This is a genomic window from Micromonospora sp. RL09-050-HVF-A, assembly GCF_019374995.1.
GTDB lineage: Bacteria > Actinomycetota > Actinomycetes > Mycobacteriales > Micromonosporaceae > Micromonospora > Micromonospora antibiotica.
Window position 1 is genome coordinate 6,285,868 of record NZ_JAGKQP010000002.1, and the last position, 230,686, is coordinate 6,516,553.

179 protein-coding genes, 5 tRNA genes and 17 pseudogenes (1 of these 201 cut by a window edge) are annotated in these 230,686 nt (G+C 73.5%); 119 read left to right on the forward strand and 82 right to left on the reverse strand.

Annotated elements, in window-relative coordinates:
• From J7462_RS27905 to J7462_RS27955, 11 genes are all read left to right on the forward strand, one after another.
• Positions 1 to 745, forward strand: partial view of an ornithine cyclodeaminase family protein gene (locus J7462_RS27905; protein WP_219468521.1) — the 3' portion only. The gene continues 179 nt to the left of window position 1, outside the view; the window shows 745 of its 924 coding nt (coding positions 180–924); the start codon falls outside the window, past its left edge; the stop codon is at positions 743 to 745.
• A gap of 182 nt (positions 746 to 927) precedes the next feature.
• Positions 928 to 2,469, forward strand: coding sequence for a 30S ribosomal protein S12 methylthiotransferase RimO (gene rimO / locus J7462_RS27910; protein ID WP_255597929.1), 1,542 nt, complete (start codon positions 928 to 930; stop codon positions 2,467 to 2,469).
• A 77-nt stretch (positions 2,470 to 2,546) separates the two neighbouring features.
• Positions 2,547 to 3,134 (forward strand): CDP-diacylglycerol--glycerol-3-phosphate 3-phosphatidyltransferase, encoded by a 588-nt coding sequence (pgsA, locus tag J7462_RS27915; protein WP_219470779.1) that lies wholly within the window; start codon positions 2,547 to 2,549, stop codon positions 3,132 to 3,134.
• Positions 3,135 to 3,392: 258 nt separating this feature from the next.
• The gene (locus J7462_RS27920; protein WP_219468523.1) at positions 3,393 to 6,584 is read left to right on the forward strand and encodes a hypothetical protein; all 3,192 of its coding nucleotides are present in this window, start codon (positions 3,393 to 3,395) and stop codon (positions 6,582 to 6,584) included.
• A gap of 366 nt (positions 6,585 to 6,950) precedes the next feature.
• Complete coding sequence (locus J7462_RS27925; RefSeq protein ID WP_219468526.1) at positions 6,951 to 7,412, forward strand: hypothetical protein; 462 nt, start codon at positions 6,951 to 6,953, stop codon at positions 7,410 to 7,412.
• A 45-nt stretch (positions 7,413 to 7,457) separates the two neighbouring features.
• Positions 7,458 to 9,545, forward strand: a complete 2,088-nt coding sequence (locus J7462_RS27930; RefSeq protein WP_308291056.1) for a histidine kinase — start codon at positions 7,458 to 7,460, stop codon at positions 9,543 to 9,545.
• A gap of 82 nt (positions 9,546 to 9,627) precedes the next feature.
• Positions 9,628 to 10,293: a response regulator transcription factor gene (locus tag J7462_RS27935; RefSeq protein WP_219468528.1), complete on the forward strand. Its 666-nt coding sequence runs from the start codon at positions 9,628 to 9,630 to the stop codon at positions 10,291 to 10,293.
• Positions 10,294 to 10,628: 335 nt separating this feature from the next.
• Positions 10,629 to 11,204 (forward strand): CinA family protein, encoded by a 576-nt coding sequence (locus J7462_RS27940; protein WP_219468530.1) that lies wholly within the window; start codon positions 10,629 to 10,631, stop codon positions 11,202 to 11,204.
• 165 nt (positions 11,205 to 11,369) lie between these two features.
• Complete coding sequence (locus J7462_RS27945; protein WP_208569339.1) at positions 11,370 to 11,804, forward strand: helix-turn-helix domain-containing protein; 435 nt, start codon at positions 11,370 to 11,372, stop codon at positions 11,802 to 11,804.
• A 184-nt stretch (positions 11,805 to 11,988) separates the two neighbouring features.
• Positions 11,989 to 12,861 carry a PspA/IM30 family protein gene (locus tag J7462_RS27950; protein WP_219468535.1) on the forward strand — a complete coding sequence of 291 codons (873 nt, stop codon included), beginning with the start codon at positions 11,989 to 11,991 and terminating at the stop codon, positions 12,859 to 12,861.
• A 23-nt stretch (positions 12,862 to 12,884) separates the two neighbouring features.
• Positions 12,885 to 13,673: a hypothetical protein gene (locus J7462_RS27955; protein ID WP_219468538.1), complete on the forward strand. Its 789-nt coding sequence runs from the start codon at positions 12,885 to 12,887 to the stop codon at positions 13,671 to 13,673.
• A gap of 156 nt (positions 13,674 to 13,829) precedes the next feature.
• Here J7462_RS27955 and J7462_RS27960 read toward each other — a convergent pair whose 3' ends face one another.
• Both J7462_RS27960 and J7462_RS27965 read right to left on the reverse strand, forming a co-directional pair.
• On the reverse strand, positions 13,830 to 17,426 hold the full coding sequence (locus J7462_RS27960; protein WP_219468541.1) for a hypothetical protein: 3,597 nt from the start codon (positions 17,424 to 17,426) through the stop codon (positions 13,830 to 13,832).
• A 189-nt stretch (positions 17,427 to 17,615) separates the two neighbouring features.
• Positions 17,616 to 18,437, reverse strand: a complete 822-nt coding sequence (locus J7462_RS27965; RefSeq protein ID WP_219468545.1) for a zinc finger domain-containing protein — start codon at positions 18,435 to 18,437, stop codon at positions 17,616 to 17,618.
• A 109-nt stretch (positions 18,438 to 18,546) separates the two neighbouring features.
• Here J7462_RS27965 and J7462_RS27970 point away from each other — a divergent pair, with 109 nt between their 5' ends.
• A complete protein-coding gene (locus J7462_RS27970; protein ID WP_219468548.1) occupies positions 18,547 to 19,869 on the forward strand; it encodes a hypothetical protein in 1,323 nt (440 codons plus the stop codon).
• A 56-nt stretch (positions 19,870 to 19,925) separates the two neighbouring features.
• Here J7462_RS27970 and J7462_RS27975 read toward each other — a convergent pair whose 3' ends face one another.
• Together J7462_RS27975 and J7462_RS27980 are read right to left on the reverse strand one after the other, a co-directional pair.
• Positions 19,926 to 20,186: a CPCC family cysteine-rich protein gene (locus tag J7462_RS27975; protein ID WP_307799628.1), complete on the reverse strand. Its 261-nt coding sequence runs from the start codon at positions 20,184 to 20,186 to the stop codon at positions 19,926 to 19,928.
• A gap of 24 nt (positions 20,187 to 20,210) precedes the next feature.
• Positions 20,211 to 21,005 carry an S-adenosyl-l-methionine hydroxide adenosyltransferase family protein gene (locus J7462_RS27980; protein ID WP_219468550.1) on the reverse strand — a complete coding sequence of 265 codons (795 nt, stop codon included), beginning with the start codon at positions 21,003 to 21,005 and terminating at the stop codon, positions 20,211 to 20,213.
• Between the two features lie 101 nt (positions 21,006 to 21,106).
• Between J7462_RS27980 and J7462_RS27985 the strand changes: the two genes are divergently transcribed.
• Positions 21,107 to 21,652 carry a hypothetical protein gene (locus J7462_RS27985; RefSeq protein ID WP_208569345.1) on the forward strand — a complete coding sequence of 182 codons (546 nt, stop codon included), beginning with the start codon at positions 21,107 to 21,109 and terminating at the stop codon, positions 21,650 to 21,652.
• Positions 21,653 to 21,758: 106 nt separating this feature from the next.
• Here J7462_RS27985 and J7462_RS27990 read toward each other — a convergent pair whose 3' ends face one another.
• Complete coding sequence (locus J7462_RS27990) at positions 21,759 to 26,426, reverse strand: ATP-dependent helicase (protein WP_374197552.1); 4,668 nt, start codon at positions 26,424 to 26,426, stop codon at positions 21,759 to 21,761.
• Positions 26,427 to 26,603: 177 nt separating this feature from the next.
• Here J7462_RS27990 and J7462_RS27995 point away from each other — a divergent pair, with 177 nt between their 5' ends.
• The 10 genes and pseudogenes from J7462_RS27995 to J7462_RS28040 all read left to right on the forward strand — a co-directional run bounded on the left by J7462_RS27995 (position 26,604) and on the right by J7462_RS28040 (position 37,199).
• Positions 26,604 to 26,981, forward strand: coding sequence for a hypothetical protein (locus tag J7462_RS27995; RefSeq protein ID WP_208569346.1), 378 nt, complete (start codon positions 26,604 to 26,606; stop codon positions 26,979 to 26,981).
• Between the two features lie 105 nt (positions 26,982 to 27,086).
• The gene (locus J7462_RS28000) at positions 27,087 to 29,921 is read left to right on the forward strand and encodes a Na+/H+ antiporter subunit A (RefSeq protein ID WP_219468553.1); all 2,835 of its coding nucleotides are present in this window, start codon (positions 27,087 to 27,089) and stop codon (positions 29,919 to 29,921) included.
• A 26-nt stretch (positions 29,922 to 29,947) separates the two neighbouring features.
• Positions 29,948 to 30,400, forward strand: coding sequence for a Na(+)/H(+) antiporter subunit C (locus J7462_RS28005; RefSeq protein WP_374197594.1), 453 nt, complete (start codon positions 29,948 to 29,950; stop codon positions 30,398 to 30,400).
• The gene (locus tag J7462_RS28010) at positions 30,397 to 31,902 is read left to right on the forward strand and encodes a Na+/H+ antiporter subunit D (RefSeq protein ID WP_219468559.1); all 1,506 of its coding nucleotides are present in this window, start codon (positions 30,397 to 30,399) and stop codon (positions 31,900 to 31,902) included. Before J7462_RS28005 ends, J7462_RS28010 begins: the two co-directional genes overlap by 4 nt.
• Entirely contained in the window at positions 31,899 to 32,462 is a 564-nt protein-coding gene (locus J7462_RS28015; RefSeq protein ID WP_219468561.1) for a Na+/H+ antiporter subunit E, read from the forward strand. The genes J7462_RS28010 and J7462_RS28015 overlap by 4 nt, the downstream gene beginning before the upstream one ends.
• Positions 32,459 to 32,722: a monovalent cation/H+ antiporter complex subunit F gene (locus J7462_RS28020; protein WP_208569351.1), complete on the forward strand. Its 264-nt coding sequence runs from the start codon at positions 32,459 to 32,461 to the stop codon at positions 32,720 to 32,722. Before J7462_RS28015 ends, J7462_RS28020 begins: the two co-directional genes overlap by 4 nt.
• A complete protein-coding gene (gene mnhG / locus J7462_RS28025) occupies positions 32,719 to 33,228 on the forward strand; it encodes a monovalent cation/H(+) antiporter subunit G (RefSeq protein ID WP_308291057.1) in 510 nt (169 codons plus the stop codon). The genes J7462_RS28020 and mnhG overlap by 4 nt, the downstream gene beginning before the upstream one ends.
• 174 nt (positions 33,229 to 33,402) lie before the next feature.
• Positions 33,403 to 34,740: pseudogene (locus J7462_RS28030) on the forward strand (hemolysin family protein); the annotation flags it as partial.
• A gap of 161 nt (positions 34,741 to 34,901) precedes the next feature.
• A complete protein-coding gene (locus tag J7462_RS28035) occupies positions 34,902 to 35,966 on the forward strand; it encodes a hemolysin family protein (protein WP_219468565.1) in 1,065 nt (354 codons plus the stop codon).
• Positions 35,967 to 36,269: 303 nt separating this feature from the next.
• Positions 36,270 to 37,199, forward strand: a complete 930-nt coding sequence (locus tag J7462_RS28040; protein WP_219470788.1) for a sporulation protein — start codon at positions 36,270 to 36,272, stop codon at positions 37,197 to 37,199.
• A 121-nt stretch (positions 37,200 to 37,320) separates the two neighbouring features.
• Here J7462_RS28040 and leuE read toward each other — a convergent pair whose 3' ends face one another.
• Together leuE and J7462_RS28050 are read right to left on the reverse strand one after the other, a co-directional pair.
• Positions 37,321 to 37,986: a leucine efflux protein LeuE gene (gene leuE / locus J7462_RS28045; protein ID WP_219468570.1), complete on the reverse strand. Its 666-nt coding sequence runs from the start codon at positions 37,984 to 37,986 to the stop codon at positions 37,321 to 37,323.
• A complete protein-coding gene (locus J7462_RS28050) occupies positions 37,983 to 39,302 on the reverse strand; it encodes a bifunctional pyridoxamine 5'-phosphate oxidase family protein/GNAT family N-acetyltransferase (protein ID WP_219468573.1) in 1,320 nt (439 codons plus the stop codon). Before J7462_RS28050 ends, leuE begins: the two co-directional genes overlap by 4 nt.
• Before the next feature lie 38 nt (positions 39,303 to 39,340).
• Here J7462_RS28050 and J7462_RS28055 point away from each other — a divergent pair.
• A pseudogene (locus J7462_RS28055) lies at positions 39,341 to 40,679 on the forward strand (aminotransferase class I/II-fold pyridoxal phosphate-dependent enzyme).
• Here J7462_RS28055 and J7462_RS28060 read toward each other — a convergent pair.
• Together J7462_RS28060 and J7462_RS28065 are read right to left on the reverse strand one after the other, a co-directional pair.
• Positions 40,669 to 40,929 carry a hypothetical protein gene (locus J7462_RS28060; RefSeq protein ID WP_219468576.1) on the reverse strand — a complete coding sequence of 87 codons (261 nt, stop codon included), beginning with the start codon at positions 40,927 to 40,929 and terminating at the stop codon, positions 40,669 to 40,671. The pseudogene J7462_RS28055 and the gene J7462_RS28060 sit on opposite strands and share 11 nt — an antisense overlap.
• Complete coding sequence (locus tag J7462_RS28065) at positions 40,926 to 41,129, reverse strand: hypothetical protein (RefSeq protein WP_219468579.1); 204 nt, start codon at positions 41,127 to 41,129, stop codon at positions 40,926 to 40,928. The genes J7462_RS28060 and J7462_RS28065 overlap by 4 nt, the downstream gene beginning before the upstream one ends.
• Positions 41,130 to 41,446: 317 nt before the next feature.
• Between J7462_RS28065 and J7462_RS28070 the strand changes: the two genes are divergently transcribed.
• From J7462_RS28070 to rny, 7 genes are all read left to right on the forward strand, one after another.
• Positions 41,447 to 41,668, forward strand: a complete 222-nt coding sequence (locus J7462_RS28070; RefSeq protein WP_219468584.1) for an AlpA family transcriptional regulator — start codon at positions 41,447 to 41,449, stop codon at positions 41,666 to 41,668.
• 84 nt (positions 41,669 to 41,752) lie between these two features.
• Positions 41,753 to 42,448, forward strand: coding sequence for a UdgX family uracil-DNA binding protein (locus J7462_RS28075; RefSeq protein WP_219468585.1), 696 nt, complete (start codon positions 41,753 to 41,755; stop codon positions 42,446 to 42,448).
• Positions 42,449 to 42,565: 117 nt separating this feature from the next.
• A complete protein-coding gene (locus J7462_RS28080; RefSeq protein WP_219468588.1) occupies positions 42,566 to 43,882 on the forward strand; it encodes an MFS transporter in 1,317 nt (438 codons plus the stop codon).
• A 4-nt stretch (positions 43,883 to 43,886) separates the two neighbouring features.
• Complete coding sequence (locus J7462_RS28085; protein WP_091249479.1) at positions 43,887 to 44,087, forward strand: DUF3046 domain-containing protein; 201 nt, start codon at positions 43,887 to 43,889, stop codon at positions 44,085 to 44,087.
• A 184-nt stretch (positions 44,088 to 44,271) separates the two neighbouring features.
• On the forward strand, positions 44,272 to 45,318 hold the full coding sequence (recA, locus tag J7462_RS28090) for a recombinase RecA (protein ID WP_208569362.1): 1,047 nt from the start codon (positions 44,272 to 44,274) through the stop codon (positions 45,316 to 45,318).
• A gap of 14 nt (positions 45,319 to 45,332) precedes the next feature.
• Positions 45,333 to 46,010: a regulatory protein RecX gene (locus J7462_RS28095; protein ID WP_219468593.1), complete on the forward strand. Its 678-nt coding sequence runs from the start codon at positions 45,333 to 45,335 to the stop codon at positions 46,008 to 46,010.
• Between the two features lie 998 nt (positions 46,011 to 47,008).
• Positions 47,009 to 48,775, forward strand: coding sequence for a ribonuclease Y (gene rny / locus J7462_RS28100; protein ID WP_208569577.1), 1,767 nt, complete (start codon positions 47,009 to 47,011; stop codon positions 48,773 to 48,775).
• 130 nt (positions 48,776 to 48,905) lie between these two features.
• Here rny and J7462_RS28105 read toward each other — a convergent pair whose 3' ends face one another.
• From J7462_RS28105 to J7462_RS28120, 4 genes are read right to left on the reverse strand one after another with little or no spacing between them, the layout of a single operon-like run.
• Positions 48,906 to 49,874 carry an amino acid ABC transporter permease gene (locus tag J7462_RS28105; RefSeq protein ID WP_219468595.1) on the reverse strand — a complete coding sequence of 323 codons (969 nt, stop codon included), beginning with the start codon at positions 49,872 to 49,874 and terminating at the stop codon, positions 48,906 to 48,908.
• The gene (locus J7462_RS28110; protein WP_219468600.1) at positions 49,871 to 50,578 is read right to left on the reverse strand and encodes an amino acid ABC transporter permease; all 708 of its coding nucleotides are present in this window, start codon (positions 50,576 to 50,578) and stop codon (positions 49,871 to 49,873) included. Before J7462_RS28110 ends, J7462_RS28105 begins: the two co-directional genes overlap by 4 nt.
• A 39-nt stretch (positions 50,579 to 50,617) precedes the next feature.
• Positions 50,618 to 51,496 (reverse strand): glutamate ABC transporter substrate-binding protein, encoded by an 879-nt coding sequence (locus J7462_RS28115; RefSeq protein WP_219468603.1) that lies wholly within the window; start codon positions 51,494 to 51,496, stop codon positions 50,618 to 50,620.
• A gap of 57 nt (positions 51,497 to 51,553) precedes the next feature.
• Positions 51,554 to 52,309 carry an amino acid ABC transporter ATP-binding protein gene (locus J7462_RS28120; RefSeq protein WP_308291058.1) on the reverse strand — a complete coding sequence of 252 codons (756 nt, stop codon included), beginning with the start codon at positions 52,307 to 52,309 and terminating at the stop codon, positions 51,554 to 51,556.
• Between the two features lie 197 nt (positions 52,310 to 52,506).
• Between J7462_RS28120 and selD the strand changes: the two genes are divergently transcribed.
• Positions 52,507 to 53,496, forward strand: coding sequence for a selenide, water dikinase SelD (gene selD / locus J7462_RS28125; protein ID WP_219468607.1), 990 nt, complete (start codon positions 52,507 to 52,509; stop codon positions 53,494 to 53,496).
• Between the two features lie 324 nt (positions 53,497 to 53,820).
• On the forward strand, positions 53,821 to 54,300 hold the full coding sequence (locus J7462_RS28130) for a hypothetical protein (RefSeq protein ID WP_219468610.1): 480 nt from the start codon (positions 53,821 to 53,823) through the stop codon (positions 54,298 to 54,300).
• Positions 54,301 to 54,464: 164 nt separating this feature from the next.
• Here the strand turns inward: J7462_RS28130 and J7462_RS28135 are convergent, their stop codons facing one another.
• Positions 54,465 to 54,692 carry a DUF2277 family protein gene (locus tag J7462_RS28135; protein WP_208569572.1) on the reverse strand — a complete coding sequence of 76 codons (228 nt, stop codon included), beginning with the start codon at positions 54,690 to 54,692 and terminating at the stop codon, positions 54,465 to 54,467.
• 66 nt (positions 54,693 to 54,758) lie between these two features.
• On the opposite strand from J7462_RS28135, the gene miaB reads away from it, so the two are divergent.
• The gene (miaB, locus tag J7462_RS28140) at positions 54,759 to 56,273 is read left to right on the forward strand and encodes a tRNA (N6-isopentenyl adenosine(37)-C2)-methylthiotransferase MiaB (RefSeq protein ID WP_208569571.1); all 1,515 of its coding nucleotides are present in this window, start codon (positions 54,759 to 54,761) and stop codon (positions 56,271 to 56,273) included.
• Between the two features lie 46 nt (positions 56,274 to 56,319).
• On the opposite strand, the gene J7462_RS28145 is transcribed toward miaB, so the two are convergent.
• From J7462_RS28145 to J7462_RS28160, 4 genes are all read right to left on the reverse strand, one after another.
• Positions 56,320 to 57,183: a right-handed parallel beta-helix repeat-containing protein gene (locus J7462_RS28145; protein ID WP_308291059.1), complete on the reverse strand. Its 864-nt coding sequence runs from the start codon at positions 57,181 to 57,183 to the stop codon at positions 56,320 to 56,322.
• Positions 57,084 to 57,680: a cellulose binding domain-containing protein gene (locus J7462_RS28150; RefSeq protein WP_308291060.1), complete on the reverse strand. Its 597-nt coding sequence runs from the start codon at positions 57,678 to 57,680 to the stop codon at positions 57,084 to 57,086. The genes J7462_RS28145 and J7462_RS28150 overlap by 100 nt, the downstream gene beginning before the upstream one ends.
• A gap of 293 nt (positions 57,681 to 57,973) precedes the next feature.
• Positions 57,974 to 59,623, reverse strand: coding sequence for a cellulase family glycosylhydrolase (locus J7462_RS28155; protein WP_219468613.1), 1,650 nt, complete (start codon positions 59,621 to 59,623; stop codon positions 57,974 to 57,976).
• A gap of 405 nt (positions 59,624 to 60,028) precedes the next feature.
• Positions 60,029 to 61,237, reverse strand: a complete 1,209-nt coding sequence (locus J7462_RS28160) for a DUF349 domain-containing protein (RefSeq protein WP_219468615.1) — start codon at positions 61,235 to 61,237, stop codon at positions 60,029 to 60,031.
• Positions 61,238 to 61,490: 253 nt separating this feature from the next.
• Between J7462_RS28160 and J7462_RS28165 the strand changes: the two genes are divergently transcribed.
• From J7462_RS28165 to dapF, 4 genes and pseudogenes are all read left to right on the forward strand, one after another.
• The gene (locus tag J7462_RS28165) at positions 61,491 to 61,940 is read left to right on the forward strand and encodes a hypothetical protein (RefSeq protein WP_219468618.1); all 450 of its coding nucleotides are present in this window, start codon (positions 61,491 to 61,493) and stop codon (positions 61,938 to 61,940) included.
• A gap of 235 nt (positions 61,941 to 62,175) precedes the next feature.
• Entirely contained in the window at positions 62,176 to 62,949 is a 774-nt protein-coding gene (locus J7462_RS28170) for a class III extradiol dioxygenase subunit B-like domain-containing protein (protein ID WP_219468619.1), read from the forward strand.
• Positions 62,895 to 63,856, forward strand: a pseudogene (gene miaA / locus J7462_RS28175) (tRNA (adenosine(37)-N6)-dimethylallyltransferase MiaA). The gene J7462_RS28170 and the pseudogene miaA overlap by 55 nt, the downstream one beginning before the upstream one ends.
• A 7-nt stretch (positions 63,857 to 63,863) precedes the next feature.
• On the forward strand, positions 63,864 to 64,697 hold the full coding sequence (gene dapF, locus J7462_RS28180; RefSeq protein ID WP_219468623.1) for a diaminopimelate epimerase: 834 nt from the start codon (positions 63,864 to 63,866) through the stop codon (positions 64,695 to 64,697).
• Positions 64,698 to 65,080: 383 nt separating this feature from the next.
• On the opposite strand, the pseudogene J7462_RS28185 reads toward dapF, so the two are convergent.
• Positions 65,081 to 66,552 (reverse strand): annotated as a pseudogene (locus J7462_RS28185) (NAD-dependent malic enzyme).
• Between the two features lie 148 nt (positions 66,553 to 66,700).
• Between J7462_RS28185 and hflX the strand changes: the two are divergent.
• A complete protein-coding gene (gene hflX, locus J7462_RS28190; protein ID WP_244253122.1) occupies positions 66,701 to 68,179 on the forward strand; it encodes a GTPase HflX in 1,479 nt (492 codons plus the stop codon).
• A 48-nt stretch (positions 68,180 to 68,227) separates the two neighbouring features.
• A pseudogene (locus tag J7462_RS28195) lies at positions 68,228 to 70,126 on the forward strand (hypothetical protein); the annotation flags it as partial.
• Between the two features lie 555 nt (positions 70,127 to 70,681).
• Here the strand turns inward: J7462_RS28195 and lexA are convergent.
• Positions 70,682 to 71,464, reverse strand: a complete 783-nt coding sequence (lexA, locus tag J7462_RS28200) for a transcriptional repressor LexA (protein ID WP_208569562.1) — start codon at positions 71,462 to 71,464, stop codon at positions 70,682 to 70,684.
• 627 nt (positions 71,465 to 72,091) lie between these two features.
• Between lexA and nrdR the strand changes: the two genes are divergently transcribed.
• The 8 genes and pseudogenes from nrdR to J7462_RS28240 all read left to right on the forward strand — a co-directional run bounded on the left by nrdR (position 72,092) and on the right by J7462_RS28240 (position 80,309).
• A complete protein-coding gene (gene nrdR, locus J7462_RS28205; RefSeq protein ID WP_219468628.1) occupies positions 72,092 to 72,580 on the forward strand; it encodes a transcriptional regulator NrdR in 489 nt (162 codons plus the stop codon).
• Between the two features lie 79 nt (positions 72,581 to 72,659).
• A pseudogene (locus J7462_RS33455) lies at positions 72,660 to 74,318 on the forward strand (vitamin B12-dependent ribonucleotide reductase); the annotation flags it as partial.
• 429 nt (positions 74,319 to 74,747) lie between these two features.
• Positions 74,748 to 75,596: pseudogene (locus tag J7462_RS33760) on the forward strand (LAGLIDADG family homing endonuclease); the annotation flags it as partial.
• A pseudogene (locus J7462_RS33465) lies at positions 75,597 to 76,832 on the forward strand (vitamin B12-dependent ribonucleotide reductase); the annotation flags it as partial.
• Positions 76,833 to 77,021: 189 nt separating this feature from the next.
• Complete coding sequence (locus J7462_RS28225; protein WP_219468631.1) at positions 77,022 to 77,957, forward strand: DUF2332 domain-containing protein; 936 nt, start codon at positions 77,022 to 77,024, stop codon at positions 77,955 to 77,957.
• A gap of 138 nt (positions 77,958 to 78,095) precedes the next feature.
• Positions 78,096 to 78,338, forward strand: coding sequence for a DUF5522 domain-containing protein (locus J7462_RS28230; protein WP_219468635.1), 243 nt, complete (start codon positions 78,096 to 78,098; stop codon positions 78,336 to 78,338).
• A gap of 56 nt (positions 78,339 to 78,394) precedes the next feature.
• Positions 78,395 to 79,651: an MFS transporter gene (locus tag J7462_RS28235; protein ID WP_219468638.1), complete on the forward strand. Its 1,257-nt coding sequence runs from the start codon at positions 78,395 to 78,397 to the stop codon at positions 79,649 to 79,651.
• A gap of 106 nt (positions 79,652 to 79,757) precedes the next feature.
• A complete protein-coding gene (locus tag J7462_RS28240; RefSeq protein WP_219468640.1) occupies positions 79,758 to 80,309 on the forward strand; it encodes a hypothetical protein in 552 nt (183 codons plus the stop codon).
• Between the two features lie 103 nt (positions 80,310 to 80,412).
• Here the strand turns inward: J7462_RS28240 and J7462_RS28245 are convergent, their stop codons facing one another.
• Complete coding sequence (locus tag J7462_RS28245) at positions 80,413 to 81,102, reverse strand: metal-dependent transcriptional regulator (RefSeq protein ID WP_208569554.1); 690 nt, start codon at positions 81,100 to 81,102, stop codon at positions 80,413 to 80,415.
• 168 nt (positions 81,103 to 81,270) lie between these two features.
• On the opposite strand from J7462_RS28245, the gene J7462_RS28250 reads away from it, so the two are divergent.
• From J7462_RS28250 to J7462_RS28260, 3 genes and pseudogenes are all read left to right on the forward strand, one after another.
• Positions 81,271 to 82,128: a sulfurtransferase gene (locus tag J7462_RS28250; protein WP_219468643.1), complete on the forward strand. Its 858-nt coding sequence runs from the start codon at positions 81,271 to 81,273 to the stop codon at positions 82,126 to 82,128.
• Positions 82,129 to 82,176: 48 nt separating this feature from the next.
• The gene (locus tag J7462_RS28255; RefSeq protein WP_208569552.1) at positions 82,177 to 83,358 is read left to right on the forward strand and encodes an acetoin utilization protein AcuC; all 1,182 of its coding nucleotides are present in this window, start codon (positions 82,177 to 82,179) and stop codon (positions 83,356 to 83,358) included.
• Positions 83,355 to 85,942: pseudogene (locus J7462_RS28260) on the forward strand (GNAT family N-acetyltransferase). Before J7462_RS28255 ends, J7462_RS28260 begins: the two are co-directional and overlap by 4 nt.
• Before the next feature lie 198 nt (positions 85,943 to 86,140).
• Here the strand turns inward: J7462_RS28260 and sigB are convergent.
• On the reverse strand, positions 86,141 to 87,157 hold the full coding sequence (sigB, locus tag J7462_RS28265; RefSeq protein WP_374197553.1) for an RNA polymerase sigma factor SigB: 1,017 nt from the start codon (positions 87,155 to 87,157) through the stop codon (positions 86,141 to 86,143).
• A 222-nt stretch (positions 87,158 to 87,379) separates the two neighbouring features.
• On the opposite strand from sigB, the gene J7462_RS28270 reads away from it, so the two are divergent.
• A complete protein-coding gene (locus J7462_RS28270) occupies positions 87,380 to 88,168 on the forward strand; it encodes a sporulation protein (protein ID WP_219470793.1) in 789 nt (262 codons plus the stop codon).
• Between the two features lie 260 nt (positions 88,169 to 88,428).
• Here the strand turns inward: J7462_RS28270 and dtd are convergent, their stop codons facing one another.
• Together dtd and J7462_RS28280 are read right to left on the reverse strand one after the other, a co-directional pair.
• Entirely contained in the window at positions 88,429 to 88,851 is a 423-nt protein-coding gene (dtd, locus tag J7462_RS28275; RefSeq protein ID WP_219468646.1) for a D-aminoacyl-tRNA deacylase, read from the reverse strand.
• Positions 88,852 to 88,992: 141 nt separating this feature from the next.
• Positions 88,993 to 90,477 carry a methyltransferase gene (locus J7462_RS28280; RefSeq protein ID WP_219468649.1) on the reverse strand — a complete coding sequence of 495 codons (1,485 nt, stop codon included), beginning with the start codon at positions 90,475 to 90,477 and terminating at the stop codon, positions 88,993 to 88,995.
• A 190-nt stretch (positions 90,478 to 90,667) separates the two neighbouring features.
• On the opposite strand from J7462_RS28280, the pseudogene J7462_RS28285 reads away from it, so the two are divergent.
• The 3 genes and pseudogenes from J7462_RS28285 to J7462_RS28295 form a co-directional block, all read left to right on the forward strand.
• Positions 90,668 to 91,881 (forward strand): annotated as a pseudogene (locus tag J7462_RS28285) (S8 family peptidase); the annotation flags it as partial.
• Positions 91,882 to 92,020: 139 nt separating this feature from the next.
• Positions 92,021 to 92,596, forward strand: a complete 576-nt coding sequence (locus J7462_RS28290; RefSeq protein WP_219468652.1) for an HhH-GPD-type base excision DNA repair protein — start codon at positions 92,021 to 92,023, stop codon at positions 92,594 to 92,596.
• A 56-nt stretch (positions 92,597 to 92,652) separates the two neighbouring features.
• Positions 92,653 to 93,852, forward strand: a complete 1,200-nt coding sequence (locus J7462_RS28295; protein ID WP_219468655.1) for a low temperature requirement protein A — start codon at positions 92,653 to 92,655, stop codon at positions 93,850 to 93,852.
• Positions 93,853 to 93,912: 60 nt separating this feature from the next.
• Here the strand turns inward: J7462_RS28295 and J7462_RS28300 are convergent, their stop codons facing one another.
• Both J7462_RS28300 and J7462_RS28305 read right to left on the reverse strand, forming a co-directional pair.
• Positions 93,913 to 94,221: a hypothetical protein gene (locus J7462_RS28300; protein WP_208569545.1), complete on the reverse strand. Its 309-nt coding sequence runs from the start codon at positions 94,219 to 94,221 to the stop codon at positions 93,913 to 93,915.
• Between the two features lie 13 nt (positions 94,222 to 94,234).
• The gene (locus J7462_RS28305) at positions 94,235 to 94,522 is read right to left on the reverse strand and encodes a hypothetical protein (RefSeq protein WP_308291061.1); all 288 of its coding nucleotides are present in this window, start codon (positions 94,520 to 94,522) and stop codon (positions 94,235 to 94,237) included.
• A gap of 102 nt (positions 94,523 to 94,624) precedes the next feature.
• Between J7462_RS28305 and J7462_RS28310 the strand changes: the two genes are divergently transcribed.
• On the forward strand, positions 94,625 to 94,984 hold the full coding sequence (locus J7462_RS28310; protein WP_204923972.1) for a DUF3099 domain-containing protein: 360 nt from the start codon (positions 94,625 to 94,627) through the stop codon (positions 94,982 to 94,984).
• A 33-nt stretch (positions 94,985 to 95,017) separates the two neighbouring features.
• Here J7462_RS28310 and J7462_RS28315 read toward each other — a convergent pair whose 3' ends face one another.
• Entirely contained in the window at positions 95,018 to 95,926 is a 909-nt protein-coding gene (locus J7462_RS28315) for a carbohydrate kinase family protein (protein ID WP_208569543.1), read from the reverse strand.
• Complete coding sequence (locus J7462_RS28320) at positions 95,923 to 96,849, reverse strand: pseudouridine-5'-phosphate glycosidase (protein ID WP_219468661.1); 927 nt, start codon at positions 96,847 to 96,849, stop codon at positions 95,923 to 95,925. Before J7462_RS28320 ends, J7462_RS28315 begins: the two co-directional genes overlap by 4 nt.
• 84 nt (positions 96,850 to 96,933) lie before the next feature.
• On the opposite strand from J7462_RS28320, the gene J7462_RS28325 reads away from it, so the two are divergent.
• The 3 genes from J7462_RS28325 to J7462_RS28335 all read left to right on the forward strand — a co-directional run bounded on the left by J7462_RS28325 (position 96,934) and on the right by J7462_RS28335 (position 99,791).
• Positions 96,934 to 97,158 carry a DUF3039 domain-containing protein gene (locus tag J7462_RS28325; RefSeq protein ID WP_176739083.1) on the forward strand — a complete coding sequence of 75 codons (225 nt, stop codon included), beginning with the start codon at positions 96,934 to 96,936 and terminating at the stop codon, positions 97,156 to 97,158.
• A 42-nt stretch (positions 97,159 to 97,200) separates the two neighbouring features.
• A complete protein-coding gene (locus J7462_RS28330; protein ID WP_219468664.1) occupies positions 97,201 to 97,851 on the forward strand; it encodes a trimeric intracellular cation channel family protein in 651 nt (216 codons plus the stop codon).
• 206 nt (positions 97,852 to 98,057) lie between these two features.
• On the forward strand, positions 98,058 to 99,791 hold the full coding sequence (locus J7462_RS28335) for a DEAD/DEAH box helicase (protein WP_219468668.1): 1,734 nt from the start codon (positions 98,058 to 98,060) through the stop codon (positions 99,789 to 99,791).
• Between the two features lie 307 nt (positions 99,792 to 100,098).
• Here J7462_RS28335 and J7462_RS28340 read toward each other — a convergent pair whose 3' ends face one another.
• Both J7462_RS28340 and J7462_RS28345 read right to left on the reverse strand, forming a co-directional pair.
• A complete protein-coding gene (locus J7462_RS28340; RefSeq protein ID WP_088646450.1) occupies positions 100,099 to 100,332 on the reverse strand; it encodes a hypothetical protein in 234 nt (77 codons plus the stop codon).
• A 248-nt stretch (positions 100,333 to 100,580) separates the two neighbouring features.
• Positions 100,581 to 102,182, reverse strand: coding sequence for an RNA polymerase sigma factor (locus J7462_RS28345; protein ID WP_219468671.1), 1,602 nt, complete (start codon positions 102,180 to 102,182; stop codon positions 100,581 to 100,583).
• A 464-nt stretch (positions 102,183 to 102,646) separates the two neighbouring features.
• On the opposite strand from J7462_RS28345, the gene J7462_RS28350 reads away from it, so the two are divergent.
• The gene (locus tag J7462_RS28350) at positions 102,647 to 103,468 is read left to right on the forward strand and encodes an inositol monophosphatase family protein (protein ID WP_219468675.1); all 822 of its coding nucleotides are present in this window, start codon (positions 102,647 to 102,649) and stop codon (positions 103,466 to 103,468) included.
• A 193-nt stretch (positions 103,469 to 103,661) separates the two neighbouring features.
• Here the strand turns inward: J7462_RS28350 and J7462_RS28355 are convergent, their stop codons facing one another.
• The gene (locus tag J7462_RS28355) at positions 103,662 to 104,177 is read right to left on the reverse strand and encodes a LytR C-terminal domain-containing protein (protein WP_208569585.1); all 516 of its coding nucleotides are present in this window, start codon (positions 104,175 to 104,177) and stop codon (positions 103,662 to 103,664) included.
• Positions 104,178 to 104,610: 433 nt separating this feature from the next.
• On the opposite strand from J7462_RS28355, the gene J7462_RS28360 reads away from it, so the two are divergent.
• Both J7462_RS28360 and J7462_RS28365 read left to right on the forward strand, forming a co-directional pair.
• A complete protein-coding gene (locus J7462_RS28360; RefSeq protein ID WP_067315205.1) occupies positions 104,611 to 104,907 on the forward strand; it encodes a DUF4193 domain-containing protein in 297 nt (98 codons plus the stop codon).
• 131 nt (positions 104,908 to 105,038) lie between these two features.
• Positions 105,039 to 105,881 (forward strand): annotated as a pseudogene (locus J7462_RS28365) (hypothetical protein); the annotation flags it as partial.
• Between the two features lie 177 nt (positions 105,882 to 106,058).
• Here J7462_RS28365 and J7462_RS28370 read toward each other — a convergent pair.
• Positions 106,059 to 106,553, reverse strand: a complete 495-nt coding sequence (locus tag J7462_RS28370; RefSeq protein ID WP_208569583.1) for a DUF3093 domain-containing protein — start codon at positions 106,551 to 106,553, stop codon at positions 106,059 to 106,061.
• 48 nt (positions 106,554 to 106,601) lie between these two features.
• Here J7462_RS28370 and dut point away from each other — a divergent pair, with 48 nt between their 5' ends.
• The 4 genes from dut (at position 106,602) to J7462_RS28390 (ending at position 109,182) form a co-directional block, all read left to right on the forward strand.
• Positions 106,602 to 107,174, forward strand: a complete 573-nt coding sequence (dut, locus tag J7462_RS28375) for a dUTP diphosphatase (protein ID WP_255599141.1) — start codon at positions 106,602 to 106,604, stop codon at positions 107,172 to 107,174.
• 25 nt (positions 107,175 to 107,199) lie between these two features.
• Positions 107,200 to 107,835, forward strand: coding sequence for a DUF3710 domain-containing protein (locus J7462_RS28380; RefSeq protein WP_208569536.1), 636 nt, complete (start codon positions 107,200 to 107,202; stop codon positions 107,833 to 107,835).
• Between the two features lie 286 nt (positions 107,836 to 108,121).
• Entirely contained in the window at positions 108,122 to 108,502 is a 381-nt protein-coding gene (locus J7462_RS28385) for an OB-fold nucleic acid binding domain-containing protein (protein WP_208569535.1), read from the forward strand.
• Positions 108,499 to 109,182 carry a DUF3159 domain-containing protein gene (locus tag J7462_RS28390; RefSeq protein ID WP_219468678.1) on the forward strand — a complete coding sequence of 228 codons (684 nt, stop codon included), beginning with the start codon at positions 108,499 to 108,501 and terminating at the stop codon, positions 109,180 to 109,182. The genes J7462_RS28385 and J7462_RS28390 overlap by 4 nt, the downstream gene beginning before the upstream one ends.
• A gap of 10 nt (positions 109,183 to 109,192) precedes the next feature.
• Here the strand turns inward: J7462_RS28390 and J7462_RS28395 are convergent, their stop codons facing one another.
• Together J7462_RS28395 and J7462_RS28400 are read right to left on the reverse strand one after the other, a co-directional pair.
• Positions 109,193 to 109,882 (reverse strand): TrkA family potassium uptake protein, encoded by a 690-nt coding sequence (locus J7462_RS28395; protein ID WP_208569533.1) that lies wholly within the window; start codon positions 109,880 to 109,882, stop codon positions 109,193 to 109,195.
• A gap of 3 nt (positions 109,883 to 109,885) precedes the next feature.
• Complete coding sequence (locus tag J7462_RS28400) at positions 109,886 to 110,551, reverse strand: TrkA family potassium uptake protein (RefSeq protein ID WP_208569532.1); 666 nt, start codon at positions 110,549 to 110,551, stop codon at positions 109,886 to 109,888.
• Between the two features lie 160 nt (positions 110,552 to 110,711).
• Here J7462_RS28400 and J7462_RS28405 point away from each other — a divergent pair, with 160 nt between their 5' ends.
• From J7462_RS28405 to dxs, 4 genes are all read left to right on the forward strand, one after another.
• Positions 110,712 to 112,784 carry an APC family permease gene (locus J7462_RS28405; RefSeq protein WP_219468682.1) on the forward strand — a complete coding sequence of 691 codons (2,073 nt, stop codon included), beginning with the start codon at positions 110,712 to 110,714 and terminating at the stop codon, positions 112,782 to 112,784.
• A gap of 137 nt (positions 112,785 to 112,921) precedes the next feature.
• Positions 112,922 to 114,274, forward strand: a complete 1,353-nt coding sequence (locus tag J7462_RS28410) for a class I SAM-dependent RNA methyltransferase (protein ID WP_219468685.1) — start codon at positions 112,922 to 112,924, stop codon at positions 114,272 to 114,274.
• 9 nt (positions 114,275 to 114,283) lie between these two features.
• Positions 114,284 to 115,486, forward strand: coding sequence for an anhydro-N-acetylmuramic acid kinase (locus tag J7462_RS28415; RefSeq protein WP_219468688.1), 1,203 nt, complete (start codon positions 114,284 to 114,286; stop codon positions 115,484 to 115,486).
• A 70-nt stretch (positions 115,487 to 115,556) separates the two neighbouring features.
• Positions 115,557 to 117,512: a 1-deoxy-D-xylulose-5-phosphate synthase gene (dxs, locus tag J7462_RS28420; protein ID WP_219468691.1), complete on the forward strand. Its 1,956-nt coding sequence runs from the start codon at positions 115,557 to 115,559 to the stop codon at positions 117,510 to 117,512.
• A 239-nt stretch (positions 117,513 to 117,751) separates the two neighbouring features.
• Here the strand turns inward: dxs and J7462_RS28425 are convergent, their stop codons facing one another.
• On the reverse strand, positions 117,752 to 118,948 hold the full coding sequence (locus tag J7462_RS28425; protein WP_219470798.1) for a hypothetical protein: 1,197 nt from the start codon (positions 118,946 to 118,948) through the stop codon (positions 117,752 to 117,754).
• Positions 118,949 to 119,197: 249 nt separating this feature from the next.
• Here J7462_RS28425 and J7462_RS28430 point away from each other — a divergent pair, with 249 nt between their 5' ends.
• Positions 119,198 to 121,168, forward strand: coding sequence for a hypothetical protein (locus tag J7462_RS28430; RefSeq protein WP_308291062.1), 1,971 nt, complete (start codon positions 119,198 to 119,200; stop codon positions 121,166 to 121,168).
• A gap of 66 nt (positions 121,169 to 121,234) precedes the next feature.
• Here the strand turns inward: J7462_RS28430 and J7462_RS28435 are convergent, their stop codons facing one another.
• Positions 121,235 to 123,106 (reverse strand): hypothetical protein, encoded by a 1,872-nt coding sequence (locus J7462_RS28435; RefSeq protein WP_219470799.1) that lies wholly within the window; start codon positions 123,104 to 123,106, stop codon positions 121,235 to 121,237.
• 141 nt (positions 123,107 to 123,247) lie between these two features.
• Between J7462_RS28435 and J7462_RS28440 the strand changes: the two genes are divergently transcribed.
• The 5 genes from J7462_RS28440 (at position 123,248) to J7462_RS28460 (ending at position 128,390) form a co-directional block, all read left to right on the forward strand.
• On the forward strand, positions 123,248 to 124,522 hold the full coding sequence (locus J7462_RS28440) for a PQQ-like beta-propeller repeat protein (protein ID WP_219468694.1): 1,275 nt from the start codon (positions 123,248 to 123,250) through the stop codon (positions 124,520 to 124,522).
• Positions 124,519 to 125,808 carry a PQQ-binding-like beta-propeller repeat protein gene (locus J7462_RS28445; RefSeq protein ID WP_219468697.1) on the forward strand — a complete coding sequence of 430 codons (1,290 nt, stop codon included), beginning with the start codon at positions 124,519 to 124,521 and terminating at the stop codon, positions 125,806 to 125,808. Before J7462_RS28440 ends, J7462_RS28445 begins: the two co-directional genes overlap by 4 nt.
• A 65-nt stretch (positions 125,809 to 125,873) precedes the next feature.
• Entirely contained in the window at positions 125,874 to 126,536 is a 663-nt protein-coding gene (locus J7462_RS28450; protein WP_208569525.1) for a response regulator transcription factor, read from the forward strand.
• A gap of 100 nt (positions 126,537 to 126,636) precedes the next feature.
• The gene (locus J7462_RS28455) at positions 126,637 to 127,815 is read left to right on the forward strand and encodes a cell wall metabolism sensor histidine kinase WalK (RefSeq protein ID WP_208569524.1); all 1,179 of its coding nucleotides are present in this window, start codon (positions 126,637 to 126,639) and stop codon (positions 127,813 to 127,815) included.
• A gap of 188 nt (positions 127,816 to 128,003) precedes the next feature.
• Positions 128,004 to 128,390 (forward strand): VOC family protein, encoded by a 387-nt coding sequence (locus tag J7462_RS28460; RefSeq protein WP_219468699.1) that lies wholly within the window; start codon positions 128,004 to 128,006, stop codon positions 128,388 to 128,390.
• Positions 128,391 to 128,467: 77 nt separating this feature from the next.
• Here the strand turns inward: J7462_RS28460 and J7462_RS28465 are convergent, their stop codons facing one another.
• The 6 genes from J7462_RS28465 to J7462_RS28490 form a co-directional block, all read right to left on the reverse strand.
• On the reverse strand, positions 128,468 to 129,181 hold the full coding sequence (locus J7462_RS28465; RefSeq protein ID WP_219468702.1) for a hypothetical protein: 714 nt from the start codon (positions 129,179 to 129,181) through the stop codon (positions 128,468 to 128,470).
• 235 nt (positions 129,182 to 129,416) lie between these two features.
• On the reverse strand, positions 129,417 to 130,736 hold the full coding sequence (locus J7462_RS28470) for a hypothetical protein (protein WP_219468704.1): 1,320 nt from the start codon (positions 130,734 to 130,736) through the stop codon (positions 129,417 to 129,419).
• A 167-nt stretch (positions 130,737 to 130,903) separates the two neighbouring features.
• Positions 130,904 to 132,970: a 3-hydroxyacyl-CoA dehydrogenase NAD-binding domain-containing protein gene (locus tag J7462_RS28475; RefSeq protein WP_219468707.1), complete on the reverse strand. Its 2,067-nt coding sequence runs from the start codon at positions 132,968 to 132,970 to the stop codon at positions 130,904 to 130,906.
• On the reverse strand, positions 132,967 to 134,163 hold the full coding sequence (locus J7462_RS28480; RefSeq protein ID WP_219468710.1) for an acetyl-CoA C-acyltransferase: 1,197 nt from the start codon (positions 134,161 to 134,163) through the stop codon (positions 132,967 to 132,969). Before J7462_RS28480 ends, J7462_RS28475 begins: the two co-directional genes overlap by 4 nt.
• A 162-nt stretch (positions 134,164 to 134,325) precedes the next feature.
• A complete protein-coding gene (locus tag J7462_RS28485; protein WP_219468713.1) occupies positions 134,326 to 135,636 on the reverse strand; it encodes a ribonuclease D in 1,311 nt (436 codons plus the stop codon).
• Positions 135,637 to 135,825: 189 nt separating this feature from the next.
• A complete protein-coding gene (locus tag J7462_RS28490) occupies positions 135,826 to 136,398 on the reverse strand; it encodes a DUF3000 domain-containing protein (protein ID WP_208569517.1) in 573 nt (190 codons plus the stop codon).
• Between the two features lie 226 nt (positions 136,399 to 136,624).
• Here J7462_RS28490 and hemE point away from each other — a divergent pair, with 226 nt between their 5' ends.
• The 3 genes from hemE to hemQ are packed head-to-tail and all read left to right on the forward strand — an operon-like array spanning position 136,625 to position 139,848.
• Complete coding sequence (hemE, locus tag J7462_RS28495) at positions 136,625 to 137,722, forward strand: uroporphyrinogen decarboxylase (RefSeq protein WP_219468717.1); 1,098 nt, start codon at positions 136,625 to 136,627, stop codon at positions 137,720 to 137,722.
• Between the two features lie 3 nt (positions 137,723 to 137,725).
• Positions 137,726 to 139,138 (forward strand): protoporphyrinogen oxidase, encoded by a 1,413-nt coding sequence (hemG, locus tag J7462_RS28500; RefSeq protein WP_219468720.1) that lies wholly within the window; start codon positions 137,726 to 137,728, stop codon positions 139,136 to 139,138.
• Positions 139,135 to 139,848 (forward strand): hydrogen peroxide-dependent heme synthase, encoded by a 714-nt coding sequence (gene hemQ / locus J7462_RS28505; protein ID WP_208569514.1) that lies wholly within the window; start codon positions 139,135 to 139,137, stop codon positions 139,846 to 139,848. Before hemG ends, hemQ begins: the two co-directional genes overlap by 4 nt.
• 151 nt (positions 139,849 to 139,999) lie before the next feature.
• Here the strand turns inward: hemQ and J7462_RS28510 are convergent, their stop codons facing one another.
• The 4 genes from J7462_RS28510 to msrB all read right to left on the reverse strand — a co-directional run bounded on the left by J7462_RS28510 (position 140,000) and on the right by msrB (position 142,567).
• A complete protein-coding gene (locus J7462_RS28510; RefSeq protein WP_219468724.1) occupies positions 140,000 to 141,115 on the reverse strand; it encodes a lytic polysaccharide monooxygenase in 1,116 nt (371 codons plus the stop codon).
• Positions 141,116 to 141,287: 172 nt separating this feature from the next.
• Positions 141,288 to 141,734, reverse strand: coding sequence for a GNAT family N-acetyltransferase (locus J7462_RS28515; protein ID WP_219468727.1), 447 nt, complete (start codon positions 141,732 to 141,734; stop codon positions 141,288 to 141,290).
• A gap of 60 nt (positions 141,735 to 141,794) precedes the next feature.
• Positions 141,795 to 142,052, reverse strand: a complete 258-nt coding sequence (locus J7462_RS28520) for a Prokaryotic metallothionein (RefSeq protein ID WP_219468730.1) — start codon at positions 142,050 to 142,052, stop codon at positions 141,795 to 141,797.
• A gap of 104 nt (positions 142,053 to 142,156) precedes the next feature.
• Positions 142,157 to 142,567 (reverse strand): peptide-methionine (R)-S-oxide reductase MsrB, encoded by a 411-nt coding sequence (gene msrB / locus J7462_RS28525; protein WP_219468733.1) that lies wholly within the window; start codon positions 142,565 to 142,567, stop codon positions 142,157 to 142,159.
• Between the two features lie 47 nt (positions 142,568 to 142,614).
• On the opposite strand from msrB, the pseudogene ligD reads away from it, so the two are divergent.
• Both ligD and J7462_RS28535 read left to right on the forward strand, forming a co-directional pair.
• Positions 142,615 to 143,616 (forward strand): annotated as a pseudogene (gene ligD, locus J7462_RS28530) (non-homologous end-joining DNA ligase); the annotation flags it as partial.
• A 378-nt stretch (positions 143,617 to 143,994) separates the two neighbouring features.
• Positions 143,995 to 144,150, forward strand: coding sequence for a hypothetical protein (locus tag J7462_RS28535; RefSeq protein ID WP_219468737.1), 156 nt, complete (start codon positions 143,995 to 143,997; stop codon positions 144,148 to 144,150).
• On the opposite strand, the gene J7462_RS32690 is transcribed toward J7462_RS28535, so the two are convergent.
• The gene (locus J7462_RS32690) at positions 144,143 to 144,388 is read right to left on the reverse strand and encodes a hypothetical protein (RefSeq protein WP_255597932.1); all 246 of its coding nucleotides are present in this window, start codon (positions 144,386 to 144,388) and stop codon (positions 144,143 to 144,145) included. The two genes, J7462_RS28535 and J7462_RS32690, sit on opposite strands and share 8 nt — an antisense overlap.
• Before the next feature lie 247 nt (positions 144,389 to 144,635).
• Between J7462_RS32690 and J7462_RS28545 the strand changes: the two genes are divergently transcribed.
• Positions 144,636 to 144,824 carry a hypothetical protein gene (locus tag J7462_RS28545; protein ID WP_208569508.1) on the forward strand — a complete coding sequence of 63 codons (189 nt, stop codon included), beginning with the start codon at positions 144,636 to 144,638 and terminating at the stop codon, positions 144,822 to 144,824.
• 14 nt (positions 144,825 to 144,838) lie between these two features.
• Positions 144,839 to 145,426: a GNAT family N-acetyltransferase gene (locus J7462_RS28550; RefSeq protein ID WP_219468741.1), complete on the forward strand. Its 588-nt coding sequence runs from the start codon at positions 144,839 to 144,841 to the stop codon at positions 145,424 to 145,426.
• Between the two features lie 41 nt (positions 145,427 to 145,467).
• Here the strand turns inward: J7462_RS28550 and J7462_RS28555 are convergent, their stop codons facing one another.
• The gene (locus tag J7462_RS28555) at positions 145,468 to 145,761 is read right to left on the reverse strand and encodes a hypothetical protein (RefSeq protein ID WP_208569506.1); all 294 of its coding nucleotides are present in this window, start codon (positions 145,759 to 145,761) and stop codon (positions 145,468 to 145,470) included.
• 155 nt (positions 145,762 to 145,916) lie between these two features.
• On the opposite strand from J7462_RS28555, the gene J7462_RS28560 reads away from it, so the two are divergent.
• The 4 genes from J7462_RS28560 to J7462_RS28575 are packed head-to-tail and all read left to right on the forward strand — an operon-like array spanning position 145,917 to position 153,573.
• Positions 145,917 to 149,102, forward strand: a complete 3,186-nt coding sequence (locus J7462_RS28560) for an ABC transporter permease (protein ID WP_219468744.1) — start codon at positions 145,917 to 145,919, stop codon at positions 149,100 to 149,102.
• Positions 149,103 to 149,145: 43 nt separating this feature from the next.
• Positions 149,146 to 151,836, forward strand: coding sequence for an FtsX-like permease family protein (locus J7462_RS33050; protein WP_219468747.1), 2,691 nt, complete (start codon positions 149,146 to 149,148; stop codon positions 151,834 to 151,836).
• Position 151,837: 1 nt separating this feature from the next.
• A complete protein-coding gene (locus tag J7462_RS28570; RefSeq protein ID WP_208569503.1) occupies positions 151,838 to 152,836 on the forward strand; it encodes an ABC transporter ATP-binding protein in 999 nt (332 codons plus the stop codon).
• Positions 152,833 to 153,573: an ABC transporter ATP-binding protein gene (locus J7462_RS28575; RefSeq protein ID WP_255597933.1), complete on the forward strand. Its 741-nt coding sequence runs from the start codon at positions 152,833 to 152,835 to the stop codon at positions 153,571 to 153,573. The genes J7462_RS28570 and J7462_RS28575 overlap by 4 nt, the downstream gene beginning before the upstream one ends.
• Positions 153,574 to 153,625: 52 nt before the next feature.
• Here J7462_RS28575 and J7462_RS28580 read toward each other — a convergent pair whose 3' ends face one another.
• Positions 153,626 to 154,078, reverse strand: a complete 453-nt coding sequence (locus tag J7462_RS28580) for a GNAT family N-acetyltransferase (protein ID WP_219468750.1) — start codon at positions 154,076 to 154,078, stop codon at positions 153,626 to 153,628.
• Between the two features lie 121 nt (positions 154,079 to 154,199).
• Here J7462_RS28580 and J7462_RS28585 point away from each other — a divergent pair, with 121 nt between their 5' ends.
• Positions 154,200 to 154,694: a potassium channel family protein gene (locus tag J7462_RS28585; RefSeq protein WP_219468753.1), complete on the forward strand. Its 495-nt coding sequence runs from the start codon at positions 154,200 to 154,202 to the stop codon at positions 154,692 to 154,694.
• Between the two features lie 128 nt (positions 154,695 to 154,822).
• Here the strand turns inward: J7462_RS28585 and J7462_RS28590 are convergent, their stop codons facing one another.
• Together J7462_RS28590 and J7462_RS28595 are read right to left on the reverse strand one after the other, a co-directional pair.
• The gene (locus J7462_RS28590; protein WP_374197554.1) at positions 154,823 to 156,403 is read right to left on the reverse strand and encodes an alpha/beta hydrolase; all 1,581 of its coding nucleotides are present in this window, start codon (positions 156,401 to 156,403) and stop codon (positions 154,823 to 154,825) included.
• A gap of 32 nt (positions 156,404 to 156,435) precedes the next feature.
• On the reverse strand, positions 156,436 to 157,551 hold the full coding sequence (locus tag J7462_RS28595; protein ID WP_219468756.1) for an ATP-dependent DNA ligase: 1,116 nt from the start codon (positions 157,549 to 157,551) through the stop codon (positions 156,436 to 156,438).
• A 133-nt stretch (positions 157,552 to 157,684) separates the two neighbouring features.
• Between J7462_RS28595 and J7462_RS28600 the strand changes: the two genes are divergently transcribed.
• From J7462_RS28600 to J7462_RS28610, 3 genes are all read left to right on the forward strand, one after another.
• Complete coding sequence (locus tag J7462_RS28600; RefSeq protein ID WP_208569499.1) at positions 157,685 to 157,894, forward strand: hypothetical protein; 210 nt, start codon at positions 157,685 to 157,687, stop codon at positions 157,892 to 157,894.
• Between the two features lie 250 nt (positions 157,895 to 158,144).
• On the forward strand, positions 158,145 to 158,567 hold the full coding sequence (locus J7462_RS28605; RefSeq protein WP_219468759.1) for an SRPBCC family protein: 423 nt from the start codon (positions 158,145 to 158,147) through the stop codon (positions 158,565 to 158,567).
• 79 nt (positions 158,568 to 158,646) lie between these two features.
• Positions 158,647 to 159,156 carry a DUF1990 family protein gene (locus J7462_RS28610; protein WP_219468761.1) on the forward strand — a complete coding sequence of 170 codons (510 nt, stop codon included), beginning with the start codon at positions 158,647 to 158,649 and terminating at the stop codon, positions 159,154 to 159,156.
• A gap of 114 nt (positions 159,157 to 159,270) precedes the next feature.
• Here the strand turns inward: J7462_RS28610 and J7462_RS28615 are convergent, their stop codons facing one another.
• The 9 genes and pseudogenes from J7462_RS28615 to J7462_RS28655 all read right to left on the reverse strand — a co-directional run bounded on the left by J7462_RS28615 (position 159,271) and on the right by J7462_RS28655 (position 170,442).
• The gene (locus tag J7462_RS28615; RefSeq protein WP_219468764.1) at positions 159,271 to 160,191 is read right to left on the reverse strand and encodes a DNA-3-methyladenine glycosylase; all 921 of its coding nucleotides are present in this window, start codon (positions 160,189 to 160,191) and stop codon (positions 159,271 to 159,273) included.
• 410 nt (positions 160,192 to 160,601) lie between these two features.
• Positions 160,602 to 161,279 carry a hypothetical protein gene (locus J7462_RS28620; RefSeq protein WP_219468766.1) on the reverse strand — a complete coding sequence of 226 codons (678 nt, stop codon included), beginning with the start codon at positions 161,277 to 161,279 and terminating at the stop codon, positions 160,602 to 160,604.
• Between the two features lie 204 nt (positions 161,280 to 161,483).
• The gene (locus tag J7462_RS28625; RefSeq protein WP_208570735.1) at positions 161,484 to 162,266 is read right to left on the reverse strand and encodes an anti-sigma factor; all 783 of its coding nucleotides are present in this window, start codon (positions 162,264 to 162,266) and stop codon (positions 161,484 to 161,486) included.
• Entirely contained in the window at positions 162,263 to 162,967 is a 705-nt protein-coding gene (locus J7462_RS28630; protein ID WP_219468769.1) for a sigma-70 family RNA polymerase sigma factor, read from the reverse strand. The genes J7462_RS28625 and J7462_RS28630 overlap by 4 nt, the downstream gene beginning before the upstream one ends.
• An 82-nt stretch (positions 162,968 to 163,049) precedes the next feature.
• Positions 163,050 to 163,907: a spermidine synthase gene (locus J7462_RS28635; RefSeq protein WP_208570737.1), complete on the reverse strand. Its 858-nt coding sequence runs from the start codon at positions 163,905 to 163,907 to the stop codon at positions 163,050 to 163,052.
• Positions 163,908 to 163,935: 28 nt separating this feature from the next.
• Positions 163,936 to 164,901 carry a hypothetical protein gene (locus J7462_RS28640; protein WP_219468772.1) on the reverse strand — a complete coding sequence of 322 codons (966 nt, stop codon included), beginning with the start codon at positions 164,899 to 164,901 and terminating at the stop codon, positions 163,936 to 163,938.
• Between the two features lie 146 nt (positions 164,902 to 165,047).
• Positions 165,048 to 167,521 (reverse strand): annotated as a pseudogene (locus J7462_RS28645) (AAA family ATPase).
• Positions 167,521 to 168,668: pseudogene (locus tag J7462_RS28650) on the reverse strand (exonuclease SbcCD subunit D). Before J7462_RS28650 ends, J7462_RS28645 begins: the two co-directional pseudogenes overlap by 1 nt.
• Before the next feature lie 13 nt (positions 168,669 to 168,681).
• Complete coding sequence (locus J7462_RS28655) at positions 168,682 to 170,442, reverse strand: ATP-binding protein (protein ID WP_219468776.1); 1,761 nt, start codon at positions 170,440 to 170,442, stop codon at positions 168,682 to 168,684.
• Between the two features lie 442 nt (positions 170,443 to 170,884).
• Between J7462_RS28655 and J7462_RS28660 the strand changes: the two genes are divergently transcribed.
• On the forward strand, positions 170,885 to 172,426 hold the full coding sequence (locus J7462_RS28660; protein WP_219468778.1) for a M4 family metallopeptidase: 1,542 nt from the start codon (positions 170,885 to 170,887) through the stop codon (positions 172,424 to 172,426).
• 263 nt (positions 172,427 to 172,689) lie between these two features.
• Here J7462_RS28660 and J7462_RS28665 read toward each other — a convergent pair.
• A pseudogene (locus J7462_RS28665) lies at positions 172,690 to 173,433 on the reverse strand (pyrimidine reductase family protein); the annotation flags it as partial.
• 543 nt (positions 173,434 to 173,976) lie between these two features.
• On the opposite strand from J7462_RS28665, the gene J7462_RS28670 reads away from it, so the two are divergent.
• The 5 genes from J7462_RS28670 (at position 173,977) to J7462_RS28690 (ending at position 179,774) form a co-directional block, all read left to right on the forward strand.
• A complete protein-coding gene (locus J7462_RS28670) occupies positions 173,977 to 175,269 on the forward strand; it encodes an ABC transporter substrate-binding protein (RefSeq protein WP_219468783.1) in 1,293 nt (430 codons plus the stop codon).
• Positions 175,270 to 175,384: 115 nt separating this feature from the next.
• Entirely contained in the window at positions 175,385 to 176,353 is a 969-nt protein-coding gene (locus J7462_RS28675) for a carbohydrate ABC transporter permease (RefSeq protein WP_204924032.1), read from the forward strand.
• Between the two features lie 10 nt (positions 176,354 to 176,363).
• On the forward strand, positions 176,364 to 177,206 hold the full coding sequence (locus J7462_RS28680) for a carbohydrate ABC transporter permease (RefSeq protein WP_204924033.1): 843 nt from the start codon (positions 176,364 to 176,366) through the stop codon (positions 177,204 to 177,206).
• Positions 177,203 to 178,636, forward strand: coding sequence for a GH1 family beta-glucosidase (locus J7462_RS28685; protein ID WP_219468786.1), 1,434 nt, complete (start codon positions 177,203 to 177,205; stop codon positions 178,634 to 178,636). The genes J7462_RS28680 and J7462_RS28685 overlap by 4 nt, the downstream gene beginning before the upstream one ends.
• A gap of 91 nt (positions 178,637 to 178,727) precedes the next feature.
• Positions 178,728 to 179,774, forward strand: coding sequence for a LacI family DNA-binding transcriptional regulator (locus tag J7462_RS28690; RefSeq protein WP_208570746.1), 1,047 nt, complete (start codon positions 178,728 to 178,730; stop codon positions 179,772 to 179,774).
• A 165-nt stretch (positions 179,775 to 179,939) separates the two neighbouring features.
• Here J7462_RS28690 and J7462_RS28695 read toward each other — a convergent pair whose 3' ends face one another.
• Positions 179,940 to 181,151: an acyl-CoA dehydrogenase family protein gene (locus J7462_RS28695; RefSeq protein ID WP_219468788.1), complete on the reverse strand. Its 1,212-nt coding sequence runs from the start codon at positions 181,149 to 181,151 to the stop codon at positions 179,940 to 179,942.
• Positions 181,151 to 182,242 carry a phosphotransferase family protein gene (locus tag J7462_RS28700; protein ID WP_219468790.1) on the reverse strand — a complete coding sequence of 364 codons (1,092 nt, stop codon included), beginning with the start codon at positions 182,240 to 182,242 and terminating at the stop codon, positions 181,151 to 181,153. Before J7462_RS28700 ends, J7462_RS28695 begins: the two co-directional genes overlap by 1 nt.
• 151 nt (positions 182,243 to 182,393) lie before the next feature.
• Between J7462_RS28700 and J7462_RS28705 the strand changes: the two genes are divergently transcribed.
• Both J7462_RS28705 and J7462_RS28710 read left to right on the forward strand, forming a co-directional pair.
• Positions 182,394 to 183,095 (forward strand): amino acid-binding protein, encoded by a 702-nt coding sequence (locus J7462_RS28705; RefSeq protein WP_219468793.1) that lies wholly within the window; start codon positions 182,394 to 182,396, stop codon positions 183,093 to 183,095.
• 89 nt (positions 183,096 to 183,184) lie between these two features.
• A complete protein-coding gene (locus J7462_RS28710) occupies positions 183,185 to 184,342 on the forward strand; it encodes a GNAT family N-acetyltransferase (protein WP_219468796.1) in 1,158 nt (385 codons plus the stop codon).
• Between the two features lie 143 nt (positions 184,343 to 184,485).
• On the opposite strand, the gene J7462_RS28715 is transcribed toward J7462_RS28710, so the two are convergent.
• Complete coding sequence (locus J7462_RS28715) at positions 184,486 to 184,890, reverse strand: VOC family protein (RefSeq protein ID WP_244253589.1); 405 nt, start codon at positions 184,888 to 184,890, stop codon at positions 184,486 to 184,488.
• Between the two features lie 305 nt (positions 184,891 to 185,195).
• Here J7462_RS28715 and J7462_RS28720 point away from each other — a divergent pair, with 305 nt between their 5' ends.
• Together J7462_RS28720 and J7462_RS28725 are read left to right on the forward strand one after the other, a co-directional pair.
• On the forward strand, positions 185,196 to 188,231 hold the full coding sequence (locus J7462_RS28720; RefSeq protein WP_219468798.1) for a glycoside hydrolase family 9 protein: 3,036 nt from the start codon (positions 185,196 to 185,198) through the stop codon (positions 188,229 to 188,231).
• Positions 188,232 to 188,440: 209 nt separating this feature from the next.
• The gene (locus J7462_RS28725; protein WP_219468801.1) at positions 188,441 to 190,912 is read left to right on the forward strand and encodes a non-reducing end alpha-L-arabinofuranosidase family hydrolase; all 2,472 of its coding nucleotides are present in this window, start codon (positions 188,441 to 188,443) and stop codon (positions 190,910 to 190,912) included.
• 71 nt (positions 190,913 to 190,983) lie between these two features.
• Here the strand turns inward: J7462_RS28725 and J7462_RS28730 are convergent, their stop codons facing one another.
• The 3 genes from J7462_RS28730 to bioB are packed head-to-tail and all read right to left on the reverse strand — an operon-like array spanning position 190,984 to position 192,742.
• On the reverse strand, positions 190,984 to 191,490 hold the full coding sequence (locus tag J7462_RS28730) for a GNAT family N-acetyltransferase (protein WP_219468803.1): 507 nt from the start codon (positions 191,488 to 191,490) through the stop codon (positions 190,984 to 190,986).
• 3 nt (positions 191,491 to 191,493) lie between these two features.
• A complete protein-coding gene (locus J7462_RS28735) occupies positions 191,494 to 191,742 on the reverse strand; it encodes a hypothetical protein (protein WP_374197555.1) in 249 nt (82 codons plus the stop codon).
• Between the two features lie 4 nt (positions 191,743 to 191,746).
• Complete coding sequence (bioB, locus tag J7462_RS28740) at positions 191,747 to 192,742, reverse strand: biotin synthase BioB (protein WP_208570754.1); 996 nt, start codon at positions 192,740 to 192,742, stop codon at positions 191,747 to 191,749.
• 428 nt (positions 192,743 to 193,170) lie between these two features.
• On the opposite strand from bioB, the pseudogene J7462_RS28745 reads away from it, so the two are divergent.
• Positions 193,171 to 194,304, forward strand: a pseudogene (locus J7462_RS28745) (8-amino-7-oxononanoate synthase); the annotation flags it as partial.
• A 164-nt stretch (positions 194,305 to 194,468) separates the two neighbouring features.
• Positions 194,469 to 195,173, forward strand: a complete 705-nt coding sequence (gene bioD, locus J7462_RS28750; RefSeq protein ID WP_219470807.1) for a dethiobiotin synthase — start codon at positions 194,469 to 194,471, stop codon at positions 195,171 to 195,173.
• Between the two features lie 20 nt (positions 195,174 to 195,193).
• Here the strand turns inward: bioD and J7462_RS28755 are convergent, their stop codons facing one another.
• The 3 genes and pseudogenes from J7462_RS28755 to J7462_RS28765 all read right to left on the reverse strand — a co-directional run.
• Positions 195,194 to 196,684, reverse strand: a complete 1,491-nt coding sequence (locus J7462_RS28755; protein ID WP_219468810.1) for a SulP family inorganic anion transporter — start codon at positions 196,682 to 196,684, stop codon at positions 195,194 to 195,196.
• 642 nt (positions 196,685 to 197,326) lie between these two features.
• On the reverse strand, positions 197,327 to 198,505 hold the full coding sequence (locus J7462_RS28760; RefSeq protein ID WP_219468811.1) for a cytochrome P450: 1,179 nt from the start codon (positions 198,503 to 198,505) through the stop codon (positions 197,327 to 197,329).
• Between the two features lie 20 nt (positions 198,506 to 198,525).
• Positions 198,526 to 199,182 (reverse strand): annotated as a pseudogene (locus J7462_RS28765) (methyltransferase); the annotation flags it as partial.
• A gap of 193 nt (positions 199,183 to 199,375) precedes the next feature.
• Between J7462_RS28765 and J7462_RS28770 the strand changes: the two are divergent.
• Positions 199,376 to 200,248 (forward strand): hypothetical protein, encoded by an 873-nt coding sequence (locus tag J7462_RS28770; protein ID WP_308291064.1) that lies wholly within the window; start codon positions 199,376 to 199,378, stop codon positions 200,246 to 200,248.
• Between the two features lie 49 nt (positions 200,249 to 200,297).
• Here the strand turns inward: J7462_RS28770 and J7462_RS28775 are convergent, their stop codons facing one another.
• Together J7462_RS28775 and J7462_RS28780 are read right to left on the reverse strand one after the other, a co-directional pair.
• Positions 200,298 to 203,228: a M36 family metallopeptidase gene (locus tag J7462_RS28775; RefSeq protein WP_219468814.1), complete on the reverse strand. Its 2,931-nt coding sequence runs from the start codon at positions 203,226 to 203,228 to the stop codon at positions 200,298 to 200,300.
• Positions 203,229 to 203,347: 119 nt separating this feature from the next.
• On the reverse strand, positions 203,348 to 203,947 hold the full coding sequence (locus tag J7462_RS28780) for a TetR/AcrR family transcriptional regulator (RefSeq protein ID WP_219468817.1): 600 nt from the start codon (positions 203,945 to 203,947) through the stop codon (positions 203,348 to 203,350).
• 295 nt (positions 203,948 to 204,242) lie between these two features.
• Between J7462_RS28780 and J7462_RS28785 the strand changes: the two genes are divergently transcribed.
• From J7462_RS28785 to J7462_RS28810, 6 genes are all read left to right on the forward strand, one after another.
• Positions 204,243 to 204,315 (forward strand) — tRNA-Gly (locus tag J7462_RS28785).
• Between the two features lie 34 nt (positions 204,316 to 204,349).
• Positions 204,350 to 204,420: transfer RNA gene (locus J7462_RS28790), tRNA-Cys, on the forward strand.
• 13 nt (positions 204,421 to 204,433) lie between these two features.
• Positions 204,434 to 204,505 (forward strand) — tRNA-Val (locus tag J7462_RS28795).
• 225 nt (positions 204,506 to 204,730) lie between these two features.
• Entirely contained in the window at positions 204,731 to 207,160 is a 2,430-nt protein-coding gene (locus J7462_RS28800; RefSeq protein WP_308291065.1) for a tetratricopeptide repeat protein, read from the forward strand.
• A gap of 147 nt (positions 207,161 to 207,307) precedes the next feature.
• Positions 207,308 to 207,380, forward strand: a tRNA-Gly gene (locus J7462_RS28805).
• Positions 207,381 to 207,389: 9 nt separating this feature from the next.
• Positions 207,390 to 207,464, forward strand: a tRNA-Val gene (locus tag J7462_RS28810).
• Positions 207,465 to 207,531: 67 nt separating this feature from the next.
• Here the strand turns inward: J7462_RS28810 and J7462_RS28815 are convergent.
• On the reverse strand, positions 207,532 to 208,122 hold the full coding sequence (locus tag J7462_RS28815; protein ID WP_219468823.1) for a hypothetical protein: 591 nt from the start codon (positions 208,120 to 208,122) through the stop codon (positions 207,532 to 207,534).
• 905 nt (positions 208,123 to 209,027) lie between these two features.
• Here J7462_RS28815 and J7462_RS28820 point away from each other — a divergent pair.
• Positions 209,028 to 210,032, forward strand: a complete 1,005-nt coding sequence (locus J7462_RS28820; protein ID WP_219468826.1) for an NAD-dependent epimerase/dehydratase family protein — start codon at positions 209,028 to 209,030, stop codon at positions 210,030 to 210,032.
• 46 nt (positions 210,033 to 210,078) lie between these two features.
• Here J7462_RS28820 and J7462_RS28825 read toward each other — a convergent pair whose 3' ends face one another.
• Positions 210,079 to 211,053, reverse strand: a complete 975-nt coding sequence (locus J7462_RS28825; RefSeq protein WP_219468829.1) for a nitroreductase — start codon at positions 211,051 to 211,053, stop codon at positions 210,079 to 210,081.
• 306 nt (positions 211,054 to 211,359) lie between these two features.
• Between J7462_RS28825 and J7462_RS28830 the strand changes: the two genes are divergently transcribed.
• Positions 211,360 to 211,998, forward strand: coding sequence for a response regulator transcription factor (locus J7462_RS28830; protein ID WP_219468831.1), 639 nt, complete (start codon positions 211,360 to 211,362; stop codon positions 211,996 to 211,998).
• A gap of 25 nt (positions 211,999 to 212,023) precedes the next feature.
• On the opposite strand, the gene J7462_RS28835 is transcribed toward J7462_RS28830, so the two are convergent.
• Positions 212,024 to 213,694, reverse strand: coding sequence for a GAF domain-containing sensor histidine kinase (locus tag J7462_RS28835; protein WP_219470809.1), 1,671 nt, complete (start codon positions 213,692 to 213,694; stop codon positions 212,024 to 212,026).
• 96 nt (positions 213,695 to 213,790) lie between these two features.
• Positions 213,791 to 214,870, reverse strand: coding sequence for a nitroreductase family protein (locus J7462_RS28840; protein WP_219468834.1), 1,080 nt, complete (start codon positions 214,868 to 214,870; stop codon positions 213,791 to 213,793).
• A 115-nt stretch (positions 214,871 to 214,985) separates the two neighbouring features.
• On the opposite strand from J7462_RS28840, the gene J7462_RS28845 reads away from it, so the two are divergent.
• A complete protein-coding gene (locus J7462_RS28845) occupies positions 214,986 to 217,325 on the forward strand; it encodes a heavy metal translocating P-type ATPase (protein ID WP_219468837.1) in 2,340 nt (779 codons plus the stop codon).
• Positions 217,326 to 217,492: 167 nt separating this feature from the next.
• On the opposite strand, the gene J7462_RS28850 is transcribed toward J7462_RS28845, so the two are convergent.
• The 4 genes from J7462_RS28850 to J7462_RS28865 all read right to left on the reverse strand — a co-directional run bounded on the left by J7462_RS28850 (position 217,493) and on the right by J7462_RS28865 (position 222,679).
• Entirely contained in the window at positions 217,493 to 218,359 is an 867-nt protein-coding gene (locus tag J7462_RS28850) for a universal stress protein (protein WP_219468841.1), read from the reverse strand.
• 73 nt (positions 218,360 to 218,432) lie between these two features.
• The gene (locus J7462_RS28855) at positions 218,433 to 220,835 is read right to left on the reverse strand and encodes a phosphoketolase (RefSeq protein ID WP_219468843.1); all 2,403 of its coding nucleotides are present in this window, start codon (positions 220,833 to 220,835) and stop codon (positions 218,433 to 218,435) included.
• Between the two features lie 126 nt (positions 220,836 to 220,961).
• Complete coding sequence (locus J7462_RS28860) at positions 220,962 to 221,792, reverse strand: universal stress protein (RefSeq protein WP_219468846.1); 831 nt, start codon at positions 221,790 to 221,792, stop codon at positions 220,962 to 220,964.
• Positions 221,793 to 221,845: 53 nt separating this feature from the next.
• Complete coding sequence (locus J7462_RS28865; RefSeq protein ID WP_208569914.1) at positions 221,846 to 222,679, reverse strand: PP2C family serine/threonine-protein phosphatase; 834 nt, start codon at positions 222,677 to 222,679, stop codon at positions 221,846 to 221,848.
• Between the two features lie 115 nt (positions 222,680 to 222,794).
• Here J7462_RS28865 and J7462_RS28870 point away from each other — a divergent pair, with 115 nt between their 5' ends.
• The 6 genes from J7462_RS28870 (at position 222,795) to J7462_RS28895 (ending at position 228,160) form a co-directional block, all read left to right on the forward strand.
• The gene (locus tag J7462_RS28870; RefSeq protein WP_219468848.1) at positions 222,795 to 223,031 is read left to right on the forward strand and encodes an HTH domain-containing protein; all 237 of its coding nucleotides are present in this window, start codon (positions 222,795 to 222,797) and stop codon (positions 223,029 to 223,031) included.
• The gene (locus J7462_RS28875; protein WP_219468850.1) at positions 223,031 to 223,609 is read left to right on the forward strand and encodes a Clp protease N-terminal domain-containing protein; all 579 of its coding nucleotides are present in this window, start codon (positions 223,031 to 223,033) and stop codon (positions 223,607 to 223,609) included. Before J7462_RS28870 ends, J7462_RS28875 begins: the two co-directional genes overlap by 1 nt.
• Before the next feature lie 102 nt (positions 223,610 to 223,711).
• Positions 223,712 to 224,719 (forward strand): diacylglycerol kinase family protein, encoded by a 1,008-nt coding sequence (locus J7462_RS28880; RefSeq protein ID WP_219468853.1) that lies wholly within the window; start codon positions 223,712 to 223,714, stop codon positions 224,717 to 224,719.
• Positions 224,712 to 225,713: a YihY/virulence factor BrkB family protein gene (locus J7462_RS28885; RefSeq protein ID WP_219468857.1), complete on the forward strand. Its 1,002-nt coding sequence runs from the start codon at positions 224,712 to 224,714 to the stop codon at positions 225,711 to 225,713. Before J7462_RS28880 ends, J7462_RS28885 begins: the two co-directional genes overlap by 8 nt.
• Positions 225,714 to 225,795: 82 nt before the next feature.
• Entirely contained in the window at positions 225,796 to 227,289 is a 1,494-nt protein-coding gene (locus J7462_RS28890) for a phosphatase PAP2 family protein (protein WP_219468861.1), read from the forward strand.
• A gap of 10 nt (positions 227,290 to 227,299) precedes the next feature.
• A complete protein-coding gene (locus J7462_RS28895) occupies positions 227,300 to 228,160 on the forward strand; it encodes an endonuclease/exonuclease/phosphatase family protein (protein ID WP_219468864.1) in 861 nt (286 codons plus the stop codon).
• 448 nt (positions 228,161 to 228,608) lie between these two features.
• Here the strand turns inward: J7462_RS28895 and J7462_RS28900 are convergent, their stop codons facing one another.
• Both J7462_RS28900 and J7462_RS28905 read right to left on the reverse strand, forming a co-directional pair.
• Entirely contained in the window at positions 228,609 to 229,424 is an 816-nt protein-coding gene (locus tag J7462_RS28900; RefSeq protein WP_255597938.1) for an alpha/beta fold hydrolase, read from the reverse strand.
• Positions 229,425 to 229,633: 209 nt separating this feature from the next.
• A complete protein-coding gene (locus J7462_RS28905) occupies positions 229,634 to 230,596 on the reverse strand; it encodes a TIGR03557 family F420-dependent LLM class oxidoreductase (RefSeq protein ID WP_219468866.1) in 963 nt (320 codons plus the stop codon).
• Positions 230,597 to 230,686: the final 90 nt, after the last annotated feature.

The window sequence follows — 230,686 nt, forward strand, 5'->3', positions numbered from 1 at the left end:
GTGGTACGGCTTCCGCTCCTACGACACCCTCGGCCACCCGGCCGGCGAGCAGCTGGTGGTGCTGCACGACGCCCGGACGGGGGCGGTCCGGGCCATCGCCGTCGGCGCGGAACTCGGCTCCCGGCGTACCGGCGGGCTGGGCGCGGTGGCGGTCGACGCCCTGGCCCGCCCGGACGCCACCACCCTGGGCGTGATCGGCTCCGGCGGGCAGGCGTGGACGCAGGTGTGGGCGACCGCCGCCGTCCGGCCCCTGCGCGAGGTGACCGTGCACAGCCGCTCGGCGGCCCGCCGCGAGGCGTTCGCCGCCCGGGTCCGCGCCGAACTGGGGATCCCCGCCCGCGCCGTCGGCTCGGCCGCCGAGGCGGTCCGCGACCGGGACGTGGTGGTGCTCGCCACCACCAGCGTCACCCCGGTGCTGGCGGCCATCGACCTCGCCCCGGGCACCCACGTCAACACCGTCGGCTTCAAGCAGGTGCACCGGCACGAGTTCGGCACCGACCTGCTCGACGCCGCCGACGTGCTGGTCACCGACTCGCCAGCCCAGGCGGCGGCGTACGACCCGCCGATGTTGACCGCCGTCGGGCCGTACCCGGGACGGTTGCGTGACCTGGGGGCGGTGCTGGCCGGGGCGGTCCCCGGCCGGACCGGCGCGGACCAGGTGTCGGTGTTCTGCTCCACCGGCCTGGCCGGCACCGAGGTCGCCCTGCTGGACCGGCTGGTCCGGGTGAGCGCGACGACGGTCTGACCGCCGGTGTGTCGGCTGCGGCGGGCGGGTGCACCATGATCGGATTGCAATTTTGGCGAGTGTTCCCGGCGTGTCGTGCGCATTTTCGTCATTTGATCAACGATGGGCCGGGCGGCGGGGTGAACCGGCCTACACCGCACGCCGCCGTCGGTCGGGCCCGCTCCCGCGCCCGGTACCCTCGGATGGTGTCTGCCACCCCCACGCCTGACAACGCCGGCCCGACGCCCCGCCGCGACCTGGCGCAGCCGTCCGCCGACGGCCGACGGGTCGCGCTGCTGACCCTGGGCTGCGCCCGCAACGAGGTCGACTCGGAGGAGCTGGCCGCCCGGCTGCACGCCGACGGCTGGCAGGTCACCACCGACGGCGAGGGTGCCGACGTGGTGGTCGTCAACACCTGCGGGTTCGTGGAGAAGGCCAAGCAGGACTCGATCCAGACCCTGCTCGCCGCCGCCGACACCGGGGCCAAGGTGGTCGCCGCCGGCTGCATGGCCGAGCGGTACGGCCGGGAGTTGGCCGACAGCCTCCCCGAGGCGCAGGCGGTGCTCAGCTTCGACGACTACCCGGACATCGCCGCCCGGCTCGACTCGGTGCTCGCCGGCGAGGCGATCGGCGCGCACACCCCCCGGGACCGGCGCGAACTGCTGCCGCTCACCCCGGTCGCCCGGCGGGAGTCGGCGGTGTCGCTGCCCGGCCACGGCACCCCCACCCGGGTCGCGCCGGAGACCGACGCGCACACCCCCGCGCACCTGCGGCAGGTGCTGCGCCGCCGGCTCGACACCGGCCCGGTGGCCTCGCTGAAGCTGGCCAGCGGCTGCGACCGGCGGTGCGCGTTCTGCGCGATCCCCGCGTTCCGGGGCGCGTTCGTCTCGCGTACCCCCGACGAGCTGCTCGCCGAGGCGGAGTGGCTGGCCAAGACCGGCGTCCGTGAGCTGGTGCTGGTCAGCGAGAACTCGACGTCGTACGGCAAGGACCTGGGTGACCCGCGGGCGCTGGAGAAGCTGCTGCCGCAGCTCGCCGCGATCGACGGCATCGTCCGGGTGCGGGCCAGCTACCTCCAGCCCGCCGAGACCCGTCCCGGCCTGGTCGAGGCGATCGCCACCACCCCCGGCGTGGCCCCCTACTTCGACCTGTCGTTCCAGCACTCCAGCGAGCCGGTGCTGCGCCGGATGCGCCGGTTCGGCTCCACCGACCGGTTCCTGGAGCTGCTGGCCGGCGCCCGTGCCCTCGCCCCCGAGGCGGGTGCGCGGAGCAACTTCATCGTCGGGTTCCCCGGCGAGACCAAGCAGGACGTGGCCGAGCTGGTCCGGTTCCTGACCGACGCGCGGCTCGACGCGATCGGCGTGTTCGACTACAGCGACGAGGACGGCACCGAGGCCGCCGGGCTGCCCGGCAAGCTCTCCGCCGCCACCGTCAAGCGCCGCTACGACCGGCTGGCCGCGCTCGCCGACGAGCTGTGCTCGCAGCGGGCCGAGGAGCGGCTCGGCAGCACGGTCGAGGTGCTTGTCGACACCGTCGACGACGGCGTGGTGGAGGGGCGGGCGGCGCACCAGGCCCCCGAGGTCGACGGCTCGACCACCCTGGTCGCCCCGGTCGGTGGCGGCGTCGACCTGGCCGCGTTGCGCCCCGGTGACCTGGTGCGGGCCACGGTCACCGCGACCGAGGGCGTCGACCTGGTGGCCGTACCGGATGAGATGATCTCGGCGGCGCCCGGCGCGGAACGGTGACGGTGGGCCCGGACGGAGCGGGGGAGCCAGGTGGGGCGGTGCCAGGTGGGCCTCGACGGCCGGAGCGGGGCGCGGCGGTGACCGGGGCGGCGGAGTCCGCGCCGCCGGTGGCCCGGGTGCCGGTGCTCAACGCGGCCAACGGGCTGACCCTGCTGCGGTTGGTGCTGGTGCCCGTCTTCGCCGCGTCGGTGGTCGCCGCCGGGATGACCCACACCGGGTGGCGGATCGCCGCCTGCCTGATCTTCGCGTTCGCCTCGATGACCGACCTGGTGGACGGCTGGATCGCCCGCCGGTTCGGTCTGGTCACCTCGGTCGGCAAGGTGGCCGATCCGATCGCCGACAAGGCGCTCACCGGCGCGGCCCTGGTGCTGCTGTCCGTCTACGACCGGTTGCCCTGGTGGGTGACGGTGCTGATCCTCGTCCGTGAGTTGGGCATCACCGGGCTGCGGTTCTGGGTGATCCGGCACGGCGTGATCGCCGCCAGCCGGGGCGGCAAGCTCAAGACGGCGCTGCAGATCCTGGCCATCGCCTGGTACCTGTGGCCGATGCCGGCCGCCCTGGTCGCCGTCGGCCCCTGGATCATGGCCGCCGCCGTGCTGGTCACCGTGGTCACCGGCTTCGACTACGTCGCCCAGGCCCTGCGCCTGCGCCGTCCCCGCCCCTGACCGGGACTTCCCGGCCCCGCAGCCCGCACCGCGCAGCCCGCGCGTAGCCGGCGTCGATCCCGGGCGGCCCTCCGCGTCGGCTCCCGGCCCCGCGCCGCAATCCCGGGGCGGCGGGACGGCTGTCCCTGCCGCCCGGGACGCCCCGCCCAGCAGAGTCGGCACCGCACCGGCCTCAGTGGCCCGGTGCGGCGTCGGCCCGACCGGGTCGACGCCCGGCGACGGCGGGCGGGGTTGCGCCCGGTGGCGGGAGGAGCAGCGGTGCGGACAGCGACGAGACATGCCCGGGGACGGTCCCCGGGCGGCGGGTGGCGCAGCCGCCGGCTGTGGGCGGCCGGCCTGACGGCGGTGCTGGCGGTCACCATGCACCAGAGTCCGGCCCGCGCCGCCGACCCGGTGCCGTTCGACGAGCAGGCGGTGCACGGGGCGCTGTTCGGGGCCGTCGTGCAACTACGCGACGCCGGGGCCGTCGGCCTGAAGGACGCGCTGCTCACCGCTGAGCTACTCGACTGGCGTACCGGCCAGCCGGGTGCCGACGCGACGCAGGTGGCCGGGCACGTGGCCGCCATTCGGGCGGTCGCCGACGCGGCGGTCAGCGACGCGCGGGCCGAGGACCGGTCCCGGTTCGCGGTGGCGATGGCGGTGCTGGCCCGGCTCGGCGAGTCCACCGGCGCGGTGACCACCGGCCCGGCGGTGCGGGCCTTCCTGGCCAGCACGGTCGGCGCGGAAGGCGCGAACGTGGTGCCGGACGCGTTGAACCTGGTCCGGGGCGGCTACCAGGACGCGGCGTGGAACGCCCGCTCCCGGGACCTGGTCCAGGACACCTGGCGGGAGCTGCACCGGCGGGCCGCCACCGACGACGCGCTGGCCACCGGCTGGGACAGCGCCTTCGCGGGACGGACCGGCACCGGGGTGCGTACCCCGGTCGACGGGTTGCTGGCCGCCCGGATCCACGAGCCGCGCGCCGACGGCAACACCGGCACCCTCGGCTACTACGTGCCGCTGTCCGCGATCCGCGACGTCCGCGGTGACCCGACCGCCTTCAAGGCGCTGGTGCAGGAGCGGGCGTACGCGACGCTGAAGGTGCTCGACGCCGACGGCAACAACCGGATCACCGAGGTGGTCGGCTACGCCAACACGTACCCGCTCAACCAGGACCCGAAGCCGAGCCAGGCGGTGGTCGACGCGGAGAAGGCGAAGACCGAGTCGAACCGCAAGATCTTCGAAGGGCTCGGGTCCACCGTCACGGTGCTGTCCACCCTGGTCGGCTTCGTCGACAAGAAGTTCGGCAAGCAGCTGGAGACCATCGGCAAGGCCGTGGTGACCTCGGTGACCGCGATCAACACGTACGTGACGACGGTGCTCGGGCAGGGGCTGACCATGGCCGCGACGGCGATGGGCACGGCGGTGCTGACCGGCAACCTGCTCGGCGCGGCGGTGAGCCTGATCGGCCTGTTCGCCGGGGGCGGTGACCCGAACGCCGCGATCCAGGCGGAGATCGGCAAGCTGCGCCAGCAGATCGACCGGCTCGCCAAGGGCATCGACAAGCGGTTCGACCGGATCGAGTCGGCGCTCAAGGAGATGTACGCCGGGCTGGTCGCCCAGCTCGACGCGCTCACCAAGGGCCTCGACGAGGTACGCGCCAACCTGGGCCGGATCGCCACCCAGTTGCAGACCATCGAACGCAAGGTCGACTCGATGGCGCTCGCCACCCACGTGGCCCTGGAGAACATCGCCAAGAGCCAGCTCAACCAGGTGATCACCACGTACGTGCACCACAAGGAGATCACCGGGCAGCCGATCCCGGACTACCTGGGCACCTACTACCCGAAGGCCGAGTCGCCGACCTTCACCTTCGCCACCGTCAACGCCTCCGACGAGGGCACCTTCACCGCGCCGGCCGGGACCAGCCTCGCCGACCCGGTCAGCGTGCTCGACACCCACCTGCCCGCCGGTTCGATCAACTACCTCGGCCAGTGGGCGCGTAACCGGGTCGGTGGCACCTGGACCGTCGGCCCGGTCGCCAACGCCGCCGCCTGGACCACCGCCGCCCGGGTCTACAACATCCTGCAACTGGAGAACCCGCAGTTCGCCGCCCAGGTGGCCGCCGGGCGGGGCGACGCCGTCGCCGAGACCGGCCGGACCATCAACGAGCGGGTGCGGCAGTTCAGCCAGCCGACCGCCGACGGCGGCACCAACCCGTTGTTCACCGCGCTGATGGCCGACTACCGCACCGCGGTCGCCGGCTGGAACGCCCAGGTGGAGAACGTGCGCAAGGCGGTGGTCTGGAACGGCAGCGACACCCTGCCGGTGCACGACATGTGGGGCAGCCCGGACCAGGAAATCCCGGCCGCGAACCGGATTCCCGAGGCCGAGTCGATCGGCGGGTGCAGCGCGAGCCGGGTCGGCCGGCCGATCCCGTCGACGGTACGCCGCAGCAACCTGCCCAACGCGTTCCACCTGGCCCGCCACGCCATGCCGCCGGGGCACGCCCCGGAGTTCTCCACCTGCTACGACGCGAACTTCGTCAACGTGGAGGAGCACGAGGGGCCCCGGTTCCAGACCACCACCGGCGACCTCCAGATCACCCTGCGGTCGCGGGTGAAGTGGGCCGGCGGGGACTGGCAGGAGGTGCAGACCGCCACCCGCGTGTTCCCCATCGGCACGTTCTGCTCGTGGGACGTCCGGTCCCCGATCCCGCAGGGCTACTGCTACGACGAGAACAAGTACCTCACCGACCGGTGGGCGGGGACGTACAAGCCGGCGTTCGAGTCGGCGGCGATCCCGGTCGTCGCCACCCAGGCGACGTCCGCCCGCAGCAAGGCCGCCGCGATGCTGTCCGGCCGACAGAAGTACTTCTACCGGGTGATGCGGGCCGGCACCGGGCCGAACCCGCCGAGCAGCGACACCTGGGAGGTGTCCCGGGTGCTCTGGCAGAAGGGCAAGGCGGTCGCGGACGCGCTGCGGCTGTTGCAGGCGTACACCGAGCTGGGCTGGGGCACCGCGCTGGAACTCGACGACAGCCTCGCCGGCTTGCTCTTCGGGGGCAACGGGTTGCCCGCCGACTACAGCCGTCCGCGTAGTGACGCCGACCAGTCGGCCCACCAGCACCTGCGCAACGCGATGGCGCAGGCGGTGGCCAACTACGCCGACTGCGTCCAGACGTTCGACTGGAACCCGTGCGACGGGGAGCGGTCGGGCTTCGACCCGCTGCGTGACCAGGGCCAGTACGGTGCCGGCTGCGTCCAGGCCAGCGTGCCGGACAAGCCGCGTGACCCGCTGAGCGCCTGCCTGGCCAGCGCGGCGTTCGTCCGGGTCGGCCAGCTCGGCCAGCGGTACGACCACTGGTCGTCCCGGGTGCGTTCCGGCGGGCACACCGAGGGGCTGCCGGAGGTGACCGCGGCGACCGACATGACCCGGGCGACCACGGTGAGCATGCATCCGGCGGGCTGACCGCCCACGGACGCCCGACCGGGGAGGGTCCCGCCGGGACCGGGACCCTCCCCGGTCGGGACACCGCCGTGGCCCGATCGCCTCCGCGTCCGCGGCCCACAGATCGTCGGCGACCTTCTGACGACGGGTCGCAGTGCCGGCCCGTCGGGTGCGACGTGGTCGGGTGCCGCCGATCGGTCCCGCCGGCCCGGGACATTCGTCCCGGGCCGGCGGGACGACCCCTGGATGACGATGGTTCGACCGTTCACCGACGACCGCCGGTCCACCCGGCGGTGCCACTGTGGACGGTCGACCACCTACGCTGCGGCGGGGCGGGTGCCGGGAGACCCGCCCCGCCGTCCACGCACCGGCATCCAAGGAGTGATCATGACGCTGAGCGCTGGCGACGACCGACGGATCCTGTTGATCGCCACCAACGACACGTTCTGCCACGTCTACCAGAACCTGGCCGACCTGCTGTCGACCGCCGACCTCGGCGAGAAGCTCGCCGGGGCGGTCGAGTTCTTCGACGTCACCGGCCGACGGCTGCACCCGGTCTTCTCCGCCGACTGGCGGCTGGAGGAGTTGCAGGCCGGCACCGGCCCGGCGGAGCCGGAGGCCGTCCGGAACCGGTTGGCCACGGTGGTCGCGCACGTGACGCAGTACGTCCACGACCACCCGGACGTGCTCGTCCGCTCCCGGATCTCGCTGGAGCGGGCGCTGTCCGAGCTGCCCCGCCTCGACGACCCGGACCTGTCCGAGATCATCGGGGCCCTGCCGGAACACCTCGAACACGACTCCGGCAACTGGCTGCACAACGCCATGCACGCCGCCGGTTGGGCCGACTGACCCACCCGATCCCACCACCGACGACCAACCCCCGGAGGGCCTGCCGTGCCGTCGCCGATCGCCGCGCTGTCCCCGTCCCGCCGGGTCCTGGCCGGGGCGGGCCTGGTCGTCGCCGGGCTCGTCCTGGCCGGGCAGTGGTGGTATCCGCAGCCGGCGGCGCTCGGGCCGGCGGCGCTGACCGGCACGATCGCGGTCGCGTTCACCGCGCTCGGCGGGTTGGTGCTCGCCGGGCTGCCCGGTCACCCGGTGGGCCGGCTGATGCTTGCCGCCGGACTCGTCGCCGGGGCGGCGGTGCTGGCGTTGAGCTGGCCCGCTGTCACCCCGCTGGCCTGGCTGGGGCAGTGGCTCTGGTGGCCGCCGTACGGCCTGATCTTCCTGGCCCTGCTGGTCTTCCCGGACGGCCGGCTGCCGGGCCGGGGATTCCGGCCGGTCGCGGTCGGGCTGGTGGTCACCACGGTGGTGGTGGCTGTGGCGCTGGCGGTGGCCGCCACCAGCGACCCCCGGGGCCTGCTGTTGTCCGCCACGACGGCCGCCGACCCGACCGCGCGGCTGCTGGTCCGGGTCGCCCTGCTGACCGTCGCGGTCGAGTTGCTGCTGGTGGCCGCCGTGCTGGTGGGGCTCGCCCGGCGCTGGCGGCGGGCCGTCGGCGAGGCCCGTCAGCAGTTGGCCTGCCTGCTGGCCGCCGGTGCGCTGTTCCTGCTCGGCTTCCTGCTGGACTGGCTCAACCTCTCCGGCGCGTGGGTGCTGATGGTGATCGCGATCCCGGGCGCGATGACCCTGGCGGTGCTGCGTCACCGGCTCTACGGGCTGGAACAGGTGATCAACCGGACCCTGGTCTGGCTGGTGATGAGCCTGCTGGTGATCGCCGCCTTCGTCGGGGTCGTCGCGCTGCTGCGGGACCTCGTGCTGCGCGGGGACACCTCGAACGCGTCCCTGGTGGCCACCGGCCTGATCGCGGTGACCTTCGAGCCGCTGCGGCACCGGGTGCAGCGTGGGGTGAACCGGCTGCTCTACGGCGACCGCGACGAGCCGTACGCGGTGCTGGCCCGCCTCGGTGACCTGCTGGAGCGGACGGTCCAGCCGGAGGCGGTGCTGCCGCTGCTGACCGGCACCATCGCCCGTTCGCTCCAGGTGCCGTACGTGGCGGTGGAACTCGGCGGGGAGCACGCCGACGACGGGCGGCCCGGCCGGGTGCACGCCGCGCACGGCCAGGCCACCACCGCCCTGGAACGCTTCGACATGGTGACCCACGGGGAGTGGGTGGGGCGGCTGGTGGTGGCCCGCCGGGCAGCCGGTACCCGGTTCACCCCGGTCGAGCGGCGGCTGCTCAGTGACGTCGCGATGCACGCCTCGGTGGCCGCCGCGACCGCCCGGCTGATCCGTGACCTGCGGGACTCCCGGGAGCGCCTGGTGACGGCCCGGGAGGAGGAACGCCGTCGGCTGCGTCGGGACCTGCACGACGGCCTCGGTCCGACCTTCGCCGGCATGTCCATGCAGGTACGCGCGGCCCGCAAACTCGCCACCGCCGACCAGGACCGGCTGACCCGCATCCTCGACGGGCTCGCCGACGACCTGCTCACCTGCACCAGCGAGGTACGCCAACTGGTCGACCAGCTCCGTCCGGCCGCCCTGGACCGGGGGTTGGAGTCGGCGCTGCGGGCCGAGTGCCAGCGCTTCGACGGTCCGACGCTGACGGTCCGGCTGAGTGTCGCCGACGCCCTGCACCGGTTGCCGGCCGCCGTCGAGGTGGCGGCGTACCGGATCGTCGGTGAGGCGCTGGCCAACACGGCCCGGCACGCCGGGGCGACCTGCTGCGACGTGGTGGTGCGCCGGGGCCGGGGGCTGGTCGTCGAGGTGTCCGACGACGGCACCGGTATCGTCGCCCGCCGCCCCGGCGGGGTGGGCCTGGACTCGATCCGGGAACGGGCCGCCGAACTGGGCGGCGACTGCGAGTTCGTCGACCGGTCCCCGCACGGCACCCTGGTCCGGGTCCGCCTCCCCCTCCCACCCCCCGCCCCACCCGCCCCGCCCCCACCCCACCCGCCCCCGCCCCGCCCACCCCCACCCCGCCTGCCCCCGGTGATCAAGAGGTTTGCGTCAGAATTCGCCCGGAGGATGACGCGAACCTCTTGATCACCGCGAGCGGGCCGGATCCGGAGCGGGGCGGGGCGGGTGGGGGTCGGGGGGAGGAAGGCTCGGCGGGAGGGGGAGGGCAGTGACGGGAGACGGGGCTCGTGGCGGGGCGGTGCGGGTGCTGGTCGTGGACGACCACCCGGTGGTCCGCCGTGGCCTGCGCACCATGCTGGAGGGCGAGACCTGGGTCGACGGCGTCGTGGAGGCGGCCACCTGTGCCGAGGCGGTCAGCATCGCGCTGACCGAGCCGGTGGGGGTGGTCGCGATGGACGTGGCGCTGCCCGACGGCGACGGCGTGGAGGCGACCCGCCGGATCGTGCAGGCCCGACCGGAGACCCGGGTGCTGATGGTGACCATGTCCGACGACGAGGACGTGGTCAGCCGGTCGCTGCGGGCCGGTGCCCGGGGTTACGTGCTCAAGGACACCGACCCGGACGTGATCGTCGACGCGCTGCGTACGGTGGCCGGCGGCGGGCTCGTCCTCGGCCCCCGGATCGGCCCACAGGTGCTGACCAGCCTGCGCCGCCAGCCGGTCGAGCTGCCGCCCCCGTTCGACCGGCTCACCCCCCGGGAACGGGACATCCTGCGCCGGCTGGCCGCCGGTGACACCAACGCCCGGATCGCCCGGCACTTCGGGCTGAGCGAGAAGACGGTCCGCAACCAGCTCTCGGCGGTCTTCGCCAAGCTCGGCGTCGCCGACCGGGTCCAGGCCGCCCTGCTGGCCCGGGACGCCGGCCTCACCGGCTGACCTGCCCGGTCCCGGGTGGCCCGCCGGCCTCACCGGCTGACCTGCCCGATCCCGGGTGGCCCGCCGGCCTCACCGGGTGGCCCGCCGGCCTCACCGGGTGACCCGCCCGGTTCCGGCTGACCCGCCGGCCCCGGCTGGCCTGCCCACCCCGGCGGACCTGCCCACCCCGGCGGACCCGCCAGCCTCGGCGGACCTGCCCGTCCGGCTGCCCCGCCAGCCCCGGCCGACCCGCCCACCCAGGCGGGCCGTCGGCACGGGCACCGGCACCGGCACCGGCAGCGATGATCAGGCGGGAGAGCATGAGTAGCGGGATGACCTCGGGGAAGGAGGACGGCATGGGGACCGATGCGAAGCACGAGCAACCGGTGGGCAGCCCTGCGGCGGGTGTGGTGCACAGCCTGCGTGAGCGGCAGCAGACCCTGGCCACCGTCGAGTCCCTGACCGGCGGGCTGCTGGCCGCCGCGATCGTGGACGTCGCCGGAGCCAGCGCCGTCTACCGGGGTGGACTGGTGACGTACGCCACGCAGTTGAAGGCGGAGTTGGCCGACGTACCCGAGGAGTTGCTGGCCGAACGCGGGCCGGTCGATCCGGACGTGGCCATCGCCCTGGCCGAGGGGGGTCGGCGGCGCTGCGCCACCGACTGGGGGTTGGCCACCACCGGGGTGGCCGGTCCCGAGCCGCAGGACGGCAGACCGGTCGGCCTGGTCTATGTCGCGGTGGCCGGCCCGGGTGGCCCGGTGGTCCGTCGGCTGGACCTCGACGGGGGGCGGGAGCACATCCGGGCGGCCACGGTGATCGAGGCGTTACGCCTGGTGGCGGCGCGGATCCACCGGGCCTTCCCGGAAGCCGGGCCGGGCCCGCGCACCGGGCCGACGGCCACCGTCCCCCCGGCCGGCGCGGGTCGTCGCTGACCAGCCTTGTCCAGATCCGACAGCCGGGGTGGGATGTCGCCGGGCCCACCAACGGGTACGGTTGCGGGAAGGCTCCGGCGTACGGCGTCGGCGGCGGCGCGGTCCACCGCGTCCGGCGCGGGCGACCATCCGCCCGGAGAGTGAATCCCGTCAGGGGGAGGTGCGATGGTCCTGCTACGCCGGGTGATCGGTGACGCACTTCGGGCGCGCCGCCAGGGTCAGCACCGCACCCTGCGCGAGGTCTCCACCGCCGCCAACGTCAGCCTCGGTTACCTGTCCGAGATCGAGCGCGGCCAGAAGGAACCCTCAAGCGAGCTGCTCGCCGCCATCTGTGACGCGCTCGGTGCCCGCCTGTCCGAGTTGTTGCGCGAGGTGAGCGACACCGTCGCGCTCGCCGAGCAGTTGCCGGGCGTGCTCATGCCGGTGCAGGACGACCCGGCCGCCGCCGGGAGTGTGCGCAAGGCCACCGGCCGGGGCGTGCGTCAGGTGACCACCGACGGCGCGGTCGCCGTCTCGGTCCGCCAGGACTCCCCGCTGAAGGCCACCCTGCGTAGCTCCCGGGTCCGTCCCAGCGACCGTGACGTGGTCTGCGCCGCCTGACCCCCGTCCGGTCCCGTGGCCGGGGTGGCCGACGCCGCGTAGTGTTGATCGCAGGTCGCCGGAGCACTCCCGCAGCCCGAACGACCCTGTTGGCGTCGGGCTGCGACGATGGGGCGCTCCGTGCGGCCCGTCCGGCCCCGGTGTGGCCGGGGCGCAGCGACGCTACTGAGGGGATACCGCGGAGATGGCGAACCCGTTCGTCAAGGGCTGGAAGTACCTGATGGCGCTCTTCGGTGCCAAGATCGACGAGCACGCCGATCCCAAGGTGCAGATCCAGCAGGCCATCGAGGACGCGCAGCGTCAACACCAGGCGCTGGTCCAGCAGGCGGCGGCGGTGATCGGCAACCAGCGGCAGCTGGAGATGAAGCTCTCCCGGCAGATGACCGAGGTCGAGCGGCTCCAGGGCAACGCCCGGCAGGCACTGGTCCTCGCCGACCAGTCCCGGGCCAAGGGCGACGAGGTCGAGGCCGGTCGCTACGAGCAGTCCGCCCAGGTGCTCGCCACCCAGCTGGTCTCGGCCGAGCAGGCCACCGAGGACCTCAAGACCCTGCACGACCAGGCGCTCGGTGCCGCCGCCCAGGCCCGGCGCGCGGTCGAGAACAACTCCATGATCCTCCAGCAGAAGCTCGCCGAACGGACCAAGCTGCTCAGCCAGCTCGAACAGGCCAAGATGCAGGAGAGCGTGGCCCGTTCGCTGGAGTCGATGTCCTCGATGACCGCGCCGACCAACACCCCCTCGCTGGACGAGGTGCGCGACCGCATCGAGCGCCGCTACGCCAACGCGATGGGCCGTGCCGAGCTGGCCGGCAACTCCGTCGAGGGGCGGATGTTGGAGATCCAGAAGTCGACCCTGGACAGCGCCGGTTCTTCCCGGCTGGAGCAGATCCGGGCCAGCATGGCCGGTGACCAGCTCGGTGGCCGGCAGGAGCAGCCGGCGGTGCAGCAGCTGGCCCAGCCGGCCGCCCCGACGGCCGACCCGGCCGCCGCTGCCCGGCTGGACGAGATCCGGGCCAGCATGGGCCGCGACCGCGGCGTGGGGGACACCACCGCCGGCTGAGCGGCCGGCACGAGGAGGTACGGGTGGCCGACGAGCGAACGCGACACTTCCGTCGACTGGGCCGGCTGCGGCGCTCCGCCCGCCGGTGGAGCGTCCTGGCCGGTGGGCTCACCGGCACGGCGGCGGTGCTGACCCCGTACGCCGGACTGGGGTTGCCCGATGCGGCCTGGGCTGGTGCCGCGGGTAGCGCCGTCGCGCTGGCCGCCTGGCGCTGGATCGACCTGCGGGCGTTCGCCGCCCGCCCGGTCCCACCCGCCCTCGACCCGGCCGAGGCCGCCGCCCGGTCCCGGGCCCGACTGGTCGCCGCCGTCGAACGCCTCCCGGTCGGCCCCGGTGTGCTGGCCGAGGCCCGCCGGTTCCGCTCCCGGTTCGCGTTGCGCGGCACCTCCGCCGCCGAGTCCTGGGCGCGGCTGGACCGGGCCGCGCTCGCCCTGGCCGGGATCGCGCCCCGGCTCACCGGCCTGGCGGAGCCGGCGGTGCTGGAGGCGGCAGCCGCCGACCGGTCGCTGCGGGACCTGGCCGACCGGACGGCCGGCGTGGAACGCGCCCTGCGGCTGGCCCCGCCCGAGGCCCGGCCCCGGCTCGCCGAGGCCCACCGGGCCCTGCGGGACCAGTTGGTCGACGGGGTGACCGCCTACGAGGGGCTGGTCGCCGCCGCCGCCGGCTACGTCGCCGAGGACGCCCAACCGGAGGTCGTCGCCGACCCGGCCGCCGCCCGGCTGATGGAGGCGACCGATCTGTTGCACGGCGTCGCCGCCGCCCTGGCCGAACTACGCACCGTCGGCGAACCCCTGCGCACCCCCACCCGCTGAACCGACCACCGGCTGGGCCGGGGCGTCCGCTGGCCGACCACCGGCTGGGCCCGGCTGCCCGCCCGGGCGGGCAGCCGACCGCAGCGTCCGACCGGCCGGGTCGCCCTGCCCACCCGGCCGGTCCGTCGGGTCGCCCGCCGGAGTCGGCGGTCGTTCTCAGCGGGGGGTGTGGACGGACACCGGGCCGGTCCAGGGGGAGTTGCCCACCACGGTGAACGAGCGGACCCGGTAGTGGTAGGTGACGCCCCGGGCCAGACCGGTGTTGGTGAAGCTCCGGCCGGTGACGGTGAAGCTGGCCACCTCCCGGGCGAACTGCGGATCCACCGCGCGCTGCACCACGAACCCCGCCCCCGGCCCCGTCGGCAGGCTCGCCGACCAGGTCAACGACACCGTCGCCGTGTCCGGCGCGGGGACGCCGACCGTCGCGGCGACCCTGGTCGGGGTCTCCGGCACCGCCGGGGTGGTCACCGTCGCCACCGTCGACCACGGTGACGCCGCACCGAGGTAGGTGGTCCGGACCCGGTAGTAATAGGTGGTGTCCGGGGCGACCGCCGGATCGAGGTGGCGGTCGGTCACCGGCACGGCGGTGGTGCCCGGACCGCTGGTGAAGGTCGGGTTGGTGGCCCGCTGCACGTCGAGGCCGGTGGCGAAGGAACGGTTCACCCACCGCAGCGCCACCCGCAGGGGCGCGGCCGGCGGCACCGTCGCGGCCAGTCCGCTCGGGGCGGGCAGGCGTACCGACGCGGGGCTGCTGTTCGACCAGGCCGAGCAGCCGGCGGCGTTCTCGGCCCGGATCCGGTAGTGGTACGTGACCCCCGGGGTGATGGTGGCGTCGGTGTAGCGGGTCGCCGTACCCGCCACGGTGATGGTGGTCAGCCCGGTGCCGAAGGTGGCGTCGGTGGCCCGTTGCAGCAGGTGGCTGGTGGCGGCCGGCCGGCTGCCGTTGCCCGTCCAGGCCAGCGCGATCGCCGGGAGCGCGGTCGCCGAACCGGGCAACGGCGTCGCGGTCAACCCGGTCGGCGCACGGGGCGAGACCCGCAGCACCAGGGGTCGGCTCATGCCCAGGTCCCGCAACCCCGCTGCGGCGCTGGCCCAGCGGAACTCCCACCCCAGGTCCACCGGATGGTTGACCACCGTCGCCGGACGACCGTCGAACGGGCTGACACCGACGGCGTCGAGGCGTACCCCGGTCGGTCGGGTCGGGTCGAGCAGCCGCCGGCTGTCGGCGACCTTGAACGGCAGCGGCGGCACCTCGGGCCGGAGGGCCACCACCAGGTCCTCGGCCGGGTTGATCCGGACGATCTGTTTCCAGCCCAGCTCACCGCCGTCCGGGGCGCGGACCGTGCCGTCGCCGCCGATGCGGTGGACCACCTGCACGTCGCAGCCGTCGAAGCGGACCGGATGGGTCTGCCGGCCGGTGCCGCTGATCCGCCACAGCTGGATGCCGTCGGCGGGTTCGTCCGCGCCGGCCGTCGGGTCGGCCGCGACGAGGATCTCGGTGGCCGGTTCGGTCGGGCCGAGCGGGAGGGTCACCGGGCCGAGCGGGCTGGCTTTCGGGTGGGGCACCCCGAGCCGGCCGGCGCGTCGGCCGTACTCCGACTCGAAGACCGTCCCGACGGTCTTCATCTGGATCGGCAGGGTGACCGCTGCGGCGGCGCCGGGTGGGGTGAAGGTGGCCGAGGTGGCGTGTGCGGGGGCGACGACCCCTGGGGTCGTGGTGGTGCCGAACGCCCGGTCGTACTCCCGTTGCGGCACGATCGGGGGGCGCTGGCTGGCCGCGTACGCGGCGGGCAGCCGGGCGGCGAGCCGGTCCAGGTCGTACCGGCGGGTCGGGGTGCCGGTCACCCGGAACTGGAGCACGGTACGGGTGTTCGGGCCGTACCCGGGCAGGGTGGTGGGGCCGCCGCCCTCGGCGCGGTGGTCCCCGGCGGCGGTGTGCCGGTCGTAGCGGGGGTCGGCGTCGGGTAGTGGGGCCGGGCAGTCGTTGTAGAGCAGCACCGTCGCCCCGGGCGGCAGGGTGGAGAAGTCGACCAGCACGTCGGCCCGTTCACCGGGGGCGAGCAGCAGCGCGGCCGAGTCCACGTTGAGCACCGTCGGGTCGCGGCGGTCGTAGCGGTAGCCGACCGGGCGGTTGGGCACCACCACCGGGGCGGGGAGCAGCCCGCACTCGTTGCCGATCTGGATCATCGGTGGGCCGGCGGCGGCCGGGTCGGGCACCCCGCCGTCGCGGCCGTCGGTGGGCCAGTCCGCCGGCCGGCCGGGGGTACGCACGGCGTCCACCATCGGCACCTCACCGGCGTCGGCGTCGGCCAGGCTCCCGTCGGCCCGCCACATCGGCCCGTCGGAGCGGGCCCGGTAGAGCTGGAGGTTGAGGGCCCGGTCGGCGCAGCCGTTGACGATCCGGAACCGGTACGCCGTCGGCCGTACCCGCAGGTAGGGGTAGGCGACGCCGTTGACCAGCATGGTGTCCCCGTAGGCCGCGGGCACGGCGCTGGGGTGCGGCACCCCGGGGGCCTGCGGGGGTTCCTGCGGGGCGGCCACCGGATCGTGGTGCGGGTTGTCCACCGGGCCGACCCGGGGCGCGTCCCGGTCGTCGGCGCCGGGCAGCCACGGGCCGTAGTCCCAGCGCCCGGTGGGGTTGCGCCCGCAGTCCCGGTACGGGTCCTGCCGGGGCTGGTAGACGTGCGGGTGCCACAGGTTGCCCCGGGTACCCCAGCGGTCCCGGTCCCAGGTGGGGTCCTCGGCGGCGAGCTGGGCGTCGTCGGGGACGAAGGTGCGGTCCTGGATCACCAGGGGGAGCTGGTCGGCGGGGAGCACCCCGTCGGCGACCAGCTCGTCCTCGACCGGGTCGGTGAGCAGATAGAGGGCGAACTGGCCGGACAGGACGGTCAACCGGGACAACCCGAGGGTGTTGTCCTGCAGGCACATCAGCCGGCCGCTCTGCGCGTTCGGGTAGTAGAGCGTGGTGGCCCCCGCCCCGGGGGGCGGCATGTCCGGCACGTGGGTCAGGCCCGGCCCGGTCGGGTACGGGGTGATCTCCCCGGCCGGGGTCACCCACTGCCACGGGTTGCCGGCGCTGATCCAGCCGGTGTGCGCGCCGGACAACTGCAACACGGCCCGGTTCTGCGGGTAGGGCGCCGGCCCCTCCAGCGGCCCCGCCCCGGCCCCCGGGAGGCTGGTGTCCACCGGCAGGAACAGGTCCCCGGCCGGGCCGGTGGGGAGTTGGTTGATGAACTTGATCCGTACCGGGCGGTCCCGCCGCGCCATGATCAACGGCCCGAGGTGGTAGGGCCGTTCCGGCGGGGCGACGGTGTTGTGCCCGTCCGGGTCGGTGCCCAGGTTGAGCTGCCGGTAGCCGCGCAGCCGGGTGGTGGGCAGGTCCCGGTGCAACCGTTGGGTGTACTCGGACAGCCCGATCTCGTAGTAGTCGCAGCCCGGCCAGCTGACCGTGTCCGGGGTGGCGACGGGCAGGTGAGCACCCAACTCGGTGTGTCCGGCGGGGCCGGGCACCGGAAGTGCGTCGACGAACTTGCGCAGCCCGGTGCCGGTGACCGCCCGGCCCTGCGGGTCGGGTACCGGCAGCGGGCTGCCGGCGAAGTTCGGCACCGGCCCGAAGCAGTGCGGCACGGCGGCCGGGTCGAGGCTCGCCGGGGTGGGACCGGCTGCGCCGGTGCGGGCCGCCGGCACGGTGGGCCGTTCGGTGTGGACGACCCGGGTCGTCCAGGGTGGTCGCAGTCTGCGGAACAGGGCCATGGCTCTCCCCGGGCACGGGGACCCGCCGCCCCACACCCCGGCGTGGTGGGCGGTCGCGTCCGGTGGTTACGAACGGTGAGCGCTCCACCGCAGCATGCGACGTCGGCGGCCGGATAGGAATTACCCATTCGTCCGTGTCTGCGGGTCGTCCCGCCAGGCGGGAGGTGACCCGGCGTCGGTCGCGCCCGCTCAGCCGGCCGCCGGGGTCGGGGCGGGTGGCGGCTGGCAGGTCGGGCACCAGTAGGTGACCCTTTCGCCCAGCTCCTCCTTGGCGATGGCGGTGCCGCAGCGGCGGCACGGCTGGGCCCGCCGGCCATAGACGTAGCTGGTCTGCCCCCGGCGCAGCGAGCCGGTGGTGCTCTGGGTCCACCGGCCCCGGTTGGCGGCGAGCAACCGCTGGGCCAGGGTCACCGTGCCGGCCAGGTCGGGCACCGCGCCGACCGGCGTCCAGGGGGAGATCCCGCGCAGGAACAGCAGCTCACACTTGTAGAGGTTGCCCACCCCGGCCAGGTTGCGTTGGTCCAGCAGCGCCTCCCCGATGGTCACCTCCGGCGCGGCGGCGAGCCGACGGGCCGCCTCGGCCGGGTCCCAGTCGTCGCCGAGCAGGTCGGGGCCGAGGTGCCCGAGCAGGCGCTCCTCGTCGGCGGTGGGCAGCAGGGCCAGCTCGTGCAGGTGGTAACCGACCGCTACCGCCTTCGGGCTGTGCAGCACCACCCGGATCAGGTGCGCAGGCCGGCCCGTCCACCGTTCCCCCGGGGCGTACGCCCGCCAGGCGCCGTCCATCCGCAGGTGGGAGTGGAGCGTCCAGGCGGTGGTCGGGGCCGCCTGTGGGGGTGCGGTCAGCCGGAGCAGCAGGTGTTTGCCCCGGCTGGCCGACTCGCGCACCGTCCAGCCGGACAGGTTGGTGGTGGCGAGGGTCGGCACCCGGAAGTCGCTGCTGGTGAGCCGGGTGTCGGCGAGCGCCCGGTGCAGGACGCGGGCGGTGTTCCAGACGGTGTCTCCTTCGGGCACCCCAGCATTCTCCCTCGTCCGAGCAGAATTCGCATGTATCGCTATTTGTAGCGTGCTTCCTGTCGATCTACGAAAAAATGCACTATTGGAGAGTTCTGAGGAGAATATTATGGCTTTCGGCCCTCGTGGTGCCTCATCGTCCCTGTTGGTCGGTCTGCTGACCGTGACCCTGGTCGGCGCGCTCGCCCCGGCCACCGCGTACGCCGCACCACACGTCCCCGGCCGCTCCGCGCCCGACCGGTCAGGCCTGGACCGGTCCGCGCCCGATCCGTCGCGGTCCGGGCGGCAGAGCGGCACGACGACCACCGGTGAGCGATGGTCCGTCGACCTCGCCGTCGTCGGCGGCGACGACGTGAACGTCCGGTTCGGTGCCGGCCGGCTGCGCCTGGCCGACCCCCGCCCGACCCGACACAACCGGCCCGCCGCCCTCGGTGCGCCGGTCGCCGAGGGGGTGCTGCTCGCCCCCGCGTATACCCTCGCCGGCCCGGCCAACCGGGTCCACGCCGCGCTCACCGCCGAGGCCCCCACCGGCACCGCCGTCGGTGTCCAGGTGCGCGGCTGGCAGCCCACCGGCTGGACCGAGTGGCGGGAGGCCGGCACCGCCCCCGCCACCTTCGACCGGCCGGTCAGTCGGGTCCAGGCCCGGGTGCTGCTCACCACCCGCGACGCGAAGGCCGCCGCCTCGGTACGCGCGGTCCAGCTCACCGCCGACACCGCCGCCGTCCAGAAACCCGCCCCCACCGCCGTACGCAGCTACCGGGTCTTCGCCACCCGGGAGGGCGAGGTCGGCGGGGTGACCGCCAACGGTCGCACCATCCAACCCCGGGACCACTTCGTTGCCCTGCCGTCCCGGCGCGGGCTCTCCCCGCTCGACACCGGCGACTACACCGTGCGGGTCTGCACCACCAGCGGCAGCCGCTGCGAGTACGCGCCGGTGTGGGACGTCGGCCCGTGGAACACCCGGGACGACTACTGGAACCCCGCCGCCGTCCGGGAGAACTGGAAGGACCTGCCGCAGGGCCGCCCCGAGGCACAGGCCGCCTACCAGTACGGCTACCACGGCGGCAAGGACCAGTTCGGCCGTACCGTGCTCAACCCGGCCGGCATCGACCTCGCCGACGGCACCTTCTGGGACGGCCTGCTGCTCACCGACAACGCCTGGGTGGACGTCACCTACCTGTGGACCGGCTCCGGCCCGCGCGGCGTGATCGGCTCCGGGCCGCTGAACGTCCGTACCGGCCCCGGCACCTCGTACCCGACCCGGGGGCTGGCTGCCACGCACGCCAACGTGCCGATCCAGTGCTACGTCAAGGGGCAGACGGTCGCCGGGACGTACCGGACCACCAACCGGTGGAACCGGCTGGCCGGCGGTCAGTACGTCAGCCACGCCTACGTGTCCACCGTGTACGGCGGCACCGTGTCACCCTGCTGACCGGTGCACCGCTGACGGGACCCTCCCCGACCCGGCGGGTCAGGGGGCGGATCGGGTCAGGGCCGCTCGTCCGGGCGGGGCGGGCGGACCATGTCCTGGTAACGGGGGTGACTCGCGCCGTACACCGCGAAGTTCAGCCGGGCGTGGGTGAGACTCAGCTCACCGTTCGCCCCGCCCCGCACCACGTCGGCATCGGCGTCACCCTGGCCGTCATCGGTCCAGAAGCAGACTGGACAGGTGCCCCCACCCGTCCGGGACGCACAACAGGGACAGCCCACCGGAACCCACACTTCACCCACCGCAGCAGCATTCCACACCGGACGTCGGCCAGGGAGCGCAGCTCACCCCCTGATACGCCCCCGCACCGTGACCGTGGCGCCCGGGGCCACCCCGAGCAGGTCCACCGCCCGACCCCCGTTGCGGGCCACCGCCACCAGGCCGGCGGAGTCGACGAGCACGACCAGCGAACCGGGTGCCACGTCCCCGAACGTCCGCCCCCGGACCGCCGGTCGACCGTCGACCTGCACCGCCGCGGGCAACGACGCCAGCAGGTCCGCCCCGGCGGCGAGCTGCACGTTGCCGAAGTGGTCCACGCTGAGCACCTCGGCGGTGAACCCGTCGGCCTCCCGGCGCAGCACCGGCGGGGGCAGGATCACCAGGGACGCCGGGTCGACCTGCGGCCCGGCGTCGGCCGGCGGGTCACCGAGAGCCAACCGGGCCGCCACCGGGGCGAAGACGTCCCGGCCGTGGAAGGTGTCCGACACCTCCGCCGCCAGCCACCCCGGCGCGGTCAACTGCACCGCCGAGGTGATCCCACCCAACGCCTGCGCCGCCGCCGGCAGCACCCCGTTGTCCGGCCCGACCAGCAACCCGCCCGGTGTGACCAGGGCCACCGCCCGCCGGGACGTCCCGACCCCCGGGTCCACCACCGCCACGTGCACCCCGTACGGCAGGTGCGGCACGGCCTGGGCGAGCACCGCGGCACCCCGCCGGACGTCCCCCGGCGGCACCAGGTGGGTCACGTCGATCACCCGGGCGGTCGGGGCGATCCGGCCGATCACCCCGTGGCAGACGGCCACGAACCCGTCGGTGAGCCCGTAGTCGGTGGTCAGTGAGATCCAGGGGGACGGGGCCATGCCCGGCAGGCTAGTGCGGCGGGCCGACTATCACTGACCGGACACCCCGATCGGCCGACCGGCCGGTGCCGTCCCCGCAGCGGGTTCGGCAGACTGCCGGGGTGACGAAACGCCTTCGTATCCTGTCCACGACCGCCACCGTCCTCGTCGCCCTGGCCCTGGCCGGCTGCGGCGACGACCCCGCCGACGAGCGGGACGGCGGGGCGTGGGCCGACGGCCGGTCGAAAGCCCCGGCCACCACCGAGGCCGCCCCGGCGGACGGACCGCCGAAGACCGCGAAGCCGGGCACCACCCCCCGGGAGAGCCCCTCCACCCCGCCGTTCGTGCTGCCGACGAAGAAGACCAGCGCCCCTGCCGCCCGCAAGGTGGTCGACGCGTTCACGGCCGCCGGCCTGAAGGCGCCCGACCCGCGCGACCGGTCCAAGGACTGCGGACCCAACGGTGCGGGGGTCGGCTGCGCCCAGCTGCTCGTCACCGACGCCGTCTCCGTCTACGTCTTCCCCGACGAGGCGAGCGCCACCAACCAGACCGACGTGTGGGGGACCAAGGCGTACCGGTCGGGTGCGGTGGTGCTCAACTACCTGGGCACCCGGACCAGCGCCGCCGAGCAGAAGCGCTACAACGACGTACTGGCCAAACTCGGCTGACTGCCGCAGCCCGGGCCGGTCGACGCCGGTGGGGTCACCCCGACCGGTGTCGCCCGGCCCGGACGACTGCGGCGGGGGCGGCGCGGGCGCGGGGTGACCTGCCCGGTCAGCCACGCAGGCGCAGGCCACGGGGGGTGGCCCGGAAACCGGCTGCGGCGAGCGCGTCGCGCAGCGGGGACGAGTGCACCGCCCCACCGTCGGCCCGCTCCACCGACATCGCCCCCAACGCCCCGGAGTGCACCGCGTCGGCGAGCGCCTTGCCGGCGGCGGCCAACGCGTCGGGCTCGGCGGTGAACGAGAGGATGGTCCGCCCACCCCGTTCGACGTAGAGGGCCAGGTCACCGCCGACCAGCACCACCACCGACCCGGCCTTGCGGCCGGCCCGGTGCCCGGTGCCCGGTGCGGCGTCGTCGCCCGAGTCGACGGCCCGTTCCGGCCAGGGCAGTGCCGCGCCGTACGGGTTGGCCGGGTCGGTGGCGGCGAGCACCACGGTCGGCCCGTCGCCGCGCCCCCGTCCCCGGTCGGTCGGCTCGGCGAGCGCCCGCAGCCGGTCCACCGCACCGGGCACCGCGAACTGCGCCGCGCCCAGCCCCTCGACGAAGTAGCCCCGCCGGGCAGCGCCGCGCTCCTCCAACGCGGCGAGCACCGGATAGACGGCGGCGAACCCGCCGACGACCTGCTCGGCCACCACCGCGCCCCGGGTCACCACCCCGTGCCGGTCGAGCAGCAGATCGGCCAGGGCGGCGGCCCGTCGGGTCGGATCGGTGTCCCGCTCCGGCAGCCGCGACCAGCGCCCGGCCACCGTGGGCGGGCCACCCCGGCTGGGCAGCGCCACCCGACCCGGGCGACGGTAGCGGGCACGCGGGGCGGCCGGGCGGGACCGGTGCGCGCCGCCCGCGCCGAGCGCCGCCCGCAGCGGGGCGAGGGTGTCGTTGGTGAGCTGCCCCGCCCAGACCAGATCCCAGATCACCGCGGTCAGGGCGGTGTCGTCGTCGGAGCCCACCCGGTCGGACAGCGGGCGGAAGAACAGCGCCTGCCCGTCGGCGAGCGCGTCCAGCACGGCAGCGTGCAACGGGGTGCCGGCGAACGTGTCGTCCGGCGGGGGGAGCAGCAGCGGTGCGACGTCCGCGTACGCCAGGGTGATCCAGCCGTCGCCACCGGAGATCGCCCCCGAGCCGGCCCAGACCACCTCACCCCCGGCGCACAGCTCGTCGAGCTGGGCGGGGGAGTAGTCGGCGACCCGGGCGGGCAGCACCAGCCGCTCCCACGCCGACGCCGGCACCGCCGTGCCCTGCAACTGCTCGATCGTGGCGGCCACCGCCTCCACCCCGCGCGCCGACGAGCCGATCTGCTGCCAGCGGGGCAGGAAGCCGGCCAGTACCCGGGGCGGCACCGGTTCGATCTCCCGGCGCAGCGCGGCGAGCGACCGGCGGCGCAGCAGCCGCAGCACCTCGGCGTCGCACCACTGGGTGCCCACGCTGTCCGGGGCGAACTCGCCGGAGACCACCCGCCCGGTCGCGGCGAGCCGACGCAACGTCTGCTCCACCACGAACACCCCGAGCCCGAAGCGGGCGGCGCAGGTCGCGGCGGCGAACGGCCCGTGGGTGCGGGCGTACCGGGCGACCAGGTCGCCGAGCGGGTCGGCCACCGGCGTCAGGTACGCCTCGGCCACCCCCACCGGCAGTGCCACCCCGAGCGCGTCGCGCAGCCGGGCCGCGTCCTCGATGCCCACCCAGCGGTCCTCGCCGGCGATCCGGACCCGCAGCGCCCGGCGGGCCGCCGCCAACTCCACCGGCCACTCCACCGGCACGCCCCGCTCGGCCAGCTCCGCCTCGGTCAGGTCGCCGAGGACCCGCAGCAGTTCGGCGACGTCCTCGGCGTCGCGGGGTCGACGCTGGTCGGTGCGCCAGCGCAGCTGCCGTTCGGTCTCGGCGAGCACCGCCGGGTCGAGCAGCTCGCGCAGGTCCACCCGGCCGAGCAGCTCCCCGAGCAGGGCCGAGTCCAGCGCCAACGCGGCGGCCCGCCGCTCGGCCAGCGGCGCGTCCCCCTCATAGAGGAACGCGCCGACATAGCCGAAGAGCAGCGACCGGGCGAACGGCGAGGGGCGTTCGCTCTCCACCTCGACCAGGCGGACCTTGCGGCTGGCCAGGTCGCGCATCAGACCGGCCAGGGCGGGCTGGTCGAAGACGTCCTGGAGGCACTCCCGGGCGGCCTCCAGGGTGACCGGGAAGTCGGCGTACTCGCGGGCCACGTCGAGCAGTTGGGCGGCGCGCTGGCGTTGCTGCCACAGCGGCTGCCGGCGGCGCGGGTCACGCCGGGGCAGCAGCAGCGACCGGGCGGCGCACTCGCGGAACCGGGCGGCGAACAGCGCGGAGGTGCCCACCGACTCCTCGACCAGTTGGGCGATCTCGTCGGGCTCGAACACCACCACGTCGGCGCCGGGCGGCTCGTCGGCGGTGTCCGGCAGCCGCACCACGATCCCGTCGTCGGAGGGCATCGCCTGGGCGTCCACGCCGTAGCGTTCGGCCAGCCGGCGGCCGATCGCCAGCGCCCACGGCCCGTTGACCCGGGCCCCGAGCACGCTGTGCACGGCGAGCCGCCAGTCACCCAGCTCGTCGCGGAACCGTTCGACCAGCACCGTGCGGTCGTCGGGCAGCGAGCGGGTGGCGGCCTGCTGCTCACGCAGGTAGGCCATCAGGTTGCCGGCCGCCCAGTCGTCGAGGCCACCGGCCCGCAGGGCGGTCAGGGCGGTGGCGTCGTCCTGGCGCAGCAACGCCCGGATCCGGCTGCCGATGGCCCGGCCCAGCTCGACCGGCCGGCCCAGCTGGTCGCCCTTCCAGAACGGCATCCGGGCCGCCTGGCCGGGTGCGGGGGAGACGAGCACCCGGTCGGGGGTGATCTCCTCGATCCGCCAGGACGAGGAGCCGAGCAGGAAGACGTCGCCGACCCGGGACTCGTAGACCATCTCCTCGTCCAGCTCACCGACCCGGGCGGCGCGCTGCGCACCGGCCAGGAACACCCCGAACAGGCCCCGGTCGGGGATGGTGCCGCCGCTGGTGACGGCGAGGCGCTGGGCCCCCGGCCGCCCGGTGAGCACGTCGGTGGCCCGGTCCCAGACCAGTCGGGGCCGCAGCTCCGCGAAGGCGGTCGACGGGTAGCGGCCGGAGAGCATGTCGAGCACCGCGTGCAGCGCCGAGTCGGGCAGCTCGGCGAAGGGCGCGGCCCGGCGGACCAGCACCGCCAGGTCGCCGAGCGACCAGGGTTCGAGGGCGACCATGGCCACGATCTGCTGGGCGAGCACGTCGAGCGGGTTGCGCGGGTAGTGCAGCTCCTCGATGGCGCCGGTCGCCATCCGCTCCGCGACCACCGTGCACGAGAGCAGGTCGCCCCGGTGTTTGGGGAAGACCACCCCCCGGGACACCGCCCCCACCTGGTGTCCGGCCCGGCCGACCCGTTGCAGGCCGGCCGCGACGCTCGGTGGGGCCTCGATCTGCACCACCAGGTCGACCGCGCCCATGTCGATGCCCAGTTCCAGGCTGGAGGTGGCCACCACGGCGGGCAGCCGGCCGGACTTGAGGGCCTCCTCGATCTGCTTGCGTTCCTCCCGGGAGACGCTGCCGTGGTGGGCCCGGGCGATCACCGCATCGGCCCCGGTCGCCGTGCCCGACTGGGCCATCACCTCGGCCGGCGGTCCGGCGGCGGCGTCGGCCGGCTTCCCGGCGGCCCGGTCATCGGCGGCCGGCGCTCCGACGGTCTGTTCCTCGGCGGCCAGCTCGTTGAGTCGGGCGCAGAGCCGTTCGGCGCTGCGCCGGGAGTTGGTGAACACGATGGTCGAGCGGTGTGCCCGGATCAACGCGAGGACCCGTTCCTCCACGGCGGGCCAGATCGACGCCCGGCGCGGGCCGGGCCCACCCAGGTCGTCCTGGAGGGGTTGCTCGGTCTCGTCGAGCCGGGTCATGTCCTCCACCGGGACCTGGACGCTCACCTCGATCGTCTTGGGGGTGGCCGGCTGCACCACGTCCACCGGGTGGGCACCGCCGAGGAACCGGGCGCACCCGTCGATCGGCCGGACGGTGGCGGACAGGCCGATCCGCTGGGCGGGTCTTTCCAGCAACCCGTCGAGACGCTCCAGGGAGAGCGCCAGGTGGGCGCCGCGTTTGGTGCCGGCGACGGCGTGCACCTCGTCGAGGATGACGGTCTCGACGCCGCGCAACGAATCCCGGGCCGCCGAGGTGAGCAGCAGGAACAGCGACTCGGGGGTGGTGATGAGGATGTCCGGCGGGGTGCGGGCGAAGGCCCGGCGTTCGTCGGCGGGAGTGTCGCCGGTGCGCATCCCGACGGTGATGTCCGGCGGGGTCACACCGAGCCGGGTGGCCGCCTGCCGGATGCCGGCGAGCGGAGCGCGCAGATTGCGCTCGACGTCGACGGCGAGCGCCTTGAGCGGGCTGACGTAGAGCACCCGGCAGCGTCGCCGGGCGTCGGCCGGCGGCGGTGCGTCGGCCAGCCGGTCGAGCGACCAGAGGAACGCCGCGAGCGTCTTACCCGAGCCGGTGGGTGCCACCACCAGGGCGTTGCGGCCGGCGGCCACCGAGGTCCAGGCACCGAGCTGGGCGGCGGTGGGGGCGGCGAAGGCGGCGCTGAACCACTCCCGGGTGGCCGGGGCGAAGCCGGCCGGCACTTCCCGGCCGTCGCCCGCGCCGGCCGGGCCCGCCGGGTTCGCCCTGCCCGCCGTGCCGTCCGGGTCCGCCGTGCCCTCCCTGCCCCGCCTCGTCACGTCCCCATCCTGCCTCGGCGGTGTGACATCTGGCCGGCGCGGATGCTGGACTGTCCGACGCCGCGAGAGAATAGCGAATTGGCCGATTAGTACGTTAAGTCTTACTTAACTGCTTGCTTGCGACCCACAACATAAAGTAACTTCACTCGGACTGCCGCAACGGGTGAGAGGAATCGGATGTTCGTCGAGGAGCGTGGCCCGACGCCCGGCACCGACGTGCTCATCCGCAAGGTCGAAGGGCATCTCACCGCCCTGCGGACCAGCCTGCGCGGCCCCGAGCTGGAGCTGGCCGAGCGCCTCGCCGACAGCCTGCGGGAGCTGGTCGTCTCCACCGCCCAGGCCAGCGCGGCCGACCGGGGTCAGGTGCGCGTCGCCGTGCACTACTTCGTGCTCCGCCGGGAGAGCCGCGGCAAGCTGCTCCCGGTGCGTTCGCTCGCCGTCGCCCAGCGGGTGGTCGACAAGGTCGCCCTCCAGCTCGGTCGCCCCGACCTGCTGGTCGAGCCCCGGCGGGCGCTGACGCCCGCGCTCCCCGGCGGCGAGACTCCGCCCGGCTGACGGGCGATTTCCCGAAAAGCCCCCACCGGGGGCTGAACTGGCGTGTGATCGGTGCGGAACGGGACAATTCGCCCGGTATGCGCCGCCAGTTCGACGGGAGGACGCGTGCTCGTACTGCTGCTCCTGCACCTGGTGGCGGCGCTCCTCGCGCCACTGCTGGTCCGGTGGTGGGGTCCGCGCGCCTGCTATCCGCTCGCGCTGGTGCCCGCCGCCGCGTTCGGCTGGGCGCTGACCCGCACCTCGACGGTCCGCGACGGGGGCGCGGTCGTCGAGACGTACCAGTGGATCGGGCAGCTGGACCTCGACGTGGCGTTGCGGATGACGACGCTGTCCTGGCTGATGACCCTGCTGGTCGGCGCGATCGGCGCGCTGGTGCTGGTCTACTGCGGCCGGTACTTCGCGCCCGGCGCGGTGGGCCTGCCCCGGTTCGTCGCGGTGCTGGTCGCCTTCGCCGGCGCGATGCTCGGCTTGGTCCTCGCCGACGACCTGCTGCTGCTCTACGTCTTCTGGGAACTCACCACCGTCTTCTCCTACCTGCTCATCGGGCACAGCACCGAGCGACGCTCCAGCCGCTGGGCGGCGGCCCAGGCGCTGACCGTCACCACGCTGGGCGGGCTGGCCATGCTGCTCGGCTTCCTGATCCTCGGCGGGCACGCCGGCACCTACCGCTGGTCGGAGATCGCCGCCGCCCCCCTGCCCGGCGGTGCGACGCTGGTCGCCGCCGTGCTGCTGATCCTGACCGGCGCGCTGGCCAAATCGGCGATCGTGCCGTTCAACGGCTGGCTGCCGGTGGCGATGGCCGCGCCCACCCCGGTCAGCGCCTACCTGCACGCGGCGGCGATGGTCAAAGCCGGCGTCTACCTGATCGGCCTGCTTGCCCCCGTGCTCGCCGACACCGGCCCGTGGCGGCCGGTGCTGCTCACCCTCGGCCTGGTCACCATGCTCGCCGGCGGCTGGGCGGCGCTGCGCCAGTGCGACCTGAAACTGCTGCTGGCCTACGGCACGGTCAGCCAGCTCGGCCTGCTGACCGTGACGATCGGCACGGGCAGTGCGGACGCCGCGCTCGCCGGGGTGGCGATGCTGCTCGCCCACGCCCTGTTCAAGGCCGCCCTGTTCCTCGTCGTCGGCATCATCGACCACGACGTCGGCACCCGCGACCTGCGGGAACTCTCCGGCCTCGGCCGTCGGGCCCCGGGGTTGGCGGTGGTCGCCACGCTCGCCGCCGCCTCGATGGCGGGCGTGCCGCCGCTGCTCGGCTTCGTCGCCAAGGAGGCTGTCTTCACCGCGCTGGCCACCCGCCCGGTGGTGCTCGCCGGGCTGGTCCTGGGCACCGTGCTCACCGTCGCCTACAGCATCCGCTTCCTCTGGGGTGCCTTCGCCACCCGCCCCGGCACCGCCGAGACCGCACCGGAACCGATCCCGCTGCCGATGCTCGTCCCACCCGCCCTGCTCGCGATCGCCGGGCTGGTCGCCGGCCCGACCGCCGCCGGGCTCGACGGACTGCTCGGCCCGTACGCGGAACTCTTCGGCCCGCCGCACGTCACGCTCGCCCTCTGGCACGGCCTGACCCCCGCCCTCGGCCTGTCCGCGCTGGCGCTGGCCGGCGGGGCCGTGCTGCACGCGGTACGCGGCCCGCTCGCCCCGGCGCTGGCCCGCTGGAAGCTGCCGTTCACCGGCAACCAGGGGTACGAATGGGCCACCCACCAATTCGACCGGCTGGCCATCGAGGTCACCGGCGCCACCCAGCGCGGCTCACTGCCGCTGTATCTCGGCACCGTCCTGCTGGCCCTGGTGCTGGTGCCCGGCACCGCCCTGGTCAGCACGAGCCCGTGGCACACCCGGATCGCGCTCTGGGACAGCCCGCTGCAACTGGTGGTCGGGCTGGTGATCGGGGTCGCGGCGGTCTTCGCGGTGAACGCCCGACGACGGCTGACCGCGATGCTGCTGGTCGGGGTGACCGGCTACGGCACCGCGATGCTGTTCGTGCTGCACGGGGCACCCGACCTGGCGCTGACCCAGTTCCTGGTGGAGACCTCCACCATCGCCGTCTTCGTGCTGGTGCTGCGGCGGCTGCCGGAGCGGTTCTCCGCCCGGCCGCTGCGCCGCAGCCGGTGGGCCCGCCGGGTGCTCGGCGTCGCGGTGGGCGTGGTGCTGGCCGGGCTGGCGCTGATCGCCTCCGGGGCCCGCACCGCGGTGCCCATCTCCACCGCGTTCCCGGCGCTCTCCGTCGCCGAGGGGTACGGGCGCAACGTGGTCAACGTGACCCTGGTGGACATCCGGGCCTGGGACACCATGGGTGAGATCTCGGTGCTGGTGGTGACCGCCACCGGGGTGGCCAGCCTGATCTTCGAGCGGTCCCGCACCGGACCGCGCCCCCGCCGGGTCGAACCCGCCTCGCCCCGACACGACGACCGGCCGGTCTGGTTACGTGGCGGGGCGACCCTGCACGCGCGACGCCGGTCCATCGTCTTCGAGGTGGTGACCCGGCTGCTGTTCCACACCATCGTGCTCTTCTCGCTGTTCCTGCTCTTCTCCGGTCACAACGCACCCGGCGGCGGCTTCGCCGGTGGCCTGGTGGCGAGCCTGGCGCTGGCCGTGCGCTACCTGGCCGGCGGCCGGTACGAACTGGCCGAGGCCGCCCCGATCGGGGCGGGCACGGTACTCGGGGCCGGCCTGGCGATCTCCGTCGGTGGTGGCGTGCTGTCCCTGCTGACCACCGGGACCGTGCTGGAGAGCGCCAAGGTCGACCTGCCGCTGCCCGGCCTCGGTGGGCCGTACCTGGTCACCTCGCTCTTCTTCGACATCGGCGTCTATCTGATCGTGGTGGGGCTGATGCTGGACATCCTGCGCAGCCTCGGAGCGGAGATCGACCGGCACGTCGAGGCGGCCGGCAAGTCCGACCGGGGGCTCGTCGTCGACCACGAGGGGGACCGACGGTGAGGGGCGGCGGGGCGGGACCCACGCTGGTGCTGGTGATCGCCGTGGGCCTGCTCACCGCCACCGGGGTGACGCTGCTGCTGGAGCGCAGCCTGACCCGGATCTTGCTCGGGGTGATCCTGTTCGGCAACGGGGTGAACCTGCTCATCCTGGTCGGTGGCCGTTCCGGGGTGGCTCCGGTGGTCGGCACCGGCCCGGAGGACGAGATGAGCGACCCGCTGCCGCAGGCGATGGTGCTCACCGCCATCGTGATCACCTTCGGGCTGACCGCCTTCCTCGCCGCCGTGGCGTACCGCAGCTGGTATCTCGGCGGCAACGACGAGGTGCAGGACGACGTGGAGGACCAGCAGATCGTCGCGCTCGCCGCCCGCAACGAGGTGGCCAACGCCGACCTCGGCGGCGAGGGACCCGGCGACGACCCGGAACAGGTCGACCCCGAGCCGCCCCAGCGGGGGCCACGCCGACCCGGGGGTACGCGATGACCGCGCTCCTACCGTTCCCGGTGGTGGTGCCGCTGCTCGGTGCCGCCCTCACCCTGATCCTGGTCAACCGACCCCGGTTGCAGCGCACCGTCAGCGTGGTCGCGCTCGGCACCAACCTGGTCGTCGCGGTGCTGCTGCTGGTGCGGGCCCACCGGGACGGGCCGGTGGTGACCGAGGTGGGGGGCTGGCCCGCCCCGGTCGGCATCGTGCTGGTCGCCGACCAGCTCGCCGCGCTGATGCTGGTGGTCTCCTCGGCGGTCACGCTCTGCGTGCTGCTCTACTCCATCGGCCAGGGCCGCGCCGAGACCAGCGAGTCGGCGCCGGTGAGCATCTACCACCCGACGTACCTGGTGCTGACCGCCGGGATCACCAACGCGTTCCTCGCCGGTGACCTGTTCAACCTCTTCGTCGGGTTCGAGATCCTGCTCGCGGCGAGCTTCGTGCTGATCACCCTGGGCGGCACCGAGGCCCGGATCCGCACCGGCTCGACGTACGTGGTGGTCAGCATCCTCTCCTCGATGATCTTCCTGGCCGCGGTGGGCCTGGTGTACGCGGCCACCGGCACCCTCAACCTGGCGCAGCTCGCCGGTCGACTCGACGCGCTGCCCGACGGCGTACGGCTGGCGTTGCAGTTGATGCTGCTGCTCGCGTTCGGCATCAAGGCGGCGATGTTCCCGCTCTCCGCGTGGCTGCCGGACAGCTACCCGACCGCCCCGGCACCGGTCACCGCCGTCTTCGCCGGCCTGCTCACCAAGGTCGGCGTCTATGCGATCATCCGGACCGAGACGCTGCTCTTCCCCGGCGGTCAGGTGGCCAACGTGCTGATGGTGGGGGCCGGGCTGACCATGGTGGTCGGCGTGCTCGGCGCGGTGGCCCAGTCGGACATGAAGCGGCTCTTCTCGTTCACGCTGGTCAGCCACATCGGCTACATGATCTTCGGGGTGGCGCTGAGCACCACCGCCGCGCTCTCCGGCGCGATCTTCTATGTGGTGCACCACATCACCATCCAGACCACCCTGTTCCTGGTCGCCGGCCTGGTCGAGGAGCGGGCCGGCAGCACCGACCTGCGCCGGCTCGGCGGCCTGGCCCGGGTCACCCCGCTGCTGGCGGTGCTCTTCTTCGTCCCCGCGATGAATCTGGCCGGCATCCCACCGTTCTCCGGTTTCCTCGGCAAGGTCGGTCTGCTCCAGGCCGGGGTGGCCCAGGGCGGCCCACTGCCCTGGGTGCTGGTCGTCGCCGGCACGGTGACCAGCCTGCTCACCCTCTACGCCACCTCCCGGGTGTGGAACATCGCGTTCTGGCGGGCCCCGCAACTGGCCACCGCCGAGCCGGTCGTCCGGCTCCCCGGGTTGATGGTCGGGGCCACCACCGCCCTGGTGGTGCTGGGGCTGGCCCTGACCGTCGCCGCCGGCCCGCTGTTCCAGGTCACCGCCGACGCCGCCGTCGACCTGCGGCTGCGCACCCCGTACGTGCGGGCCGTCCTGCCCGGCGGTCCACCGTGAGCGGCGCGTCGTCACGACCCACCGGACGACGTCGGGACCAGCTCATCGCCCTCGGTTGGCTGGTCGTGGTCTGGAACCTGCTCTGGGGCCACTTCTCCCCGGCGAACGTCCTCACCGGTCTGCTGGTCGGCGGGTCGGTGCTGCTGTTCTTCCCGCTCCCGCCGGTCTCCTTCGGCGGCCGGTTGCGACCCCGGGCGCTGCTGGTGCTGGCCGGCACCTTCGTCGTGGAACTGGTCAGCGCCAGCATCCACGTCGCCGCCATCGCCGTGCGTCCCGGCTTCCGCCCGCGCGGCGCGATCATCGGGGTGCCGCTGCGGGTACGCACCGACCTGAACCTGGCGCTCACCGCCGAACTGCTCTCCCTGGTGCCGGGCACCCTGATCGTCGAGGTGGACCGGGAGTCCGGCGTCCTCTACGTGCACGTGCTCGACGTGCGCTCACCGGCCGACATCAGCGGCAGCCGGGAGCGGATCCTCGCCGTCGAGGAACGCATCGTCCGTGCCGTCGGCTCCGAGGCGGAGTTGCGACAGCTCCTCACCGAACCCACGGAGGCACCGTGACCGTCGTCCTCGCCGTCGTCCTGACCGTGCTGCTGTCGACCACCGCGCTGCTGGCGTTGGCCCGGATCTACCGGGGGCCGTCGCTGCTGGACCGGGTCATCGCCGCGGACCTGCTGCTCGCCGCGATGCTCAGCGCGGTCGGCGCGGAGGCGGCGGTGAACCGGCACGCCACCACGTTGCCGGTGCTGGTGGTGCTCTCCCTGCTCGGTTTCGTCGGCTCGGTCGCCCTGGTCCGCTTCGCCGCCCGGGAGGAGTCGTGAGCGTGGGTACGGTGGTCGACTGGTTGGCCGCCGTCGCCCTGGTGTCCGGGGCACTGCTCAGTCTCGCCGCCGGGATCGGTGTGCTGCGCTTCCCGGACGTGCTGGACCGGATGCACGCCGCCACCAAACCCCAGGTGCTCGGGGTGCTGCTGTTGCTGGTCGGGCTGGCGCTGCGGCTGCGTACCGCCGCCGACCTGGGCATGATCATGCTGGTCGGGGTCTTCCAGTTGGCCACCGCCCCGGTCGCCGCCCAGATGATCGGCCGGGCCGCCTACCGGTCGGGTCGGGTGGACCGCAGCCTGCTCGACGTCGACGAGCTGGCCGGACACCAGCCCGAGCCGGCTGGCCCCCGGCCGGAGCGTGCCGACTTCCGGTCCGGGGACGACGGTTCCCGTTCCGGGGACGGTGACTCCCGGTCCGGGGACGACGGTTCCCGGTCCGGGGACGGTGACTCCCAGGCCGAAGGCGGTGACCCCCGGTCCGGGCCCGGTGGACAGCGGGAGTGACGCCGCGGACAACGGGGAGGAGCAGGCACTTTGTGCCCACCCTCAGCGGGCTTCCAGCGAGCGCCGATAGAATTGCCGGATGATCGACTCTTCTGCCCAGGAGGGCAGCAGTAGCCAGCCGGGTCGTGCCCGGCAATCCCCCGCCCCGACGTCCACGGGAGCCCTGAGCGACCCGTGTTGATCGTCGTCGGCCTCGCACTCATCATCGTTCTCACCGCCGCCACCGGCTACTTCGTGGCCCAGGAGTTCGGCTACGTCGCCGTGGACCGGGGCAAACTCAAGCAACTCGCCGACGACGGCGACGCCAAGGCCGCCCGCGCCCTGGAGGTCACCGGGCGGCTGTCGTTCATGCTCTCCGGGGCACAGCTCGGCATCACCGTGACCGCCCTGCTGGTCGGCTACGCCGCCGAGCCCTACCTCGGTGCCGGGCTGGCCGAACTGTTCGGCGGCGTCGGCGTCTCCACCGGGGTCAGCCTGCCGCTGTCGGTGGCGTTGGCGCTGGTCATCGCCACCGTCGTGCAGATGGTCCTGGGTGAGCTGGCCCCGAAGAACCTGGCCATCGCCCGGCCCGAGACGCTGGCGCGGGCGCTGAGCCGGTCCACCCTGATCTACCTGAAGATCGCCGGGCCGCTGATCACGCTCTTCGACCGGGCCGCCGTCCGGTTGCTGCGCCGCCTCGGCATCGAGCCGATCGAGGAGCTGCCCAGCGGCGCCACCCCGGCCGACCTGGAGCAGATCATCGCCGAGTCCCGGGAGGAGGGGCACCTCGACGCCGAGATGTCCGACCTGCTCGACCGGGGCCTCGACTTCCGGGAGCTGACCGCCGGGGAGGCCATGGTCCCCCGGGTCGACGTGCACACCATCCGGGCACACGAGCCGGTCAGCCGGGTGGTCGAGCTGCTCGACACCGGTCACTCCCGTTTCCCGGTACGTGGTGCCGAAGGCGTCGACGACCTGGTGGGCGTGGTCGGCATCGCCGACGTGCTCGGGGTGCCGCCGGCCGAGCGCGCCACCACCCCGGTCAGCGCGGTGGCCGTACCGCCGCTGCTGGTGCCGGAGACGTTGCCGCTGCCCACGGTGCTGGACCGGCTGCGGTCCGGGCACCGGCAGCTCGCCTGCGTGGTCGACGAGTACGGCGGCTTCGCCGGCGTGATCACCCTGGAGGACATCGCCGAGGAACTGGTCGGGCCGATCCGCGACGAGGACGACCCGCCCGACCGGGCCCCGGCCCGGCAGGAGGACGGTTCCTGGGTGGTGCCGGCCCGCTGGCGCATCGACGAGGTCGCCGACAGCACCGGCATCTCGCTGCCCGAGGCCCCCGAGTACGACACCCTCTCCGGGCTGGTCATGCGGGAGTTGGGCCGGGTGCCCGAGGTCGGTGACCGACTGGAGGTCGTCCTGCCGGCCGACGGCGACGAGCCCACGGAACGCCCGAAAGCCCTGATCGAGGTGCTCGCGGTGGACCGGCACGTGGCCGACTCGGTGCGGCTCACGATGGCCGCCGACCCGGGTACGGGCACGCAGCCCCGGACCGCCCGCAGCGGAAGCGACCGACGCCGTGGTGCGAACGTCCGCGCCACCGGCGGCGGGGGCGACCGTGCCGGGGGCACGAATGCCCGCGCCACCGGCAACGGCCCGGACGTGCACGTCGCCCGGGGTCGGGAGGAGCGCTCATGAGCCCCGTTGTCGCACTGCTGGTCTCGGTGCTGCTGCTCGCCCTCAACGGCTTCTTCGTGGCCGCCGAGTTCGCCCTGGTGGCGGCCAAGCGCTACCGGCTGGAACAGACCGCCGCCGGTGGCGGCCGGGCGGCCCGCGCCGCCCTGGACGGGGTACGTGAGCTGTCCCTGATGCTGGCCGGCGCGCAGCTCGGCATCACGCTGTGCACGCTGGGCCTGGGCGCGTTGGCCGAGCCGGCGATCGAGCACCTGCTCAGCCCGTTGCTGCACGCCGTCGGGCTACCGGCGGCAGCCAGCCACATCATCGCGTTGATCTTCGCGCTGGGGCTGGTGACGTTCCTGCACCTGGTGGTCGGCGAGATGGCCCCGAAGTCGTGGGCGATCACCGACGCGGAGCGCTCGGCGACGCTGCTGGCGCTGCCGTTCCGGGCCTTCGCCCGGGTCGCCCGGCCGGTGCTGTCCCTGCTCAACGCCCTGGCCAACGCGATGCTGCGACTGGTCGGGGTGCAGCAGCAGGACCAGCTCGCCCAGGTACACGGCCCGGACGAGCTGCGCATCCTGCTGGAGCAGTCCCGCGAGCACGGGCTGCTCGGTGCCGAGCAGCACCAGATGCTGACCAGCATGCTGGAATTGCAGGGCACCACCGTCGCCCAGGTGATGGAACCCTTCGACCAGATCGTCACGGTCCACCGGGACGACACCGCCGAGCGGATCGAACAGGTCAGCCGGGACAGCGGCCGGTCCCGGCTCGCCGTCCTCGACGGCGGCGGCGAGGTGTGCGGGCTGGTGCACGTCCGGGAGGCGGTCCGGGCGGTCACCACCGGCCGGGCGGCCACCGCCGCCGAGCTGATGAGCCGCTCGTTCACCCTGCCGGCCACCTCCTCGGTCACCGAGGCGGTCGCCGCGATGCGCGCCGACCAGGCCCAGTTGGCGCTGGTCCGTAACGGCGGCGGGCCGACCCGGCCGATCGGATTCGTGGCTCTGGAGGACCTGCTCGAAGAGGTCATCGGCGAGTTCGACGACGAGACCGACCCGATCCCCCGGGGCCGCCGCCTGCGCTGACTGTCGGCCCGGCCGGGCCGACGCGGTTGAGGCTCCGGCGAGCAGTGGTGGTGCACCGGCTGCCCCCGAGGTAGCGGCATCGAGGTGCGGTGGACCCGTTACCTCGGCCCAACTGAGTCGATCAACGACCCCGCCCCGCCCCGGGGCGGGGTCGTTCCGTCGGGGTGGTCGAGGAGTGCCCGGCCGATCGGGGGGAAACCGCCACCCGCCGGGTAGGTCAGGGCCGGCTCCTGCCTGGTCGGTCGGGGGACACCTCGCCTGCCTGGTCGGGGGCGGCGGGCGGAGGACGGGGGAGTGGCGGGGATGCGGTTGACCGGGGTGTCCCACGAGTCCGGTGCGACCGGGTTGGCGGTGAGCACCACCCTGACCAACCCGAGCACCCGCCCGGGGCTGCGGCTGCCGGGGCAGGTGATGCTCAGCGCCGGGGCGCAGGACGTGCCGGTGCGGCACGTACGGCTCGGGTTGGTGGCGACTGCCGAACCTGACGACCCCCGCTCACCCCGTCACCTCGTGCAGTACCACCAGGTGACGGTGGGGGGTCGGTTCGTCGTACCGGCCGGGCGGCGGCGGGCCATCGACTTCGCCGTACCCCTGCCGTGGGAGACGCCGGTGACGATCTTCGGTGGGGTGCCGTTGATGAGCCTACGCACCGGGCTGCGTACCGAGGTGTCGGTGGACCCGGAGCTGGAGCAGGGCGCGATGGTGCCGATCTTCGTCCACCCGTTGCCCACCCAGCAGCACGTGCTGGCGGCCCTGGACACGCTCGGCTTCGTCCTGCGGCAGGCGGGCCTGGTGTCGAGCCGACTGCCGGGGGTCGAGCAGAGCCTGCCGGTGCACGAACGCCTCGGTTACTGGGTCGCCCCGCTGTACGCCGGGCCGATCACCGAGCTGGAGCTGATCTTCGTGACCAATTCCGCCGGCCTGGAGGTGCTGCTCTGGATGGACCGGCGGCTCTCGCTGACCGGAATCAGCCATCAGAGCATCAGCCGGTTCCGGACCTGGCACACCGGTGCCGATCAACGCGACTGGGTCTCCGTCGTGGACGGCTGGTTGCGGGCGGCGATCAACCGGCACGCGGCAGCGGCCTCGAACGCGCACTGGTCGGCCCGGATCACCGAGTCGGCGCACGTCAGCCGCCGACCTGACACGCCGGTGCGACCCGGTTACGGGTTGGGCGGCACCGGCGGTGGAGGTGGCATCGGTGGTGGCGGTGGTGGCGGTGACGGCACCTGAATCCGCCCGCGCCCCCGGCGGTGGTGGTGGCACCTGAATCCGCCCGCGCCCACCGCATCGCCCCCGGTGGTGGTGGCTGAATCCGTCGGGGGTCGCCGCCCGGTCGTGCGTCCGGGGAGGGTCAGACCGAGGCGGTGGCGAGCTTGATGCCGAAGCCCAGGAAGAGCATCGCGACACCGGTGGTGGCCCCGGCGGCCAGCCGGCGGCGCTGCCGGAACTGGGCGGCCAGGAAGGTGCCCGCGAAGATCAGCGCGGTCAGGTAGAGCACGCTGGTCACCTGGGCGATCAGCCCGAGCAGCAGGAACGACAGGGCCGGCCAGGCATAGCCGGGGTCGACGAACTGGATGAAGAACGAGATGAAGAAGAGGATGGCCTTGGGGTTGAGCAGGCTGATCACCAGTGCCTTGCGGAACGGGCTGCGCAGCGCCGCCGGCTCGGCCGCGTCGATCAGCCGGGGCGCCGCCGGATCGTGGCGGTCGCGCCACCGCTGCCAGGCCGCGCGCAGCATGGTCAGCCCCACGTACCCGAGGTAGGCCGCGCCCGCGTACTTGATCACGAGGAAGAGCGGCGGGTACGCCTTGAGCAGCGACGCCACCCCGGCGGCCGACAGGAACATCAGCACCGCGTCGCCGAGGAACACCCCACCAGCCGCCCGGTAGCCGACGGCCACGCCCCGCTTGGCGGCGGTGGAGAGCACGAAGAGGGAGTTGGGCCCCGGCAGCAGGACGATCGCCACGGTGCCCAACACGTAAGTCCAGATGTCGGTGATGCCCAGCACGCCCGTCATCCTCGCCCCACCGGGGTGGTGCCGCGAAGTCTTTCCCGCAGCCTGGCCTGTGCGTTCGGCCACTCATCGACGGTCATCGCGTACTGGACGGTGTCGCGCCAGGAGCCGTCCGGACGCTGCCGGTGCATGCGCAGCACGCCCTCCCGGGTCGCGCCGAGCCGGGCGATCGCCGCCTGCGACCGGGTGTTGCGGATGTCGGTGTGCCAGACCACGCGCACCGCCCCCAGCGTGTCGAACGCCCGCCCGAGCAGCAGCAGTTTGGCCTCGGTGTTGATGCCGCTGCGCCACCAGGGGCGGCCGAGCCAGGTGTAACCGATCGCGACGCTGTGCCGCTGCGGGTCGATCTCGTAGAAGGAGGTGGTGCCCACGACCGCTCCCGTCCGGGCGCAGCGCTGCACCCAGGGCACCCGCTCGCCGTCCTGTCGGGCGGCCAACGCGGCGGCGACGACCGTCCGCATCGCGGCCGGGTCGGCGGGCAGCGGGTGGCCCAGGTGGGCCCAGACCTCCGGCTCGGCGGTGGCGGCGAACAACTCGTCGGCGTGCGCGGGGGTCAACGGCTCCAGCAGCACGTGCGCGCCGTGCAGCGGCACCGGCTCCCACCACGGTGCAGCGCCGGAATCCGGCCCCGGCAGACTGACGACAGGTGCCGGTGACCCGGTGGAGCCCGGCGTCGGCGAGCCGGTGGTGGGCAGGTAGCCCGGGACCGGCGCGACCACCCCGGCGTCCGGCTCGGGCGGGCCGGCGGTCAGCCGGAGCGGCACCACCCCGGCCCAGTGCGGCAGGTCGAGATCGGCCGGTTCGTCGCGGACCCCGCCGGTGCGGGCCCGCACCGACACCTCGCGCAGCGGCAGCGCCAGGACCGCCGTCTCGGCCAGCTCCCGACGGGTCGGCGGACGGCTGTCGGCGGCCCGCCCCGCCCCGACCTTTTCCACCAGGGCGGTCATCGCGGCACGCTTGTCGTCTTCGCTGGTGACCAGGTGGGCGGTGCCGTGTGCGACGACCGACCGGTAGTTGGCGCTGTGGTGGAACTGCGAGCGGGCGTAGATCAGCCCGTCGAGCAGGGTCACCGTGACGCAGACGGGCAGCCCGGCCTCGCCCCGGGCGGCGAGCAGCGGCCGGCTGCCGGTGGACCCGTGCAGGTAGAGGGTGTCACCGACCCGGACGTGCAGGGTGGGCAGCAGACGCGGCTCACCGTCGACCACGAACCCCAGCACGCAGTGGTAGGCCTCGTCGAGCACGGCATGGGCGGCGGCCCGGTCGTAGCTCATCCTGTCCCGGGTGCGGCTGGCGGTGGTGCGTGCGGTCGGCGGGTACATGTGACATCCAGACTTTGTTCTAGTACGATCCTGAAACTGTGGCAGCACATTATCAGATCCTCGGGTCCACGTCCGCCGCGATTTCGGCGAGTGTGGAAACGGGCATCCGCACCGGGGTGCTGGCGGCGGGCGACGCGTTGCCGCCGGTCCGCTCCCTGGCCACGACGCTGGCGGTCAGCCCGGCCACCGTCGCCCGCGCCTACCAGGAGCTACGCCAGCGGGGTCTGGTCGTCACAGCCGGCCGGCACGGCACCCGGGTCCGGCCCCGGCCGCCGGTCGCCCCCGTCGGGCCGCCCGGCACCCGGCCCCGCCCCCGGCACCCGTGACCTGTCCCTGGGCCAGCCCGACCCCCGGCTGCTGCCGCCGCTCGGCCCGCACCTGGCCGCGCTCGCCACCGGGATCGGTCCCCCCGTGGGGTACGCCACGACCGGTGTGCACCCCGCCCTGGCCGAGGCCGCCCGCTCCCGGCTCGCCGCCGACGGGGTGCCCGCCGACGAGCTGACCGTCACCGGGGGAGCGCTCGACGGCATCGAGCGGCTGCTCGCCTCCCACCTGCGCCCGGGTGACGCGGTCGCGGTGGAGGACCCCGGCTGGGCCAACCTGCTCGACCTGGTCGCCGCCCTCGGCCTGCGGCCGGTCGGCGTGCCGGTCGACGACGAGGGGCCCACCGTCACCGGGGTGCGCGACGCGTTGACCCTCGGGGCGCGGGCGCTGGTGGTCACCAGCCGGGCGCAGAATCCGACCGGTGCCGCCGTCTCCGCCGGCCGTGCCGAGGCCCTGCGGGCGCTGCTCGCCGGCCGGGCCGACCTGCTGCTGATCGAGGACGACCACGCCGCCGAGCTGTCCCGGCTGCCGCTGCACCCGCTGGCCGGGGCCACGGCGACCTGGGCGTTCGTCCGTTCGGTCAGCAAGCCCTACGGGCCCGACCTGCGGCTGGCGGTGCTGGCCGGTGACGAGGTGACGGTGTCCCGGGTGGCCGGCCGGGCCCGGGTGGGCGCGGGATGGGTCTCCACCGTCCTGCAACGACTCGTCCTGTCGCTCTGGCGCGACCCGGCCACCACCACCCTGATCCACCAGGCCGCCGACGCCTACGAACGCCGCCGGTCCGGCCTGCTCGCCGCGCTCGCCGACCGGGGCGTGGTGGCGCACGGCCGCAGCGGCATCAACGTCTGGCTGCCGGTGCCCGACGAGACCATCACGGTCACCGCCCTGCGGGACGCCGGCTGGTCGGTTGCGCCCGGTGGCCTCTCCCGGCTCGGTGCCCCGCCCGCCGTGCGGATCACGGTCAGTTCGCTCGACGACGCCGACCTCACGCCGCTGGCCGACGCGGTCGCGGCGGCGGTCCGCCCCGCCGACCCGATCGGCTTCACCGCCTGACCCGTGTCGTCGGTCTGCTCCTACGGGGCTGCGCGGGGGTGGGGGCGGGTGGCGCGGTCAGCCCCGCCGGCTGGACGAAGATCCGCCGCCGGGAGACCGCGTCCCCGGCCGCGTCCAGCTGGTATCCCTCCAGCCAGACCCAGCCGTCGTACGTCGGCCAGTCGAGCACCCGGATGACCCGGAACCGGATGGGGCGGAGAAACTGCACGCTGGCGGCCCTGGTCACGTACACCAGGTCACCGGCCTTCATCGGCGCTCCTGGTCCCGCGCGCGCAACGCCCGCTGCACGCGTCGCTCGCGCCAGACGCGCAGCGTCTCGCCCGCGTCGGCCAGGCGGTCGCAGGAGCCGTCCGGCTGGCAGCGGGAGCAGACGTTGCGATGGTGGAAGTCGACGACGTAGCCGGCCATGATCACGACGAACGGCGGCTCAGCGGGTCGCTGCTCATACATGTGGCCAGGCCCCCCGGTTGAGCCTGCGCGGGTGGCGCGTGCCCCACCCGGCCTCGGGATCCGGTCGTCGAGGCGCGGCTCGATGGTCGGCGGTGGCGTCCCGCTCGCAGGTCGCCGCCGGGGGCAGCGACCTGCCCTGCTGTACGACATCGACAGGTTCAGCAGGGCGATGGAACCACTTGCAACGAGTCATGCCGGACGCTCCTTGACCGGGGCTAAGGGTTGACAGTTGTCCAACTATAACCAGAGCCTATTGAGCTTGTCTAAGCAATAGAGTATTACTCATAACAATGCAAATCGGACCTACGCTCACCGCTATGGCACTGCTCAAAGGCACGCGGCTGGAGGTGTGGGGAGCTGCCGAGATCCAGGAACGTCTGGGGATCTCACGGCAGCGCACCTACATCCTGATCAGCCGTCGGGATTTCCCGGCTCCGGCAGCTGTCCTCAAGATGGGTCAGATCTGGTTGAAGTCCGATGTGGAGTCGTGGATCGCCGAGAAACGCCCTCACCTGCTCGAAAGCGACGAGGAAGCTTAGGCGAGTCCTCGCCTGACGGGTTGCCTCCGAGGAGCCCGGCGGGTCCTTCGTGGACCCCCCGTGCGACCGGGTAGAACAGTCGCCATGGCCGAGCAGACCGCCCCACCCGGTGCCCGACAGTTCATCCCGCCGCAGGCCGGCACACTGGCCGAGTTGCGTACCGCCGCTGCCGGCTGCCGGGGCTGCGAGCTGCACCGGGACGCCACCCAGACCGTCTTCGGCCGGGGCGACGAGAGCGCCCGGGTGGTCTTCGTCGGGGAGCAGCCCGGCGACCTGGAGGACCAGCACGGGCTGCCCTTCGTCGGTCCCGCCGGACGGCTGCTGCGCCGGGCGGTCGACGACGCCGGTCTCGACCCGGCCCACCTCTACATCACCAACGCGGTGAAGCACTTCCGGCACGAGCTTCGTGGCCGGCGGCGCATCCACCAGACCCCGGACCAGGTGCACATCGTCGCCTGCCGGCCGTGGCTGGTCGCCGAGTTCGCCCGACTCCGCCCCGAACTGGTGGTGGTGCTCGGCGCGACGGCGGCGAAGGCCCTGCTCGGCCCGGCGTTCCGGGTCACCCGGCAGCGCGGCGCGCTGCTGCCCTGGCCGGCCGCCGCCGAGCACCCGCAGGACTTCACCCGGGCGCCGGTGGACGACACCGGTACGGATGCGCCCGCCGCCCGTCTGCTGGCCACCATCCACCCGTCGGCGGTGCTGCGCGCCGACAATCAGGAGATCGCCTACCGGGGGCTGGTCGACGACCTCACGGTGGCCGCCCGCGCCCTGACCGGTTGACCGGGTACGACGGCACAGGCCGGGCCCCGTCCCGCGCCGCCGCGCGTCGACCGGTAACCCCGGTGCGGGCGGCGGGCCGGCTGCGCGACGATGGGCTCCCCGAACCAGGAGCGTGTGATGACCGCCGACCTGCGCGCACCCATCCGGCCCGACGTCGCCCCGATCCAGCGGCGCACGCTGCGGCTGCTCTTCGTCACGCAGATCATCGGTGGGGTCGGGGTGGCCATCGGGATCTCGGTCGGGGCGCTGCTGGCGGCCCGGGTCGCCGGCACCGCCGTGGCCGGGCTGGCGCAGAGCTGCGGGGTGGTCGGCGCGGCGCTGCTCGCCGTACCGGTCACCCGGATCATGAACGGTCACGGGCGTCGCCCGGGACTGGTGGTGGCGTACCTGGTCGGGGCGGTCGGGGCGCTGCTGGTGGTGCTCGCCACGGCCACCGGTGCGGTACCGCTGCTCTTCCTGGGGATGCTGCTGTTCGGCGGGGGCACGGCGGCCAACCTCCAGGCCCGCTACACGGCCGTGGACCTCGCCGAGCCGGCCCGCCGGGGCCGGCAACTCTCCCTGGTCGTCTGGGCCACCACCATCGGCTCGGTGGCGGCACCCAACTTCGCCGCGCTCGCCGACGGGGTCACCCGGGGATGGGGCCTGCCGTCGCTGTCCGGCCCGTTCGCGTTCAGCGCCGTCGCGTTCGGCGTGGCTGCGGTCGTACTGCTGCTGCTGTTGCGGCCCGATCCGCTGTTGACCGCGCGGCGGCTCGCGGCGGCCGACGCCGGGACACCGGCCGGGGCCGCCCCACCGGCGGCGACCACCGCGCCGGACGCGCGGCGGGCCGGTATGCGGGTGGCCTGGCGGGTGGTGCGCGGCCGGCCGGCGGCCCGGCTGGGCATCGCCGCCGTCGCCATCGGCCACCTGGTGATGGTCGCGGTGATGGCGATGACCCCGGTACGCCTCGGCGAGTCGCACTCCGACGCGGACGTGCTGCGCGTCGTCGGCATCGTGCTGAGCGTGCACATCGCCGGCATGTACGCCCTCTCCCCGGTGGTGGGCTGGCTCACCGACCGGTTGGGTCGGCGTGCGGTGATCCTCGGTGGGGTCGGCACGCTGCTGGCCGCGTGCGCGGTGGCCGGCACCGCCGGGCACCACACGCCGCGTCTCTCGGTCGGCCTGGCCCTGCTCGGGCTGGGCTGGTCGGCGACGATGGTGGCCGGTTCGACGCTGCTGTCCGAGGCGGTGCCGTCCGGGGTACGCCCCAGCGTGCAGGGGCTGTCCGACCTGACGATGGGGCTGGCCGGGGCGGGCGCGGCGGCGGCCAGCGGGTTTGTCATGCGGGTGGCGGGTTATCCGACCCTGACCCTGCTGGCGGCGATCGCGGTGGTGCCGTTGGTGGCGCTAGCGTTGCGTCGGGTGCCGCCGACGGCACCCGACGAGGAGGAGTGATCACGTGCGGCTGACCGACTTCTGGACCCGGCTGGACGAGGCCTTCGGGCCGGGTTACGCGGCCAGCATCGCCAGCGACCAGGTGCTCTCCCAGCTCGACGGGCGGACCATCACCCAGGCCCTCGCCGCTGGTGAGCAGACCCACGTCGTGTGGCGGGCGGTGGTCGCCGCATACCCCGACCGGGTGCCCGCACGGCTACGTTGAGCTGCCGTTCCGCCACTTCCGCGTGTCACTTGCCGGCTCGTACACCTGTTCGGCTATTGTCCACAGCGGGGTGCTCGTCCACAGCTCACGGCCCGTCGGCTGGTTTTCTGTCGGACCCAGCGCCTAGCGTGTCCGCGTGACGCGAAGCTCAGGAAAGACGCCGGCGAAGGCAGGAGTGGCAAACATGGCCGCAGGGCCCGACCGGGAGAAGGCACTCGACCTTGCTCTCGCTCAGATCGACAAGCAGTTCGGTAAGGGGTCGGTGATGCGGCTGGGCGAGCGCCCGGTCGTCCAGACCTCGGTCATCCCGACCGGCTCCATCGCGCTCGACGTGGCGCTCGGCGTCGGTGGTCTGCCCCGGGGCCGGGTCGTCGAGGTCTACGGTCCCGAGTCCAGCGGTAAGACCACGGTCGCCCTGCACGCGGTGGCCAACGCCCAGCGGGCCGGCGGCATCGCCGCGTTCGTCGACGCCGAGCACGCGCTCGACCCCGACTACGCCAAGGCGCTCGGCGTCGACACCGACGCCCTGCTGGTCTCCCAGCCGGACACCGGCGAGCAGGCGCTGGAGATCGTCGACATGCTGGTGCGCTCCGGCGCGATCGACATCATCGTGATCGACTCGGTGGCGGCCCTGGTGCCGCGCGCCGAGATCGAGGGCGAGATGGGCGACAGCCACGTCGGTCTCCAGGCCCGGCTGATGAGCCAGGCGCTCCGGAAGATCACCGGCGTGCTCAACAACACCGGCACCACGGCGATCTTCATCAACCAGCTCCGCGAGAAGATCGGCGTCATGTTCGGCTCGCCCGAGACGACCACCGGTGGTCGGGCGCTGAAGTTCTACGCCTCGGTCCGGCTCGACGTGCGCCGCATCGAGAGCCTCAAGGACGGCACCGACGTGGTCGGCAACCGCACCCGGGTCAAGGTCGTCAAGAACAAGGTCGCCGCGCCGTTCAAGCAGGCCGAGTTCGACATCATGTACGGCAAGGGCATCTCCCGCGAGGGCTCGCTGATCGACGTCGGCGTGGAGCAGGCGATCATCCGTAAGTCCGGTGCCTGGTACACCTACGACGGCGACCAGCTCGGGCAGGGTAAGGAAAAGGCCCGGGAGTTCCTCAAGGAGAACCCGGACGTGGCGGCCGAGATCGAGAAGAAGATCCTGGAGAAGCTCGGCGTCGGGGTCGGCGCGGGTGACGCCGCCGGTGGCCCTGAGCTGCCGCCTGTCGACTTCTGACCGGTCGCGGTCGAATGGCAGGACGACGCGCCCGCACGGGGCGGGGCTGGGATGCCGCCCCTCCCCGTGCAGGAGCTGACGACGCGACGCCCCGCCCCCGGCGGGGTCGCCGGGGGGCGGCCGACGGGACCGAGCCGACCCCCGGTGAGTCGACGCCCCGCGACGAGGCCGAGGTGGCCCGGGAGATCTGCCTACGGCAGCTCGCGGTGCGGCCGCGTACCCGGGCCGAGCTGGCCGGGGCACTGGCGAAGAAGGGCATCTCCGACGAGGTGTCCGCTCAGGTCCTCGACCGCTACGACGAGGTCGGCATCATCGACGACGCGGCGTTCGCGCGGGCCTGGGTCTCCAGCCGGCACAACGGTCGTGGGTTGGCCCGCCGGGCACTCGCCAACGAGCTGCGTCAGCGTGGCGTGGACGGTGAGGTGGCCAGCGAGGCCCTCGGTGAGCTGGACGAGGAGACCGAGGCGGAGACCGCCCGTGCCCTGGTCGACCGCAAGCTGCGCAGCGCCCGGGGTGAGCCCGACGCGGTGTTCCGCCGGCTGGTCGGCATGCTCGCCCGCAAGGGCTACCCACCCGGGGTGGCGATCCGGGCGGTGAAGGATGCCCTCGCCGCCCAGAGCGCCGAGGCCGCCGAGTTCGCCGACCAGATCGACGCCGACGCCCTGGCCGATGCCGAGGGCGAGCGGGGCTGACCGGTGCAGATCGACGCCGGTGCCGGGGGCGAGCGGGGCTGACCGGCGCAGATCGACGCCGACGTGCTGGCCGGTACCTCCCGGACGGTGCGCCCGCCGTCCGACACTGCCACCCTGGCGTCACACGCCCGTGCCCTGGGGCGTCACCTGGCCCCTGCGTACCGCCACCCGTCTGGACCTGCGCCCCGGGCGTCACCTGACTGACCCCGCGCGCATCCTCACCCGCGTAGCCTCCCTGGCCGGTGCCACCGGTTCCGCCACTCCCACACCCCGCAAGATCGTGCTCGAACCTGGTTGTAGTGGTATCCGTCGTTTCGGAGGCCACTACAACCAGGAAACAGTGCGATCTTGCGGCGCGGGTGTGGGCGCTGGTCCGGAGGGCGGCCCCGGTCCGGACGGCAAGCGGAGTGGAGAGACGCCGGGGCGCGGTGGGCCGCCAGGTGCTGAAGGTGAATAGCGGTCGGAGGGTGGCCGACGGGCGGCTGAAACGGGAGTTTTATGGCTTCGTGTCCGGATTTGGATCACCAATGGGTGACGTTGCCAACTCTCTCCGTTCGGGGGGTTTGATCATGAGTTCTTGACCGATCGGCCTTCCGAGACCTAGCCTCGCCATACAGGCTCACTTTGCCCGACCAGCGCAGGCTAAGCGCACAACATAGATCTCGTAACAGAACAGCATCACTTTGGCCAGCTCCACCGGCCTTGACGGTCGTTCCGGACAGCCGGTCCGGAGCCGACCCGACAACTGCACCCGGCTGTCGGCGATGCCGCATGGGCACCGCCGACGGAGAGCTATCCCCACGGCCAGCCGCTCGGTCGGGCGTCCAGAGCCGCAGAGGTGCGTGCCCGTTGGCACGGTTCCCCTGCGGCGTAGACGTTTGGGGAGGCACGACCATGGCGGGTCGGCACAGGGACCGGGGGTCCCCAGCAGGCGGTGGCGAGAGCGGGTGCGCCGACGCGGTGTGGCGGCCCACCGGCCCCGGTGACGGGACACCGGCATGAACACCTTCGACGTGGTGCTCCTGATCGTCGTCGGGGTCCTCGCCCTGGTCGTGGTCGGCGCCGTCCTGATCGGCGTACGGGCGCTGCGTCGCATCGGTGCCGCTCCCGCCCCGGAGGACCCCGCCTTCATCGCCGAGAAGGACCGCCAGGAACAGTCCCTGGCCGCCCTGCGGACCGCCGCCGACGAGGTGAACAGCACCATCGACGTGGCGAAGTCCGCCGCCTCCGCAGCCCGTGCCGAGGCGGCCGGGGCCAAAGCGGAGGCGAAGTCGGCCCGGGCGGAGGCCCGCCGGGTCCTCGACGACGCCCGTGCCGAGGCGGACACCGTCCTGGAGCGCGCCCACAAACAGGCCGAGGCGGACGCGGAGCAGCTGCGGGCCAGCGCCCGGCGCAGCGGTGAGCGTGAGGTGGCGGTGCTCGCCGCGACGACACGGGAGCAGGCGGCCGAGGTGGAACGCCGGGCCGCCCGGATGGACGAGCGGGAGCGGCTGCACACCGAGGAGGTGGAGCGGCTGGCCGAACGCGAGCGGCAGCTCACCGCCGCCAGCGCCGCGCTGGCCGAGCGGGAGGCGGCGATCAGTGCCCGGGAGGCCGCGCTGACCGTGGCCGAGGAACAGCGCCGGCGGGAACTGGAACGCGTCGCCGGGCTGACCGCCGAGTCGGCCCGCACGGAGCTGATCGAGGTGATCGAGACCCAGGCGAAGCGGGAGGCGGCGCTGCTGGTGCGGGACATCGAGTCCGACGCCCGCAACACCGCCGAGCAACGCGCCCGGCACATCGTGGTGGACGCCATCCAGCGGGTGGCCAGCGAGCAGACCGCCGAGAGCGTGGTCAGCGTCCTGCACCTGCCGGGGGACGAGATGAAGGGGCGGATCATCGGCCGGGAGGGGCGCAACATCCGTGCCTTCGAGTCGGTGACCGGAGTCAACCTGATCATCGACGACACCCCCGAGGCGGTGCTGCTGTCCTGCTTCGACCCGGTACGCCGGGAGGTCGGTCGGCTCACCCTGGAGAAGCTGATCCTCGACGGGCGGATCCACCCGCACCGGATCGAGGAGGTGCACGACCTCGCCCGGCAGGAGGTGGAGGAGCTGTGCCACCGGGCCGCCGAGGACGCCCTGGTGGAGGTGGGCATCACCGAGATCCACCCCGAGCTGGTCACCCTGCTCGGCCGGCTGCGCTACCGCACGTCGTACGGGCAGAACGTGCTCAAGCACCTGGTGGAGACCGCGCACATCGCCGGGATCATGGCCGCCGAACTACGGCTGGACGTGCCGACGATCAAACGGTCGGCGTTCCTGCACGACATCGGCAAGGCGCTCACCCACGAGGTGGAGGGCAGCCACGCCATCATCGGCGCCGACCTGGCCCGCAAGTACGGCGAGAGCGAGGACGTGGTGCACGCCATCGAGGCGCACCACAACGAGGTGCCGCCGCAGACCATCGAGGCGGTCCTCACCCAGGCTTCCGACGCCTGCTCGGGCGGGCGGCCCGGGGCCCGGCGGGAGAGCCTGGAGGCGTACGTCAAGCGGCTGGAACGGATCGAGGAGATCGCCGCCGGCAAGCTCGGCGTGGAGAAGGTCTTCGCGATGCAGGCGGGCCGGGAGATCCGGGTGATGGTCAAGCCGGACGACGTCGACGACATCGGCGCGGCGGTCCTCGCCCGGGACGTGGCCAAGCAGATCGAGGAGGAGCTGACCTACCCGGGGCAGATCCGGGTGACCGTGGTCCGCGAGTCCCGGGTCACCGAGATCGCCCGCTGACCGGCCACCGGACGGCGGCACCGGCCGTACCGGGCGACGAGGGGAACCCGCGACCACGGTGACCACCGAACGACACGGCACGAGGGCCGGCCCGGAGATCCGGGCCGGCCCTCGTCGCGTGCGGGGTGGTTCAGATGCCGCCCGCGCCATCCGCCTGGGAGGTGAGCGCGGCGGCCGGGGGCGGTGGGGCCGCCTTCCCGACGGACTTGCGGCCCCGGGACAGCCGCCGCTGGACGAACTGGGCCAGCTTGGACAGCGAGTAGTTGGCCAGGATGAACAGCGCGGCGATCACCACGTAGACCTGGATCGGGTTGTCCAGCACGCCGATGAGCTGCTTGCCGATGTTGAGGGTTTCCTCGTAGCTGATGATGAAGCCCAGCGAGGTGTCCTTGAGCACCACGACGAGCTGGCTGATCAGCGCCGGCAGCATGATCCGGAACGCCTGCGGGAGCAGGATCATCCGGGTGGTCTGGGCGGGGGAGAGGCCGATCGCGGCGGCGGCCTCGGCCTGCCCGCCGGGCAGCCCCTCCATGCCGGAGCGGAGGATCTCGGCGATGACCACGGAGTTGTAGACGGTCAGGCCGATGACCAGGTACCACAGGGCGTCGAAGGAGATGCCGAACTCGGGGAAGCCGCGGGCCACGAAGAAGATGGTGAGCACCACCGGCAGGCCCCGGAACACCTCGACGCAGACCCGGGTGACCGCCGAGAGGGTGACGCTGAGCCCGCGCAGCAGGTAGGCCACCGGGGTGGCCATCCCGGTGAAGCGTCGCCGGGTGAGGCTCTTGAGCTGGATGCGGAGGATCGCGAGCAGGGTGCCGACCACCAGCGACGCGACGATGGCCAGCACGGCGGCGGTCAGGGTGTTCTTCAGCCCGAAGCCGATCCGGTCCCACACCTGGGAGAAGTTCTCGTGGGAGGGGTCGACCAGCGGACCCCACAGCTCCATCGAGAACTGGCCCTTGTCGTCCAGCGGACGGTAGATCAGGAAGTACGCGCCGACGGCCAGCAGCACGGTGGCGACGATGCTGCCGATCAGGGTGATCCGACGTTGGCGCGGGCCGGGGACGTCGTACAGGACGCTGGTCTGCTGACTCATCGGGCCACCGCCTGTCGCTTCTCCAGCCGGTCGAGCAGTGCGCCGAGCGGCACGGTCATGATCAGGTAGCCGATCGAGATGCCGATGGCGACCGGGATGAAGGCGTAGCCCTCGGCGGAGGTGAGCTGGTCGGCGCTCTGGGACAGGTCGCCCACCACGCCGAAGAAGCCGATCAGCGCCGAGTTCTTGATCATCGCGATGATCACCGAGCCGAGCGGCACCACCGACGCCTTCCAGGACTGCGGCAGCACTACGTGCCGCAGGTTCTGGCCGAAGGTCAGGCCGAGCGACCGGGCCGCCTCGGCCTGACCCGGCGGCACCGCGTTGACCCCGGAGCGCAGCGCCTCACAGACGAACGCGGCGGTGTAGAGCACCAGGGCGATCAGCGCGAACCGGAAGTACGGCAGGTCGGTGCCGAGCCGGGTGAACAGCGAATCCAGCACGGGGACCCGCAGGAAGTCGGCGTTGGAGCCGAGCGCCGGCAGGCCGAATGCGGCGAAGAACATCACCACGGTCAGCGGCATGTTCCGGAAGATGTTCACGTACGCGGTGCCGACGGCGCGCAGCGGCGGCACCGGCGAGATGCGCAGCACCGCCAGGACGGCACCCAGGATCAGGGCGCCGACCGCGGCGAGGACGCAGATCTGGAGGGTGAGCCAGAAACCACCCGCGAAGACGTCGAACTTGTCGATGAGCACACTCACGGGCCGGTGTTCCTCCCCACCCTCCAGATCGAGGTCAGATCAGTAACGGTTGACGGTGGGCGCGGTGCCCAGCTCCGCGCCGAACTTGCCGGCGGTGTCGTCCCACGCCTTCTTCCAGCTGCCGTCGTTGAACGCCTTCTCCAGCGTGTCGTTGACGAAGTTGCGGAAGTCGTTGTCCTCCTTCTTCACCCCGATGCCGTACGGCTCCTTGGTGAAGTTCTCGCCGGCCAGCTTGAACGACGCCTCGTCCTTGGCGATGTAGCCGAGCAGGATCACGTTGTCGGTGGTGACGGCGTCGACCTGGCCGCCCTTGAGGGCGTCGCGGCACTTGTCGTACGTGTCGAAGAGCACCAGCTGGGTGCCGACGTCCTTGACGTACTTCTTGATCTCCTCGGCCGGGGTGGACCCGGTCACCGAGCAGACCTTCTTGGTGCCGTCCTTGAAGGAGTCCGGCCCGGTGATGGTGGCGTCGTCCTTCTTGACCAGGATGTTCTGGCCGGCCTCGTAGTACGGGCCCGCGAAGGCGATCCGCTCCTTGCGCTTGTCGTTGATCGTGTAGGTCGCCGCGACCAGGTCGACGGTGCCGTTGACGATGACGTCCTCGCGGACCTTCGACGGCGTCTCGACGTACTCGATCTTGTCGGCGGGGATGCCCAGCTCCTTGACGATGAGCTTGGCGACCTCGACGTCGAAGCCCTCCGGCTTGCCCGACAGGCCCTTCTGGCCGAAGCCGGGCTGGTCGAACTTGGTGCCGATCTTGATCTTCTGCGCCTTGTTGAGCTTCTCCATGGTGCTGCCGGCGGCGAAGGACTTGCTGCCGGAACCGGTGCCCTCGTCGGCGTCGTCGCCGCCGCAGGCGGCCAGGCCGAGCGCCAGAGTAGCCGCCGCGGCGACTGCCGCCACGCGCTTCATACGCATACTGATCTCCTTCTTCGTCGGAATGCACCGGTGACCGGCACGCTCCACTACGGACGCCTAGTGCGTGAGGATCTTGGAGAGGAAGTCCCGGGCCCGCTCGCTGCGCGGGTTGGCGAAGAACTCCGTCGGCGGGGCGTCCTCGACGAGCTGCCCGTCGGCCATGAAGATCACCCGGTTGGCGGCGTGCCGGGCGAAGCCCATCTCGTGGGTCACCACCACCATGGTCATGCCCTCGCTCGCCAGCGAGGTCATCACGTCCAGCACCTCGCCGACCATCTCCGGGTCGAGGGCGCTGGTCGGCTCGTCGAAGAGCATCGCCTTGGGCTGCATGGCCAGTGCGCGGGCGATCGCCGCCCGCTGCTGCTGGCCGCCGGAGAGCTGGGCCGGGTACTTGTCGGCCTGGTTGGCGATGCCGACCCGGTCGAGCAGGGCCAGGCCGCGCTCGCGGGCGGCGGCCGGCTTCTCCTTGCGGACCTTGACCGGCCCGAGGGTGACGTTCTCCAGGATGGTCTTGTGGGCGAAGAGGTTGAACGACTGGAAGACCATGCCGACCTCGCTGCGCAGCTTCGCCAGCGCCCGCCCCTCGGCCGGCAGCGGCTGGCCGTCGAAGGTGATCGTCCCGTCGTTGATCGGCTCCAACCGGTTGATCGTCCGGCAGAGTGTCGACTTGCCGGAGCCGGACGGCCCGATCACCACCACGACCTCGCCCTTGCCGACGGAGAGTGACACGTCGTCGAGCACGTGCAGGGGGCCGAACCACTTGTTGACCTTGTCCAGCACGATCAGCGGTTCGCCGGTCGTCACGTCGTCCACCGTCCCTGTCGTCGTACCGGAAAGCGGGGTCGGTCGACCCCCGGTTGGGCCACTGTAGGCGGGGCGACGTGGCGGATCGCAACCCAACGGGTCACGGAGAGGTAACACCGGTGTCGGGTGTGCTCCGGCGTCCGAATTTCGGCACCCGACGGGCCGGTCGGGTGGCGGGTGGACCGGGTGACGGAGATCATGGGGCGATGACCGAGCGGATCCGGCTGACCGAGTACGCGCGTGGCGGCGGCTGCGCCTGCAAGATCCCACCGGGGGAACTGGAGGCGATGGTCGCCGGCCTCGGGCCGGCCACCGGCACCGCCGAACTGCTGGTCGGTCTCGACCACGGCGACGACGCCGCGGTGGTCCGGCTGGACGAGCGGACCGGCCTGGTCACCACCGCCGACTTCTTCACCCCGGTCGTCGACGACGCCTACGACTGGGGGCGGATCGCCGCCGCCAACGCCCTCTCCGACGTGTACGCCATGGGCGGCACCCCGCTGGTCGCCATCAACCTGCTCTGCTGGCCCCGGGACACCCTCCCGCTGGAGCTGGCCCGGGAGGTGCTGCGCGGCGGGCAGGACGTGGCCCGGGAGGCCGGCTGCCACCTGGCCGGCGGGCACAGCGTCGACGACGACGGCCCCAAGTACGGGCTGGCCGTGACCGGGCTGGTCCGCCCCGAGGAGCTGATCACCCTGGACGCCGGGCGGGCCGGGCTGCCGCTGTCGCTGACCAAGCCGCTCGGCGTCGGTGTGCTGAACACCCGGCACAAGGCCACCGGTGAGGTGTCCGCCGAGGCGGTGGCGTCGATGACCACGCTCAACCGGGACGCGGCCCGCGCCGCCGTCGCGGCGGGCATCCGCTGCGGCACCGACGTGACCGGTTTCGGGCTGCTCGGGCACGCCTCGAAGCTGGCCCGGGCGAGCGGCCTGACGGTGGCCATCGACGCCGCCCGGGTGCCCTACCTGCCCGGTGCCCGGGAGGCGGTGCGCGACGGGCACGTCAGCGGCGGCACCCGACGCAACCTGGACTGGGTGGGCCCGTGGACCGGGTTCGGGTCGACCGGGGAGGCGGACCGGCTGCTGCTGGCCGATGCGCAGACCTCCGGAGGGCTGTTGCTGGCCGGCGAGGTGCCCGGCGGCACGGTGATCGGCGAGCTGCTGCCCCGGGGCGAGTCGATGGTCGTCATCCGCTGACGCGTGCCGCCGCCCCTGACCGCCGACGCCTGACCGCCGACCGCCGCCCCCTGACCCCTGACCGCCGTCTCCTGACCCCGGGTGGCGGGCCCGGACTTCCGACGCCGCGCCGGGTGGGCTGGGCTGTCGGTCGGCCGGTTCGGCGGGGCACCGTACCCGATAAACTGTCATCTTCCCGCTACTCCGGGCAATGCGGCGCTAGGAAATTTTGCCCGGAATGGTCACAGACCGGTAACTTGCCCCCGGCCGGGGGCAAATGCCCCCCACCATCGTGAGTAAGGCCCGATCCGGAGGCCGGTGGGACTAACGCAGCGAGGAGGCGGCATGACCGAGCTGTGGAACTGGAGAATCGACCGGGCCGCACCCGTGGAGGTGTACCCGGCCCTGGCCGAGGCGCTCGGACGGGTGGTGATGCCCCTGGCCGTGGCCGACCCGGCCCGGCTGCCCACGTACGCGGTGATCTGCGACGTGTGGGAGGCCCCGGGGGAGTTCGGGACGATCGTCGACTGCTACGGCGTACCCGAGTCGCTGCACCAGCTGAGCGCGGTCGCCGCGCTGGCCCGGCTGCTCGACCGGGACTGCCTGCTGGCCGACGACACCCTCGACGCCGGCCGGCACCTGCTGGTCGCCCCGGGCGGCACGATCCGCCCGGTGCACTTCGAGGTCACCGAGACCGACGACGGTGAGGTGCTCTCCGCGCGCCGGCTCTGCACCCTGGCGCACCCGGGCTGTCGGGGCTGGTCGCGGTGCTGCCGTTCGCGCTGGGCACCCGACTCGGTCAACCCGGCCCTGGCCGCCGCCTGACCGACCCCCCGCCCGACGGCCCGTGCACCCAGGGCCACCGCCCGGTCCGTGGCGGTGCGGCCGACGCCCGGCGGGTCAGGGGGGCGACGGCCCGGGGCCCGGCGGGTCAGGGGGGCGACGGCCCGGGGCCGGTGGGTCAGAGGGCGACGGCCCGGGGCCGGTGGTCAGGGGGCGACGGTGGGGCGGGTGCCCCGGACCTGCAACTGGTCCAGCAGGGTCGCGGTGGCGGCGGTCACCGCGCTCACCGCCGCCTCGAACGCCGCCGCGTTGTGCGCGGCCGGGGCCCGGAAACCGGACACCTTACGGACGTACTGCAACGCCGCCGCCTCGATGTCGGCCGGCGTGACCGTCGGGACGTACGGCTCACGCAGGGTCTTGATGCTCCGGCACATGGTTCCTCCTCGTCGGGGTCTTCCCGGTCGGCCCCGGTCGGGCGGCCCGGATACGCTGTGCGTGTCATGACTACCGCAGCCGTGGGCAGCCCGCGCACCTACCAGGTGCGCACGTACGGCTGCCAGATGAACGTGCACGACTCCGAGCGCATCTCCGGCCTGCTCGAACAGGCCGGTTACGTGCGGGTCGCCGACGCCGACGACAACCCGGACGTGGTGGTGTTCAACACCTGCGCCGTCCGGGAGAACGCCGACAACCGGCTCTACGGCAACCTCGGTCACCTGCGCCCCGTCAAGGCCCGGCACCCGGGGATGCAGATCGCCGTCGGCGGCTGCCTGGCCCAGAAGGACCGGGGCGACATCGTCCGCAAGGCACCCTGGGTGGACGTGGTGTTCGGCACCCACAACATCGGCTCGCTGCCGGTGCTGCTGGAACGGGCCCGGCACAACACCGCCGCCGAGGTGGAGATCCTCGAATCCCTCGACGTCTTCCCGTCCACCCTGCCGACCCGGCGCGAGTCGACGTACGCCGGCTGGGTGTCGATCTCGGTGGGCTGCAACAACACCTGCACGTTCTGCATCGTGCCCGCCCTGCGCGGCAAGGAGAAGGACCGCCGCCCCGGCGACGTCCTCGCCGAGGTGCGCGCCCTGGTCGCCGAGGGCGTGCTGGAGGTGACCCTGCTCGGGCAGAACGTCAACTCCTACGGCGTCGAGTTCGGTGACCGGTACGCCTTCGGCAAGCTGCTGCGCGCGACCGGTGAGATCGACGGGTTGGAACGGGTCCGGTTCACCAGCCCGCACCCGAAGGACTTCACCGACGACGTGATCGCCGCGATGGCCGAGACCCCCAACGTCTGCCACTCGCTGCACATGCCGTTGCAGTCCGGCTCGGACGACGTGCTGAAGGCGATGCGCCGGTCGTACCGGTCGGAGCGCTACCTCGGCATCATCGAGAAGGTCCGGGCGGCGATGCCCGACGCGGCGATCACCACCGACATCATCGTCGGCTTCCCCGGCGAGACCGAAGCCGACTTCGAGCAGACCCTCGACGTGGTCCGCGCGGCCCGCTTCTCGTCGGCGTTCACCTTCCAGTACTCCAAGCGCCCCGGCACCCCGGCCGCGACCATGCCCGACCAGCTGCCCAAGCAGGTCGTGCAGGAACGCTACGAACGGCTGGTCGCCTGCGTCGAGGAGATCACCTGGGCGGAGAACAAGCGTCTGGTCGGCGAGACCGTCGAGGTGCTGGTCGCCGTCGGTGAGGGCCGCAAGGACGACCGCACCGGCCGGCTCTCCGGCCGGGCCCGCGACGGCCGACTGGTGCACTTCGCCACCGGTGCGGCCGGTGAGCCGGGCGCGGCCGGCACGATCCGACCGGGCGACATCGTGCACACCACCATCACCTACGCCGCCCCGCACCACCTCAACGCCGACGGTGCCCCGCTGGCACACCGCCGCACCCGGGCCGGTGACGCCGCCGAGGCCGGCCGCGCCCCGCGTACCCCCGGGGTGCTGCTCGGGTTGCCCACGGTCGGTGCGCCGGCCGCGACGCCCGCGCCGACGACCGGCTGCGCCGCGCACTGACCTCCCGGTCGGGGCCCGCCGCCGGCGGACCCCGACCGGTGCGCGGTCAGACCGAGATCCGGCCCGCGCCGGCACCCGCCGTCACGATGGACTTCACGCTGCTCGCGCTGTCCAGGGTGTACTGGTACGGGATGCCGGCGACGCTGCCGCCGGTCTGCCCGGCGGGCGAGTTGACGAAGTGGTTGTTGCGGGCCACCAGGCTGCCCGGCCCGGAGTCGGCCTCGCCGAGGTGGTAGGTGTCCTTGACGTTCTCGAAGTAGTTGCCCTCGACGAGCACCCCGGCGCTCATCGTGGACGCCACGCCGTAGCCGGCGTTGTTGTAGTAGTAGTTGTTGTAGACGTGCACCGGGTTGCCGAAGCGGACCCGGGGGTTGCGCTGCTTGCTGCCGTCGTACCAGTTGTGGTGGTAGGTCACCCGCAGGTGCCCGATGTCCTGGCTGCCGTTGTCGTCGCTGTGCCCGAGCAGCATCGTCTTGTCGTGGCTGTAGACCCGGTTCCAGGAGACGGTGACGAAGTCCGAGCCGCGCTTGATGTCGACGGTGCCGTCGTAGCCGTTGCTGAAGGTGTTGTGGTCGATCCAGATGTTGGTGGCGGAACTCTCCACGTTGATCGCGTCGTCGCTCCAGTTGCGGAACGTCAGGTTCCGGATGATCACGTTGCGGTCGCCGTTGACGGTGAACCCGCAGCCGACGATCGTCGCCCCGGCGTTGCCGAGCACGGTCTTGTTGGAGCGGACCCGCAGCATGCCCGAGCAGTTGATGGTGCCGGAGACCCGGATCACCGCCGCGCCGGTGGCGTTCAACGCGCTGGTCAGCGCCGAGGCGGTGGAGACGGTCGTCGCGCCCGCGCTGCCGCCGCCGGTGGTGCCGCCGTTCTGGGTGGCCCAGCCGACCAGGCCGGTCTGCGGCACGCTGGGCGGCGGGGTGGTCGCCGGGGGCGTCGTCGGCGGGGTGTGGCCGACGGCGGGGTGGTCGGCGCATTGGTCGGGGCGGTGCTCCCGGTGCAGGTCACCCCGTTGACGGTGAAGCTGGTCGGGACCGGGTTGCTGGAGTTGTTCCAGGTGCCGTTGAAGCCGAACGAGACGCTGCCGCCGGTCGGCACGCTCCCGTTGTAGCCCACGTTGGTGGCGGTCACCGTGCTGCCGCTCTGGGCCACGGTGGCGTTCCAGGCGTCACTGACCGTCTGGCCGGCCGAGTACGACCAGCGCAGGCTCCAGCCCGACAGCGGGTCGCCGAGGTTGCTGATGGTGATGTTGCCGGTGAATCCGCCCTGCCACTGCCCACCGACGGTGTAGCTGACCGCGCAGCCGGGGGCGGCGTGGGCGGCGACGGCGGTGAGCGTACCGGTGGCGAGCAGGGCGACGGTGGTGGCGGCGATCAGCGTCGTACGACGCCGGGGTGTGCGCATGCTGCGTCCCTTTCGGGTGGGACAGGCTGCCGTCGACGGGAGAGCCACCGGTGGATGCCGGTGACCCGGGACGTCGCCGATCGGCCCCTGCCGAGGGGGTCAGGTCGGTACGAGGTGGATCCCGTGTGGTGCGCCCGCAGCCCGGACAAGCGCTTTCCCGAGCAAAGCATAGACAGTGGCAGATGTAAATCGGCGTGCCGGACGCGCGGCGGCGGTGATCCGGCAGGTGGGTCGCCGGTCGACGTTGCCCGTCGACCGGCGACCCACCGGTGGCCACTACGGACGGTCCCGGCTCAGCAGGCGGTGCCCTTGAGCTTCACCGTGGCCGGGGCGGCGGCCGTACCGTTGGCGGTGAAGCCCACGGTGACCGACGCGCCCGCCGCCAGCGACGGCGCGTAGGCCGGCCCGGCGGCGGTCACCGTCGTGCCGGCCTGGGTGACGGTGGCGTTCCAACCGCTGACCAGGGTGACCCCGGCCGGCCAGGCCCAGGTCACCGACCACGGGTTGACCGCCGACGAACTGGTGTTCTTCACCGTCAGCTCACCCTGGAAACCACCCTGCCACGCGCTGACCTGCTTGTAGGTGGCGGTGCAGCCACCGGTCGGCGGCGGGGTGGTGGTCGGCGGGGGCGTGGTGGTCGGCGGCGGCGTCGTCGGGCCGGTGGTGGTCGGCGTCGGCGTCGGGGTGCCGGTCGGGTCGGTCCCGCCACCCACCGGCGGGATCAGGTACGGCTGGAGGATCGCCTGCTTGGCGGTGTTGACGTTGGTCCAGTCGTCCAGCGCGATGCCTCCCGTGTCACCCGAGTTCGGGTTCCACGACCAGTAGGTGAAGGACATCCCGTTGACCCCGGTGCCGGTGTAGGCCATCAACTTCTCCAGCCACACCTTGTCCCGGGGATCGGCCAGGGTGCTGCCGAACTCGCCCATCATGATCGGGGCGATGTTCTGCTTGTAGAGGTAACCCCAGTACCTGTCCCAGATCGCCGGCAGGTTCGCCGGGAAGTCGGCGGCCTTGAACCAGTTCTGCTCGTAGACGCTGGTGGCGTACTCGTGTGGCGAGTAGACCAGCCGGTTCGCCACGTTCAGCCGGACCGGGAACTGCCCGGCCTTGGACAGGTTGCCACCCCACCAGCCGCAGTCCTCGTCGTTGCTGGTGTCGTTGTCCCAGACGTTCGACAGGCCACCGCTGGGGCAGCTCACCCCCTCCACGAAGATCAGCCAGTTCGGCTGCACCGCGAGGATGGCGTTACCGGCCCGCTCGGCGGCCAGCCGCCAGTCCCGGGTGGTGTCGCCGCAGCCCCAGCAGGCGCCGGTCGCGGCCGGGTTGGTGCCTTCGGCGTGCGGCTCGTTGTGCAGGTCCGCGCCGATCACCGTGGTGTTGCCGGCGTACCGCTGGGCCAGCATCTTCCAGTCGGCGAGCCAGGTCGCCTCGGAGACCGTCGGGGTGTACCAGAGCGGCGACTGCCCGGCCGCCGTCGGCCGGTGCCGGTCCAGGATGACCCGCATGCCCTTGCTGCCGGCGTAGGCGATCACCTTGTCCAGGATCTGCAACGGCGAGAGCCCGACCAGGTCCGGGTTGACGAAGTCGTTGATCCCGCTGGCCGTCGCGCCCGGCTTCACCGAGTCGTTCGAGTACGGGACGCGCAGCGTGTTGTAGCCCAGGCTGGCCATCTTGTCGAGCTGCCCGCGCCACGGGTTGTTCGACCACAGGCCGTGGAACGTCCGGTTGTCGGTCTCCATGCCGAACCAGTTGATGCCGGTCAGCCGGACCGTCGCGCCGGTGGCGTCGACGATCTTGTTGCCGTTCGTGTGCAGGTAACCGGTGCCGGTGCCGCCGACTGCGGCGGCGGCCGGCGTGGTGCTGACGGCCGTGGCGACGAGCACGCCGGCCGCGGCGGTGGCGAGCGCGGTGAGCGCGGCGCCGATGATGCGGGGTCGGTACATACGGGCTCCACTTCGAATGCCCGGCGTCGCGACGGCGACGCGGGCGGAAAACCAGGGATTCGCCGGCCGCCGCCCGTCCGTCCCGCTCCTGCGGGGGTACGCGGACAGTGCGCGGCACGCCGGGTCACGTGGACGCGGCCACTCGCTGCGGTGCACCGGCGACTCCCGACGACGGTGTCCGTCGTCGGTGCCCTCGCGCCGGCGGGGTCGACCTGGCTCTGCCGCCCATTCTGATCAGCAGGCCTCGATGCGTCAACCGCAGCCCCTGCGCCCACCGCCGGGCGGGCGTGCCGGTACCGGCGGGGGTGCCCGGCTGGGTGGGCTCGGGTGGGGTGGGTTTTCGGGGTGGGACATGGGGAAGCCCCCGGTCCCGAGGGGGAGCGGGGGCTTCCGGGGCGTTCGGGGTCAGCCGGCCTGCTCGGCGAGCTGGAGGAACTGCCGCTTGGAGGCGAGCGCCTGCTCGGCCTCCTTGACCCGACGGGCGTCCCCGGCGGCTTGGGCGCGGGCGAGCCGCTCCTCGGCCTCGGCGACCTGCGCCCGCATCTGCGCGAGCAGCGGGTTGTCCTCCTTGGTGGTCCGCCGCCAGGCCGAATCCATCACCTCGCGGACCTTGTCGTCGATGGCCCGCAGCCGCCGCTCCAGGCCGGCAGCGGCCTCCCGGGGCACCCGGCCGGCCTCGTGCCACTGGGCCTGGATCTCCCGCAGCTTGGCCTGGGCACCCTTCGGGTCGCCGTCGACGTCCAGCGCCTCGGCCTCGACCAGCAGCGCCTGCTTGCGCTCCAGGTTGGCCCGCTGCTCGTTGTCCCGGGCCGAGAAGACCTCACTGCGCCGGCTGAAGAAGGCGTCCTGGGCGGCGCGGAACCGTTCCCAGAGCTTCTGCTCCGACTCCTTGGAGGCGCGCGGGGCGGCCTTCCACTGGTTCATCAGCTCCTTGAGCTGGTTGGCGGTGGCCGCCCAGTCGGTGGAGTCGGAGAGCTTCTCAGCCTCGGCGACCAGCTCCTCCTTGGCCGTGTGCGCCTGCTTGCGCTGCTGGTCGAGGGAGGCGAAGTGGGCGCCCCGACGCCGGGTGAAGCCGTCCCGGGCGGCGGCGAACCGCTTCCACAGCTCACCGTCGGCCTTCTTGTCGACCCCCCGGATGGTCTTCCACTCGTCGAGGATCTCCTTGAGCCGGTCACCCGCGGTCTTCCAGCCGGTCGACTCGGCGGCCAGCTGTTCGGCCTCCTCGACCAGGGCGGTCTTGCGGGCGAGCGCCTCACCCCGGGCGGCCTCCCGGGCGGCACGCGCCTCAGCGGCCTTCTCCTCGGCCACGACGGCGAGCTTGTCCAGGCGCGCGGCGAGGGCGTCGATGTCCCCGACGACGTGCGCCTCGGCCAGCGAGCCACGGATCCGCCGGACCGTGCTCAGCGAACCACCCGCGTCGGCGGCACCCGAGTTGAGCCGGGCCTCGGTCAGGTCCACCTCGGTGACCAGGTCGGCGAAGCGACGGGCGAAGTGTGCCAACCCCTCCTCGGGGGCGCCCGCCTGCCAGGATCCGACCACCCGCTCGCCCTCGCTGGTCTTCACGTACACGGTGCCGTCCGCGTCCACCCGTCCGAAGGCAGTCCAGTCGCTCATGTGCACATCCTCGTTCTCCCGGCGTCGACGGGAAACCCCGCACGATCGCCGCCACGGCGCAGCCAACTTGCTCCCGGCATTGTCACAGGTCCGCCCCCGTCCGCGTCGAGCGCCTGTCTCTGACCGTGACCATACGGTGTCCTAGCACCCACACACAGACTCCGTGGGGGGAGTGTCGCATTCCGGCGTACGCTGTACGGTAGGGCGTACGAGACACTGCCGCCCTATCGACGGGCGGACGAGGAGGAGCAGGATGACCCAGTCCCACACCCGGATGACGCCCCCGGCCGACCCCGGTTTCGTGCCCGACGAGGCCGATCTCGCCGAGCTGGACGCGTGGTTCCGCCACTACGACGCCCTGGCCGAGGCGGGTGACGTCGCCGGCACCGCCGAGCTGGCGATGTTCCCGCTGAACACCGTCACCGACGACGCCTCGGGGGAGGGCTCCGCCCGCCAGCTCGACCGGGCGGCCTACCTGGAGATGATGGGCGGCGTGCTCGGCGGCGGTGGCGACCTGCGGATGGAGAGCCGCCGCACGCCCTACTTCCTCACCCGGAGCCTGGCCGTGGTGCTCACCGAGGCCGAGTTCACCCTCGACGGCGAACGCCAACGGGTGCGCTACGCCGACCTGATGGTCCGCACCGGCGGGCGGTGGCGGTTCCAGACCATGGTCCAGGGCGGCTGGGGCGGCCAACCGGCCTGATCCCGCCGCGGCCTGCCGAACCGGCTGGTTCCGGCGTCGGACGCCGGGCGGGTCCCTCCAGGTGTCGGGCCGTCGGCCGGGTCGCTCCTGGTGTCGGGCCGTCGGCCGGGTCGCTCCTGGTGTCGGGCCGTCGGCCGGGTCGTCCCCGGGCTGCCGACCGACTCGGTTCGGTGGTCGGGCTGCCGCAGCGGTGGGGCAGGCGGGGCGGGCGGTGCCGGGCCGCTAACGTTGCCTGGTGCCTCTGGTCGCCGCCGCCGTCTGCCCGCACCCGCCGCTGATCGTGCCCGAGCTGGCCGGGGCCGCCGCGCCCGAGCTGGCGGAGCTGCGCGCCGCCTGTACCGCCGCCGTCACCGCCCTCCACACCGCCGGGGCGGGCACCGTCGTGCTGGTCGGCGCCGGAGAGCGCACGGTCGAACTGGACCTGCCCCGCCAGGGCAGCTTCGCCCCCTGGGGCCTGCCCCTGGCGGTACGCCTCGGCGGGGGACCGGCCCCCACCGACCCCGGCAGCGGCGACGATCGGCTGCCGCTGAGCCTGCTGGTCGGGGCCTGGCTGGTCGACCGGGTCGCCCCCCCGACATCGGTGGCCTGGCGGATGGTGAGCATCGGGTCCGACGAACCGGTCGACCGGTGTGCCGCCCTCGGGGCCGGCCTACGGGTGGACGGGCCGTGGGCCCTGCTGGTGCTGGGCGACGGCTCGTCCTGCCACGGGCCGAAGGCACCCGGCTACGACGACCCGCGCGCCGGGGCGTACGACGAAGGGGTTGCCCGGGCCCTGGCCGACGCGGACACCGACGCGCTGCTCGACCTGGACCCGGTGGTCTCGGCGCAGCTGGGGGCCGCCGGCCGGCCCGCCTGGCAGGTGCTGGCCGGCGCGGTGAGGGCGGCCGGCGGCGACTGGCGCGGCGAGCTGCGCCACCACTCGCATCCCTACGGGGTGGGCTACCTGGTGGCCTCCTGGTCCCCGCCGGCCGGGACGGACGGGGCGGGCACGGGCGGGGCGGCGCGGTGAGCGGCACGGTCGTCGCCGTGGTCGGGCCGACTGCGGCGGGCAAGTCGGCGCTGAGCATCGCCCTCGCGCACGCCCTCGGCGGGGAGGTGGTCAACGCCGACTCGATGCAGCTCTACCAGGGGATGGACATCGGCACCGCCAAGCTCACCACGGCGGAGCGGGACGGGGTGCCGCACCACCTGCTGGACATCTGGCCGGTCACCGAACCGGCCAGCGTCGCCGAGTACCAGCGGCTGGCCCGCGCGGCGGTCGACGACATCCTGGCCCGGGGGCGGGTGCCGCTGCTCGTCGGCGGCTCCGGCCTGTACGTGCGGGCGGTGCTCGAACAGTTCGAGTTCCCCGGCACCGACCCGGCGGTACGCGGACGGCTGGAGGCGGAACTGGCGCAGCTCGGCCCGGCCCGCTGCACGCCCGGCTGGCCGGGGCGGACCCGGTCGCGGCGGCCGGCATCCTGCCCGGCAACGGTCGACGCATCGTCCGGGCCCTGGAGGTGATCGAGCTGACCGGGGCGCCGTTCACCGCCTCGCTGCCCGACCCGACCCCGTACTACCCGGCGGTGCAGCTCGGCGTCGACCTCGACACCGCGCTGCTCGACGAGCGGATCGCGGCGCGGGTCGACCGGATGTGGGCCGACGGGCTGGTCGCCGAGGTCCGTACGCTGTGCGGGCACGGCCTGGCCGACGGCCGGACGGCCAGCCGGGCCCTCGGCTACCAGCAGGTGCTGCGGTTCCTGGCCGGGGAGACCGACGAGGCGCAGGCCCGCGACGAGACGGTCCGGGCCACCCGGCGGTTCGTCCGACGGCAACGCTCCTGGTTCCGCCGTGACCAGCGCATCCACTGGCTGGACCCGACCGCGCCGACGTTTGTCGACACTGCGCTGCGGGTCGTCTCCGGGCATCGGCCATGATGGGGGCGTGGAGTTCACCAAGGGGCACGGCACCGGCAACGACTTCGTCATCCTGCCCGACCCGGACGGCACCCTCGACCTGACCCCCGACCTGGTCGCCGGGCTCTGCGACCGACGGCGCGGCCTCGGCGGCGACGGCGTGTTACGGGTGGTGCGCGCCGCGAAACACCCCGACGGGGTGGCCCTCGCCGATGAGGCCGAGTGGTTCATGGACTACTGGAACGCCGACGGCTCGTTCGCCGAAATGTGTGGCAACGGGGCCCGGGTCTTCGTCCGCTACCTGCTCGCGACCGGCCTGGCCACCGCGACCGACGGAACCCTGCCGGTGGCCACCCGCGCCGGCCTCGTGCGGGCCCGGGTCGACGGCGACACCATCGCCGTCGAGATGCGCCGCCCCCGGTTGTACGACGCGTCGCATGCCGCCCTGAGCGGGCTCACCCTGCCCGGCACGGCGGTGGACGTCGGCAACCCGCACCTGGTCTGTGCCCTGCCGGCCGGCATCGACCTGACCGACCTGGACCTGACCCGCGCGCCCGAATTCGACCCCCGGGTCTTCCCACACGGGGTGAACGTCGAGTTCACCACCCCCGGTGCCCCGCTGGACGGCACCGACGGCCACGTGCTGATGCGGGTCTACGAACGTGGCTCGGCGGAAACCCTCTCCTGCGGCACCGGCGCCTGCGCGGTCGCCGCCGTGGCGCTACGCGACGCCGCCCGGGACACCGGCGTCGTGGCGGTCGACGTCCCCGGTGGCCGCCTCACGGTCACGGTGACCACCGACTCGTGCTGGCTCGCCGGCCCCGCCATCCTCGTGGCCACCGGCACCCTCACCCTCCCCTGACCCCCCGCCGCCCTCCCCACCCCGCTCTGCCCCGTCTCACCCCGTCTCGTCTCGTTGATCAAGAGGTTTGCGTCAGAATCGGCGTGACGGATGACGTAAACCTCTTGATCACCCGGTCCCGACGAGGTGACGCGCGGTGATCAAGAGGTTCGGGTCAAAGATGGCGGGCGGAATGACGCAAACTTCTTGATCACCGGGGCCGGGCGGGGAGGGTGCGTGGTGATCAAGAGGTTTACGTCATGGGTGCCGGGCGGAGTGACGCAAACCTCTTGATCACCGGGGCGAGCCGAGCCTGGGGCGAGCCGAGCCTGGGCGAGCCGGGGCCAGTCGAGTCGGGCTGGCCGGTGGGGAGTGGGGCTCGCGGGGGAGGGGAGGGGAGGGGGTCAGGGGGTGGCGCTGGCGGTGGCGGCGACTTCGGGGAGGTCGGCGGGGCCGGGGTCGGCGGCCGGGGTGGCGTCGCAGCCGGGTTCTGGGCGGCGGCGCGGACTGCGGCGGCGACCGCCGGGGCGACCCGGGAGTCGAAGACGCTCGGCACGATCACCGTCGGGTTGATCTTGTCTTCGCCGACCACGTCGGCGATGGCCCGGGCCGCCGCGATCGCCATCTCCTCGGTGAACTCCTCGGCGTGCGCGTCGAGCATGCCCCGGAACACGCCCGGGAAGGCGAGCACGTTGTTGATCTGGTTCGGCTGGTCGGAGCGGCCGGTCGCGACGATCGCGGCGTGCTTGCGGGCCTCCCGGGGGTCGACCTCCGGATCGGGGTTGGCCAGCGCGAAGACGATCGCGTCCTTGGCCATGGTGGCGACGTCGTCGCCGGTGAGCAGGTTGGGGGCGCTCACCCCGATGAAGACGTCTGCGCCCCGGACCGCACCGGCCAGGTCGCCGGCGTAGTTGTCCCGGTTGGTGTTCTCGGCCAGCCACTGCCAGGCCGGGTTGAGGCCGGTCAGCCCACGGTGCAGGGCGCCCTGCCGGTCGTACGCGATGATGTCGCCGACGCCCTGGCGCAGCAGCAGTTTCATGATCGCGGTGCCGGCCGCGCCGGCCCCGGAGACGACCACCCGGACGTCCGCGAGCTGCTTGCCCACGACGCGCAGTGCGTTGGTCAGCGCGGCCAGCACGCAGATCGCGGTGCCGTGCTGGTCGTCGTGGAAGACCGGGATGTCCAGCAGCTCCCGCAGCCGGGCCTCGATCTCGAAGCAGCGCGGCGCGGCGATGTCCTCCAGGTTGATCCCGCCGTACGCGGGGGCGATGGCCTTGACGATCGCCACGATCTCGTCGGTGTCCTGGGTGTCCAGCACCACCGGCCAGGCGTCCACCCCGCCGAAGCGCTTGAACAGCGCCGCCTTGCCCTCCATCACCGGCAGCGACGCCGCCGGGCCGAGGTTGCCCAGGCCGAGCACGGCCGAGCCGTCGCTGACCACGGCGACCGTGTTGCGCTTGATGGTCAACCGCCGGGCGTCCGCCGGGTTCTCCGCGATCGCCATGCAGACCCGGGCCACCCCCGGGGTGTACGCCCGGGACAGCTCGTCGCGGGTCCGCAGCCCGACCTTCGAGTGCACCTCGATCTTGCCGCCGAGGTGCAGCAGGAACGTCCGGTCGGACACCTTGCGCACGTCCACCCCGTCGAGCGCGGTGAGCGCCTCGACGACCTGGTCGGCGTGGCCGGCGTCGGCGGTGTCGCAGGTGAGGTCGACGATCACGTGGGTCGGGTCGGAGTCGACCACGTCGAGTGCGGTGACGATCGCGCCGGCCTCGCCGACCGACGTGGTCAGCCGGCCGATCGAGGAGGCGTCCGCGGGGACCGCGATCCGGATCGTGATCGAGAATCCGGCACTCGGCAGTCTGGTGATGGCCACGGAAATACCTCCGTCGTCGCTGGCGGCTCGTCGCCATTTCTACTCGCCCACCGGGCCGCGGCGGCAGCCGCCCCCGCGTTCGGCGACCTCCACCACGGGCATATAGCAGTCGCGTTCCGCGTTGACCCGTGTCAGGATTACTCGGTACATGCACAGAACGGACAGGAGACGCAGCTTGCGCGACCAGGAGACCCACACCCCCTTCTCGGACGACGACCTCGACGCCACGACCGGTGAGTACGAGCTGTCGGAGCGGCAGGCGTTGCGGCGGGTCCCCGGCCTCTCCACCGAGCTGACCGACGTCACCGAGGTCGAATACCGCCAGCTCCGGCTGGAGCGGGTCGTCCTCGTCGGCGTCTGGACCGAGGGCACCCAGCGCGACGCCGACAATTCGCTGACCGAGCTGGCCGCCCTGGCCGAGACCGCCGGTTCGCAGGTGCTCGAAGGGCTGATCCAGCGCCGCAGCCGCCCCGACCCGGCCACCTACGTCGGCCGGGGCAAGGTCGACGACCTCAGCGCGGCGGTGCTCTCCACCGGGGCCGACACGGTGATCTGCGACGGTGAGCTGTCCCCGTCCCAGCTGCGCAACCTGGAGCAGCGCACCAAGGTCAAGGTGGTCGACCGCACCGCGCTGATCCTCGACATCTTCGCCCAGCACGCCAAGAGCAAGGAGGGCAAGGCGCAGGTCGAGCTGGCCCAGCTCGAATACCTGCTGCCCCGGTTGCGTGGTTGGGGTGAGTCGCTGTCCCGGCAGAGCGGTGGCTCCGGGCGCGGCGGTGGTGCCGGTGGCGGCGTGGGTCTGCGTGGCCCCGGTGAGACCAAGCTGGAGACCGACCGGCGGCGCATCCGCCACCGCATCGCCCGGTTGCGCCGGGAGATCAAGGCAATGAAGACGGTACGCCAGACCAAGCGCGCCCGTCGGTCCCGTAACGCCGTTCCCGCGGTCGCCATCGCCGGTTACACCAACGCCGGCAAGTCGAGCCTGCTCAACCGGCTCACCGGCGCGGGCGTGCTGGTGGAGAACGCGCTCTTCGCCACCCTGGACCCGACCACCCGCCGGGCCACCACCTCGGACGGGCGGCTCTACACGCTGTCCGACACGGTGGGTTTCGTCCGGCACCTGCCCCACCAGATCGTCGAGGCGTTCCGTTCGACGCTGGAGGAGGTCGCCGAGGCCGACCTGGTGGTGCACGTGGTCGACGGCACCCACCCCGACCCGGAGGAGCAGGTCCGCGCGGTGCGGGAGGTGCTCTCCGAGGTCGGTGCCGACCGGCTGCCCGAGCTGCTGGTGGTCAACAAGACCGACGCCGCCGACGAGGAGACCCTGCTGCGGCTCAAGCGGCTCTGGCCGGACGCGGTCTTCGTCTCCGCGCACAGTGGGCGTGGCCTTGAGGGGCTGCGTGAGGTGATCGAACAGCGGCTGCCGCGTCCGGCCGTGGAGGTCCGCGCGGTCCTGCCGTACGACCGGGGTGACCTGGTTGCCCGGCTGCACCGGCAGGGTGAGGTGCTGAGCACCTCCCACCTCCCGGAGGGCACCCTGCTGCACGTGCGGGTGGGGGAGGCGCTCGCCGCCGAGTTGACTCCGTTCGTGGCGGCGGGTGACCCTGCGGTGGCCGGCAGTCGGTGAGCGCTGCGGTGTGACCTGAGGTTCATGGCGGCATGCGACACTGACGCCATGCGCCGCGCTGTCTCCTCGGTCACGGTTGCCCTCGCCCTGTTCGGCGTGGCCGTGGCACCCGCTGCTGCCGCAGCGGCACCGGTCTCCGCTGCCACCTCCGGGGCGGCGTCGGTCCTGGCCACCCCCGTCGGGACGGTGCCGCTGGCCGGTGCGGTGCCGTTGACCGGTGCGGTGCCGTTGGTCGGGGTGGCGCCGTTGGCCGTCGCCGGCAAGAAGAAGTGCACCATCACGGACGAGCGGCTGCGGGAGCTGTCCGGCCTGGTCGCCACGAAGACCGGCTATGTCGTGATCAACGACGGCACCCTCCAGGAGAGCCGCAAGCGGGTCTTCTTCCTCGACACCAAGTGCAAGATCGCCAGGGAGCCGGTCAAGTTCTCCGGCGACGGCCCGTTCGACACGGAGGACCTGGCCCTCTCCCCGGACGGCAAGACGCTCTGGATCGCCGACACCGGTGACAACGTGACCAGCAGGGAACGGCGTACCCGGGTCGCGGTCTGGACGATGCCGGTGACCGGGTCGAAGCAGCCGGTGCTGCACCGGCTGTCGTACCCGGAGCGCAAGCCGCACGACGCCGAGGCGCTGCTGATCGGCGCGGACGGGTCGCCCCTGGTGATCACCAAGGTGCCCAGTGGCAAGGCGGAGATCTTCACCCCGGAGACGAAGCTCGACAGCGGCGGCAACGCCGATCCGGTGCCGATGAAGAAGGTCGGCGAGATCACCCTGCCCAAGACCACCACCGACAACCCGCTCAACATCATCGGTCGGGTGGCCATCACCGGGGCGGCCCGCTCGCCCGACGGCAGCCGGGTGGTGCTGCGCACCTACGCCGACGCCTTCGAGTACGACGTCAAGGGCGATGACATCGTGGCCGCGTTGACCACCGGCAAGCCCCGGGTCACCCCGTTGGCGGACCCGTTCGGCGAGGCCATCTCGTACACCCCGGACGGCACCGGGTTCGTGACCGTCTCCGACGGCGGGGAACTCTCCCCGGAGGACCCGATCGACATCCTCGGCTACACCCCGTCCACCAAGGGCGCGGAACCAGTCGAGGGCGCGGCGGGAGCCAAGCCGGCAGCCGACAGGTCCTGGTACGACAACCTGAGCCTGGACCAGATCACCTACCTGATCGGTGCGGTCGGGGTGGTCGGCGCGGTGCTGGTCGGGGCCGGCATCGTCGGGATCGTGCGGTCGCGCAGGCGGGCCGCGGCGGCCGGCGAGATGCCTGACGATCCCGACGACGAGGTCTTCACCTCCGGCGCGGTGTCCCGGGCCGAGGGCTTCCCGGCCGGTGAGTCTCCCCCTGCCGCCGAACCGGCCCCGGACCGGCCGCGTACCGGCGGTGTCTACGGTGCTGCGGCAGGTGGTGGCCCCGCCCGGCCGGCCGGCGGCGCGGTCTACGGCGGAGGTCGGCCCCCAGCGGCAGCCGCAGCGGTTCCCTCCGGCGGTCCGGGAGGTAGCAGCCCTGCGGGCGGCGGACGTCCGGCGGGTGGTGGTGTCTACGGCGGAGGTCGCCCTGCCGGCGGTGGTGTCTACGGTGCCACCCCGGCCGGCGGTGCCGGTCCACGCGGTGCCACCCCGGCCGGCGGTGCCGGTCCACGCGGTGCCACCCCGGCCGGCGGTGCCGGTCCACGCGGTGCCACCCCGGCCGGCGGTGCCGGTCCACGCGGCGGTGCCGACGGTGCTGGTCCGCGCGGTGGCGCCCCGGGTATCGGCCCGCGCGGTGGTGCTTCGGGCGGTGGTGCCCGGGGTGGTGCGCCGGCCGCCGCCGACCCGCGCGGTGGTGCGCCGGCTGGTGGACGCGGCGGTATGCCGGCGGGTGGGCGTGGTGGTGCGCCGGCCGGTGGACGCGGCGGTGTGCCGGCCGATGGGCGTGGTGGGCCGCCGGGGATCCGTGGTGGTGCCCCGGTGGCCGGGCGTGGCACCCCGCCGGGTGGCCGTGGCGGTCCGCCACCGGAGGGGCGCGGTGGTGCGCCGGTCGGTGCCCGTGGCGGTCCTCCGCCGGGTGGACGTGGTGGCCCTCCGCCGGGTGGTCGTGCTGCGCCGCCGGCCGGTGGGCGTGGCGGTGCTCCGGTGGGTGGTCCCGGTGCTCCTCCCGCCGGTGGGCGTGGCGGTGCTCCCGCTGGTGGGCGTGGTGCCGGCCCGGCGGGCGGGCGGGGTGGCGCTGCGGGTGGTGGGGACGGTGTCTACGGTGCCGGGCGGGCCGAACCGCCACGGCGTGAGGGTGGGCCCCGGGAGCCGCGTTCCGGTCCACGCCGGGACGACGACCACGACGACCGGCGGGGCGGCCAGTACGGCCCACCGCCCGGCCGCAGCGGCGAGCGTTACTGACCTCTCCCCAGGTCGCGGGCGTGCGCGGTCGACCAGGCACGTGCCGCGGCCGTTGCGGGGCGGGGCACGGTCACCGGGGACGGCACCGGCAGCCTCCGCCGGAGGCTGCCGGGCGGGACGAGGTCAGATCCGGCGGAGCACGGCCACGACCCGGCCCATGATGGTGGCGTCGTCACCGGGGATCGGGTCGAAGGCCGGGTTCTGCGGCATCAGCCATACGTGACCGTCGCGTCGCCGGTAGGTCTTGACGGTCGCCTCACCGTCGAGCATCGCGGCCACGATGTCACCGGCCTCGGCGATCGGCTGCTGCCGCACCACCACCCAGTCGCCGTCGCAGATCGCCGCGTCGAGCATCGAGTCGCCCTTGACCTGGAGCATGAAGACCTCGCCCTCGCCGACCAGTTCGCGGGGGAGCGGGAACACGTCCTCGACCGCCTGCTCGGCCAGGATCGGCCCACCGGCCGCGATCCGGCCCAGCATCGGCACGTACGCCGGGGTGGGGCGCTGGGCTCGGCTCAGCTCGTCGTCGGCGTCGACGGGGGCGCGGACGTCAACCGCGCGGGGGCGGTTGGGGTCGCGGCGCAGGAAGCCCTTCTTTTCCAGCTCCTTGAGCTGGTAGGCGACGCTGGACGGGGAGACCAGGCCGACCGCCTCGCCGATCTCGCGGACGCTCGGCGGGTAGCCGTGCCGCTCCACCCAGCTGCGGATGAATTCGAGGATGCGGCGCTGGCGGGCGGTGAGGTCGACGGCGGCCGGGTCGGGGAAGCCGCTGACCACCGGCGTGACCTGGCGGACGGCCGGTTGGCCGGTCCGGCTGCGGGCGGCGCGGGGACGCCGAGTGGCCGGGGGACCCGCCTCGGCGATCGGCTGCGGGTTCTTCTGCCGGTTGGCCCGGTCCTCGGTCACGTCCGTCCTCCCTGGTCGGCGCTGGGTGCCTTGGCGGCTCGTGGTGCGCGCGGGGTGTCGCGGTGCCGGACCGACGTGGTGCGCCGTGCCCGGTCGTTCATGACCGTATAGGTGAGATCGGTCATTTTCAAACATCTGTACGACGCGTCTCGGCGTGTCGGGTGGAAAACCTGGTAACTCGTACGCCTGTTCTGGTAGATGGTACGTCCTCCTCGAACCCGTGTTCGAGGGGTTCGGTGGTCTGCCGGGTCGGTCAACCGTCCGGGTCGGGCTGGCCGGACGGCCGGTAACCTCCCCGGCGTCCGGTCGGTTGGAGCTGTCGACCCCCGGGAGCGGCGACGGGCCCGGGGTGGTGGGCCCGGGGTGGTGGGCCCGGGGTGGTGAGGCGGTTCGGGCGTGACGCGCCGGACAGTCGGGCAACTTGACCCGACCCGGCCGGCGGCCTACGGTCGACCCCTAGATGTAGTAGTCACACGGGCGTAAGTTGCCCACAGGTTGGGTTCGACTACCCACCGCACTCCAGTATCGTCGACCACGGCGAGACCGGCGACACCGGTTGCGCCGGGTCGACGCGTGCCCGGGGGCGGGCGGGCAGGCGGCCCCACAGTCGATCAAGGAGGTCGGGCGATGCGGTGTCCGTACTGCCGGCACGCCGACTCCCGGGTGGTCGACTCGCGCGAGGCCGACGACGGCCAGCTGATCCGGCGGCGGCGCTCCTGCCCGGAATGCGGCAAGCGGTTCACCACGGTCGAGGAGGCCGTCCTCGCGGTGGTCAAGCGCAGCGGGGTGACCGAGCCGTTCAGCCGGACGAAGATCATCGGCGGGGTACGCAAGGCGTGCCAGGGCCGGCCGGTCGACGAGGACTCCATCGCGCTGCTGGCGCAGAAGGTCGAGGAGACCGTCCGGGCCAAGGGAGCTGCCGAGCTGCCGAGCCACGACGTGGGACTGGCGATCCTGGGCCCACTGCGCGACCTGGACGAGGTGGCCTACCTGCGCTTCGCCAGCGTCTACCGCTCGTTCGACTCGCTGGCCGACTTCGAACGGGAGATCGAGACCCTCCGTTCCGCCGCACAGGCCCGCGTCGACGCGGCCGGGGCCGCCGACCGTACCGACTGAGTCTTTTACCAAGTGACGACCTGGATTTCGACAGTGACGACGCGTGGCGGGTGGCCGCGCAGACGAGGGGGCCGATGAGATGGCGGGGGACGGCGTGACAACAAGCCGGACGCGGGCGGCGAAGAACGGCGCGGCGACGGGGCTGAAGGTGCAGCGGGTCTGGACGACCGAGGGCGTGCACCCGTACGACGAGGTGGCGTGGGAGCGCCGCGACGTCGTCATGACCAACTGGCGGGACGGCTCGATCAACTTCGAGCAGCGCGGGGTGGAGTTCCCCGAGTCGTGGAGCGTCAACGCGGCGAACATCGTCACCACCAAGTACTTCCGGGGCGCGGTGGGGACCCCGGAACGGGAGTGGTCGCTCAAGCAGCTCATCGACCGGGTGGTCAGCACCTACCGGGCCGCCGGTGAGCAGCACGGCTACTTCGCCAACCCGGCCGACGCGGAGATCTTCGCGCACGAGCTGACCTGGATGCTGCTGCACCAGGTGTTCAGCTTCAACTCGCCGGTCTGGTTCAACGTCGGCACCCCGTCGCCGCAGCAGGTCAGCGCCTGTTTCATCCTGGCGGTCGACGACTCGATGGACTCCATCCTGGACTGGTACAAGGAGGAGGGGCTGATCTTCAAGGGCGGCTCCGGCTCCGGGGTCAACCTGTCGCGCATCCGGTCGTCGCGTGAGCTGCTCTCCTCCGGTGGCACCGCCTCCGGCCCGGTCAGCTTCATGCGCGGCGCGGACGCCAGCGCCGGGACGATCAAGTCCGGCGGTGCCACCCGGCGCGCGGCCAAGATGGTCATCCTCGACGTGGACCACCCGGACATCGAGGAGTTCGTCACCACCAAGGCGCGCGAGGAGGACAAGATCCGCGCGCTGCGGGACGCCGGCTTCGACATGGACCTCGGCGGCAACGACATCGTCAGCGTCCAGTACCAGAACGCCAACAACTCGGTGCGGGTCTCCGACGAGTTCATGGCGGCGGTGGAGAACGGCGGCGGCTTCGACCTGCGGGGCCGCCTCGACGGGCAGACCATCGAGACCATCGACGCGCAGAAGCTGTTCCGTACCATCGCCCAGGCCGCCTGGGAGTGCGCCGACCCGGGCCTGCAGTACGACGACACCATCAACGACTGGCACACCTGCCCGGAGACCGGCCGGATCACCGCGTCGAACCCGTGCTCGGAGTACCTGCACCTGGACAACTCCTCGTGCAACCTGGCCTCGCTCAACCTGATGAAGTTCCTCCGCGCCGACGGCGGCTTCGAGGTGGAGAAGTTCGTCCGTTCGGTCGAGTTCGTCATCACCGCGATGGACATCTCGATCTGCTTCGCCGACTTCCCCACCGACAAGATCGGCGAGACCACCCGCGCCTACCGGCAGCTCGGCATCGGCTACGCCAACCTCGGCGCGCTGCTGATGGCCTCCGGCCTGCCGTACGACTCGGAGCAGGGCCGGTCGGTGGCTGCGGCGATCACCTCGCTGATGACCGGCACCGCGTACCGCCGTTCGGCCGAGCTGGCCGCGATCGTCGGCGCGTACGACGGCTACGCCCGCAACGCCGAGCCGCACAAGCGGGTGATGCGCAAGCACGCCGCCGCCAACGACGCCATCAAGCCGGCCGGCACCGTCGCCACCGCCATCGCGCGGGAGGCCACCAAGCAGTGGACCGAGGGCAACAAGGTCGGCGACCGGTACGGCTGGCGCAACTCGCAGGCCGCCGTGCTGGCGCCGACCGGCTGCCTCACCGCCGACACGATGGTCACCACCGACCGGGGCCTGACGCGGCTCGGCGAGATCGGTGACGTGTACGGCGACCGCTGGCAGGACCTGGACATGAAGGTCTCCACCGACGAGGGTGCCCGCCAGGCCACGAAGTTCTTCGTCAACGGCGAGGAGCCGACCCGGCGGGTGGTCACGGAGGGCGGTTACCGGATCCAGGGCACCCTGGCCCACCGGATCAAGGCCGTCGACCCGGAGTCCGGTGAGTGGGTCTGGAAGCGGATGGCGGACGTCGTCGTGGGTGACCTCGTGCCGGTCCAGCTCGGCACCCTGGTGGGCGAGCCGAGGCGGGTGCCGCTTCCGGTGCTCGACCAGGCGTACTACACCGACGACCGGCGGTTGCACGTGCCCGACTCGGTCGACGCGGACCTGGCCGAGCTGGTCGGTTACTTCATGGGCGACGGCAGCCTGCACGCCAAGGGCATCCGGTTCTGTGTGCCCGACACCGACCTGGACGTCGTCGAGCGGCTCCGGGTGCTCGGCAAGGGGCTCTTCGGTCTGGAGCCGGTGGTGGCGGCCCAGGCCGGTTACCAGGAGGTCACCCTTCAGTCGGTGCGGCTCGCCAGGTGGTGGCAGGCGGCCGGGTTCGCCAAGACCCTGCCGCACGGCGACCACAGCGGCAAGGGCTGGGTACCACGGGTGCCGTCGGCGCTGTTGGAGACCAACGACGTCACCGTGTACGCGGCGTTCCTTCGCGGCCTCTTCGAAGCCGACGGGACGGTGGTAGCCGGCGTGCCGTCGCTGTCGACGTCCGCCGAGGCGTTCGCCGCCGAGGTGCGTACCATGCTGCTGACGCTGGGGATGGCCACGACCACCCGACGTACCACAAGCGGCCTCGGTTCAGACGTGTGGCAGGTCCGGCTGCGCAACATGGAGCACGCGGTCGGGTTCGAGGAGATCGTCGGTTTCCTCGGTGACCGTAAGACCCGACAGTTGGTCGTCGAGCCGACCCAGACCGGCAACCGGGACCGGATCCACCTGCCCGGCGCAGTGTGGGACCTGCTGGCGCCGGTGGGGCACGAGTTGCGGAACACGGTCGTCCAGTCGTTGCGTAAGACCGGGGGCGTCCCCCGGGCGGTGGCGATGCGGCTGTTCGCCGAGACCGGCGACGACCGGCTCGGTCACGCGCTCGGATACCTCTTCGAGCCGGTGGCGGCGAACGAGGACGGCGGTATCCAGCCGACCTACGACCTCTCGGTGCCGGCGAACGTCACGTACGTGGCGTCCGGCTTCGTGAGCCACAACACCATCGGCCTGATGATGGACTGCGACACCACCGGGGTCGAGCCCGACCTGGCGCTGGTGAAGTTCAAGAAGCTGGTCGGCGGCGGCTCGATGCAGATCGTCAACCAGACCGTGCCGCGCGCCCTGCGCAGCCTCGGCTACCCCGAGGAGCAGGTCGAGGCGATCGTCGAGCACATCGCCGACCACGGTCACGTGGTGGACGCCCCCGGCCTCAAGCCGGAGCACTACCCGGTCTTCGACTGCGCGATGGGCGAGCGGTCCATCGCCCCGATGGGTCACGTGCGGATGATGGCGGCCGTCCAGCCGTTCATCTCGGGTGCCATCTCCAAGACGGTCAACATGCCGGAGCAGGCCACCGTCGCCGACGTCGAGAAGATCTACTTCGAGGGCTGGAAGCTCGGCCTGAAGGCGCTGGCGATCTACCGGGACAACTGCAAGGTCGGCCAGCCCCTCTCGGTGGCCAAGCCGAACAAGACCGCCGCCCCGGCCGCCGTCGAGACGCCGGCCCCGGCCGCCGTGGAGAAGGTCGTCGAGTACCGGCCGGTGCGTAAGCGGCTGCCGAAGAAGCGCCCGTCGGAGACGGTCTCCTTCTCCGTCGGCGGCGCGGAGGGCTACCTCACCGCCTCGTCCTACCCGGACGACGGGCTGGGCGAGGTCTTCCTCAAGATGTCCAAGCAGGGCTCGACCCTGGCCGGGGTGATGGACGCCTTCTCGGTGGCCATCTCCATCGGCCTGCAGTACGGCGTCCCGCTGGAGACGTACGTCAGCAAGTTCACCAACATGCGCTTCGAGCCGGCCGGCATGACCGACGACCCGGACGTGCGGATGGCCGCCTCGGTGATGGACTACATCTTCCGGCGGCTGGCGTTGGACTTCCTGCCCTACGAGCGTCGTGCCGAGCTGGGCATCTTCACCGCCAAGGAGCGGGCCGCGCAGCTGCGGGCCGAGGCCGACGCGGAGATGAGCGGCACGGACCTGACCGCGATGGCGTCCTCGGCCCCGGTCGAGGTGACCGAACCGAAGACCGGCCCGCTGGCCCAGCCGGCCCAGGAGCTGGCCGAGGTGGCCGCCGCCAAGCCGGCGCCCGCCGTGGGCTCCTCCACCGAACTGCTGGAGGCCGTGATCGGCAAGGCCGCCGACGCGCCGCTCTGCTTCACCTGCGGCACGAAGATGCGCCCCGCCGGCAGCTGCTACGTCTGTGAGGGCTGCGGCTCCACCAGCGGTTGCAGCTGACGTACGCGTCGAACGGGAGGGCCGGCACCCGACGGGTGCCGGCCCTCCCGCGTCCCGTCCCCATGATCGACCCCAGTGGGGCGAGGTAGCGGCACCGGTCCTACCCGGACGCCGCTACCTCGCTCCCGTCGCGCAGATCACGCCGACGGCGGCGCACCGGGGGCCGCGCCGGACGGGGATGATCGGGGCATGACCACAGCCGACCGGTACGTCGAGTTCGCCACCAGGGAGGCGCACGGCGTCTCACCGTCGTACGAGCGACTGGCCCACGCGGTCGCCCGGGACAGCAGCCTGCTGGCGCTTCTCGATACCCTGCCGCCGGGCAAACGCCAGCCGAATCTGCTGTTCGCCGTGGTCCGACTGTGCGGCGGTACGGTCGAGGACCCGGCCGCGTTCGGCGAATTCGTCAGGGCCAACTGGCCGGCTGTCGCGGCGGAGATCCGGGCCAGGGCGACGCAGACGAACGAGGCCGGGCGCTGTGCCGTCCTCCTGCCGGTGCTGGCCTCGTTGCCGCAGCCACTCGCCCTGCTGGAGGTGGGCGCGTCGGCAGGCATGTGCCTCTACCCCGACCGGTACGCGTACCGTTACGGCGACCGTCTGCTCGGTACAGGTACGCCGACGCTCGACTGTGCGATCACCGGCACGACGCCACCGGCTCGCCTGCCCGAGGTGGTGTGGCGGGCCGGCCTCGACCTCAACCCGCTCGACGTCACCGATCCGGACGACATCGCCTGGCTGGACGCCCTCATCTGGCCGGAGAACGGGCACCGCCGCGAGCGGCTGCAGGCTGCTGCGGCTGTCGTCGCGGCCGACCCGCCGCTGCTCGTCCGCGGTGATCTGGTCGACGACCTGCCGGAGGTGGCGGCACTGGCCCCGTCCGACGCGACCCTCGTGGTGTTCCACAGCTCGGTGCTGTATCTGGTGCCACCGCCGCGCCGCGCCGCGTTCGTCGAGGTGGTGAGCGGTCTTTCCGGCCACTGGATCGCCAACGAGGACCCGGCGGTGCTGCCCTACCCGGGTCTGCCGGGGCAGCAGGACGACACGCTGCACAACGTGCTCGCGCTCGACGGCAGGCCGCTTGCCTGGACCCGCGGCCACGGCCAGGCGCTCACCTGGTTCGCGTAGCCGGTGGGCTGAGCAAACCGCACCGCTGCGACGATCCCTGACTCTGCGCGACTCGACCAGCGGGGCCTGCCGGCCGGGCGCGGGGATCCGCAGACCCGCACCAGGGGTGGGGGAGCGAGCCCTCCTTACACTCACCGGGTGAGTGGGCAACGACGTCCGTTGGCGGGCCGGCCGCTGACCGAGCCGCACCCGTCCCGGCTGTCGCCGGAGCACCCCGACCGGGCGCGGATCCTGGCCGCGCACGCCGCCGCGCTCGCCGCCGGGGACGCCGGTTATCCCGACCCGGCCACCGGGCTGTTCGTCCTCAGCGCCGGTTTCCTGGCCCGGCGGGGCACCTGCTGCGGGCGTGGCTGCCGGCACTGCCCGTACGTCGACGACTAATTCGGCTGTCCCGGCGGCCCGCCCCACCTAGGTTGGGGCGGACCGACGGGGGATCGATGACGGCGCAGGTGACCGACGGTCGGGCGGTACGCCGGCCACTGTGGCGGGACCGGAACTTCGCCCTGTTCTGGGCCGGCCAGACGGTCGGTGAGCTGGGCACCCGGATGTCCGGGGTGACGGTGCCGCTGCTGGCCGCCGGCCCGATGCGGGCCAGCGTGTTCCAGGTCTCCCTGCTGACCGTGCTGGCCTGGCTGCCGTACCTGCTCTTCTCGCTGCCGGCCGGGCTGTTGGCCGACCGGGTCGACCTGCGCCGACTGATGATCGGCTGCGACCTGGGCCGGGCCGTGTTGCTGTCGTCGCTGCCGGCGGTCGCCCTGGTCGGCCGGCTCACCCTGGCCGTCCTGTACGTCGTCGTCGGGCTGTGCGGGGTGCTCACCGTGCTCTTCACCGTGGCCTACAAGAGCATCGTGCCGGCGCTGGCACCGGCGGACCGGCTGGTCGAGGCGAACGCCCGGCTGACCGTCACCGCGGACACCGCCGCGCTGGTCGGGCCGACCGTCGGCGGGGCACTGGCCGGGCTGGTCGGTGCCGCCCGGACGTTCCTCGGCACCGCGCTGGCGTTCCTGCTCAGCGCGGCGACCCTGGCGGCGGTCCGCCTTCCGGTACGGGACCGTCGGGCCGCCGACCGGGTGCCGGTGCGGTCCGCCCTCACCGAAGGGCTGCGTTTCGTCGGCCAGCGTCCGATCCTGCGCAGCATCCTGGCCTGCACCGCCACCTCGAACTTCTTCGCCATCGGCACCAACGCGCTGGAGGTCAGCTACCTGGTATGGGAGCTGCGGGCCGGGCCGGCGACGATCGGGCTGGTCTTCTCCCTGGGGGCGGTCGGCGGCCTGGTCACCGGCGCGTTCGCCGCCCCGCTGTCCCGCCGGATCGGCACGGCCCGGGTGATCTGGATGGCGATGGCGGTCCCCGGGCCGCTCTACCTGCTGGTGCCGTTGGCCCGATCCGGCTGGGGACTGGCGCTCTACGTCGTCGGGCTGGCCGCGTTCTCCGCCAACGCGGTGCTCTACAACGTGTCGATCCTGTCGTACCGGCAGCGGATCACTCCGCCGGAGCTGCTCGGTCGGGTGAACGCCGCGTTCCTGTGGGTCTGCTTCGGGGTGGTGCCGCTGGGGGCGCTGGCCGGCGGCCTGCTCGGCAGCCAGTGGGGGTTGCGGCCGGCGCTGGTGGTCTGCGCGCTCGGCACCTGGAGCGCCGCCCTGTTCGTGCTGCTGTCTCCACTGCGGACCATGCGCGATCTTCCGGCCACCTGACGGCGGCAACGGCGGACGGTCGGGGTCTTCCGTCCGGCAGTGCCAACCCGTACGGTTTCCGACGGACATCGGCGGATCTCCCGCCGACGATCACGGAGGTGTGCCCGTGCACGGGCGGATCTGGCTCGCCGGGGCGGGCGTGCTGCTGACCACGGGCTGCGGGGCGTCGGAGCCCGACCCGGTACGGCTGCCGGCGGGGGAACCGGTCGTCGTCGAGGTGGGTGCCGCCTCGTCCGGTGGGGCGTGCCGGCTGCTCGACTTCGCGGTGATCGAGGAGCACACCGGCGTCCGCTTCGACGTGGCGGCGGCCAGCGAGCGGGGTGATACCCGTACCTGCGTGGTGCGGGCCACGGACACCACCTGGCCGGAGCTGACCCTGACCGTGACCGACACCTCGATCGACGTGCCGACCTTCACCGCTGACGTGCTGCCCGAGGGGGCGACGAAGGTGTCGAAGCTGGGCCAGGCCGGCTACCGGCGGACCGGCGCGAAGACCGCGAAGCACGGGCCGACGGCCGAGGTGGGCTGGTTGGCCGCGGAGGACCGGCTGGCCATGCTCCGCTGGACCTGCCCACCGGCCGAGGACCGGGCGACCGCCGGTGCGGTGGCCGGCCACCTGGTCGACCTGGCCAGGAAGCTCGACACCCGGTCCCTGTAACCCCCGTCCGGGCCGACGGCGACCCGAGCCGAGTCCGATCCCAGCCCGGACCGGCGGCGACGGGGTCCACCCCGGCCCGGCGCACGCCGGTGGCGGCCCGGGGTCAGTGGGCGGCGACGAACACCCGGGAGGCGACCTCGCGGGGCAGCCGGACCCGTTCGCCGGAGCGGTCGATGAACACCCCGTCGCGTTCCTGGGCGACGGTGACCGTGGCACCCGGGTCGACCCCGGCGGCGTGCAGTTGCCGCAGCACGTCGGCGTCGGTCTGCACGCTTTCGCAGATCCGCCGGACCACCACCGGGCCGGTCAGCCCGGGGAAGGCGAGGTTGCGTTCACCCTCGGCGTGGTCGGTGGCCTCGGTCTCCGGCGAGCCCAGCTCCTCCAGGCCGGGGATCGGGTTGCCGTACGGCGAGCGGGTGGGTCGGTTGAGCAGGTCGTAGACCCGCTTCTCCACCGCGTCGCTCATCACGTGCTCCCACCGGCAGGCCTCCTCGTGGGCCTCCTCGTAGGGCATCCCGATCACGTTGACCAGCAGCAGCTCGGCGAGCCGGTGCTTGCGCATCACCGACACGGCGGTGCCCCGGCCCAGGTCGGTGAGCGCCAGGTGCCGGTCGCCCTCGACGGTGAGCAGCCCGTCGCGTTCCATCCGGGCCACGGTCTGGCTGACGGTGGGCCCGCTCTGCCGCAACCGCTCGGCGATCCGGGCACGCAGCGGCGGCACCCCTTCCTCTTCGAGTTCGAGGATGGTGCGCAGGTACATCTCGGTCGTGTCCACTAAGTCATGGCTTTTCACATTCGCCCCTTTTGTCCGAAGGCGGCGAAGGTAGCTTCGCGCTCAGTGGTGTCGACCCGGTCATGCTTCACGTCAGCGGCCTCCCGGTGGTCGATGCTACCCCGGTGTACGAAGATCGACCTGCGCCGAATCGCGAGGTCGGTGCCCCGATGGTGTTGACTGGACGTCATGTCCGGTACCGCTACCCCCCTGATCGAGCCGGACCGGCTCGCCACCGAGCTGGCCCGCCCCGACCCGCCGACCCTGCTGGACGTCCGCTGGCGGCTGGTCGGCCCTCCGGGCCGCGACGACTACACCGCCGGCCACCTGCCCGGGGCGGTCTTCGTGGACCTGGACACCGTCCTGTGCGGTCCGCCCGGCCCGGCGGGCCGGCACCCGCTGCCCGAACCGGCCGCGCTCCAGGCCGCGCTGCGGGCCGCCGGTGTCCGCGCCGGTCATCCCGTGGTGGTGTACGACGACGGCGACGGCCTGGCCGCCGCCCGCGCCTGGTGGACGCTGCGCTGGGCCGGCCACCGGTCGGTACGGGTGCTGTCCGGCGGCTGGCCCGGCTGGCTCGCCGCCGGCCTGCCCGGCACCGTCGAGGTGCCCACCCCGCAACCCGGCGACGTCACCGTCACACCGGGTGGGCTGCCGGTGCTGGACGCCGACGACGCGGCCCGGCTCGGCGCGGCCGACGACGGTGTGCTGCTGGACGTCCGGGCCGCCCCCCGCTACCGGGGCGAGACCGAGCCGATCGACCCGGTCGCCGGACACGTGCCGGGCGCGGTCAACCTGCCCGCCCCCGAGTACGTCACCGAGGGCCGCTACCTGACCGCCGAGGCGCTGCGGGACCGGTTCGCCGCCGCCGGGGTGCGCGCCGACCAGCCGGTGGGGGCGTACTGCGGATCAGGGGTGACCGCCGCGCAGACGGTGCTGGCGTTGCACCTGGCCGGTCGGCCGGACGCCGCGCTCTACGTCGGATCGTGGAGCGGCTGGGTCGCCGACCCGTCCCGCCCGGTGGCCACCGGCCCGACACCAGCCGGTTGACCAGCACGCCTGGTGGGCGACCGGTGACCCGCGTGCGACGATGACCCCATGTCGGACGACACGCTGGTGGTGTGGGACGAGTCCCTGCTCGACTACGACATGGGGGAGCACCCGCTCGACCCGGTCCGGGTCGAGCTGACCGTCGCGCTGGCCCGGGAGCTGGGCGTCCTGGACCGGCCGGGCGTACGGCTGATCCGGCCCGAGCCGGCCGACGACGCGACGCTGACCCGGGTGCACCTGCCCGACTACCTGGCGGCGGTCCGGACCGCCCCCCGCGATCCGCTCTTCGCCGGCTACGGACTGGGCACCTCGGACAATCCGGTCTTCGACGGGATGCACGAGTCCAGCGCGCTGATCGCCGGGGCGACGGTGGCCGCCGCCGAGGCGGTCTGGCGGGGCGAGGCCCGCCGTGCGGTCAACGTGGCCGGTGGGCTGCACCACGCCATGCCCGACCGGGCCGCCGGGTTCTGCGTCTACAACGACCCGGCGGTGGCCATCGCCCGCCTGCTCGACCTGGGCGCCGAGCGGGTCGCCTACGTCGACGTGGACGTGCACCACGGCGACGGTGTGCAGGAGGTCTTCTACCACGACCCCCGGGTGCTCACGGTGAGCCTGCACGAGACCCCGCTCGCGCTCTTCCCCGGCACCGGGTTCCCCGACGAGACCGGTGGCCCGGGGGCGCAGGGCAGCGCGGTCAACGTGCCGCTGCCACCGGGCACCGACGACGCCGGCTGGCAACGCGCCTTCCACGCGATCGTGCCGTCGGTGCTGCGGGCGTTCCGACCGCAGATCCTGCTCACCCAGTGCGGTGCCGACGGGCACCGGCTCGACCCCCTGGCCGACCTGCACCTGTCGGTGGACGGGCAACGGGCCACCTACCTGACGTTGCGGGCGCTCGCCGACGAGTTGTGCGACGGCCGCTGGGTGGCCACCGGCGGCGGCGGTTACGCCCTGGTGGAGGTGGTGCCCCGGGCCTGGACGCACCTGCTCGCGGTGGCCACCGGCGACCCGCTCGACCCGGCCACCCTCACCCCGCCCGACTGGCGTGCGCTGGCCGCCCACCGGCTGCCCGGCCGGGACGTCCCGCTGCGGATGACCGACGACGTCGACCCGTCACACCAGCCGTGGCAGCCGACCGGTGAGCCGAACTCGGTGGACCGGGCGGTGGCGGCCACCCGCAAGGCGGTGTTCCCGCTGCTCGGGCTGGACCCGTACGACCCGCGCGACTGAGCCGGGGACCTGGGGAGGGACCGGACGTGGTGACCACTGTCGACCAACCGGTGGACGTGCTGCTCAGCGACGGCAGCACCGTCGGCCTGCGACCGATCCGGCCGCAGGACGCCCCGGAGATCGTCGCCATGCACGGGCGGTTCTCGGAACGCACCCGCTACCTGCGCTACTTCTCGCCGTACCCGCGTATCCCGGAACGGGACCTGCGCCGCTTCGTCACCGTCGACCACCGGGACCGGGAGGCGTTCGTGGTGCTGGTCGGCGACCGGATCGTCGCCGTCGGCCGGTACGAGCGGCTGGGTCCGGCGGCCCCCGAAGCCGAGGTGGCGTTCGTGGTGGAGGACGCCCACCAGGGCCGGGGGATCGGTTCGGTGCTGCTGGAGCACCTGGCCGACGCGGCCGGCCGGGCCGGCATCGGGCACTTCGTCGCCGAGGTGCTCCCCACCAACGGGGCGATGCTGCGGGTCTTCGCCGACTTCGGCTACCAGGTGCAACGGCAGTTCGCCGACGGGGTGGTGCACCTGACGTTCCCGATCGCCCCGACCGAGGCGACCCTGGCTGTGCAGCGGGGTCGGGAGCACCGCACCGAGGCGCGGTCCATCGCCCGGCTGCTCACCCCGCGCGGCGTGGCCGTCTACGGGGCCAGCGCCACCGGTCAGGGGGTCGGCGCGGCCGTCCTCGGGCACCTGCGCGACGGCGGCTACCCGGGGGCGATCGTGCCGGTGCATCCGAGCGCGCGCACGGTGGCGGGGCTGCCCGCGTACCCGTCGGCAGCCGACGCCGGAGTGGACGTCGACCTGGCGGTCGTCGCGGTGCCCCCGGACGCGGCGGCGGGGGTGGTGGCCGACGCCGCCGCTGCCGGCGCGCACGGCCTGGTGGTCATCTCCGCCGGTTTCGCCGAGGCCGGACCGGCCGGCGCGGCGGCCCAACGGGCCCTGGTCCGGGCGGCGCACGCCGCCGGCATGCGGGTCGTCGGCCCGAACTGCCTGGGCGTGGCCAACACCGACGGGCGGGTACGCCTCAACGCCACCCTGGCCCCGGTGCTGCCCGCCCCGGACGGGTGGGTTTCTTCAGCCAGTCCGGCGTGTTCGGGGTGGCGCTGCTGGCCGAGGCGCAGCGCCGGGGGCTGGGCCTCTCGAGTTTCGTGTCGGCCGGCAACCGGGCCGACGTGTCCGGCAACGACCTGCTCCAGTTCTGGCAGGACGACCCGGGCACCGACGTGATCCTGCTGTACCTGGAGACCTTCGGCAATCCGCGCAAGTTCGCCCGGTTGGTGCGCCGGATCGGCCGGGACAAGCCGGTGGTGGCGTTGGCCTCGCTGGCCCGCCCGGTCGGGTCCGGCGTCGCACCCACGCTCGACGAGGCCGCCGTCGGTGCCCTCTTCGCGCAGTCCGGGGTGATCCGGGTGGACACCGTCGCCGAACTGCTCGACGTCGGGACGCTGCTGGCCAACCAGCCGCTGCCCGCCGGTGGCCGGGTCGGCGTGGTCGGCAACTCGTCGGCGCTGACCGGCTTGGCGGCCACCGCCTGCGCGGGGCAGGGTCTCACGGTCGCCGCCGGCTACCCCCACGACGTCGGCCCGCACGCCGGTGCCGCCGCGTTCACCGCTGCGCTGGCCGGTGCCGCCGCCGACGACGGCGTGGATGCGCTGGTGGCGGTCTTCGCCCCACCCCTGCCGGGGCAGCTCACCGTCGAGGAGGCGGACTTCACCGCCGCCGTGGCGGCGGCGGTGACCGGCGGCAAGCCGACCGTGGTGACGTTCCTCGCCGGCCGGGTGCCGGTCGGGCTGCCCGCGTACCCGAGCGTGGAGGAGGCGGTGCGGGCGCTGGGCCGGGTCGGCCGGTACGCCGACTGGCTGCGCCGGGACCCGGGCACGCCACCGGAACTGACCGGGGTGGACCGGGCCGCCGGGCAGGCCGCGCTGCGCGGTGACGCCGCCGACGCGGCGGCGCTGCTCGCCGCGTACGGCATCGAGGTGGTCGGCTCGGCCCCGGCCGGCACCGTCGACGAGGCGCTCGCCGCCGCCGGGCGGCTGGGCTGGCCGGTGGCGTTGAAAGCCGCCGCGCCCGGCCTGCGGCACCGCCTCGACCTGGGCGCCGTCCGCCTCGACCTGGCCGACCCGGTCGCGCTACGCCGGGCGTACGCGGACCTGGCGGCGGCCTTCGGCGCGGACGTCCTGGTCCAACCGATGGTGCCGCCGGGGGTGGCCTGCGTGGTGGAGCTGCGCGAGGACCCGGCGTTCGGGCCGGTCGTCGGCTTCGGGCTCGGTGGGGTCGCCACCGAACTGCTCGGGGACCGGGCCTGGCGGGCGGTGCCGTTGACCGACCGGGACGCCGCCGAACTCGTCGACGAGCCCCGGGCGTCGCCGCTGCTGCACGGGCACCGGGGTGCCGACGCGGTGGACCGGGCGGCCCTGGCCGACCTGCTGCTGCGGGTGGGCCGGCTCGCCGACGAGCAGCCCCGGGTGCGGTCGCTCACCCTCAACCCGGTGCTGGCCCGCCCGGACGGCGTGTCGGTGCTGCACGCGGCGGTGGGGGTCGGCACGGCCGGGGCCCGCCCCGACACCGGCCCGCGCCGGCTCTGACCGTGCCCGCTGCCGGCTCCGGCGGTGACCGTGCCCGCTGCCGGGGGCGCTGACCGTGCCCGCTGCCGGCTCCGGCGGTGACCGTGCCCGCTGCCGGCGGCGCTGACCGTGCCCGCCGGCGGCTCCGGCGGTGACGAGACCCCGGACAGCGGGCAGGCCCCCGGCGAACCGCCGGGGGCCTGCGCCGAACCGTCCCGCTCAGCAGGCGTACGCCTCCAGCCGCTGCGCCCGCTCCGGGTCGCGCAACTTGAGCAGGGTGACCTTCTCGATCTGCCGGATCCGCTCCCGAGACAGGCCGAACTCCTTGCCGACCTCGTCGAGGGTGCGCTGCCGGCCGTCGTCCAGGCCGAACCGGAGCCGGATCACCGCCTGCTCCCGCTGAGAGAGGGTGGCGAGCACGATGCGTACCTCGTTGCGCAGTTCGCCGTTGGCGGCCGCGTCACCCGGCTCGGTGCGCTGGTCCACCGAGGCGACGAAGTCACCCAGGGCGCTCTCGCCGTCCTCGCCGACGGCCTGGTCGAGGCTGACCGGCTCCCGGTCGTACGAGATCAGCTCGATGACCTGGAACTCGGGGATCTCCATCGCCCGCGCCACCTCGGAGACGATGGGCTCGCGACCCAGCGTGACCGACAGCTCCCGGCGGACCCGGACCATCCGGTTGACCTGCTCGACCATGTGCACCGGGATGCGGATGGTGCGGGCCTGGTCGGCCATCGCCCGGGTGATCGCCTGCCGGATCCACCAGGTGGCGTACGTGGAGAACTTGTAACCCTTGGCGTAGTCGAACTTCTCGACCGCGCGGATCAGGCCGAGGTTGCCCTCCTGGATCAGGTCGAGGAAGGCCATCCCCCGCCCGGTGTAGCGCTTGGCGATGCTGACCACCAGCCGCAGGTTGGCCTCCAGCAGGTGGTCCTTGGCGGCGCGGCCCTCCCGGGCGATCAGGGCGAGGTCGGCGCGCAGGTCACCGGAGACAGGGGTGCAGGTGGACAGCTTCTCCTCGGCGAACAGCCCGGCCTCGATCCGTCTGGCCAGCTCCACCTCCTGGGCCGCGGTGAGCAGCTTGGTCCGGCCGATGCCGTTGAGGTAGGCCCGGACCAGGTCGGTGGAGACCCCGCGCTCGTCGGTGGCGTCGAGGTCGGTGAGGGCTTCGGTGCCGTGCTCGGCGTCGATGGTGGTGGCCGGGCGCGTCTTGTTATCGATCATCTGCAGGGCCATCTCTGTGTCTCCCCGTGTCTGCTTTCGGTGTCGCCTACCGGCGCCATCGGCTCCGGTGATGGACAGCTTTCCAACCGGGACGTGAAACGGGGGTGAGGCGATCGGGGACCCGACAGCAATCTGGTCGGATGCGGGGTGGGTCGTCGGCGGTCTTGCCAGGTCCGGCTACCGTGCCAGCGTCGGCCATCGGGGTCGGCGATGCGACAGGCAATGGAGGACGTGGTGGTCTTCAAACGGCTCATGCAGTCGATGGGGGTGGGCGGTCCGTCGGTGGAGACCGTGCTCGCCAATCCGAACTGCCGTCCCGGCGGGGTGCTGGAGGGGCGGGTCCACGTGGCCGGCGGCGACCACGCCGCCGACATCGAGTACGTGGCGCTCGGCCTGGTCACCCGGGTCGAGGTGGAGAGTGCCGACTCCGACTACGAGACCACCCAGGAGTTCGCCCGCCAGCAGGTCACCGGCCCGTTCCGGCTGGAGGCGGGGCAGCGCTACGACATCCCGTTCCGGTTCGCCGTGCCGTGGGAGACCCCGCTGACCGACCTGTACGGCCACCGGCTGCACGGGATGACGATGGGGCTGCGTACCGAGCTGGAGGTGGCCCGCGCAGTCGACAAGGGTGACCTGGACGCGGTGTCGGTGCACCCACTGCCGGCTCAGGAGCGGCTGCTGGAGGCGCTGCTGCGGCTGGGCTTCCGGTTCGCCCGCGCCGACGTCGAGCGCGGCCACATCTATGGCGTACGGCAGAGCCTGCCGTTCTACCAGGAGATCGAGTTCTACCCCGCCCCGCAGTACGCCGGAGCGATCAACCAGCTGGAGGTCACCTTCGTCACCGACCCGCACCAGGTGCAGGTGGTGCTGGAGATGGACAAGCGGGGTGGCCTGTTCACCGAGGGTCGGGACGCCTTCGGCCGGTTCACCGTCGACCACGCCACCGCCGATCGCACCGACTGGGCCGCCCAACTCGACGGCTGGCTCCGCCAGTCCCTCCAACGCCGAGGCCTCTTCTCCTAACCCACCCCACACCACCCCGCTCACCCCAACCCCCACCCACCCCCACCCAACCCGCCCCACCCCGCCCTGCTCGCCCCGCTCCGCCCCGCCCTGCTCGCCCAGCCCCGGCTCGCCCAGCCCCGGCTCGCCCAGCCCCGGTGATCAAGAAGTTTGCGTCACTTTGAAGATCGAACTTGACGCAAACTTCTTGATCACCGGGGCTGGGGGCTGGGGGCTGGGGTGGGGTGGGGGAGGGGGATGGGAGGGAGGGAGGGGCAGGGTCAGAGGTCCAGGAGGAGGGTGCGGGGGCCGGTGTTGGTGCTCTCGACGAGCATGTGGGTGCGGAAGCGGCCCGTCTCGACCGTCGCGCCCCGGGCGCGGAGCGCCTCGACCACGGCGGTGACCAGCGGTTCGGCCACCTCGGCGGGGGCGGCGGCGAGCCAGCTCGGGCGGCGGCCCTTGCGGGTGTCGCCGTAGAGGGTGAACTGGCTGACCAGCAGGATCGGGGCACCGGTGTCGGCGGCGCTGCGTTCGTCGTCGAGGATGCGCAGCTCGTGCACCTTGCGGGCCATCGTCCGGGCCATCTCGGGGGTGTCGGTGTGGGTGATGCCCAGCAGCACCAGCAGGCCGTCGGTGATCGCGCCGACCACCTCGCCGTCGACGGTGACGCTGGCCCGTTCGACCGTCTGCACCACCGCCCGCATCAGCCGGTCACCGCTTTGACGATGCCCCGTTCGACCGGGCGCATCAGTTGGTCACCGCTTTGACGATGCCCCGTTCGACCGCCCGCATCGGGATGCCCCGTTCGACCGCCCGCATCGGGATGCCTCGCTCGACCGGGCGCATCAGTTGGTCACCGGTTCGACGAGGCCCCGCTCGATCAGCCGCGCCACGATCGGGCCGGCCGCCTCGGCCAGCTCGTCGGGGGTGACGTCGTGCGCGGCGGCGAGCAGGGCGAGCTGGTCGCGCAGCGGCAGCCGGCCGTCGCAGCCGCCGACCAGGGCCAGCACCAGCGGATCGATCTCCTCGCTCCAGCGCAGCCCGTGCGGCATCGTCAGGACCTGCCGGTCCACCGCCCAGCCCTCGTCGCCGATCGTCGCCTCCTGGCGCAGTTGCAGCCCCGGTGCCGCCCGGTAGCGAAGGTCGAGCAGGCCGTCGGCACCGTGGGCACGTAGGAGGTCCTGCCGGTCGAACCAGCCGGCGACCTGGTCGCCCAGGGGTGGCTCGACCCGCTGCCGCAGGTCCTCCACCCGGACGACCGGGTCCTCGTGACCGTTGCGGCGCAGCGAGACGATGCCGAATCCGATCGACTCGACCTTGTGCGCGTCGAACCAGTCCAGCCAGGCTGCCGCCCGGTGCGGGTCGGTCGCCTCGCCGACGTCGGTCAGCCACAGGTGGACGTACGCCATCGGGTCGGCCACCTCGCGCTGGATCACCCAGGCGTCCAGGCCGGTGCCGGCGAACCAGCCGGTCACCCGTTCCGCCCAGTCCTCCCCGGCGACGTGCACCCAGTTGGCGAGGTACTGCATGGTGCCGCCCTCGGTGAGCAGGCCCGGCGCGGCGGCGGCCAGTTCAGCGCCGATCGCGTCGCCGACCCGGCCGGAGTCCCGGTAGACGTGGGTGGTGGTGCCCGGCCCGACCACGAACGGCGGGTTGCTGACCACCAGGTCGAACCGCCGGCCGGCCACCGGGGCGACCAGGTCACCGCGCAGCAGTTCCCAGTCCTGCCCGTTGAGGGCGGCGGTGGTGGCGGCGAAGCGCAGCGCCCGTTGCGACACGTCGGTGGCGGTGACCCGCCGGGCGTGGGTGGCCAGGTGCAGGGCCTGCACCCCGGACCCGGTGCCCAGGTCCAGTGCGGTGTCCACCGGGTGGCGGACGGTCGCGCCGATCAGGGTCTGGGTGGCCCCGCCGATGCCGAGCACGTGTTCGCTGTGCAGCGGTCGACCCGGGCGGGCGCTGGCCGGTACGTCGGCGAGCACCCACCAGGCGTCCCCGTAGGGTTCCAGGTCGACCCCGGCGCGCAGCCCGTCACCGTACGGCTCGACGAGGCCGGCGGCGACGGCGTCGGCGAGGTCGAGCGGGGCGAGCGCGGCGGCGACCGCCGGTTCCGGTTCGGTCTGGTCGCAGATGAACACCCGGATCAGGGTGCCCAGCGGGTCGCGGTCCTCGGTGGCGCGCAGCGCGGCCCGGAAGTCGTTGCGGGCCACCCCGCCGGTGGCCTGCGGGCCGAGTCGGCCGGCGATGCCGTTGGCGGTGAAGTCGGCGCTGGTGAGCGCGGCGCGTAGCGCCTCGACGCCGGCGGGGGAGAGCAGCATGTCGTCACGGTCCACCACGTCATCCTGCCTGGCGTGGGGGCACCGGTGGCGGGCACCCGCTGACTTCCATAACGCCACCTCAATCCCCCGGCCGTTATCTCTGTTACGTACGTCGATGTCTCGTTAGCATTCCCTCCAACATCCGTCGATGGGACGTTCGGGCGGCCCCTGCCTGCCCGGTCGTACCCGGTAGGGAGTTCAGACGATGTCCGACGTGTCCGTCCCCCGGCGTCACGCGCTCCGCGCGGTCGCCGTCGCGGCCACCGCCGCGGCCCTCTCCGTCGCCGCTGGCGCCCCGCCCTCGCCGCCCCCACCGGACAGATCCGCTACGCCTCCTCCCCGGACGCGATCAGCGGCAGCTACCTGGTCGTGTTGAAGGGCGACGCCGTCGGCACCGCCAACAGCCGGGCCGCCCGGACCGCCGTGCCGGACCGCGCCGCCAGCCTCACCAAGCGGTACGGCGGGAACGTCGCCGACGTCTACAGCGCCGCCCTCACCGGGTTCAGCGCGAAGATGAGCGCCAGCCAGGCCCGCCGGCTCGCCGCCGACCCGTCGGTGGCCTACGTCGAGCAGGACCGGGTGGTGACCGTCCAGGCGACCCAGACCAACCCGCCGTCCTGGGGTCTGGACCGCATCGACCAGCGCAACCTGCCGCTGAACTCCAGCTACACCTACCCGAACACGGCCACCAACGTGCGGGCGTACATCATCGACACCGGCATCCGGACCACCCACACCGACTTCGGCGGCCGGGCCACCTGGGGCACCAACGCGGTCGACTCCAACAACACCGACTGCAACGGCCACGGCACCCACGTCGCGGGCACCGTCGGCGGCACCAAGTACGGTGTGGCCAAGGGCGTGCAGCTGGTCGCGGTGAAGGTGCTCAACTGCCGGGGTCGCGGCAGCACCACCGCTGTGGTCAACGGCATCAACTGGGTGACCGCCAACGCGGTCAAGCCGGCGGTGGCCAACATGAGCCTCGGCGGCGGGGCCAGCACCGCCATCGACAACGCGGTGGCCAGCTCGATCAGCTCGGGCATCACGTACGCGCTGGCGGCCGGCAACTCCAGCGCCGACGCCTGCACCTCCTCCCCGGCACGGGTCGCCTCGGCGATCACCGTCGGCGCCACCACCAACACCGACGCGCGGGCCTCCTACTCCAACTTCGGCACCTGCGTCGACCTGTTCGCGCCGGGCTCGAACATCACCTCGTCCTGGAACACCAACGACACCGCCACCAACTCGATCAGTGGCACCTCGATGGCGTCCCCGCACGTCGCCGGTGCCGCCGCCCTGGTCCTGTCGGCCAACCCCTCGTACACCCCGGCGCAGGTCGCCAGCTCGCTGACCGGCAGCGCCACCCCGAACGTGGTGACCAGCCCCGGCTCGGGCTCGCCGAACCGGCTGCTCTTCGTCGTGAACTGACGCCCCACGGCACCGACGGCCCGGTGGACACCCGTGTCCACCGGGCCGCGCCGCGTCCGGACGCCTCCCGGCGCGGCGGACCGCACCGGATGTCGGCCGGGCGGGCGGCCGGGGCGGGCAGGATGGGGGCATGACGCTCTCGCTGCCCATCGACGGCGAGGCCAACCGGCTGCTGGAGCGCAGCCCACTGGCCCTGCTGACCGGGATGCTGCTCGACCAACAGGTGCCGATGGAGAAGGCGTTCTCCTCGCCGTACGTGCTCGCCCAACGGCTGGGGCACGACCCGGACGCCCGGGAGCTGGCCGGCTACGACCCGCAGGAACTGGTCGAGGTCTTCGCCCGGCCGCCTGCGCTGCACCGGTTCCCGAAGGCGATGGCCGGCCGGGTGCAGCAGCTGTGCCGGATCCTGGTCGACCGGTACGCCGGCGACGCCGGCCGGCTCTGGGCGGACGTCGACGACGGACGGGAACTGCTGCGCCGCATCGCCGACCTGCCCGGCTTTGGCACCCAGAAGGCGCAGATCTTCGTCGCCCTGCTCGGCAAGCGGTACGACGTGCGCCCCGACGGCTGGCGGGAGGCCGCCGGCGGCTACGGCGACCCGGACACCTACCGGTCGGTCGCTGACGTCACCGATGCGGAGTCGCTGCGTCGGGTCCGCGAGTACAAGCAGCAGGTGAAGGCGGCGGCGAAGGCGGACAAGGGCTGACGCAACCGGAGCCGGGTCGGCTCGTTGAGATCCGCGACAGCGGCGACGGGTGGACGATGGCGGACGAGCGGGGGGCGGCGCTGCTGCGCGGCGGGCTGAGCTCACCCCGGACCACCTTCCTGGAGCTCTTCTTCGACCTGGTGTTCGTCTTCGCGTTGACCCGGGTCTCCCAGCGGATCATCGACGACCTGAGCGTCGTCCGTCAGGATCTGCTGGCCGAGATCACCCAGACCCTGGTGATCTTTCTGGCCTTCTGGGCGGTCTGGACGTTCACCGCCTGGGTCACCAGCCGGTACGAACCGGAGCGCCCGGAGATCCAGTTCGTGGTGGTCTACTCGATGCTGGGCAGCATGGTGATGGCGGTCGCCACCCCACGGGCCTTCGACAGCCGGGGGCTGGCCTTCGCCCTCGCGTTCGTGGCGGTGCAGGTGGGGCGACCGCTCTTCCTCACGCTGGCGTTGCGGGGGCACCCACGACGCCTGGTCACCATGCGGGTGGTGGCCTGGGCGGTGATGAGCGCGGTGCCCTGGGTGCTCGGCGCGGTGTTCACCGGGTCGTGGCGGCTGGCCTGCTGGTCGTTGGCCGTCCTCGTCGACTACGCGGGGTTGATGTTCGGTTGGCCGGTGCCCAGGCTCGGCGCGACCCGCACCTCCACCTGGGGGGTGCTGGGGGAACACCTGGCCGAGCGTTACCAGCAGTTCTTCCTGATCGCCCTCGGCGAGAACATCCTCATCATCGGGTTGTCCTTCAGCGGGTACAGCTTTTCCGGGGCCAGCTCGGGGGCCTTCCTGCTGTCCTTCGTGACCACCGTGCTGCTCTGGCGGATCTACTTCCACCGGGCGGGTCACCTGCTCTCCGAGGCGATCCGGGTGGCCGACCGGCCCGGCCGGCTGGGGGAGTCGGTGAGCTGGACCCACCTGGTGATCGTCGCCGGAGTGCTGGCCACGGCCGTCGGCTACGAGCTGGCGATCGTGCACCCTTACCAGCCCACCGAACCGTCCTGGGCGGTCTTCATGATGGGCGGCCCGGCGATCTTCCTGGTCGCCCGCGCCCGCTTCGAGTACGAGATTTTCGGGCGGGTCTCCCGGTCCCGGGTCGTCGGGGTGCTCGCCCTGGCCGCGCTGGTGCCCGTCGTGACCCGGACGGTCACCGTGCTGGCACTGGCTGCGGCGGCCGCCGTGCTGGCGGCGATCACCGTCGCCGACTACCGCCGGGCGCTCGGGCACGCCCCGGAGCGGCCCCGGCCGGCCCTGTGAACCAGCTGCGTCAGTCGGCGCGGGGTCGACCGGCGGTGGGGCGGGGGCGTCCGCCGCAGGTCAGGCGGCGGTGGGGCGGGACAGCGAGGCGAGCGCCCGGCGTACGTCGGCCAGCGAGACGGTGGCCGAGTCGTCCAGGTCGGCCAGGCCGGCCTCGATCCACTGCCGCATCAGCGTGGTGACCCCGATGCCCCGGGCCTCGGCCGCCGCCCGGACCCGCTCGTAGGTGTCCGTCGGCAGGCGTACCGAGCGGCTGACCATCGGCACGTCCGTGTCGGGGGTGGGCAGCTCGACCGGCGGGCTGTCGTCGATCAGGTCGGCGAACGCGTCGTCGCCGTGGAATCGCTTGATGGCCTCGTTACGGTTCATCGCCGTCGCCTCCTCATCGGCGCGTTCTCCGCACGGCCTCGTCGTAGCGCTTGGCCTCGACGTCGCTCAGGTCACGGGCGGAGAGGACGTCCCAGTCGTGGTCGGTGCCGTCGGCCTCGGCGAGCAGGATGGCCAGCCGTCGGCCGCGAGCGCCCGCCGCGTAGACGACCGTCAGGTCCTCACCGAGATGCCGGATCACCCGGCGGGTGCTGTGCAGCGCCTCCCAGACTTCCCCGGGGGTGACGTCGTAGACCCGCAGGTTGGCCAACGCCTCGTCGGTGAAGCTGAACCGGCTGCCCACCGCCGGAGCGTACCACGCACGTAACACGATCCCGGTATGCGTCGATTTTCGCTGATCAAGGTGGTGCGGTGACAGGATGGGGGCAATCCCCTCAGGAGGTCCATGGTGAAGCGTCAGGCGTACCAGCCGATTCTGATCACCGACGCCTCGCGCAGCCAGGACGACCAACTCACCAGCCGGCAGAAGCGGTACGTGCTGATGATGGGCATCCGGGTGGCCTGCGTGATCGCCGGAGCGGTCCTGGTCGGCACCAAGGCCCCGCTGCTCTGGCTCTGGCTGCCCCTGGTGGCGCTGGGCATGATCCTCATCCCCTGGCTGGCGGTGCTGCTCGCCAACGACCGGCCGCCCAAGGAGCAACACCGCCTCGCCACCAGGTTCCAGCCCCGCCACCGCGACGAGACCCCGCCGATGAGCCTCACCGCCGAGGAACGCCCGCACCGGATCATCGACGCCGAACCCTGACGGGGCCAGCCGGTGCGGGCGTAGCCGGCACTGTCACCCGCCGGTCGCCTCCGGCCGGGCACCCACCATCGAGACCGCCAGGGCACCCAGGTCGGCGGCCCGGGTCAACGCGGCCCTCGGGGTCGCGCCGGTGATCCAGGCGGTGAGCAGGCCGGCCGCGAAGGCGTCCCCGGCCCCGGTGACGTCCACCACGGCGACCCGCAGCGACGGGGTCACCCCGACGGTGGCCCGCCGGTCCACCCAGATCGCCCCCGCGCCGCCGCGTTTGACCACCACCCGACGGGCCGCCGCCGACAACGCGCGCGCCTGGGCCGCCGGATCCAGCCCGCCGGCCAGCACCCCCGCCTCGTCCGCGTTGACCAACAGCAGGTCGACGTCGCGTACCCAGGACAGGAAAGCCGCCGCGCCGATCCGCCGCAGCGGCGCGGCGGAGGCGGCGTCGACGCTGGTGGTCAGCCCACGCTCGCGGGCGGCGGCCAACGCGCGCAGCCCGGCCGGTCGCGACCCGGCATCCAGCAGGCAGTACGCGGACAGGTGCAGGTGGGTCGCGTCGGGCACCGCCGCCAGGGCCCGGTCGACGTGCTCGGGGCTCAGCCGCAGGTTCGCCCCCCGCTCGGTGACCATGGTCCGCTCGTCGGCGGTGGCCAGCACGATCACCGTCCCGGTGGTGGCCTGCGGATGCACCTCGACCGCGCAGTCCACCCCGGCCCGTTCCAGCTCGGCCACCCGGTCCCGACCGGCGCCGTCGTCGCCGACCGCGCCGACAAGCGTCACCGGTGCGTGCTGGGCGGCGATCCAGGCGGCGGTGTTGGCCGCCTGACCACCCCCGGTGACCTTGATGGTCGCCGGGGTGTCCGAGCCGGTGGCCAGTGCTCCGGCCAGCACGGCGACCACGTCGGTGATCAGGTCGCCGACCACCACGATCCGACCGGGAGCGGTCATGCGGCGGGGTGTCCGGCCGCCGCGACCGCGATCCGCGCCGCCAGGTCGGCGTTGCGCAGGATGATCCGGACGTTGACCGCCAGGCTGGCGCCCTCGGTGGCCGAGTGGAAGTGGGCCAGCAGGAACGGGGTGACCGCCTTGCCGGTGACGCCGTCGCGGCCCAGCCGTGCCAGCCCCTCGGTGAGGGTGCGGTCGTGCAGCGCCGGGTCGAGCTGCTCGTCGACCGGGAGCGGGTTGGCCACGATCAGGCCGCCACCGTGCACCCCGTGCTGCTCCCGGGCGGCGAGCACCGCGGCGACCTGCTCGGGGGAGTCCACCGACCAGTCCAGGTCGAACCCGGAGTCGGTCAGGTAGAAGCCGGGGAAACGCCGGGTGCGGTAGCCGACCACCCCGACGCCGAGGGTCTCCAACCGCTCCAGGGTGGCCCCGACGTCGAGGATCGACTTGACCCCGGCGCAGACCACCGCGATCGGGGTACGGGCCAGGGTGACCAGGTCGGCCGACTCGTCGAAGGTCTGCGCGGCCTCCCGGTGCACCCCGCCCAGGCCGCCGGTGGCGAAGACCCCGATCCCCGCGGCGGCGGCCACCGCGCTGGTGGCGGCCACGGTGGTGGCGCCGTCCGCGCCGGTGGCCGCGGCCACGGCGAGGTCGCGGACGGAGAGCTTGGCCACACCGTCGACGGTGGCGAGGCGGGTCAGTTGGGCGTCGTCGAGGCCGACGACGAGTTCGCCGCCGACCATTCCGATGGTGGCGGGCACGGCGCCGGCGGCGCGGACGGTCTGCTCGATCTCCCGGGCGACCCGCAGGTTGTCCGGTCGGGGCAGACCGTGCGAGACGATGGTGCTCTCCAGGGCGACGACGGGACGGCCGTCACGCAGGGCTTCGGCGACCTCGGTTCCGGGTCGGAGGTGAAAGGTGGTCACGTCAGCTACCGTAACTGGCCGCCGACGGGGTGGGCTGCGGTGGACCGGACCCGGTCGACCTGCCAAACTTGTGCAGTTGGAGGTGTGACTGTGAGTACAGAGGTTCTTGAGCGTCCCGAGTTGAAGGACGCCGACACCGGTCCCGAGATGTTCCATTACGTGCGCAAGGAGAAGATCGCCGAGAGTGCCGTGATGGGCACCTACGTGGTGGCGCTCTGCGGCGAGACGTTCCCGGTGACCAAGGCCGCCAAGCCCGGCTCGCCGGTCTGCCCCAAGTGCAAGGAGATCTACGACTCGTACCGTGAGTGATCCGGGGCGGTCCGGCGGGCCGCACCCGTACCCTTCGGCGGTGTGACCACCTCCACCGCGCTGCTCCTGGCCGACCTGACCGGGGTGGCCGTCTTCGCCGCCTCCGGCGCCTCCGCGGCGGTGGCCAAGCGGCTCGACCTGTTCGGCGTCGTCTTCGTCGGGTTCGTCGCCGCGCTGGGCGGTGGGATCTTCCGTGACCTGGTCATCGACGAGGTCCCGCCGCTGGCCTTCGCCGACTGGCGCTACGCCGCCACCGCCGCGGTCAGCGCCACCGCCGTGTTCTGGCTGCACCCGCAGTTCGCCCGGCTGCGCACCAGCGTGCTGGTGCTCGACGCCGCCGGTCTGGGCCTGTTCACCGTCACCGGCACACTCAAGGCGCTCGACGCCCGGGTCCCGGCGGTCGGCGCGGTGGTGATCGGCATGCTCACCGCGATCGGCGGAGGGCTGGGCCGGGACCTGCTCACCGCCGAGATCCCGGTGGTGCTGCGCCGGGAGATCTACGCCGTCGCCGCGCTCGCCGGATCGATCATGGTGGTGCTGCTGGCGGCGCTCGGGTACGCCGGGGTGGGCGGGCTGACCGCGGCGGCACTGCTGGTCTTCGTCCTGCGCCTGGTGGCGCTGCGGCGGCGGTGGTCGGCCCCGGTTGCCACGCTGCGCCCCCCGCAGACCGGGCCCGGCCATCCCGGCTTCTGATCCACCTCGCCCACCTCGCCCCGTGCCCCACATCTCGCGACGGCGCTGGTCGGGGCGGCGGGCGTGGTGTCGGCTGGGGTTGCCGGGCGCGGCTGGTTATGCTGGGCCGGCCTTCGCGGCAGGCCCTGCGCGGAGGCGTTTTCATGGGCGGCGGAACCGTGGCCCTCGGCCCGGATCCGCCTCGTGCGGTCGGAGAGGAGCCTCGGGTGGCACCCCGGTTGCCGGCGTTGGAGACGTTCCCACCCCTGCGTGCCTGGCAGCGCAAGGCGATGGTGGAATACCTGCGCCGTCGTACCGACGACTTCACCGCGGTCGCCACCCCCGGCGCCGGCAAGACCACCTTCGCCCTGCGGATCGCCGCCGAGCTGCTGGTCGACGGCACCGTCGAGGCGGTCACCGTGGTCGCCCCGACCGAGCACCTCAAGACCCAGTGGGCGCAGGCCGCCGCCCGGGTCGGCATCCAGCTCGACTCCGCGTTCCGCAACGCCGACCTGCACTCCGCCGCCGACTTCCACGGCGCGGTCGTCACCTACGCCCAGGTCGGGATGGCCCCGCAGGTGCACCGGCGGCGCACCATGACCCGCCGCACCCTGGTCATCCTCGACGAGATCCACCACGCCGGGGACTCCCGCTCCTGGGGCGACGGGGTCAAGAACGCCTTCGAACCCGCCGTACGCCGGCTGATGCTCACCGGCACGCCGTTCCGCTCCGACGACAACCCGATCCCGTTCGTCAGCTACGAGCGCGGCGGTGACGGGCTGCTGCGGTCCCGCGCCGACTCGGTCTACGGCTACGCCGACGCGCTGCGCGACGGCGTCGTACGCCCGGTGCTGTTCCTGGCGTACTCGGGGGAGACCCGGTGGCGTACCAACGCCGGGGACGAGTTGGCGGCGCGGCTCGGTGAGCCGATGACCCAGGACCTGATCGCCCAGGCCTGGCGGACCGCCCTCGACCCGGCCGGGGACTGGATGCCGCAGGTGCTGCGGGCGGCCGACGCCCGGCTGACCGTGCTGCGTAACGCCGGGATGGCCGACGCCGGTGGCCTGATCATCGCCAGCGACCAGCAGACCGCCCGTTCGTACGCCAAGCTGATCGAGCAGGTGACCGGGGAGAAGGCCACCGTGGTCCTCTCCGACGACCAGGGGGCGTCCGCGCGGATCGCGTCGTTCGCGGCGTCCACCCAACGGTGGCTGGTGGCGGTCCGGATGGTCTCCGAGGGCGTCGACATCCCCCGGCTGGCCGTCGGGGTGTACGCCACCAGCGCCAGCACCCCGCTCTACTTCGCCCAGGCCATCGGCCGGTTCGTCCGGGCCCGTCGCTCCGGTGAGACGGCCTCGGTGTTCGTGCCGAGCGTGCCGCACCTGCTGGGCCTGGCCAGCGAGATGGAGGCCGAGCGGGACCACGTGCTGGGCAAGCCCAAGGACCGGGAGGGCTTCGACGACGAGCTGCTGGAGCGCGCCCAGCGCGACGACCAGGCCAGCGGCGAGCTGGAAAAGCGGTTCACCGCGCTGTCCGCGACCGCCGAGCTGGACCAGGTGATCTTCGACGGGGCGTCCTTCGGTACCGCCGCCCAGGCCGGCACCCCCGAGGAGGAGGAATATCTGGGGCTGCCCGGCCTGCTCACCGCCGCCCAGGTGTCGCAGCTGCTGACCAAACGCCAGGCCGACCAGCTCGCCGCGCAGCGCCGCCGGGCAGCCACCCGGGCCGCTGAGCCGGCCGCTGCGCCCCCCGCTGCCCCCGTGGTACCCCTGAGTGCCGCCCAGCGCCGCGTGGCGCTACGGCGTCAACTGAACGCCCTGGTGGCCGCCCGGCACCACCGCACCGGCCTGCCCCACGGCAAGATCCACGCGGAACTCCGCCGACTCTGCGGCGGCCCCCCCAGCGCCCAGGCCACCATCGAACAACTCGAAGAACGCATAGCCACCCTCCAAACCCTCTGACCGCCCCGCTGCCCCCGTCCCCGGGTCTCCCCGGCTCTCCCCGGCGGTCCCGTCCCGCTCCCTCGTCCCGTGGTCTCCCCGGCGGTCCCGTCCCGTGGTCTCCCCGGTGATCAAGAGGTTTGGGTCAGAAACAGGCGCTTCGGTGACCGAAACCTCTTGATCACCGGGGGCGGCGGCCGGGACGGGGAGCGGGACTGGTGGCGGGAGGGGACGGGGCGGGTAGTGGGGTGGGGTGGGTAGCGAAAAGCTGGGCGGGGGCACCCTCAGGGTGCCCCCGCCCAGCTATGTCGTCGTAGGGGTTGCCGGGTCAGTTCGCCATCAGATCGGCGCCTCGCCAGCTGAACTCCGGGTCCGTCGCGAACTTCACCGTGATCTTCACGAGATCCTCGGCGTACTTGTTCGCGTGGTGCCCACAGAACACCAACTCGCTCCCACCCGCCAGAGTGATACGGAGCTTGCCGGCAGCATTGCAGCGGTCGCACCGTTCATCGGCGGCTGGGGGAGCCACCGTTTCGGGCGGCGGCGTGAGGGTCGGGGTCATCGCCTTCCTCCTCTGGTCGTCACCGATGAACACTCTCTTCGGTCGTTGCTCACTCATCGTGCAACACCCTTACCGGGCCCCGCCTTCCCAGTGTGCCCGCGGGGGACCGAGGTCACACCTGACGGGAAGGACAGTGTGCCGTGCTACCAGGGTGCCACGTCAACGATCACAAACGCGTGTTGGACCGGTCACCTTCGCATGTTCTACGCCTGGTGATCAATCCGACACGACGGGTTGACGTGAACGGCTCAGTCCAGGTAGTCCCGGAGCACCTGGGAGCGCGACGGGTGCCGGAGCTTGGACATCGTCTTGGACTCGATCTGCCGGATCCGTTCCCGGGTCACCCCGTAGACCTGGCCGATCTCGTCGAGGGTACGCGGCTGGCCGTCGGTCAGGCCGAAGCGCAGCCGTACCACCCCCGCCTCGCGCTCGGAAAGCGTCTGCAGGACCTGCTGGAGCTGGTCCTGCAACAGCGAGAACGAGACGGCGTCGACGGCGACCACGGCCTCCGAGTCCTCGATGAAGTCGCCGAGCTGGCTGTCGCCCTCGTCACCGATGGTCTGGTCGAGCGAGATGGGCTCCCGAGCGTACTGCTGGATCTCGAGGACCTTCTCGGGTGTGATGTCCATCTCCTTGGCGAGCTCCTCCGGGGTGGGCTCGCGACCCAGGTCCTGGAGCAGCTCGCGTTGGATCCGGCCGAGCTTGTTGATCACCTCGACCATGTGCACCGGGATGCGGATGGTGCGGGCCTGGTCGGCCATCGCCCGGGTGATCGCCTGCCGGATCCACCAGGTGGCGTACGTGGAGAACTTGTAACCCTTGGTGTAGTCGAACTTCTCGACCGCGCGGATCAGGCCGAGGTTGCCCTCCTGGATCAGGTCGAGGAAGGCCATCCCCCGCCCGGTGTAGCGCTTGGCCAGCGAGACGACCAGCCGGAGGTTCGCCTCCAGCAGGTGGTTCTTGGCGCGCTCGCCGTCCCGGGAGATCCACAGCAGGTCGCGCTGCATGTCGCGGGTGAGCTTCTCCTCGCCGTCGTCGGCGGCGCGCAGCCGCTCGGCGGCGTAGAGCCCGGCCTCGATCCGCTTGGCCAGCTCGACCTCCTGCTCGGCGTTGAGCAGCGGAACCTTGCCGATCTGCTTGAGGTACGCCCGGACGGAGTCGGCGGAGGCGGTGAGTTCCGCGTCCCGCCGCGCCTGCTTGAGCGCCTCGGACTCCTCGTCGTCCCACTCGAAGTCGTTGTCGGTGGCGGAGGCGGCGGCATCGGTCTCGGCGGCCCGGGTCAGCTCGGCCGGCTCCTCGACCACCACGTCCTCGATCTCGGCGGCCAACTGCTCGGGATCGATCTCGCCCTCGGCGCCCTCGCCCTTGGTGGCGACCTTGCCGGCACCGGCGGCGGCCACCGTGGCCTTGGTGGCCCGGGTGGACTTGGTCGCCTTGGCGGCCGGCGCGGCGGCCTTGGCGGCCACCCCCGCCGTGGTGGCCGCCTTGCGGGGGGCCACCTTGCGCGGGGTGGGCGCGGTGGCCTCGTCGGCGGCGGGCGCCTGCTTCGGAGCCGGTGCGACGGCCTTCTTGGTGGTCTTGGCGGTGGTGGCGCGCGAGGCCGGGGTGGCCGACCGGGCGGCGGCCACCCGACGGGGGCGGGTGCTGGCGGAGCCGTCGACCACCACGGTCACGCCCGCCTCGGAGAGCGCCCGCAGGATCTTCTTGGCCTGGGCCGGGGTCACCTCGGCGGACTCGACGGTGCGCGCGAGCTGGGCCGACGTCAGCTGACCACCGGCGCTCTGGGCGTGGGCGATCAGGGTGTCGGTGAGCGAGCGAACGTCGGCGCCGGGCTGGCGGGGTTCTGTCACGAATGACCTTCCGGAGGCGAAGAGCGAGCACGGCCGGGGTCGTCCGGCGCAGCGTGGCGTGCCGTGCCGTGCGATGTCGTTGAGTGACCCCCGTGTCCCGGGCCGGCTGTGCGGCTGCGGTCCGTGGCGCGTGGGCAGGGTGAATTGTAACCCCGGTTGCCGCGATCATCCTGCGGCGCACGGCAACCGGCCGTCTGTACCGCCGGTTCGGCCCGGATGTCGACTTTGTGGCCACCCGCTCGGACCGGGTCGGACGGGCCGTCGATCGGGGCCCGGACCTGCTGCCACACCGGCGGGGTCCGGGCGTGACGCGGGCTGCCTATGCTGTCCGGAGGAGATCGACGATGCGCGGTGGGGCGCGCGTGTCGCACCGGACGGCAGGCGCGGCGGCCGGTGGGTCCCCGGCCGTGGGGGCCCGGTTGGTGCGTCCGGTGCCGCAGGGCGGCGCGAGAGGGGCAGTTTCGATGACCGGTTCGACACCGACACCGCAGGATCTGCTTGAGATCGCGATCCCGGTGGCCCGGGACGCCGCCACGACCGCCGCCCGGATGCGGGTCGAGGGGGTCTCGGTCGCGGCCACCAAGAGCACCGTCACCGACGTGGTCACCGCCGCCGACCGGGCTGTGGAGCGGCAGGTCCGCGACGCCCTGCGCGCGGCCCGGCCGGACGACGCGGTGCTCGGCGAGGAGTACGGCGGGGTGCAGGCCGGTGCGGTCGGGGCGGGTGGGGTGCGCTGGATCGTCGACCCGATCGACGGCACGGTGAACTACCTCTACGGGTTGCCGTACTGCGCGGTGTCGCTCGCCGCCGAGGTGGACGGCGAGGTCGTCGCCGGGGTGGTCCGCAACGTGTCGACCGGCGAGGAGTGGACCGCCACCGCGGGGGGCGGCGCCTGGCGGGACGGCACCCGGCTGCGTTGCTCCACCGAAACCGACCTGGGGCAGGCGCTGGTCGCCACCGGGTTCGGCTACGACGCCGGTCGCCGCGGGCACCAGGCCCGGGTGGTCGCCGCGCTGATCGGGGAGGTCCGGGACATCCGGCGGATGGGGGCGGCGGCACTGGATCTCTGCCTGGCCGCCGAGGGGCGGGTGGACGCCTACTTCGAGAAGGGGCTGGCCGCCTGGGACCTGGCCGCCGGGGGACTGGTCGCCGCAGAGGCCGGGCTGCGGGTGACCGGGCTGAACGGCCGGCCCGCCGGCCCCGACCTCGTCATCGCGGCCCCACCGGCGCTGTTCGCGCCCCTGCACACCCGGTTGGCCGCCCTGGACGCCTCCGGCGGCCCCTGACCCCGCCGGCCCGGCGTTCGGTCGTCCCCGACCCCGTTCGGTCGTCCCCGACCGGGGTCGGTCGTCCCCGACCGGGGTCGGTCGTCCCCGACCGGGGTCGGTTACTCGTTCTCGACCGGTGGTCGGTTACTTGTCCCCGACCGCCGGTCGGCACCGACCGCCGGGTGGTCACCTGTCGCTGACCGGTGGTCGGTTACTTGTTCTCGACCGGCATCGGGCAGGAGCCCTCCGGCGCGGTCGGCGCGCCCAGGTCGCCGAGGGACTGGTTGACCTCGGTGGTGGTGGCCAGCTGCTGGAAGCCGTCGCCCAGCACCACGTCGACCGTGTCGTCCTGGCGCTTCGCGTCGTAGTCGCGTTCGGCGTTGTCGAGGAAGAAGGCGCGCAGCAGGTGCGCGGAGCCGACGCCCTTGGGGCCGAAGCGCAGCAGCGCGACGCCGTCGAAGTGCGCGGCGTTGCCCTCCTTCTTGACCTGGAACTTCCGATTCCGGAAGTCGTCGCCCACGCTGCTGGCCAGGCCCGGCTCGCCGGTGCCGTTCAGGATATTGATCTTGACATCCTGGTAGGTGCGCAGGGACAGGTCGGCCAACGGCCAGCCCTCGGGGCATCCCCTGGCGTTGGCCCCGCTGCCCTGGGTGTCGCGGACCACGGCGACGACGACGAAGACCAGGGCGACGGCCGCCAGCAGTCCGACGACAACGAGTGCTCGCACTCGCGCAAAACTCATCTGGGCGCTCCCCGGACAGTGAGGTGGTGGCGGCGGACGTCGTCGGCGGGCGGTGTCGTCGGCCGTCGAGTACGCCGCTGAGGTTAACGGTTGTCCGGCAGTCGCGTGGAAACAGTCCGACATGCCGGCGCGCCAACCGGGAACGGGGTACTACTACCCCTATCTTCGTGTCGCCTGAGTCACATTGGGAACATCTTGGGTCCCGGGGGCGTACATCTCTGCCGCGAGGGCGGTATACATGCCTCGCCTGGGAGGGGGTAAGGTACCGCGCTCGTCGGTGCTTGCCCCGGAGACCTCGATCCAGAGGCCGTCGGGTGGGGCGACCGACACACATTGGTGGCCGGCCAGTGGGAACCGAAACAGCGTCGCCCGGCGTTACAACCGGAAGCGACAACATCGATATGGGAGAGTGAAACCGATGGCCACCGACTACGACGCCCCGCGTCGCGACGAGGTCGACCTCGGCGAGGACAGCCTGGAAGAGCTCAAGGCCCGGCGGGTCGACTCACAGTCGGGTGCCGTGGACGTCGACGAGGCCGAGGTGGCCGAGAGCTTTGAGCTGCCCGGCGCCGACCTGGCCGACGAGGAGCTGACCGTGAAGGTCCTCCCGATGCAGCAGGACGAGTTCCGATGTGGGCGCTGCTTCCTGGTGCATCACCGCAGCCAGTTGGCAGTCGAGCGCAACGGCGACCTGATCTGCCGTGAGTGCGTCTGAGTACCCACCCCACCGGCGGCGGCCTCCTCGCGGGGCCGCCGCTGCCCGAGCCGCCGTGCGCACACGGCGGGTTGCTGCTTGACTCGTACCGGCGTCCACCAGAACCGGTGGGACCTCGGGAGGGCAGGCAGATGAACGAGCACGGCGAGCGGCATGGCGAGTCCGACCCGGACGGGTCGCTGTCCGACGCCGGGCCGCCCGCCGCCGTACCCGAGGACCGGACCGCCGGGGCTGACCCGGCTGCCCGGCCCGGCGACGAGTTGGGCGCGACGGTGGCGGCGCTGACCGCCGACGACATCGCGCCCGCCCGCCGCCGGCAACTGCTCACCCGACTGGTCGGGCAGGCCCGTGGTCGAGGGCTGGGCGATCTGTTCAAGCCGCGGTCGGCGCTGCGTTGGATGGCCGACACGGTCGCCGACGTCGCGCCGCACGTCCCGGTCCGGGACCTGGCCACCCTGCGGCTGCACTTCCCCGGTCTGGACGACGAGGCGCTCGCCGACCGGCTCGTCCGCAACGCCGCCCGGGCCACCGCCGGGGTGGGTGCGGCCGGCGGCGGCGTCGCCGCGGTGGAGTGGGCCGTCGCGCCGACCCTGCTCTCCGCGCCGGTGCTGCTCGCCGCCGAGACGGTGGCCGTGGTGTCGATCGAGCTGAAGCTGATCGGCGAGCTGCACGAGATCTACGGGGCGCCGCTGCCCACCGGCACGACCCCCAGGACCGTAGCCCTGCTCCAGTCCTGGGCCAGCCAGCGCGGAATCAACCCGATGGTGCCGGGCGCCGGGGTGGGTGCCGTGCTCGGTACCGCCGCCCGCAAGGAACTACGGGACACCCTGCTCAAGCGTTTCGGCCGCAACCTGACCACGCTGGGCCCGTTCCTCACCGGGGCCGCCGTCGCCAGCTACCTCAACCGTCGGGCCACCCGCTCGCTGGCCGACCAGCTCCGGCGGGACCTGCGCAAGCAGCGCCGGGAGCTGCCCCCGGCGGGCGCCCCGCCCTGCCTTGACCTGCCCTGCCTTGACCCGCCCGCTGCACCCGCTCCGAACTGCCCTGCCCCGGGTGAGCCGGTCGGCCCTGCCCGCGAAGGAGCGGTCGACCCTGACCACGGGCGGGAAGGTCTGCCGGGAGCGGCGCAGTGGCGGGGCCGGCGGCGGCGTTCAGGCCGCGTCGCGGGCGGCCAGCAGGGCGGCGGCCAGCTCGGTCGGCCGGCGGGAACTCACCACCCAGAACGGGGTCGGGTCGGCCGGATCGTCGAGCACCACCTGCACCGCGCCGCCGATCCACGGTCGCTGCACCACGAAGGCCAGCGGGTCCGCGCCCACCCCGAGCACCTCGCGCCGGCCCTCGGCGTCGAGCGCGACGGCGTCGGCGACGTACCGCACGGGCAGGTGGGCGTCGTCGACCCACAGCTCACCGCCGTCGACCGCGACCCGGACCCGGCCCAGCCACCACAGCCCGGCCAGGACTGCCGGCAGCAGCAGCACGAACGGCAGCCAGGACCGCACCCCACCGGCACCCATCCACAGCTCGGCGGCGGCGAACCCGGCCAGGGCGAGCCCGGCCAGCCAGCACCACCACGGCAGGCCGAGCCGCTCGGAGTACGTCGGGGCGGCCGCGGCGCGCGGCGTCGACGACGACGGGGAAGGCGACAGGCTCACACTCGCAGGGTACGGAACACGACGGCCGGTCGACCCGGCAGGATGGCAGGGGCACCCCGTGAACGCCGACGGAAGAGGCAGAACGTGACCCACGTCGTACCCGTGCCCGTACGGCAGCTCGACCCGGAGCTGCCGCTGCCCGCGTACGCCCATCCCGGTGACGCCGGCGCCGACCTAGTGGCCGCCGCGGACGTCGAGCTGCCCCCGGGTGGCCGGGCCCTGGTCCCCACCGGTGTGGCGCTGGCCCTGCCGGAGGGCTACGTCGGCCTGGTCCACCCGCGCTCCGGGCTGGCCGCCAGGCTCGGCGTGACGGTGCTCAACGCGCCCGGTACGGTCGACGCCGGCTACCGGGGTGAGATCCTGGTCAACCTGATCAACCACGATCGGGACGCACCGGCGAAGATCTCCCGTGGCGATCGCATCGCGCAACTCGTTGTCCAGCGGGTGGAGCGGGCCGATTTCCAGCCGGTGGCGGTGCTGCCCGGGTCCCGACGGGGGACCGGCGGGCACGGGTCGACCGGCGGCCATGCCGGGCTCGTGCCCCCGCCCGGTGGCCCGGCCGGGCCCGAGGGTGCCGACCGGGCGGGCGAACGGACGGAAGAGGTGGCAGGGTGAGTGCGAACAGCGGAGGGTGGGCGCAGTGATCTTCTCCCGAAAGCGGGCCGACGGTGGGCGGCACGCCCGTGACCAGCGGGCCGACGTCCTCGACTCGTACGAGGCGGCGGGCCCGGCCCGTGGCCCGTACGACCTCGCCGAGGCACCGGACGACGTGCAGCGGCTCGACCTGGGCAGCCTGCACATCCCGGCGGTGCCCGGAGTCGAGGTGCGGGTGCAGGCCGACCCGCAGGGCGTCGTCCAGCAGGTCGTGCTGGTGAACGGCGACAACGCCCTCCAGCTCGGTGTCTTCGCCGCGCCCCGCTCCGAGGGCATCTGGGACGAGGTGCGCGAGGAGATCCGGCAGTCGCTGGTCGGCGACGGCGCCACCGTCCAGGAGACCCGGGGCGAGTACGGCGTCGAGTTGCACGCCCGGGTGCGTACCCCGGACGGGCCGACCGACCTGCGTTTCGTCGGCATCGACGGGCCGCGCTGGATGGTCCGGGGTGTCTACCAGGGCGCGGTCGCCACCGACCCGGCCGCGGCCGGCCCGCTCGCCACCTGCCTGGACGGCCTGGTGGTGGACCGGGGGCAGGAGGCGAAGCCGGTCCGTGAGCCGCTGCCGCTTCGGTTGCCCCGGGAGATGGCCGACCAGGCCGCCGAGGCCCCGAGCGAGAGCTGAGCGACCCCGTCCGGGCCGGAGGCCGTCACCCGAGGGTGGCCGCACCCGGCCCGGACCGCTGTCCGGCGTCGGACCGGGCCGTCGTCGACCGGGTGGTCGTCGGTCGGTCGGGTGGGCCTCGGTCGGGTGGTCGTCGGTCGGGTGGGCCCCGGGCTTCGGGCCGGGACCGGCACACCGCACCGACGCCGTCGGGGCCCGATCGGCGTACGCTGGCGGCACGGTCCCGCCCGGGGTCGGGGCAGCGCCGGTGCCGACCGGTCCACCTGGAGAGGGTGACGCGGAGGTCATGTCGACCGACGAGAGCAGGAAGTCACTGCGGGACATCCTGCGCCGGTTCACCGCCAGCGAGGCCGAGATCGAGGCGCAGGAGCTGCGCCGGGAGAGCGCCGAATCCGGTGGCGTGCTGGCCCGGCAGTGCATGCGGGGGCAGGTGGTCTCGGTCGCCGGGCGGCTCCGCACGGTGGTCTACACGCCGCGTACCAACCTGCCCACCCTGGAGGCGGACCTCTACGACGGCAGTGACGTGGTCACCCTGGTCTGGCTGGGTCGGCGGCACATCGCCGGCATCGAGCCGGGCCGGCACCTCACCGCCCGGGGCCGGGTGGCCGTCCGGGACGACCGCAAGGTCATCTACAACCCGTACTACGAGCTGGAGTCGCCGAAGTGACGACAGGACAGCCCCCGGCCACCGAGCCGCAGACCACCCCGACGGACGACGAACGGCTGCCCAGCCTCGCCGAGCAGATGGCCGACCAGTTGGGCGGCTGGCGCGGGCTGGTCGAGTCCAGCATCCCGGTGGTGGTCTTCGTGCTGGCCAACGTGGTCGGGGAGCTGCGGCCGGCGGTGATCGCCTCGGTCGGGGTGGCGCTGCTGATCGCGGTGGTCCGGCTGGTCCAACGCCGTCCGGTCCGGCACGCCGTCAACGGGCTCTTCGGCGTGGGCATCGGGGCGGCCATCGCCTGGCGTACCGGGGACGAACGGGACTTCTACCTCCCGGGCATCCTCTACGGCATCGGCTACGGCATCGCCCTGCTGCTCTCCGCGGTGATCCGGCAACCCCTGGTGGGGTGGATCTGGTCGGTGCTGGTCGCCAAGGGGCGCTCCGAGTGGCGCGACGACCCCCGGCTGGTGCGCACCTTCACCCAGCTCACCGTGCTCTGGGGAGTGGTGTGGCTGGCCAAGGTCGGGGTGCAGGCCGGGCTCTACCTGGCCCACCAGGACACCGCGCTGGGGGTGGCCCGGCTCGCCCTGGGCTACCCGCCGTACGCGCTGCTGCTGCTGATCACGGTCTGGACGGTGCGCCGGGTGACCCGGGAGAACGCCCCGACGCCGCTGCCGGGCGGCTGACTGGCAGCGCTCAGGTCGCGCCCCGGGTCCGTTCCACGCTGTCCGGGCCGAGGATCACCCCGCGCACGTCGTCCTCCACCTGGGCGGTGCACACGAAGATCAGCTCGTCGCCGGCCTCGATCGGGTCGTCGGGGCTGGGCACCAGCACCCGCTTGCCGCGCAGGATCGCCACCAGCGCGGCGTCCCGGGGGAGCGGCACGGCGTGGATCGGCTGGCCGACGTAGGGCGCGGTCGGCGGCAGGGTGATCTCCACCAGGTTCGCCTCGCCCTGCCGGAACGTCATCAACCGGACCAGGTCGCCGACGGTGACCGCCTCCTCGACCAGCGCGGCCATCACCCGGGGCTTGCTGACCGCCACGTCGACGCCCCACTGCTCGGTGAACAACCACTCGTTCTCGGCCCGGTTGACCCGGGCCACCACCCGGGGCACCGCGAACTCGGTCTTGGCCAGCAGGGACACCACCAGGTTGACCTTGTCGTCACCGGTGGCGGCGACCACCACGTCGCAGCCCGCGACGTTCGCCTCCTCCAGGCTGGCCAGCTCGCAGGCGTCAGCCAGCACCCAGTCGGCGGTGGGCACCCGGTCCGGGCGCAGCATCCGCGGCTGCCGTTCGATCAGCATCACCTGGTGGCCGTTGTCGATCAGCTCCTGGGCGATCGACCGGCCCACGTTGCCGGCGCCCGCGATGGCGATCCGCATGGCTCAGTGCCCTCCTTCGGGCGGCGTCGCGGCCACCGCGGTGACCGAGGCGGCGATGTCGTCGGTGACCAGCACGTAGAGCTGGTCACCCTCCTGTACGACGCTGGAGGCGGTGGGCAGCATGCCGATGCCGAACCGGGTCAGGTACGCCACCCTGGTCCCCGCCGTCTGCTCCAGTTGGCTCAGCGGTCGACCGATCCAGTCCTTGTGCACCGGCACCTCGATGATCGACACGGTGCTGGTCGGGTCCCGGAAGATCTCCACGTTGCCCTCGGGGACCAGGTGGCGCAGCATCCGGTCGGCCGTCCAGCGGACGGTGGCGACGGTGGGGATGCCGAGCCGCTCGTAGACCTGGGCCCGGCGCTGGTCGTAGATCCGGGCCGCGACCCGGGAGACGCCGAACGTCTCGCGGGCCAGCCGGGCCGAGATGATGTTGGAGTTGTCGCCGCTGGAGACGGCGGCGAAGGCGTCCGCCCGCTCGATGCCGGCCTGACGCAGCACCTCGCCGTCGAAGCCGGCACCGGTGACGGTGATCCCGGCGAAGTCGGGGCCGAGGCGGCGGAACGCGTCGGCGTCGTGGTCGATCACCGCCACCGAGTGCCCCCGGGACTCCAGGCTCTGGGCCAGCGTCGAGCCGACCCGCCCACAGCCCATGATCACGACGTGCACGGTGTCCCTCCCAAGGTGCGCCTGCGTCCGGCGACTGTCGTCTGCGAGCCTGCCACGTCCACCCCGCCGACGGGGGACCGAACCGTACCGCGCCGGGGCGTGGGAGCGGGATCAGGCACCCCCCGGCGACCACCATCCGGTGGTCGTACCCTTAGCGCTTGTGGCCAGTCCCACCTCGCTGCTGAAGCGACTCCTCGTCGGTCGACCGTTCCGGTCCGACCGGCTCCAGCACACACTCCTGCCCAAGCGCATCGCCCTGCCGGTCTTCGCCTCCGACGCGCTGTCCAGCGTCGCGTACGCCCCCGACGAGATCCTGCTGACCCTCTCCATCGCCGGGGCGTCGGCGTTCCTGTTCTCCCCGTGGATCGCCCTCGCGGTGGTCGTGGTCATGCTGACCGTGGTGGCCAGCTACCGGCAGAACGTGCACGCCTACCCCTCCGGCGGCGGCGACTACGAGGTGGCGACGGTCAACCTGGGTCCCCGGGCCGGGCTGGCGGTGGGCAGCGCGCTGCTTGTCGACTACGTGCTGACCGTCGCCGTGTCGGTCTCCTCCGGGGTGGCCAACCTCGGTTCGGTGGTGCCCTTCGTGGCCACCCACAAGGTGCTGATCGCGGTGACCGCGGTGGTGCTGTTGACCGCGATGAACCTGCGCGGGCTGCGTGAGTCCGGCACCGCGTTCGCCATCCCGACGTACGGCTTCGTGATCGTCATCGGCGGCATGATCCTCACCGGGCTGGTCCGGTACTTCATCCTCGGCGACGACCTGCGCGCCCCCAGCGCCGGGCTGGAGATCCAGGCCGAGCACAGCGTGACCGGCTTCGCGCTGATCTTCCTGCTGCTGCGGACCTTCTCCTCCGGCTGCGCCGCGCTGACCGGGGTCGAGGCGATCTCCAACGGGGTGCCGGCGTTCAAGGCCCCGAAGAGCCGCAACGCGGCCACCACCCTGCTGCTGCTCGGCACGATCTCGGTGTCCATGCTGGTCGGCATCATCTGGCTGGCCCGGCTGACCGGCCTGCAGTTCGTCGAGGACCCGAACACGCAGATCCTCTCCGGCCCCGACGGGTACGTGCAGAAGACCGTCACCGCCCAGCTCGGCGAGACCGTCTTCGGCGGCGGGTCGGTGCTGCTCTACGTGGTCGCCGGGATGACCGCGCTGATCCTCTTCCTGGCCGCGAACACCGCGTTCAACGGCTTCCCGGTGCTCGGTTCGATCCTCGCCCAGGACCGCTACCTGCCCCGGCAACTGCACACCCGGGGCGACCGGCTGGCGTTCTCCAACGGCATCGTCTTCCTCGCCGTCTTCGCGATCGTGCTGATCGTCGGTTTCCAGGCCGAGGTGACCCGGCTGATCCAGCTCTACATCGTCGGCGTCTTCGTCTCGTTCACGCTCTCCCAGGCCGGCATGATCCGGCACTGGAACCGGCACCTGCGCACCGAGCGTGACCCGCAGGCCCGCCGCCGGATGTTCCGCTCCCGGGCGATCAACGCGTTCGGCATGGCGATGACCGGCACCGTCCTGGTCATCGTGCTGATCACCAAGTTCCTGCTCGGCGCGTGGATCGCCATCGCCGCGATGGCGGTGATCTACGTGCTGATGCTGGCCATCCGCCGGCACTACGACCGGATCGCCGCCGAGCTGGAACCGACCGAGGTGCGCGGGGTGCTGCCCGCCCGCAACCACGCCATCGTGCTGGTCAGCAAGCTGCACCAGCCGACCCTGCGGGCCATCGCGTACGCCCGCGCCACCCGGCCGGACACGCTGACCGCGGTCACCGTCAACGTGGACGAGAAGGACACCCGGCAGCTCCAGCAGGAGTGGGAGCGGCGGGAAGTGCCGGTGCCGCTGACCGTGGTCGACTCGCCGTACCGGGAGATCACCAGGCCGATCCTGAACTTCGTGGCGAACACCCGCCGGGAGTCGCCCCGCGACGTGGTCACCGTCTTCATCCCCGAGTACGTCGTGGGCCACTGGTGGGAGAACCTGCTGCACAACCAGAGCGCGCTGCGGCTCAAGGGCCGGCTGCTCTTCGAGCCGGGCGTGATGGTGACCAGTGTGCCCTGGCAGTTGGCGTCCACCGCGACCAAGAACCTCGACCGGCTGGACGAGACGTTGAGCCGTACCCCCGCCCGGGGTCCCCGGGTCGCGCCGCGCAGCACCCTGCCGCCGCCCGCCCCGCCGGTGACCGCCGTCCCGTCGGGCGAGCCCGACCCGTCGACCGGAGACCGCCCGTGACCGCCCGATCCCGCCCCACCCGTTCCGCGACCACCGCCCGTTCCGGCCCGGCCGGATCCGAGGCAGCCGGGTCCGAGGCGGGACGGTCCGAGGCAGCCGGGTCCGAGGCGGGACGGTCCGAGGGGGCCGGGTCCGAGGTGGGACGGTCGGCGGTCGGGGCCGGTGGGTCCGGGGCGGAGCGGCGGCCCGGGTTGGAGGAGGCCGAGCGGGTCGAGTTGACAGTCGACGCGGTCGCCCCCGGTGGGCACTGCGTGGCCCGGGTCGACGGCCAGGTGGTCTTCGTCCGGCACGCGTTGCCCGGTGAGCGGGTGATCGCCGAGGTGACCGAGCTGCACCGGGGCTTCGCCCGGGCCGACGCCGTCGAGATCGTCGCGGCGGCACCGGAGCGGGTCACCCCGCCCTGCCCGTACGCCCGGCCGGGCGGTTGTGGTGGTTGCGACCTGCAACACGTGGCCCCGACCGCCCAGCTCGGCTGGAAGGCGGCTGTGGTCCGTGAGCAGCTCACCCGGCTGGGCGGGCTCACCGACGCCGAGATCGACGGGCTGCGGGTCACCGTGGAGCCGCTGCCCGGTGGGCAACTGGGCTGGCGCTCCCGGGTCCGCTACGCGGTCGACGCCGCCGGCCGGGCCGGGCTGCTCAAGCACCGCTCGCACGAGGTGGTGCCGATCGACCGCTGCCTGATCGCCCACCCGGCGATCCAGGAACTGCCGCTGCTCGGTCGGCCCTGGCCGACGGCCGAGTCGGTGGAGGTCGTCGCCTCGACCGGCGGCGACGTCGTGGTCACCGCCCTGACCGACGGGGTGCCCACCCTGGTCGACCTGCCCGGCCCGCCGGCTACGACCGTCGACGTCCCGGATGGGCCGGCGGCCGAGGTCGACGGACCGGCGACGGTACTGGAGGTCGACGGGCCGGCGACGGTACGGGAGGTCGCCGCCGGTCGGAACTGGACGCTGCCGGCCGGCGGGTTCTGGCAGGTGCACCCGGCCGCCGCCGACACCCTGGTCGACGCGGTCCTCGACCTGCTCGCCCCGCAGCCCGGCGAGTCCGTCTGGGACCTGTACGGCGGGGCGGGCCTGTTCGCCGGCGCGCTCGCCGCCCGGGTCGGCCCGGACGCCCGGGTCACCGTGGTCGAGTCCGCCGCCGAGGGGGTCGCCGCCGCCCGGCGCAACCTGGCCGACCTGTCCCGGGTCGAGGTGGTCGCCGCCCGGGTGGAGACCGCGTTGGCCCGCCGCCGGATCACCGGCCCGGTCGACCTGGTGGTGCTCGATCCGCCGCGTACCGGTGCGGGTGCGGCGGTGGTCCGGGACATGATCGCCGCCGACCCCCGGGCGATCGCCTACGTGGCCTGCGACCCGGCCGCCTTCGCCCGGGACGTGCGCACCTTCACCCGGGCCGGCTGGCGGCTCGCCGCCCTGCGCGGCTACGACCTGTTCCCGATGACCCAGCACGTCGAACTGGTCGGCCTGTTCCTGCCGCCGCCCGCTGACTAACCTGGCCCGATGAGGATCGTCGGGCTGATGTCGGGCACCTCCTACGACGGGGTGGACGTGGTCGCCGCCGAGTTCACCGCCGTCGGGCAGACCCTGCGGATGCGGGCGTTGGGGCACCGGGAGTTGGGCTACGACGCGGAGTTGCGGGAGCGGATCGGGGCGGTGCTGCCGCCGAACCCGACCACGGTCGAGGCGGTCTGCCGGCTCGACAACGCCCTCGGTGCGGTGTTCGCCGACGCCGCCGCACTCGGCGTCGCGCTGGCCGGCGGGCGGGCCGACGCCGTCGTCTCCCCCGGGCAGACGGTCTTCCACTGGGTCGCCGGCGGCACCGTGCACGGCACCCTCCAGCTCGGTGCGCCGGCCCGGGTCGCCGCCCGGGTGGGCGTACCCGTGCTGTCGGACCTGCGGTCGGCGGACGTCGCCGCCGGTGGCCAGGGCGCCCCGCTGGTCCCCGCCTTCGACGCCCTGCTGCTCGCCCCCGACGACCCGGCCGGGGCGCGCGGTGACCTGGGCGGGCGACCCGGCGGCGGGGTACGGGCGGCGCTCAACCTGGGCGGCATCGCCAACCTCACCGTGGTCGCCCCGGACGCACCCGTGCTCGGGTACGACGTGGGCCCGGCCAACGCCCTGCTCGACGCGGCGGCCCGCCGGTTCCTCGACCGGCCCTGCGACGTCGACGGGGTACGGGCGGCGGCCGGCCGGGTACACCCCGGGTTGCTGGCGCTGCTGCTCGCCGAGCCCTACTACGCGGCACCACCGCCCAAGTCCACCGGCAAGGAGCTGTTCCACCCCGGCTACCTCGACGAACGGCTGGCGGCGCTGGGGGAGCCGGTCGCCCCGGACGACGTGTTCGCCACGCTGACCGAGTTGACCGCCCGGACGGTCGCCGCCGCCTGCGCGCGGCACCGGGTGACCGAGGTGGTGGCGGCCGGTGGTGGGGTACGCAATCCGACCCTGTGGGGTCGGCTGGCCGCCCTCGGTATCGGCCGCTGGACGCTGCGGACCACCGACGAGCTGGGGGTGCCCGCCCAGGCCCGGGAGGCGTACGCGTTCGCTCTGCTGGGCTGGCTGTCCTGGCACGGCCTGCCGGGGGCGCTGCCCTCGGTGACCGGGGCCCGCCGGGCGGCCGTGCTGGGGTCCTGGACCCCGTCCGGGCCGCCGGCCGGGGTGACCGGGACGCTCCCGCCGCGTCGACTGGTCGTGCTGCGCTGATCGGGGCCCCCACCAGCGATGATCCACGGCCGCACTGCGGAGTGTGCGGCGGCCGATAGACTCTCTCGTCATGAGTGTTGACGAGGACACGGCCCACCACGGCCGGCTGCTGGGCACCGTGCGTGGTCCGCAGGACGTGAAGCGGATGACCGGCGAACAGCTGGACATCCTCGCCGCCGAGATCCGTGACTTTCTGATCGCCAAGGTCTCCCGCACGGGTGGGCACGTCGGCCCCAACCTGGGGGTGGTGGAGCTGACCCTGGCCATGCACCGGGTCTTCGACTCCCCGCGCGACCGGCTCCTGTTCGACACCGGCCACCAGTCGTACGTGCACAAGATCCTCACCGGCCGGCAGGACGGCTTCGACAAGCTCCGCCAGCGCGGTGGCCTGTCCGGCTACCCCAGCCAGGCCGAGAGCGAGCACGACCTGATCGAGAACTCGCACGCCTCCACCGCCCTGTCCTACGCCGACGGGCTGGCCAAGGCGTACGCCCTGCGTGGCGAGCAGCGCAGCGTGGTCGCCGTGGTCGGCGACGGCGCACTCACCGGCGGCATGTGCTGGGAGGCGCTGAACAACATCGCCACCGCCGGCAACCGGCTGGTGATCGTGGTCAACGACAACGGCCGCTCCTACTCGCCGACCATCGGCGGCCTGGCCGACCACCTGTCGTCGCTGCGGCTCAACCCCGGCTACGAAAAGGTCCTCGACACGGTCAAGGACGCCCTCGGCAACACCCCGTTCGTCGGCAAGCCGATGTACGAGGTGCTGCACGCGGTCAAGAAGGGCATCAAGGACGCGGTCGCCCCGCAGGCGATGTTCGAGGACCTCGGCATCAAGTACGTCGGCCCGGTCGACGGGCACGACATCGCCGCCGTCGAGTCGGCGCTGCGCGCGGCCAAGAACTTCGGCGGCCCGGTGATCGTGCACGCGGTGACCCGCAAGGGCTACGGCTACCGCCCGGCCGAGGAGGACGAGGCGGACTGCCTGCACGGTCCGGGCGCGTTCGACGCCGAGACCGGCAAGCTGCTCGCCGCCCCGTCGGTGAAGTGGACCCAGGTCTTCGCCGACGAGCTGGTCGCCATCGCCGACGAACGGCCCGACGTGGTGGGCATCACCGCCGCGATGGCCGAGCCGACCGGCATCGCCACCCTGGCCCGCAAGCACCCCGACCGGGTGTACGACGTGGGCATCGCCGAGCAGCACGCGGCCACCTCGGCGGCCGGCCTGGCGATGGGCGGGCTGCACCCGGTGGTGGCGGTCTACGCGACCTTCCTGAACCGCGCGTTCGACCAGGTGTTGCTGGACGTGGCGATGCACCGGCTGCCGGTGACCTTCGTGCTGGACCGGGCCGGCATCACCGGGCCGGACGGGCCGAGCCACTACGGCATCTGGGACATGTCGGTCTTCGGGGTGGTGCCGGGCCTGCGGATCGCCGCCCCCCGCGACTCCGCCAGCCTCCGCGAGGAGCTGCGCGAGGCGATCGCCGTCGACGACGGTCCCACCATCGTCCGGTTCCCCACCGGCACCGTCGCCGCCGACCTGCCGGCCGTCCGCCGGGTCGGCCCGGTCGACGTGCTGGCCGAGTCGGCCCGTACCGACGTGCTGCTGGTGGCGGTCGGCTCGTTCGGGCTGCTCGGGATGGAGGTGGCGTCCCGGCTGGCCGAGCAGGGCTACGGCGTCACCGTGGTCGACCCGCGCTGGGTGCGTCCGGTGCCGGCCGAGCTGGTCGAGCTGGCCGCCGGACACCGCCTCGTGGTCAGTGTCGAGGACGGCGTACGCATCGGTGGTGTCGGTGACGCGCTGGGCCAGGCGCTGCGCGACGCCGACGTCCGGGTGCCGCTGCGCGACCTGGGCGTACCGGCCGACTGGCACCCGCACGGCACCCGGGCGCAGATCCTGGCCGACCTGCGGCTGACCGCGCAGGACGTGGCCCGCGACGTCACCGGCTGGATCTCCGGCCTGGACGGCGACGCCCCCACTGTGGAAACCGTCCGCCTCCCCGCCCGCGACACCACCCCCAACTGACCCACCGGCGACCCCGCAGGGGCGGTCACGGCACTGCCGTGACCGCCCCTACCCCGTCTCCCGTCTCCCGCCCCGCCGTCCGCCGCCCGTCGCCGCCGTCGCTGACCCCGGTGATCAAGAAGTTTGCGTCAATCCCTCCCGTGATCAAGAGGTTTGCGTCAATCCAGTGATCAACTTTGACGCAAACCTCTTGATCACCGGGGCGGGGACGGGGGCGAGCCGGGGCGGGGAGGGGGGGGTCAGCGGCCGCCGGCGGAGCGGTAGTAGGTTTTTTCGGCGGTGGCCAGGCTGAAGGTCTGGCGGGCGGCGGGCAGCGGGACGACCACCAGGCCGGGGCGGTCCACCAGGCGGGGGGTGCCGGGCGGCACCGACAGGGACGCATCCCGGTTGCCCCGCCAGGTCAGCACCACCAGCGGCTGCCCCGGCACCGGCAGGACGTACGTCTGGAGCGGGTTGGACCGGTCGGCGGGGGAGACCACCGGCGTGCCGTCGCCGGCCGGGCGGTAGACCACCGCGGTCATCGTCCCCGCGTCGGTCTCCCAGGTCAGCTGCTCCAGGTCACCGGGGTCGGCTCCGCCGCCCAGCATCATCTCGCCGATCGCCCGGACGGCAACCTTCTCCATCGGCCACGACTCGGGCACCGAGCGGGGGGCGTCCCGGTCGCCGATGCGGCGCGGGATGCTCCCGAACGGCCCCTGCTCGTCGGCGAGCATGCAGGTGTCCAACCCGTCGAGGGCCCGCCGGCCGGAGCCGGTGTCGTCGCGGACCAGGGGGTACCTCGGGTCGGCGGTGGCGACGCCCAGGTCGAGCAGGCGGTCGGCGGCCCGCCCCCGGGGCAGCGACTCGGTGGCCCGCAGGGTGGCCGTCACCGGCACCGCCCGGCACTCGGGCACCTTGACCGCGCCGGTCAGCCCGTCGGTCAGCAGCAGCGCCCGACCGTCCGGGCCGAGCAGGCGTTCCACCCGGCCGGAGGTCAGGTAACGCCGGCCGTCGGGCAGGTGCAGCGGGAGCACGTCGGCGTAGACCAGGTAACCCGGGTCGGTGTACTCGCTGGCCCGGGTCACCTCGTACCGGCCGTCGCGACCGGTGAGCTGAAGCAGCCAGGAGGCGCTCTCCCCGGGCACGTCGGCGGCGACCAGGGCCAGCGGGACGCCGTCGACCGCACCCGACCACAGGATGCCCGACGACGGCAGGTGGGCGCGGTCGTCGATCGGGGATCGCCAGGCACGGACCGCCTCGGTCACCGCCGACGTCGCCGTGGCGTCCCCGGCGAGCGACCCGCGGGGCGGCCACACCGCGCGGGTGCCGTCCAGGCTGTCGTAGCCGACCCGCAGCTCGCGGGCCTGACGCCCGGCGACCGGGCCGCACGCCGGGACGGTCAGCAGCAGACCGAGCAACACGGCGACAGTCATGCCACGACGGCGAACCGAAGCCATCCCTACGCCCCCGATCGCGTCGCCGTCGTTGTCGGAAGCCCACATGGTACGCAACGCCCGGTGACGCCCCGCAGCCGTGTCCCCGATGACCACAAGGGACACCAGAGTGAATTTCGGGCTTTTTCCCGGCTCCGGTAGACTCCGCCGACTGTGACGTCTGCCGAGCCCCGTGGCGCCTCCGCACCGGCCCCCGACGACTCCGAGGGCCCTGCCCGCGGCACGACGGCCACCGCGACAGCGCCCCCACCCGTGACCCGTACCACCCCCGCCGACCTGCGTATCACCGGAGTGCCGGCACCCGTGGACCGGACCGTCGAGGCGACGCCGGTCGACGCGCCACCGGTGGAGGCCGCGCCCGTCGGGGCAGCCGACGGGTCGGAAGTCGACGGCGACGGCACGGCGGCGGTGGGCGTACCGGAGCGGGGGGCGGCGGACACGGACGGTGACGGCGCGACGCCGGCCGCGTGGTGGCGGCGCTGGCGCTGGACCGCCCGCCGCAAGGACCTGGTGGTGTACGGCATCTTCCTGCTCGTCGCGCTCTGGGTGACCAGCCGGATCTGGGCCGACCCGGCCGGCCGGGTGGCCTCGCTCTACAGCAGCGACCCGGCGCAGGTGCAGTTCTTCCTGGCCCACTCGGTGCGGGTGGTGCTGCACGGGGAGTTCCCGTTCTACACCGACCAGTTCAACTTCCCCGACGGCGTCAACCTGATGGCCAACACGGCGGTGCTGGCGCTGGGCATCCCGATGGTGCCGGTCACCCTGCTGTTCGGGCCGGCGGTGTCCTTCGTGGTGCTGGTCACCCTCGGCCTCGCCGGCACCGCCGCCGCCTGGTACCACGTGTTGTCCCGGCACCTGGTGCGGCGGCGGCTCGCCGCGGCGGTCGGCGGCTGGTTCTGCGGGTTCTCCCCGGCGATGCTCTCGCACGCCAACTGGCACCCCAACATCATCAGCCAGTTCCTGCTGCCGTTCATCGTGTGGCGGGTGATGGTGCTGACCCGTTCCACCCGGCCGCTGCGCGACGGCCTGCTGCTCGCCGTGCTGGTCACCGGGCAGGCGTTCATCAACGAGGAGATCCTGCTCTTCACCGCCCTGGCCTGCGGCATCTTCCTGATCGCCATGGTGGCCCAGCGGCCGGCGCTCTGGTCGGCGGCGTGGCGGCCCCTGGCCAAGGGGGTGGCCGCCTGCGCGGTGCTGGCCGGGGCGCTGCTGGCGTACCCGCTCTACATCCAGTTCGCCGGGCCGATGGCCTACCACGGGCTCAGCGACGCGGTGCAGGACTACGGCAACGACATCGCCGCCTTCTTCGCCCCCGGCTCGCCGACCTTCGGCGGCAACGAACGGGCCAACGTCAACCTGGCCCCGAACTACTCCGAGGAGAACGCCTTCTTCGGCTGGAGCCTGTCGCTGATCGCCGTCGGCATCGTGCTCTGGCTGCGCCGCGAACGCCTCGTCCGGGCGCTCGCCGTCACCGGCGCGTTCTTCGCGCTGCTCTCCCTCGGCGAGCGGATCTCCTGGTGGGGGCGGGACCTGGTCACCGGGCCGTGGGAGCTGCTGGTGCGGCTGCCGCTGCTGGACGCGGTGGTGCCCACCCGGTTCGCGCTGATCACCTCCGTGGTGATCGGCATGCTGCTGGCGCTGGCGGTGCAGCGGGCCTGGACGTTGCGCGGCGCACAGTGGCGGCACGCCAAGACCGTCACGGTGGCCGCCCTGGTGCTGGCCCTGCTGCCGATCGTGCCGATGCCGCTGAAGGTGACCTCCCGCCCGCCGGTGCCGGACTTCATCACCGCCGACCGCTGGCGGGAGTACGTCGGCCCCGGGCAGACCCTGGTGCCGGTGCCCGTGCCCAGCATGGGCAACACCCACGGGATGCGCTGGGCGGCGGCCACCAACCTGGACTTCAAGATCCCCGGTGGCTACTTCCTCGCCCCGCGCAACGGCAACACCGGTGACCCGGGGCGGTTCGGCGGGCGGCCCAGCGGCATCGGGCAGCTCCTCGACGAGGTCGCCACCACCGGGCGTACCACCAAACTGGACGACCGGCAGCGCCGCCGCAGCCTGGACGAGCTGCGGCACTGGAACGCCGCCGTGCTGGTGCTGCCGTTGCGCCAGCACAACGCGGAGCCGCTGCGCCGGACCGTCGAGCAGTTGGTCGGCCCCGCCCGCCGGGAACTCGACGTGTGGGTGTGGGACGTCCGGCCGCTGTCCGCCCGCACCGCCTGACTGTTCCGGTCCAGCCCGGCCGGACCACGGTCCGGCCGGGCTGGACTGCGCGACGGGCCGGGCGGGTCAGCCGACCAGCGGGCGGACGTCCCAGAGCCAGACGTCGTCGACCCGCTGCGCCGGGCCGAGCAGGCCGGTCATCAGGTCCCGCAGCACCGCCTCGCGCGGATGGGCCCCCAGCACCACCACCGAGGCCCGCCAGAACCGCAGGTCCGCCACCGCCTGCCGACGGTTCTCCTCGGTCAGGGCGGGCACCGTGCCGGCGTCCATGGTGGCGTAGACCAGGGTGCTGGTCGGCCGGTTCGGGGCACCGAAGACACCCTGACCCAGCTCGTTGGGGCCGATGAAGTAACCGCCGGGCACCGGGAACTCGTGCCCGGTCAGCGCGCTCCACCGCAGCGTGGACAGGCCGTGCACGTTGCTCGGGATCGGCACCGGGACCAGGGTGCGCCCGTCCGGGACGTACGGCCGCCAGCCGCCCGCGGTGATGAAGTGCGGTGGCAGGTCGATGTGCTGCGCGGGCAGCGGACGGGGGAACAGCGGCAGCACCGCCAGCGCGATCGCCGCGTACCCGACCGGGCGGACCCAGCGGCGGCGGGCCGGTGGCCCCGACGGGTCGGTCGCGGCGGTGTCCCCGGCGACGGTGTCGTCGGCGGCGGCGCGCGGCGCGGGCACCCGGGGCCGGCCTCGGCCGCCCACCGCGTCCCAGGCCAGCGCGAGCAGGACGCCGACCGCGCCGGTCACCACCAGGGTCAGCCGGGTCGGCATCATCATCTCGACCAACGGCAGATCGTCGGAGATGTACGCCCACGGGCCGTCGATGGTGGTCTCCACCCCGTTGAACCGCACCTTGGGGCCGATCGCCGCGACGGTGAAGACCACCACCAGCACACCGGCGATCCGGGCGGCCAGCGACCGCCGCCAGAGCAGCACCAGGGCGGCCACCGCGACCAGCACCAGCGGCCAGCCGAACCAGGTGTTCTGCTCGGTCAGTCCGATGGTCTTCTCGACCGCCTCGTCCCCGGCCACCGTGTCCCGGGCGAAGGTGACGAAGGCCATCAGGTCCTCGCCCCAGTTGTGGAACACCCCGCCCTGCAACCCCCGGTAGGACTGCGGCCCGTTGAACTGGTACCAGATCGGGTACGCGGTGAGCAGCAGCGCCAGCCCGCCGCCGACCCCGAGCGCGGCCAGGAAGCCACCGGCCCGGGCGCGGGCCTCGCGGGGCCGCTGCACCACGTACGCCACCACCGCCACCAGGCAGGCCAGCGCGGTCAGCAGCAGCATCTCCTCGTTGATGAAGACCTGGTACGCCACCAGCAGCCCCAGCACCAGCCCGTCGCGGCGCCACCGGCCGGGCCGGCCCAGCAGCAGCACCCGGGTCACGATCACCGGCAGCAGGAAGTTGGAGACGAAGTTGGGCTGCCCGTTGGCGTGGTGCACGATGCCCGGGGCGAAACCGAGGAACGCGCCGCCGACGAACGCGCCGGCCCGCGAGCGCACCAGGTGCCGGGAGAGCATCCAGTACGAGGTGGCCGCCGTCGCGGCGAGCGCCCCGCCCAGATAGAGCGCGTAGGTCACCTGCGGGCCGAACAGCAGCGTGACCGGGGCCAGCGGGATGGTCATCCCCAGCAGCGAGGTGTTCGCCATCATGTTCACCCCGTCCGGGGCGTTCTGCCGGGCGCTGAACAGCGGGTTCTCCAGGTGCCGCACCGAGTACGCGCCGTGGGTGAACAGCCACTCGAACCAGCTGTGGTCGGTCGGCAGGTGGGACGACACCCGGTGCTGCACGTCCACCCAGTAGTTCAGGCACACCAGAACGCCGATCAGCACATAGGCTCCGATGGCGAGCACGTCGGCCCGGCCCGGCCGACGGCGGGGCCGCCGGTGCGGGTCTGTCGCGTCCGGCTCGACGGCGTCGGGCACGGACGTCGGGTTCAACGAGGGATCTACCACCGGCACGGCCACGACGGGCCATCGTACAGGCGACGGTCGGCCGGTCCGGTGACCCGGTGCACGGCGGTCCCCGTCCACCAGCGGGCGGTGCGGTCGACGGGGTGCGACGGTCGAAAGAGGGTGCGCGTGACGGTCATCGATCTGGGTGAACTCCGCGACGCCGGGTCACCGCCGCCCGGTCCCGTGCCCCGGCCCGTCGGCCGACCGCTGCGGCTGGCTGTGGTGCTGGTGTTCGCCCTGCTGGCGTTGGCCGCCGCCACACCGGTGGCGAAGCGGGCGACGTTCGTGGTGCCCGCCCCGCTCGGCGCGGTGGCGCTGCTGCACGACGGGGACGTCTTCCTGCTCGAGCCGGGTGACGCCTCGATCGCTTCCGGCCGGTTGAGCGCGTGGCGCATCCCCGACTCCCCGAGGGCGCGGCCGGTGCGGCGCTGGCAGGTGCCGGTGCCGGTGGTCAGCGGTTCCGCCGAGCTGCGCTGGCACGCCGACCTGGTGCTGGTCACCGGCTCCTCCGGCCGACCGGACGGGGCGTACCGGACGTTCGCCCACGCGCGGGACACCGGTCGGGTGCGGTGGCAGCGGTCCGGGGAGGGCCTGGCCGCCGGCCCCGACCTGCTCTTCGAAGACGGTGGGGACGGCCCACCGACGGTTCACTCGGTCGACCCGGTGACGGGAAAGGACCGCTGGTCGGCGTCGATGCTGTCGGCGGTCACCCTGTACCGCAACCGGGCCGACGGCGTGGACCGGATCGTGACGGTACGCCCCGACGGCCCGGCCGAGGTCTGGGACGCCCGCCGTGGGGTACGCCTGCACACCGCACCGCTGGTGGCCTCGCCGTCGGGCACCTACGGGGTCGTCGGCGATCTGCTGCTTGTCGTCGAGCCGAACGCCGACCGGCTGACCGGGTACGACGTCGACGGGCTGACGCGCCGGTGGGACGTACCGTGGCGGGTCCCGTCGTTCTTCGTCCCGTGCGGGTCGTTGATCTGCGCGCAGGGTGAGGCCGGTGGGGTGCGGGCGTTGGATCCGGCGACCGGCCGGACGGTGTGGCGCGACAACCGGTGGGAGCTGGCCGGCGCCGAACGCGGCGGCCGGATGCTGGCGAGCAGCCTGGGGCGGGGCGTCTGGCACCCCCTGGTGGTGCTGGACGTCGCCTCCGGGCAGGTCGCCGCCGAGCTGGACGTCTGGAACCTCGCCCCCTCGGACACGTCGGACGGGCCGGTGTTCGGGGTGCGTCCGGCCGGCGGGGACCGGATGCTGGTCGCCGAGTTGGATGTCGCCGCCGCGCGGGTCCACGCGCGCGACGTGCTGCCCGCCGTGTCCGGTGACTGCCGGGCCGACGCTCAGCTCCTGCTGTGCCGGCTGATGGACGGCAGGTACGGGGTGTGGCGGGTGTCCCGGTGACGGTGATCGATCTGGGTGAGGTCGGTCACCACGATGAGCCGACGCCGCCGCCGGCACGCCGGCCCCGGGCGCGGCGGTCGGCCGGCCACCCGGTGTTCGTCGCCCTGACCGTCCTGCTCCTGCTGCTCACCATGGCCGGCGCGGCACCCGGGCCGCCCCGGTTGATCCCGGTGCCCCTGCCGGACGTGCCGGAGCCCAGTCACCTGATCGTCGGGGACCTGCTGGTGCTCGCCTACCCGTCGGCGCTGTCACCGGCCGGCAGCCGGCAGCTCACCGCGATCGACCTGACCGACGGGCGGGTGCGCTGGGAGACGTCGCTGTCGCCCCGGCACCAGCTGGTGGTGCTGGAGGGGGTCGACGACGACGTGGTGGTCACCACCGATCCCGGCGGCGAACCCGTCTCCATGGTGCTCGACCACGTCGACGGGCGGACCCGGTGGCGGCAGCCCGGGGCGGCGGTGGTGACCGGCGACGGCGGGTTGCTGCTGGAGGATCTCCACGTCGACCGGGTGGCGGTGCGCGGCGTCGACCCGGCGACCGGCGCGGTCCGCTGGACGGCCACGGCCGGACCGGCCACCGTCGGGTACCGGACGGGCCCCCGGGGCATCGAGGACCTCGTCCTGGTCACCAGCGCCGGTCAGGCCGAGGTGTACGACGTCGGCACCGGCGCGCGTCGGTCCACCTTCCCGGTGCCGCCCGCCCGGGGCGACCACCACCACCTGGCCCAGCCGGTCGGTGGCCTGCTGCTCGTCAGCGAGGACCCGGGCCGGGTCGCCGCGTACGACCTGGGGTCCGGTCGGCGTCGCTGGGACACGACGGATCCGGTCCCCGGCGGCGGGAGCGCCTACGCCTGCGGCGATGCCGTCTGTCTCGGTGGCTCCTCCACCGCCCGGGTGCTCGATCCGGTGACCGGCCGGGAGCGCTGGTCCAGCGACCGGTGGGCCCCGGTCGAGGCGGTCGGCAACCGGATGCTCGGCGTCAGTTTCGGCGACGGGCCGCAGCGGCTGGCCCTGCTCGACTCGGCGACCGGCCGACTGGAGGCCGAGCTGGGCGAATGGAGGACGGTCTACCAGCGGCCGTTCACCGCGCCGATCCTCGCCCTCCGACCGGCGGCGGGCGGCCGGCAGTTGCTGGCCGAACTGGACCCCACCGACGGCACCGCCCGGGTACGCGACGTGCTGTCCGGGCGGTGGGACGTCTGCTGGCACAGTCAGGGTGTGTTGGTCTGCTGGCGGCAGAGCAACAGTCTCGGGGTGTGGCGGATGCCGGCTGACCGTGCCGGGTGACCTGCCTGCGGCGGTCGTTTGGCCGGCGGCGCTAGGTTGTCGGACAGGTCGGCGAGGAGGTCGGGATGCGGGTGCTGGTGGTCGAGGACGAACGGAACCTCGCCGACGCGATCGTGCGTGGGCTACGCAAGCGGGGGATGGCGGTCGACGTGGCGTACGACGGGGACGCCGGCCACGAGGCCGCCTTCGTCACCCGGTACGACGTGGTGGTCCTCGACCGGGACCTGCCCGGGATGCACGGCGACCAGATCTGCGCCGAGCTGGCCGCCTCCGGCACCCTCACCCGGGTGCTGATGCTGACCGCCAGCGACAGCGTGGCCGACCGGGTGGCGGGGTTGGGGCTCGGCGCGGACGACTACCTGCCCAAGCCGTTCGCCTTCGACGAGTTGGTGGCCCGGGTGCAGGCGCTGGCCCGTCGGGCCACCCCGGCCGCCCCGCCGGTGCTCCAGGTGGGCGACGTGGTGCTCGACCCGGCCCGCCGGGTGGTGACCCGGGCGGGTGCCCCGGTCGACCTGACGAACAAGGAGTTCGGTGTGCTCAGCGAGCTGGTCAAGGCGCGCGGCGCGGTGGTCTCCAGCGAGGAGCTGCTGGAACGGGTCTGGGACGCGAACACCGACCCGTTCACCACCATCGTCCGGGTCACCGTGCGGACCCTGCGCAAGAAGCTCGGCGACCCCCCGTTGATCGAGACGGTGGTCGGTGCCGGCTACCGGACGGTCAGCCCGTGAGCGCGAGGAGTGAGTGGGGTGTGCGAGCCCCGCAGTCGCGAGCTGAGGTCGTTTCGGTGAGCGCGAGGAGCGGGCGGGTCGTGTGGGTCGGGGTGGGTTCGTGACCCGGCGGTTGCGGCCCACCCTGCGGCTGCGGCTGACGCTGCTCAACGGGGTACTGCTGGTCGGGGCCGGGGCGATCCTGGTGACGCTGGCCTGGCTGCTGGTGCGCGACGCGCTGCGGCCCACCGACGAGCTGCGGCCGGGCACCACCGTGCTGCTGGCCGACGGGCGGTCGCTGGACGCGGCGGTGTGGCAGCGGCAACTGGTCGACGCCGCCTCCGACGAGTTGCTGGTCAAGGGCCTGCTGGCGCTGCTGGCGATCAGCGTGGTCGGGGTGGCCGGGGCGTACTGGGTGGCTGGCCGGACACTGCGCCCGCTGCACCAGGTCACCGCGACCGCGCGTCGGCTCGGCGAGACCACGCTCGACCAGCGGATCGGCTGGTCGGGGCCGGACGACGAGGTGGCGGAGCTGGCCCGGACGTTCGACGCGATGCTGGACCGGATCACCGCCGCCTTCGAGGCGCAGAAGCGGTTCGTCGCCAACGCCTCGCACGAGCTACGGACCCCGCTGGCGGTGATGCGTACCGAAATCGACGTGACCCTCAGCGACGACGAGGCGGACGCCGCCGAGTACCGCCGGATGGCCACCGTGGTCCGGGACGCCTCGGAACGCGCCAACGGTCTGGTGGACGCGTTGCTGGTGCTGGCCCGCAGCGAGGCTCAGACCGGCCGCCGGTTGGCCCGGCGGACGGAGTGTGACCTGGCGACCGGGACCGCCAACGCGTTGTCGGCGATGTCCCGGGAGGTGGAGCGGATCGGGCTGCGGGTGCAGTCCTCGCTGCGGCCGGCTCCGGTGACCGGCGACCCGGGCCTGCTGGACCGGCTGGCCGGGAACCTGATCGAGAACGCGGTGCGTTACAACCACCTGCACGGTCGACTCTGGGTGCGTACCGGCACCGACGGGCGCTCCTCGTGGCTGGTGGTGCGCAACACCGGCTTCGAGGTGGACCAGGCCGACGTGCCGGGGCTGTTCGAACCCTTCCGTCGGGGTGGGCGGGAACGGACCGGGGCCCGGGGGTCCGGGCTGGGCCTGTCCATCGTCCGGGCGGTCTGCGACGCCCACGGCGGGACCGTCCAGGTCACCGCACAGAAGGGCGGCGGGCTGGAGGTGACCGTCACGTTGCCGTCGGTCGACCAGGTGCCGACCGGCTCCGGTCGGGTCGAGCCGCACCGGTAGCACCCGGTCCACCGGGCGGATCAAACGGATTGCCGGCCGGCCGGGCCGCCTGCGAGGATCATGCGGTCGGCCCGAGCCGGAGAGAGGGGGTGCGGTTGATGTCCACCATGACCTGTCCCGCGCCCCACCCCGCCCACCGCTGACATCGCACGTCGCGGGGCGCGTACCACTGCTTCGGAGGCAGACCCGTGAGCGCACGAATCCACAACCTGAGCATCGACTGTCATGACACCTACGCCCTGTCCGGCTTCTGGGCGCAGGTCTTCGAGTGCCCCCGCCAGCCCGACGACCTCCCCGGCGACCCGGAGGCGATGCTCCTGCCCGAGGGTGGGCCGGAGGTGCTCTTCCTGGCCGTGCCGGAGGGTAAGTCGGTGAAGAACCGCCTGCACCTCGACCTGGAGCCGGTCGACCGGACCCGGGACGAGGAGGTCGAGCGGCTGCTGGCTGTCGGCGCCGTCCATGTCGACGACAAGCGTCGGCCGGACGGCACGGGCTGGGTGGTGCTGGCCGATCCGGAGGGCAACGAGTTCTGCGTCCTGCGCAGCGCCGCCGAGCGGGCCGCCACCGCCGGCTGACGTTCGCGTCCCGTCGTCGACGGCGACAGGCCCCGCCCACCCTGAGGTGGACGGGGCCTGTCGGGCCGACCGGTGGGTCAGCCCTTCTTCTCGATCTGCCCGCGCATCGTGACGAACTCGGACTTCAGGTCGGCGGCCGACTTGTAGTACTGCACGATCAGACCGACGCTGCCCCGGTCGGCCCAGATGCAGACGCCCAGCGGGACACCCTCGCTCTTGCCGTCGCCGCACTTGGCGTCGCCGCCGAGCGGGCCGGCGTCGACAGCCGCCATGTTGGTGACGTTCAGCTGGGTGGCGATGCCGGTGACGGCGTCGTTCAGCTCCTTCTTCGGGTCGGCCATCACGCCGGACGCGGCGGCGATCATCAGCAGGTCCCGCTTGGCCGGGTCACCGTAGAAGGCACCTGCGGTGCTCGTCTCGTTTTGCACGGACTTCTTCATCTCGGTGACCAGCCCGTCGGCGACCGCCTTCAGCGCCGGCTCGGTGACCTGCGGCCGGCCGGCCAGGGTGGCCGGGGCGGTGACCGTCGTGTTGACGGCGTCCACGGCCTCCTTGACGTCGTCCTTGAGGGCGAAGGCGGCGATGGCGGCACCACCGAGGCAGAGCACCAGCAGTACGGCCAGCACGATCAGGACGATCTTGACAGGGGACCGCTTCTTGGCCGGTGGCGCGGGCGGCCCGGCGTACGGCGGCGTGCCGACGGTGTCCGGCTGCGGCGGTGGCGGGTAGCCGCCCTGGGGCGTACCGCCGTCCGGCTGGGAGGCGTGCGGACCGGTCGGGGGCTGGGACATGAGGTGGACTCCAGAACGTCGTGGGTAAGGCCGGATGATCTTAGCCAGAGGGTCGGACAACCCTGGCCCCGCTCCACCGGCCCGTTCCGACCCGGCCCGTCGGGCGGTCGGCGGTTTCGGGACAGGTCGATGCGGGCGGAGGGGTACGGTCGCCGGGCGGCACGCGGGGTGGACCCGGGCGCGCGGAGTCACCGGTCCCACGTGGGACCGGTGACCGTGACCGTCGTCGCGCGGATCAGTCCCGCTTCTCGATCTGCCCCCGGATGGAGACGAACTCGGACTTCGCCTTGCTCGCCGAGGAGAAGTACATGACGATCATGCCGACGCTGCCGTGGTCGGCCCAGACGCAGACGCCGAGCGCGATGCCGGACGCCTTGCCGTCCCCGCACTTCGCGACCCCACCCAGCGGACCCGGTTCGATGGTCGACATCTTGGTGACCGCAAGCGAGCTGCCCAGGCCCTTGACCGCGTCGTCCAGCTCCTGCTCGGGGAGGATGACCGGGCCCGACGCGCCGGCCATCATCACCATGTTCCTGCTGGCCGCGCTGCCGTAGAACGCGCTCACCGCCCCGGTCTCGTTGCGGACCTCGGACTTCATGTCGCGGACCATCTGGTCGGCGATCCGGCGCAGCTCCGGGTCGGTGCTCTTGGACCGGCCACCGAGGGTCGTCGGGGTCACCAGCCGGATCGGGCCCGGGTCGTCGGCGCTCTCGGTGGGGGTCGGCTCGGGAGTCGGGCTGTCGGTCTCGACGGGGGTGGGGCTCGGGGTGGGCGACGTGACCGCGGTGGGCGTCGGCGACGGGGTCGGCGTCTTCGGGTCGTCGTCGCTGAGGGCGACCCAGGTGAGACCGCCGCCGCCGAGGCAGAGCACCAGTAGGCCGGCGAGCCCGAGCGTGAGCAGCAGCGGCAGCTTCGACCGCTGCGGCGCGGGTCCGTGCGGCAACCCCGGCGGAGCGCTGTACGGCGCACCGCCGAAGCCGGCGTACTGCGGCGCGGCGGGCTCCGGGTAGCCGCCGGGCCGGGGCGCACCCGGGTACCCCGGCTGCGGGCCGGGGTACCCGGGCTGCGGGGTGCCCTGGTAGCCGGGCTGCGGGGCCGCCGGGTAGCCGGACTGCGGCGCACCGGGATAGCTGGCGGGCGGGCCGGACTGCGGCGCACCGGGGTAGCCGGCGGGCGGGCCGGACTGCGGCATGCCGGGGTAGCCGGCGGGCGGGCCGGACTGCGGGGTGGCGGGGTAGCCGGACGAGGGGGTGCCGGGCGGGCCGGACTGTGGGGGCGTGGGGTAGCCGCCCTGCGCCGGGTCGGGCTGCGACCAGCCGCCGTACTGCGGACCGGGATAGGAGTCGGCCGGGGGAGCTGACTGCGGGTCGGGCCAGCCGCCGGACTGCGGGGTCGCTGCTCCCGGGTACGGCGTGGTGGGCCAGCCGCCACCCGGTGGCGGGGTGTGCGGACCCTCGGGCGGGGCGGGCGGGCCGTCGGACGCAGGCGGGTAGTGACCGGTGGGCGAGCCGTGCTCCGGCTGTCCGGACCAGGGATCGACCGGCGGTGTGGTCATCAGATCAGCTCCAGGCGAGGGTGAGAACGCGTGATCGTAGCCAGACGGAGCCCGGCCCCGCAGCCCCCCGAGTCTGACGAGGGTACGCAAATGACGATCGCGGTGGCCACGATAGCCCGGGGGGAGGACATCGTCGGCCACCGCGATCGCGGGGGAGCGGGGATGGTTCAGGCGCGCAGGCTGGCGACTCCGCGCGGCAGGAAACGCTGCCCGGTGACCCGCTCGGAGGTGCCGGTCCGGTCCAGGTACGGGGTGACCCCGCCCAGGTGGAACGGCCAGCCCGCACCGAGGATCATGCACAGGTCGATGTCCTGCGCCTCGGCGACGACACCCTCGTCGAGCATCAGCCGGATCTCCTGCGCCAGCGCGTCGAGCGCGTTCTGCCGGACCTGCTCGCCGCTGAGCGGCTGGTCGCCGACGACGAGCAGCTTGGCCACCTCGTCGTTGATCCGGTCCTCGACGACGATCGGCTGACCCGACTCGGCGATCCGGCGGAGGTTCTCGCTGACGTCGAACCGGTCCGGGTACGCCGCGTGCAGGGTGCCGCCCACGTGGTACGCCACGGCCGGCCCGACCAGCTGGAGCAGGGCGAGCGGACGCATGGGCAGCCCCAGCGGGTCCAGGGCGCTGTCCGCCACGTCGAGCGGGGTGCCCGCGTCGACGGCGGCGAACACGGTGCCCAGGAAACGGGTGAGCAGCCGGTTGACCACGAACGCCGGGGCGTCGGAGACCAGCACCGACGACTTCTTCAACTGCTTGCCCACGGCGAAGGCGGTGGCCAGGGTGGCGTCGTCGGTCCGTTCACCCCGGACGATCTCCAGCAGCGGCAGCACCGCGACCGGGTTGAAGAAGTGGAAGCCGACCACCCGCTGCGGGTGCTCCAGCTCGGCCGCCATCGCGGTGATCGACAGCGACGAGGTGTTGGTGGCGAGCACCGCCTCCGGCGAGACGATCTTCTCCAGCTCGGCCCAGACCTGCTTCTTGACGTCCAGGTCCTCGAAGACGGCCTCGATGACGAAGTCGGCGTCGGCGAAGACGGACTTGTCGACCGAGCCGGAGACCAGGCCGTACAGCTTGGCGGCGGTGCCCTTGTCCATCCGGCCCTTGCTGACGGCCTTCTCGATCTGGGTGTGTACGTAGCCGACGCCCTTGTCGACCCGCGACTGGTCCAGGTCGGTCAGCACGACCGGCACCTGGAGGCGGCGGGCGAACAGCAGCGCGAGCTGGCTGGCCATCAGGCCGGCGCCGACGATGCCGACCTTGGTGACCGGCCGGGCAAGGGCCTTGTCCGGTGCGCCGGCCGGCCGCTTGGCCCGCCGCTGCACCAGGTCGAAGGCGTACAGACCGCTGTGCAGTTCCTCGGAGAAGATCAGGTCGGCCAGTGCCTCGTCCTCGGCGGCGGTGCCGGTGGCGAAGTCGGCGTCCTTGGCCGTCTCCAGCAGGTCCAGCGCCTTGTACGCGGCCGGGACCGCGCCGTGCAACCGCTGGTCGAGGGTTTGCCGGGCGAAGTACAGCACACCCGCCCACATGTCCTTGTCGACCTCGGGTCGGGTGACGGTGACCGCGCCCCGGACCACCCCGGCGGCCCATTCCAGCGACCGTTCGAGGAAGTCGGCCGGCTCCAGCAGCACGTCCGCGATGCCCATCTCGGCGGCCTGCTTCGGCTTGAGCATCTTGTTCTGCATCAGCGGGTTCTGCAGGATCACCTGGGTGGCGGCGGGGATGCCGATCAGGTTGGGTAGCAGTTGGGTGCCGCCCCAACCGGGGATCAGGCCGAGGGAGACCTCGGGCAGGGCCAACGCCGCCGCGCCGCCGGACAGCGTCCGGTAGTGGCAGTGCAGGGCCAGTTCCAGGCCGCCGCCCATCGCCGCGCCGTTGACGAAGGCGAAGGTCGGCACCGCGCTGTCCTTGAGCCGGGCGAAGACCCGGTGGCCGAGCCGGCCGATCTCCAGCGCCTGCTCCCGGTCCGCCAAGGCCGGCAGGCTGGTGATGTCCGCGCCGACGCAGAAGATGTACGGCTTGCCGGTGACCGCGATGAACGCCGGGTCGGCGGCCAGCGCGGCGCTGATCGCCTCGTCGAGGCTGGCCAGTCCGGCCGGGCCGAAGGTGTTCGGCTTGGTGTGGTCGAGACCGTTGTCCAGGGTGATCAGGGCGGCCGGCCGGTCCAGCCCCGGCACGGTCACCTGACGCAGCAGCGCCCGGGTGACGACCTCGTTCGGTGCGTTGAGGCTCATTTGTCTGCACCTTCCCAGTTCGGGTTCTCCCAGATGACCGTGCCGCCCATGCCGATGCCGATGCACATCGCGGTGACGCCGTAGCGGACCTCGGGGTGCTCGGCGAACTGCCGGGCGAGCTGCGTCATCAGCCGTACGCCGGAGGAGGCGAGCGGGTGGCCGATGGCGATCGCGCCGCCCCACGGGTTGACCCGGGGGTCGTCGTCGGCGATGCCGAAGTGGTCGAGGAAGGCGAGCACCTGCACGGCGAACGCCTCGTTCAGTTCGAACAGGCCGATGTCGTCGATGGTCAGGCCGGCGATGCGCAGCGCCTTCTCGGTCGACGGGATCGGGCCGACGCCCATCACCTCGGGCTCGACGCCGACGTAGCCGTACGACACCAGCCGCATGGCGACCGGCAGGCCCAGCTCACGGGCGGTGGCCTCGTCGGCGAGCAGGCTGGCGGTGGCGCCGTCGTTGAGGCCGGCCGCGTTGCCGGCGGTGACCTTGCCGTGCGGGCGGAACGGGGTCTTCAGGGTGGCCAGTTTCGCAAGCGAGGTCTCCCGGGGCGCCTCGTCGGCGGTGGCCAGGCCCCAGCCGCCGTCGGCGTCGCGGATCGCGACCGGCACCAGGTCGTCGGAGAGCTTGCCGTCGGCGTACGCCTTGGCGGTCTTGAGCTGCGAGGCGAGCGCGAACGTGTCGGTGCGCTCCTTGGTGATGTGCGGGACCCGGTCGTGCAGGTTCTCGGCGGTGGCCCCCATCACCAGGGCGGACGGGTCGACCAGCTTCTCGGCGATGATCCGCGGGTTGGGGTCGACGCCCTCGCCCATCGGGTGCCGGCCCATGTGCTCGACGCCACCGGCGATGGCGATGTCGTAGGCGCCCATCGCGATGCCACCGGCTACGGCGGTCACGGCGGTCATCGCGCCGGCGCACATCCGGTCGACGGAGAAGCCGGGGACGGTCTTGGGTAGGCCGGACAGCAGGGCGGCGGTGCGGCCGATGGTGAGGCCCTGGTCACCGATCTGGGTGGTGGCGGCGACGGCCACCTCCTCGACCCGCTCCGGGGGCAGCTGCGGGTTGCGGCGCAGCAGTTCGCGGATGCAGCGGATCACCAGGTCGTCGGCGCGGGTGTTGGCGTACATGCCACCCGCCTTGCCGAACGGGGTGCGGACACCGTCGACAAAGACGACATCCCGAACTTCTCGGGGCACTTGGAGCCTCCTCTTCGACCACGATCCGGCGTCGTGCCGCCGGACGGCGGCACGCGCCGAACGAGGGTCGGCCGGCACTGGCGTTTGCCCCGAATGCTACTAGCCAGTAACCATGGGCGTCACCACCCCGGGTGTGGCCCACCCCACACCCCGACCGGTCGGTCAGGGGGTGGGCAGGAGGGCCTCGGCGAGCGCGGGGAGCAGGAGGTCGAGCTGCCACTGCCGGGCACCGTAACCACGCAGGGTCTCCGTGACGGTGTCCACCGTGATCTCGCCGGGCGGCTGCCAGGCCAGCCGGCGGACCGAGTCGGGGGTGATCAGGTTCTCCGGCGGGAGCCGGTGCTCACCGGCGACCCGTACCACCAGCTCCCGGCACCGGGCCAGCCGGCCGGCGGCCACCGGGTCCCGCTCCGCCCACCGGTGCGGCGGGGGTGGCCCCTCCACCGTCGGGGTGACCGGCAGCGCGTCCTCCGCCAGCTGACGGGCCTCGTCGAGGGCGACCAGCCAGGTGCGGGCCAGCCGGCGTACCGACCGGCCCCCGAAGCCGGGCAGGGTCAGCAGGGTCTTCTCGTCCTTCGGGTCCAGCTCGGCGGCGGCGATGATCGCCGAGTCGGGCAGCACCCGACCGGGCGCGGCGTCGCGTCGGACGGCGATCTGGTCCCGGGCGTACCACAGGGCCCGGACCCGGGCCTGCGCCCGCGACCCGCGCACCCGGTGGATGCCGGAGGTCCGCCGCCACGGCTCCGCCCGCACCCGGGGCGGCCGGGTGGCCCAGGTGATCAGCGCGGCGAACTCCTCCGCCGCCCACGGCGACTTGCCCTGCGCGTGCAGCTCGGCGTCCAGCGCGTCGCGCAGGTCGACGAGCATCTCGACGTCCAGCGCGGCGTACGTCAGCCACGACTCGGGCAGCGGCCGGGTGGACCAGTCCGCCGCCGAGTGGTGCTTCTCCAGCGTGTAGCCGAGCAGCTGCTCGGTCAGCGCGGCCAGGCCGACCCGTTCGAAACCGGCCAGCCGGGCGGCCAGTTCGGTGTCGAACAGCCGGCGCGGACGCAACCCCACCTCGGCCAGGCAGGCGAGGTCCTGGCTGGCGGCGTGCAGCACCCACTCGGTGTCACCGATGGCCTCGTCGAGGGTGGACAGGTCGGGCAGCGGCAGCGGGTCGATCAGCGTGGTGCCGGCACCCTCGCGGCGCAGCTGCACCAGGTAGGCCCGCTGGCTGTAGCGGTAGCCGGAGGCGCGTTCGGCGTCCAGGGCCACCGGGCCGGTGCCCGCCGCGAAGCGGGCCACGACCTCGTCCAGCTCAGCCGGGGTCGCCACCGGTTGGGGGGTGCCGTCGCGGGGTGCGGTCAGCGGAACGGGCCCGCCGGTGGGCTGCTCGGTGCCCGGGTCCGCCGGCTCCGCGACGGCCGGGGGCGGAACGTCTGCCGTGCGGCTTTCGGCGGCCCGACGGCGCAGGGGTGGTTCGTCGGTCACCTGACAACCCTAGTGCGCCCGGCGATGTGGTGTGCGCAGCCGGTCCGGTGTGTGTCGTCCCGGTGTCCGGCAGAGGTCCGGACGGTACGGACACCGACCTCGCGCCGGGGACGTTCCCGGCCGCCCGGGACGTCCCTGTCGTGTCCAGGACATCTACTTGCGGCTCGGGCGTGTCGCGCGGTCCTACGGTCAGGCCGCGCCGGCCGGCCGGCGCTCGGAGAGCGCGGTGACCCCGGGCGGCGGCAACCCCGCGGTGGAGGCGAGCAGGGCGCACCAGGCCGACAGATGCGCGGCGAGGTCCTCACCCAGCGGCGTCCAGGACGCCCGGATCTCGACGTCCCCGGCGGCGGGCGGGCCGGCCAGCTCGCCGAACCGGGTCGAGACGGTCTGGGTGACCGTGCCGCCGGCCGCCCGGTGCCGCGCCTCGTGCGCCTCCAGGGCGTCGGTGAGCCAGGTCCAGCCCACCCCCGGCAGCAGCGGATCGGCCGCCAGGTCCACCTCCAGCTCGGCGGTCACGTAGGTGACCAGCCGCAGGGTGCCCTGCCAGGCGTCGTGCCCGGCCGGGTCGTGCAGCAGGATCAACCGGCCGTCGGCCACCTCGTCGTCGTCGCGCAGCACGGTGGCGGAGAGGGCGAACGCGTACGGCGCGAGCCGCTGCGGCGCACCGACCTCCTCCAGGACGATCTCCGCCCGGGGCGTGACCGACCGCAGGCCGGCGACCGCGCGGGCGAACGTCTCCGGGAGCGCGATCGGGGGGGCCATGACCGGAGCTTATGCCGACGCGCCGCCGCCCGCTGGGACGGCACGCCGAAGCAGCCACCGACGGCGGTGTCCCGTCGCCGACCGGGGCGTCCGGGGGTCAGCCGGCACCGTCGGCCGGGGGCGGGCCGGGCCCCGGATCACCGCCGCCGGGCCCGACCGGGGGCGCGGGTCACAAAAGGCGGCGCTGCCCGCCGCGTCCCCACGGGTGCGTGGCACGATTGCCCCGATGACCACCGACACCACGGGCACCGCCGCCCGAGACGGAGAATCCCGCCGCAGCGGGCCGGCCGACTCGCCCTTCGTCCGGGCCTGCCGCCGGGAGCCCGTCGGGCACACTCCGGTCTGGTTCATGCGCCAGGCCGGCCGGTCCCTGCCGGAATACCGGAAGATCCGGGCCAACGTGGGGATGCTCGACTCCTGCCGCCGGCCGGACCTGGTCGCCGAGATCACCCTCCAGCCGGTCCGCCGGCACGGCGTCGACGCGGCCATCCTGTTCAGCGACATCGTCGTCCCGGTCGCCGCGGCCGGCGTGGACCTGGACATCGTCGCCGGCACCGGGCCGGTGGTGGCCGAGCCGGTCCGCACCGCGGCCGACGTCGAGCGGGTCCGCCGCATCGACCGGGCCGACGTGTCCTACGTGGACGAAGCCGTCCGGCTGCTCGTCGCCGAGCTGGGCGACACCCCGCTGATCGGCTTCGCGGGCGCCCCGTTCACCCTGGCCAGCTACCTGGTCGAGGGCGGGCCGTCGCGTACCCACGCCAAAACCAAGGCGATGATGTACGGCCAGCCCGAGCTGTGGCACGCGCTCTGCGCCCGGCTCGCCGAGGTCACCCTGGCGTTCCTGCGGGTGCAGGTCGACGCCGGGGTCTCCGCCGTGCAGCTCTTCGACTCCTGGGCCGGCGCGCTGTCGGAGGCCGACTACCGCCGCTTCGTCCTGCCGCACTCCACCACCGTGCTGTCCGGCCTGGCCGACGCGGGGGTCCCCCGGATCCACTTCGGGGTGGGCACCGCCGAACTGCTCGGCGCGATGGGGGAGGCCGGGGCCGACGTGGTCGGCGTCGACTGGCGTACCCCGCTGGACGTGGCGACCCACCGGATCGGTCCGGAGCGCGCCGTGCAGGGCAACCTCGACCCGACCGTGCTGTTCGCCCCCTGGCCGGTGATCGAGGCCGAGGTGCGGCGGATCGTCGAGCAGGGCCGGGCCGCCCCCGGCCACGTGTTCAACCTCGGTCACGGCGTGTTGCCGGAGACCGACCCCGAGGTGCTGACCCGGGTGGTCGCGCTGGTGCACGAGGTGTCCGCGCGCCGGGCCGAGCAGGGCTGACCCGTGGGCGCGCGACCGTGGCGGGTGGCGGTGGTCGGTGGCGGCATCACCGGCCTGGCCGCCGCGCTGCGGCTGCGCGACCGCGCCCCCGCCGACACCGAGATCACCGTGTACGAGCAGTCCGGCGCGCTCGGTGGCAAGCTGCGCACCGGTGAGCTGGCCGGCCGCCCGGTGGAGTTCGGCGCGGAGTCGTTCCTGATGCGGGACCCGGCCGGGGGCGAGTCCGCAGCGGTGGCCCTGGCCCGCCGGCTCGGCCTGGCCGGGCGGATCGTGCACCCCACCGTCGGGCAGGCGGCGCTCGTCGTCGACGGCGGGCTGCGCCCGATCCCGGGCGGCACGCTGGTCGGCGTACCCGGGGATCTGGCGGCGGTGGTGGCGGTCGCCGAGCCCACGGCGGACGCCGACCGCGACGGCGGCCGGCCGCTGCTCGACGCGGACCAGGACGTCTCGGTCGGCGCGCTGGTCCGGGCCCGGTTCGGTGCGCAGGTGGTGCAGCGGCTGGTCGACCCGATGCTCGGCGGCGTCTACGCCGGCCGGGCCGACGACCTGTCCCTGGTCACCACCATGCCGGCGCTGGCCCGCGCGGCGCGGGTGGAACACACCCTGGTCGGGGCGGTCCGGGCCGCGCAGGCCGCCGCGCCCCGCGCGCCCGGTGCGCCGGTCTTCGGCACCCTGGACGGCGGGCTGAGCACCCTGGTCGAGGCGGCGGCCACGGCCAGCGGGGCGACGATCCGCCGGCACGCGGCGGTCCGTGAGCTGACCCCGGTCGGCGACGGCTGGCGGCTCACCGTCGGCCCGACCCGCGACCCGGAACTGGTCGAGGCGGACGCGGTGCTGCTCACCGTCCCGGCCCGGCCGGCCGCCCGGCTGCTCGCCGGGTTCGCCGAGGCGCAGGCGGCGACCGTCGGCGGGCTGAACTACGCCAGCGTCGCGCTGGTCACCCTGGCCCTGCCCCGGCCGGCGCTGCCCCCGCTCTCCGGCTTCCTGGTGCCGGCCACCGAAGGGCTGTTGATCAAGGCGTCGACCTTCTTCACCACCAAGTGGGGGCACCTGGCCGCGCCGGACGGGTTGGCCCTGGTCCGCGCCTCCGTCGGCCGGTACGGCGAGGAGACCTCCCTCCAGCTCACCGACGACGACCTGCTCGCCACCGTGCACCGGGAGCTGACCCGGGTGCTCGGGGTGGCGTTGCCCGCGCCGGTCGCCGGTCACGTGCAGCGCTGGGGTGGCGCGCTGCCCCAGTACCCGCCCGGCCACACCGGGCGGGTGGCCGCCGTCCGGGCGGCGCTGCGCGCGTCGCACCCCACCCTGGCGGTGGCCGGGGCGGGTTTCGACGGGGTCGGCATCCCGGTCTGTGTGCGCTCCGGCGAGGACGCGGCCGGGGAGATCATCGAAGCACTGGAAGGATCGGGGCCATGACCGAGCAGACGACCGAGCAGACCAACGCGGCCCGACTCAAGGAACTCAACGCCACCGTCCGTTACACCATGTGGTCGGTCTACCGGGCCACCGGCACGCTGCCGGCGCTGCGGGAGAACGTCACCGGTGAGGTGGAGTCCCTCTTCGAGGAGCTGGCCGGCAAGGACGTGGTGGTCCGGGGCATGTACGACGTGGCCGGGCTGCGCGCCGACGCGGACGTGATGATCTGGTGGCACTCGTCGTCCAGCGACGCCCTCCAGGACGCCTACCTGCGGCTGCGTCGGACCACCCTGGGGCGGGCGTTGACCCCGGTGTGGTCGCAGTTGGCGCTGCACCGGCCGGCGGAGTTCAACAAGAGCCACATCCCGGCGTTCCTCGCCGACGAGGCGCCCCGCCCCTACCTGTGCGTCTACCCGTTCGTCCGGTCCTACGAGTGGTACCTGCTGCCGGACGCCGAGCGGCGGGAGTTGCTGGCCGAGCACGGCAAGATGGCGCGCGGCTACCCGGACGTACGGGCCAACACGGTGGCGTCGTTCGCCCTCGGTGACTACGAGTGGATGCTCGCCTTCGAGGCCGACGAGCTGCACCGGATCGTCGACCTGATGCGCGACCTGCGGGCCTCCGGGGCCCGTCGGCACGTCCGCGAGGAGGTCCCGTTCTACACCGGCCGCCGTCGCTCCGTCGCCGACATCGTCAACTGCCTGGTCTGACACCCGCCCCGCCCCGCCTTGCCCTGCCCGGTGGTCGGGCCGCGGTGCCCCGGCGGTCATGATCGTGCCCGATCATGGAAATAGTGGCCTCCCGCCCGCGCGGGAGGCCACTATTTCCTTGTTGTTGCGTGTGCTGTGCTGTGCCGACCGGTCAGACGGTCGCGGTGCAGACCGGGGTGGGGCTGGCGCCGCTGCCGGAGGCGAGGAAGCCGAAGGTGGTCTTCCCCCCGGCGGCCAACGCGCCGTTGTAGTTGACGTTGCGGGCCGTCACCGTCGAACCGCTGCTGGCCAACGTGGCGTTCCACGCCTGGCTGACCTGCTGGCCCCCGGAGTACGTCCAGTTCACCGTCCAACCCTTGATCGCCGAGGACCCGGCGGTCACGTCCACCTCACCCTGGAACCCGCCGTTCCAGGTGGAGGTCACCCGGTAGGTGGCGGTGCAGCCACCGGTCGCCGGCGGCGGGGTGGTCGGCGGGGCCGTGGTGGGCGGCGGCGTGGTCGGCGGGGCCGTGGTGGGCGGCGGGGTGGTCGGCGGCGCGGTGGTGGGCGGCGGGGTGGTCGGGTTGTTGCCGCCACCGAAGTCGACGTCACTGCACAGGTAGTACGACTGGTCCAGGTGGCTGGCCTGCCACACGGTGTAGACGATGTGCCGGCCGGTACGGCCGGCCGCGTTCACCGGGATCTGGATCGACACGCCACCGGTGTCCTTGTCCCACTGGGAGGCCGGCGTGTTGCCGATCTGCCCGGCCAGCTCCAGGTTGCTCCAGCCCAGTGGCGTGGTCAACGCGTTGAAGCCCTGCTTGGTCACGTAGACCCGGATGTAGTCGGCCCCGTGGCTGGCCTGGTCGAAGAACTTCAGCCGGAAGCTGTTCGCGACCGACGTGGTCTTCCAGGCGCCGACGGTGTCCAGGGCGTTGTAGCGGCCGTTCTGGGTGCGTCCGCCGCTGCACAGCTGGCCGTTCGGGATGGCACCCTGGTGGTTGCCGGCGACACCCTCCCGGAACAGGCCGTTCCAGTTCCACATGGCCTGCGGGTCGGCCTGCCAGGCCTGCCAGCACATCGGGTCCTCGGTGGCCATTCTCGGGTTCTGGAACTCGGCGCCCCAGCGCTCCCAGCAGCTGTAGGCGCGGAACCCGGGGTTCACCACCGCGCCGTGCGCGGAAGCCGAGTTGGCCAGGGCGGTGGTGAGCAACAGCGCGATGATCGCGCCGATGGTGAGCAGCGACCCCGCGAGCGCGGTGGGTCGTCTGCGTAGGACGGTGGACATGGAGCCTCCGAGGTGAAGGGGTCGGTCGAACGACGCCCGGACGGCCGGGAGTTGCCCCTCCCATGCCTGCTGTGCGGCTCCCACGACGGCTCTATCCCGCAGGCTTGCACAGGAAAGCGGAATCCGTCAATGTTTCGGACGGCTCGACCAGGCGGCACCCCGGGTGGGCCGGTCAGCTCTCCCGCCGCATCGGCAGGTGCGGGATGCCGTCCTCGACGTACTGCGCTCCGGTCACCGTGAAGCCGTGCCCGGCGTAGAACCCCGCCAGGTGGGCCTGCGCCTCCAGCACGCACGGCCGGTCACCGACCAGCCGCAGGGCCTCGGTCATCAGCCGGCCGGCGAGCCCGCCGCCCCGGGCCGCCGGGTCCACCACCACCCGACCGATCCGCGTCACGTCACCCGGGTCGACCAGCATCCGCAGATACGCCAGGGCGACGCCGTCGTGGGCCAGCCAGAGGTGCCGGGTGCCGGGTTCGACGTCGCGACCGTCCAGCTCCGGGTACGGGCAGCGCTGCTCCACCACGAACACGTCGATGCGCAGCCGCAGCAGGTCGTGGAAGGTGCGCGCGTCCAACTCGGCGAACGTGGCGACGTGGACGTCGACGGTCTGAGGGGCCATCCCGCGATGCTAGGCGACCCCGCCCGCCGGCCCGGCACGCCCCGTGACGTCGGGGCCGGGTCAGGCCGGGCGGGCACCGACCGCGTCGCGGATCTCGGCGCCCAGGGCCTCCACCGCGCGGGCGCAGTGCGCGCAGCAGAAGAACCGGCCGCCGACCTCCACGCCGTGCCCGATGATCTTCACCTGGCAGTGCTCGCAGATCGGCGCGAGCTTGTGTGCCGCGCACTCGAAGCTGTCGAAGATGTGCACGTCACCGCTGACCGTACGCACCTCGAACGCCATCCAGTAGTCGTTGCCGCAGACCTCGCAGGTAGCCATCTGTCGTACCCCCCGAATCGGACATCTGCCCCAAGCGTGCCTCGCGGGAACGCCCAAAGGAGGCAAATGCCCTGAATTCGGTCGGGTTGGACGGCGTGTCGGGGTCAGCTCTGCGTCGGCTCCAGCCGGATCGAGACCGAGTTCACGCAGTGCCGGGTGTCCTTCGGGGTGAAACCCTCGCCGTGGAAGACGTGCCCCAGGTGGCTGTCGCAGCGGGCACAGCGGATCTCGGTGCGGACCATGCCGAGGCTGCGGTCCTGGATCTCCTTGACCCGGCCCGGGATGGCGTCGTCGAAGCTCGGCCAGCCGCAGTGCGAATCGAACTTGGTGTCACTGGAGAACAACTCCAGCCCGCAGGCCCGGCAGTGGTAGACGCCTGCGGTCTTGGTGTCGACGTACTCGCCCGTGAAGGGGCGCTCGGTGCCGGCCTCGCGCAACACCCGGAACTCCTCCGGGGTCAACCGGACCCGCCACTCGTCCTCGGTGCGGGGCAGCTCTTTCTCGTCAGGACTCACCGGTCAACCGTACGTCGGATGTCGGGGGCATCGCATATGGTCGCGCCATGGCGGGCAGCGCGAAGGCGACCGAGGTCGAGGTGGCCGGGCACACCGTCCGGCTGAGCAGTCCGGATCGGGTGATCTTCCCGGGGCGTGGGTTCACCAAGGCCGACGTCTTCCACTACTACGTCGCGGTGGGCGACGGCATCATGCGCGCCCTGCGGGACCGGCCGACCACCCTGCAACGCTTCCCCGACGGGGTCGAGGGGGAGGCGTTCTACTCCAAGCGGGTGCCCACCCGGGGGGTGCCGCCGTGGGTGCAGACCGTCGGGATCACCTTTCCCAGCGGGCGCGGGGCCGACGAGTTGCGCCCCACCGACCTCGCCCACGTCGCCTGGGCCGCGCAGATGGGCACCGTGGTGTTCCACCCCTGGCCGGTCCGGGCCGCCGCCGTCGACCACCCCGACGAGCTGCGGGTGGATCTCGACCCGCAGCCCGGCACCGACTTCGCCGACGCGGCCACTGCCGCCGCCGAGCTGCGCGGCATTCTCGGCGAGTTGGGCATCACCGGCTGGCCGAAGACCTCCGGCGGTCGAGGGCTGCACGTCTACCTGCGCATCGCCCCGCGTTGGACGTTCACCGAGGTCCGCCGGGCCACCATCGCGCTGGCCCGGGAGCTGGAACGGCGTCGTCCCGACCTCGTCACCACCGCCTGGTGGAAGGAGGAGCGCGGGCACCGGGTCTTCGTCGACTACAACCAGATGGCCCGGGACCGCACCATCGCCTGCGCGTACTCGCTGCGGGCCAACGCGCGGGCCACCGTCTCGACCCCGGTCACCTGGGACGAGTTGCCCGACATCGACCCGGACGACTTCGACCTGAAAACGGTGCCGGTCCGGTTGGCCGAGCGGGGCGACCCGCACGCGGGCATCGACGACGACCCGGTCGACATCACGCCCCTGCTCGACTGGGCCGAGCGGGACGCCGGGCACGGACTGGGCGACCTGCCCTACCCGCCCGACCATCCGAAGATGCCGGGCGAACCGAAACGGGTGCAGCCGAGCCGGGCGAAGCGCCCGGCCGACGACACCGCCGAGTCAAAGCCGCCGACCCCCGCCGACGGAAATCGGAATGCCGGCGGCGACGGTGGGTACGGGCTGTCCGCCGGTAATCCGAAATCAGTTGCGCAGCATGCCACTCCCACGCGTGAAAATGGCATTCCTCCGCACTCTTTCCGGTACTGATGATTGCGCTCGGCTGGTCGTCGCGCCTACGGTCGAATATGAAAGGTAGGATGCGCGGAAGTCGGCTGCACTCGTGTGAACAGGGATTATGCCCTCGCTGTGGAGTGTCCGGTCGGCTGCTGCCCGGCGGCGACAGTCGATTCGCCGGTCAGCGGCTCCGATTCATCCGACCGGACGCGGGCACCGGACAGGGGAATCACCATGGCGGCCACGACGAGAAGAACGCAGCGGATCGGTGGGACGCCGCACCGGCATTCCGTGATCCTGGAATACCTCAAGATCTTGCCGGCCGTGCTCACCGGGGTGGCGGCGGTCCTCGTCGCCCTCACCGGACTACTGACCCTGCTCGTCAGATAGTTTCCGGCAGGCGGTCGGCCGGGCGGTCCGTAGCCGGTTCCGGTTCCGGGGTCGCGGCCCCGGCTCGACGCCCGTCGCCCGGCCGGGACGTGTTCGCGGCCCGGGTGGACGGTCGGGCCGTCCAGGCGAGGAAACGGTCGAACAGTTCCGCCGGGGACGGGGCCGGGTGCGGATTGAGTCGCACCAGATCGGCGGTGGCCTCGAACAACTGGCTGGCCATGTAGATCGACAGTGCCACCCGGTCCCGCCGGTACTCCCTGGTCAGGAGCAGGCGGGCGGGTTGGCACGGCCAGGGTGCGGCGCACGTGCGGCACCGCCACAGCGGGCGCATCGGCGGATGCCCGCCCACGGGCCGCCGCTGCCGATCATGAACAGGCGAAACGTTCGACTCGGTCACGCCACTATCGTGGCCCTGTCCGTTGTCTCCGTCAATAGCCTCCGTAGTTGTCGGCGTCGAGATCGGTGGGTGCTGTCATTGTCAACCCGTGGACCTCGTCGGCGTGTCGGAGATCAGGACGATGCTCGGGAACGTCTCCCGGCAGCGCGCGTCCGTGATCGCCAACCAGAGGAACTTCCCGGAACCCGTGGCGGTGCTGGCGATGGGCAAGGTGTGGCGGAAGGTCGACGTCGAGGCGTGGATCCGCGAGCACCGGCCGGAGCTGACCAAGGACTGACTAGGCTCGGGCCGATGACCAGCCACATCCGCCGGGCCACCGCCCTCGACCTGCCCCGCGCCGCACGTACGCTCGCCGCCGCCTTCCACGACTACCCGTGGACGCGATGGTCGATCCCGGCCGACGACCACCCGCGTCGACTCGAAGAGCTACAGGCCCTCTACCTGGGCCACGCCCTCGCGCACGGCCTGGTCCTCGTCACTGACGACGCTCAGGCGGTCGCCGCGTTCCTGCCGGGCGACGCGCCCGCGCCGGGGGAGGGCCTCCAGGCGCGGATCGCGGAGCTGCACGGTGACCGGCTGGCGGCGCTCATGGCCGTCGAGCTGCCGGCGCGGCCACCCGGCGCGTGGGAATTCGCGACGTTGGGCGTCCACCCGGAGCGGCGCGGCATCGGTCTCGGCTCCGCCGTCGCCGCCGCGGGGGTGACCCTCATCGACGAGTCCGGCGACCCGAACGGCATCGCGCTGGAAACCTCCGACGAGCGCAACGTCCGCCGCTACGAACGTCTCGGCTTCACGGTCACGGCGCGCACCACGATCGAGGGCGGCCCCCTGGTCTGCTCCATGTACCGACCGGCCCGGCGGACGCCGGTCCAGGGCTGACCCTGGCCGGGTCGGGAGGCGTCCCGGCCGGCCCAGTCGGCTCAGCGTCCGGCGGCGATCGCCTCGACCGCCTCCTTGGCGGTGCGCAGGTCCGTCCCGGTCGCCTCCCGGTAAGCCTTGATCGCCTTGATCTTCTCGCCCCGGGCCAGGTGCTCCCGCACCCCGGGCAGAGCCGGGCCCCGGTCCACGATGCCCAGATGCTCCATGATCAGCCGCTGGCGACGCTCGATCTCCACCAGTCGAAACGAGCCGTCGCCCCGGCCGTCCCGGCGGGGGAGCTGCAACAGCAGCGCCAGCACGAGGGCGGTGCTCGACAGGATGAGGGCGATTTCCATGCCGCCGATCCCACCAGATCGACGCCGAACGGCCAACCCCGGCCCGGCCGCACGGTGACCGGAGTAACGATCAAGTAACGGGTGCGAACCTTTACCGCCGGGTCGCCACTCTTGCTCTCCGTCGGCCCGACCCCGGGCCCCCGGGGAGGCAACGGATGAAGCTGGTGTGGAGGCGGGCCCGCGAGGCGCGGGGGCTGCTGCTCGCGGCGGTGGCCGCCGCACTGGTCGCGATCGCACTGGTCACCGGGCTGGCCGACTACAACCGGCGGGCCGTCGACGCCGGTCAACGCGCGCTGATCGCCGCCGCCCCCGTCGAGGAACGCAGCCTGCTGGTCAGCGGCTCCGGCGGGCGCGACCACACCGAGTTCACCAGCCGGGACCGGGCCGTGCGGGACGGCTTCCGGACCGCCCTCGGGGACGTCCCGGTGCGGGTCGCCGCCGCCCGCTACGGCACGGGGCGGGAACTCACCGGCGACCTCGGGCCGGGCACCCGTACCGGCAAGGAACCGGTCTTCGCCAGCCTGGCCACCCTGGACGACCTGGTCGACCACGCCGACCTCGTCGACGGCGGCTGGCCCACCCCCGGGGCCGGCCCGCTCCAGGCCACCCTGCCGGAGAAGGTCGCCGGTGCGCTGGGACTGCGGACCGGCGACCGGGTGCCGATGCGCGACCGCAGCGCCGACCGGCGTACCGAGGTGGTGCTCTCCGGGACCTGGCGACCGCGCGACCCGGCCGACCCGTACTGGCGGCTCGCCCCCGGGCTCGGCGTCGACCCGGACGCCGACGCCACGCACGGGCCGTTCGTGCTCGACCCGGCCGACTTCGCCGCCACCTTCTCGGGCTCGGTCTCCGCATCCTGGGTGGTCGCGCCCGACCTGGCCGCCGTCGGGGCGGACCGGTTGCCGGCGCTGCGTCGGGCCGTCGCCACCGCCGCGACGGAGGTGCCCGAGGCGGCCGGGCTCGGCTCGTCGGCACAGGCGGTCACCACCCTCGACCGGCTGATCGACCGGATCAGCCGGGCCGACCTGGCCGGTCGCTCCGCGCTGGCCACCCCCCTGCTGCTGATCGTGGTCCTCGGCGGGTACGCGCTGGTGCTGATCGCCGCCCTGCTGAACGAGGACCGCCGGGCGCAGACCGCCCTGCTACGGGCCCGGGGCGCGGCCCGCCGGCAGCTCGCCGGCCTGGCCGCCCGGGAGGCGACCCTGGTGGTCGTCCCGGCGGCCCTGCTCGGGCCGCTGCTCGCCGGTGGGGTGCTGCGCCGGGTCGCCGCCGACGGCCCGGTCGACCTGGGCGGCGCCGTCGGCGGCGGCCGGTGGGTGTGGGTGGCGGCCGTCGCCACCGCCGTCGGTTGTCTCGTCGCCATGGTCGCCCCCACCCTGCGGGGCGCGGGCACCTACGTGGCCGACCTGGCCGCCCGGTCCCGCCCCGACCGGGTCGCCACGGTCAGCCGGGCCGGGCTCGACCTGGCCCTGGTGGCCTTCGCCGTGCTGGCCTGGGTGCAGCTGCGCCGCTACTCCTCACCCCTGGCCGGCGCGGGCAACGACCTCGGCGTCGACCCGCTGCTGGTGGCCGCGCCGACCCTGGGGGTGCTGGCCGGTGCGGTGGTGGCGTTGCGGCTGCTCCCCCCGGCCACCCGGTTCGCCGAACGGTTCGTCGACCGGCGGCTGTGGACCGCGACCATCTTCGGCATGTGGCAGGCCGGCCGGCGTCCGCACGCCGGACCGGTGCTGCTGCTCGCCCTCGCCGTCGGTGGCAGCACCCTGGCCTGGTCGCTGGTCGCCACCGGGGAACGGTCCCAGGTCGACCAGGCCGACCACACCGTCGGCGCGGACCTGCGGCTGGTCGAGCGGAGCGGGGTCGCCCCCGTCGACCGGGTCGCGACGCTCGCCGCCCTGCCCGGGGTCGACCGGGCGTTGCCGGTCTGGCGGGACGACATCCGGGTCGGCCGCGACGACCGGCAGGCCACCGTGCTGGGCCTGGACACCGCACACGCCGCCGAGGTGGGCAAGTTCAGCGACCGACTCGCCGACCGGCCCGCGCGGGAGCTGTTCGCACCGCTGACCGCCGCCCGGGGACCGGCCCTCGGGGTGCCGCTGCCGGCCGACGCCCGCAGCCTCACCGGCACCGTCCAGACCCCCGTCGACCAAGCCGTCGTTCCGCACCGGATCGCCGTGTCGGTGCTGCTCACCCGGGCCGACGGGGTGGCGTACCGGCTGCCCGTGGCGCGCACCGGCAGCGACGGGCAGGCCGTCGGGTTCCGCGTCACCCTGCCGGCCGTGGACGGGCTACGACTGGCCGGATTCGAGGCCGACGGCGGGGACGTGGCCGGCACCGAATACGCGCTCCAGGTGCGTGACCTGCGTACCGTCGGCCCGGACGCCCGGTCGACCGCCGTCGCCCTCACCGGCCGGTGGCGGGTGGCTGCCGCAGAGCCCACCGGGCAGAGCAGCGCCAGGGTCGTCGACGCCGGGCTGACCGCCACCCACCCCGTCGGGTTCCTCGACGGCGGCCGGTACGCCTACCAGCCGTCGTCCCGCTTCACGGTGGTGCCGGACGGCCCGGACACCCCCGCACCGGCGCTGATGACCCCCGCCGTGCGGGCCGCGCTCAACGTTCGGCCCGGGGAGACGGTCGTGCTGACACTGTCCGGGGTTTCCCTGCCGGTGCGCCTGGTCGGGGAGGTGACCGCGCTGCCCGCCACCGCCGGTGACGGGGTGCTGCTCGACCTGCCGGCGGCCACCGACTGGCTGATCCGCAACTCCGGGACCGTCCGGACGGTGCCCGAGTGGTGGTTACGGGTCGACCCCGCCGCGCACGCCGAGGCGACCCGGGCCGCCGCCGCCCTGCCCGGGACGACGCTGCTGGACCGCCGGCAGGCCGCCGCCGTGGCCGCCGACGACCCGTACTGGCAGGGTGCCCGGACGGGGTTGCTGGCCGCCGCCCTCGGTTCGGTGCTGCTCGCCCTCGTCGGTCTGGTGGTGGACGTCTGGGCCACCGCCCGACACCGGACCGGTGAGTTCGCGGTGCTGCACACCCTCGGCGCGTCGCCCCGGCTGCTGGCCCGGGCGCTGCTCGCCGAGCAGACCTTCCTGGCCGGGATCGGCGTCGGTGTCGGGCTGCTGCTCGGCGCGGTGGTCGGGGCCACCATGGCGCCGCTGGTGGTGCTCACCCCGGCCGCCGGGCGTCCGGTGCCCGCACCGGTGTTCGCCCTGGCCTGGACCCCGATCGGGTGGACCGTGGCGGGGTTGCTGCTGGCCGCGCTGGCCGGCAGCGCGGCGATGGCCGCCGGGCTGCGGCGGCGGGTCGCCATCGCCCGGCTGCACACCGGGGGAGACCGGTGAGGGCGTCGACGACCGGACCGTCGCACCAGGGGGAGGACCAGCGATGAACATCGGTGCCGTGATCCGTCGGGTGCGCGCCCACAGCGGGCAGTTCCTGCTGCTGGCCGCGCTGACCCTGGTGATCGCCCTGCTCGTCGGCGGGGTGCCCCGGGTGGTCAACCGGCTGGCCGACCAGGGCCTGCGGGAACACCTCGCCGCTGAGCCCGCCGCCCGCCGCGACCTGACGTACGCCACCCGCCCCGGCGTCGACGCCCCGTCGGTGAGCAGCCAGGCGGTCGAGCTGGACACGCTCCAGCAGCGGATGCCCGCCGACGTACGGGCCGCCGTGGCGCAGCGGTGGTATGCCGCGCAGACCCCCGAGGACCGGGTCACCGGCCCCGACCTGGCCCGGGGCAACTACCTGGTGCACCTCGGCCTGCGGGCCATGCCCGGGGTCGAGACGGCGGGCACCCTGGTCGAGGGACGCTGGCCGGACGGGACGGCCGCCGCCGACGCCCCGGTGCAGGTGGCCCTGGCCGCCGACATCGCCGGCCGGTTCGGGCTACGGGTCGGCAGCCGGCTCACCCTCGCCCCGCCCGACGAGGAACACCCGCCGACCCCGCTGACCGTGGTCGGGTTGTTCCGGCCCGTCGACCCCGCCGACGGCAACTGGGACACCCTGCCCTCGGTGCTGGAGGTGGCCGAGCCGGAGGGGGACGGCCAACCGTTCATCCTGGTCGGGCTGGTCTCCGTCGCCGCGCTGGACCGGCTGGCCGTCGAGGACCATCCGGTGTCGTTCACCTGGCGGTACCGGCTCGGCGCGGACGGCATGGACGTCCGGCGCATCGACCACCTCGTCGACGGGGTGCAGCGGCTGGTGCGGGCCAGCACCGGCACCGGCAAGGAGCTGACCCAGGGGGTCGACGTCCCGCTGCGTGAGTTCGGGCGGGCGGTCACCTCGGCCCGTACCCTGCTCGCCGTCATCGCCGCCGGGGTGTTGGCGACACTCGCCGGGCTGGTGGTGCTGGCCGCCGCGTCGACCGTGCGCCGACGCCGCACCGAGTTCGCGCTGATCCGGGCCCGGGGTGGCGGGGTCACCACCGGCGTGCGGCGCAGCCTCGCCGAGTCGCTGCTGGTCGTACCGCCGGCCGCCGGATTGGGCTGGCTGCTCGGCGGCCTGCTGCCCGGTGCGCCCGGCGACACCGGCCCGCTCGCCGTCGGCGCGACCGCCCTGGTCACCCTGGCCCTGCCGGTGGCGACGCTGGCCGTACCGTCCGGGGTGGTCGGGCGGCGGGACCTGGGCCGGCTACGGCCGTCCGCGCGGCGGGCCACCACCGAGGCCGCCCTGGTGCTGCTGGCCGGGGTGGCGGTGGTGCTGCTGCGGCGGCGCGGGCTCACCCCCGGCACGGTGGACCCGCTGCTGGTGTCGGTGCCGGCGCTGGTCGCGGTCGCCGCGTCGGTGCTGGCGCTGCGGCTCTACCCGTGGCCGGTGCGGCTGGCCGGGCGGCTCGCCGCGCGTACCCGGGGAAGTGTCGCCTTCCTGGGCACGGCCCGCGCCGGCCGGGCGGCGGCGGCCACCCCGCTGGTCGTGGTGGTGCTCGCGGTCGCCACCGCCGCCTTCTGCGCGGTGATCGCCACCGGCATCGAGGACACCCGCGACGACGTCGCCACCCGGGCGGTGCCGGCGGACGCGCTGATCCGAGGCGACCGGCTCGCCCCGGACACCGGCCCGGCACTGGAACGCCTGGCCGGGGTGCGGGCCGCCACCGCGCTGGCCGACGAGTCGGCGCAACGCCTGGCGACCGACGCCGACGGCACCGACGCCCGGCTGCGCGACACCAGCGTGCTGCTGGTCGACGGCCCCGGGCTGGCTCGCACGGCACGGGCCGCCGGCCGGGACGTCCGGGTGCCCGGCCCGCTGCGCGACGCCCGGCCGGGCGGCGGACCGCTGCCGGCGGTGGTCTCCCCGGCGGTCGCCGCCGACCTGGCCGACGCCGGGCTGCGGTCCGCCTTCATCACCGTGCAGGGCCAGCGGTACGAGTTCACGCCCGTCGACACCGTCGTCGACTTCCCGCTGGCCCGACCCAACACCAGCCGGTACGTGGTGCTGCCCTGGCAGGCGCTGCCCCCGCGGGACAGCCCGCCCGTTCCCACCGCGTTCCTGGTCGCCGGTGACCGGCTCGACGCCGGGGTGCTGCGGCAGGTCGGGGACGAGGGACAGCAGCGCTACCAGACCGGCGGCGCGGTGACCGGCCGGGAACGACCCCGGGGCGTGGTGGTGCAGACCTGGTCGCAGACCCGGCTGCGGCTGGGCGGCGGTGGCGCGAACGGGCTGCTGGCGTTCGGGTTCGTCGCCGGGGCGGTGGCCGGTGGGGTGCTGGCCCTGCTCGCCGTCGCCTTCACCGTCCTCGCCGGGGCCCGCGCCCGGGGTGAGGTGCTGTCCCGGCTGCGCACCCTGGGGCTGTCCCGCCGGCAGTGGCGGGGGCTGCTGCTGGTGGAGCTGGCCCCGCTGGTGGGGGTGGCGGTGCTGACCGGAGCGCTGGTCGGGGTGCTGCTGCCGGTGCTGCTCACCCCGCTGCTCGGGCTCGCCGCGTTCACCAACGGCACACCGGTACGGGTGGGTTTCGCGCCCGGTCTGGTCGCCGCCACGGTCGGGCTCGGCGCGGTCGCGCTGGGCTTCGCCATGGCGGTGGAGGCTTTGAACAACCGTCGGATGCGCCTCGGCGAGGTGCTCCGGCTCGGAGAGGAGAGCTGAGATGACCACGACCGCCCAGAACCCCGTCGTACCCGACCTGGCGGACCTGCAACGCCGGGCGGCGCAGCGGGCGGCCGAACGGGCCGGCGGGCAGGACCGGCTGCGCGGGCACATCGTCTGCGACGGCCTGGTCCGGATCTTCAAGACCGAAGGGGTCGAGGTGGTCGCCCTCCAGGGGCTCGACCTGGTGATCGACCGGGGTGAGCTGGTGGCGATCGTCGGGGCCTCCGGCTCGGGCAAGTCGACCCTGCTCAACATCCTCTCCGGGCTGGACACGCCGACGGCGGGGATCGCCCGGGTGGCCGACTACGACCTGCTGGCGCTGTCGGCCCGCCGCCGGTTGCGCTACCGGCGGCACACCGTCGGGTTCGTCTGGCAGCAGACCGGCCGCAACCTGCTGCCGTACCTGACCGCCCGGGAGAACGTGGAGCTGCCGATGCGGCTGGCCCGGCGCGGTGGTGGCGGCCGGGCCCGCCGACGACGGGCCGACGAGCTGCTGGACCTGGTCGGGGTGGGCTACTGCGCGGACCGGCGTCCCGGGCAGCTCAGCGGCGGCGAGCAGCAGCGCTGCGCGGTCGCGGTGGCGGTCGCCAACGACCCGGAGGTGCTCTTCGCCGACGAACCGACCGGCGAGCTGGACGAGGCGACCGGCGCGGAGGTCTTCGCGGCGCTGCGCACCATCAACGCCGAACTGGGGGTGACCGTGGTGGTGGTCACCCACGACCACGCCGTCGCCGACCAGGTCCGCCGCACCGTCGCGATCCGCGACGGCCGGACCGCCTCCGAGGTACGCCGGACCGCGCGGATCGGCGCCGACGGCAGCACCGAACTGGTCAGCGAGGAGTACGCGGTGCTGGACCGGACCGGCCGGATGCAGCTCCCGGCGCCCTTCGTGGCGGCCCTGGCGTTGCGGGACCGGGTCCGCCTCGATCTCGCCCCCGACCACGTGCAGGTCCGCCCCGGCGACCAGACGCCGGACCAGAACGGGAGTGACGCATGAGCGAGCAGGTTCCCGCCGTCCGGGCCGACGGGGCGGTCGTCCGGGCCGCCGACGCGGTCACCGACGAGGTGGTCCGGGTCGAGGGGGTGAGCCGGACGTTCGGCCGGGGGCGGCACGCCGTGCACGCCGTCCGTGAGGTCTCCTTCACCGCCGCCCGGGGTGAGCTGGTGGCGGTGCGGGGCCGCTCCGGCGCGGGCAAGACCACCCTGCTGAACCTGGTCGGCGGGCTGGACCGACCGGACACCGGCCGGGTCCGGGTGGCCGGGCACGACGTCACCGGTGCCGGCGAGGCCGAGCTGCTGCGGCTGCGCCGGGGCACGGTCGGGTTCGTGTTCCAGACCTTCGGGCTGGTGCCGATCCTGTCGGCGGCGGAGAACGTCGGGGTGCCGCTGCGGCTGGCCCGGGTCCCGGCGGCGGAGCGTGAGCAGCGGGTGGCGGTGCTGCTGGAGCTGGTCGGCCTGGGTGGCCACGCCGGTCAGCGCCCGTACGAGCTGTCCGGTGGGCAGCAGCAGCGGGTCGCCGTGGCCCGCGCCCTGGCCAACGAACCCGACCTGCTGATCGCCGACGAGCCGACCGGTCAGCTCGACTCCGAGACCGGCCGGGCGATCATGGACCTGCTCCGCGCGGTGGTGCACGCGCGGGGGATGACCGCCCTGGTCGCCACCCACGACCCGGCTCTGATCGAGGTGGCCGACCGGGCGCTGACCCTGCGCGACGGCCGCCTGGTCGACGACTGACCGGCAGAGGGTGGGTCAGGCCGCCGGGTGACCCGCTCCCACATCCTCACGGTCAGAGGGGGAGTTTCATGCCCTCGTGGCTGGCGACGAAGCCGAGGCGCTGATAGAAGCGGTGCGCGTCGGTGCGGGACTTGTCGGTGGTGAGCTGCACCAACCCGCAGCCCCGCCGTCGAGCCTCGTCGATCGCCCAGGTCATCATCGCCTGGCCCACCCCGTGCCCGCGCAGGTCGGAGCGGACCCGGACCGCCTCCACGAGCGCCCGTTCCGCGCCGTGCCGGCCCAGCCCCGGAATGTAGGTGAGCTGGAAGCAGCCGACGACCTCCCCGGCGCGTTCGGCCACCAGCTGCTGGTTGCGTGGGTCGGCGGTGATGGCGGCGAACGCCCGCTCGTACGCCTCGTCCACCCCGGTGTGCTCGCGTGTCCGGCCGAGCACGTCGTCGGCGAGCAGGGCCAGGATGGCGGGCAGGTCGTCCCGGACCGCCTCGCGGAGGATCACGTCGGTCATGACCGGCAGCCTGTCACAGCACCCCGCCCGGTCGCCGGGCACAGGTGGGTGTCCCGGCCTGCGGTCGGTCGTCGGACGCCCGGCGGGCGGCGGTGGCGTCCGGGAGGCAGCATGGTGCGGCATGAAGCTGTTGTTGCCGTTCCGGTGGGTCTACCGAGGCCTGGTGTACTTCGCCAACTCGCCCCGGACGCTGATCACGTCGTACCTGCTGATGATCGTGGTGGCCGGGGTGATCTACGGCCAGGTGGAGCACCGCAGCGCCGCCGACGCCGTGTGGTGGGCGGTGGTCACCGCCTCCACCGTCGGCTACGGCGACATCTCCCCGACCAGCTGGCAGGGACGCGTCCTGGCCGCGCTGCTGATCTCCACCATGGTGCTGCTGGTCATTCCCCTGATCACCGCGCACTTCGCCAGCCGGCTCATCGTCGACGACGACGCCTTCGAGCACGTCGAGCAGGAGGAGCTGAAGAACGACGTGCGCCGGATGCGGGCGCTGCTGGAGGAGTTGGCCGCCCGGCAGGGCATCGAGCTGCCGGAGCTGCCACCGCCGCCGGCCCCACCGGACCACGCGACCCTGGTCAGGCAGCGGCTGCGCGGACGCCGCAACCGCCGCTGACCACCGGCAGCGACCCCGAAACCCGGTCGGAGCAGCGACCGTGACGTGGTGGGTCGGTGACCGTCTCGCCCGGCGGGAGCGTCCGTCGCACGGAGGAGCGTCCGTCGCCCGGTGGCGGCGTCGCCGGGTCAGCGGGCGGGGCAGCGCAACCCCTCCCGGGGGACGGTGAGCGAGATCAGGTAGGCGTCCACCGCCTCGGTGATGCAGGCGGTCTGCGGGTAGGCGGTGTGCCCCTCGCCCTCCCAGGTGAGCACCCGGCCGACCCCCAGCATCGCGGCCAGCCGGGCCGTCTGCTCGTACGGCGTGGCCGGGTCACCGGTGGTGCCCACCACCACGATCGGTGGCGCCCCGTCGGCCGGGCCGGTCGGGTACGGGTCCCGCCCGCCCGGCCACTCGACGCAACCGAACATCCCCACCGCCAGGGCCGGCCCGAACAGCGGGTACTGCTGCCGCCACTGCGACTGCAACTGGCGGATCTGCGCCACGCTGGGCTTCTCGGTCTCGTCGGCGCAGTTGACCGCGAGGTTGGCGTCGAAGAGGTTGGAGTAGTGCCCGTCCTCGCCCCGCCCGGCGTACGCGTCGGCGAGCTTGAACACGTCGGTCGGGTCGCCCTCGTCGAGCCGGTCGATCGCGCGGGCCAACTCCTCCCAACCCGACTCGGTGTAGAGCGAGGAGATCACCGCGTAGAAGACCCACCCGGAGGTGGCCTCCCGCCCGTCGGCACCGCGTACCGGGGAGACCTTCGCCTTGTCGATCGCCGCGGTCACCGCAGCCCGGGCGTCCGGGGCGATCGGGCAGCGGCCGGCATTCGCCGCGCACCACCGGTCGAAGTTGTCGAATGCCCGCTCGAAGCCCCGGGCCTGGCTCTCCGACCCGGCCACCAACTGCTGTCGGGGGTCGACCGCACCGTCGAGCACCAGCGCCCGGACCCGCTGCGGGTAGAGCTGGGCGTAGGTCGCGCCGAGCAGGGTGCCGTAGGAGTAGCCGAGGTAGGTGAGCTTGTCGTCGCCGACGGCGGCCCGCACCGCGTCCATGTCCCGGGCGGCCTGCTCGGTGCCGTAGAGGGGGAGCTGGTCGCCGTACCGGTTGCCGCAGCCCTGGCCGATCCGCCGGTTGAGCGCCTGGTAGGCGTCGAACGACTGCTGGCTGCGCGGGTCGGGGTCGTAGCCGAAGCTGGCGTCCAGGTCGGCGTCGGAGATGCACTTGACCGGGCTGGACCGGGACACCCCGCGTGGGTCGAAGCCGACGATGTCGAACCGGTCGGTGACCGCGGCGGGCAGCCCCCCGAAGGACGGCCCGAAGGACAGGTAGACGGCGGTGTCCACGCCGGAACCGCCCGGCCCACCCGGGTTGATCACCAGGGAACCGATCCGGTCCCGTTGTTTCGAGGACCGGGCCCGCAGCAGCGCGATCTCGAAGGTCTCGCCGCTGCCCGGTCCGGTGGTCGCTCCCGTCCCGGCACCCCAGTTGCGGGGCACCGCGATCCGGGCGCACTCGTAGCGCATGCCCGGGGCACCCCGGCCCACCAGCTCGTCGGCCACCTCCGGGCAGGCCCGCCAGGCGGGCGTGTCGCCCGGTGCCGCCGCCGACGAGTCCTCCGTCCGCGGGGCGAACGCCGGCAGGGTGCACCCGGTGACGAGCAACGCGCCCGCGACGAACCCGGCCAGGGCGAGCCGGAACCGGCGGCTGCGGCGGGCGGTGCTGGTCACCGGCGAACCTCCATGATCGGGTAGCAGTCAGGCTACGCCCGGGTGCCGGCGTCCGGCGGCACGGTCGCCGCCGGATCGCCCCGGAGCACCTGGTCGACGTCGAAGCGCACCGGGCGGTCGAGCTGGTCGTAGCGGCAGGACCGGGGATCGCGGTCGGGCCGCCAGCGGACGAACCGGGCGGTGTGCCGGAACCGGTCGCCCTCCATCGCGTCGTAGCCGACCTCCATCACCAGCGCGGGGCGCAGCGGCACCCAGTCGAGGTTCTTGCCGCCCGTCCAGCGGCTGACCCCGCCGGGGATCCGCTGGCCGCGCTCGTGGTCGCCGTGCACCCACGGGTGCTCCGCGTCGCCCTCCCGGTAGGGGGCCAGCTCGTCGAGCAGCTCCTGCCGGCGGGCCATGGTGAACGAGGCGCTCACCCCGACGTGGTGCAGCACCCCGGCGTCGTCGTAGAGGCCCAGCAGCAACGAGCCGACCACCGGCCCGGACTTGTGCCAGCGGAACCCGGCGACCACCACGTCGGCCGTCCGGGCATGTTTGACCTTGGCCATCAGCCGCTTGCCCGGCTGGTAGGTCAGGTCGGCCGGCTTGACGATCAACCCGTCCAGCCCGGCACCCTCGAACACCTCGAACCAGCGCCGGGCGGTCTCCGGATCGGTGGTGACCTGGGTGACGTGCACCGGCGGCCGGACCCCGGCCAGCGCCCGCACCAGACGCTCCCGCCGGGTCGGGTAGGGCTGGTCGACCAGCAGCTCGTCGTCGAGGGCGAGCAGGTCGAAGGCGACGAAGTCGGCCGGGGTCGTCTCGGCGAGCAGGGCGACCCGGGAGGCGGCCGGGTGGATCCGCTGGGCGAGCTGCTCGAAGTCGAGCCGGGGCTGGCCGCCCGGACCGTCGCGCCGGATCACGATCAGCTCGCCGTCGACCGCGCACCGCTCGGGCAGCTGCGCCCGCACCTGCGCGACCACCTCGGGGAAGTAGCGGGTCATCGACTTGCCGCCCCGGCTGGCCAGCTCGACCTCGTCGCCGTCGCGGAACACGATGCAGCGGAAGCCGTCCCACTTGGGCTCGTAGGTCAGGCCGGGATCGGTGGGCAGGCGGGCCACGCTCTTGGCCAGCATCGGCTCGACCGGCGGGTTGATCGGCAGGTCCACGGCGACAGTCAACCAGACGCCACCGACAGTGGTGAGGCAGATCACCGTCGGTCCCGGTCCGGCGTGTCCCCGTGGGTACCGGCCGTCCCTCGGGGGCGGATTCGTCTGCGCAGCTCGGAGCTACCGTCGCGGGGTGGAGTGGCGGTGTGGTTGCTGTGGGCGCTGGCAGGTCAGCGTCGAGCTGGTGCGGGGCCGGCACCGCTACCGCCTGGTGCACCGCTATCCGGCCCGCTTCGGCGGCGGCAGGAACGTGCTCGGCGAGGCGGGCACCGTCGCCGAACTGACCGAGCTGCTCCACCGGCACACCCCGCTGGACCTGGCCGACCTGCGCGAGGCCGGCTGACCCGCGCACCGGTCGAGGCCCCACCCGGCTGACCCGCGCCCCGGCCGAGGCTGCGTCCGGTCGAGGCCCCGTCCGGTCGAGGCTACGTCCGATCCCCGCGTCCGGCCGGGCCGCGTCCCGGCGGGCGCACGGTCGGGAGGTCGCACGGTCGGGAGGGCGACCGGAGGGTGGCCCGGTCACGATCGCTGCGGCAGGCTCGTCGGGGAACCGGGCGGCACGCGGGTGCCGCCGGTGGAGCCACGGAGGCGGCATGCGGTTCGAGACGGCGACCGAGATCGACGCGGACATCGACACGGTCTGGGCGGTGCAGAGCGACATCGACCGCTGGCCCGAGTGGACCGAATCGGTGCGGACCGCCCGCCGGGGTGAGGCCGGACCGTTGGTCCTCGGGGCCACCGCCCGGCTGGAGCAGCCCTGGCTCCGTCCGACGTCCTGGCGGGTCACCGAGATCGACCCGCCCCGCTGCTTCGTCTGGGAGTCCAGCACCCCGGGGGTGCACAGCCGGGGCGAGCACCGGATCGTGCCGCTGCCCGACGGTCGGGTCCGGGTGGAGCTGGCCCTGGTGCTCACCGGACCCCTCGCCGGACCCACCGGCCGGCTCGGCGGCCGGCTGGTGCGCCGTTACCTGCGGTTGGAGGCCGACGGGCTCCGGCGACGCTGCGAGGCCGGCTGAGCCGGGTGGGCGGCACCGCCGGTCGGGTCGCCGGTCGACGACATCGGCCATAGGCTGGGGATGACCCTGGGGAGGCACGGTGTCCGAGTTGACGTACCCCGAGGTGGGTGCGACCCGACGGGGGCCGCTACCGGCGGGCTACCACCACCTGCGGCACACCGCCCCGATGCCGCCCGGCAGTTTCCTGGTCGCCGCCGAGGCGGTGCTGAGCTGGCGGCTGCACCGGGCGGCCGGGGTGCGGATGCGCACCGACGCGCCCCGGGCCGCGCCCGGGGCGCGGGTCACCCCGGGGCTCGGGCTGGGACCACTGCGGGTGTGGGGGCCGTGCGAGGTGGTCTGGGTGGCCGAGGGCGACCGGGAGGCCGGCTTCGGCTACGGCACCCTGCCCGGCCATCCGGAACGCGGGGAGGAAGCGTTCCTGGTCCGCTGCGACGCTGAAGGCAGGGTCAGCTTCGAGGTCACCGCGTTCAGCCGGCCGGACCGCTGGTTCATGACCGCCGCCGGGCCCGCCGGTCGCGCCGTCCAGCACGGGTACGCCCGTTGGCTGGCCCACACCCTGCGCCGGCTCTCCCACCAGCCGACGTCATGAGCGACCCGGGGTCGCCTCGGTAACGGCAGCCACCCGCCCCGGTAGCCCCCTGCATCGGCGACACGGCGCACCGGGTCCCCGCCCGGCGGGGCGACGGTGGCTGGTGGGGAGGGGTCAGAAGCGGGCGAAGGAGCGGATCGGCATCCGGGGACCGAACCGGGGCGCCTGGATGCCGGCGACGGCCAGCAGCAGGCAGACCCGACCCCGGTGACCCCGGAACGGGGCGAGCAGGTCGAGCATCCGGGCGTCGTCACCGCGCGCCTCACCGGCGAGCGCCCAGGCCACCGTGTTCGGCACGTGGTAGTCGCCGACGCTTACCGCGTCCGGGTCGCCGTACCCGATCCGGACCACCTCGGCGGCGGTCCACGGGCCGATGCCGGGGATCGCGGTGAGCCGTCGGGTCGCCTCGGCGCTGTCGACGCAGCGTTCCAGCCGGTCGGCCAGGGCGGCGGCCCGCCGTAGCGTGTCGGCCCGGCGCTGCTCCACGCCGAACGGGTGGAACACCCAGTACGGCGTCGCCGCCACGGTGGCCGCGTCGGGTGGCAGCAGCAGCGGCTGGAACGGGCCGGGCGCGGGCTCGGCGAAGTGCCGTACGGTCGCCGCGTACGCCCGGTACGCCTCCGTGCCGGTGACCTTCTGTTCGAAGACGGCGCGCAGCACCCGGGGGAAGAGTTGGCCGGTGGCGGGCATCCGCAGCCCCCGGTGCCGGGCGGCCAGTTCGGCCACCACCGGATGGGCGGCGGCCAGCTCGGCGAAGCCGGTCAGGTCGTCGCGCAGGCCGGCGACCGCGTCGGCCCGCTCGACCACCCAGTCGGCACCCGGCCCGTGGCCCTCGGCGACCAGTTCCCCCTGCCCAGGGCGCAGGGCGAGGGTGGCCGGACCGGCCGGGGTGCGGGTGGCCCACCAGAAGGTGCCGGCGGCGATCCGCGCACACGGGTCGTACGGGCTGAAGGTGAGGGGCCGGACGGAGGCGGTGAACCGGTAGTCGGCCGGCGGTCGCAGCACCCGGCGTGCTGCCGGCTCGTCCCAGGTCACCCCGTCACTGTGCCATGCCCGGGCGGCCGGGTCACCCGGCCCCGCCCCGGCGTCCGGCCCCGCCCCGGCGAGGGGCCGGGGCCGGAAATGGACGACACCGCCGACGCCCTGCGCGTCGGCGGTGTCTCCATCCCGGAGTGGACCGGCCGCCCGAGCGGCCGTGGGTGCGGGGTTGGGGGGACCTTCGATGGCGCGCGCCCGCTGGCGTGTGGCGCGTCCACCGCCCTCGTCCGCTCCGGGGGTTCGTGGGGGGAGGGTCCGGCGGGTGGTACCGCGACGCCGGCCCGGTGAGGGCCGGCGTCGCGGCCGGGACCGTGCGACGCTGCCGGTACGTCGAGGCCCTGGTGTGCCGGTGGCCGGCCGCGCCCTCCCCGGCTGCGACCGGCCACCGTGTCCCGGCTGATGCTGGATCAGTAGGTGTAGTCGCCGCCGCTGCTGGAGCCGCCCGAGTCGCCGGCCGCCGGCGGGGCGACCGCCTTCGGGGTGCCGGTGGGCAGGCAGGTCAGGTTCTTCTTGCCGTTCGGGTCGACCACGAACCAGGTGCCGCCGACGCCCTGGCCCTTCCATTGGCCGGCCTTCTTGTCGCCGATGTAGCGGTAGACCGGCCAACCACCGATGGTGATCTGGCGGGTGCCGTCCTGGCGGGTGACGGTGCCGACCTTGTCGTCGGAGACGCCCTGGAGCTGCGGGTTGCCGTCGGTCAGCGCGGGCGGCCAGACCTGGGCGCACTTGTCGACGCAGTTCGACGACGGCGGATCGTCGGAGTCCTTGTCGAAGCGGTAGAGGATGAAGCCCTCCTGGTCCACCACGACCTTGCCCATCCGGGCGATCTTCTTACCGACGAGCTGGTCGGTGAGCTGAACGTTGGCCGGGGGCGGCGCCTGGTCGGCGGCGGGGGCGCCCGAGGCGCCGGGCGCACCGGGGGAGGCCGAGGTATCCGGCTCGACCGACGCGGTGGGCTCGGCCGCGGCGACGGCGACCGGCTCGGCTGCGCTGGAGTTCGCTCCGTTGTAACCTGCGGGTGCGCAGGCCGTGAGTGCGACCACCGCGCTCGCGACGATGACGGTCGTCCGCTTGATCTTTGCCACGTGCCCTCCTCATTCTTGGCGGTTCACCGAGTAGTACGGAGCGTCCACTGTCAAGGTTGAACGATCTACAGTGGGCCATTTCACATCTGATTCGTTGAACCGTTCCGGCCGGCCGTACGTGTGCGCCAGCAGAGGCACCCTCCGGGCCCGGAAAGCCGAAACGGCGTCGACCCGGACCGGGTCGACGCCGTTTCGACGGTTGGTTCAGGGAACCAGGGTCACCAGCGGACTCGCCACCCCGTTGGCGTCCACCGACTGCACCTGCAACTTCGCGATCTCACCGCGCGGCGCCGAGGTGGACGCCTCCAACTGGAGATTCTGCGGGTTGGCGGTGGTGCCGTAACCCGTTCCCGGCACCGCCCAGGTGGAGATCACCTCGGTGGTGTCGTTCTTGCGGATGACCACCAGCCGGCAGGTGCGCGGGCCGGGCAGCCGGGTCAGGTTGAACCCGATCCAGGTGCCGTACTCCTTGCTGGCGAGCCACATGGTGGTCTTCACCCCGGTGCTGCCGTCGGTCGCGTCGAACTGGTCGCCCTCGATCTCGGTGCCACCCACCGACGGCCCCGACCGGGTCGGCTGCGGGCTCGCCGGCCCGTCCACCGGCGCGGACCGGCTCGGCTCGGCGATCACCGGGCCGGAACCGCCGCCCGGGTTGCCGAAGGTGGCCACACCGACGCCGCTGAGCGCGCCGACCGCCACCACCGCGGCGGCCATCGACAGCACCTGCCGGAACCGGGCCTTGCGCCGGTGGGTACGGACCGCGACCAGGGTACGGTCCAACAGCCGCGGGTCCGTCGCGGTCTGCTCCATCGCCATCATCGTCTCGCCGTCGATGTCGGAGAGCAGCCCCACCACCGGGACCATGGTCTCCAACTCGGCGGCACACGCCCAGCAGGTCGCGAGGTGTTCCTCGAACCGTTCGGTGTCCTGCACGTCCAGGACGCCGAGCGCGTAGGCGGCTACGTCCATATGGTCTGCCCGGCTCATTCCGTCACCCCCCTCTCCTGTAGGGCCGTGCGCAGCGCGCGCAGCGCGTAGTAGACCCGCGACTTCGCGGTGCCCAGCGGCAGGCCCAACTCCTCGGCCGCCTCCGGCACCGTCCGGCCACGGAAGTACGTCGCCACCAGGATCTCCCGGTGCGACTGGCTCAACGTACGCAGCGCGTCCGCCACCGTCATGGTGCGCAGCACCCGGTCGGTGCTGTCCGCCTCGGCGAACGCCGTCAGATCCCGGTCGTACGTCTCCGGCGGGCGGGCCTGCTCGCTGCGGTGCTCGTCGATGGCGATCCGCCGGGCCACCGTGACCAGCCAGGGCCGCAGCGAACCCTGCCCCTGCACGCCCAGCCGGTGCGCGTTGCGCCAGGCCCGCAGCAGCGTCTCCTGGACGATGTCCTCGGCGCGCTGCCGGTCACCACCGGTCAACCGCATCACGAACATCAGCAGCGGGCCGGCGTGCTCGGCGTAGAGCAGCCGGACCAACTGGTCGGAGTGGCTCGCCTCCGGGGTCGTCGCCGGGGCCTGGTGCCGCCCGGGCGCCGACCGCGGAGTCACCGGGCCATTCTGGCGATCGGTGGGGCCGGCGTCGACCCCCCGGCTTGACCTCGACGCACGCGACTGCGGCTGGGCCCGGGCGAACATCCACCCTGGCCTGGCCAATTCGCCGTGCAAGCCGGCCGCGACCGCACTCATCCAGACCTCCTGCTGTCCACCGACATCAGCGGGCCCACGGGGAGGGCGCCGACCCTTGATACGGAACGCCCATCCCGGCGGATCAACGGCGGACCGAAAAAATTCCTGGCGGCGGCGGAACGGAGCCCGTGGCGTCCGCGTCGGTGACCACCGCCGCGCCGGCCACGAACCGGTCCAACTGGTCGCCGGCCAGCACCCGACCGGGGAACCAGTCCCCGGCCGCGCGGCGGGTCAACTCCGGCACCGGCGGCTCGACCCGCCCCGCCACCAGCACCAGGTTGCCGTGCCGCCGCCCCCGCAGCACGGCCGCGTCACCGACCAGGGCGGCCCGGGGCAGCACCGAACGCACCGTCGCCACCTGGGCGCGGGCGTGCCGCAACGGTGGACCGTCGGCCAGGTTGGCCAGGTACCAGCCGCCCGGCGCGAGCACCCGGGCCACCTGCCCCGCGTACTCCGCGCTGGTCAGGTGGGCGGGGGTACGCGCACCGGCGAAGACGTCGGCGACCACCACGTCGTACCCGCCGTCGCGGCTGGCCTCCAGGGTGGCCCGGGCGTCGGCGACCCGCACCTTCAGCCGGGAGTCGGCCGGCCAGGGCAGCTCCCGGCGGACCAGCTCCACCAGCGCGCCGTCGACCTCGGCGACCCGCTGCGTCGACCCGGGCCGGGTGACCTGCACGTACCGGGGCAGGGTCAGCGCGCCGCCGCCCAGGTGCAGCACCCGCAGCGGGGCCCCCGGCGGGGCGAGCAGGTCCAGCGCCGCGCCGAACCGGCGGACGTACTCGAACTCCAGGTGCGTCGGGTCGGCCAGGTCCACGTGCGACTGCGGGGCGTCGTCGAGCAGCAGCGTCCACGAGCGCGGCCGGTCCGGGTCCGGCACCAGCTCGGCCCGACCGGTGTCCACGTCCACGACGATCCGGTCGTCGCCCCGACGGCGGCCCATCAGCGGCACCTCCCATGGTCGTGGCCCATCAGCGACGCATCCCGCTGCGGCTGGCCATGGTCAGCGCGCGGTGCAGCAACCGGGCGTCGCCCAGCAGCCCGCGCAGCCGCCGCTCCAACCCGGCGATCGGCACCAGGTTCTGCGGGGCCCGGGGGTCCTTGTACGGCGAGGAGGCGAACCGGGGCAGGGTGACCAGCGACAGGTCGGCCAGCGCGATCGCGTCCTGCGGTTCGAGGTCGGGCGAGCACTCCAGCCGGACGATCCCGGCCCACGGCGCACCCACCGTCACCGGCAGCCGCAGGTACCACGACCAGCCACCCCAGGCGGTGCCGAGCCGGAACACCGGGGACCGCTGGCCGGAGCCCAGCCCGGTGACCACGGCGGTGAGCCGGGCGTCGAGATACTGGCTGTGCTGGGTCTTGATGTAGCCCAGGGTGCGCGGCAGCTGCCGACGCGCCCGCAGCGGGCCGTCCACCACCAGCAGGTCCCCGTCGGTGCGGGCCGCGTCGGACACGGCCACCTCCAGGGCGGTCAGCGGGGCCTGCACCGCCGCGGGCAGCTTGCTCAGCTCCCCGGTGCCGCCGACCCGGTGCACCGGGTAGCGCACCTGCCCGCAGGCCACCTCCTGCGCCGACGGGCTGGCCGTGAACAGGCCCCGACCCACCCGTGCCCCGGCCAGCTCGGCCGCGCCGCGCTCCAGGTCACAACGGACCACCCCGGCCGCGTACGAGGCGGCGATCCCCGGGTACGAGGCACCGTCCTCCTCGGCCGTCCACACGCTGGCGTCGATCCGGCGTACCCCGTCGACGAGCAGCACCACGTCCGGGGCGGCCACCCCCGGGCGCGGCCCGATCGCCCGCCAGTCCACCGCCGGCAGTTCCACGTCGGTGTCGACCTGGGTGCTGCTCGGCGTCACCGGCCCACCCGGCGTCGCCTCGAACGACGCCCCGTAGGACGGGTCCCAGGCGTCCACGAACAGCTGCGGCCCGGTCACGTCACCGCCCCACGAACCGACCTCGCGCTCACCGGGCCCGCCTTCCGTTCGCGACTGCGGGGCTCCGCTGCGCTGCACTCCTCGCGCTCACCGGGCCCGCCTTTCGTTCGCGACTGCGGGGCTCCGCTGCGCTGCGCTCCTCGCGCTCACCGGCCGGTCCGTTCGACGTGGGCCGTGCGGGCGTCCTTGCGGACCTCGAAACGCACCGGGATGCGCTCGGCCAGCGCCGGCACGTGGGTGACCACGCCGACCATCCGGTCACCCCGGGCGGCCAGGCTCTCCAGGGTGGCGGCGACGATGTCCAGGGTGGCCGCGTCGAGGGTGCCGAACCCCTCGTCCAACACGATCGACTCCAGGCTGGCGGCGGTGGTGGACATCCCGGCGAGCTGCTCGGACAGGGCCAGCGCCAGCGCCAGCGACGCCTGGAACGTCTCCCCGCCGGACAGCGTCCGCACCCCCCGGCGCAGCCCCGCGTCGTGGTGGTCGACCACGAAGAACTCACCCTTGTCGTGGACCAGGTCGTACTGCCCCTGGGACAGCTCCCGCAGGATCCGGGAGGCCCCGTCGACCAGCAGGTCCAACGCCTCGGCCAACAGCCACCGCTCGAAGTTGTTGGCCCGCAGGTGCCCGGCCAGCGCCCGCGCCGTACGCGCCTGCCGTTCGTGCTCGGCGCGCTGTTCCCGCAGCTGGAGGGCCTGCGCGCGGCGTTCGGTGATCCGCCGCAGGTCGGCCTCGGCCCGCTCGGCGGCCACCGTGACCGCCTGCGCCGGGTCGTCGGCGGGGGGCAGCCCGGCGGCGTCGAGCAGGCCGCCGAGGCGTTCCTCGACCGACTCGGCGGCCGACCGCGCCATGTGCACCGCCTCGACCAGAGCGTCCCGCTCGGCCCGTCGTCGCCCGGCCTGCGCGCCGGCCCACCCGACCAGGGCCGTCCAGGCGGCGGCGACGTCGTCCCGGTCGGCGGCCGGCGGCCCGAACCGGGCCAGCCCGTCCCGGGTGGTGTCGAAGTCCCGCCAGGCGGCCCGCAGCCGCTCCTCGGCGGTGTCGGCCGCCCCCGGGCCCGCCGGGCGGCGTCCCGGCCGGACCGTACCGCCGCCGCCGCCTCGTCGAGTGCCTGCCGCAGCCGGGCGTGCTCGGCGAGCTGGTCGCGCAGCGCCGCCGGGGTGGCCGCCCCGGCGAGCTGCCCGGCCAGCTCGGTCAGCCGGCCGTGCAGCTGGTCGTGCTGGGCCCGCAGCCGGACCAGTGTCCGGTCCCGCTCCCGGGCGGCGGTGTCCCGCTCGTCGACCAGCGCCTGCGCGGCCTTGCTGGCCGCCCGGGCCGCCTTGCCGGCGGCGGTCGCCGCAGCCACCGCCGAACCGGCCGGCAACGCCGGCACCCGGGGCACCGGCTGCACGCAGACCGGGCAGGTCGCGCCGTCGACCAGGTGCGCCCGGAGCGCGACCGCCTGGTCGGTGGCCTTGGCCTCCTCGTGCGCCCGGAACGCCGCCTCCAGCTCGGCCTCGGCCCGTGCCGCCGCCTCCCGGGCCGCGTCGAGCGCCGCCACCGCCGTGTCGTGCGCGGCCCGCGCCGCGTCCAGCGCCGCCCGGACCGTGTCCGCCTCGCCGGCCAGCCGCTCCGCGTCGGCGTGCGCGCGCAGCAGCAGCCGCAGGGCGCTCTCGTCGCCCGCGCCCGCCAACTCGCCGCGCAGCTTCTCCTCCCGCTCCTCGGCCAACGCCACGGTGCGGGCCGCCGCGTCGACCGCCGCCCGCGCGGTGCTCACCGCGTGGGCCACCTCGGCCACCCCGGCGGGGGCGCGCACCCCCGCCAGCCCGGCCAGATCGGCGTCGAGCGCCGCCAGCGCCGCCGTGGCCTCCCGCGCCGCCGCCCACGCCCGCTCCCGCTCCGGTACGGCCGCCGCCACCGCCACCGACAGCTCCCGGATCCGGTCGACCTGCGCGGACGCGGTGGCCAGCGTCGCGTCGTCGACGTCGGTCAACCCGCCGAGCACCCGGGCGACCGCCTCCAGCTTCGCCTCGGCCTGCCCGGCGCGTTCGGTGGCCCGTTTCTGCACGTTCTCGTAGACGCCGAGGCCGAGCAGGTTGACCAGGATCTGCTGCCGGGTGGCCGGCTTGGCGTGCAGGAAGTCGGCGAACTGCCCCTGCGGCAGCACCACGCAGGAGGTGAACTGCTCGTACGGCAGCCCGACCGCGTCCAGCACGGCCTGTTCCATCTCGGCCGGGGTGCCGGCCAGCACCTCGCCCAGGTCCTCCGGGCTGAGCCCGGTGTCGAGCTTGGTGATGTCGAACCCGGGCGGCATCAGCTGCAACCCGGCGTTGGCGGTCTTGACCGTGCCCCGGCCGTCGCGGCGGACCACCCGGGTCGCCACGTACCGGTCGCCGGCCGACTCGAAGACCAACCGGACCCGGGCCTCCACCGCCGACGGGGCGAGCGCGTTTGCCAGCCCTCGGGCGCCACCCCAGCGGGGCACCGAGCCGTAGAGGACGAAGCAGATCGCGTCCAGCACCGTCGACTTGCCCGAGCCGGTCGGCCCGACCAGGGCGAAGAAGTCGGCGTCGGTGAAGTCGACGGTGGTCTCGTCGCGGAAGACGGTGAAACCGGCCAGGTCCAGCCGCATCGGTCGCATCAGCGCTCCACCTCCTCCAGCAACTCGTCGAAGAGGTCCCGGACCCCGTCGTCGTCGTGCCCCCGGCTGCCCAGGTAGTCGGCGAACAGCTCGCGGGGGAGCGGCCGGCCCGCTGGGCGACCCGGGTGCCGCTGCCCGGGGTGGGCAGCAGCTCGGGGTCGATCCGGATCTCCAACGCGCGGGGAAACAGCTCCTGCACCTCCTCCCGCAGGCCGGCCCGGGGCTGCTCCCGGACGAACACCCGCAGCCAGCCCTCGGGCGGGTCGGCCTCGGCCAGTTGGGCGAGGGTGCCGCGCACCGTACGCAGCGGCACCGCCGCCGACACCGGCACCTCCCGGATCCGGGCGGCGGAGTGCGCGCCCACCTCGACCAGGGTCACCGAGCAGACGTTCTCCTGCTCGCCGAAGTCGACCGCGAGCGGGCTGCCGCTGTAGCGGATCGGGCACGGGCCGATCACCCGCTGCGACCGGTGCAGGTGCCCCAGGGCCACGTAGTGCGCGGTGCCCGGGAAGACCGACGTCGGCACCGCGTAGCCGAGGACGGTGTGCGCGTCCCGCTCGCCGCCACCGGTGCTCGCCCCGACCACGGTGAGGTGGGCGGTGACCAGGTGCACCCGGTCCGGCTCGGTGAAACCCTCGGTCAGCTTCGCCAGCACCCGGCCGAGGTGGTCGGCGTAGGTCTGGGTGGCCTCGGCGGCGGTCAGCTCGTACATCTCCACCGCGCGGACCGCGTACCGCTGGGACAGGAAGGGCAGCGCGGCGAGCTGCCACCGCTCACCGTCGGCGGTGACGCCGTCGATGACGTGCTCGGCCGGGTTGTCGCGGACCCCGCCGCGCAGGGTGATGCCGGCCGCCTCCGCCCAGGGGCGCAACGCGTCGAGGGCGTGGCCGTTGTCGTGGTTGCCGCCGATCGCCACCACGTCGGCCCCGGTCCGGCGCAGCGCGGTCAACGCCCGGGTGACCAGCCGGGTCGCCTCCGGGCTCGGCGCGGCCGTGTCGTAGAGGTCACCAGCGACGATGACGAGGTCGGGGCGCTCGGCGTGGGCGATCTCCATGACCCCGGCCAGCACCTGCTTGTGCTCCTCGGCCCGGGACTGCCCCTTGAGCACCTTGCCGACGTGCCAGTCGGAGGTGTGCAGGATCTTCATGGCGGCCAGCCCCCTAGAACGGAATGTCGTCGTCGGCGCCGCCCGAGCCGACCACGGCGAACGGGTCGATCGAGCCGGTGATCGAACGCAGCGTCTCCGACGGGGCCCGGCCCGCCTCGGACACCCGGGTCGCCCAGGCCGGGAAGGGGAACTCCAGGCACAGCGGGACCGGGATGTCCGGCTGGTTGACGAACATGGTGCCCGGCTTGGCCAGCAGGGCGCGTTGCCGCTGGGCCGGCGGGAGGAAGCCGTACTCCGGGCGGGACGCCTCGGCCGGGTCGAGCCGGCCGACCACCCGGATCGCCGAGTTGGTGACGATCCGCCGCTCGACCTCGCTGGCCGTCTGCTGCGCGCCGACCAGGATCACCCCGAGCGACCGGCCCCGCTCGGCGATGTCGAGCAGCACCTCCTTGATCGGGGAGGAGCCCTCGCGGGGGGCGTACTTGTTGAGCTCGTCGAGGACGACGAAGAGCAGCGGCTTGGCGGTGCCGGACTTCTCCTTGCGTTCGAACTCGCCGCGCAGCGTCACGCCGACCACGAAGCGCTGCGCGCGGTCCGGGAGGTTGTGCAGGTCGACCACGGTGACCTGGGCGCTCTCGGCGGTGTTGATCGCGTGCGGGCGGCGGGTGGCCAGGTCGCCCCGGATCAGTCGACCCAGGTCCTTCTTGCTGCCGATCAGCCGGCGGGCGAACGCGTTGACGGTGCCCAGGCCGACCGCGCTGCCCGCCCAGTCGCCCCGGGTCTCGTCGTCGTTGAGCTGCTCGACGACGTGGTCGACGAGGTCGGCGTAGGAGCCGAGGCGCACCCCGTCGACGCTGACCCCACCGTCGGCGGGCTGGGCGTAGCGGGCCAGGTGGGCGGTGACCGAGTGCACCACCATCGTGTACTGCTGGCGTTCGTCGTCGGCGTCGGCGAAGACGTACGGCAGGAGGCGTTCGGCGCAGAACTCGCTCAGCGTCCAGTAGAAGGCGTCGACGCCGGTGAGCCGGCTGCTCACGTCGGGGGTGCCGGAGGCGTCGCCGACCCGGGGCGGGGCGTACACCCGCACGTCGGGGAACGCCCCTGCGGCCAGCCCCAGCTTGGCGTACGCGGCCCGGGTGGGATCGTCGAGACGGGCGTTGGGGTGGTCGAGGAAGAGCAGGTCCTCGCCCTTGACGTTGAAGATCAGCGCCTTGGCGTTGACCGCGTCGCCGCCCAGCACCCCGGAACGGAACACCGAGTAGAGCAGGAAGGTGGCGAAGCTGGTCTTGGTGGCCACCCCGGAGATGCCGGAGATCGACACGTGTGCGCCCCGGCTGCCGTCGAGGAAGTCGGCGTTGAGGTAGACCGGGACGCCGTCGCGGCCCATCCCCATCGGGATGCGCCGTTCCATCCGGTCGAAGTGCAGCGCGCGGGCGCGGGCGTCGCCCTCGGCCCGGTAGACCGTCGCGCCCGGCGCGGGCGGCACGTACAGCTCCGGGTCGACCCGGGTGGTGGTGATCTCGGCGGCCTCCTGCACCTGGGCCGGGAGGGTGCCGTCGGCGATGGCGAAGACGTCCGACTCGAACTGGGCGCCCTCGTGCCGGGCGCGGACCTGGGTGACCACCCCGGCGATGGTGACCGGTTCCCGGTCGGGCAGGTCGCGCCGGGTGACCACCACGTCGTCGAGCTGGAGGTAGCTGCCCGGGGAGACGGCCGTCCAGAACTGCAACGGGGTGGCGTCGGCGGTGCCGAGCACCCGGCCGACGGGCTCGCCGGGGCTGTCGATCCGGCCGTCGATCCGGTCGTCGGTCATCCGCGGGCTCCGGTCAGCTGGTCGTCTCGGTCAGGGCGCACGACCTGCATCCTGCCCGAGGAGTGCGACAGGTTGCCACGCGACGCGGCGGACGCCACCGGCGGGCGGCCGTGGCGGCGACCCCGGGGAGGCGTACGACCGCCGATTCGGTGACCCGGGGGGAGTGTGCGGTCACCGACGGTCGAGATGTCGGGTGCGGGTGACCGCGTTTCGGCAGGTGGCGCGGGGTGACGGAAATACTCCGAAAAAATCTCGGTCCAGGGCGTGACAGAAACCGGCCGGTTGGGCTGAGAATAGCCACAGCCGACATCGAGGATCTTCTTCCTTCGGTGCCGGTTGTCACGCCCGTAACCTGCGGACACGTGACCGGCCCACGGTCCACCACCGGCGGGCCATCGTCAGTCGGCACCCCCCCGACTGTCCCTGTGGAGGCAGAACCCCGATGCGCCGAACCCCCCTGATGAGCGGCCTCGCCACGGCCGCTCTCCTGGCCACCGTCGTCACGGTGCCCACGGCGGCCACCGCCGCACCCACCGGTACCGCCGACCCGTTCACCCGCGCGGTCGCCCAGCTCAAGGCCCACTCCGGTGCCGGCCTCGCCGCCGACGGCCAGACGTTCACCCCCCGCAACGTGGTGACCGACGCCGACGGCACCGAGCACGTCCGGCTCAACCGCTACTCCGACGGTCTGCCCGTCCTCGGCGGCGACCTGGTCGTCCACCTCGGCAAGGGTGACTCCTGGCGCGGCGCCACCCACCGCCTCGCCAACGCCCCGCAACGCGCCCCGAAGGCCAAGCTCAGCGAGGCCGCCGCCAGCAAGATCGCGTACGCCGCATCGACCGCCACCGGCCGCTCCGTGGCCGGCGCGCAGCTCGTCTTCGACGCCGGTGACACCGCGACCACCCTCGCCTACGAGGTGGTGGTCGGCGGCACCCACGCCGACGGCACCCCGAGCGAGCTGCACGTGCTGGTCGACGCCACCACCGGCGCGGTCCGCGACTCGTGGGAGGGCGTGCAGCGGGAGGGCACCGGCAACACCTTCCACTCGGGCACGGTCTCGGTCGGCAGCAACCTGTCCGGCAGCACCTACCAGCTCGCCGACCCGGCCCGGGGCAACCACCGCACCTACGACCTTAACGGCAGGACCAGCGGCACCGGCACCCTGGTCACCAGCACCAACAACGTGTTCGGCAACGGCACCCTGACCAACCGGCAGACCGCCGCCGCCGACGCCGCCTTCGGCGCGCAGAAGACCTGGGACTACTACAAGAGCGCGCACGGCCGCAACGGCATCCGCAACGACGGCGTCGGCGCGTACAGCCGGGTGCACTACAGCAGCAACTACGCCAACGCGTTCTGGCAGGACGCCTGCTTCTGCATGACCTACGGCGACGGCGGTTCCGGCTGGTACCCGCTGACCTCGCTCGACGTGGCCGGGCACGAGATGACCCACGGGGTCACCAGCAACACCGCCGGGCTGCGCTACAGCGGCGAGTCCGGTGGCCTCAACGAGGCCACCAGCGACATCTTCGGCACCCTGGTCGAGTTCTACGCGGCCAGCGCCAAGGACCCGGGCGACTACCTGATCGGGGAGAAGCTGCGCAGCACCGGCACCCCGCTGCGCTACATGGACAAGCCCTCCAAGGACGGCAAGTCGGCGGACTGCTGGAGCAGCTCGGTCGGCGGCCTGGACGTGCACTACTCCTCGGGTGTGGCGAACCACTTCTTCTACCTGCTCGCCGTGGGCAGCGGCACCTCCTCCTACGGCACCAGCACGACCTGCAACGGCACCACCATCACCGGCATCGGCAACACCAAGGCCGGAGCGATCTGGTACCGGGCGCTGACCCGCTACATGACCACCACCACCAACTACAAGGGCGCCCGCACCGCGACCCTGTCGGCCGCCACCGACCTGTACGGCGCGACCAGCACCGAGTACAAGACGGTCGCCGCCGCCTGGGCGGCCGTGAGCGTCAGCTGATCCCGGTCCGGCGGCGGCGGCTCTCCGTCGCCGCCGGACCGTCGCGTTCATCCGCGGGGCGTGGCCACACCGGGCGGTGTGGCCACGCCCCGTGTCGTGCGGGTCCCGCCCCGCCGGTCGACCGGCCGGGCCGTCGCACCCGGGCCGGACTCGGCGGCGTACCCCCGGCTGCCTGTGGTGTCGGGCGGCGCGCGCCCGGCGGACCGCCGCGGGGTGCCGGCCTCAGCCGGCGGGTGCGGCCCGGCGGACGGCGTGTCCGCCGGGTCGCGGGCGTAGCGCAGCATGAGCACGCCGTCCCCGGCGGCCAGCGTGTGCCGCAGCGGCAGCGGTCGGGGCGGGCTGTGCGGTCCGGCGGTGATCCGCCCCGGGCCGGCCCCGGCCAACAGCGGGGCGACGGTCAGGCAGAGTTCGTCGACGAGGTCGGCCGCGGTGAGCGCGCCGAACAGGTGCGGACCACCCTCGCAGAGCAGTTGCCCCAGTCCGCGTCGACGCAGCGTGGCCAGGCCGGCGGCGAGATCGACGGTGTCCCGGCCGACCCGCACCAGGTCGACGGCGTCGGTGAGGCCGGGCGGTGCGACGGCCGTCTCGGTGGTCAGCACCACCGGGCGCACCGGGGCGTCGGCGAAGGCGGCCTGCGCCGGGTCGAGCCGCAGCGACCCGGAGACGACCGCCAGCGTGGGGTACTCGGCCAGGCCGTGCGCGCGTCGCCAGGCCCGCCGTGGCGCACTCAGCCGGATCGCCCGGTAGCCCTCGTGCCGCAGCGTGCCGGCAGCCACCAGCAGCCCGTCGCAGAGCATCCGGAGCAGACCGAAGACCCGCTTGTCCGGGGCGCCGGACAGCCCGGCGGAGTAACCGTCCAGGGTGACCGCGCCGTCGGCGCTGGCGACGAAGTTGACCCGGAGCCGGGGGGTGTCGGCGCGGGCGTAGAGCGCGGTCAGCGCGGCGTCGTCCAGCGGACCGGTGGCCGGCGCGGGCCAGATCCGCCGGATCGGGATCTCGTCGCTCATTCGCCGGCCGGACCGGTGACCACGGGGGTGGGCGCGGGGGTACGGTGCTGGCAGTCGCACCACGTCCGGCCGGGGCAGTCGTCGTGCCTGCGCTGCCGGCACGCTCGGCAGATCATGCGGGCAGCCTATGCGGTGGGGCGGGCGGCTGCCGGCCACCCTCGGCTCTTGCCGCCGAAGGTGTCCGCGCCGGGTCAGCACACCGATCGGGCGGCCGGTGCGGGCCCCCGGTGGCTGCTCTTCCGGCCGGCCCCGTCGTCGCCCGAGCGGGTCGGGGCGACCAGCCCGCTGCGCCACGTCCGGCGACCTGCGTCCCGGTGGTGGAGGGGCATAAACGCGATACCTGGTAACGATCTGGGAACGCTCCCAACGGTCTATTGACACCCCCGACACCTCCCGGCAATCTCATGGGAGCGTTCCCAAGGGCGTGGTGCGGATCACCCGCGGCCACCTCCGACGGACCGGCGGCAGACGTCGGACCGGCCCGGGACATGCAACGGCACCCCCACCACACCAACCCAGCCTCACCATCGAAAAGGGGTCAGGATGAGCGTCACCACGCGGCGTAACCGTTTCGCGGTCGCCGCCCTGGCCGCGGTCACCGCCATCGGCGGTCTCGCGGCCTGCGGCAAGGACGATGAGGCCAAGGAATCCGGCGGCAAGCCCAGCAAGCTGGTCGTCGACACCTTCGGCGAGTTCGGATACGACGAGATCATCAAGCAGTACGAGAAGGACACCGGCATCAAGGTCGAGCTGCGCAAGACCGCGCAGCTCAACGAGTACCGGCCGAAGGTGGTCCGGGCGCTCGCCACCGGCAAGGGCGCCGCGGACGTCACCGCGCTCGAAGAGGGCATCCTCAACGAGTTCAAGACCAACCCGGCCAACTGGGCCGACCTGGCGCCGCTGATTGCCGACCACAGCAAGGAATACCTGCCGTGGAAGTGGGAGCTGGGCAAGGCGGCGGACGGGCGGCTGATCGGCCTGCCCACCGACGTCGGCAGCCTCGCGGTCTGCTACCGCAAGGACCTGTTCGCCGCGGCCAAGCTGCCGACCGAGCGGGACCAGGTGGCCGCGCTCTGGCCGGACTGGAACGCCTTCATCGAGACCGGCAAGAAGTACCGCGCGGCCACCAACAAGGGCCTGATCGACTCGGTCACCACCGCGGCCAGCGCGGTCATGGTGCAGCAGGGCGGTGACCTCTTCTACGACAAGGAAGACAACGTCGTCGCCGACAAGAGCGCGGCCGTGAAGACCGCCTGGGAGACCTCGGTCGCGATGGCCGACGCGAAGATCTCCTCGAAGAGCGCCACCTGGTCGCCCGAGTGGTCGGCCGGCTTCAAGCAGGGCACCTTCGCGGCCACCTTCTGCCCGTCGTGGATGCTCGGTATCGTCGCCGACAACTCCGGCCCGGAGAACAAGGGCAAGTGGGACGTGGCGCCGGTTCCCGGCGGCGCGGGCAACTGGGGCGGCTCGTGGCTGGCCGTGCCGGCCCAGAGCAAGTTCCCGAAGGAGGCGGCGAAGCTCGCCGAGTACCTGACCAACGCCAAGAGCCAGGTCGAGGCGTTCAAGCTCAAGGGCCCGCTGCCGACCAACCTCGAGGCGCTGAAGAACCCGGACTTCACCAGCTACACCAACGAGTACTTCAGCGGTGCCCCGACCGGCAAGATCTTCGGTGAGAGCGTCGAGAAGATCCAGCCGCTGCACCTCGGCCCGAAGCACCAGGCGATCAAGGAGAACGCGTTCGAGCCGGCCCTGCGCTCGTACGAGAACGGGCAGTCCCCCAAGGACAAGGCCTGGGAGCAGTTCCTCAAGGACGCCAAGACCCAGGGCGCCTTCTGATCACTGCACCACCACCGGCGGTGGCGTCCGGGCATGTCCCGGGCGCCACCAATGGCGTCCCGTTCCACGTACCGCCCGCCTCACCGGCCCCGCCGGAGCCGGGAAAGGACCCCGCATGAGCCTCTCGGCCACGACGGCGCCGCCGTCGCCCAGCGCACCACCCCCCACACCTCCCCGGCGGCGCAGCCGGGCGATCACCCTGAACCGCCTCGACCTGAAGCTCTCGCCCTACCTCTACATCGCGCCGTTCTTCGTGATCTTCGGCATCTTCGGGTTCTACCCGATGCTGCGGACCGCGTGGATGTCGCTGCACGACTGGGACCTCATCGGTGACCACAGCTTCATCGGGTTCGACAACTACACCCGGCTGTTCACCGACGAATACTTCTGGAACGCCACGATCAACACGTTCGGCATCTTCATCCTGTCGACGATCCCGCAGTTGCTCCTGGCACTCTTCCTGGCCACCATGCTCAACCGCACCTTCCTGCGGGCCCGGACGCTGTTCCGGATGGCCATCTTCATGCCCAACGTGGTCTCCGTCGCCGCGGTGGCGATCGTCTTCGGGATGCTCTTCCAGCGCGACTTCGGTCTGATCAACTGGGTGCTCAGCCTGGTCGGCGTCGACGCGGTCGACTGGGACGCCCAGAAGTGGAGCTCCTGGACGGCCATCGCCTCCATGGTCAACTGGCGGTGGACCGGCTACAACACGCTGATCCTGCTGGCCGGCATGCAGGCCATCCCGAAGGACCTCTACGAGGCCGCCGCGATCGACGGCGCCAACCAGTGGAAGCAGTTCTGGCGGATCACCCTGCCGATGCTGACCCCCACCTTCGTCTTCGTGGTCACCCTGTCCACCATCGGTGGGCTCCAGCTCTTCACCGAGCCGCTGGTCTTCGGCAACGGCAACATCATCGGTGGCGACCAGCGCGAGTTCCAGACCCTGGCGATGTACATGTACGAACTCGGCATCGAGAACCTCAGCTCCGCCGGCTACGGCGCAGCGGTGGCCTGGGCCATGTTCGTCATGATCGCCCTGGTCTCGCTGGTGAACTTCCTGCTCGTCCGCCGTTCGGTGAAGTGAGGACCGCGCCGTGAACAAGGCATCCCAGCGCCTCTGGCGCACCAGTCCGCTGCTCTACATCGCGCTCGTCGTCGCGGTGCTCTTCTCGGTGTACCCCTTCTACTACATGGTGGTCATCGCCACCCGTAGCCTCGACCAGATCAACGACGTGCCGCCGCCGTTCACCCCGGCCGGCGAGTTCGGCGCGAACTTCGGCCGGGTGCTCGACAACGACGCGGCGAACTTCCTCACCGGCCTGCTCAACTCGGTGATCGTCTCCGCCGTGGTCACCGTCTCGGTGGTGATCACCGGGTCGCTGGCCGGGTTCGCCTTCGCCAAGCTGCGGTTCCGGGGCCGCAACGCCCTGCTGCTGACGATCATCGTGACCATGATGATCCCGACCCAGCTCGGCCTGATCCCGCTCTGGGGCATGATCCAGGACCTCGGCTGGTACGACACCCTCTACGCGGTGACCGTGCCCTTCCTGGTCAGCGCATTCGGCGTGTTCATGATGCGGCAGTACGCCATCCAGGCCATCTCCGACGAGCTGATCGAGGCCGGCCGGGTCGACGGCGCCAGCACCTTCCGGATCTTCTGGAACATCGTGCTGCCGGCGCTGCGCCCCGCCGCCGCCGTGCTCGGCCTGCTCACCTTCATGGAGACCTGGAACTCCTACCTCTGGCCGTACGCCGTGCTCACCCCCGAGAACCCGACCCTGCAGGTGTCGCTGGCGTTCCTGTCCTACGCCTACTACACCGACTACTCGCAGGTGTTCGCCGCGACCGCCATCGGCACCGTGCCCCTGGTGATCGTGTTCATCGTGTTCGGCCGCCAGATCATCGGCGGCATCATGGAAGGCGCCGTCAAGTCGTGAGCAACCCGACCCACCCGCCCGCTGTCGGCGTACTCGACCAGGGGCCGGAACTGACCTTCCCGCCCGGCTTCCTGTGGGGCGCGGCGACCGCCGCGTACCAGATCGAGGGGGCCGCCGCCGAGGGCGGCCGGACCCCGTCGATCTGGGACACGTTCAGTCACACCGAAGGGCGGGTGGTTTCCGGGCACACCGGGGACGTGGCCTGCGACCATTACCACCGGATGCCCGACGACGTCCGGATGATGGCCGAGCTGGGCCTCAAGTCGTACCGGTTCTCGGTCTCCTGGCCGCGGGTGCAGCCCGGCGGCACCGGCGGCGCCAACCAGCAGGGTCTGGACTTCTACCGGCGGCTGATCGACGAGCTGCTGGCCAACGGCATCGAGCCGTGGCTCACCCTCTACCACTGGGACCTGCCCCAGCCGCTGGAGGACGCGGGCGGCTGGCCGGCCCGGGACACCGCCGGTCGGTTCGCCGACTACGCGTCCCTGGTCGCGGACGCCGTCGGTGACCGGGTGACGTACTGGACCACCCTCAACGAGCCGTGGTGCTCGGCGTTCCTCGGCTACGGCTCCGGGGCGCACGCCCCCGGGCGTTCCGACGGGGCGGACTCGGTCCGGGCCGGGCACCACCTCATGCTCGGTCACGGGCTCGCCGTGCAGGCCCTGCGGGCCAAGCTGCCGCAGGCCCAGCTCGGCGTCACGGTCAACCTCTACCCGGTGACCCCGGCCAGCGACGCGCCCGCCGACGTCGACGCCGCCCGCCGGATCGACGGGTTGGCCAACCGGTTCTTCCTCGACCCGCTGCTGCGCGGGTCGTACCCGGCGGACCTGACCGCCGACCTGGCCGAGGTGACCGACTTCGGACACGTCCGGGACGGCGATCTGGAGATCATCTCCACCCCGTTGGACCTGGTCGGCGTCAACTACTACAGCCGGCACGTGGTGGCCGCCCCGGTCGCCGGTGAGGAGCCGGAGAAGTACTGGCGGGCACCGTCCTGCTGGCCGGGCAGCGAGGACGTCCGGTTCGTCACCCGGGGTGTCCCGGTCACCGACATGGACTGGGAGATCGACGCCCCGGGCCTCGTGGAGACGCTGCGGCGGGTCCACGAGGAGTACACCGACCTGCCGCTCTACGTCACCGAGAACGGCTCGGCGTTCGTCGACACCGTGCAGGACGGTCGGGTCGACGACGTCGACCGGTTGGCCTACTTCGACGCACACCTGCGGGCATCCCACGAGGCGATCGGCGCGGGAGTGCCCCTGCGGGGCTACTTCGCGTGGTCGCTGATGGATAATTTCGAGTGGGCCTGGGGTTACACCAAGCGCTTCGGGATGGTCTGGATCGACTACGACACCCAGGCCCGTATCCCCAAGTCCAGCGCCAGGTGGTACGCCGAGGTGATCCGACGCAACGGTCTGGCCGCACAATAGGCAGAGGCCAGCCAGCATTCCGGACGGCCCCGCCGCGCCGCCCGCCCCCGGGGGCGGACGGCGGGGACCGTCCGACGTCGGAGGAGAGACGATGACAACGCAACGCACCCGGTCACTCGGGCGCCCGACCCTCGACGCGGTCGCCGCCCGCGCGGGTGTCGGGCGGGGCACGGTCTCCCGGGTGGTCAACGGTTCACCCCAGGTCAGTCCGGAGGCCCGGGCCGCCGTCCAACAGGCCATCGCCGAGCTGGGGTACGTCCCGAACCGGGCGGCACGGGCACTGGTCACCCAGCGCACCGACTCGGTGGCCCTGGTGGTCTCCGAGTCGGGGGAGCGGGTCTTCACCGAACCGTTCTTCGCCGGCATCGTCCGGGGCGTCAGCTCCGGCCTGCTGGAGACACCGCTGCAACTCTGGCTCGCCATGGTGCAGTCCCCGATCGAACGGGAACGGGTCGAGAACCACCTGACCAACCAGCACGTCGACGGGGTGCTGCTGCTGTCGCTGCACGACTCCGACCCGCTGCCCACCCTGCTGGAGGAGCGCGACCTGCCCACCGTGCTCGGCGGTCGGCCGGCCCGGATGCTGCGCCCCGGGGCACGGCCGTCCTGGTTCGTCGACGTCGACAACGTCGGTGGGGCCCGCAACGCGGTGCAGCACCTGGCCCGGCGGGGCCGACGCCGGATCGCCACCATCGCCGGCCCGCAGGACATGGGCGCCGGCCTGGCCCGCCTGGTGGGCTACCGGGAGGCGGTGGAGTCCACCATCGGCGGGCTCGACCCGCGCATGATCGCCTACGGGGACTTCAGCGAGGGCAGCGGCGCGGCGTGCATGCGCCGGCTGCTGGACGCCTGCCCCGAGTTGGACGCGGTCTTCGTCGCCTCCGACCTGATGGCGTTCGGCGCGCTGCGGACCCTGCGTGAGTCGGGTCGCCGGGTGCCCGAGGACGTCGCGATCATCGGTTTCGACGACTCCCCGGTCGCCCAGCAGGCCGACCCGCCGCTGACCACGGTCTTCCAGCCGGTGGAGGAGATGGGCCGGCAGATGGCCCGGCTGCTGGTGGCCCGCATCCGGGGTGACGAGATCCCCACCCCGCACATCCTGCTGGACACCGAACTCATCCAGCGTGCCTCCACCTGAAGCGCTTCGACAGTTCCGGCCTCCACCCCGGGGCCGTGCCTGACCGGCGATGGCCCGGTTCGCCGCAGGCGGCACCCGCCGTGCGGCACGGGCAGCCGCGCTGTGCGGCTGGTGGCCCGCTCCCGATCCGGGCCGACGGCCGGCGGCGCAGGCTCAGGCTCAGGCTCAGGACCAGCGGCGCAGCTCCCGCTTGGCCAGGGACGAGCGGTGCACCTCGTCGGGGCCGTCGGCGAGCCGCAGGGTGCGGGCCTGGGCCCAGAGCCCGGCGAGCGGGGTGTCCTGGCTGACCCCGGCGCCGCCGTACCCCTGGATCGCCTTGTCGATCACCCACTCGGCCATCGCCGGCGTGGCGATCTTGATGGCCTGGATCTCGGTGTGTGCGCCCCGGTTGCCGACGGTGTCCATCAGCCAGGCGGTCTTGAGCACCAGCAGCCGGGCCTGCTCGATCCGCACCCGGGACTCGGCGATCCACTCCCGGACCACCCCCTGCTCGGCCAGCGGCCGGCCGAACGCGATCCGCTCGTTGGCCCGCCGGCAGAGCAGCTCCAGGGCCCGCTCGGCCATCCCGACCAGCCGCATGCAGTGGTGGATGCGGCCCGGACCGAGCCGGGCCTGGGCGATGGCGAACCCGGCCCCCTCGCCACCGACCAGGTTCTCCGCCGGCACCCGGACGTCGACGAAGTCGATCTCCGCGTGCCCGCCGTGCGGGGCGTCGGAGTAACCGAAGACGGTCATGCCCCGGCGGACGTGCACCCCCGGGGTGTCCCGGGGCACCAGCACCATGCTCTGCTGACGGTGCCGGTCGGCGGTGGGGTCGGTCTTGCCCATCACGATGAACAACCCACACCGGGGGTCCATCGCCCCGGACGACCACCACTTGCGCCCGTTGACCACGTAGTGGTCGCCGTCCCGGACGATCCGGGTGGCGATGTTGGTGGCGTCGGACGAGGCCACCTCCGGCTCGGTCATGCAGAACGCCGAACGGATCTCGCCGGCCAGCAGCGGGGCGAGCCACCTGTCGCGGTGCGCCTCGGAGCCGAACTCGGCCAGCAGCTCCATGTTGCCGGTGTCCGGGGCGGCGCAGTTGACCGCCTCGGGGGCCAGGTGCGGGCTGCGCCCGGTCAGCTCGGCGAGCGGGGCGTACTGCAGGTTGGTCAGCCCGGCGCCGTAGCGCGGATCGGGCAGGAAGAGGTTCCACAGGCCGCGACGGCGGGCCTCGGCCTTCAGCTCGTCGAGCACCGGGGGCCGGGCCCACGGGTCGCCCGCCGCCGCGACCTGTGCGGCGTGCACCGGCTCGGCCGGCAGGACGCACTCGTCCAGGAACGCGCCGAGCCGCTCCCGCAGCTCGACGGTGCGCTCGTCGTACCCGAAGTCCATCAGTTCCCCCCGACCGCGCGCAGACCGTGCTCGACCAGCGGCGGCACCATCTCGCCGATCCGGTCGAACCCACCGCCGAGGGTCTGCCCCAGGGTGTGCCGGTAGTGGATGCCCTCGCAGATCACCGCGAGCTTGAAACAGCCGAGGGCCAGGTGCCAGTGCAGCGGCCCCACGTCGACGTCGCTGCGCCCGGCGTACCGGTCGATCAGCTCGCCGCCGGTGGGGAAACCCGCGCGCGGGCCGAGCCCGTCGGCGACCGGGTTGCCCTCGGCGAGATCACTGTCGCCGAGCACGTCCCAGTACGTCAGCAGCAGCCCCAGGTCGGCCAGCGGGTCACCCAGGGTGGCCATCTCCCAGTCCAGCACCGCCCGCACCGACACCGGGTCGACCGCGGTGAGCAGATTGTCCAGCCGGTAGTCGCCGTGCACGATCCGACCGGCGTTGACGCCCTCGGGCACCGAGGCGGCCAGCGCGTCGCGTAACTCGTCCACCCCGGGCAACTCCCGGCTGCGGGACCGGTCGAGCTGGCCGGCCCAGCGCCGCACCTGCCGGCCCAGGTAGCCCTCGGGACGACCGAAGTCGGCCAGCCCCACCTCGGCCGGGTCGACGGTGTGCAGCGCGGCGAGGGTGTCCATCATCGCCCAGGCCAGGTCGCGGCGCTGGCCGCCGGTGAGCGGATCGGTCTGCGCCCGGGTGCGCAGCACCTCGCCCGGCACCCGCTGCATCAGATAGAACGGTGCGCCGATCACCGCCGGGTCGGCGCAGAGCAGCAGCGCCTCGGGCACCGGCACGGTGGTCGGTGCGAGCGCGGCGATCACGCGGTGCTCGCGGGCCATGTCGTGCGCGGTGGCCAGCACGTGCCCCAGCGGGGGGCGGCGCAGCACCACCTCGCGTCCGCCGCAGTGCAGCAGGTAGGTCAGGTTGGACTTGCCGCCGGTGATCAGGGTGGCCCGCAGCGGCCCGTCGGCCACCAGCTCCGGCCGGTGCGCGACCAGCCAGCCGTGCAACCGGTCGAGGTCCAGCCCCGGTGGTGCGGCGTACGGCGGCCCGGGTCGGCTGCCGGGGGACGCGTCGACGGCCGGCTCGGTCATCCGAATAGTTGAGGGCAGGTCAGCCGGGTTGTCAAGGTCAGCCATTTTCCGCCGGGGACATGCCACGGCAACAGGGGCGAAATGGTCAACCGGCAGGCTGGCAACAGCCTGCCGGCCCTGTGTGGCCGGCCCGCCGAGCGGAGGGACTGACATGTTGCTGAGAGTTCGGGTGACCCTGCCGGACCGCCCCGGGACACTCGGCCAGGTGGCCCGTACGCTCGGCGTCTCCGGTGCCGACATCGTCCAGGTCGTGGTGCTGGAGCGGCTCGGTGGCCGCGCGGTCGACGACTTCACCGTGGTCTGGCCGGGTGCCGCCCGGGTCGAGGGCCTGCTCGCCGGTCTCGCCGCCATCCCCGGGGTGCGCGTCGACGGGGTGTGGCGGGCGATCGGGGCACCGACCACCACCGGTCAGGACGCCGAACTACTCGCCCAGGTGGCGGCGAACCCCACCGACGGGGTGGCCACCCTGGTCGACGCGGTACCGGGGCTGCTCGCCGCAGACTGGGCGGTGGCGGCCGTCGTACCGCTGGACTGGGCCTCGCGGGCCGGCGCGGGGACGGCCACCGTCGGGCACGCCAGCTGGCGTGCCCCGGAGCCGCCCCGGCTGCCCGAGGTGACCCCGCTGCGGGCCCGCACCCTGACCATGGCCGACGGCACGCACTACGCGATCGCGCCGTTCGGCCGGGCCGGGCTGGTGCTGGTGGTGGCCCGGGACCACACCGAGCCGTTGACCGCCGCCGGGTTCCACGCCACCGAGGTCGACCGGCTCGCCCAGTTGGTCCGGGCCAGCGCGGTGATCCTCGGGGACCGGCTCGACCTGGTCGGCCCGCGGTCGGTGACCACCGTCACCTGACCTGGGCGAACGGTTGCCGGTGCGACACCACCGGGCAACGCCACGGCAACAGGCCCCGGGCAGGCTTCGTGGTGGGGAAGGGAGTGGGCATGGCGCTGTGGCGAGTCAGGGCGACCGTGGACGACCGGCCGGGTTACCTGTCGGTCCTCACCGCGAGTCTCGCGCTGCGAGGAGTCAACATCCTCACCGTGCAGGTGCACACCACCGAGGTCGGTGCGGTGGACGACTTCCTCGTCGACGCGCCGGACGCGCTCGACGAGGCGGACCTGATCGCCGCCGTCGAGCGGGGCCGGGGTCGCAACTGCTGGGTGGCGCGCAGCGAGGCGCGTGGCCTGGCCGACCAGCCGACCCGGGTGCTCGGCCTGGCCACCCGGTTGGTCGGCGACCCGGAACAGGCCGGTGAGGTGCTCCGAGCCACCCTCGGCGCGGACGAGGTGACCTGGCGACCGACGTCCGCCACCGGGCACGACGCGGTGGGCACCACGACCATGCTGCTGACCGACCCGACCGGCGGCTCCTACGAACTGCGCCGGCAGGCACCCAGCTTCACCCCGGCGGAATACGCGCGGGCGCAGGCGCTGGTGGAGTTGGCGGCGGCGGTGGCCCGGCGGGAAGCCGACCGGGTGACCCTGGTGCTGCCCGACGGGGCGGAACTGTCCCTCCGGCCAGCGACCGCCGACGACCTGGCCGGGGTGCTGGAGCTGCACGAGGGCTGCTCGGCGCGGAGCCGGCAACGGCGGTATCTGAGCGGCGCGGCGCTGCCCTCGCCGACCCGGCTGCGCCGCCTGCTGGAACCAGCCCGGGGGCTGACCCTGGTGGCCACGACGACCGGCTCCGACGGGGCGGCGGAGTCGGTCGTCGCGCTGGCCAACCTGCTCGCCGAGGGCGACGAGGCGGAGGTGGCGCTGCTGGTCCGCGACGACTGGCAGCGACGTGGTCTGGGCACCGCGCTGCTGCGTCGGCTGCTGACCCACGGCGAGCGGGCCGGCTACGCGGCGCTGGTCCTGCACACCCAGGCCGAAAACACGCCGATGGTGCGGACACTGGCCCGGCTGGGCCGGCCCGCGACGGTCGAGCGGGACGGCACCGTGCTCACCGTCACCGTCCCGCTGGCCGGCGTACCGGCGACCGGCGTCCCGCTGGCCGGCGTTCCAGCGACCGGCGTCCCGGTCACCGGCGGAATCCCGCGCCCCAGCACGAGCGTGGGCGGCACCCGGCCGACCAGCACGAACGGTGGGATCTGCTGACCCCACCGACCATCGAGACGACCCGTACGGCACCGGGCGGGGGCATTCCTCCCGGTGCAAGGCCGAACTCCGATGCGGGGGACGGTGCACAGGCAGGGCCCCCGGTGCGGGGGCCCTGCCCATGTCCGGCGCGATGCCCCGGATCAGCCGAAGAAGGTGCCCGCCCGGCGGTGCCCCGAGACGCAGAACCGGTTCCCCTCGGTGTCGGCGAGCACGACGTACGGTAGCTGGCCGGGTTCCGGTACGGCAGGATAGTGCGGCCAGTCGACCCGGTCGGCACCCAGCCCGAGCAGCCGGTCCACCTCGTCGTCGAGGTCCCGGTCACCCGCGTGCAGGTCGAGGTGGATACGGGGAAACTCCGCCACCGGGCTCTCGCTGACGTCCATGGCCAGCGCCACCCCCGTGGTACCCGGCGGCGGCTCCAGGACGATCCACTCGTCTGCCGGGTAGCGGGGTGGGCGACGGACGTAACCCAGCGCCTCGGCCCAGAACCGGCCGGCGCGACGGTCGTCGGTCACCCCCAACGACACCTGTTCGATCATCGACATCGATCCAGGCTAGTCACGTCGACGCCCAGCCCCGGTACGAACATCCCCCGCCCCCAACTCCGCACCCCCGCCCCGTCCCTCCGCGCCCTGCGTGTTTTCCGCGGGCTCTTCCGGGTGTCGTGGGGGTTGGCCCCTTCACAAACCGATGACCGAACGATTACATTGGCGCACATCCATGGGAGCGCTCCCGCGACTCCTTCGGTTCTCTCACCACCACCCGCCTCCGGCGGCGCTCACCACCCGCGACGCCCCCGTCCCCGCGTCCGGTGGGCGCCGCCGGAGGCACCACCGACAGGAGTTTCGCCATGCAGCACCCGAACCGGCCGGGCCGGTCGGGCGGGGGCCGACCTCGGCTCCGCCGCCTGTTCGCCACCGGTGTCGCCCTGACCAGCGGGCTGGCCCTCGCCGTCAGCGCCCTCCCGCTCACCGCCGGCGCCGCTCCCGCTGGGGCCGAGCGCGCCGCTGCCGCCGGGGCCGCTCCCGCCGCTGCCGAGCGCGCGGCTGCCGAGCGCACCACGGCTGCCGAGGCCGCCGGCACCGGCATGTTCAACTACCCCGAGGCGCTGCAGAAGTCGTTGCTGTTCTACGAGGCGCAGCAGTCCGGCAAGAAGCCGTCCTGGAACCGGGTCTCCTGGCGGGGCGACTCCGCGCTGACCGACGGGGCGGACGTCGGGGTGGACCTCACCGGCGGCTGGTACGACGCCGGTGACCACGTGAAGTTCGGCTTTCCGATGGCGTTCAGCGCCACCATGCTCGCCTGGGGTGCGGTCGAGTACCGCGACGGGTACGTCGCCTCAGGGCAGCTCGCCCCGCTGTTGAACAACCTGCGCTTCGTCAACGACTACTTCATCAAGGCGCACCCCTCGGCCAACGTGCTCTACGGGCAGGTCGGCAAGGGCGACGACGACCACAAGTGGTGGGGTCCGGCCGAGGTGCTGCCGATGGCGCGGCCCGCGTACAAGATCGATGCGAGCTGTGGGGGTGCGGACCTGGCGGGGGAGACGGCGGCGGCGATGGCCGCGTCGTCGATGGTGTTCCGGCCCACCGACGCCGCCTACGCCGACAAGCTGCTCACCCATGCCAAGCAGCTCTACACGTTCGCCGACACGGTGCGTAAGAGCTACCACGAGTGCATCACCGACGCGACGAGCTTCTACAAGTCGTGGAGCGGCTACACCGACGAACTGGTCTGGGGGGCGATCTGGCTGCACCGGGCCACCGGCGACGCGACCTACCTGGCCAAGGCCGAGAGCGAGTACGACAAGCTCGGCACCGAGCCGCAGTCCACCACCCGGTCCTACAAGTGGACCCTCGCCTGGGACAACAAGCAGTTCGGGGCGTACGTGCTGCTGGCCAACCTGACCGGCAAGCAGAAGTACGTCGACGACGCCAACCGGTGGCTCGACTACTGGACGGTCGGCGTCAACGGCCAGAAGGTGCCCTATTCGCCGGGCGGGATGGCCGTCCTCGACTCCTGGGGTGCGCTGCGGTACGCGGCGAACACGAGCTTCGCGGCGCTGGTCTACAGCGACAAGACCACCGACGCCACCCGCAAGGCCCGGTTCCACGACTTCGCCGTCCGGCAGGTCAACTACGCGCTCGGCGACAACCCGCGCAAGTCCAGCTACATGATCGGGTTCGGTGCCAACGCGCCGAAGAACCCGCACCACCGCACCGCGCACGGTTCCTGGTGGGACAGCCAGACGGTGCCGGTGGAGACCCGGCACGTGCTCTACGGCGCGCTGGTCGGCGGCCCGTCCTCGGCCAACGACGCCTACTCCGACAGCCGGTCGGACTACGTGATGAACGAGGTGGCCACCGACTACAACGCCGGTTTCACCTCCGCGCTGGCCCGGCTCTCCCAGGAGTACGGCGGCACCCCGCTCGCCAACTTCCCCACCGCTGAGACCCCGGACATCCCCGAGCTGACCGTGGAGACCACGGTGATGCAGGCCGAGCCCCGGGCGACCGGGCTCAAGGCGGTCGTCTACAACAAGTCGGCGTTCCCGGCGCGGGCGCTGACCAACGGGAAGTTCCGCTACTACTTCCGGCCCGAGGGCAGCACCGCCGTGCAGGTCACCCCCGGCTACACCCAGGGGTGCCCGTCGCCGTCGACCGCCAAGCAGCTCTCCGGCGACATCTGGTACGTCGAGGTGGACTGCACCGGCTACACGATCGCCCCGGCCGGGCAGTCGCAGCACCGGATGGAGGTGCAGTTCAAGATCGGCGTACCGGAGGGCGGCACCTGGGATCCGACCAACGACCCGTCGTACCAGGCCACCGCCGGCCCGAACCCGAAGGTGCCGCTGTACGCCGGGACCACCCGGGTCTGGGGTGACGAGCCGACCTCGACGCCGACCGACACCACCCCGCCCACCGTCCCCGGCACCCCGGTCGCCTCCGCGATCACGCCCACCGGCCTGACGTTGACCTGGCCCGCGTCCACCGACACCGGTGGCAGCGGCGTGGCCGGCTACGACGTCGCCATGGAGCCGGTCGGCAGCGACGTGCGCTCCTCCTTCCGCACCACCACCAACAGCCTGACCCTGACCACGCTCTCGCCCGCCAGCAACTACCGGTTCTCGGTCCTGGCGCGCGACGGTGCCGGCAACAGCTCGTTGTGGTCGTCGGCGCTCGCGGTGGCCACCCCGGCGGGCACCGGTTCGGACACCAGCGGGCCGACCCCGCCGGGCACCCCGACCGCGTCGAACATCGGCGCGAACGGGGTCACCCTGAGCTGGACGCCGTCCACCGACAACGTCGGGGTCACCGGCTACCGGGTCTACAAGACGTCCTGGCCGGCCCATCTCGTCGTCGCCACGAGCACCGGCACCACCGCCCAGGTGACCGGGCTGACGCCGGACACGTCGTACGGGTTCTACGTGGTGGCGGTGGACGCCGCCGGCAACCCGTCCACCCCGTCGAAGACGCTCACCGTGCAGACCCTGCCGGGCACCTCGACGCCGACCCCGACGCCGACCTCCACCCCGACGCCCACCCCGACCCCGACCACGCCCGCCTCGTCGTGCAAGGTCGGCTACACCACCACCGACTGGACCAACGGCTTCACCGCCAGCATCAGCATCACCAACACCGGTACGACCGCGCTCAACGGTTGGAGCCTGGCCTTCACCTTCCCGACCAGCGGTCAGAAGGTCAGCCAGGGCTGGTCGGCGACGTTCGCCCAGACGGGGGCGGCGGTGACGGCGACCAGCATGAGCTACAACGGGGCGTTGGCCCCGGGCGCGTCCACCAGCATCGGGTTCAACGGCACCCACACCGGCAGCAACCCGAAGCCGACCACCTTCACCCTCAACGGGGCGGCCTGCACGGTCTCCTGATCATCGACGTGACGTGGCCGGCACCGCACCCTGGGTGACCGGCCACGTCTCGTCGGGCCGGGCGCGGCCAAAAATGTTCCGATACTTTTCCGAAACATCTTTGTTCCGGCCGGCACATGATGGAAACATCGACGGCACTAGATGTGACAACCGATACGTCCGGCCGTCCCGTCCCGACGGCCCGGCTGTTGGCCAGCAAGGAGGCCACGATGGCAACAAGCCCATCCGTTCACCACGGCGGGAGCCGGCGACGGCGACCACCCGCCGTCCGGGCGCTGCTCGCCGGCGCGGTCAGCGTCGTGACGGTGGCAGCAGTCGCGGTGATGATGCCGTCGGCGAACGCCGCCGCGACCACGCTGGGCGCGGCCGCCGCGCAGTCGGGCCGGTACTTCGGCACGGCTATCGCGGCCGGCCGGCTCGGCGACTCGACGTACAGCACGATCGCCGGCCGCGAATTCAACATGATCACGGCCGAGAACGAGATGAAGCCGGACGCGACGCAGCCCCAGCGCGGCCAGTTCAACTTCAACTCCGGTGACCAGATCTACAACTGGGCGACCCAGCGCGGCCTGAAGGTCCGTGGGCACACCCTGGCCTGGCACGCGCAGCAGCCGGACTGGATGAAGAACCTGAGCGGCAGCACGCTGCGCCAGGCGATGATCGACCACATCAACGGCGTGATGGGCCACTACAAGGGCAAGCTCGCCGCGTGGGACGTGGTCAACGAGGCGTTCAACGAGGACGGCAGCCGCCGGTCGTCGAACCTCCAGGGCACCGGCAACGACTGGATCGAGGTGGCGTTCCGCACCGCGCGGGCCGCCGACCCGTCGGTGAAGCTCTGCTACAACGACTACAACATCGAGAACTGGTCGTACGGCAAGACGCAGGGCGTCTACCGCATGATCCAGGACTTCAAGTCCCGGGGCGTGCCGATCGACTGCGTCGGTCTGCAGACCCACTTCACCGGCGGCAGCTCGCTGCCGAGCAACTTCCAGACCACGCTGTCCAGCTTCGCCGCCCTCGGGGTGGACGTGGCGCTGACCGAGGTCGACGTCACGAACTCCTCCACCACCCAGTACGCCGGGCTGACCCAGGCGTGCCTGAACGTGCCGCGCTGCATCGGCATCACCGTGTGGGGCGTGCGCGACAGCGACTCCTGGCGCTCCAACGAGAACCCGCTGCTGTTCGACGGCGGCGGCAACAAGAAGGCCGCGTACAACTCGGTCCTCAACGCGCTCAACGCGGCCCCGCCGACCTCCGGGCCGACCACGGGCCCGCCCACCACGCCCCCGCCCACCACGACCCCGCCGCCGAGCGGCGGCGCCGGACGGATCGTCGGCGTGGCGTCGAACCGGTGCATCGACGTGCCGAACTCCACCCAGACCAACGGCACCCGGGTGCAGCTCTACGACTGCAACAGCCAGTCCAACCAGCAGTGGACGTACACCAGCAACAAGCAGCTGCGGGTCTACGGCACCAAGTGCCTGGACGCGAACGGCGCGGCCACCGCCAACGGCACCGGGATCATCATCTGGGACTGCAACAGCGGGGCCAACCAGCAGTGGAACATCAACTCCAACGGGACCATCAGCGGCGTGCAGTCCGGCCGCTGCCTGGACGTCTGGGGCACCGGCAACGGCCAGCAGGTCCAGCTGTACGACTGCCACGGGCAGACCAACCAGCAGTGGCGCACCGACTTCGGTGGCAGCAACCCGCCCACCACCGCGCCGCCGACCACGCCGCCGCCGACCACCACGCCGCCCCCGGGTGGTGGCTGCGCGCTCCCGTCGACCTACCGGTGGTCGTCGACCGGCGCGCTGACCAGCCCGAAGAACGGCTGGGTCTCGCTCAAGGACTTCACCAACGTCGTCTACAACGGCAAGCACCTGGTCTACGGCTCGTACGTCAACAGCAGCGGCCAGTACAGCTCGATGAACTTCAGCACGTTCACCAACTGGTCCGACATGGCCTCGGCCAGCCAGAACGGCATGAGCCAGGGGACCGTGGCGCCCACGCTGCTCTACTTCGCCCCGAAGAACATCTGGGTGTTGGCGTACCAGTGGGGGCCGACCTCGTTCAGCTACAAGACGTCGAGCGACCCGACCAACGCCAACGGCTGGTCCTCGGCGCAGACGCTGTCCACCGCCACCCTCCCGGACGCCCCGTACGGTGTGATCGACCAGACCCTCATCGGTGACGACCAGAACATGTACCTGTTCTTCGCCGGTGACAACGGCAAGATCTACCGGTCGAGCATGCCGCTGGGGAACTTTCCGGGCAGCTTCGGTTCGAGCTACACGACGATCATGACGGACTCGACCAACAACCTGTTCGAGGGCGTCGAGGTCTACAAGGTGCAGGGCCAGAACCAGTACCTGATGATCGTCGAGGCGATCGGGAGCCAGGGGCGCTACTTCCGGTCGTTCACGTCCAACAGCCTGGGCGGCTCGTGGACCCCGCAGGCGGCCAGCGAGAGCAACCCCTTCGCCGGCAAGGCCAACAGCGGCGCCACGTGGACCAACGACATCAGCCACGGTGACCTGGTCCGCACCAACCCCGACCAGACCAAGACCATCGACGCCTGCAACCTGCAACTGCTCTACCAGGGCAAGGACCCCAACGCGAACACCGACTACAACCTGCTGCCGTGGCGGCCGGGTGTCCTCACCCTCCAGCGCTAGGCGCACCTGCGCCCGCGCAACGACCGGGGCGTGTCCGGCACCTGAGGGTGCCGGGCACGCCCCGCCCGGTTTCAGTCGGCCAGCTCCTCCGCGAGCAGGTCCATCAGCAGCGCGTCGTGCCAGTGCCCGTCCGCGCCCCGCTCGTACCGCCGCATCACGCCCACCGGGCGGAACCCCACCTTCGCGTACGCCCGGATCGCCGCCGTGTTCGCCGCCGCCGGATCGATGGTGAACCGGTGGTGGCCGTACTCGTCGACCAGGTGCCGGACCAGGGTGCGGACCGCGTCCCCGCCCAGCCCGTTGCCGCGTACCGCCGGATCGAGGAAGACGTCCAGGCTGGCGTGCCGGTAGTCCGGGTCGGTCTCGGCGTACCACTGGATCGCCCCGACCAGCCGGCCCGCGTGCTCGACGACGTAGACCGTCACCGTGTCGTCGGCCAGGTCGGCCCGCACCGACGCGGCCAGGTCGTCACCGCCGCGCCACCAGCGGCGTACCTCCGGGGTGGCCCGGATCGTGGCCAGGGCGGGCACGTCCGCCTCCGTCACCGGCCGCAGCGTGACCGCCCGCCCGCGCAGCACGCCTCAGCCCCGCCGCTCGCCGTGCTCGACGCAGACCGCCGACCAGCCGACCGGCAGCACCTGCACCTTCATCCGCCGTCGACAGTGCCCGCAGTAGCGGGGCGGTTCCAGCACCCGGGCCGTCGCGCACCCCGGGTGCGGGCCCGCCGTGGCGTCCGCACCACAGCGGTCGCACCAGGTCGCGTCCGACGTCAGCACGGCGGACTCCGCCGTACGGCCGTCGGTGGTCGGGTCACCCGCGTCGGTCATCATCACCTCACAGGGTGGCGGAGAGGGCCTTGACCGGCATCTTCAGGTCGTCGAGCAGCTTCAGGTCGTCGGTCGCCGGCCGACCCAGCGTGGTCAGGTAGTTGCCGACGATCACCGCGTTGATCCCGCCCAGCAGGCCGTCGCGGGTGCCCAGGTCACCGAGGGTGATCTCCCGGCCGCCCGCGTACCGCAGGATGGTGCGCGGCATGGCCAGCCGGAACGCGGCGATGGCCCGCAGCGCGTCCTTGCCCTCCACCACCGGCCGGTCGCCGAGCGGGGTGCCCGGACGCGGGTTGAGGAAGTTCAGCGGCACCTCGTGCGGGTCCAGCTCGGCCAGCTGCGCGGCGAACTCGGCGCGCTGCTCCACGGTCTCGCCGAGGCCGAGGATGCCACCGCAGCAAACCTCCATGCCGGATTCGCGGACCATCCGCAGGGTCTCCCAGCGCTCCTCCCAGGAATGCGTGGTGACCACGTTCGGGAAGTAGGAACGGCAGGTCTCCAGGTTGTGGTTGTAGCGGTGCACGCCCATCTCGACCAGGTCGTCGACCTGCTCCTGGCTGAGCATGCCCAGCGACGCGGCGACCTGGATGTCGACCTCCGCGCGGATCGCGGCGACCCCCTCGCGCATCTGCTTCATCAACCGGTCGTCCGGCCCGCGTACGGCGGCCACGATGCAGAACTCGCTCGCCCCGGTCGCGGCCGTCTGCTTCGCCGCCTCCACCAGCGACGGGATGTCCAGCCAGACCGAGCGCACGGGGGAGGTGAACAGGCCGGACTGCGAACAGAAATGGCAGTCCTCCGGGCAGCCGCCGGTCTTGAGCGAGACGATCCCCTCGACCTCGACCTCCGGGCCGCACCACCGCATCCGCACCTCGTGGGCGAGCTGGAGGGCGGCGGGGACGTGCTCGTCGGGCAGGGTCAACACCGCGAGGACACCAGCCTGGTCGAGGCCGACGCCGTCGCCCAGCACCTGGGTCCGGGCCTGGTCGAGGATCTCTGGCATGGGTCGTACCCTACAAGGCCGCCCCGGGCCGGGAAACGCCCGAGCCGCCGCCCACCCACCGCCCCGGACCGGGCCCCGCCGACCCCGAGCCGCTGCCCCGGACCGGGCCCCGCCGACCCCGAGCCGCTGCCCCGGACCGGGCTCCGCCGACCCCGAGCCGCTGCCCGCCGGCCGCCCCGGTCCCGGCCCCGCCGACCCCCTCGACCGGCTCCGTCCCCACCCCCGCACGTCGGTGCGGCGGGCCCGCCGCCACGCCGGTGCCGGCCCGGCGGATGGTAATTTCGCCCGGCGGCGACAGCGCCGCCCACCCGCCCGGCGGTACGAGCCGGGCGGGGTCGGTCGTCCGGCAACAGGCGTCGGGCGGGACGGCACGCCGGGCGGTACGGGCCGGGCGGAGCGGGTCGAACGGCGGACGGAGGCGATGACCGGTGGCGGACTGGCTGGCGGCCCTGGACCGCCGCGCCGCACTGCGGGCGAAGGCGGGACTCACCCGCACCCTGCGCCCCCGCGCCGCCGGCGACCGGGTGATCGACCTGGCCGGCAACGACTACCTGGGGCTGGCCACCCACCCGGAGGTGGTCGCCGCCGCCGGCCGGGCCCTCGCCGGGTACGGGCTGGGCGCCACCGGTTCCCGGCTGGTGCGTGGGTCCACCGACGTGCACCACGCGTTGGAGGACGACCTGGCCGACTGGCTCGGCGTCGACCGGGCACTCGTCTTCTCCTCCGGATACCTGGCCAACCTCGCCGCCGTCCGGGGCCTGGTCCAGCCGCGTACCCTGCTCGTCTCGGACGCCCACAACCATGCCTCGCTGATCGACGGCTGCCGGATCTCCGGCGCGGAGACGGTGGTCACCGCGCACGTCGACGTCGACGCCGTGGCCGCCGCACTCGCCGCCGCGCCGGGCCGCCCGGCGGTGGTGGTCACCGAGTCGGTCTTCTCCGTCGACGGTGACCTCGCCCCGCTGGCCGCGTTGCACGCCGTGGCCCGGCAGCACGGTGCGTTGCTGCTGGTCGACGACGCGCACGCGCTCGGTGTCACCGGTCCGGCCGGGGCCGGCGCGGTGGCCGCCGCCGGGCTCGCCGGTGCGTCGGACGTGGTGGTCACCGCGACCCTGTCCAAGGCGCTCGGTGGGGCCGGTGGGGTGGTCGCCGGTCCGGCCGAGTTCGTCCGGCACCTGGTGGAGACCGGGCGTACCTTCATCTTCGACACCGCGCCGCCGCCGTCGGTCGCCGCCGGGGTGCGGGCCGCCGTGGCGGTGGCCCGGGCCGCCGACGACCTGCGGGCCGAGCTGGCCGACCGGGCCCGGCACGCGGTACGCCGCCTCGGCGCGGCCGGGCTGACCGTGTCCGCCCCCGACGGCGCGGTGGTCTCGGTGACCGCCCCCGGCCCGGAGGCCGCCACCGCCTGGGCGGCCGACTGCCGGGACCGGGGCGTCGCCGTCGGCTGCTTCCGCCCGCCGTCCACCCCGGACCACCGCTCCCGGTTGCGCCTGACCCTCTCGGCCGGGGTCACCCGAGCTGACTTCGAACACGCCCTGGAGGCCATCGTGGAGTGCGCCCCGCAGTCGCGAGCTGAGGTGGTGCCCGTGAGCGCGAGGAGTGAGCCGGGTTTGCGAGCCCCGCAGTCGCGAGCTGAGGTGGTTCCCGTGAGTGCGAGGAGTGAGCCGGGTTTGCGAGCCCCGCAGTCGCGAACCGAGATTCTGCCGTGAGCGGGTGGAAGGGTGCGGTGCTGGTCACCGGGACCGACACCGAGGTCGGCAAGACGGTGGTGACGGCGGCGATCACCGCTGCCGCGCAGGCCGCCGGCCTGCGGGTCGCGGTGGTCAAGCCGGGCCAGACGGGTACGGCCACCGGCGAGCCCGGCGACATCGACTCGGTGACCCGGCTGGCCGCCCCGCTGACCGGTCGCACCCTGTCGAGTTACCCGGACCCGCTCGCCCCGCTGGCGGCGGCCCGGGTCGCCGAGTTGGAGCCGCTGGAGCTGTACACGGCCGTCGATGCGATCCGCGCGGAGGTCGACAAGCACGACCTGGTGCTCGTCGAGGGAGCCGGTGGGCTGCTGGTGCCGATGGGGCTGCGCCCGTCGGGCGAGGCGTGGACGGTCGCCGACCTGGCGGTGTCGCTGGGCGCTCCGGCGGTGGTGGTGGCCCGGGCCGGGCTCGGCACCCTCAACCACACCGCGCTCACCCTGGAGGCGTTGGAGCGTCGGGCCGTGCCCGCCGGGGTGGTGATCGGTGCCTGGCCGGCGGAGCCGCAACTGGTGCACTGGGCGAACCTGACCGAGTTGGTGCCGAACCTGCTCGGCGCGCTACCGACCGGTGCCGGGTCGATGGACCCGGGGGTGTTCCGCCGGTCCGCCCCGGGTTGGCTCACCCCCGACCTGTACGGGGTGCTCGACGACTGGCGCACCTGGGCCGAGGACGCCGGCTGAGCGGTCCGCCGCCGGTGCCCTCACTCGGTGGCGGGGACGGGCCGGGGCTGGTCGTCCTGCGCCGGCCGTGGGGCGACGACCTGCACGCTGACGGCGGCGTCGCGGTTCTGCGCCTCGACCCAGGAATCCAGGGCGGTACGGCAGGCGTGGTCGACGTGCCGCAGGCCGCCGAGGTCCAGCCGTACCCGCCGGTCGTCGGGCAGCCCGTCGAGGGTGGTCAGGATGGTGGGCAGCCGCAGGAAGGTGGCGTTGCCGCTGATCGTCACGTGCACCGGGTCGACGTCGTCGTGCACGGTGACCCGGACGTGGGACGTCTCCCAGGCGGTCTTGACCACGGCCAGGCCGAGGCCGACGAGCACGCCGGTGAACAGGTCGGTGCCGAGGATCGCGACGGCGGTCACCACCAGCACCACAGCTTCGCCCCGGTGCTCCCGCCACAGCTCGGGCAGGGCCCGCCACGGCAGCAGCTTGCATCCGGCGTGCACGAGCACGGCGGCGAGCGCGGGCATCGGAATCAGCCCCACCAGGCCGGGCACGGCGGCGACGAAGAGCAGCAGCCACACCCCGTGCAGCACCCGGGACGCCTTGGTCCGCGCCCCGGCCCGGACGTTGGCGGAGCTGCGTACGATGACGGCGGTCATCGGCAACGCGCCGAGCAGGCCGCAGACGGTGTTGCCGGTGCCCTGGGCGACGAGTTCCCGGTCGAAGTCGGTGCGCGGCCCCTGGTGCAGCCGGTCGACGGCCGCCGCGCTGAACAGGCTCTCCGCCGAGGCGACCAGGGTGAACGTGACGACGGTGGCGAGCAGCCCCGGGTCGGTGAGGGCCGTCCAGTGCCCGAACGACGGTTGGATCGCCGCGAGCAGGCCCTCCACCTCGATGGTGGCGACCGGTAGCCGCAGGACGGCGCTCACCCCGGCGACCGCGACGACGGCGACCAGCGCCCCGGGGACCAGGCCCGGCCGGCCGGGCAGGGTGTCCCAGAGCAGCATGACCACGATCGTGGCCACTCCGACGGCGAGCGACACCTGTGCCGTGCCGGAGCCGGTGAGGTCCCCGACCAGGTGGGGCAACCCGGTGAAGCCGGCGAGGCCGGTCGGTGGGGTGTCGGCGCCGGCCAGGACGTGGAGCTGACCGGCGATCAGCAGCAGGCCGATACCGGTGAGCATGCCGTGCACCACGGCCACCGAGATGGCCCGGAACCACCGGCCGAGTCGTAGCAGCCCCAACCCGATCTGGAGCAGGCCGGCGACCAGCACGATGGTGCCGAGGCCGGCCAGCCCGTACCGGTCCACGGCCTCGGCGACGAGGACGGTCAGCCCGGCGGCCGGTCCGCTCACCTGGAGACTGCTGCCCGGCATCACCCCCACCACCAGCCCACCCACCACCCCCGTGACCAGTCCGAGCTCGACCGGTACGCCGGAGGCGACCGCGATCCCCACACACAGCGGCAACGCCACCAGGAACACCACCAGCGACGCCGGCAGGTCTCCGCGGACCGCCGCCCACCTCACCTGACCCCACCCCTCCACGCGCCTTGCCCACCCCACCCCACCCACCCCACCCACCCCACCCACCCCACCCACCCCACCCGCCTCGCCCCGGTGATCAAGAGCTTTGCGTCACCGTTGATCTCCGTTTTGACCAAAACTTCTTGATCAACCCAGGAGGGCGGGGGTTTGGGTGGGGTGGGGGAGTGGTGGGGGTTGGGGTGGGGTGCACGCTGACCTCCCGGGTTGGTGTGGCGCTGGGCGTCACGTGGGTTCAACCCGTTGTGGTGAGTGACGGTTACGCCTGTTTGGGCAGGTCGGCAGGATGATGCGTGGACGTCATCAGCTCGAAAGGGGCCGACTGGGACACCGGTGCCGGCGAATCCGTGCCGGCGAATCCGTGCCGGGCGGGGGTCGGTCCGGGCCGGAGGTGTCTTGGACCGGAGGTGCTCCACCCCGGAGATGTTCCAGGTCGGGGCCGCCCCGGGCGGAGCTGCTGCGTGGAGCGGGAGCCGGGCCGAGGCGGGTCGGGTGGGGCGGGAGGCCGTGACTGCTCATCCGCACAGCAGGGTCGGCGAATCCGTACAGCGGGGCCGGGCGTACCTGCCCCGTTCACCCGTACAGCGGGGCCGGCGTACCTGCACCGGCGGCGGGCCCGGGCGGGGCTCAGGTCGGGCGGGTGTGGGCGCGGCGGACCACGAAGGCGTCGGGCATCCGGAAGGTGAGGTTGTCCGGGCACCACGGTGGACGGACCACCGTCACCGCGTCCAGCAGCGGTGCGGCCTCGGCGACCACCACCGCCGCTTCCAGCCGGGCCAGCTGCGCGCCGACGCAGCGGTGCGCCCCCGCCCCGAAGGCCAGGTGCCGGCGTGACCCGCGCTGCCCGGGACGGAACCCGGCCGGCTCGGCCACCACCTCCGGGTCGCGGCCGGCGCGGGCCAGCCACAGCAGCATCGAGCTGCCCGCCGGCACCGGTGTGCCGCCCAGCGTGGTGTCCGTCGCGGCCACCCGTCGCCAGGTGACGATCGGCGGCTCCAGCCGCAGGCCCTCCTCCACCACGTCGGCGACCGCGACGGTGCCGGCCCGCAACCCGGCGCGCACCCCGGGTTCGCCGGTGAGCCGGTGCAGCAGCAGGGTCAGGAACTGGCTGGTGGTCTCCTGCCCGGCGACCAGCAGGAAGAACAGCGCCCCCACCACCACGTCGGGGGAGTGCCCGGCGGCACGCAGCCGGGCCGCCAACCCGCCACCGACGGCGGCGAACTCCCGTAGTACGGCGTGGAAGCGGCCCACCTCGACGGCGAGGGTCTGCTGCCGGTCGACGTCCAGCGGGGCCCAGAACAGCTCCAGGGCCGCCCGCGCGAAGTCCTTCACCGCGCCCACCGGGGCGTCCGGCAGCTCGACCAGCCGGGCCAGTGCCAGCAGGGGCAGGTCGGCGGCGAGCCGGGCGTGCAGGTCGACCGGCCGACCGGCGGCCAGGTCGGCGGCGATCCCGACCACCCGGTCCCGTACCAGGGCCGTCAACCACGGCCGTTGGGCGGCCACCCGGTCCGGGTGCAGCGCCTCGGCGACGATCGCCCGGATCTCCGGGTGGCTGGGGCCGGCGTTGTTCGCCAGCGTCGGCGGCAACCGGAACCGGTGCGCGGTGAGCACCCGCAGCGCGGCCACCGGGATCGGCGTCACCGCGTCCAGGGCGTTGTCGGGTCGCCAGGTCACCGCGTCGGCGAGCACCTGCCGGACCAGCGCGTGCCGGGTCACCACCAGATGGCTGCCGCCGACCCGGTCGACGACCGTGGCCACGTCCGGCCAGGGCCCGTCGACGGCCCCCTCCCACCCCCGGAACAGCACCCGGTCACGCTAGCGGGCGGCCCCGGCGGGGCGGGATCCAGCTCCCACACCGTGGTGTGCTTCACCCGTACGCTCTCCAGCGCCTCCGGCACCGGCACGTCGTAGCCGGCCAGCTCGTGGAAACGTTCCCGGGGCAGGAACGCCCGGCCCGGGTCGCCGACCAGCACCCGGGCGCCGGAGCGGGCGGCCCGCAGCAGGAAGCGCAGCACCCGACGGGCCATCGCCTCGCTGTAGAAGACGTCCCCGGCGAGCAGCACCTGCGCGTCCCCGGCGTTGCCGTCGAGGACGTCGGCCAGTTCGGCGTCGACGCGTACCCCGTTGGCGGCGGCGTTGAGGGCGACGGCGGCGACGGCCCGCTCGTCGATCTCCACCGCCCGCACGGTCGCCGCGCCGGCCCGCGCGGCGGCGATGGCGACCAGGCCGGAGCCGGAGGCGAGGTCGAGCACCCGGCGGCCGGCGACCACCTCCGGGTGGTCGGTGACGTACCGGGCCAACCCCTGCCCACCGGCCCAGGCGAACGCCCAGAACGGCGGCGGCTGGGCGCTGCGGAACTCGCCCTCGGTCAGCTCCCACAGGCCGATCGGCTCGTCGGCCTGGTGCAACAGCACCTCGGGTACGAAGGCGACCGGGGCGAGCCGGGCGTGCAGCCGGACGAAGGCGGCGGAGAGTTCGGACACCCGCCCAGGATGTCAGCCGCACGTCGGCCGGCCCGGCGCACCCTCACCGCCGGCCGATGGTGCTCCCCACACCCATTTTCGGCGTGTCGTGGGGTGCGGGTGACCGGTTCACCACTGTCGGTGTTAACCCGACCCGCACTTGCCGCTCGGCGCGAACACGCCCGTCTACCGGCTTCCCCATCCTGCTCATAGCGTGGCGAGTGGACAAGACCGACGGGAGGACGAGGCGGTGGTGATGGTGTGGCGGAACGCGCTACGGGTCGGGGCGGTGCTGGCCTGCCTCACGGGGACAGGGCTCGCCGGGCCGGCACCGGCATCGGCGGCGGACCGCTTCGCCACCGAGCTGAGCGGCCTGCCCGACGAGTTCACCGCCGGTGACCAGGTACGAACGGTCTCGGCGGTGGTGTCCCGCAAGGGCAACGGCGGATGTGTGAAGGTCCGCTGGTCGATGGTGCTCTCGGTGCAGGGGCTACGACTGGACCAGGTCAAGATGGACCGGATCGAGGAGACCGGCTCGTTCCCGCTCGACATCCGGGCCGAGGGGGCGGTGGCCCGGCTGACCGACCGGCAACTCGACCCGGGCACCCTCTGCCCGGACCGCACGGTCACCGCCACCTACCGGGTGGCCTTCGCCGAGGACGTCACCCGGGGCCGGATCACCCTGGCCGCCGAGGCGTACGACCCGAACCTGCGGCTGCTCGCCCGGCAGAGCGCCACCCGGCAGGTCGTCGGCACGGCACCTGCGCCCACCACGGCGGCACCCGAGCCGACCACCGCGTCGCCGGAGCCGACCGAGGAGGTGCTGGAGCCGACCGCGGAGGAGACCGAGCCGACCGAGGAGGCGCTCGCCGAGGTGCCGCCACCGCCCGCGGCGAACCGTTCGGCCAACCAGAGCGGCGGTTTCGGTCTGGTGCAGGCGGCCTTCCTGCTCGGTGGGCTGCTGCTCTTCCTCGGCGTCGGCCTGCTGATGCGGCTGCGGCAGCTGACCCGGACCGCCGCCGACGGGGTGGAGGGCGATGCCCGCCCGGTCCGTCGACCGGTCCGGTGGACCACCGTCCGACGGTGATCGGGGGCCGCCGGGGCCGGGTGGCGCCACCACCCGGCCCCGGCGGGTTTCACTTCCCGAACACCTGGAACTCGGCGACGCGTATCTGGTCGCGCGCCGGGCTGGCGGTGGCGCAGTCGGTCTGGGTGGCCGGGTCGTCGTCCTGCTCACCGGCGTACGCCGGGCCGCCGGTGCACTGGCTGGCCAGCACCTCCAGCCGTACGTGGGTGGCGACGGTGGTCGGCACCCGGAACGACCGCAGGATGATGTCCCGGCTGTAGGCCCGGTACTTCCCGCCGGGGAACGCGTCGTCGGCGCTGGTGTAGACCCGGGTCCAGCGGGCCGGGTCGGCACAGTCGGTGGTGCTCGCGTCGCAGGTCGACACCGCGAACGACCGCAGCGCGCTCAGGGCGTTCTGCGCGCCGGGGTCGGCGTCGCCGGTGATCGCCGGGCGGAGCATGGCGCTGACGTTGACCCGCTGCACCGGCTGCGGCGTGCCGCCGGGCAGTGTGACGGTGACCCCCTTACCGGCGACCCCGGTCAACGACGCCCAGTTGGTGGCCTCGGTGTCGTCGCCGATCCGGTCCAGGTTCACCCCGTCGCCGGTGATCGTCGCCCCGGACGTGGTGGACGCCAGGTTTCGGCTCAGCCGCAGGTCGACGTACCCCTGCTGGCCGGCCTTGGCGACCACCTCCAACCGCTGGTGGCCGAACCCGGGGGCGACCGCCAGCACCTGGTACGTCCCGGCGACGGCCTCGAAGGTGGCCGGCAGCGGGGTGGCCGGGTCGGTGTCGGCGACCGGGGTGGCCCGCGCCTCGTAGTCGCCGACGTAGAGCCGGATCGGCGCGTCGGTGCTGTCGCCCCGGGGGCGCAGGGTCAGCGTGGCGTTGCCGCCGGTCGGGCTGGCGAAGCTCGGCGTCGGGTCGGTGTCGGCGGCGCCGACGGTGGCGGCGTCGCGGCCCATCCCGGAACGGGCGAACTCGGCCCAGATCAGCTCCTGGTTGGCCCCGCCGAAGCGCAGCCGGTCGGCGGTGAGCAGGTTGTCCCGCATGTCGAGCATGCTGACCTGGCTGGCCGCCTGGAGCAGGAACGAGTCGAAGACCAGCTGCACCCAGCGCCGGTTGCCGGGGCAGTTCTCGGCGGCCACCCGGCCCTGGGCGCAGTCGAGCTGCCGCTGCGGGGTGCCCAGGCCGTACTTCTTGACCAGGGCGGCGCGGATGCGGAAGTTGGTCGCGCCCCAGATCTCCCCGTCGGCGTGTACCGCCGGTCCGGCGGTGTTGTAGCCGACGTCGGAGTAGTTGAGCGGGCTGCGGCTAAGGTCGTAGTTGCGGATGCCGCTGACCAGGTTGCCGGTGACGTAGCCGCCGGTGACGAAGGGCGTCTCACCGGGGGCGCGCAGACCGTGCTCGTAGAGGTACTCGGCGGCGAGCAGGTCACTCCACGACTCACCCATCGCCCCGCCCTGGTGCCCGCTGATCCCGCTGTCCGGGCCGGCGATCATCCGGTTGGTGATGGCGTGGGTGTACTCGTGGCCGATCACCGTCATGTCGTAGTCGCCGTCCACGCACGGCGGGTACGGCCCACCGGCCTGCGGCTGCCACAGGTACATGTTGGTGGTGGGCGGCAGCCCGTCGCGCGGGGTGGACTGGTTGGCGTTGTTGCGGTTGCCGCTCAGCGCGCCCTGCTGGGCCCGCCCCTGCTCGGCGTCACCGCCCAGGCCGGCACCGCTGACGTTGACCGCCTGGAGGTTCCAGGTGGACTCGGTGAAGCCGAGGTGCCAGGCCCAGTCGTGCATCCGGTTGTGCATGGCGAACAGGTTGGCGGTGGCCGCGTCGGCGTCGTTGCGCTGGGCGGAGGTGAACGCCGCCGGGTTGCAGCGGGACTGGTGCCACTGGTCGGTGAACGGGTACTCGTAGCGCCGGTCCGGGCGGGCGGGTGCGTTGACCAGCGGGCTGCCGGCGCCCCAGGAGACCACCGTGTTGGCGGAGTTGCCCCGGGTGGTGCCGGTGGGGGCTCCGGTGGCCAGGTCGACGTCCCAGGGCTGCCCGCTCGCCGGGTCGCGGAAGGCGGCGACACAGTCGGGTGCGGGGCTGGCGCACCAGCGGACCCGGGGGTCCTGCCCGGGGGCGAGGTCCTGCGGCGGGGTGGCCGGGTAGACCGCCCAGCTCGGGTTGTCGGAGTCGAAGTCGACGAGGTCCTCGCGGAGCAGCACCTTTGCGCTGATCGCGTCGACGTAGGTGGTGAAGGCCGCCGGGTGGTCGCTGTCGCGGCCGATCAGGGTCACCTCGTAGGCGGTCCGGTTGCCGTCGAGCGGGGTGGGCACGGCGACCGGCCGCACCTGGTGGCTGGCCACCCCGGCGGCGTCCAGGCCGGCGTCGGCGAGCGCGGCGTCGTACGCCTGCGCGGCGGTGCGGGTGGCCGGGGCGGGGGCGGAGGTGTCCCGGGACAGCGAGGAGCTGACCGAGAGCACGGTGCCGTCGGCGACCGCCACGGTGACCAGGCCGTCGTGGCCGGCGGGCAGGTCGCCGAAGCGCTGCCGCAGGGTGACCACCGCGCCGTCGCCGACCGGGCGGACCAGGAGGCGGTCGAGGGCGGCGACCGCGTCGGCGTCCAGCCCGAACAGGTCCCGCTGCTGGGTGAGGTAACGCCGGGCGGCGGCCTCCGGGTCGGGGGGCAGGCCGGTGGCGAGCCGGGCCGGGCCGAGGGCGTGCGGGGTGCCGAGCCGGTTCCACCGCACCGGGACGCCGGTGGCCCGGGCCAGGCTGCGCTGGCGGGCGTCGGGTGCGGCCGTACCGGTGCGGTTGTCGACGTCGGCGCCCTGGTGGCGGTCGTCGGCGAACGAGCCGGAGCGGCCCGGGGCCGGGGCCGCGGTGTCGCCCGGTGCGGCCGTGGCGGTGCCTCCGCCGGGCAGCAGGGCGGCGACCACGGCGGCGGTCGCCAGTACGGGAACGAGCCGGCGTCGGTGCCGGCTCGTTCGGGGTGTCCACTCCGGTCTGGGCACGGAACCTCCTTGTGGGAGCGGGGACCGGCGCGACGCCGGCCCGGCGCAGGCGTGGTTACGCATGCGCATTCGTGGATACCAGGCGGATCGGGTGGGGGCAATGGCGCGCGGTGCGCGGATCAGACGAGTTGGGCGGGCTCGAGGCCCAGCTCCCGGGCGGTGACCAGCCGGATCCACTCACCGAACTGTCGCCGGGAGATCACCCGCTCGTGCACGGCGAGCTGGACGGCAAGCCCGTCCATCACCGCGTTGATCCGCCAGGCGGCCCCGGCCGGGTCGGCGCACTGGAAGGTGCCGTCGGTCACCCCGGCCGAGATCACCGCCGCCAGGTCCTGCCGCCAGCGCAGGTCCAGCCGGCGGCAGACCTTTTCCAACTCGGGGGTACGCAGCGACTCCGCCCAGCCGTCGATCCACATCGCCCAGGGGCGGCCGGTGGGGGTGTAGAGGCGCAGGATGCGCCGGAGCTTGGTCAGCGGCGGGGTGGCGGAGCGCAGCACCGCGTCCAGTCGGGACAGTTCCTGCTCGACGGCGTACGCGAAGGCCTGGGCGAGCAGCCGTTCCTTGGTGGCGAAGTGGTAGAAGACCAAGGCCTGGCTGACCCCGGCGGCGGCGGCCACGTCGGCGGTGCGGGTGTTGGCGAGTCCACGCTCGACGATCACGTCGCAGGCTGTGCGCAGCAGGGAATCCAGGCGGACATCGGCGGCGGCACGTCTCGTCACGCCGCTACGGTAACCCATCGACACGACCACAGGGAGTTACCGACCCGACCGATCGGGCAGGTGGCAGTCGGAAGCCGGACAGCGTCCCTCCGGCGCGTCGGATGGCTTCCCGACCTGTTCGGTGACGGTGCGACAGATCGGGGCACCGCCACCAGTCGAATTTCCTAGGACGCTCTGGCGGTGGTGGTGGCGCTCACCCCACCGCCCCGGACGCGCCGTCCGTCGACCCGATTTGGCATCGGTCCGACCGCTCGGCTAGAGTTTCCATCCGTCACCGGGTGTGTCCCGGAGACAAGCGGACGTAGCGCAGCTGGTAGCGCATCACCTTGCCAAGGTGAGGGTCGCGGGTTCGAATCCCGTCGTCCGCTCGGAGCTGCCGCCACGCACGACGGGGGCAACCTCGGTGGGGTGGCCGAGAGGCGAGGCAACGGCCTGCAAAGCCGTGTACGCGGGTTCAAATCCCGTCCCCACCTCGGTAACAAGCACGGGCGATTGGCGCAGTGGGAGCGCGCTTCCTTGACACGGAAGAGGTCACTGGTTCAAACCCAGTATCGCCCACACGGTCAGTAGGACCACCTTCCGCGTCCGGAAGGTGGTCCTACTGCTTTTCCCCGCCGGCCCTGCCGCCGGCCGGGACGTACCGCACCCCGCCGGATGCCGGGGAAGCCGACACCCGGTCCGGGCGGCCTCCCGGCTCGTGGGAGGTCAGCGCTCAGCGTCGATGCGATGTCTATCCTTGCTCCGACTCTGCCAAGGGACGTCGCGACGCCGGGTGGGTGTGGTGTGGGGGAGACCGGTCGGGAGGCGCTGCTCGCGTTCGCCGAGGAGTTGCGACGGCTACGCCAGCTCGCCGGCGGGCCGTCATTGAACACCCTGGTGGCGGTCGCCGCCCGGCGGGGCAGGCCACTGGCCCGCTCCACCCTCAGCGACAAGCTCAACGCCAAGTCGTTGCCCGACTGGGACTTCGTCACCGGCTACCTGGGCGCCTGCGTCGCGTACGCCGAACAGGCCGGCACCCGGTTGCCCGCCGACCTGACCGACCCGGCCAGGTGGGAGACGGCCTACTGGCGGTTGCGGGGCGCGGCGGACGCGGCACGGGCCGACGGCCGGCGGGCCGTCGCCCCCACCGACCGGGACCGACCGGCACCCGCCGGGACCCCGCCACCGCAACCGGGCGGGCGGACCCCTGAATTCGTCCCCCGGCAGCTCCCCGCGACGGTCCGGCACTTCGCGGGTCGGTCCGCGGCGCTGGCCACCCTGACCGCGCTGCTCGCCGAGCCGGCCGGCCCGCCGGGCACCGTGCCCATCTCGACCATCTGCGGCACGGCCGGGGTGGGCAAGACGACCCTCGCCGTGCACTGGGCGCACCAGGTCACCGACCGTTTCCCCGACGGGCAGCTCTACGTCAACCTGCGCGGGTACGACCCCGACGCGCCCGCACTGGCCCCGGCGGAGGCGGTGGCCGGGTTCCTGGAGGCGCTCGCGGTGCCCCCGGAGCGCATCCCGGTGGGGCTGGCGTCGCAGGCCGCGCTGTACCGCAGCCTGCTCGCCGACCGGCGGATGCTGGTGCTGCTGGACAATGCCCGTGACGCCGACCAGGTGCGTCCGCTGTTGCCCAGCTCCCCGGGCTGCCTGGTCCTGGTGACCAGCCGTAACCAGCTGCCGGGGCTGGTCACGGCCGAGGGCGCCCGTCCACTGTTGCTGGACCTGCTGTCCCCGGCGCAGGGACGCGAGTTGCTGTCCCGGCGGCTGGGTGCGGTGCGGGTCGCGGCCGAGCCGCAGGCGGTGGACCGGATCGTCGCCGCAGCGGCCGGCCTGCCGTTGGCGCTGGCCATCGTGGCTGCGCGGGCCGCCACCCACCCGGACTTCCCGCTCGCCCGACTCGCCGCCGAGCTGACCGCCACCCGGGGCGCCCTGGACGCGTTCAGCGGCGGCGAGGCCGGCAGTGACGTGCGGGCGGTGCTGTCCTGGTCGTACCGGGGTCTGGACCCGGTGGCGGCCGGCCTGTTCCGGGCGCTCGGGACGCACCCCGGCCCCGACGTGTCGGTGGCGGCAGCCGCCAGCCTCGCCGCCCTGTCGACGGCCGAGGTACGCCGGCCACTGGCGGTGCTGACCCGGGCGAACCTGCTCACCGAGCACACCCCCGGCCGGTACACCCTGCACGACCTGCTCCGGGCGTACGCGGTCGAGTCGGCCCTGCAGACCGACTCCGCCGGTCTGCGCCGGGCGGCGCTCGGCCGGCTGCTCGACCACTACCTGCACACCGCCTACGCGGCAGCTCGGCTGCTGCACCGGCATCGCGACGACATCGACCTGCCGGCGGCGCTACCCGGGGCGACGGTGGTCGAGCCGGCCGACCGGGACGAGGCATGGGCGTGGCTCGCCGCCGAACACCGGGCGCTGCTCGCCGCGATCGATCTGGCGGCCGAACACGGCTGGCCGACCCACGCCTGGCAGTTGGCGTGGAGCGTCAACACCTATCTCGACCGGGTGGGGGCCTGGCCCGACCAGTCCCGCGTCCAGGAGGTGGCGCTACGGGCCGCCACCGCAGCGGTCGACCGCGACGGTCAGGCCCGCGCCCACCGCAACCGGGCCGTCGCCTGCCTGCGCCTCGGCGCGTACGACGAGGCCCACGACCACCTGGAACGCTCCCGGCACCTGTACGCCGAGCTCGGTGACCGGGTCGGCGGCGGCCGGACCGAGCTGAACCTCGGCATCCTCGCGGAACGGCAGGGCGACCACCGGCGGGCACTCGAACACGCGCAGCGGGCGCACCGGCTCTTCGAGGCCGCCGGGCACGCGCAGGGGCAGGCCAACGCGCTCAACAACATCGGCTGGTACCACATCCAACTCGGTGACCATGCCCGCGCCCTGGACTACTGCGGGCGGGCCCTGGCGCAGCAGCAACAGACCGGGAACCGGTACTGGGAGGCGCACGCCTGGGACAGCCTCGGCTACGCGCACCACCACCTCGGCCGGCACCGTGAGGCCATCGACTGCTACCGGCACGCGCTCGCGCTGTGGCGGGAGGCCGGCGAGCGGTACTTCGAGGCCGTCACGCTGATGCACCTCGGCGACAGCCGGCAGGCCGCCGCCGAGCCCGACGTCGCCCGGGTCGCCTGGCGGCACGCCCTCGAGGTGCTCGACCGGCTCGGTCACCCCGACGCCGCCCAGGTGCGGGAACGGCTCGCCGGTCCACCGGCCCCGCAGTAGGGGCCGTCGGCGCAGGACACCCGCGGGACGCGGGGTGGCGTCGGGTGACATGGCCGGAGCGTGCGGCATGCCGGGGCGGGGTCGGCGGGGCGGGCGATCTTGCCATCGGGTAGAGTTCACCCCGTCGCCGGGGAAACCGGGCGGCACGCGGACGTAGCGCAGCTGGTAGCGCATCACCTTGCCAAGGTGAGGGTCGCGGGTTCGAATCCCGTCGTCCGCTCTCGACCACGGGCGATTGGCGCAGTGGGAGCGCGCTTCCTTGACACGGAAGAGGTCACTGGTTCAAACCCAGTATCGCCCACCAGAGAATCACGAAAGCCCCGGCTCCACTGAGCCGGGGCTTTCGCGTTGGTCAGCTGTTCGGGTGCGGGTCAGCTGTTCCAGTGCTGGGCGACGAGGTCGGCGGCCTGGGTTTCCCACTGGGCGTAGTGGTCGGGGTACGCCGACACCTGGACGGTCTGGGCGGCCTTGGTCAGGGGCATGTCGTGCCAGCCGTCGACCTGCTTGAGGCCCTTGAGGAACGCCAGGGTGGCGTACTCGGGGTCGGTGATCTGCTCCACCGTGCCCCAGCCGGAGGACGGGCGCTGCTGGAACAGGCCCTGGGAGTCGTGGTCGTTGCGGTCGCCGAGGTGGCCGAGGTTCTCCAGCTTCGACTCCTGTAGGGCGGTGGCGATGGAGACCACGGCGGCGCGTTCGTCCATGCCGGCCTTCTTCGTCGCGGCGATTATCGCCTTGACGTTGCCGGTTTGCTCGTCGTTCAGGTCGATGCGGGACTGCTCGCCCTGCACACCGTGCGGGATCAGCTTGCCCTTGTCCACGGCCGGCTTGTCGGCCTGGACGACGGCGACGGGGCTGGTGTCGATGGTGGGGGTGTCGCCGAGGTGCAGCGGGCCGGCGGCGAGGCCACCGGCGAAGGCGAGACCGGCGATACCGAGGACACTCTTACGCAGGATCGTGGTCATGGGGAAGCTCCTTCGGGGGGTTGACACCCACCGGGCGCCCGTGGGGACAGGCGGCTGGGGATGCGGGCACCACGTCGGGGCGCTCATGGGGGAAAGTCCGAGGGGTTCCGGTCGGGGCCTGCCGCTGACGCGGTGGCCGCACGGGCCGGAGTCAGATACAACGACCGGGGTCCCGGGGTCATTCCCGGCGGGTGGCCGGGCCGGGTGGGTGCGGTCGTGCACCGGGTGTAACGACCGGCAGTGGTCGGTCATTCCGCGTCGCGGTGGTGGGTCATTCTGCCGGAGGTGGCTGCATCGGGCCCGGTGGCGGGGCTGCCGCTGCGGCCGTCCACCGGGTGTAACGCATCCGGGCCGGCCGGGATTCCGTCAGGCGGCTCACGGCCGTCACCTCCGTCCGCTTTCCGGACCGCCAGATTCGGACATTCTTCGCCGGGCTGGCGGGCTGGCGGGCTGCCGGGCTGCCCTTATGCCTGTGCTGGGTGCGGCGTCCCCTGCATCACTGTTGCGCGGAAAGCTATATGCCTGTGCGTCATAAATATGCCTGACAGGCATAACGGAGCCCGAGGAGTTGCCCGTCCCGTGGACCATTTTCAGCCGCTCACCGGTCCGACCGGCCGGATGGCCCGGTGACCGGCGGGATGCCCTCGCCACTCGGTCAGCGGGGACGAGCCCGCCGCCACCGCACTTGCACCGTCGTGACGCCAGTCGACACGCCACCGCCCCTGCCCACCCACACCGGGTGCACCGGGCCGCGCGTGACGTGGACGGAACCGACCCGTATGTCGGTCGACGACGGACCGGCGGGGGAAGTCGAGCAGTGCGCTGGCCCGGGTTCTGCCGACGGCAGATCCGCTGCCGGTGAACAGGGTGCCGCATCGGTGCCCCCGACCGGCAGGGTGGGACGGATGAGACTGCTGATGCTGGGCGGCACCGGGTTCGTCGGGTCCGCCATCGTGACCGAAGGGGTACGCCGGGGCTGGACGGTGACGGTGTTCAACCGGGGGATACACGGTGGCACCCCGCGGGGCGTACACCGGTTGCGGGGTGATCGGACCGCGCCGGGCGGGCTGGCCGAACTGGCCGGCGGCGGGTGGGACGTGGTGGTCGACACCTGGGACGGCGCACCCCGCGCGGTACGCGACGCCGCCACGCTGCTGCGCTGCGCCGGGCACTACGCCTACGTCTCCAGCGGCTCCGTCTACGCCCCGCCTGTGCGCCCCGGGGTCGGTGAGGAATCGGCGGTGGTGGCGTCGGCGGCCGACGACACCGGCGACGACGACTACGCCCGGTGCAAGGCCGGTGGGGAACTGGCCGCGACCGAGGTGTTCGGGGAACGCGCCCTGCTGGTGCGGGCCGGGCTGATCCTCGGGCCGGGGGAGGACATCGGGCGGCTGCCGTGGTGGCTGCGCCGGGTGGCCCGGGGCGGTGACGTCCTCGCACCCGGCCCGGCCGACCTGCCGGTGCAGTACGTCGACGTCCGGGACCTGGCGGCCTTCACGCTCGACCGGGCCGCCGAGGGCGTGGGCGGCGCGTTCAACGTGATCAGCCGCCCGGGGCACACCACCATGGGCGAACTGCTCACCGAGGCGGTGGCGACGACCGGGGCCGGCGCCCGACTGCGGTGGACCGACCCCGAGGTGCTCCTCGCCGCCGGGATCGAACCGTGGAACGACCTGCCGATCTGGATTCCGCCGGGCCACGAGTACCGCTGGTTGCAGGAGCGTGGCGTCGAGAAGGCGTACGCGGCGGGGCTGACCTGCCGTCCGGTGGCCGAGACGGTCGGTGACACCTGGCGCTGGCTGGGCCGGGTGGGGTCGGTCCCGCCCCGCGCGGGGCGGCCGGCGCGGGCGACCGTCGGCCTCGACCCGGCCCGGGAAGCCGCCCTGCTCACCGCGCACCGCCCCGGATGACCCGGACCGCGCAAGTCGAGCGTGGTACAGGCCGGGCGGCGGGGGTTCAGCCGGGTGCCACCGCCACGTCCAACACCTCGTCCACGCTCCGCCTCGGTGTCGCCACCCCCGGCTGGCCGTACCCGATCCGCATCACCATCTGCGGCGTGCCGAAACGTCCCAGCGACAGCCGTAGTGCCTCCCGCGCCCCCGACACCTCGATCGGCTGCGACAGCAGCGACACCGCGAGCCCCGCGTCGGTCGCGGTCAGCAGCACCCGCTGCAACGCCTGCCCGGCGAGCACCTGGTCGACGACCGTGTTGCCGGCCGCGCCGAGCACCGCCACCAGCGGTTCCGGTTCGAAGTCGCGGCCGGGGGCCCGGTCGAGGCCGCCGAAGCCCCGCGACGGCAGCAGGTCCTGCGGCTCGGTCTGCGGACCACCGGCGCGGGCCGGCACCCCGTCGGGGGCGGGCTCGGTGCGGACCCAGTCGGCGCGTTCGGCCCGGTAGGCGGGGTCGCGTTCGAGTACCCGGTGGGCGCTGCGGGCGACCTCGGCGAAGGCGTTGACGGGGCCCACCCCGATCACCAGTTCCAGCCAGCACTGTTCGGCGCGGGCCGCCTCGCCGAGCCGCCAGCGGGCGTCGGCGGGCACCGGGTCGGGCCAGAACGGCGCCCGGTTGCTGAACCGGCGGCCGATGGCCGCGTAGAGGCTCTGCTCGGTCGGGGTGGGGCGGCGCGGCAGTTCCGGGACCAGTCGGGCCAGCACGTCCGGGTCGGCCGGGTACGGTCGCAGCCGTACGGTCGCCGGGGTGCCCGCCACGGCCAGGGACAACCGCAGGTTGAACAGGGCCGCCCCGCCGGAGATCCGGGTGCCCCAACCGCTCGGGTCGGTGGCCGGCAGCCGGCGGGTCTGGTCGACCGACACCTCGATTCCGCCGTCGCGCAGTCGGAACCGCCACGGCTGGGTGTTGTGCAGGGAGGGCGCGCGGACGGCGTCCGCGACGGCGGCCCGCAGTTGCGTCTCGGTGTACCCGGTGCCCATGGTCGTGCTCCTTCCGTGGCGGTTCGTGCCGCTCCACCCCGAGCGGGGAACGTGTCGCCCCCGGCCGGCCGACGCCGCCCCCGGTTCCCGGTGGTGGTTCCCCTCCACGGTCCGTCACCGGCAGGTGGGCCGGGCAGGGCCGGACGTCCCGACCCACCGGGCCGCCCTTCCCACTGGCGGAGCGCCCCGTGCCCGACCCGCCAGGCCGGCCCAGTCGGCGTGACACGCGAGGGAGGATGGTGCGACGTGCCAGGTTAGGGACCTTCGGCCCGTGCACGAGCGCGTCCGGGCGGGTAGAAACGAGGGATGATCCGGGTGTTCCTCCTCGACGACCACGAAGTCGTCCGCCGTGGCCTGGCCGACCTGTTGCAGAGCAGCGGCGACATCGAAGTGGTCGGCGAGTCCGGCTCCGCCCAGGAGGCGTCCCGGCGGATTCCCGCCCTCCGCCCCGACGTGGCGATCCTCGACGCCCGGCTGCCCGACGGCAACGGCATCGACGTGTGCCGGGACGTCCGGGCGGTCGACTCGTCGATCAAGGGACTGATCCTCACCTCGTACGAGGACGACGAGGCGTTGTTCGCCGCGATCATGGCGGGTGCGGCGGGTTACGTCCTCAAGCAGATCCGGGGCACCGACCTGGTGGACGCGGTCCGTCGGGTCGCGGCCGGGCAGTCGCTGCTCGACCCGGCGATCACCACCCGGGTGCTGGAGCGCATCCGCAGCGGCGTCGAGCAGCCGCGCGAGCTGAAGAGCCTCACCGAGCAGGAACGCCGCATCCTGGAGTACGTCGCCGAGGGGCTGACCAACCGGGAGATCGCCGGCAAGATGTTCCTCGCCGAGAAGACCGTGAAGAACTACGTCTCCAGTGTGCTGGCCAAGCTGGGCCTGGAGCGCCGCACCCAGGCCGCCGTGCTCGCCACCCGCCTGCTCGGCCAACGCCTCTGACCCACCGACCCCGGCCGCCCGGGGGTCAGTCGCGCAGCGGGACCGACCAGTAGAGCTGGGTGCCGTGCGGCTCGATCCGGCGTACCTCGAACTCGCCGCCGTGCCGTTCGGCGCGTTCGCGCAGGTTGACCAGGCCACCCCGCGCGGCGGCCGGGTCACAGCCCACCCCGTCGTCGGTGACCGTCACGGTGACCCGGCCGGCGTCGACCCGGACGGCGACGGCGACCCGGTTGGCCTCGGCGTGGCGTACCGCGTTGGACAGCGCCTCACGGAGCACGGCGGTGAGGTCGGGGCGGACCGGTTCCGGCACGGCGCTGTCGATGGGCCCGTCCAACTCGACGGCGGGGCGGAAGCCGAGCGACCCGGCGGCCACGTCGACCGCCTCCCGGATCTCGGTACGCAGCGCCGCGCTCATCGGGGTACGCAGCTCGAAGATGGTGCGGCGGATGTCCCGGATGGTGGCGTCGAGGTCGTCGACGGCCGCGTTGATCCGCTTGGCGACGTCGGGGCGGGCGTGCATCGCGCCGCTCTGCAGTTGCAGGCCGGTGGCGAACAGCCGCTGGATCACCACGTCGTGCAGGTCCCGGGCGATGCGTTCGCGGTCCTCCAGGACCACCAGCAGTTCCCGTTCCTCCTGGCCCCGGGCCCGTTCCATGGCCAGGGCGGCCTGGCCGGCGAAGCTGGCCAGCAGGGTGACGTCGGCGTCGGCGGCCCGGCCGGCGTCGGGCCGGTGGGCCACCACCAGCACCCCGTGCAGGGTGTCGGCGGCGGCGAGCGGGGAGACCACCGCCGGGCCGGCGACCACCGGCACCGGCCAGGGTGCCGCCTCGGCCAGGTTGTCGAGCAGTTCCCGGCGACGCTCGGTGACCGAGCCGGCGAAGCTGGTCTCGCTGGCCGGCAGCAGCGCGCCGACCAGCCCGTCGGCGTCACCGTCGGCGGAGTCGACCACCTCGACGGTGAACTGCCCGGCGTCGTCGTCGTAGAGCAGCACCAGCGCCAGCTCCGCCTCGGCGACCTCCCGGGCCCGGCGGGCCACCAGGGTCAACGCGTCGGTCCGGCGTACCTCGCCGAGCAGCACCGAGGTGATCTCGGCGGTCGCGGCCAGCCAGCGTTCCCGACGGTGGGCCAGCGCGTAGAGCCGGGCGTTCTCGATGGCCACCCCGGCGGCGGCGGCCAACGCCACGACGATCTCCTCGTCGTCCTCGGTGAACTCCGCCGCGCCCTGCTTCTCGGCCAGGTAGAGGTTGCCGAAGACCTGGTCGCGGATGCGCACCGGCACGCCGAGGAAGCTGTGCATCGGCGGGTGGTTCGGCGGGAAGCCGTACGACTGGGGGTGCTGGGTGATGTCGGGCATGCGGACCGGGCGGGGCTCGTCGATGAGCAGGCCGAGCACCCCCCGCCCGTGCGGCAGGTCACCGATCTTCGCGTGCAGCTCGGCGTCGATGCCGTGGGTGATGAAGTCGTGCAACAGCCGGTCGGGACCGATCACGCCGAGCGCGCCGTAACGCGCACCGACCAGCTCGCAGGCCGCCTGCACGATCCGTCGCAGGGTGCTGCGCAGGTCGAGGTCGGTGCCGATGCCGACCACCGCGTCGAGCAGCGCCCGCAGCCGCTCCCGGCTGGTCACCACGTCGCCGACCCGGTCGAGCATCTCCTGGAGCAGCTCGTCGAGGCGGACCCGGGACAACGGGCTCAGCCCCAACGAGGGGACCGGATGGTCATTGCGGGAAGCAGGGGTGCTGGCGGCCACGCGGGCGAGTTTAGCGCCCGGTGACCGCCCGGCACGAGATCGTCAGGACCGCTGGTCGCGTACCGCGGAGGTGTCGACCACCTGCGCGGCCGGCAGCCGCGGGGTGTGCGGCGGGCCGGCGTGCGCCGGGTCCGCGAGCCCGATCCGCAGCACCAGGTACGGGTAGCCGAGCCCACTGAGCAGTTGCCGCAGCTTCTGCCGGGTGCCGGGCACCTCGACCACGCCGGACAGCGGCACCACCGACACCCCGTGCCGGGTGGCGGTCAGCCACAGTGCGGAGAGTGCCTCACCGGCCTCCAGCCAGCTGTCCGGTTCGTCCTCGTCGCCGTAGAGCAGCCCGTAGACGGCGGCCTTGTCGTGCCCCGGCCCCACCGGGAGGTTGCCGGGGCTGCCGAAGTCGCGGGCCGGGACGGTGGTCTGCGGCTGGTCCTGCGGCAGCACCTCCGGCGGCAGTCCGGTGCCGGTGTCGGCCCGGTGGGTCCAGTACTGCAACTCCTCGCGCGTCTGCGGGTCCTCCGCCTCCACGGTGCCGGCGTGCGAGGCGGTGGCGGCCAGCTCCATCACCTGGTCGGCGTCGAGGATCTGCAACCGGGCGCCCTCGTCGTCCGCCGCGCGGGTGATGTCGTCGACCACCTCGGCGGGCACCGGCTCGTCGCTGACCGGCCGGCGGTCGGTGTGCCGGACCTGCATGCACTGCACCAGCCGCATCGCGTCCGGGTCGGCCCCGGCAGGGGTCAGGCCGGTCAACCGGGCCAGCAGGTCCGGTTGCTGCGGGTCGGGCAGCCGCTCGACCACCGCCGTCCAGCCTTCGGCCGCCAACGCCACCCGGGCGTGGTGCAGGGCCGCGCCGCAGCTGAGCGCCAGCAGGCGGCCCTCCGGGTCGGCGGCGGTGAGCTGCCGGTCCCGGACCACCCGCAGTTCCAGGGCGTCCGGCAGGACCCGCCAGCGCCACGGCTGGGTGTTGTGCACCGACGGGGCGTGGCCGGCCGTCGCGGCTGCCTCCGCGAGCGCGGTGGTCAGCGGGCGGTCCGTCGCGGGCGTCTGGTGGCTCATCGGCACGACCTTTCCGTTTCTCCCATCGTGCCCCACCCGGTCGGTCCACGGGCGGGGATACCGTCCCATCCTGCCCCGTCCGCCCCGGTACGGACACGGCGGCAGGTCCCACCCGGACGGGCACTTCGGCCTGTCGTTTTCCCGTTCGGCGCCACTGACGCGGTGCCGTTGGGACGATCCGCAGGTGGGCACGGAACAGCGGGAGTGCGTTCCGGGGCGACCGGTCGGCCGGCGTCGGGCGCGTTGGCGTGAGTGGACGCCGCTGACCCTGCTCGCCGGGGCGGTGCTGGTCGGGGCGGTCCTGTGGGCGGCCGGTCGGCGGGGAACGGCCGACGTGGTCTGGGCGGCGTCGACCCTGGTGGCGTTGGTGCCGGCGGTCTGGGCGGTGCTGCGTCAGCTGTGGCGGCGGCGGTTCGGGGTGGACGTGATCGCGGTGCTGGCGTTGGCCGGTGCGCTGCTCGTCGGGGAGTACCTGGCCGGTGCGGTGATCGCGGTGATGGTGGCGACGGGGCGGGCACTGGAGGCGTACGCGCAGGGGCGGGCGACCCGCGACCTGCGTGCCCTGCTGGAGCGGGCACCCCGGCGGGCACGGCGGCGTACCCCCGACGGGGGCGTCGAGGTGATCGGACTGGACCGGGTCGCGGTGGGTGACCAGCTGCTGGTCGGGCCGGGGGACGTGGTGCCGGTGGACGGTGTGTTGACGGCCCCGGCGATGCTGGACGAGTCGGTGGTGACCGGGGAGTCGCAACTGGTGGGCCGGGCCGCCGGGGAACAGGTGCCCAGCGGGGTCGTCAACGCCGGTGCCGCCGTGGGTCTGCGGGCCACCCGGGACGCGGCGGGCAGCACCTACGCGGGGATCGTCCGGCTGGCGCGGGAGGCGACCGCCCACCGGGCCCCGACGGTACGGCTCGCCGACCGGTACGCGGCGGCGTTCGTCCCGTTCACCCTGGTGCTGGCCGCGGTGGCCGGGGTGTGGTCGGGGGAGTTCGTCCGGGCGGTCGCGGTGCTGGTGGTGGCGACGCCGTGTCCGCTGCTGCTGGCCACCCCGATCGCGATCGTCTCCGGGTTGTCGCGGGTGGCCCGGCGGGGTGTCCTGGTGCGCGACGGTGGTTCGCTGGAGCTGCTCGGCCGGGCCCGTACCCTGCTGCTCGACAAGACGGGCACGCTGACGGCGGGCCGGCCCTGGGCGGCGGAGACGGTGGTCGCTCCCGGCGGCGACCGGGACGAGGTGCTGCGGCTGGCCGCGTCGGTGGAGCAGCTCTCCCCGCACGTGCTGGCCGTGGCGCTGGTGCGGCAGGCCCGCCAGCGGGGGCTGGCGTTGGCCACGCCGACGGAGGTGACCGAGGAGCCGGGGCGCGGGGTGAGCGGCCGGGTCGACGGCCGGCTGGTGCGGGTCGGGCAGCTCGGTGGTGACCTGCCCGGCTGGGCGGAGCTGGCCCGGGACCGGGCCGAGTTGGCCGGCTGGTCGACGGTGTGGGTGAGCGGCGACCAGGGCCCGCTCGGCGCGATCCTGCTGGCGGACCCGGTCCGTCCCGATGCCCGCCGGACGGTACGCCGGCTGCGGGAGGCCGGGTTGTCCCGGTTGCTGCTGCTCACCGGGGACCGGCCGCGTACCGCCGAGCAGGTGGCCCGGCTGGTGGGGGTGGACGAGGTGCTGGCCCGCTGTTCGCCGCAGGAGAAGGTGGACCGGGTCCGGCGGGAGTCGCGGCGGGCGGTCACCGTGATGGTGGGTGACGGGGTGAACGACGCGCCCGCGTTGGCGGCGGCGCACGTCGGGGTGGCGATGGGGGCGACCGGGGCGACCGCGTCGGCGGACGTCGCCGACGCGGTGATCACCGTGGACCGGCTGGACCGGCTCGCCGACGCCGTCGAGATCGCCCGCCACGCCCGCCGGATCGCGGTGCAGAGCGCCGCCGTCGGGATGGGGTTGGCGGTGCTCGCGATGCTGGTCGCCGCCGCCGGTCGGCTGCCGCCGGTGGCGGGCGCCTTCCTCCAGGAGGGCATCGACGTGCTGGTCATCCTCAACGCGTTGCGGGCGTTGCGTGGTGGGCTGCGCCGTCGGGACGTGCCGCCGACCACCCGCGCCCTGCTCGACCGGTACGCCGGCCAGCATGCCGGCGTACGCGACGTGCTCGCCCGGGTACGTGACACCGCCGACCTGGTGGCGACCCGGCCGACCGCCGAGGGGTGCCTGCCGGCGCTGCGCGACACGCACCGGCGGCTGACCGACGAGGTGCTGCCGCACGCCGACGCCGAGGAGCGGCAGCTCTATCCGGCGTTGGCCGGCCCGCTGGGCGGCGACGAGGCGACGGCCACGATGAGTCGGGAACACGTGGAGATCCACGGGCTGGTGGACCGGATCGGCGGTCACCTGGCCCGGGCCGACGGGCGGTTGCGCCCCGACCAGGTGCCCGACCTGCTCGCCAGCCTCTACGGACTGGACGCCGTGCTGCGCCTGCACCTGGCCGGGGAAGAGGAGGACTACCTTTCCCTCGATCCCGCCCCGCCCACCCCAGGGTCCTGATCCACTCGCCGGCTCAAACCGTCGGTACCCAGGCGGCGTCCCGCCGCTCGCGGAACGCCGCCACGCCCTCGCGGCCCTCGGCCGCCGATGTCGCGGTGTCAGGTCGTTCGGGACACCGCGACATCGGCCCGCAAGTTGATCACGCAAAGCCGCCCCGGTCGGGGTGGTCAGCGTTCGCGGACGACCGCTACCGGGCAGTGCGCGTGCTGGATGAGCTGCTGGCCGACCGAGCCGAGCAGCATCCCGCGCAGCCCGCCCCGTCCCCGGCTGCCGACCACCACGAGCTGTGCGTCCCGGCTCGCCTCGACGAGCGCGGCGGCCGGCCGGGCCGGTGCGATCTCCACCGTGACCGGCACCTGCGGGAAGGTCTCCCGCCACCCGGCGAGGGCCTGGTCGATCTCGGCCCGGTCCGCCGCGAGCCGGGCCTCGGCGTCCGGGTCGGAGGGCCGCCAGCGGTCGTCCGGCGGTTCGAAGGCCCGCAGCACCCGCAGCGGGGCGTCGCGTTGCGCGGCCCGTTCCACGGCGAACCCGAGCGCGGTGACGGCCTGATCGGAGCCGTCGTAGCCGACCACCACCGGCCCGTCGACCTTGGCCTGCGCCTCCCGCACCACCACCACGGGGCAGTGCGCGTGGGCGGCCACCGACACCGCCGTGGAGCCGGCGAGCAGACCGGTGAAGCCGCCGTGGCCCCGGCTGCCGAGCACCAGCAGCCCGGCCTCGGCGGAGCGTTCCTCCAGCACCAGCGCGGGCGGGCCGTCGAAGACCTCGCCGTGCACGGTGACGCCGGGCCAGGCGGCGGTGGCGTCCGCGGCGGCCTTGTGCACCAGTTCCTCGACCTGCCGTCGGGCGTCGTCGTCCGGCCAGACCCCGGGGGCCACCCCCGGGCCGACCCAGCCGGCGACGGTCATCCACTCGAAGACGTACGCCAGCCGGACCGGGCGTCCGCTGCGCCGCGCCTCGGCCAGCGCCCAGTCCACGGCGACGCCCGCGTCGGCGGAACCGTCGTAGCCGACCAGGATCTCGTCGGAGTTCATCGTCTCGTCCTTTCCTGGCTGGTGGGGCGTGGTGGGCCGGCCGGTGACCGGCCCACCACGGACCCCGGAGGTGTCACTGCCCGTCGAGCTGCTGCGGCTGGGTCTCCCGGATCCAGCGCCACTCGGCGACCCGGGGGTCGTCCTCACCGTGGCGGCGGGTGTGGTCGCGGCAGGCCTGCCGGGTGTCGACCATCTCCTGCCGCAGGTGGGCGGCGCGGGCGGCCAGGCCGGGCACCCGGTCGATGACGTCGATGACCAGGTGGAAGCGGTCCAGGTCGTTGAGCATCACCATGTCGAACGGCGTGGTGGTGGTGCCCTCCTCCTTGTAGCCGCGCACGTGCAGGTTGTCGTGGTTGGCCCGGCGGTAGGTGAGCCGGTGGATCAGCCACGGGTAGCCGTGGTAGGCGAAGATGATCGGCTTGTCGCGGGTGAAGATGGTGTCGAACTCGTTGTCCGGCAGGCCGTGCGGGTGCTCCGACGACGGCTGGAGCCGCATCAGGTCGACCACGTTGACGACCCGCACCTTCAGCTCGGGCAGGTGCTGGTGGAGCAGGTCGGCGGCGGCGAGGGTCTCCAGGGTCGGCACGTCACCGGCGCAGGCGAGCACCACGTCCGGCTCCTGACCGTCGTCGGTGCTGGCCCAGTCCCAGATGCCCAGGCCGCGCCGGCAGTGCTGGACCGCCTCGTCCATGGTCAGCCAGTTCGGGGCGGGCTGCTTGCCGGCCACCACCACGTTGATGTAGTGCCGGCTGCGCAGGCAGTGGTCCATGGTGGAGAGCAGGGTGTTGCCGTCCGGCGGCAGATAGACCCGGACGACCTCGGCCTTCTTGTTGACCACGTGGTCGATGAAGCCCGGGTCCTGGTGCGAGAAACCGTTGTGGTCCTGTCGCCACACGTGGCTGGACAGCAGGTAGTTCAGCGAGGCGATCGGCTCCCGCCAGGGGATGCCCCGGGTCACCTTCAACCACTTGGCGTGCTGGTTGACCATCGAGTCGACGATGTGGATGAACGCCTCGTAGCTGGTGAAGATGCCGTGCCGGCCGGTCAGCAGGTAACCCTCCAACCAGCCCTCGCAGAGGTGCTCGGAGAGCACCTCCATCACCCGGCCGTCGGGGGAGAGGTGGTCGTCGGTGGCCTCGATCCGGCCGTCGAAGGCCCGGTCGGTGACCTCGAACGCGGCACCGAGCCGGTTGGAGGCGACCTCGTCCGGGCCGAACAGCCGGAAGGTCTGCGGGTTGGCGGTGATCACGTCGCGGACCCAGGTGCCGAGCACCCCGGCCGCGCCGACCACCGGCTCACCCGGCTGCTTGACGTCGACGGCGTAGTCGCGGAAGTCCGGCAGGGTCAGGTCCCGCAGCACCCGCCCGCCGTTGGTGACCGGGTTGGCGCTCATCCGGTGCTCGCCCTTGGGCGGCAGCGCGGTCAGCTCGGCGACCGGGGCGCCGGTGGCGTCGAAGAGCTCCTCCGGACGGTAGCTGCGCAGCCAGCGCTCCAGCTCGGCCCGGTGCTCCGGGTTGTCGCGCACCTCGGCGATGGGCACCTGGTGGGCGCGGAAGGTCCCCTCGACCTGCTTGCCGTCGACCTGGGCCGGGCCGGTCCAGCCCTTCGGGGTCCGCAGGATGATCATCGGCCAGCGGGGGCGCTCGACGTGGCCGCCGGAGCGGGCCACCCGCTGGATCTCGGCGATCTCGTCGCAGGCCCGGTCCAGGGTGGCCGCGAGGAGCTGGTGCACCTGCGTCGGGTCGTCCCCGGCGACCAGGTACGGCTGGTAGCCGTGGCCGCGCATCTGGTTGAGCAGGTCCTCGGTGGGGATCCGGTCCATGACCGTCGGGTTGGCGATCTTGTAGCCGTTGAGGTGCAGGATGGGCAGCACCGCGCCGTCGCGGGCCGGGTTGAGGAAGACGCTGGACTGCCAGCTGCCCGCCAACGGGCCGGTCTCCGCCTCACCGTCGCCGATGACGCAGGCCACCAGCAGGTCCGGGTTGTCGAAGGCGGCGCCGTAGGCGTGGCTCAGGGCGTACCCCAGCTCGCCGCCCTCGTGGATCGAGCCCGGCACCTCCGGTGCGACGTGGCTCGGGATGCCGCCGGGGAAGGAGAACTGGCGGAACAGCCGCTGCATGCCGGTCTCGTCACGGCTCACCGAGTGGTACAGCTCGCTGTAGGTGCCCTCCAGCCAGGTGTTGGCGACCAGCGCCGGGCCGCCGTGGCCGGGGCCGGTGACGAAGATCGCCGACAGGTCCCGGTTGACGATGACCCGGTTGAGGTGGGCGTAGAGCAGGTTCAGGCCGGGGCTGGTGCCCCAGTGGCCGAGCAGCCGGGGCTTGACGTGCTCGGGGGCGAGCGGCTCGCGCAGCAGCGGGTTGTCGAGCAGGTAGATCTGCCCGACGGTGAGGTAGTTCGCCGCCCGCCAGTAGGCGTCCAGCCGGCGCAGCTCGTCGTCGGTCAGGGGGCTGTGCAGGTCGAGAGCGGTGTCCATGCTGCCAAAGCCTCTCGCGGGTCGGGGAGTTCTGCACCCGGAAGCGCCGATTCGCCCCGGGCAGACCCAGTCTTCGTGATTGCCCGGTCACCGGTCAGGGCCGTTGGTCCCGCCCTCGCCGGGTCGTCATGCCCCGCCCGCCCCGGCGGAAACCAACCCACGGACGACGATGACCGGCGCGGGCGCGTGGTAGAGCAGGGTCTGGCTCACCTCGCCGAGCATCCCCCGCCCCGGCTGGTCGCCCCGGGCGCCGACCAGCGCCACCTGCACCGACCGGGACTGCTCCACCAGGACGGTCCCCGGATCGCCGCGTACGGTGTGGCACTCCGCCGGCACGTCCGGATGGTGCCGGCGGGCCTGGCCGACCAGCGTGCCGAGCACGTCGTCGCCGTCGTCGGGTCGTCCCGGCTCGATCACCCGTACCGCGATGACCCGGGCCCGGCGGCGGGCGGCACAGCCGAAGGCGAAGGCGAGCGCGGCCCGGGAGCTGGGCGAGCCGTCCACGCCGACCAGCACCGGGCCCGGGGGCGGTGGGTCGCGGCGGACCACCAGCACCGGGCAGCCGGCACGGGCGGCGAGCTGCACGGCGGGCGCGTCGGCGGGTACGCAGCCGCCGCGGCCGGCCATCCCGCCGTCCCCGATGGCCACGAGGAACGCCGTCCCGGAACGGCGGATCAGGGCCTCGACCGGTGCCCCCTCGACGATCTCCCCACTGACCGGCAGCCCTGGTTCGACATCGTTCGCGGCCGTGGCGGCCCGGGCGACCAGTTCCTCGGCGGCGTCGCGGCTGCCGGCGACCGACGGGCCGGCCAACGCGGCCTCCCAGTCGAAGGCGTGCAGCAGGGCCAGGTCCCGGCCGTGCGCGGCGGCCTCCCGGGCGGCCAGCCGGACCGTCGTGAGGTCCGTCGGCGCCGGCCCGACACCGACCACCACCGGCCCGCCCGTGGACCCGGTCATCCGGTTCACCTCCCGGGCGCCCGCACCTACGCCCCGCGCCGTCCCCACCGACGCTAGTCGCGCCGGGGGGGCGGTGGAGCCCGATCAGCCGGACGGGTCGGTCCGGTCCCCGGGTGTACGCGCAGCACGACGGCGGTGGCGTTGTCGCTGCCGCCCTCGGCCAGGCTCGCGGCGAGCAGGGCGCGTACCGCCCGGGTCGGGTCCGGCTCGGCGAGCAGTTCGCGTAGCCGGTGGTAGTCGAGCTGGTCGCTGACCCCGTCGGTGCAGAGCAGCCAGGTGTCGCCGGGGCGCAGCGGCACCCCGAGCAGGTCCGGGTCGGGCCGGTCGGGGTGGCCGAGGTAACGCAGCAGTTGGTAGCGGGCGCGGGACGCCTCCCGGGAGTTCGCCGGCCACCAGCCGTGCAGCACCCCGAGCCAGGCCATCGTGTGGTCCACGGTCACCAGTTCCAGCAGCCCGTCGCGCAGCCGGTAGGCCCGGGAGTCGCCGAGCTGGACGATCCAGGCCAGTTCGCCGTCGGGCGCGGCGAGCAGCGCGGTCAGCGTGCAGCCGGCCAGCTCGTCGACGGCGGCGCCGGCCCGGCGTACCCGGATCTGGGCCTCGGTGACGGCGGCGCGCAGCTCGCGGGGGCCGACGGCCGGCCAGCCGGCGTGGACCAGTTCGCGCAGCGTGTCCCGCGCGGTGCTGCCGGCGACCCGGCTGCCCTCGCCCTCGCCCATGCCGTCGACGACCACCGCGAACGGTAGTTCCGGGTCGACGTGCAGGACGTCGAAGTTGGCCGAGTAGCGGTGACCGGCCACGGTGCCGCCGGCGATCTCCCACTCGATCCGGCCGACGGGCAGCCGGCGGGCCGCCTCGATGGGCTGGTCGGTGGTGCGGCGACGGAACACCAGCGGACGGTAGCACCGTCGCGGGCCTGGACCGGGGCGTCCGGCGTCGTGTCGGCGCAGGTCGGGTGCGTCAACTATGGTTGACAAGGCCGAATTGTCAACGTAAGTTGACAGCATGAGTCGGGCAACGGAACTCGCGGCAGCCGCCGGCAGCACCGACCCCCGGGTCGGCCTGCGCGCGGTGCTCGCCCTGCGTCGGCTCCTCGAACGGCTGGAGGTGGTCCAGGTGGACAACGCCCGACGGCAGGGCTGGTCCTGGCAGGAGATCGCCGACGCGCTCGAGGTGAGCCGGCAGGCGGTCCACAAGAAGCACGCCGGGCGACCGGCGGTCCGAGGAACCTGGGAGGAATGATGTTCGAGCGGTTCACCGATCGGGCCCGCGCCGTCGTCCGGAGCGCGGTCGAACAGGCCCAGCGCGACGGGCGACGTCCCGTCGGCACCGAACACCTGCTGCTCGCCGTCCTGGCCGACACCGATGCGCTCGCCAGCCGGGTGCTCACCTCCGCCGGCGTCGACGCCGACGACCTGCGCGCCCGGATCCGGCGGCACGTCGGTGATGGCGGGCTCGGGCTCGGCGAGGCGGACGCGGCCGCGCTGCGCGAGATCGGCATCGACCTCGCGGCCATCGTCGCCCGGATCGAGGACAACTTCGGCCCGGACGCCCTGCGCGAGGCGGTCCCGGCCCCACGTCGACGGTGGCGGCTGCGCCGGCCGGTCGGCGGGCCCTTCTCGCCCCGTTCCCGCAAGGTGCTGGAGTTGGCGCTACGCGAGGCGCTCCGGCTGCGGCACCGGCACATCGGCACCGAACACCTACTGCTCGGCGTGCTCCGCGAGGGTGGCGGCCTGGGGGCGGTGGTGCTGACCGAGGCGGGCGTGGACCTCGACGACCTGCGCCGACGGGTCGAGTTGGCGCTGCGGACGGCGGCCTGACCGGTCGGGTAGGTCCCAACCCGGATCAAACCTGTTTGCGGTCAATGCAACGTCGGTCGTCGTCGGGTCGCTGACCCGGCCGGGGTGCTGCACACTGACGCCGTGGACGGTGCAGAGCAGAAGCGTACGGTGACCGACGGCGACCGCGCCCCGCGCTCGGCGGTGGTGGTCAACCCGACGAAGGTGACTGATCTCGACGAGTTCCGCGCGACCGTGGAGGAGGCGCTCGCCGCCGCCGGTTGGCCGGCCCCGACCTGGTACGAGACCACCGCCGAGGACCCCGGCCGGGGCCAGACCGAGCAGGCCGTCGCCGCCGGGGCCGAGCTGGTCTTCGCCTGCGGCGGCGACGGCACCGTGATGGCCTGCGTCACCGCGCTCGCCGGCACCGACGTCGAACTCGCCGTGCTGCCCCAGGGCACCGGCAACCTGCTCGCCGCCAACCTCGGGCTCTCCAACGACCTGGCCGCCGGCCTCCAGGTGGCCGTCGAGCGCGGACGACGCCGACTCGACGTCGGCGTCGTCGACGACCGGTGCTTCGCGGTGATGGCCGGGATGGGCTTCGACGCGCAGATGCTGGCGGACACCTCCGAGACCACCAAGGCCCGGATCGGCTGGCCCGCGTACGTGGTGGGGGCCGCGAAACACCTGCGGGACCGGCCGATGCGGGTCACCATCCGCATCGACGACCGGCCGCCGATGCGTCGCCGGGCCCGCTCCGTGCTGATCGCCAACGTCGGGCGGCTCCAGGGTGGGGTGCGCCTGCTCACCGAGGCCGAGCCCGACGACGGCTGGCTCGACGTCGCCGTGCTCACCCCGCGTACGCTGCGGCACTGGCTCACCATGGGCTGGGCACTGGTCCGCCGGCAGGGCAGCGTCCCGCAGATGGAGGTCCAGCGGGCCCGCAAGGTCGTCATCACCAGCAACCGGGCCCAGCCCCGGCAGCTCGACGGCGACCTGATCGCACCGGGGCGGACCCTGACCGCCGAGATCAGACCCGGGTCGCTCTGGCTCTGCGTGCCGCGCCCGGCCCAGGACCCGGATCTGGCGTACGACGCCGACGCGGCGGCGCAGCGCGGCGAGAAGCTGATCGAGGAAGCCCGCCGTGAGTAGCACCAAGCTCGTCCCCGAGACCCGGTTGATGGCGTCGGACGCACTCTCCGCCGACGACGCCTGGCGTACGCTGCGCCGGCTCGGTGGCTGGCAACTGCTGCGGGACGCGTTCATCCGGTTCCGCTACGGCGACGGGTTCAGCCACTCCCGCGCGTTCGCCCTGCAACTCTGCCTCGCCGTGGTCCCGTTCCTGATCGCGCTCACCGGCCTGATCAGCGACCTGGGTGTCGAGGAGGGCGGCCGGGTGGTCGCCGACACCGTGCTGGCGCTGACCCCCGGGCAGAGCGAGCAGGTGGTGCAGGATCTCCTCGGCGACGGGGACCGCACCGAGAGCACCGGCGAGTTGGCGTTGACCCTCGGCCTGATCACCGGCCTGGTGGCGCTGACCACCACCATGGCCCAGATCGAGCGCGGCGCCAACCGGATCTACGGCGTCGAACGGGACCGCCCCGCGCTGTGGAAGTACCTGCGCGCGGCGGTGCTCGCCGTGGTCGCCGGCCTGCCCGCGCTGGCCGGGTTCCTGATCCTGGTCGGCGGCGGGGCGATGGGCGAGTCGGTGCAGCGCCACTACGAGTGGGGTGATCTCGCCGCCGGCCTCTGGGAGGTGGTGCGCTGGCCGCTGAGCCTCGTGCTGACCGTGGTCGCGGTGGCGGTGATCTTCCGGCACGCGCCCCGACGCAAGCAGCCCGGCCTGTCCTGGCTCTACTTCGGCGCCGGCATCGCCACCGCCCTGTGGTGGCTGGCCAGCCTGCTGCTCGCCGCGTACGTCAAGTTCAGCGGCGGCTTCGGCCAGACGTACGGGGCGTTGACCGGGATGATGGCGTTGCTGCTGTGGGCCAACCTCACCGGCATGGCGCTGTTCGGCGGGTTGTCGTTCGCCGCCCAGTTGGAGGCGATGCGGATCGGCGCTCCGGAGCCGGCCCAGCCGGACCTGTGGGAGCCCGAGGCCGAGCGGGAGGAACTGCTCGACACCGGTGACATGACCGCACTCTGAGCCCGCCACACCGGACGGGCGTGTACGGGACGGCAGAATCGGGTACAGCGCGCCTCGCCACGTTGACGCAGGGAGGTGCGGGGTGACCGCGGTCAAGGACACGACGGCCCGACGGCCGCTCGGCCATTTCGCCGAACGGAGCGTCGCCGGCCTGCTGGCCGTGGCCGGCGCGGGCGTGGCCTTCGGGCTGCTGCTGATGCTCGTCCGGTTCAAGTGGAGCCCGATGTACCACGCCGACCACGAGGCGGCCGAATGGTTCAACGGGCTCGTCGCGCCGCACCACGCGTTGGTCACCGTGCTCCAGGCGGTCACCGACCTGGGTGGCCGACCGGTGCTGATCTGGCTGGTCACGATCGCCGTGGTCACCCTGCTGATCCGTCGCCAGTCCCGGCTGGCGGTCTACCTGATCGTGACCGGGGTGGGCGGGCTGATCCTCGACCCGTCGCTCAAGGCCCTGGTCGGCCGGCTCCGCCCGGTGGTCGACGTCCCGGTGGCCAGCGCACCCGGCAACAGCTTCCCCAGCGGGCACGCGCTCGGCTCGTTCGTCGCGTACGGGGCGTTGCTGCTGGTCTTCCTGCCCGCCATGGCGCCCCGTTGGCGTAAGCCGGCGATCGCCATCGTCGCCGTGCTGGTGGCGCTGATCGGGTTGACCCGGATCGCGCTCGGCGTGCACTTCGTCTCCGACGTGATCGGCGGCTGGCTGCTCGGCGCGGCCTGGCTCGGTGTCACCGCGTACGCCTTCCGGCTGTGGCGGCGCGAGCGTGGCCGGCCGGTGTCGTCGCTGAGCGAGGGGCTGGAACCGGAGGCCGGTGACAAGATCACCCCCGCCCCGGCCGAGGAGCACGTGCTGGAGCACCCGCGCTCCGCCGTAGCCGAGCTGCTGGTCGGCTGGGTGATCGTCTTCGGCGCGCTCTACGCCTTCGGCAGCTACGTCAGTTACCACGCCAAGGGCACCATCTTCGAGACCCTGGACACCGACGTCCCGCGCTGGTTCGCCGCCCGGCACACCGACTTCCTCACCGAGCTGAGCTGGTGGTGGAGCAAGTTCGGCGACACCCACGCCATCCTGATCGTCTCGCTGGTCTTCTGCCCGCTGGTGCTGGCCATCTGGAAGCGGTGGCGGCCGGTGCTCTTCGTGGTGCTGGCGCTCTTCGGCGAGCTGAGCCTGTTCCTCGCCTCGGCCCGGGTGGTGGACCGGCCCCGCCCGGCGGTGGAGAACCTCGACGGGCAGATGCCCACCTCGTCCTTCCCGTCCGGGCACATCGCCGCGACCACCTGCCTCTGGCTGGTCATCGCGATCATCGTGTTCGTCCGTACCGACCGCTGGTGGCGGTGGCTCTTCGTGGCGATGGCCGTGATCATGCCGGTCGGGGTGGCGGTCTCCCGGATGTACCGGGGCATGCACCACCCGACCGACTTCATGGGCGCGCTCATCCTCAGCGGCCTGTGGATCGGCCTGCTCTACTGGGTGATCCGACCCAACGCCGACGTCTACGAGGGCAACCGGCCCGAGATCGAGTCGGAACAGGTCGACGAGCTGGACGACGAGCTGGCCAAGGCCGGCCGTCCCGGGTGAGCCGGCCACCGTGCTGCGGATGATGACCTGGAACATCAGGACCGGCGGTCGGGACCGGGCCGGCCCCGACCGGCGGGACCTGGTGTGCCGGGTCGTCACCGCGCAGGCCCCCGACGTGCTGGCCGTGCAGGAGCTGCGCGGCTTCGACCGGCCGGGGGTGCTGGCCGGGTTCGCCGACCGGGTGGGGATGCGCCCCCACCTGGCCCGCAGCTGCTTCGGTCAGCCGGTGGCGGTGCTGGTCCGCCCGCCGTGGCGCATCCGCTCCGCCGGGCCGGTCCGTCGGCCGTTGCACCACGCGGCGCAGCGGGTCGAGCTGGCCACCACCGCCGGCCCGCTGACCGTGTTCGGCACCCACCTCGACCCGTACACCGGGCTGCGGCGGCGCATCGAGGCCGGCTGGCTCGCCCGTGCGGTAGGCCGCGTGCCGGGGGAGTTGGCGCTGCTCGCCGGTGACCTGAACACCCTGGACCCGGGCACCGACCACGCCGACCGGGTGGCCCGGCTGCCGGCGGCGTACCGGCGGCGGCACCTGCGCCGCGACGGGCGGACCGTGGACACCCGGGCGGTGGCCCGGCTGCTCGCCGCCGGCCTGGTCGACCTCTGGACCCACGCCGCCGGGCCGCCTGAGCTGCCCCGCGTCGGCGGGCCTGCCGATCCGACCCACGTCGCCGGCCCGGCCGAGGTCGGATTGACCGCGCCGACCCGGCACGGCGGTGGCGTCGAGTTCTCCGGCATGCGGCTGGACTACCTCCTCGGCACCCCGGCGCTCGCCGCCCGGTTGCGCGACGTCCACGTGGTACGCGGCGGCGACACCGAGTACGCCTCCGACCACTACCCGGTCGTCGCCGAGCTGGACCTCGATCCGGCCTGACGGGCTCGTCGCGGATGCCTGGCGGCTGCACGCCGCCGTGCTGTTCATCGCACCGAGCCGTGCTGTTCTTTGCGGCGAGCCGCGCTGGTCACCGCCCTGGCCGCGCTCGTCCCGGTGCCGTTGCGGCTGGGTGGCCCGCCCGGTCGGCGACGCGGGCACTCTGTCCGGTCGGCGACGCGGCACCCTGTCCGGTGGGGGAGCGGAGCCACCACCTCGGCATGCCCTTATGCCGCTGGGGCATAAATATGACAAGCAGGCATGTCTACTCCGGGCAAGTGGTACCCACCATGCCGCATGTGCGGCAGCCGCCGCTCGGCGGTCCTCCTGTCGTTCGGCGCGGTGGGGCACTACGTCGGGGTGCGGCACCCGAGCCGGTTCCGCCATCGTCAGAGGAGCAGGTTGACCAGGACGGTCAGGGCGATGGAGGCGAGCACCGAAAAGAGAATCATCAGGAGGCAGCCGAAGCCGCCGCCGAGGGGTCGGATCTGTGTGTTACCGAAGCGCATGGCTCACCCTCCCGGGTTCGGGTCGAGCAGGTCGCGGATTGCCCCGGCCACCGGCCCGGGGCGGTGGTGAGCACGTTGTGGGCGGCATCGGGCACGGTGACCAGTCGGGCGTCGGGCACCAGCCGGGTGACCTGGGCACGCCACCGGGGCGGCACGATCGGGTCGCGTTCCCCGGCGAGCACGAGGGTGGGCGCGGTGATCCGGGCCAGGTCCGCCTCCACCGCGTGGCGTACCGAGTGCGAGACGGTGGTGGCGACCCGCCACGGCCGGGCGTCGAGGACGTCGCGGCACAGGATCGGCACCTGCCAGGGCGGCTCCCGCAGGGTGTCCACCAGCCACCGCCCGACCAGCCCCCGGCGGGACCGCGCGGTCGGATCGCTGGTCGGCCCGGCCAGCACCAGTGCCCGGACCGCTCCGGGGCGGGCCACGGTGAGCGCGGCGGCGACCTCCGCGCCGAACGAGTGCCCGACCAGGCAGACGGGCGGCATCCGGTACGCGTCGAGCCAGGCCAGCAGGTGGGCGACGTGCTGCCGCAGGTCGTAGGCGTGGCCGGGGTGGGCGCTCAGCCCGAAGCCGGGCAGGTCCGGCGCGTACACGGGGTGGGTGGTGCCGAGCGTCTCGGCCAGCGGGGTGAGATAGCGGTGCGACACGGCCAGCCCGTGCACCAGCAGCACGGGGGGTGTGTCGGGGTCCACCGGGTCGGCGGAGCGCCGGGTGTGCGTGCGGAGCCGGTCGACGAGACGGAACTCGCTTGTCAACGCCGCCCGCACCCGGGGCCCGGCAACCTCCGGGCCCGGCGCGGTGACAGGGTAGGACGTGTGGGCGGGGCCGGGAGTGTGGGCGGGGTGCCGATCCAGGCCGGCCGTCGGGCGCGGCGCGGCGAGGGCGCGCCGCAACGCGCCGGGGCCGACGCCGGTCGGGTGCGGATTGGGACGGGTACGCGACCCGTCCCGACCCGCCACGGAGGTCACAGGTCGCGCAGTCGGGGCAGCAACTTCTCCTGCGCCCAGTCCAGGAACATCGGCTGGCTGTCCCCGCCGACCTGCACGATCGCCACGTGCGTGAAACCGGCGTCGACGAAGGCGCGGAACGCCTCGACGTGCCGTTCGACGTCCGGACCGCAGGGGATACCGTCGGCGACGTCCTCCTCCCGGACGAACTGGGTGGCGGCGGCGAAGGCATCCGGGTCTGGCAGGTCGGCGTTGACCTTCCAACCGTTGCCGAACCAGCGGAACTGGTCGTGCACGATCTTGCGGCACTCGGCCTCGTCGGGGCCGTAGCAGATGGCCACCTGGCCGTAGCGGGGCTGCCCGGCGCCGCCCGCGTCGTCATAGAGCTGGATGATCCGGGAGTCGGGTTCGGTGGCGACGATGCCGTCGGCGTACTCGGCGGCGAGGGCGGCAGACGACGGTCCGGATGCGGCGACGGCCATCGGTACGGGGCGTCCTGGCCGGTCCCAGACGTAGGCGTCGGGGACGTCGAAGTGGTTGCCGGAGAAGGTCAGCGTCTCGCCGTTGAGTAGCGGACGGATGATCTGGAGCGCCTCGGAGAACATCTCGTGCCGCTGCTGCACGTGCGGCCAGCCGCCGACCACGTGTTCGTTGAGGTTCTCCCCGGCGCCGAGGCCGAGGGTGAACCGCCCGTCGGAGAGCACCCCGATGGTGCTGGCCTTCTGCGCCACCACCGCCGGGTGGTAGCGGCGGATCGGGCAGGTCACGAAGGACATCAGCTCGGCCCGGCTGGTGGCGTGGGCGACCGCGCCCAGCACCGACCAGGCGTACGGGGAGTGGCCCTGCGCGTCGAGCCACGGGTAGTAGTGGTCGGACATGACCAGCTGGTCGAAGCCGGCTGCCTCCGCCCGTACCGCGTGGTCGACCAACTGCTTGGGGCCGGTCTGTTCGCACATCAGGGTGTAGCCGACGCGGACCATCCTGGTTTCTCCTCCCGGGCGACGATCGTCACCGGATACCCCTGCGCGACGCCGGTCAACCTCGCCGGTGCGGCCGGCTCGCCCGACCGG

Coding starts and splice junctions, on each gene's coding strand:
- rimO (WP_255597929.1), top strand. CDS start 928: ATGGTGTCTGCCACCCCCACGCCTGACAACGCCGGCCCGACGCCCCGC.
- J7462_RS27925 (WP_219468526.1), top strand. CDS start 6,951: ATGACGCTGAGCGCTGGCGACGACCGACGGATCCTGTTGATCGCCACC.
- J7462_RS27940 (WP_219468530.1), top strand. CDS start 10,629: ATGGGGACCGATGCGAAGCACGAGCAACCGGTGGGCAGCCCTGCGGCG.
- J7462_RS27945 (WP_208569339.1), top strand. CDS start 11,370: ATGGTCCTGCTACGCCGGGTGATCGGTGACGCACTTCGGGCGCGCCGC.
- J7462_RS27950 (WP_219468535.1), top strand. CDS start 11,989: ATGGCGAACCCGTTCGTCAAGGGCTGGAAGTACCTGATGGCGCTCTTC.
- J7462_RS27960 (WP_219468541.1), bottom strand. CDS start 17,426: ATGGCCCTGTTCCGCAGACTGCGACCACCCTGGACGACCCGGGTCGTC.
- J7462_RS27970 (WP_219468548.1), top strand. CDS start 18,547: ATGGCTTTCGGCCCTCGTGGTGCCTCATCGTCCCTGTTGGTCGGTCTG.
- J7462_RS27980 (WP_219468550.1), bottom strand. CDS start 21,005: ATGGCCCCGTCCCCCTGGATCTCACTGACCACCGACTACGGGCTCACC.
- J7462_RS27995 (WP_208569346.1), top strand. CDS start 26,604: ATGTTCGTCGAGGAGCGTGGCCCGACGCCCGGCACCGACGTGCTCATC.
- J7462_RS28010 (WP_219468559.1), top strand. CDS start 30,397: ATGACCGCGCTCCTACCGTTCCCGGTGGTGGTGCCGCTGCTCGGTGCC.
- J7462_RS28035 (WP_219468565.1), top strand. CDS start 34,902: ATGAGCCCCGTTGTCGCACTGCTGGTCTCGGTGCTGCTGCTCGCCCTC.
- J7462_RS28040 (WP_219470788.1), top strand. CDS start 36,270: ATGCGGTTGACCGGGGTGTCCCACGAGTCCGGTGCGACCGGGTTGGCG.
- leuE (WP_219468570.1), bottom strand. CDS start 37,986: ATGACGGGCGTGCTGGGCATCACCGACATCTGGACTTACGTGTTGGGC.
- J7462_RS28050 (WP_219468573.1), bottom strand. CDS start 39,302: ATGTACCCGCCGACCGCACGCACCACCGCCAGCCGCACCCGGGACAGG.
- J7462_RS28060 (WP_219468576.1), bottom strand. CDS start 40,929: ATGAAGGCCGGTGACCTGGTGTACGTGACCAGGGCCGCCAGCGTGCAG.
- J7462_RS28065 (WP_219468579.1), bottom strand. CDS start 41,129: ATGTATGAGCAGCGACCCGCTGAGCCGCCGTTCGTCGTGATCATGGCC.
- J7462_RS28070 (WP_219468584.1), top strand. CDS start 41,447: ATGGCACTGCTCAAAGGCACGCGGCTGGAGGTGTGGGGAGCTGCCGAG.
- J7462_RS28075 (WP_219468585.1), top strand. CDS start 41,753: ATGGCCGAGCAGACCGCCCCACCCGGTGCCCGACAGTTCATCCCGCCG.
- J7462_RS28080 (WP_219468588.1), top strand. CDS start 42,566: ATGACCGCCGACCTGCGCGCACCCATCCGGCCCGACGTCGCCCCGATC.
- recA (WP_208569362.1), top strand. CDS start 44,272: ATGGCCGCAGGGCCCGACCGGGAGAAGGCACTCGACCTTGCTCTCGCT.
- J7462_RS28095 (WP_219468593.1), top strand. CDS start 45,333: ATGGCAGGACGACGCGCCCGCACGGGGCGGGGCTGGGATGCCGCCCCT.
- rny (WP_208569577.1), top strand. CDS start 47,009: ATGAACACCTTCGACGTGGTGCTCCTGATCGTCGTCGGGGTCCTCGCC.
- J7462_RS28105 (WP_219468595.1), bottom strand. CDS start 49,874: ATGAGTCAGCAGACCAGCGTCCTGTACGACGTCCCCGGCCCGCGCCAA.
- J7462_RS28115 (WP_219468603.1), bottom strand. CDS start 51,496: ATGCGTATGAAGCGCGTGGCGGCAGTCGCCGCGGCGGCTACTCTGGCG.
- selD (WP_219468607.1), top strand. CDS start 52,507: ATGACCGAGCGGATCCGGCTGACCGAGTACGCGCGTGGCGGCGGCTGC.
- J7462_RS28130 (WP_219468610.1), top strand. CDS start 53,821: ATGACCGAGCTGTGGAACTGGAGAATCGACCGGGCCGCACCCGTGGAG.
- J7462_RS28135 (WP_208569572.1), bottom strand. CDS start 54,692: ATGTGCCGGAGCATCAAGACCCTGCGTGAGCCGTACGTCCCGACGGTC.
- miaB (WP_208569571.1), top strand. CDS start 54,759: ATGACTACCGCAGCCGTGGGCAGCCCGCGCACCTACCAGGTGCGCACG.
- J7462_RS28150 (WP_308291060.1), bottom strand. CDS start 57,680: ATGCGCACACCCCGGCGTCGTACGACGCTGATCGCCGCCACCACCGTC.
- J7462_RS28155 (WP_219468613.1), bottom strand. CDS start 59,623: ATGTACCGACCCCGCATCATCGGCGCCGCGCTCACCGCGCTCGCCACC.
- J7462_RS28160 (WP_219468615.1), bottom strand. CDS start 61,237: ATGAGCGACTGGACTGCCTTCGGACGGGTGGACGCGGACGGCACCGTG.
- J7462_RS28165 (WP_219468618.1), top strand. CDS start 61,491: ATGACCCAGTCCCACACCCGGATGACGCCCCCGGCCGACCCCGGTTTC.
- hflX (WP_244253122.1), top strand. CDS start 66,701: ATGCACAGAACGGACAGGAGACGCAGCTTGCGCGACCAGGAGACCCAC.
- nrdR (WP_219468628.1), top strand. CDS start 72,092: ATGCGGTGTCCGTACTGCCGGCACGCCGACTCCCGGGTGGTCGACTCG.
- J7462_RS28225 (WP_219468631.1), top strand. CDS start 77,022: ATGACCACAGCCGACCGGTACGTCGAGTTCGCCACCAGGGAGGCGCAC.
- J7462_RS28235 (WP_219468638.1), top strand. CDS start 78,395: ATGACGGCGCAGGTGACCGACGGTCGGGCGGTACGCCGGCCACTGTGG.
- J7462_RS28250 (WP_219468643.1), top strand. CDS start 81,271: ATGTCCGGTACCGCTACCCCCCTGATCGAGCCGGACCGGCTCGCCACC.
- J7462_RS28255 (WP_208569552.1), top strand. CDS start 82,177: ATGTCGGACGACACGCTGGTGGTGTGGGACGAGTCCCTGCTCGACTAC.
- sigB (WP_374197553.1), bottom strand. CDS start 87,157: ATGGCCCTGCAGATGATCGATAACAAGACGCGCCCGGCCACCACCATC.
- dtd (WP_219468646.1), bottom strand. CDS start 88,851: ATGCGGGCGGTGGTGCAGACGGTCGAACGGGCCAGCGTCACCGTCGAC.
- J7462_RS28290 (WP_219468652.1), top strand. CDS start 92,021: ATGACGCTCTCGCTGCCCATCGACGGCGAGGCCAACCGGCTGCTGGAG.
- J7462_RS28295 (WP_219468655.1), top strand. CDS start 92,653: ATGGCGGACGAGCGGGGGGCGGCGCTGCTGCGCGGCGGGCTGAGCTCA.
- J7462_RS28300 (WP_208569545.1), bottom strand. CDS start 94,221: ATGAACCGTAACGAGGCCATCAAGCGATTCCACGGCGACGACGCGTTC.
- J7462_RS28310 (WP_204923972.1), top strand. CDS start 94,625: ATGGTGAAGCGTCAGGCGTACCAGCCGATTCTGATCACCGACGCCTCG.
- J7462_RS28315 (WP_208569543.1), bottom strand. CDS start 95,926: ATGACCGCTCCCGGTCGGATCGTGGTGGTCGGCGACCTGATCACCGAC.
- J7462_RS28340 (WP_088646450.1), bottom strand. CDS start 100,332: ATGACCCCGACCCTCACGCCGCCGCCCGAAACGGTGGCTCCCCCAGCC.
- J7462_RS28350 (WP_219468675.1), top strand. CDS start 102,647: ATGACCGGTTCGACACCGACACCGCAGGATCTGCTTGAGATCGCGATC.
- J7462_RS28360 (WP_067315205.1), top strand. CDS start 104,611: ATGGCCACCGACTACGACGCCCCGCGTCGCGACGAGGTCGACCTCGGC.
- dut (WP_255599141.1), top strand. CDS start 106,602: ATGGCAGGGGCACCCCGTGAACGCCGACGGAAGAGGCAGAACGTGACC.
- J7462_RS28385 (WP_208569535.1), top strand. CDS start 108,122: ATGTCGACCGACGAGAGCAGGAAGTCACTGCGGGACATCCTGCGCCGG.
- J7462_RS28395 (WP_208569533.1), bottom strand. CDS start 109,882: ATGCGGATCGCCATCGCGGGCGCCGGCAACGTGGGCCGGTCGATCGCC.
- J7462_RS28415 (WP_219468688.1), top strand. CDS start 114,284: ATGAGGATCGTCGGGCTGATGTCGGGCACCTCCTACGACGGGGTGGAC.
- dxs (WP_219468691.1), top strand. CDS start 115,557: ATGAGTGTTGACGAGGACACGGCCCACCACGGCCGGCTGCTGGGCACC.
- J7462_RS28425 (WP_219470798.1), bottom strand. CDS start 118,948: ATGGCTTCGGTTCGCCGTCGTGGCATGACTGTCGCCGTGTTGCTCGGT.
- J7462_RS28450 (WP_208569525.1), top strand. CDS start 125,874: ATGCGGGTGCTGGTGGTCGAGGACGAACGGAACCTCGCCGACGCGATC.
- J7462_RS28465 (WP_219468702.1), bottom strand. CDS start 129,181: ATGTCCCAGCCCCCGACCGGTCCGCACGCCTCCCAGCCGGACGGCGGT.
- J7462_RS28470 (WP_219468704.1), bottom strand. CDS start 130,736: ATGACCACACCGCCGGTCGATCCCTGGTCCGGACAGCCGGAGCACGGC.
- J7462_RS28475 (WP_219468707.1), bottom strand. CDS start 132,970: ATGAGCCTCAACGCACCGAACGAGGTCGTCACCCGGGCGCTGCTGCGT.
- J7462_RS28490 (WP_208569517.1), bottom strand. CDS start 136,398: ATGGCCCCCCCGATCGCGCTCCCGGAGACGTTCGCCCGCGCGGTCGCC.
- hemE (WP_219468717.1), top strand. CDS start 136,625: ATGACCACCGACACCACGGGCACCGCCGCCCGAGACGGAGAATCCCGC.
- hemQ (WP_208569514.1), top strand. CDS start 139,135: ATGACCGAGCAGACGACCGAGCAGACCAACGCGGCCCGACTCAAGGAA.
- J7462_RS28510 (WP_219468724.1), bottom strand. CDS start 141,115: ATGTCCACCGTCCTACGCAGACGACCCACCGCGCTCGCGGGGTCGCTG.
- J7462_RS28515 (WP_219468727.1), bottom strand. CDS start 141,734: ATGGCCCCTCAGACCGTCGACGTCCACGTCGCCACGTTCGCCGAGTTG.
- J7462_RS28520 (WP_219468730.1), bottom strand. CDS start 142,052: ATGGCTACCTGCGAGGTCTGCGGCAACGACTACTGGATGGCGTTCGAG.
- J7462_RS28535 (WP_219468737.1), top strand. CDS start 143,995: ATGGCGGCCACGACGAGAAGAACGCAGCGGATCGGTGGGACGCCGCAC.
- J7462_RS28550 (WP_219468741.1), top strand. CDS start 144,839: ATGACCAGCCACATCCGCCGGGCCACCGCCCTCGACCTGCCCCGCGCC.
- J7462_RS28555 (WP_208569506.1), bottom strand. CDS start 145,761: ATGGAAATCGCCCTCATCCTGTCGAGCACCGCCCTCGTGCTGGCGCTG.
- J7462_RS28560 (WP_219468744.1), top strand. CDS start 145,917: ATGAAGCTGGTGTGGAGGCGGGCCCGCGAGGCGCGGGGGCTGCTGCTC.
- J7462_RS33050 (WP_219468747.1), top strand. CDS start 149,146: ATGAACATCGGTGCCGTGATCCGTCGGGTGCGCGCCCACAGCGGGCAG.
- J7462_RS28570 (WP_208569503.1), top strand. CDS start 151,838: ATGACCACGACCGCCCAGAACCCCGTCGTACCCGACCTGGCGGACCTG.
- J7462_RS28575 (WP_255597933.1), top strand. CDS start 152,833: ATGAGCGAGCAGGTTCCCGCCGTCCGGGCCGACGGGGCGGTCGTCCGG.
- J7462_RS28580 (WP_219468750.1), bottom strand. CDS start 154,078: ATGACCGACGTGATCCTCCGCGAGGCGGTCCGGGACGACCTGCCCGCC.
- J7462_RS28585 (WP_219468753.1), top strand. CDS start 154,200: ATGAAGCTGTTGTTGCCGTTCCGGTGGGTCTACCGAGGCCTGGTGTAC.
- J7462_RS28605 (WP_219468759.1), top strand. CDS start 158,145: ATGCGGTTCGAGACGGCGACCGAGATCGACGCGGACATCGACACGGTC.
- J7462_RS28625 (WP_208570735.1), bottom strand. CDS start 162,266: ATGAGCCGGGCAGACCATATGGACGTAGCCGCCTACGCGCTCGGCGTC.
- J7462_RS28630 (WP_219468769.1), bottom strand. CDS start 162,967: ATGAGTGCGGTCGCGGCCGGCTTGCACGGCGAATTGGCCAGGCCAGGG.
- J7462_RS28635 (WP_208570737.1), bottom strand. CDS start 163,907: ATGGGCCGCCGTCGGGGCGACGACCGGATCGTCGTGGACGTGGACACC.
- J7462_RS28655 (WP_219468776.1), bottom strand. CDS start 170,442: ATGACCGACGACCGGATCGACGGCCGGATCGACAGCCCCGGCGAGCCC.
- J7462_RS28660 (WP_219468778.1), top strand. CDS start 170,885: ATGCGCCGAACCCCCCTGATGAGCGGCCTCGCCACGGCCGCTCTCCTG.
- J7462_RS28670 (WP_219468783.1), top strand. CDS start 173,977: ATGAGCGTCACCACGCGGCGTAACCGTTTCGCGGTCGCCGCCCTGGCC.
- J7462_RS28675 (WP_204924032.1), top strand. CDS start 175,385: ATGAGCCTCTCGGCCACGACGGCGCCGCCGTCGCCCAGCGCACCACCC.
- J7462_RS28690 (WP_208570746.1), top strand. CDS start 178,728: ATGACAACGCAACGCACCCGGTCACTCGGGCGCCCGACCCTCGACGCG.
- J7462_RS28695 (WP_219468788.1), bottom strand. CDS start 181,151: ATGGACTTCGGGTACGACGAGCGCACCGTCGAGCTGCGGGAGCGGCTC.
- J7462_RS28700 (WP_219468790.1), bottom strand. CDS start 182,242: ATGACCGAGCCGGCCGTCGACGCGTCCCCCGGCAGCCGACCCGGGCCG.
- J7462_RS28705 (WP_219468793.1), top strand. CDS start 182,394: ATGTTGCTGAGAGTTCGGGTGACCCTGCCGGACCGCCCCGGGACACTC.
- J7462_RS28710 (WP_219468796.1), top strand. CDS start 183,185: ATGGCGCTGTGGCGAGTCAGGGCGACCGTGGACGACCGGCCGGGTTAC.
- J7462_RS28715 (WP_244253589.1), bottom strand. CDS start 184,890: ATGTCGATGATCGAACAGGTGTCGTTGGGGGTGACCGACGACCGTCGC.
- J7462_RS28720 (WP_219468798.1), top strand. CDS start 185,196: ATGCAGCACCCGAACCGGCCGGGCCGGTCGGGCGGGGGCCGACCTCGG.
- J7462_RS28725 (WP_219468801.1), top strand. CDS start 188,441: ATGGCAACAAGCCCATCCGTTCACCACGGCGGGAGCCGGCGACGGCGA.
- J7462_RS28735 (WP_374197555.1), bottom strand. CDS start 191,742: ATGATGACCGACGCGGGTGACCCGACCACCGACGGCCGTACGGCGGAG.
- bioB (WP_208570754.1), bottom strand. CDS start 192,742: ATGCCAGAGATCCTCGACCAGGCCCGGACCCAGGTGCTGGGCGACGGC.
- J7462_RS28815 (WP_219468823.1), bottom strand. CDS start 208,122: ATGACCACGATCCTGCGTAAGAGTGTCCTCGGTATCGCCGGTCTCGCC.
- J7462_RS28820 (WP_219468826.1), top strand. CDS start 209,028: ATGAGACTGCTGATGCTGGGCGGCACCGGGTTCGTCGGGTCCGCCATC.
- J7462_RS28825 (WP_219468829.1), bottom strand. CDS start 211,053: ATGGGCACCGGGTACACCGAGACGCAACTGCGGGCCGCCGTCGCGGAC.
- J7462_RS28830 (WP_219468831.1), top strand. CDS start 211,360: ATGATCCGGGTGTTCCTCCTCGACGACCACGAAGTCGTCCGCCGTGGC.
- J7462_RS28840 (WP_219468834.1), bottom strand. CDS start 214,870: ATGGGACGGTATCCCCGCCCGTGGACCGACCGGGTGGGGCACGATGGG.
- J7462_RS28850 (WP_219468841.1), bottom strand. CDS start 218,359: ATGAACTCCGACGAGATCCTGGTCGGCTACGACGGTTCCGCCGACGCG.
- J7462_RS28855 (WP_219468843.1), bottom strand. CDS start 220,835: ATGGACACCGCTCTCGACCTGCACAGCCCCCTGACCGACGACGAGCTG.
- J7462_RS28860 (WP_219468846.1), bottom strand. CDS start 221,792: ATGACCGGGTCCACGGGCGGGCCGGTGGTGGTCGGTGTCGGGCCGGCG.
- J7462_RS28870 (WP_219468848.1), top strand. CDS start 222,795: ATGAGTCGGGCAACGGAACTCGCGGCAGCCGCCGGCAGCACCGACCCC.
- J7462_RS28875 (WP_219468850.1), top strand. CDS start 223,031: ATGTTCGAGCGGTTCACCGATCGGGCCCGCGCCGTCGTCCGGAGCGCG.
- J7462_RS28905 (WP_219468866.1), bottom strand. CDS start 230,596: ATGGTCCGCGTCGGCTACACCCTGATGTGCGAACAGACCGGCCCCAAG.